A 224,860-nucleotide genomic window follows, 5' to 3' on the forward strand; every position below is an offset into this window, starting at 1 on the left:
GAAGATTCAATACCCTCGCACACTCGCTGGAATTCTTCCGAGGGGCCTTGGGACGCCATGACCTGCAGTAAGCGGATCCGTTCGTAGTCCAATTCCGACAGTGCATCGTGGATCCAGTCGCACAGCCCTGCGATGTCGTTCGGTGCACCGAAGTACCTCTGCGCGCTGTAGACGAAGTGGTCCCTTGCTCCGGCCCGGTAGACCTCGCCGCTGTAGGCGGCATAGGTTTCGCCCTTGTTGAGCTGCTCGACCAGGTACTGCCCTTTCGCCTCCTTGAGTTTTCCCGCGGCCGGGCAGTACACGGCCAGCGAACCCAGCGTGCTCCCGGCGAGCGCCAGGCCATCCTGCTCCTGCGGCAGCCAGCGGTAGTCCAGGATTCCCGGTTTGTCCTTTGCCACCGAGGCAAAGGACTTGATGATATTCGTGACTGCCTGGTTGTTCGTCGATGCACCCACGATTACCGGAGGCGCGGCCTTCTCCAGCGCACGGCGGGTGATCATGTTGGCGACGATGGCCTGCAGCATCGTGGTCTTGCCGGTTCCCGGCGGACCGCTGATGGCGGTGACGTCGCCGCGGCCCGAGCCGAGGAACGCGTGGACGGCGCGGCGCTGCGAATCGGTCAGCGGGTTGTCGTTGTCCATCGATCCGCAGGATTCCTTGGCACTGCGGTAGAGCCCGCCGGCTTCATGGATTGCCAGCTCGGAGCGGCGTTCGCCCTCCCATCCGGTGGCCGCGCTGTGCAGCAACGGCGGAAGGGGTTCATGGACCGACAGGAAGTCGTAGAGGTCCAGCAGGGGCTTCAGGGCAGTGAAGCGCTCATGTTCTTGGATGTAGCAGTACTCGGTGTCGACGACGAGTCCCTCGGCTTGCAGCTGCAGGGCGAAGTGTTCCGGTGCCGAGCCTGAAACCTTGGTGAACAGCTTGTCAGCCATGCCGACGGCATCGGCCAACGATTCGACCTGGGAGATGGCGGCGTTGGCTTCGGTGCGCAGGTAGTGCCAGAACTTTTCTTGCGGGCCCGCCATGACTTCCAGCCCCTCGCTGGTAGCCGATACCAGCCGGTCCGCGGGGATCCACGGCGAGGTGCCTTGGTCGAATTGCGGCAGCAAGCGGCCATCTCGATGCAGCTGGGCTGCAAGCAGCAGCAGTCCGCTGTGCCCGGATTCCTCGTACTCGGTGGAGAGCAGCGAGATCACCACCGGCAGAGGCTTGTCCTGGTCGGTCGACCCGTAGCGCCCCGAATTCCTGTCGTGGGATTCGAAGAGCGTGAGCGCTTCGTGGGGTGCGATGGTGCCGGTGAGCAGCTCGCTCCGGGGTACGGCGATGAAGGTGGAGGATTTCTCGAAGACCACCGATTCCAGCTGGCCGCGCCTGAGCACGCGAGAGAAATAGTCGGCGGTTGTTCGGGGATCTTGCACGACGGCTCCCTGCGGTTCGTGGCAAGGCCAACCCCATCAAAAGCTGGTGCGGATGAGTCGCAGTCCCCACCGATTCAGCAGGCCGGCCGGCGCAGCCATCCGGTTCCAGCTTCTGATGAGGCAAATACCTTCACCTCAGCGGACTTTTTCACAGACTAGCAGTCGCCGGGCGGAATCCACCGGTCATCGGGCACGTCAATCCACGGCAGCGTCCACCATGTCCGTGAGGGTCGTGATTGTGTTGTCCGTGTGTTCGACGTCTGGCGAGGCTTCGTCAGGCAGGACTGCGCCGTGCCTCCATGCCTGCCTCGGCGAGCAGCACGCTCTCCTGGCTCTGCGGCCGGAAGTACTCTGCACGGATTGCGGTGAACTCTTTCAGATGCGGGGAAACCAGCTCGTCCATGGCGCGCAGGTAGTCCGGCACGATGTCCCGCGGCAGCCGCAAACCCATGGTCAGGTGCGGCGTCCAGCGCGGCCCCCGGCCAGCGGGGTTCACCGCGCTGATGCTGCGCGCGGCGATCTCCAACTCGTCGCTGGCCTCCAGCAGCCAGGCCACGGTCTGCTTGCGTTTAGTCCCGAACACCACGGTGCCCACCCGCGCGAGCGTGGAAGGAATCACCGCAGGCAGGAGTTCGGCCGCGCAGGCGACGACCTGAGGCTCCATGGCCGGGGCGAAGGTGACGGTGATGTGCGGCGTCTGCTGTTGCCGGGGAAAACCCCGCTGTTCCAGCCGCGCGAAAACATCCCGGATCGACTGCTCTTCCGCCTCGGGAAGGCGCAACAGGATGTTCTCCGGCGACCGGCTCATCAAGTACCTCCCCCGCGCGTATGGCATGTTTTGGAACCCAACTTACCAAGCCAGACAGTCATCCGGCGATCGCCGCGGTGGAGTTCCTGTCACCCTCGCAGTGACTCGGCCACTTCCAAAACCCAGCGCTCCTGTGCAGGTGTTTCAACAGCCCGGCGAAGGTAGTGCTCTCGCACCCAGGCCACAGCATCATCCGCCGGGATCCCGCTCATCACCGCCAGTACCGACAGGGCTGCCCCGGTACGGCCGAAGCCTGCACCGCAGGCGATTTCCACCCGCTGCGTTGCAGAGCGTTCACGGGCCTCGAGCAGGGCCGCCACCACCTCATCGGTGGAATCCGGCAGCCGGAAATCCCGCCAGCGCACCCAGCGGTGCTCGATTCCACGCGCCGGAGGCCGACGCCCGGTGAGGTACACGCCGAAGTCCGCGGCAGGCGACGGTCGCCGCAACGAGCGCAGCCCGCGTCCCCTGAACCGCAATCCATCGGGGAATTCAACGATGCCCCGGCCCGGTTCCCACTGTGCCATGTATCTGCCTCCCGCTTCGTCGTGCAGCGCCAAGAAGCCAGCTCCCGCGCCTATTCGCCATGGCTCAACATTGGCCTGCCCCTGCGTCGAGCACAAGCACCCGCCATTCACTGGGCGCCATCGGTGCAGCGCCCTTGCCCACCACCCGTGCCAAAGACTAGCGTGGCCAGCAAGGCTTCACCCGGTGACCAGGGAGCAAAAGATGCAGCAACTACCCCGACGAAATACCACCTGCGTCATCGCCGGCGGTGGACCGGCCGGCATCGTGCTGGGGCTGCTGCTGGCCCGAGCGGGGATCGACGTCACCGTGCTGGAAAAACATGCCGATTTCCTGCGCGATTTCCGCGGGGACACCGTACACCCAACGACGTTGGGGCTGCTCGACGATCTGGGGATTTTCGGACGGTTCGAGCAGCTTCCGCAGTCCAAGGTCCGACGCGTCCAGTTCCCCGGTGCCGATGGGAAAGAGATCACGGTGGCCGATTTCGGGCGCCTTCGGCTTCGCCACCGGTATGTGGCAATGGTGCCGCAATGGGACCTTCTCAGCTTGCTGGCCGACACGGCGCGGGCCGAATCCTGTTTCACACTGCTCACCGAGCACGAGGTCACCGGCGTATTGCGCGAGAACGGCAGGGTCGTCGGGCTGTCCTACCGCTGCCCTGATGGCGTGGGCGAGGTAGCCGCGGACTTGACGGTGGCTTGCGACGGGCGCTGGTCGACGGTGCGCCGGGATCTGGCGCTGGAGGCCAAAGAATTCCCGGTCGGGTTCGATGTGTGGTGGTACCGGCTGCCTACCGACAAACGGGTCGGCGAGTCGCTGTTGCCAAGAATCCACGAGGGACAAGTAGCCATCGGCATCCCCCGTCGCGGTTATCTGCAGGTGGCGCAGCTGGCTCGCAAAGGAGAAGATGCGTTGCTTCGCGCCCGCGGCATTGAAGCCTTCAGGGACGCGGCGGCCCGGATCTTCCCGGAGCTGGCTGAGGACGTCGGGCGGCTCGACTCAATGGACGCGGTCAAGCACCTGGATGTCCGAGTGGACCGGCTACGTACCTGGCATGCTCCCGGTGCCCTCTGCCTGGGCGACGCCGCGCATGCCATGTCGCCGGTTGGCGGTGTAGGTATCAACTTGGCCATCCAAGACGCGGTGGCCGCCGCCCGGATACTTGCCAGGCCTCTGGGTGCCGGAGGCTTCCAGGACGGCAGCGCCGACAGGTTCCTGGCAAAGGTGCAACGGCGCCGCAACAGGCCGGCGGCAATCATCCAGGCAGTGCAGCGAATCATGCATGCGGCCGCGATCATGCCAGCACTCCGCGGCGGATTAAACAGAACGCCGAGGTGGCTTGGAACCATGTTCGCCAAGATGCCTTTCCTAAGCACCTTGCCGGCGCTGGTCATTGGCATCGGGCCTCGTCCGGAAAAGGCGCCTTCCTGGGCCCGCCGTTTCGTCCCGCCATCCCGAAGCCAGGCAACACACCCACGCCCGGATGTTGATACATGATCCAAATTCGATTAATTCGTTGTTCGTGAGAAACCGCGGTCATCGAAACGCTCTGGAATTCGCCGTTGAAGCTGAACACCATCAGTGTCCAGAATGGATGATCCTTACGATGAGAGTGGCAGCTCGTCCTCATTGTCGTGCGAAATGATCATGCCTTCGTGCGTGACCGTCGCCCCGAGCGTCTTGCCACGCTGGTCGAGGAAAACAACATCGACATCCGCCAGCTCCGTCCACTGTTTTTCGCTTGCACCTTCGGGGAAGAAACAACCTAGGCTTTCGATCGCGCGAATGATGTCCCGGTCGTACCGGTAGCTACGCTTGACTGCGTTCGGGCGATCCCGCCCATAGTAGCCATTGCCAAGACCAACACCGATTGTTCTCACCGAATCGAGATGCGCCAATAATTCAAGTAGCGGATGTCCTTTGTCTCCATTATTGAAAACGAACTCGATGCGAGCGGTCTTTGGCCGCATCGACTGCATCCATGCAGATTGCTCGGCAAACGAAAGAGTGGCCATCACCCCAACCTAGCAGAAGGAGAGTTGGATCCAACCACAACGCACCATGCCCGCCCCGTTGCTCGAAGCAGGCCGGTTAGAAGCTAAAGCGTAACTTGACGAGGCGCTGAAGAGAACTTCAGCCAAGTCTGGGCATACGCCATTGTCCTGCTGATCATCATGGGCGCGCAGCTAGATCAACATCAGCCAAATACTTAGTCAACTGTGCCGCGGGAAGATGACAGGAATCCTCGGGGAATCGTGCGAGCCGATCCTGATGTTCCTCGGCGCTTCGCACATAGTTGGCCAGTGGCAGCACCTCGACGGCAATTCGGCGGGCGTCGTCTCTCGCCGCAATGAAAGCACGAGCCTCTTCGAGATGGGCCGGATCGTTGGAGTAAACACCCGACCGGTACTTTTGACCCACATCTGGTCCCTGCCTGTTGACGCTGTAGGGGTCGATGATTTCAAAAAGGTAGGCCATTAGCTGCTCGACGCCGACTACCGTCGGATCGAACCGTGTACGTACACATTCCGCATATCCATTGTAGGCTCCGTCGATACGCTGGCTGGTTCCGTTGGCCCTTCCAGCCTCGGTGAACGTCACCCCGGGCAGCGTCCCGATGAAGGCCTGCACGCCCCAAAGGCAGCCGCCTGCCAAATAGATCTCTTCAACCACCTGTTCTGCATCCATAGTGCCGATCCTACTGCCACCTGTCCGGCGCTCGTTCTGAGATGAAAGGAATAACCCGAATATAACAACTGTCCCGGTTCCAGATGAGATTGCCGATGCATGCGGGATCGACACTGAAACATGCCTTGCGAGGCAAAGCTCAGTACAACTGGACCGTGAAGAAGAACTCCTTCGTGTTCCGCAGCCTGATACCTGTCACACCACCGCTCTGTATCATCCCGACGCATCGCCTCATACTATGGCTCGCTCAAAACCGTCGACCGGCCGGACAGGGTGCTCAGCGGCCTGAGGTAGTCAAGCTCATCCTGCTGCAAGCGCCCGGCGCAGCAGCTTCATCATCTCCTCATGGTGAGTTTTTACATCCGCGTCGTTCCAGCTTCCTGTTTCCGCCCGTCTTGCCATCAATTCAAGCTTCAGGCTCTGCCTGCGAGCGGCAAGATTATTAGCTTTCTGCGCAGGTAGGTAGTTGCTGAACTTCGAGTTGGTGCTCACCGTGACTAATGCCAGGTTTCCGAGCCAGTCGAGAAGGTTCCGATTATCCATGCGGTATGCAAAGGAGCAATTCTCGGTATCCTCGGTTCTCGGGGAAAAATGCTCCACAGAGGTGCGATAACTGAAAGTGAAGTCCCATTGATTCAGCTCCTCCACCAGCAGGTAGTCCAAGTATGTGAACACGATGCGCGGGATGGCGAATCCGAGCGGCATCCCATCTTGGCTGGTCTCGGCATTGTCCGAGGACATCGCCTGGCGCAGGTTCGCGTGTGCGTGGGACTCCAGACCACGGAGGAATCCCTGACCCGTGATCGGCTCGTTCCGGTCGGCAAGATCGTTGACGTAGCGCAGTGCATCAGTGATCCAGTGCATCGTGCGCGGGGAGGTGTAAGTGATCCGCAGCGCGGACTGTAGTAGCAGAATCCGCCTGTGCATGCTTCTTGTGCTGGCCCCGGATTCGCCCTCTGCAAAGGTCGAGAGGTACCGAGGGGTGTCCTGCAAGCTCTTACCCCGACGAGACGATCCTCGTGCGAGCCGGTACAGCGACCAACTGCCAGGTTCCTCGTCTGTGGTGGATTCGTGCCCACTGGTCAGAGTGGCATCGCGCTTGAGTATGTACTGGTCAAAAAGAAAGCGTATGCGTAGCAAGTCCGTGGTGAACTGGCGCACCCACGCAATTCGTTCCGGCTGTGGCAGTGAATCGATGCGCGTTGCGAAACGCTGGACTAGAAGTTTGTCGTCGAGCTGGCGATCATCAACCCGCGAGGAATCGTGGATTCCTCCCTTCACTGCCAGAACATGCAAGAGCAACGTCGGAAAGGTGATCTGCGAAGTGAATCTCTCAGCTCCGTCAGCATCTTCCGACTCGGTCGCGTCTGTGGGCTGGGAATAGACAGTGAGCGCCTCATCAAGTGTCAGCGCAGCGGACTCGGTCGTGGTCGGAGAAGCGTCGTCGACGGCCGGCGCGTCCGCCTCCGGGCTGCTTCCTGTGAGCTGTTTGCGCAAGCGTGAGAAATCTGCCGTCGGGATCTGGCCCCAGTCCGGGCCGAAGACTTCTGCACGTTGGGATGTGCTTTGCGCAGTAAGGCTCATCGCCACATAATGGTCCATGTCGGAGCACGCCGTCCAAACGCGGTTCAGCAATGCACGATCGAGAGGGTCCTTCAGGTAACGGAGAAGTCGAGCCTTGACGATATCCACGGGACTGAGCTGCGCACCGCGCGTATTCATGATTTCGAAGTACCGATTCAGGTCGGTGCTGCGGTCAATCGACATACGGACGATGAGGACCCTAGTGAGCAGATAGTCGATTACACGGGGATCCTGTAGACGGTCACCAATAGGACCGCCTACCAACAGCTGTTCAATGATCCCCGACGCACGAAGGATGCCGATGTCCTCGCGGGTATTCTCATCACCAGCGGTCTCATCGCTCATATCCAAGATGCCGTGCAGAGCGCGGGTAGCCTTCTCCCGAGCTTCGTAAGTAAGCGGTTGGATCGGGCCGATGAGTTCTTTCAGCCCTGGCCGGGACGAGAGTTTGAGAAGCAGGATGTACAAGGTGGTCAGGCGCTGTTGTCCATCGATCACGCTAAGCGCCTCATCGGCCCGGTGTGCGCTGGCGACCACCAGGTTGCCGAGGAAGTATTCCTTGGATTCCTCTTTTTCAGCTTCGTCGAGGATGTCGTGGATCAAGCGGTGTATCTGTTCCTCGCCCCATGTGTAATTGCGCTGATAGAGGGGGATCGAATAGCTGGGGGAACCCGGTTTGAACAGTTGTCCGACGGAGATAGCTTGGACATCGTTGTGGGCAATGGTCTGAGTCATTTCAGAGAGACTCCTTCAACAGGGTCAGTAGCCGCGCATCGTCGGGATTGTCAGTTTTCGATGTTTCGGGAGCACTCATGTTCTCCAACCCGAGCTCACTCGGGTCAAGGGTGTCACGAATGACGGAAAACAGGTTCACCTTGTTCAGGTCTTCCATATTGGTGCTGCGCCCTAGTGCATAGTTGTTCGCGGTATTCCAGCCCAGTCTCTCGTACGCCAACCGCACAGAGTATGCCCACCGGAAGAGGTGCCTTCGCACCCGAGGCGTGTCATCATCGGAGTATTTGTTCGTATAGTACAGCGCCGCAGCGATGTACAGCTCCCGGCAGTACCTGAACCGTGCCCCGTCATGGAAAACGGCAAGATCCTTGCTCGTGAGGCCTGCGGTGTCTGCATCGGAGAAAAGTTTCTTGTCGAGCCGCTCATATTCTTCGAGCATGAACGAAACGTAGTCGAAGAAGGACTTCCCTGCAGAGACCGGAGCATCAAGCTGATGCTGTGCGCGCTTGAGATTTCTGCGTGTCACCGGATCTGTGTCAGAATAGGCCCACTCCTGCAAACCGGGCAGTATGGCCTTGGCAGCACGATGGTACTCCGCCCCCGGCAAGCTCCGTGTGGACTTTCGAGCACCTTTGAAGATCTCAAGGTCGTCGTTGGTAAAATCTTGAGCTGGCCTGTTGCGGCTCCACCAATGAATTCGAGCCAAGTAGGTGCCGAAGAGCCGGTCCAGGTCATTCTCGTCAGCTTCTTCCCATTGCTCGACGATCGCGCGCTGCTCGCTTGCGCTGGCATCAGCCATCTCGCGCAGGTGGAAAGCCTTGAGCAGGTCATGGGGCCGCAGTGACTTACCTCGGAAGTTCTGTGAGTCGAAGAACTGGAAGGACTCGTCTTCGTCGTCGGTAACGATTTTCAACACACTGGCCTTGGTGTCGAGAAAATCCCGGTAACTCTCGAGACGCCCGGGAAAGCGTTCGAGGTCAGAGACCCGTCGAGACAGTTCCCGATGGACTTGATGGATCGGGGTGCTCCCTGATTGGAGATGCGGGATCCTCTGGCCGCGAAGAAGCGCCCTCAGCAGATGAAGAGTCAGGATTCGTTGCTGCCCATCGACTACTTCGAAGTGCGACTCCTGCGGGCGCTTCAAGAGAATGACTGTACCCAAAATGTACGAATGCTCAGGTCTGCTGTCGAGCGCTTCTCCTACATCCGTAAATAGCTGTGCTGCGATGCGTGGGGTCCAGGAGTATGGGCGCTGAAAATCTGGAATTCTCAGATCTGGTGCTTGAGTTCCGAGCAGTTCCTCGACGGATGCAAACTGAAGCATCTCTCTATTAATCGCCATAATGTCGACTGTAGATGGTTTGCAGGATGTTAACCCACTTGATGAATACTCGGTGTATTGAGGGCCTCGAAAATTGAGATCCAAGTCCACCAGCCTCCGCCAGCGGTGGACCCATGTCTAGCCGTGAGGTGAGGGTTTGACGGCTTGGCTTACGTCAGGCAAGGTATGGAAATGGCACTACGAAGGAGTCGAATCTACTGTGCGACCACAAAGATGTGCGCAAGGACGGTCCCACCATTTCAGCGGGACGCCTCGCTTCTCATTCCGTTCGAGGCGTTTACTGCGTCGCGATCCACCAAATGGTGCCTGAAGCGTCCTTCACCCCGCCGCGCAGATCGTCGCCCTCGTTTTTGCGGGCAGGAATTTGAACTACGGTCGTTCCCGCCTCAATGGCCCGCGCGAAGGCGGATTGGGCGTCCTTCACATACAGATGCACATGCGCAGGGGCCGAGACTGCCTCGGTCGCACCGCCGCCAATCATCACAACGCTGTCATCGATCCTGACCTCGGCATGCTTCAACGACCCGTCAGGTCGGTCGAATCGGCGCAGCAGGATCCCGTCGAAGGCCGCCTCAAGGAACATGATCACTTCTTCCGCATTGCGGCAGATCAAATAGGGGCTGACCGACGGATACGAATCAGGCTTCCAATCGTGCATGCGGTCAGGCTATGGCAAAAACTCTTCGGTGTCAGCCCCGATGGCACATTCCATGCTGCTGCCTGCGGCCAAAGTCGGCACCGGCTTCGCCGCCGTGCTCTTCTGGAACATTCTCGGTAGACGGCAGGCCCGTGGCCATCGACTGTGTTGGAGACCCCGCCTCCAGCTGATGACATTCACGCGCACCGGGCGAGGGGTGCACAGCATAAGCAAAGACCCCACCGATCGCTATGATCAGCAGGGTCTTCTCGCATGGTCTGAGCGGCGACTAGACGTTGAAGCGGAACTCCACGACGTCGCCGTCCTGCATGATGTAGTCCTTGCCTTCGATGCGGGCCTTGCCGGCGGCCTTCGCATTGGCTACCGACCCGGCGGCGACCAGGTCGTCGAAGCCGATGACCTCGGCCTTGATGAAGCCGCGCTGGAAGTCGGTGTGGATCACGCCGGCCGCCTCAGGCGCGGTGGCGCCCTTGCGGACGGTCCACGCGCGGGTTTCCTTCGGACCGGCGGTCAGGTATGTCTGCAGGCCCAGGGTGTCGAAGCCGACGCGGGCCAGCTTGCCCAGACCGGACTCGACGATGCCGGCGTCTTCCATCATTTCTTCAGCTTCGTCTTCTTCCAGTTCGGCCAGCTCGGCCTCGAACTGGGCGTCCAGGAAGATCGCCTCGGCCGGAGCCACGAGCGCGGAGAGCTTTTCCTGCATCTCGGTGTCGGCCAGACCTGCCTCATCGGTGTTGAACACGTAGATGAACGGCTTGGTGGTCATCAGCTGCATCGGCGCGAGCTCGACGAGGTCCACGCCGTCGGTCTTGCTGGCCGAGTAGAGGGTGCGGCCCTCTTCCAGGATCTTCTGCGCTGCCAGCACTGCGTCCAGGAAGGACTTCTCGATCTTCTTGCTGCGCAGCTCCTTCTCAAGGCGCGGCAGCTGGTTCTCGATGGTCTGCAGGTCGGCCAGGATCAGCTCGGTGGCGATGGTCTCGATGTCCGAAGCCGGGTCCACCTTGCCGTTCACGTGGATCACGTCGTCGTTCACGAACGCGCGGGTGACCTGGCAGATCGCGTCGGCCTCGCGGATGGTGGCGAGGAACTTGTTGCCCAGGCCTTCGCCTTCCGAGGCGCCTTTCACGATGCCGGCGATGTCCACGAAGGACACGGTGGCCGGCAGGATGCGCTCCGAGTTGAAGATCCCGGAGAGGACCTTCAGGCGCGAGTCAGGCAGCGGCACGACACCCACGTTGGGTTCGATGGTCGCGAACGGGTAGTTGGCTGCCAGCACCTGGGCACGGGTCAGCGCGTTGAACATGGTGGACTTGCCGACGTTGGGCAGTCCGACGATTCCGATAGTAAGAGCCACGGGAGGAAATTCTACCTTTTACTCGTATTGTGCGCCCAGTTCTGTGCGGGCGCGTGAAATTTGCGGGGGCTAGCGGGACTCGGGACGGTGGCCGCGCCCGCCCAGGGCGCGCTCCTCGTCGCCGGATTCCTTCAGCTTGCTGCGGATCTCCTTGGGCAGCGAGAAGATGATGTCCTCTTCAGCCGTGGTGACCTCGGCGACGTCGTTGAAGCCGTACTCGGCCAGCAGCGAGACGACCTCACGCACCAGCACCTCGGGCACCGAGGCGCCGGAGGTGACGCCCACGGTGGAGACGCCTTCGAACCAGGTCTCGTCGACCTCGTTGGCGAAGTCCACGCGGTAGGCGGCCTTGGCGCCGTGATCCAGTGCGACCTCGACCAGGCGCACCGAGTTGGAGGAGTTCGCCGAACCCACGACGATCACCAGGTCCGCCTGCGGGGCGATGTTCTTGATGGCCGCCTGGCGGTTGGTGGTCGCGTAGCAGATGTCGTCGCTGGGCGGATCCTGCAGGTTCGGGAAGCGCTTGCGCAGACGGCGCACGATCTCCATGGTCTCGTCCACGCTCAGGGTGGTCTGCGAGAGCCAGATCAGCTTGTCAGGGTCCTTGACCTGGACGGTGTCGGCTTCCTCCGGGTTGTTCACGATGGTCGTGACCTCGGGGGCCTCGCCGTAGGTGCCTTCGACCTCCTCATGGCCTTCGTGGCCGATGAGCAGGATCTCGTAGTCGTTCTTGGCGAAGCGCACTGCCTCGCGGTGCACCTTGGTCACCAGCGGGCAGGTGGCGTCGATGGTCTGCAGGCCGCGCTCCGCGGCCGACTGCACCACTGCCGGGGAGACGCCGTGGGCGGAGAACACCACCAGCGCGCCCTCGGGCACCTCGTCGTTCTCCTCCACGAAGATCGCCCCGCGGGATTCCAGCTCGGAGACCACGTGGACGTTGTGCACGATCTGCTTGCGCACGTATACCGGCGGGCCGTAGTGCTCCAGCGCCTTCTCCACCGCCACCACCGCGCGGTCCACGCCGGCGCAGTATCCGCGCGGAGCGGCCAACAGCACCTTGCGCTCGGTCACCAGCGGGGACGCCGCCAGGATCTCCTGAGGAGAACGGCGGGTGCGCGGAATACGGGGAACCGGCAGGGATACCGGGACAGAAGTGGAAGTAGCCATGCCTCTAGTCTACGAAGTCGGCGCAAGTTAGCGCATGCTCATATGAGCCGAACCACCCTGCCGGGGCTGTGAGTTCCGCCTCTGCCTGCGATACTGCGGTGTCTGCGCGGCCGCCGGCCGGGGCAAATCCGCGCAGATGTCGGGCCGGTGGTGTAGCGTCGAATGCGCGCCACAGGTGCGCCACACCGCAAAAGGAGCCGTGAGCAGATGCAGTCATCGCCGCCAGCCGGCGCGCCGACCGGCGTGCCCGCCACCGCTGCGCAGACGAGCCCGGAAAACCCGTGGCCGCTGCGGGTGCTGTCGGAAAAGCTGAAGATCCACATCGAGAATTCCCCCTACACCTGGGTGGAGGGGCAGCTGCTGGAGGCGAACGTGCGCAACGGCCACGCCTACCTGACGCTGCGCGACGTCGACGTGGACAACTCGTTCTCCGTGACCGTCTGGTCCTCGGTGATGCGCAAGCTGGAAACCACGCCGACCGTGGGCTCGCGCGTGGTCGCCCGGGTCAAGCCCAGCCTGTATGCCAAAACCGGCCGGTTGTCGCTGAACGCCACCGACCTGCGCCCCGTGGGCCTGGGCGAGCTGCTGGTGCGCCTTGAACGGCTGCGCCAGGCGCTGGGCGCCGAAGGACTGTTCGACCCGTCCCGCAAGCGCCGACTGCCGGTGCTGCCCGGACGCATCGGGCTGATCACCGGGCGCGACTCGGACGCTGAAAAGGACGTGGTGCGCAACGCGACGCTGCGCTGGCCTGCCGTGCAGTTCTCCGTTATCAACACCGCGGTGCAGGGCGTGGACGCGGTCCCGCAGGTCATCGCCGCGCTGCAGAAGCTGGATACGGACCCGCAGATCGACGTCATCGTGATCGCCCGAGGCGGCGGCGCGCTGGAGGACCTGCTGCCGTTCTCCAACGAGGACCTGGTCCGCGCGGTGGCAGCCGCCTCCACCCCGGTGGTCTCCGCGATCGGCCACGAGGCCGACCGTCCGATCCTGGACGACGTCGCCGACCTGCGCGCCTCCACTCCCACGGATGCAGCCAAGCGCATCGTGCCGGATCTGAACGAGGAATTCGCCGGGCTCGACGCCGCCCGCCAGCGCCTTGAGCGGTCCATCGATTCAATGCTGCAGCGCGAGGCCCAGCTGGTCTCCTCGCTGCGCGCCCGCCCGGTGCTGGCCAGCCCGCAGGTCATGGTCGAATCGCGCGCCGAGGACCTGCAGCGCTGGGTGCAGCGCTCCACCGCGCTGATCGGCCACCGGGTGCAGCGTGCCCAGGACGAGGTCGCCCACCTGCGCGCCCAGATCCGGGCCCTGTCCCCGCAGCAGACCCTTGACCGGGGCTATTCGGTCACCCAGACGGCCGACGGCAGCGTGCTGCGCGATGCCTCGACCGCCAACCCGCAGGACCTGCTGCGCATCAGGGTCGCCGCAGGCCAGCTCACCGCCACCGTCCAGGACATCTTCCCCGCCGCCGAGGCGGCCCACTAGTTTGGAGCACCATCACATGAACGAGCAGATTCCGACCGACATCGCCGCGCTGTCCTACGAGAAGGCCCGCGACGAGCTGATCGCCGTGGTCAACCAGCTGGAGACCGGCGGCGCGCCGCTGGAGGCCTCGCTGGCCCTGTGGGAGCGCGGCGAAGCGCTGGCGGCCCACTGCGAGAACTGGCTCAACGGCGTCTCGCAGCGCCTGGAGGCAGCCCGCGCCCGCCATCTGGAGAACACCGAGGACTAGTTCGGCGCACGCCGGGCTCGGACGCTTCGAACCGGGCAAGTCGTCAGCGAAAGCACACGGCCTGCGCACCATGCGACGCCGTCCAGCAGTTCCACGTTGGCGGTGGGATATCTTGGGTGGGTGCAATTCACAATGCTTGAGGCCTACGCTGCTTCCGTATCGGCGCCCATCGCGGTAATTCCCGAAGCGCAGAACAGCGACTACGAGTCCGGCCTCGCCCAGATCGACGGCGAAGCATGGCATATTCGTACGGCGCGCAACACTCCGACAAAGGCTGGCGCTTTCGTCGCATTCTGGCGGCGGGCCGTTGACGGGACGACCGAACCATTCCGCGACGACGACACGGCCGCAGGCCTGCTCGTCTTCGTGGAGCAGCAGGGGCGACGCGGCGTATTCCGGTTCACCGGTGCGCATCTGTCCGAACTGAAAATCACCTCGGGCAGATGGCCAGGCAAACGCGGGTTCCGGGTCTATCCAAGCTGGTGCAAGGTCTTGAACGGCCAGGCGACAGCCGCGCAGCGGGCCCAGGCCTGCGCGTTCCACGAATTCTGAGCCCGGGCACCGCAAGCTGTGCAGGCCGAGCTATGGGGAGCGCCATGGGAAAGCCGGATCAGCGTGTCGCGTCCAGCCGGGCCTTTTCCGCGGCGACGTCGAACTTCGCCGGCGGCCACTGCGGGTCGATGCGCCGCAGCACCTGCAGCAGCAGCTCGGCCACGCACAGCCGCGCACGCCACTTCTGGTCGGCAGGGATGACGAACCACGGGGCGGCGGCGCTGTCGGTGCGGTTGATCGCCACCTGGTAGGCCTGCTGGTAGTCGTCCCAGCGCAGCCGGTCTTCCACGTCGCCGACCGCATATTTCCAGAACTTGTCCGGGCGTTGAAGCCGTTCCGAGAGCCGCCGGTACTGCTCGTCGCGGCTGATGTGCAGCATCACCTTGATCGGGTGGATGCTCAGCTCCCCCAGCCGCTTCTCGAACGCGGTGATCTTCGCATAGCGCTTCTCCACCTGCTCGGCGGTGCTCAGCTGCTGCACTCGGTGGATCAGCACGTCCTCGTAGTGCGAGCGGTCGAAAACGCCGATGATGCCCCGGCGCGGCAACCGCTTCTCCACGCGCCACAAGAAGTCGTGTGCCAATTCCTCCGGGGTCGGGGTCTTGAACGCGAAATGGTCGACGCCCTGCGGGTCCAGCAGGCCCACCACATGGCGTACGATCCCGCCCTTGCCGGAAGTGTCCATTCCCTGCAGGATCAGCAGCACCGAGTCCTCGGACTCCTGCTGCAGCGCGGAGGCGAACAGCCGCTCCTGCAGCGAGGACAGCTCCTCGCCCAGCTCCTTCATCCGCTGCGCGGCTTCCTTCTTGTCCTGCGGGGCATCCGCCGGCCACCAGTCCGGGTCTCCGGTCGCTCGTTGGGACAAATCCAGGCCGGGTTCGACGCGCAGCGCGCTGATCAAGTTCTCCGGGTAGGCGGTCATCGTTTCTCCCTTGTCCCGCTCGTATTTGGTGACAGCCTACCGGGTGGGGGCTTGATTCGCTGGGATTCTCGCGCAGATCGGCGTTCGGGTGATTGAATCGGTGAAACCTCATCTTGCTCACCTAGCATGGGATTCGTGAACCAACACAATCTCAGCAACCTAAGCGACGGCGACTTGGTACGCCTCGAAGCACGCCTGCGGTCCGAGTTCCAGCATCGCGGACTGACCCGGACCTCCAGCGATCTGATGGGCGAGATCGCCGAATACGCCGCCCATAGGGTCTATGGCGGATAGCTCCTGTCACCGGGCAATCCTTCCGCCGACATCAAGGATTCGGACGGGCACCGCATCCAGGTCAAGTCCCGCACCTTGGACCCAATGGTCGAACGGCATTTCAGCTTCGGTTCCTGGGACTTCGACGTCGCGGTGTGCCTGCGGTTCGACCGCGCGACCAACAAGCTGCAGTGGCCCCGGGAATACGAGCTCGACGAGCTCAAAGGGCTCTGGAGCAGGCATCCGCAGGGATACCGGCTCACAACGGGCAGGGCAAAGCAGCACGGGCGCGATGTCACCGCGAAGTTCGAGGCAGTATTGGCGCAGATGGACTCAACAACTTCGCCTCACCTGACCCCATCACCTGTGCTGTCTTAGCCGCTGGGCACAAAACACAGGCGCCACCCCGCCGCCCCGCAATTCGGGACAACAGAATGGCGCCTCTGATCAAGGTGCGGCCCTCGCCGCGGAGTTATGCGCGGGCGCGCCAGTCCTCAAGGAAAGTACCGATGCGGCCGACCGCATCGGTCAGGTCGCGCACGTTCGGAAGCGTGACCAGGCGGAAGTGGTCAGGGCGCACCCAGTTGAACGCGGTGCCCTGGGAGATCAGGATCTTCTGCGCCTTGAGCAGCTCCAGGGCGAACTTCTCGTCGTCGTGGATCGGGTAGACCTCGGGATCCAGCTTCGGGAACATGTACAGCGCGCCCTTGGCCTTCTGCACGCTCACGCCGGGGATGGCGGTGAGCAGGTTGTAGGCCGCGTCGCGCTGCTCCAGCAGGCGGCCGCCGGGCAGGATCAGGTCGTTGATCGACTGGTAGCCGCCCAGCGCGGTCTGGATTGCATGCTGCGCCGGCACATTGGCGCACAGGCGCATGTTGGTCAGCAGGTTGATGCCCTCGATGTAGTCCGCTGCCAGGTGGCGCGGACCGGAAATGGCCATCCAGCCGGCGCGGAAGCCGCAGACCCGGTAGGCCTTGGACAGCCCGGAGAAGGTGATGACCAGCACGTCGTCGGCCAGGCCGGCGGTGTTGATGTGCTCGGCGTCGTCGTAGAGGATCTTCTCGTAGATCTCGTCGGAGAAGACGATCAGATCGTGCTTGCGGGCCAGTTCCAGGATCCCCTCCAGGGTCTCCTTCGGGTAGACGGCGCCGGTGGGGTTGTTCGGGTTGATGATCACGATGCCCTTGGTGCGGTCGGTGATCTTCGCTTCCATGTCCTCCAGGTCCGGAAGCCAGCCCTCCTCCTCCACGTTGAGGTAGTGCACCGGGGTGCCGCCGGCCAGCGAGACCGAGGCGGTCCACAACGGGTAGTCGGGAGCCGGGATCAGCACCTCGTCGCCGTTGTTAAGCAGCGCGTTCAGGCTCAGGGTGATCAGCTCGGAGACGCCGTTGCCCAGGTAGATGTCGTCCACGCCGATGGTCTGGATGCCGCGGGTCTGGTAGTACTGCGAGACCGCGGTCCGGGCGGAGAGGATGCCGCGCGAGTCGGAGTAGCCCTGGGCGTTGGGCAGGTTGCGAATCATGTCGACGAGCACCGCGTCGGGCGCCTCAAAGCCGAACGGCGCGGGATTGCCGATGTTCAGCTTCAGGATGCGGTGGCCCTCGGCCTCCATGCGGGTGGCGTGCTCCAGCAGCGGCCCGCGGATGTCGTAGAGGACGTTGTGCAGTTTCGTCGATTGTTTGAATTCGGCCATGGGTACACTTTCTCACGTCAGGCGCGCGCGGCGCGCCTTGTTACTCAACCGTTGCACCCGGCCGGGATCATCGGCCGGGTGACGGGCTGCTAGTTGTCGATGATCCAGCGCCAGCGCTGCGCGGCGTCGTCGGGCGCTATCGCATCGGGGCCGGAGACCATCCGGTTCAGGCCGACCAGGGCCTGCTGGTCCACTTGGCGGGTGACCTGGTTCAGGCCGTCGACCGCGTCCTGGTCCACCGCCTCGCCGGCCAGCGCCAGGTAGGGTGCGGCGTCGAAGAGCTTGGCGCTGCCGTCGACCATGGTGAACGCCTCGTCCCCGATCACCGCGTCGTGCTGCTGCAGCACCACCACGCGGGACACCGCGGCGCGCAGCTCGTCGTGCAAGGTGGCGGCGTCGACGGTGCGGAACACCGGCTTGGCGCAACCTGCATCTTCCAGCGCGTTCTCCAGCCCGGCGGTGGGCGCCGCGGCGGAGATGAAGGTCAGCTCGCTGCAGGCGGCGGCCAGCGAAGCTACCGAGGTGACGGAGTATTCGGTCGCCTCCGCGCCGGAAAGCACCATCACCGCTCCGGCATCGCCCTGGGTCAGCGGCAACGCGGTGAATCCCAGCTCGGCGTCGTTGAGCAGCCCCACGAGCTTCTTGGCCTCGTCGCCGGCCAGCAGCTGGTCCTCGCCGCGCGGGTCCTGCTCCGCCGGGAGCAGCCCGATAGCCTCAGGGGCGGTGTCGATCGCGATGTCCGCTGCACCCTCGGCCAGTTGGCGGTAGGGATCTTGCGAGGGCTTGGTGAAACTGATGGTGTAGCCCAGCTGCTCCAGCGCGTCGCCGTAGACGTGGGCCAGCGCCTGCCCGGTGGGATCCTCGGTCGGCGCGATGCGCAGCGTGACATCGCGGCTGGGCTCGGTTCCAGCATCCTGCGGAGGGGTGGTGCAGCCGGCCAGCGGCAGGGCCAGGGCGCAGGCGGCCAGGGCCAGCGTGCGGGCGGGGGTGGCGTGTGGGAACTTCATGTCCCTTCCGATTTTAGGCCAGCACGGCCCGGATCAGCGGTTGCGCGCGCCGGGATCGGTCATCCGCAGCATCACATCCACCCTTTCGATCCTGTTTAGCTGGCGAATTTCCTCGCGGGTGAACCAGCCGGCCTGGCTGGTGGAGCCGTTCTGCTCGGCGCGCAGCTCCCCGCCGGCCAGCTGCGCGGTGTAGGTGACCGCGACGGTCTGCATGGGGTGGCCCTCCCCCGAGTAGCGCTTGGCACCGGGGATGATGCCGGTGGTGACGTCCAGCAGCGCCAGGGTGTCGACGTGGTAGCCGGTTTCCTCGAAGACCTCGCGGATCACGCCGTCCGACGTCTGCTCGCCCAGGTCGATGCCGCCGCCGGGCAGCGTCCAGCGCGGGATGAAGCGCGGATCGCGGTGGCGCATGTCCCACAAGGTCAGCAGCACCTTTCCGTCGTTCTCCACCAGCGCGTAGGCGGCCAATCGGGTGTCGTACAGTTCTCCGGTCTGCTCGGATGCTCGTGTCATGACACTAATATATCCGCCGGTGCCGGACGTTCCGGACAGCTGAGCCGCGGCCCGGCGGAGGCACGGCACGCACCTGGCGCATCGAAGCAGTGCTCGATTGAGCCCAAGTATGGTGAAATATTCTTATGTCATCGCAATCAGAGCAGACCCACGGTACCGATCTCGACGAGATTGATCGAATCATCATCGACGAGCTGGTCGCCAATGCGCGCATCTCCAATGCGACGCTGGCCCAGCGCGCGGGCATCGCCCCGTCGACGGCGCTGCTGCGCACCCGCTCGCTGGTGGAGCGCGGCATCCTGACCGGCTACCACGCCGAGGTCTCGCTGCGCAGCGTGGGCCGCACCGTGCAGGCGCTGATCTCCGTGAAGCTGCGGGTGCACGATCGCGAGAAGATCGACACCTTCGTCGACCGCATCCCGCAGCTGCCAGAGGTGCTGTCCATGTTCCATGTTTCCGGCGGCACCGACTACCTGCTGCATATTGCCGTCAGCTCCACCGAGGCGCTGCGCGACTGGGTGCTGGACAACCTGGCCACCGACGAGTCCGTGGGGCACACCGAGACCACGCTGGTCTTCGCACACCACATGGGCCACCGCGGCCCGCTGCCCTCCGAGGACGCGAACCTCTAGGACCGGCGGCCCCGGGGCTTGCGGCGCGAAGACCCCGAAACGGCAAAAAACCTGCGATCCACACGGATCGCAGGTTTTTTGCTGGTCTCTGGTGCGCTAGGCGCGGCGGCGCTGCATGACGGCGTCCAGGTTCAGTCGGGCCTTGGAGGCTGCCGTCTTGTCCTGGGCCGGCGCCTCGGTGCGCGGGGCGGCGGTTTCGGTGCCGGTGGCCTCGACCGCTGGCTTCACTGCAGCGGCAGGGGCCTGGGTTGCGGCGTCCTTCGCGGCAGGAGCCAGCTTGGCCGGAACGCTGGCCACGGCGGCCTGGTCCTCGGCGGAGACTTCCGAGGCGATCCGCTTGGCGTCCTCGGAGGCCTTGAGGCTGATCTGCTTGCTCGGGCGCAGCGGCTCGGAGACCGGCAACGGTTCCGGGCGCACACGCGCGGCGATCTCGCGCTGGGTGGCTTCGCGCACCTGGACATAGGTCGGGCGCGGCACGTTGGTCGGCTCCCAGGTATCCGGCTGCTTCACGCCGCCGAAACCGTGGGCGACACGCAGCGCCTCGGCGCGCAACTCGTCGGCGGTGATGGCCGGGGCGCGGCGGGAGGAACCGGGGCGGGCGTCGAAGACCTCGTCGTCGGTGTCCTGCTTGCGGACCAGCACCTGGTTGGCGCCGTCCTCCATGGCGGGAGTCTGCATCGCGCGCTGGCGGGTGGCCTCTAGGGTGGCCAGCAGCTTGCGGTTGCGGTCGCGCACGGCGAGCATGCGCAGCGAAGCGAAGGAGCCCAGTCCGACCAGGAAGAAGATGCCGACCCAGCCGAAGGTCAGCGCGGTGAACGGTGCGAGCACCAGTCCGACCAGGGTGGCCACGACGGCCAGCAAACCCAGCATGGCAAGAGACAACCGGCCGTAGCGCACGCGAATCCTAAATTCAGAGACAGCCTTCGCCTGCGAAGCGCTCTGTGACGTGCCGGCCATGTGGTTCCTCCATCACCGATAGGTTCGGTCAAATCCTGCGGGAAACCGGATACGGCTTCTCGACTCAACACTATGCAACCGATGAACCGGTCACCCGCACTTGCGTAGGCGTGTTGCAAAGTTTTCGTGCACGATGTGCCACCTCAGAAGCACATTTGCGGATTCCGCCTGGAATTGGCGGATTTATTCGTAGATGCGTTCGATCATGGGTGTTGCCAGCTCCTCGCGGTTCAGGGCGAAGGTGCGGTGGTCGCGCCACTGCCCGTCGATGTGCAGGTAGCCGCGGCGCAGGCCCTCGTCGCGGAACTTCAGCTTGTCCACCACCCGCAGGCTCGCGGCGTTTTCCGGGCGGATGTTGATTTCCAGCCGGTGCAGGCCCAGCGCGCCGAAACAGTGGTCGATGACCAGCGCGCAGGCCTCCGGCATCAGTCCGAACCCCGCATGGGACTGGTCGATCCAGTAGCCGATGGACGCGGTGCGCGCGGCGCCCCACTGCACCCCGCTGACCGATACCTGGCCGATGATCGGCGGGTTCGCGCTGTGCAGCTGCGGCAGCGTGAGCACCCAGGCGTAGCCGGTGCCCTCCCGGGCGGCGTTGTGCTTCAGCCCGATCATCTCGCGGTAGGTCATCGCCTCGGGCGGGCCGGAGGGGTTGGTCGGGTCCCACGGCTTGAGCCATTTCGCGTTCGCATGGCGCAGCGCGGACCACTCGGCGGCGTCGGACAGCTTCAGCTGGCGCAGCGCCAAACGCTGCGACACCAGATCCGGGACCGCGGCCTTGCCGCGCCAAAAGCCTTTCATGCTTTTATGGTATCCGCCGCGTGGCTCCGGCGGCGGCCGCCTCGTGTCACACGGAGTCCGGCGCGGGCCGCGCAGTGAGTACAGTTGGTGCCATGGATGCACAGAGCTCACCCTCCGCCGTTCCGGCCGATTCCGCCGCCGCGTCCGCAGGTGCCTTCGCCGAGTCGAAAAAGGCCCTGCGCGCGCAGATCCGCGCGGCGCGGCGCGCGCTGCCTGCCGAGGTCCGGGCGCAGCGCTCCGCGGCCATGGCCGATGCGGTGCGCCGCTACCTGGAGGACCTGGCCCCGGTGGTGCGCACGGTCGCCGCCTACTGCTCCGCCCCGGACGAGCCGGACACCGAACCGCTGCTGGCGGCGCTGGTCGCCGACGGCATCCAGGTCTACGTCCCGGTGTGCGAACCGCAGTACCAGCTGTCCTGGGTGCAGTGGTTCCCGGGTGTCGAAGTGGTCCGCAGCCCGCGCGCGCCGGTCATGGAACCGGTGGGCCCGCGCCTGGGACTTGAATTGTTCGACGAGGTCGCCACCGTATTCATCCCGGCGCTGGCGATCGACACCGACGGGCTGCGCCTGGGCCAGGGCGGCGGCTACTACGACCGCTTCCTGCCGCAGATCGAGCAGTTCCCGGTGCAGGTGGCCGCAATGGTGTACGACGAGGAGGTCGTGGCCTCCGGGACCTTCTCCGTCGCGCCGCACGACATGCCCGTGGACCTGGTCATCACCCCCGGCGGCGCCCGCCACTTCCTGGGCTAGGGTTCCGCCCCGGCGTTTTCCCCACTCCGTCCTCGTTCCCGGCGCCCGTCGGCCGGCCGGGTGTGCACTGGGTGCATGAAGAGTCCCGCCACACGCCGCGCCCCGGTGATCCCCCGGCCCAAGGTGCGCCCGGTGCGCACCCGCCACGAGGCGCTGCGCCGCTACCGCCGCCCACTGGCCATCGCCTGCCTGCTGCTGGCCGCCGCCGCGGCCCTGAACGAGCTTTCCTCCGGCCAGCTGGCCCAGCGCGAGGTCGTGGTGGCGGTCTCCGATCTGGCCGCCGGGGCCGTGATCTCCCCCGCCGACGTGCAGCTGCAGCGCATCCCGGCGGACCCCGACGACCACCGGCTGCTGACCGACCCGCAGGAGCTGGTGGGCCAGCGGTTGGCCATCGCGGTGCCGGCGGGCACTGCCCTGCGCAGCTACCTGCTGGTGGGCCCGCAGCTGCTGGCAGGCAGCGCCCCTGGCACCGTCGCAGTCCCCATCCGGCTGAGCGATCCGGCCGCCGTGGGCCTGCTGAATCCCGGGCAGCTGGTGGACATCGTGCTCACCACCGGCGACGGGTTCGAGCGGCAGATCCGCTCGGAGACCATCGCACAGGGTGTGGCGGTGCTCTGGGTGCCGGCGGCCGACCGCGGCGAGTTCGGCATGCTCTCCGGGAGCCCGGCCGAAGGCGAGGGCATCATCGTGGTGGCCGCCGCGGCCAGCCTCTCCGACGACCTGGCCGGGGCGGTGTCCCGCGGAAAGGTCTCCGCGGTGCTGGTGAATTAGCCCCGTGCCCCGGGCAGCGCAAAGCCCGCCGCTCCCCTGCGTGCTGCAGGCGGTCGGCGGGCTATTTAGCACTTGGCCCGGGCTACCCCCAGTGCGGGGGTTTTTCGCGTTTCATGGCCTCGGACAGGTCCTCGGGCGCGTCTCCCCACAGGCGGGGATCGTCGTCCTTGGCGCGCAGTCCGGCCAGCGGATCCCGGGTGGTTTTCGCGGGGCTGGCGGCCTGCGCAATGGAGCTGGCCGGACGCGAGTTCGCGGAGGATTCGTCCACCGAGGAGGTGTGCGGAACCGGGGTGTAGGAACCGGTCAGCTGCACGCGGGCCTGCAGGTGCTGCGGCGGGGAGATGACCCGCGCGCGCTTCTTGCGGGGCGCCGGCTGCGGATCCCGGCGCTGCTCCCCTGCCGCGGGCAGGGGCTCAGCACCGGGTACGGATTCATCCATCTACTTCGAGCGCTCCGTATCCGTCGGCTGGGTGCTGGCAGGCACCGGCTTCGGGGTGGCGCTGTCTGCGTCGGCCTTGGCGGCCGGAGAATCCTCCTTGGCCTGAGCGGTCTTGGACTCGGCGTCCTTGGAACCCGATTCCTGGGAGCCTGTCTCCTTGGCCCCGGCGTCCGTGGCCGCTGGCGCCTGGTCCTTCGGTGCGCTTGCTGAGGCGTCCTGGTCGGACTTCGGCTGCGCTGCGGCCTCGGTCTTTGCACCGGTCTTCGCATCCGCCTTGGCGTCCGGCGTGGATTCCGCGGCAGTCCCGGAGGTGACCTGGCTGGCGCGCACCGGCGGGGCCGCGGCCAGCGAGGCGCGCGACTGCTCGGAGGGCGCCGGAGCGGAGGCAGGCTTCAGCTGCAGGTAGCGGGCCAGTCGGTCGGTGACCGCCCCTGGATCGGTGAACACGTCGATGGTCCACAGCGGCACGTAGCGCCAGCCGTGGTTCTCGAAGAAGTCCGGACGCAGGCGGCTGCGCTCGCGCACGGTCAGCCCGGCGTAGTGCTCGGTGCCGTCGTACACCACTGCCAACGGGCGGATGTCCTGCCCGTCGACGTCGAAGGCATGCGCGGCCAGATCCAGCACACCGCGGTAGTCCTCCGAGACGATCGCGCCGCGTTCGCGCAGGCGGCGGGCCAAGTCGGAGACCAACGCGTCGAAACGCGGGTGCGCCCAGCTGGCGATCGCCGAGTCGCCGGCCTGCACGCGGGTGAACAGGTCGAAGAACGCGCCGGCGCCGTGGTGCAGGCGGGAGGCTTCCAGCTCCTCGGGCTGCAGGCTGGAGACCAGGGTCAGCCGGGTGCGCGAGCGGGTGACCGCCGCGACGAACAGCTGCTCGCCGCCTGGGCGGGAGAGCTCGCCGAATTCGTGCAGGGTCTTGCCGTGCGGGGTGCGGCCGTAGCCCCAGGCGAAGATCACCGCGTCGCGGCGCAGCCCGATCAGCCGGTTGACGGTGGTGACCACAAACGGCTCGTGCTTGGCGCGCAGGTGCTCCATCGCGTACTTGTGGTTCGGCAGCTGCACGCGGATGGCCTCCGCGATGGCCGACGCGTGGGTGCGGTTGGTTGCGATGACCGCCAGCGACTCGCCGGGGCGGGTGGAGAAGTGCTCGAAGACCAGGTCCACGATGCGCGCGACCTCCGCCACGGTGGTCTGCACGCCGTCGTCGCTGCTGGCCAGGGTGCCGGTGGCGTCGGGCACGTACAGCGCGCTGAGCTTGCCCGAGTGCTCCGCGGTGGCCATGGCCTGCGGCAGCCGCGAGATCGCCGAATCGTAGTAGGTGGCGGACAGCTGCTGCACCAGGCCCTCGTCGATGCCGCGGTACACGGTGGACAGGGTGCCGGTGACCAGCACCTTGTTCAGCGCCGACAGCGCGGAGACCCCGGCGTCGCGCGAGCCGATGCGGGCGGTGGGGTCCACGGAGACCTCGAAGGGCTTGGGGCCGCCGAGCATCTCGTCGCCGATGGCGATGACCTGCCGGGAGCGGCGCACCGCGTCGAGCACCTCGCGCAGGGTCAGGTAGTTGGCCTCCAGCAGGATGACGGCGTCGAACTCGGCGTCGTCGGGCAGCGCCGTGCCCAGCAGCAGCGGGGCGGAAACGAAGACCGGGGTCAGCGAATTGACCAGCGATTCGCCCAGCGAGAGCACCTTGGCGATGGAGACGGTATTATCCTTGAGCATCTCGCGCAGGGCGCGGGAGGCGGCGCGGTGGTCGGCCAGGGCGGCCTTCCAGTTGCGGGCCAGCTGCCAGCGGATGCGCTCGGGCCCGGCGGCGATGTGCGCGCCGTCGGCCAGCCGGTACTCGGCCTCCAGCCGCTCCAGCTTCGCGCCGTCGTTCATGGCCAGGAAGTCGTCGCCGGAGATCATCGCATCCAGCACGGACTGCCACCAGGACAGCTCCAGCTCCGCGTCCACCGCGTCGGCGTCGATCTGGCGCTCGGCGAAGTCGTCGAGCAGGTCGCCCAGGCCGGCTTCGGAGAGCTGCTCGGCGATCAGCGTGCGCTCGGGCAGCTCGGCGAGGTCCTCCTTGTGGTCCACCAGCGCGGCGATCAAATCCAGCAGCTGGGTGATCGGCATTTCACGCAGGTTCCCGCCGGTGCGGGCCGGCAGCATCGCGGAGAGCTTGTCGATGCGCGCCCCGGCGTCGTGGTAGCCGGCCTCTACGTCCAGCAGCCCGCCGGGAACCTGCGGGTTGCGCTGGGATGTGGCGTAGGCGCGCCAGGCCTCGCGCTGCACGGCCACCGCCTGCAAGGCAGCCTGCAGGTCAGGCACGTGCATGCCCGGGCGGACGTATTCCTTGGCGATCTTGCGCAGGCGGGAGCGCACCAGCGAACCCATCTCCACGCCGTGCTCGCGGCGCCACGCGCTGGTGGCGGTGGCGGCGATCAGATCGTCGATGTCGCCCTCGAAGATGTCGGACTCGAACTTGTCCAGCGAGCCGCGCACGGCGACCAGCAGGGCCAGCTGGTCGCCCCACTTGTCGTAGCTGTCATCCAGCCGGATCTGGCTGCGTTCAGCGATCTTGAGCATGTGCTCGTGCAGGATCGGCAGGTCGCGGCCCAGGCCGCTGGCCAGGCTCAGCGCCTGCGCGGTGGCTTCCTGGTTGCGCAGCGGGGCGCCGTGCCAGGGGCTGGTGGTGTGCTCGCGGGAGAACGCGCCGAGCTGGGCGGCGCGCTTGAGCTGCGCCGCGACGTGGCCGCGCTGGCCCATGGAGTCCAGCACCGAGCGCTTCAGCCGCACCGTGGTGGACGGGGCGGGGTTCAGCGCGGAGAGCCGGGCAAGCTCCTGCATCGACTGGTACGGCGAGCAGCCCCAGCGGCTGCGCACCGAATGCAGCGACTTCACGTGCTCGTGCAGCGCGTGGCGCGAGTCGCGCAGGCGCTTGAACAGGTTGCCCAGCTGCGGCTCGGTGGCGCGCTCGTTGCGCAGGATGGCGCGGGTCAGCTGCTTGCGGACCGCGTCCGGGTCCTCGTTCGGCTCCAGCAGCAGGCTGGCGGCGTCCAGCTTCGCGTTGAAGCGCTCGACGAATTCCTCCGCGGCGGTGCGCTGCTCGGCGATGACCAGCACGCGCTTGCCCTGGGCTGCCAGCACCGCGGCGGCATTCAGCGCAGTCTGCGTGGCGCCGGTGCCGGCGGCGGCGTTGATCGCCACGGATTCCCCGGCGGCGATGTATTCGAGCATGCGCGACTGTGACTCGTCGGCGTCCAGCAGGTAGAGCTCGTCCTCGGGGTCGCGCTCGTCGGAGGACTTGGCCAAGGTGGTGTCCCCGGTGTGGACCTTGCGGTTCGCGCCCGGGACCGGCTTGCCGGCGGGGCGGATGACCGGTTCGTGCGGACGGCGCGGGCGGGCCGAATCCTTGATCAGGTTCTTGACCCGGCGCAGCCGCGAACCGGTGTCCTCCGGCTCCTCGGCCTTCGCGTCGTCCTTGGCCTTGGCCTTGGCATCCTGCTTTGCGCCGGATGTGGCATCGTCGGTTTCGCTCCCGGCGGCGTCGGGGGTGGCGTTCTTCGCGGCGACCATGTTGGCCAGCGCGGTCGAGCCCTTGGTGGCTTCGGCGACCTTGGCGGCGCGTTCGGCCAGCTTCTCGTTCTCGGAGTGCTGGATCAGCGCCTCGATGACCGGGTGCGGGCCGTTGAGCTTGGCCGGGTCGGCCGGGTCGATGAGGTCGGAGAAGGTAGACAGCAGCAGGCGGTGGCCCACGACCACACCCGGCACCTCGGAGACCAGATGGCGCAGGGCGTCCATGCCGCGCACCGGGTCGAAGCGGGCGATCGAGTAGGCGGCGGCGTCCACCGCGGAGACGTCGATCGTCGCGTGGTGGTCGGCCTCGAACTGGCGCACGAACGCCGGGGAGATGGTGGCGCGGCCGACCAGCTGGACGTCGTAGTCGTCGGTGTCCACGTGCTTGGACAGGGTGATGCGCCCGAGCATGATCGGGGCGGAGACCGGTTCGCTCTTGCCCTCGTGCACGGCGCGCCAGTTGGCCACGCCGGCGGCCAGGTAGCCCACGTCGATGCCGCGTTCGTCCCATAGCTCGCTGATCTTGGAGGCCAAGGCGCGGGCGGTGCGCTTGGCCGCGGCGTACTGCTCGGCGTCGTGCAGCAGGGTGGACAGACGGGTGCGTCGGCCGGCCAGGAATTGGGCCAGCCCCGAAGGGTTGGCGTGCGTGATGTCGATGCTGTTGGACGTCGACGGAGCGAACCTCAAGGTGGTGTCGGCCCCGGCGCTTTGCCCCAAGGATTTCACCCAGGCGGCTACTCGATCCGCAGCAGCATTCTGAGCACTGGTCACGACAGTCATTCCCTTCACTGAACCGGCCTAGCGGCGGCGCGCGCCCGCGCGCGACACCTCTATCTAACGTAGTGCACGCGCGCGGCAGAACACCGGCGCGAAACACGTTTTAAGCGTGTGAAGCGGAACCCGGGCGGTGGGCCGGGGCGCATAACGCGCCGCGGCCCACCGCATGGATTCCGCTTCGGGTGTCCGGGCCGCGCCTGGCGGCGGGCCCGGGACCGGCACAGCTAGCTGCCGGTTACTCCCATTCGATGGTTCCCGGTGGCTTGCTGGTGACGTCCAGCACCACGCGGTTGACCCCGTCCACCTCGTTGGTGATGCGGTTCGAGATCTTGGAGAGCAGGGTGTACGGCAGGTGCGACCAGTCTGCGGTCATGGCGTCCTCGGAGGACACCGGGCGCAGCACGATCGGGTGGCCGTAGGTGCGGTGGTCGCCCTGGACTCCCACGGAGCGCACGTCGGCGAGCAGCACCACCGGCATCTGCCAGACTTCGTCGTCCAGGCCGGCTGCGGTCAGCTCGGCACGGGCGATGGCGTCGGCCTTGCGCAGGATCGAGAGGCGTTCCTCGTTCACGGCGCCGATGATGCGGATGCCCAGGCCCGGACCGGGGAACGGCTGGCGTCCCACGATTTCCTCGGGCAGGCCGAGCTCGCGGCCCACGGCGCGAACTTCGTCCTTGAACAGGGTGCGCAGCGGCTCGACGAGTTCGAACTGCAGGTCCTCCGGCAGGCCGCCCACGTTGTGGTGGCTCTTGATGTTGGAGGTGCCTTCGCCGCCGCCGGACTCGACGATGTCGGGGTACAGGGTGCCCTGGACCAGGAACTTCACCGGCTCGCCCTCGGAGGCTTCCTTGGCGATGATCGCCGCCTCGGCGGCCTCGAACGCGCGGATGAACTCGCGGCCGATGATCTTGCGCTTGGTCTCCGGGTCGGTGACGCCGTCCAGCGCGGTCAGGAAGCGCTCGCGCTCGTCGGCGATGTACAGCTTGGCGCCGGTGGAAGCGACGAAATCCTTCTCCACCTGCTCGGCTTCGCCTTCGCGCAGCAGGCCGTGGTTGACGAACACGCAGGTCAGCTGGTCGCCGATGGCGCGCTGCACCAGAGCGGCGGCCACGGCGGAGTCGACGCCGCCGGACAGGCCGCAGATGGCCTTGCCGGAGCCGACCTGGGCGCGGATGCGCTCGATCTGCTCGTCGGCGATGTTGTCAGCGGTCCAGTCGCCCTTCAGGCCGGCGCCGTTGTACAGGAAGTTCTCCAGGACGTCCTGGCCGAACTCGCAGTGCTTGACCTCCGGGTGCCACTGCACGCCGTAGAGGCGCTTGGCCTCGTTGGCGAAGGCTGCCACGGGGGCGCCTGCGGTGGTGGCCAGGACCTCGAAGCCCTCGGGGGCTTCCGAGACGGCGTCGCCGTGGCTCATCCATACGGTCGGGGCGTTTTCCGCGCCGGCCAGGATGGAGCGTGCCTCGCCGGCGAATTCGGTCGCGGTGCGGCCGTATTCGCGCAGGCCGGTTTCGGCAACGGTGCCGCCCAGGGCGCTGGCCATGGCCTGGAATCCGTAGCAGATGCCGAGCACCGGCACGCCGGCGTCGAACAGGTCGGCCCCGACGGAGGGGGCGCCATCGGCGTAGACGCTGGAGGGACCACCGGAGAGGATGATCGCTGCAGGGTTCTTGGCCAAGATGGCTTCGGTGGACAGGGTGTGCGGAACGATCTCCGAGTACACACGAGCCTCACGTACGCGGCGAGCAATCAGCTGCGCGTATTGGGCCCCGTAGTCGACGACCAGAACCGGCTTATGTTCTGGATTGAGGGGAGCAGTAGTCACTCCCCCAGTCTACTGGGTTCGCCGGTCGCGAAACAGCGCGGGCACTGTCATCAACGTCACCACCGGGTCACATTCGGGCCGGTTTCCGGGCGCGCTCGCTGCCCCCTGGCCGGTTCCGGGCGCGGAATACGGCGCCGCCGCCCGCCGGCCCGGGGTGGAAACGACGTCGGCGGGCCGCCTCCCTGCAAGGGGAAGCGGCCCGCCGGACGTTTGCGACAGCGTGTGCCGCTAGTAGCGCTTGGCTGCCTTCGGGTGGTTTTCCATCTCCGCCATGACTTCCTTGTGTACCTTGCGCTCGGTGATGAACGACAGGAACGGCACCACGCCGCCCAGGGCGATGGTGATGAAGCGGGAGAACGGCCAGCGCATCAGGGACCAGAGGCGGAAGTCCGCGAACAGGTACACCACGTAGAGCCAGCCGTGGGCGATCAGGATGCCCAGCGAGGCGTTGAAGCCGCCGGCGACTTCCGCTCGGTTGTGCATGCCGATGGTGTTGGCGGTGCCGTCAAGCAGCTGGCCGCCGATGAACAGCTCCAGCTGCCAGAAGTACTTGAAAACCATTTCCAGCACGAGCAGCAGCAGCATCACGCCGGTGACGTAGGCGAACACCCGGAAGAAGGCAGCCGCGGAGCGGATCTGCGCCGGGGTGCCGCCGAACTTGCGGGGGCGGGGTGCGGGGGTGGTGCTGGACATGGTCGGGCGGTCCTTCCGTGGGAGGTCAGTCATTCAGGTATGCGAAGGCGCGTCAGCTGCTCGCTGGGCCGTCGTCGTCGCGGGGGTCGTTCTGGTGGGCTTCGGCGGCGCGCTCGGCGATCTCTTCCATGCCGCGCTGGTAGTCGTCGCGCACCATGCGGTACCAGAGGAACAGCGCGAAGCCGGCGAACACCACCCATTCGATGCCGTAGAAGACGTTGAGCCAGTTGACCTGGGCTTCCTGCGGCTGCGGACCGACGTAGACGCGGGACAGGCCAGGCTGCTCGGCCGCGGCGCCTTCGGCGGTCTTGATCTCGTGGGCGGTCACGAAGCCTTCGTACAAGGTGGTGTCCCAGAGGTTGGACAGCTGCGAGGAGGCCAGGGTCTCCAGCGCGGGGCTGCGCACGTCGTGGGCCAGCTCCGGGCCCTCGGAAGGCAGCAGGCGTCCGGTGATTTCCAGCTCGCCCTCGGGAGCGGGGCTGGGCGCCGAGGAATCGGGCTGCCAGCCGCGGACCACCGCGATGGCCGCATCCTTCGGCGCGCCGTCGACCTTGAACTCGGTGACGACCCAGGCGCCCTTGACTCCGTCGTGCAGGCGCGGGGCGACCAGCTCGTCGCTGCCCTCGACGAATTCGCCGCTGAAGGTGACGATCTGGTCCGCCACGGTGCCCAGCAGTTCAGTGCCGACCTGGTGGTGCTCGGTCAGCGGGACGGCGACCTCGGTCTTGTCGGCATTGACCAGCGGCTCGGTTTCGGAGGATCCGAACTGCCAGCCGGACAGGGCGACGAAGCCGGTGGCCAGCGCCAGGGCGGCCAGCAGCGCGAGGAGCCATTGGGGTTTGAGGGCGGTTTTCAGCACCCTACCACCGTACTTCGATTGGCTGTAGAAGTAGAAATGCGCGGGGCGTGAGATTGGCCTTGGACACCTCCGCAGCCCGCGCGGGAACCTTCCGCGCCGCTAGTTCGTTGGGGTGCCGGCGTGCGGCCAAACGGCGGCGGCCCGCCGCCTGCCCGGTGAAGGCGCAGGTGGCGGGCCGCGGAAGCCTGCGGGCGCGAGGCGCCCGGAGTGCCTAAAAGCGGTCGGACTCGTACGGGGAGAGCACGACGTCCACGCGCTGGAATTCCTTCAGCGTGGAGTATCCGGTGGTGGCCATCGAGCGGCGCAGCGCGCCCACCAGGTTGGAGGTGCCGTTGGTTTCGCGGGATGGGCCGTAGAGCACGTTCTCCAGCGAGCCGACGGTGCCCACGCGGGCGCGGTCGCCACGGGGGCTGACCTCGTGGACTGCTTCCATGCCCCAGTGGTAGCCGGCGCCCGGCGCCTCATCGGCGCGGGCCAGTGCGGTGCCGAGCATGACAGCGTCGGCGCCCATGGCGATGGCCTTGACGATGTCGCCGGAGTTGCCCAGGCCGCCGTCGGCGATCACGTGCACGTAGCGTCCGCCGGATTCCTCGATGTAGTCGCGGCGGGCCGCGGCGACATCGGCGATGGCGGTGGCCATCGGGGCGTGGATGCCCAGAGTGCGGCGGGTAGTCGAGGACGCGCCTCCGCCGAAGCCGACGAGCACGCCGGCCGCGCCGGTGCGCATCAGGTGCATGGCCGGGGTGTAGCCCGCGGCGCCGCCCACGATGACCGGCACGTCGAGCTCGTAGATGAACTGCTTCAGGTTCAGCGGTTCGGTGGTCTTGGAGACATGCTCCGCGGACACGGTGGTGCCGCGGATGACGAAGATGTCCACGCCGGCAGCCACCACGGTGCGGTAGAACTCCTGGGTGCGCTGCGGGGTCAGCGAGCCGGCGACGACCACGCCGGATTCGCGGATTTCAGCCAGGCGGGAGGTGATCAGTTCGGCCTGGATCGGGGCCGAGTACAGTTCCTGCAGCTTGGCGGTGATCTTCGGGTCGTTGCGGGTGGCCGCTTCGTGGTTCAGGCCGGCGATGTCCTCAAGCACCTTGGCCGGATCCTCGTAGCGGGTCCATAGGCCCTCGAGGTTCAGTACGCCCAGGCCGCCCAGCTTGCCCAGCGCGATGGCGGTGGCCGGGGAGGTCACCGAGTCCATGGGTGCGCCGATGAACGGGGTCTCGAACTGGAAGGCATCGATCTGCCAGGAGACCGACACGTCCTTCGGGTCACGGGTGCGGCGATTCGGTACGATCGCTACGTCGTCCAGGGAATATGCCTTAGTGGCCCGCTTGCCGCGGCCGATCTCAATCTCATTACTCACGATCCTAGGTTATCAAGAGTGCGGCCGATTCCCGCCTTTGACCACCGCCAGATTGCGCCGGACTGCGCGTCTAGTGCGCCACACCCGCCACCGTGCGCAGCGTGGCCGCGGTGTCGGCCAGGGCCTGCGCGGCCTCCTGCTCGGCATCGGCAATCTGGTCCATGACCTGTGCCATCTTGTCGAACAGCGGCTGGCGCTGGTCGATGTCCGCCGGCTCTTCGAGCAGCTGGGCGAAGTCGATCCAGAAGGCCGCCAGCTGGGCGTAGGCAGCGGAGTGCTCCCCCAGTTCGGACAGGCCCGGAAGGTCCGCGGCTTCGTCAAGGAAGTCCGCATACAGCCCGCGCAGGCCGCCGATTCCGCCGAAACGGGTGTCGGACAGGAAGCCTGCCAGCTGCGAGAGCCCAATTTCCAGCTGTTCGGCGTCGGCAAACATCTGGTTCCAGCCGGTTTTGCCTTCGGTGTCGCGCAGGCGGGCCGCGAAGTTGCGCATGCCTGCGATGCCGAAGTTCTTGGCGAAGTGCACCGGGATGCCGCGCAGCTCGCTGGTGCCCAGCAGCCGGGCCGTGGTCTCCTGGACCGCGTCCAGCACATTGGAGGCCAGGGCCTCGGGCTTGGGCGAGCGGCGCGAGGTGACCCAGGCCTGCCAGAACTTCTCGCGCTTCCGGCGGGCGCGGGCAGCGGTCAGGTCCTCGGGGCTGATGGGGTTCAGCGAGCCGGAACCGTCGTCCACCAGCAGGTCGTCGTCGAGTTCTCCAACCACTGCCAGATCGATGGTGTCCGACTCGTCGACCTCGCCCTCCTCGATCCACGGCAGGGCGTTGACCGCGACGCGGACCACGACGGCGCGTCCGGCGTCCAGCCCGGTGTCGAGGTATTCGGCGGCGCGCACGGCCGAACCGGTGGTGCGCTCGTTGATCTTGGCGCCGCAGCGGGTCAACAGGTTCTGGGTATATGGCTCAGGATGGGCGCGGGTCACCAGGGTGACGCTGACGGCGTCCTCGTCCTGGAAGCTGTGCTGCATGAAGCCGACGCCGCCGGCCAGGCCCGCGAGCATGGACTCGGAGTACGGCTGCCCGGTGACGGGGTTGGTCACGCCGGCCTGGGTGAGCACGCGATGCCAGAGCGCCGCGTCGTACTGCACCACGTTCTCCGGGGCCGGGTATTCGGGCAGTTCGTCCAAGTTGGCCGGTGCCTTGGCTGGCTGTTCCGGGCGCTTTGGTTTGGCGGACTTGGCCTTGCCGGAGCCCTGCTTTCCGGATTTGCCCTGTGAGGCGTAGTTGCGCGCTTCGGCGGCGCGGGCGGCCCGGGGGCTTTCGGGCTTGTTGGTGAGGATGTTCTTGCGGGCGGTCGTATAGCTCTCGCCGGTGCGCTCCATGCGCTCGCGGGCAAGTTTCTTCAGGTTCGCTGGCTGAGCCACGTGAATCGGTTTCCTTCCGTCCTGCGGCGCCGTGGCGGGAGGGACCCCGCACGCGCACCTCGCGCCGCCATCGAATAATTCTACGTGTCAGATCAGGTTTGGCGACCGGTCGGGGCACGTGGGATTGGCAACTGCGCGCGGAAAGAAAACCGAATGCTCGTCAATCCGGTAGCGGGATGCTGGTCGGGACGCCCGGTGGACTGTAATTCCTGCGCAACCGCTGCGCCGGATCCCTGTCCTTGGGCAGCAGCACCCACGGCAGGCCCTTCACCCACACGATCTTGATCACCTCATGGTCGAACTCGATGTGGTGGTTCTTGCACCCCGGAGCGATCTTGTCCAAGTTCGTTTCCCCGCCCAAGGCGTACGGGTCGGTGTGGTGGAATTCCAGCTGCTCCACCGTCGCGGTGCACCCGGGCACCAGGCAGTACCGGTCCCTGGCCAGCACCGCACGCTGCAGCACCTCGGGCACGAAGCGTTTGGTCCGCCCGAAGTCCAGCAGCACCCCGTCCGTGTTGAACACCGCCGGGATCAGATCCGCCTGGCACAGCAGCTGCCGCAACGCCGCCGGCGGCAGATCCACCCCGTGCCCGGTCTGCGCCGTCGAGGACGCCAGATCCTGCAGGTCGTTCAGCTGCAGGTGGGCGATGACCACCGGCCGCAACCGCTTGCGCTTGCGCTGTGGCGGGGATCTGTCGGGCTCCCCGGCGGAGCACTCCTCCCCGTCCTCGGCCCAGCCGGCCTTGCCGGCGCTGTCCTCGTCGGCGTTCGCGGGGTCGGAATCGAAGAGGGATCCCTGGCCCGGACCGCCGTCCCCGAAGGCGGTTCCGGGCGGGTCCTCGCCGGTGGCGTCCAGCAGGATCTCCAGCAACGCGTTCAACGCGCGTTCGGGCGGGGTCGCTTCGGGGATGAACAACTCGTCATCGTCCCAGCGCAGCTGCTCGGATCCTTCGGGCAGCAGGTCCTGGATCGACCAGCCGCCTTCCCCCTCGGGACCGGCCCCGGTAACTCCGGTAGCCCCGGCGCTGGTGGCTTCGGTCCCGGTGGTTTCGCTCTCGGTGGCGGCATCCGCCTGCGGCTGCGGGTCCTGCCCCGTGGGCTGGTTCGGATTATCGGCCGGGTCCTTGAAAAACGACGCCCCCGCCACCGGCCCGCCTGAGCCCGGCCCCCGGTTCGGGTTCGCCGAGGCCGGGTTCCTCCGCGCGGCCTGCCCGGCACGGGTGCTGGCCTTGTTCGCCGCCGCGATCAACGCATCCACCCACGCCCCCTCCGCCGTGGAAGTCCGCACCAAAAACTCGCGGAAGTGCGGGCTGCGGATCGGCAACGGGAACACGCCACGGCGCAGCGAGGCCGGCGGGATTGGCCCGGACCGGTTGATGGCCTCCAGAATCAGGCAGGCGATCTTCTTCACCGCCGCGAACGGAATGAACTCCTCGGCCAGGACGTGGGCGGCGTGTTCCTCCACGGTGCGCCCATCGGCATGCAACAGGGTCGGACTGGTGGCGGTGCCTTCGAAGGTGCGGTCTTCGGGTTCGACCTTGGCCAGTTTCCGGCTGGCCTGCCGCACCACCGTCGGATCCACCCCGGACTCGAAGAGCAGGGCGGCCAGGTGCTCGAAGCGCGGGGCAACCCGGGCCCCGGTGAAGTCCTTGCGCCCCACCAAGTCCATGGAATCCAGGATGAGGCGGTGGGTGTGCCAGTAGGGGGTGCGGGTCCACGCGGCCAGCAGTTCTTCGGGGTTGCGGTAGCAGGCGCGTCCGGAGGCGCGCACCGGGGTGCTGGTGGTGTCGGCGGGGTGCTCGCGCAGGGCGTCCAGTTCGCTTTGGGCCAGGGTGTGGGCGGCGGTGGCGGCAGTGCGTTCGGCGGCGACCAAATCCATGCGGGTCGCTTCGAAGCCGAGCTGCTGGGCGGTGGTCGCCAGTTCCAGGGCCAGGCGGGGATCGGTGGTATCGGAGAGGGTTTCGCGCAGGGCGGCGAAGGTGTCCAGCAGGCTGGTGGCCAGGTCCCGCAGCTGGGTGCCTGATAGTTCGGGCAGGGCGGCACCGGGCGCGGGACGTACCTGGTTCAGTACGTGGTGCAGGCTGGTGAGGCCTTGGGCCAGTGCGGTGGTGTTCATGGCTCCAGTGAACGCCCGGGTGAGCTGGCTGGTGGTGGGTGGGGTGCGGATTGTGGAGAAGTGCCGGAAAAGAATTCTTTGGGCCCGGGGAAGGTCGGACGTCGACGTCGCTCCTTAGTCGCCGCGAAACACAGGCAGTCACTGGCGATACACGCGTGCCGGTCATGCAGGTCTTGCGGTCTCGAACCAGACTAAAATTGCGGACAGATGCGTTTGCGCAACTTCTTGGGGGTAGTTGGAGTGAAGAACCGTTCGGCCCGGTGGGCCTTGGTCGCAGCGGTGGCTTACGCCATCGCGCTGGTGCTGGTGGCATTCTGGCCGAGACCCGTGGATGCCGAAGCGGGGCCGTGGCTGTTCGCGTTCATCGAGCAGCTGCACCGGATCGGCGTGCCGCAGTGGTTCGGCTACGGCGAGATCGAATTCGGCGCGAATATCCTGTACTTCATGCCGTTGGGCCTGCTGGCCTCGTGGTGGCTGCGCTGGCCGTGGCTGGCGGTGCTCTGCGGACTCGGGGTCTCCGTGATGATCGAAACCGGGCAGCTGCTCCTGCTCCCTGACCGGGTGCCCTCGGCCAGGGATTTGGTGGCCAATACCCTCGGCACCGGGCTGGGGGCGCTGGTCTTCATGCTGTGCCGCGGCTGGCTGCGCCGTCGCGCGAGGCAGGGTGCCGCACGCTGATCCCCGGGCGCATCCGTCCCGGGCAAGCAGTGCCGCTCCCCCGCGACGGGCGGCCGCACTGAGCGCGCTATTCCGGCTTGCGCGAGATGAGCAGCGTCGGGGTGACCTGCCGGTCGCGGACCGCTTCGATGGAATGCTGCCGTCGCAGCACCACGTCCTCGCCCAGGATCAGCGCTCCGGAAAGCGGGGCGCCGCCCTGCTGCAGCATCAGCGCTGCCCGGGCGAGCACCTCGTCGCGGTGCTCCATGCTGCGCTGCACATCGAACCCTGCGCCTTCCAGGTAGCCGCGGTAGGCGGTTTCCGATTCCACGTGGGAGCATTCCCTGGTGATGGACCATGGCATCGGGAAGGTCAGCTCGTTGGTGCCCATCAGGTCGTAGACGCCGAAAACGCCGCCGGGGCGCAGCAGCCGGAAGACCTCGGCGAACACCGGGGCCTTGTCGGCGATGTTCATGCCCACGTGCAGCATCAGCGCGGCATCGAAGGAGCCCTCGGGCAGCCCGGTGTCCTGGCCAGGCCGGTTGAGCATGGTGACGGCGCCGTCGAGCCCGCAGGCGCGGTTCAATTCGGTGGCCAGGTCGACGAACTCCGCGGTGACGTCCACCCCGGTGACGGTCGCGCCGCGGCCGGCGAAGTAGCGAGCCGGCCCGCCCATGCCGCTGCCGACATCCAGCAGGCGCGCGCCGTCGTCGAGCGCCAGGGTGTCGGCGATCCAGGCGGTGGTGTGCTTCCCGCCCAGGTGGAGGTGGTCGGCTTCGTTGGTGTCCTCGGCGCGCAGCCGGGCCGGGTCGTGTCCGGCGGCGCGCAGCGCGGCGAACATGGCCTCGCGCACGTTTCCGGAGGCGTAGTGGACGATGGTTTCCTCGGTGTCGCTCATGGCGCACCCTCCACTTTCTGCGGGCCGGGGTCGGGGTTTCGGGGCGGAACCGGCAGTAGGCCAGGGCGTCGTGCATCCCATGATAAGTCCGTGCGCGGCATGTGGACCCGTGCGTTGGCCGCGAATCCGGCGGCGGCGCCCGGGCACGGGAAAACCCCGCCCCTGCGCGCCGGATGGGCGGGCTGGGACGGGGTTTGGCCTGGGGATTCTAGCGTGAACGGTAGTTCGGGGCCTCGACGGTCATCATGATGTCGTGCGGGTGCGATTCCTTCAGGCCGGCGGCGGTGATGCGGACGAACTTGCCGCGCGCCTTCAGCTCCTCGATGGTCGGGCCGCCCACGTAGAACATGGTCTGGCGCAGTCCGCCGACCAGCTGGTGCACCACGGCGGACAGCGGGCCGCGGTACGGAACCTGGCCTTCGATGCCTTCCGGGATCAGCTTCTCGTTGGACGGCACGTCCGACTGGAAGTAGCGGTCCTTGGAGTAGGAAGTGTTCTTGCCGCGGGTTTCCATGGCGCCCAGCGAGCCCATGCCGCGGTAGGCCTTGAACTGCTTGCCACCCATGAAGACCAGGTCGCCCGGGGACTCTGCGGTGCCTGCCAGCAGGGAACCGAGCATGACCGAGTCGGCGCCGGCCACCAGCGCCTTGCCGATGTCGCCCGAGTGCTGCAGGCCGCCGTCGGCGATCAGCGGCACGCCGGCCGGGATAGCTGCCTTGGCTGCCTCGTAGATGGCGGTGACCTGCGGGACGCCCACGCCGGCGACGATGCGGGTGGTGCAGATGGAGCCCGGGCCCACGCCGACCTTGATGGCGTCGGCGCCGGCGTCGATCAGCGCCTTGGCGCCCTCGAAGGTGGCAGCCTGGCCGCCGATGACGTCGACGTGCGCCGCGGCGGGATCCTTCTTCAGGCGGGCGATCATTTCCAGCACGCCCTTGGAGTGGCCGTTGGCGGTGTCCACGACCAGCGCGTCGACGCCGGCGTCGATCAGGGTCATGGCGCGCTCGTAGCCTTCGCCGAAGAAGCCCACGGCGGCGGCTACGCGCAGGCGGCCGTCCTCGTCCTTGGTGGCCAGCGGGTACTGCTCGGCCTTGTCGAAGTCCTTGACGGTGATCAGGCCGGTCAGCTTGCCTTCGTCGTCGACCAGCGGGAGCTTCTCGATGCGGTTCTTGGAGAGCAGCTCGATGACGGTCTCGCGGGAGACGCCGTCCTTGGCGGTGATCAACGGCATGCCGGTCATCACCTCGTAGACCTTGGTGGTCAGGTACTGCTCGCGCGGCACGAAGCGGGTGTCGCGGTTGGTGATGATGCCCAGCAGCTTGTTGTTCTCGTCAACCACCGGCAGGCCGGAGACGCGGTACTGCGCGCACAGATCGTCCCAGTCGGCCAGGGTGGCGCCCGGGTGCACGGTGACCGGGTCGGTGATCATGCCCGACTCGGAGCGCTTGACCTGGTCGACCTGCTTGGCCTGGTCCGCGATGGAAAGGTTGCGGTGGATCACGCCGATGCCGCCCTGGCGGGCCAACGCGATTGCCATCGGAGCCTCGGTGACGGTGTCCATGGCGGCCGAGCTGATCGGCACCTGGATGTTGATGCGCTTGGTGAAGCGGGTGGTGGTGTCGGCGTTGGACGGGATCACATCCGTTGGGCCAGGCAGCAGCAGCACGTCGTCGTAGGTGAGTCCTTCAAAGGCAAAGGGGTTGAACTCAGTCACGTATGAACCTTTCGGGGCGAAAGCGGAGGTTGCTTATATGTTAGAACCCTTTTGCCCTTTGCGTGATTCCCGCTCGCGCCACTGTGTCCAAGCTCATGCCGCGGTGGCGTCATAAGCGCAGATCAGCACCGAAGTGTGTCGGATGCCGGGCCGCGACTAGTTTTTGAATCCGGTGGCCGCGCGGAAGGCGGTGGCGAACTCGTCCGCGGCGCTGTCCACGAACATCTTGGACAGGTGCGAATTGTCCAGATAGGTCAGCACGTTGCCGATGACCGCCTTGCACACGCCCTGAGGGCAGAGCACCGGGGTCAGGTCCAGGGAGATCACCGTGTTGCCGTAGTCGGCGGAGTCCAGCCACTTCTCCACCGGGTTGGTCTCGTTCAGCAGCTCGGAGGCCAGCCCATCGCAGCGCGAGGGGTCCGACTTGGCCGAGTCCACGCATTCGGGGATGAGGTATTCGTAGCGCGGGGTGTCGCGCACCGCGACCACCTTGCTGCCCGCGGCGAGGAACGGGAAGATCGCCTGGTCGAACCCGTCCACCAGGGCTTCCTGCTCCCCCGGGGTGCGCAGGTCCTCGTCGTAGCCCTGCACGGTCATGCTGGCGTTGGCCATAACCCAGGTGGGGGCCAGCGCTGTGACGTATTCCTGGGCCGCGTCCTGGAAGGAAGCGCACTCGGGTTCGGAGCGCGCCGTCTCGGAGCCGTAGCGGCAGCCCGGGTGGTGCAGCAGGATCCAGCTGCCGCCGGAGCCCTCCATCATCCGTGCTCCGGCCTCGGACCAGTGCTGCATGTGCGAATCACCCAGCATCACCAGCACCGGCTCCCCCGCGCCGAAGTTGCCGCCCTGCCGGCAGAAGGTGATGCGCGGGTCCTCGGGATCCTGCGCCCCGGAGCACTCCTGCCCCGGGTTCTGCCATTCGCCGTCCAGGTCGGTGGCCAGCGGCAGGGTCAGCGCCGCCGGCGACGGATCCCAGTCCTCGCTGGCAGTGGCCCCGGGCGTCTCCTCAGGGGCCTGCGCGGCGGCCACGGTGCGGCGGTACTCGACGTTGCCTTCCCAGGCGAGCACCGGGACGCTGACGATGCCCACCCCGATCACCGCAACCAGCACGCCGGAGGCCAGCTGGGCTTGGCGTCCTGCGAGCAGGCCGCCGAAGTCCGCGGCCACCTGCCGCGCGGACAGCGGCTTCTCCACCCAGCGTGTGGTGCACCAGGACATGGCGATGGACGCGATGATCAGCAGCGCTCCGGGAAGGATGCCCGCGCGGCTCGAGCCGCTGAGCGTCAGGTAGAACACCAGCAGCGGCCAGTGCCACAGGTACATGCCGTAGGACAGGTCCCCCAGCTTGCGCAGCGGAGGCAGCGACAGCAGCCCCGAGGGGTTGGACCAACTTCGGGCGGAAGGGGCCATGATGACCAGCGCCGCACCCAAGGTCGGGACCAGCGCGATGTAGCCGGGGAATTGGCCCTGCACGTCCAGCAGTGCGCCGCAGGAGATGATCGTGGACAGGCCCGTCCAGCCGCCAATCCGGCGCAGCTTCTCCGGCAGCGCGGAAAGCCACGGCAGGGCGAGCGCCAGCAGGGATCCCAGCGCGAATTCCCACAGCCGAGCGCCGGTATGGAAGTAGGCAACCTGCTGGTTGGCGGCGGTCAGGTGGATCGAGAAGGCCAGGGATCCGGCGAAGATGAGCCCGAAGGCGGTGCCGGCGACCCAGGCGAAGTTTCGCCTCGAGAAGAACAGCTTCCAGACAAGAGCGCAGGCCGCGAGGATCAGTGGCCAGAGGATGAAGACCTGCCCTTGGACGGACAGCGACCAGAAGTGCTGCAGCGGCGAGGAGGCCGCTGTGTTGAAGGCGTAGTAGTCGACCTGATTCTCGGCCAGGTACCAGTTCTGCTTGTAGAACAGCGAGGCGAAAGACTGGTCGATCAGCTGCGGCCAGCGGTTGCTGGGCAGCAGCACCCATGAACCGATCACCACCGCGAGCACCACTACGGCGGCCTGCGGCACGAGCCGGGAGAAGCGGTGGGCCCATTGGTTCAGCACCCGGGGCCGTTCACCGCGGCTGATCCGTTTGGAAACCGAGGCGGTGAGGAAGAAGGCCGAGAGCATCAGGAAGATGTCCACTCCCCCGGAAACCCGCGAGAACCAGATGTGGTAGACCATCACGAGCAGCACCGCCAGGGCGCGCAGTCCCTGCAGGTCGGTCCTGAATCCGGGTTTGGATTCAGCTTTCCCGGCGGGGGTGATCGTCAACGACACGAAGTGGTGCTTTCCTCGGGGACAGGGCGGGTCCGGTTCTGCGGCCTCAGCCCTTTCCGAACATCATTCGATCCTAGCAATCAGGAATTTGTATTCCATTTGAACTGATTCCTCAAGCTTGCGTTGCACGACAAATTGGTAGTCCCTTCACTAGCTCCTTTCATCCGACTACAGCGACCGAGACGCGGGCCGCAGAGACGAAATGCCTAGGATGGCGCAGGCTGCCGCCGGGTTAGATCCATCTGGTAACACCCGATTAATTCATCGTTGGGGCTTGGCATCGCAGGGTTGCGCCTGGCTTAGTCGGCTGGCGAAAACCGTGGCTGGTTCGTCTAGAACGTGTTCCGTTAGGACGTGTGAAGGAACCTGATTCTCCGCTGTCTTCGAAGCTCGGCACCATGAACTTGTTGGACAACGTTGAAGACAGCCAACTGGTCAATCAGTACTTTCGGCACCATTTTTGCTATGGCAAGATTTATTTTGACGATGGGTACGCTTCCGTACAGAAGGGTGTTCAATGCCGTCTCTCACCAAGCTTGTAGCAAGACTCAAGATGCTTCATGTCCCGGATTCCCGGGACAAATCGAAGGTCTATGTCGTCTACGCTAAGCAACGCAGCCCGTTTGCGTCTCTGGAGTACATAGAACCAATCATTGCGGTCATGGCCAACGAGCGTAACTGCTATGCACTTCAAGAGATGTATCCGGACGCTGAAGTCAGTTGGGAAGCGCGAAGGGTACAGGATGCTGGCGATAGCGCCATGACAGAAGCCGAGATCCTGTATCTTACCCATACCACTTTGTTGCCGTATGACATGGATGCCAACGGAAATCCCATCTACGGAGTCATGGAGTCGCCGATTCCCGAAGCTCTTTATTGCAGTCGGGAAACAGCAGAGCGAGAAGCGCCGGATCGCTACTTGCACGTAGTCCGTGTCGGGCAAGTAAACCTTCTCGGTGTCGGCGAAATTTTGGAATAGGTTTCCGCAACTGTACGTCGCTGCTTGGAGCTGCAGGACGAGAAGAGGGAGCACCCTTGCCAAGCGGGGAACCTGCCATTTTGCTTGGTTGTAGACGTTGGTTCGGCTCTCACACGGGCATGAACTTTTCGCTCAGAGTGGGTGAGTCTGGTCATCCTCATCCAATTGAACCGGCTCGAATGCGGAGAATGGACTCCTGCTGGCAAGAACCCTGAAGGCAAGGCCCATTAGAAGAGCGCCGGGGAAAAAGGCAAACAGCATATTACCCAGTCGAGCTCCCGACGAGTTGTCGGGACCCTGCGCGAAATCAACAGGGATGGCAATGTCCTTGTATCTGGGATCGATGACTACGAGCAGCTCATCACCCAGTTCCATGGATTTCTGCCCTACCGTGTTCCAGCTCAGTGCCATCCGCCGGTCGCCCACGTCAACCTTGGCCGGCTCTCCGGAGCGCCCGGTGATCTCGTGGGCTGCCAGCGTCGCGGTGATGTGCGGTTGCGTGCTGACGGCGTCTTGCGCGGCGCGCGCGTCCTGCGCATCGCTCACGATGAACGCCGCCGCTGAGGCAACGGACACCACCAGGCACACCAGGATCAGCGTGTAGCGGGCCTTGCGCGGCGCATGCTGCAAAGCCAATACCAGGCGTTCGAAACGGCCCGGGGCCGGTTTGACGCCCAGTTGGCGTAGCACGTGGGCAGGTCGGTCTGGTTTGAGCATGAACTGGTAGCCGATAGCCCACGTGCCTCCGGCCAGCATGAGCACGAAGAAAGCTCCGAGCATCCAGTCGGTTTCCGCGTCTTCTTCCAATTGCATAGGTGAGCTGTATAGGTGGTAGTAATACGGGTCAGCTGCCGGCATCCGCGGATCGGCAACGAGCTGGACCTCGGACACCGGCTTGTACAGCTGATCCGTGCAGCTGGTTTGCGCGGTGTGTTCGCCGCCGTTGAGTTTCACCTGCACTGAGCAGTCGTCCACGTCCTGGGACAGTACCGTTGCACTCACCGTTGTTGAGTGCTTCATGAGGCCCGCGAGGTACAGGTTGTCCTGGTGGAAGGCTGCCGCGATTCCGGCGACCAGCAACGCCATGCCGAACACCATTGCGGCGACAATCCACTTGCGGGCCGCGCGTGTGGTGTTGAACCGCCGCAGCCGGGGTGGGCCGGGCTCTTCATTGCGGTGGTGCCGCATATGGCGGGCGCTCCCATCGCTTAGTCGGGGTATGTGGTCGAAGTATGTGTTCCATTAATGCACGAATGCCGCCGCGGATCCGAGTCGAGACTCGGTTCCGCGGCGGCATCAGCTGCCAGGCAGAAGCCTAGTGGCTGTGTGCTGCTTCCTCTTCCTCGGCTGGCTTGTCAGCCACGAGGGTTTCGGTGGTCAGCACCAGGGCTGCGATCGAAGCTGCGTTGCGCAGCGCCGAGCGGGTGACCTTGACCGGGTCGATGACGCCTGCGGAAAGCAGGTTCTCGTAGACGCCGGTCTTGGCGTTGAAGCCCTCGTTGGCGCCGGATTCGGCGACCTTGGAGGCCACCACAGAGCCGTCGAAGCCGGCGTTGGTGGCGATCCAGAACAGCGGCTGCACCAGTGCGCGGCGGACGATGGCCACGCCTGCTGCCACGTCGCCTTCGGCGGCGGTGGCGCGGGCATCCTCATCCAGTGCGGACAGGGCGTCGACCAGGGCGGTACCGCCGCCGGCCACGATGCCCTCCTCCAGCGCTGCACGGGTGGAGGACACGGCGTCCTCGATGCGGTGCTTGCGTTCCTTCAGTTCCACCTCGGTCGACGCGCCGACCTTGATGACGCCGATGCCGCCGGCCAGCTTGGCCAGGCGCTCGGAGAGCTTCTCGCGGTCCCATTCCGAATCGGTGCGGGACAGTTCGGCCTTCAGCTGGGCCACGCGGTCCTGGACGTCTTCCTCGGTTCCGGCACCGTCAACGATGGTGGTCGAATCCTTGGTGATGGTCACGCGGCGGGCCGAGCCGAGCACCTCGGTGCCGACCTGGTCCAACGACAGACCCAGCTCAGGGGTAACCACCTGGGCACCGGTGAGGATCGCCAGATCCTGCATCATGGCCTTGCGGCGGTCGCCGAAGCCCGGAGCCTTGACGGCTACCACGTTCAGCAGGCCGCGCAGCTTGTTGACCACCAGGGTGGACAGGGCTTCGCCCTCGACGTCCTCGGCGATGATCAGCAGCGGCTTCTTGGCTTCCAGGACCTTTTCCAGCAGCGGCAGGAATTCCGCCACGGTGGAGATCTTGCCCGGGTTGATCAGCACCAGTGCGTCTTCCAGGACAGCTTCCTGGCGCTCTGCATCGGTGATGAACTGCGGGGACAGGTAGCCCTTGTCGAACTGCATGCCCTCGGTGAGGACCAGCTCGGTGGCGGTGGTGGAGGATTCCTCGATCGTGATGACACCGTCGGTGCCCACGGTCTTGAAGGCCTCGGCCAGCAGGTCGCCGATTTCATCCGACTGCGCGGAGATGGCCGCCACGTTGGCGACCTTGTCCTCCACGGCCACGGCGTTGGCGGCCAGGCGCTCGGAGACGATCTCTGTGGCCAGCTCGATGCCCTTGCGGACATCGCCAGGCGCGGCCCCGGCGGCCACGTTCTTCAGGCCTTCCTTGACCAGTGCCTGGGCCAGGACGGTGGCGGTGGTGGTGCCATCGCCTGCAACGTCGTTGGTCTTGGTGGCGACTTCCTTGGCCAGCTGTGCGCCGAGGTTCTCGTATGGATCTTCCAGATCGATGTCACGGGCAATGGTGACACCGTCGTTGGTGATGGTCGGGGCGCCCCAGGTTTTGGCGAGCACCACGTTGCGGCCGCGTGGGCCGAGGGTGACCTTCACGGTGTTTGCGAGCTTGTCGATGCCCGCTTCGAGGGCACGGCGTGCTTCCTCGTTGAATGCTAGCTGCTTAGCCATGCATTGACTCCTGAAAGTTCGGCTGCATCCGCGTAGCTTCTCCCCCACGTCCGGCGAGCGCCGTGACGGTGGATGGCTAGTGGATGCCGCGAGGTTGGCGTTACTTTACGACGACTGCCAGAACGTCGCGAGCCGAGAGCACCAGGTACTCCTCGTTGCCGACCTTGACCTCGGTTCCGCCGTACTTCGAGTACAGGACTACGTCGCCTTCGGCTACGTCCAGCGGAATGCGGTTGCCGTTGTCGTCGATGCGGCCTGGGCCTACTGCGACAACGGTGCCTTCCTGCGGCTTTTCCTTGGCGGAGTCCGGAATAACCAGGCCCGAAGCGGTGGTGGTCACGGCTTCGACCTGCTTGATGACAATGCGGTCTTCGAGCGGCTTGATGGAGACAGACATGGTCTCTCCTTTTCGTGTATGAACCAATGGTGTAGGGGTGCGCCCTACTGGCATTGGACCAACCGTCGTCGCGGTGCCAGTTGGTGGTATCCAGTCAGGCGGTGTGACATGCCAACGGCATGCCACCCACACATGACTTTAGGACGATTATTAGCACTCGGTCAAGGCGAGTGCTAACGAACGCACTAGTTCCCCGCCACGGTTCGCGCAGAGCGCACCTTGGCCGATTCCTCGATGTCTTCCGGAGCGGACAGATCCATCTTCATCAATGGGACGACCCTTGATTTGGTCACGAGCCTGTGGATCAGCCAGAGCCCCAGGAAGAGCGGCAGGCCGATGTAGGCGGAGAGCACTTCCAGGCCGCGTCCGGCGAGCACCGCCTCGTAGTTCTGTCCCGCAATGACGGCAATGAGCATCACGAAAGCGAGCAACGGTCCCAACGGGAAGAACGGGGCACGGTAGGGCAGGTCCGACACGTCGTATCCCTGCGCCAGATAGCCACGGCGGAAGCGGTAGTGGGACACCGCGATGCCCACCCAGACGATGAAGCCGCACAGGCCCGAGACGTTGAGCAGCCAGGCATACGCCGCGCCCTGTCCGATCAGCGCGGTGAGGAATCCGAAGAGTCCCACACCAGCGGTGGCGAACAATGCGGCCATGGGCACACCACGGGAGTTGGTGCGGCCGAAGATCTTCGGAGCCTTGCCGTCGTGGGCCATGGCGTAGAGCATGCGGGTCGAGGCGTAGAGTCCGGAGTTTCCGGCGGAGAGGATTGCGGTGAGGATGACGGCGTTCATCGCGGCTGCCGCGAAGGCGATGCCGGCACGCTCGAAGACCATGGTGAATGGCGAGGACGCCACGTCAGCTTCGCCGCTTGAGAGCAGGCTCGGGTCGGTGAACGGGATCAGGCAGCCGATGATGAAGATGGCGCCGATATAGAAGAGCATGACGCGCCAGAACACGCTGCGGATGGCTTTCGGGATTTCACGGCGGGGATCCTTGGCTTCGCCGGCCGCGACACCGACCAGCTCAGTGCCCTGGAAGGAGAACCCGGCGATCATGAACACGGCCATGATGGAAATCCATCCCCCATGGAAGACGTCTTGGCCTTCCCGCCAATTGGCGAGCGGGTCGGCATGGTCGCCCAGGATGCCGAAGATCATCAGGACGCCGGCCACCAGGAATGCGATGACGGTGACGACCTTGATCAGCGCGAGCCAGAACTCGCCTTCACCGAAGGCCTTGGCGGACAGGGCGTTCAGCGCGGTCAGCACGAAGAGGAACCCTCCGGCCCAGACCCAGCCGGGGACGTCAGGCAGCCAGAAACTCATGACGATTCCCGCTGCCACCAACTCGGCCGCCACGGTGATGGCCCAGTTGAACCAGTAGTTCCAGCCGATGGCGAACCCGAAGGACGGGGAGACGAAACGGGTGGCATAGGTCTGGAAGGAACCTGCCACCGGGATCTTTGCGGTCATCTCCCCCAGCGACTGCATGAGCAGGTACACCATGAGTCCCACGGCGGCATAGGCGACGAGCGCCCCTCCCGGTCCGGCCTGGGCGATGGTGCCGCCGGAGGCCACGAACAGCCCGGTGCCGATGGAGCCGCCAATGGCGATCATCTGCAGATGCCGACTGCTGAGTTGTCGCTTGAGCTTGTGATCCGTTGCGTTGCCTGCTGTTTCCGGAGCGGGGACGGTGCTTCGTTGCGCCGTCGGCTGCCGTGTCGTTGTCTGCCTTAGTTTCATCACAGGTGACATACAACACCACGAGGCACCTCTCGTGCGACGTGGATCACTCGACAATTTCCCTGCCGCGAAACTCGCAACCTTGATCCTCAGAAAATGAAAACTCCGAGAAGGCTCCCGCAGCCCGCGCACCGTAAACCACATCATTGCCCAATCCGAAGATTGCCGTTGAAGCGACGTCAAGGATTAGCCTTTGCAACTCATTCAATGCTGGTGAATCAGAAAAACTTATTCTAGGCTTGGGTACTTTCTCGGCTGATTGTCCCTCCTGCGCAACGTCCGGGAGCCTGACACCCGCTTGATACCCCAGTTCGGGGAGATCCAGAAAAATATCTGCAGGGCTGAATATGACGTAAATGTGACGTGAATTCGATATGCGGAAAGCCTCGATCGGGCCCAAGCCCTTGGTTCATGCGTTCAGATGTCGATCCACCCTAGCCTCGCAGGAAGGCTTTGTACGAAAACCTGCTGGCGCCCGACCGTGGGCGATCCTCGGCAAATTCGCCGCCACTCCCCCAATCAGCGGAACAAATACAGTGCTCTCGGCCGGTGGCTACGTAAACTTCACTGCAACAGCCATGGTCAGTGATTGACCTGCGGATCATTCGTCTAGGTGGAGGAACGTGGAATGTCGATTCGCCGGCGAACGATGGCAGGGCTCATGGCGGGAGGATGCCTGATTCTGACTGCATGCGCACCCACGGGAGCCCATTTGTCGACCCAAACCGATGCATCGTCGATGGCTTGCACCCCTTCGGACGGGCAAGGCCAAATCGCCATCGCTCAGGTGCACATCCATGCGGACGGTTCCCACCCTGTTCTCATACGTGAGGTGACTCCCAAGAAATCCGACAACGTCCGAATAGAGAGTTTCGGCGTCATTCCGGACGGCGAGGAAGGATTCCGCGGCGTCTCGCTGCTGTCAGATCCCGATGCGCAGATTTCGACCAATCATGAAGCGGCAGCTGGCGAACATGCATCAGTTCAGCTCGTTGTGTCGCTCGTGAGCCCCCTCAAATCAGGGGTAATCGAATCAGTGGAGTTGGAGTACGACGATCTTGGGCGGACGGGGAGCGAGACGGTCACAGCAGGGCTCAGAGCGCAGGTATTTCCGGTAGGTGAAGCCGTGCCGGATGACAGCATGTGCGCGATGTCAGGCGAGTAGTCCCTGCTCCATAACGGACAAATCGTCCCCGCTACGCCCAGCAACTCGCACAGCCTGGCCCAAGCCCGCAACCATGAAGACAACAAATCCCAGATACTCTTGAAGCATGGCGCAGGCTTCAAATGACTCAACACTGAACGAACAATTTGCCGCACTCCTGTCCGCTGACGGCTGGAGTCTTCTCTCGACTATCGACCCGTCCATGGTGGCCACCAAAGACGCTGCCTGGACGCTGAATGAGAAGCTGCGCAAGGACGGGCATGACGCCCAGGTAATCCGCGCGGTAATTGCCCAGGCGGAACTTCGCTACCGGGCGCGAGTGAAATTCGGTCCCTTCGCTGATTCCTTGGTCTTCACTCCGGCTGGACTGGAACAGGCTACACGGCTGACTATCGCTGGACTTCACGCGCGCCGCTTCACTTCGGCAGGCTGCACCCACGTAGCCGACCTCGGTTGCGGAATCGGCACCGATGCAATTGCCTTGGCAAGCGCGGGCCTGCAAGTCACCGCGGTGGAAAAAGATGAAACGACCGCGGCTGCCACCACGCTTAACCTGATGCCATTCGAGAACGCCAAGGTTGTCCACGGCAGCGCCGAGGAAACCGACCTCACCGGAATCGACGGCGTCTGGCTGGACCCGGCCCGCCGCACCGATCAGGCAGGGAACACTCGTCGACTCTTCGACCCCGAAGCTTTCTCCCCTCCCCTGTCCTTTGTCGAGAAGCTCGTCGACGAAGGCAAGGACGTCGGGGTCAAGCTCGGCCCGGGCCTGCCTCATGACGCCATTCCGGATACCGCCGAAGCAGTTTGGATCTCCGACCACGGCTCCGTCATCGAAGCGTGCCTTTGGTTCGGCCGGCTCAGACGCGAAGGCATTGCCCGAGCCGCACTGGTGATCGACAAAGACGGCGCGCACGAACTGACCAGTCCGGTAACAGCGCAGGCTGACGTTCCAGCACCAGTGGGTGAGCTCCAGGAGCACGTCTATGAACCCGATGGCGCCGTGATTCGCTCGCACCTGATTTCCACGTTGCTGGAGTCCACCGGCGGGCACCTGCTAGACGAGCACATCGCCTACTTCACCCATGCGCAGCAGATCTCCACTCCATTCGCGCGCGGATACAAAATCGTGGCAGTCCACGACTACAACGTGAAGAAGCTGCGCAGCTGGGTCAAGACCAATGGCATCGGCACCCTGGATATCAAAAAACGCGGGGTGGACGTGACTCCTGAAGAGCTGCGACGGATTCTGCTTGCCGGATCGCCCAAGAGCGCCAAGAACAAAGCGACGCTGATGCTGGCACGTATTGGCGACAAGCGCGTAGCGTTCGAGGTTCAGCCCCACTGAGCACGTGTTTGTTACGCGTAACCTGCAGACATTGGTGCAATGGACTGACAAACCCCACGCACCAAATACAATGGTTACGGTTATCCTCCAATGGCTGTGGGGTACACCGGTTTATATACATGCCGGTTCAGGCCCCGTCTGGATCGACCTTGCAATGAAGGAGTCCCGTGCAGAAGATCAAATTTGCAGACTCAGCCCAGTCCACCATCGGTGTCGAATGGGAAATTGCACTCGTTGACCATGAAACTGCCGATCTATGCTCTGTCGCCGAGAGGGTCCTGTGCAAGCTCAAGGATGATGCCGGGATCTCCCACGAGGAAGAGCACCCGACCATCAAGCCCGAGCTTCTGATGAACACCGTGGAGGTCGTCACCGGCGTTCACCACACCGTTGCCGAAGCCGCGGCGGAACTGCGAGAGAACGTCCGTACCCTCAGCGAAGTCACGACCCCGATGGGTGTGGATCTGTACTGCGCTGGATCCCACCCCTTCGCTGCGCCCACTTCGCAGCCGGTAACCGATAAGGATCGTTACGCAAACCTGATCGACCGCACCCAGTGGTGGGGACGCCAGATGGTGATCTACGGGGTGCACGTCCATGTAGGTTTGAACGACCGCGAAAAGGCTCTTCCTATCACCGATGGCCTGATCAACTACCAGCCGCACTTCCAAGCGCTCAGCGCGTCGAGCCCATATTGGGGCGGCGAGGATACAGGCTACGCATCGCAGCGAGCGCTGATGTTCCAGCAGCTGCCCACCGCCGGCATCCCGTTCCATTTCAATACCTGGTCCGAGTATGAAGCTTACGTTGCCGACATGCTCTACACGGGCGTCATTGACGACATTTCGGAGATCCGCTGGGACGTTCGTCCGGTGGCACGTCTCGGTACCGTAGAAATGCGCATCTGCGACGGCATGAGCTCGCTGGAAGACATCAGCGCCATCACGGCGTTGACCCAATGCCTGGTGCACGACATGTCGCTGAGTCTCGAAGCAGGCAACAAGATCCCCGTTATGCCTGACTGGTATCGCGTCGAGAACAAATGGCGCGCAGCACGCTACGGTCTAGATGCAATCATCATTCTCAACGCCCAAGGCGATGAAATGCTGGTTACTGACCACCTACGTAGCGAGGTAAAGAGATTGACGCCAATATCCGAACAGCTGGGCTGCGCGGACGAGCTACAAGGCATCATCCGATTAATCGAGCGGGGTGCAGAGTACCAGCTGCAGCGCGAGGTGTTCGCTGCTTCGGGAGGCGATTTCCGCGAAATCGTCAGGAATAACGTTAGCCGAATGGTGACACAAGCCAACTGACCGCTTCAGCTAGGGAGCTGTACTCCCAACTACTGCTGCGCTGATATACGCACAAATAAGTTTCAGCAGGCAAACAATGAGGCAATACTCAAGATATGAAGGTGCCATGCTCGTTCAGAGCATGGCACCTTCAACGGTTCGGATCTGGCTTTCTGAAAAGCCGGACCCTAGCAATCCTGATGTGTTACTGCTTAGCGGGACAGCACGATCTGCGTCACCGGTTGCGATGAATCAGTAGCAAAGTCCAGTCCTGAAGGTTCAACACCGTCAGCAACTAATTGCGCACCAAGACCAGCAACCATTCCACCGTTGTCCGTGCATAGGCTAAATGGCGGTACAACCAACGCTATGCCAGCGGATGCGCACCGGGCCGCCAGCAGTTCACGCAGTCGCGTATTTGCAGCCACTCCCCCGCCCAGCAGCACCGTAGTGAGGTTGTTTTCCATCATGGCACGCACTGCCTTGGCGGTGATCACGTCCACCACAGCTTCTTGGAAAGAAGCGGCGATGTCAGCGACCGGGATCGGCTCCCCTGCGGCTTCAAAGTGCTCCACACAACGTGCTACCGCGGTCTTGAGTCCGGAGAACGAGAAGTTGTTGCGGTGCTTGCCTGGATTCTCGGCGCTGCCGACGAACTTCGGCAGCGAGAGGCCGCGGGGGAATCGGAATGCCTTGCGGTCGCCGTCCTTGGCGGCCTTGTCGATGGCCGGACCACCTGGATAGCCGAGGCCCAGCAGTCGGGCGACCTTGTCATAGGCTTCACCGGCTGCGTCGTCGATAGTCGAGCCCAGCAGGTGCACGTCGTTGGTCAGCGAGGTGACTTTCAGGATCTCGGTATGGCCTCCGGAGACCAGCAGTGCGCCAAAGGTAGGGGGCAACACGGTGCCTTCCAGCACGCCGACACCTACGTGGGCGACCAAGTGGTTGATGCCATACAGCGGCTTGCCCGTGGCCAGCGCCAACGCCTTGGCGGCAGAGACGCCGACCATGAGAGCTCCGGCGAGCCCGGGACCGCTGGTGACTGCAATGGCGTCGATGTCATCCAGCGTCAGCTCCGCGGTGTCCAGCGCCTGTTGCAGGGTAGGTACGAAGGCTTCCAGATGGGCGCGGGCGGCGATCTCCGGGATCACGCCGCCGAAGCGCACGTGCTCGTCCATGGAGCTGGAGACGGCGTTGGCCAGCAGCTGGGTGCCGCGCACAATGCCGACGCCGGTTTCATCGCAGGAGGATTCGATTCCCAGTACTACCGGTTCTTTCGTGCTCATGCGGTGGGTTCCTCGTTTTTCTGCGTACGTTCTTCCTGCAGTGCATCCAGCTGCAGTCTCATGATCAGTGCGTCCACGCCGCCCTTGTAGTAGCGCTCTCGCCGGTGGATGGTGGTGAATCCCAGGGATTCATACAGTGCAATGGCGGTGGGGTTGTCGAAGCGGACTTCCAGCATGACATCCAGCGCCTTGGACTCCCGAGCTGTGTCGATCAACAGGTTCATGAGCTTCCTGCCCAGTCCCTGTCCCTGGTACGCCGGATCAATGCCGATGGTCTGCACATCGCTGATGGGCAGCACGGTGCACAATCCCGCGTAGCCGATGATCCGGCCTTGGTCTTCGTAAACCCAGTAGTTGCGGGTTTCGTGCTGAGCCAGCTCGGATTCGAAGGCGGCGACCGGCCAGGCATCCTCGGGAAACAGCCGGGTTTCCAGCTGGTGCACCGCGGGGATGTCGGCGCTGGTCATGGAGCGCAAGTTCACGCTCATGCCGTGGCTTCCTTGGCCTCGGCCTGCTTCATGAATGCCGGCACCTGGGCATCGGATTCGCGCAGGTACTGCGGCGCGGTGTTGGAAAGGTCCTTCCCGGCTGCCAGTTCCTTGAGCCCATGCTTAGCCAGGTACGCGGACTCGGCGATCCATTCGAAGGACTCGGGCTGCGGGGCGGCGCCGGCTTCTCGCAGGGCGTCATCGTAGATTCCAGCGCCCACGCCGTACACCGGCAGTGCGGGCAGGGTGGCTGCCGCGGCCACGTGCGGGCCATCCGTCAAGGCGCCCTGGCCGTTGTACCTGGCCCAGTACACTTCCTTGCGGCGGGCGTCCGAGGCGACGATGAACTCGTCGGGCACCTCGTCCAGTTCCAGCACCCGTTCGGCGAGCGCATGCAGCGACATGACACCGTGCACCGGGACCTGCCAGACGAAGCCGAAGGTGCGCGCGGCGACCAGCCCTACGCGCAGGCCGGTGAACGGGCCCGGTCCGACGCCCACGATGATGCCTGCCAATTCGGGGCCCTGCTGGTCGTGGCCGGCCATCAGGTCGCGGACGTAGCCGGCCAGGGTTTCGGTCTGGTCGTTGCCCTTGGGCGAGGTGCGGGTGGCGATGACGGCTCCGGTGTCGGCATCGATCAGTGCGACCGAGGCGTGGGCGGAGGTGTCGATGGACAGGTAGTTAGGCATGTAGTTCTCCGGTGTGCACGGCGTTTAGCAGCGTGCTCTTCAGATGTTCGAAAGCTGGTTCGCCCCAGCGCGGGCCGATGGCCTTGAGGGTGAACAGACGTGGTTCGTCCAGGTCCGCTTCTTCTTCCCACGGATTCACGGTCTGCTCTTCAGTTGCGGCGAGCGTTTCGCGGTCCAGCTGCAGTTCCAGTCGGGAGTCGGTCAGGTGCTCGACCTTACCCAGTCCCCACTCGACCACGGTGACCGATTCGGGCAGCGTGGATTCCAGGTCAAGGGTGTCCACGTCATTCTGGTCCTTGAGCCGGTAGGCGTCTACGTGGATCAGCCCGGGGCCTTCGACCAGTGAGGGATGCTGGCGGGCAAGCACGAAGGTCGGGGAGATGATCCCCTCGCGGACTTTCAAGCCCACCCCCAGCGATTGGGTCAGGGTGGTTTTTCCCGCGCCCAGTGCGCCGGTGAGGATGACCAGGTCCCCTGCCTGCAACTGGGTGCCCAGTGCCGTGCCCAGCGCCTCGGTGGCGTCGAGGTTGTTCAACTGTACGGTGAATTCCTTGGTCGTCTCACTCACCGGCTTCGCCCCAGCTGCCCTGGATGTAGTAGCGCGGCACGCGCGGCGAGATGCGGGTGACCACCTCATAGTTGATGGTGTTCGCGGCGTAGGCCCAGGTGTTGACGCTCTGGCCGCCCTCGCCGAAGATCACTGCCTCGACGCCCAGGAAGTCCGCCGGGTCCACGTCCGGGCCCAGGTCGATGACGCACTGGTCCATGGCGATGCGGCCGCGCACCGGGTAGCTCTTGCCGTTGATGGTCACCGGCGCTCCGGTAGCGATGCGCGGCAGGCCATCGGCGTAGCCGAGCGGGATCAGGCCCAGATAGGTTTCCGCGGTGGTGTGGTAGCTCAGCCCGTAGGAGACGCCTTGGTTGAGGGGGACCTTCTTGACGTTGGCCACGCGGGTCACCAGCTTCATGGCAGGGCGTAGGCCGAAAGTGTCAGGAGTTTCATTCTCGAACGGACTCAGGCCGTAGAGGCCCAGGCCGAGTCGCACCAGCTCGTGGTGCGAGTCCGGGCGGGAGAGGATGCCCGGGGTGTTGGCGATGTGGCGCACTTCCAGGTCGAAGCCTGCGGCTTCCACCAGCGCGATGGCTTCGTCGAAGACGGCCAACTGCATGTCGGTTTCTGGGCGCTCTGGTTCATCGGCCACGGCCAGGTGGGAGAAGATGCCGACCACGCGCAGCAGTCCGGCTTCCTGGTATTCGCTGGCACGCTGCAGCAGGCCCGGGAGGTCTGCCATGGTCGAGCCGTTGCGGCCGAGCCCGGTGTCCACCTTCAGGTGGATGCGTGCGGGGGCCTGAAGTCGTTGGGCGGCCGCGGCGATGGCGTCCAGATCCCAGCCTGAGACTCCGAGGTCGATGCCGGCCGCGATGGCGTCGTCGAAGGGTGTGTCGTGGGTGTGGAGCCAAGCGAGCATCGGTGCTTCAATCCCGGCTTTCCGCAGTGCTAAAGCTTCGGTGACGTGAGCGCAGCCAACCCAGCCGGCGCCGGCTTCCAGCGCCGCGGTAGCCACCTGCAGTGCGCCATGCCCATAACCGTCCGCCTTGACTACGGCCATGACCGCGGCCGGGGCGACGAGGTCGACTACCTGCTTGACGTTGTTGCGGATTGCGGAGAGGTCAATGACTGCCCGGCGTTCCCACGGGGAGAAAGCAGGAGTCGCCAGTCCGGCAGAATTGTTGCTTTGCTCAAGTGCTTCAGAGTTCACCCTTCCATCTTCCCACTTTTCGGCATTTCATGCCGTCACCTCCCCTGCGCGCTCCGCCACAGCAGCCTGTGGCGTTAAATTCGTGGGGCGGGCCGGTTGACCCGGAGGTCTGGCGGCCCGCCCCTGAAAGCGAGTGATGATGATAAAGCTGGGGTTGTTAGCGCAGAGACTTGATCTCGTCGCGGATCTGTTCCAGCAGGGCCAGCTGCGGATCCGGCTCGGCTTCTTCCTCTTCCTCGGTGATGCCGCGGCGGCGGTTGAGCATCTCGGTGGCCTTGTTCATTGGCATGACCAGCGCGAAGTAGACTGCGGCGGCGATCAGCAGGAAGTTGACCAAGGCGGTAATGAATACACCGAGCTTGATTTCGACACCATTAATGGTGAAGAGCAGGAAGGCGTCGAAGTTCGGGGAGCCGACCAGAGCTGCGATCAACGGCATCAGCACGTTGTCGACCAGCGCGGTCACTACGGCGCCGAATGCGGCACCGATCACCACGGCAACGGCGAGATCGACAACGTTGCCTTTCATAATAAAATCGCGGAAACCCTTAAGCATGGTTCGAGCATACACAGCAATTTCCCAGTACAACAGGATTTCGGACACCCGAATTCGACCTGTTCGACAAAATCACACGTACTGTTTAGGGTTCATTAGATCTTTCGCAACAGCATTCGGCGTACCGAATGGTCGGCCGCCTTGCGCAGCACCAGCTGGGCTCGGCCCCGGGTGGGCAGCACGTTTTCCTTGAGGTTCGGAGCATTGATCCGGGACCAGATGTCATGGGCGGTGGCGCGCGCTTCTTCATCGGTCAGCTTCGCGTACCGGTGGAAGTAGGATGCCGGATCCGAGAAGGCGCCCGAGCGCAGCTTCATGAAGCGGCGGATGTACCATTCCTCGATGTACTGGGTCTTGGCATCCACGTAGACACTGAAGTCGAAGAAGTCGCTCAGCGCCAAACCCACAGTTCCATCGGAACGGGTCCGTGCCGGCTGGAGCACGTTCAGGCCTTCCACAATCAACACCTGCGGCGAGCGCACGTACTGGCGCTGGCCGGGAATGATGTCATAGGTCAGATGCGAGTACACCGGTGCGCTGACTTCCGGGACCCCGGATTTCACCGCGGAGACGAAACGCAGCAGTGCGCGGCGGTCGTAGGATTCCGGGAAGCCCTTGCGCTGCATGATGCCGCGGCGCTCAAGCTCCGCATTGGAATACAGGAAACCGTCGGTGGTGATCAACTGGACGTCAGGGGTCTCGGGCCAGCGGCGCAGCATCTCGCGCAGCACGCGCGCGGTGGTCGACTTTCCTACCGCCACGGAACCGGCCACTCCGATCACGAACGGGGTCTGGCGGGTTTGTTCCCCCAAGAAGGTCGTGGTGGCCCGATGGGTTGCACCAGCCCCTTCTACATATAAGGAAAGCAGGCGACTGAGTGGAAGGTATACGTCACGCACTTCCTGCAGGTCCAGGGTGTCGCCCAGGCCGCGCAGGCGCTCGATGTCGTCCTGGTTCAGCGGCTGTTCCATCTGGTTGGAAAGCCGCGCCCAAGTTTCGCGTTCGAGGTCTACGAAAGGCGTAACTGTTGATTCGAGTGTGTCGTGTGGTTCCACGAGGACAAATTCTGCCAACAAGTAGTGCCACAACCCAAATAACTCCGATTTAACACTCAGTCTTGCTTGGCCAAAACAACGCGCGCAGGTGACCTATCGCACAGTGTTTTTTGAGTGCTCTGCCACGATTAGTTCCATCGTTTGGCCGTGAGCCGGTAGTCTTTTTTCCATGTGCGGAATTGTAGGATATGCAGGAACCTCAAGCGCGAACGCCGACCACGGCGCCCTTGACGTTCTGATTGAAGGCTTGCGCCGATTGGAATACCGAGGTTACGACTCGGCCGGTGTGGCAGTCGTGGCTGACGGCGCTATTCATTCCAGGAAGAAAGCCGGCAAGCTGGTCAACCTGGAGAACGAAATTGCCCAGGCACCACTACCGGAGTCTGTGACCGGCATCGGCCACACCCGTTGGGCCACCCACGGCGGTCCAAGCGACGGAAACGCCCACCCACACCTCGCCGACGGCGGCAAGCTGGCAATGATCCACAACGGCATCATTGAGAACTTCGCCGGCATCAAGGCCGAGCTCCTCGCCGACGGCGTCGAGTTCCTTTCCGAGACCGATACCGAAGTTGCAGCAGCCCTGCTGGGCAAGATGTACTCCAACGGTGCCGACGGCGATTTGACCAAGGCCATGCAGCTTGCAGTACAGCGCCTCGAAGGCGCCTTCACCCTGCTGGCAGTCCACCAGGACCACCCGGGTGTTGTCGTGGCGGCACGCCGCAACTCCCCGCTGGTGCTGGGCCTGGGCGACGGCGAGAACTTCCTGGGATCCGACGTTTCCGGCTTCATCGACTTCACCCGTCGTGCGGTGGAACTGGGCCAGGACCAGATCGTGACCATCACCCCGGAGAGCCACTCCATCACCGACTTCGACGGCAATCCTGCCGAAGGCAAGGAATTCACCGTCGACTGGGACGCAGCCAGCGCAGAGAAGGGCGGCTTCCCATCCTTCATGGAGAAGGAAATCTTCGACCAGCCTGCCGCCGTGGCAGACACCCTGCTGGGCCGCTCCGACGCCGAGGGCCGCCTGACCCTGGACGAGCTGCGCATCGACGCCGAAGACCTGACCAAGATCAACAAGATCGTGGTGCTTGCCTGCGGTACCAGCGCCTACGCCGGCCAGGTCGCCAAGTACGCCATCGAGTCCTGGTGCCGTATCCCGGTGGAGGTGGAGCTCTCCCACGAGTTCCGCTACCGCGAGCCAATCGTGGACAAGAAGACCCTGATCGTTTCGATCTCCCAGTCGGGCGAAACCATGGACACCCTGATGGCGGTGCGCTACGCCAAGGAGCAGGGCGCCAAGACCATGTCCATCTGCAACACCAACGGATCCACCATCCCGCGTGAATCCGATGCGGTGCTGTACACCCACGCAGGTCCCGAGATCGCGGTGGCTTCCACCAAGGCGTTCCTGGCTCAGATCACCGCCACCTACCTGCTGGGCCTGTACCTGGCGCAGCTGCGCGGCAACCTGTTCTCCGGCCAGATCAAGGACATCCTGGCAGACCTGGGCAAGATCCCGGCCAAGATCCAGGACATCCTGGACCGCAGCGGCGAGATCAAGGAACTAGCCCGCTCCATGGCCGATGCGTCCTCCGTGCTGTTCTTGGGCCGCCACGTCGGCTACCCGGTCGCCATGGAAGGCGCGCTGAAGCTCAAGGAGATCGCGTACATCCACGCCGAGGGCTTCGCCGCCGGCGAGCTGAAGCACGGCCCGATCGCCCTGATCGACGACGGCCAGCCGGTCTTCGTGGTGGTTCCGTCCCCACGCGGCCGCGACTCGCTGCACTCCAAGGTTGTTTCCAACATCCAGGAAGTCCGCGCCCGAGGCGCCAAGACCCTGGTCATCGCGGAAGACGGCGACGACGCGGTCAAGGACTTCTCCGAGTTCGTGTTCTATGTTCCGGAGACCCCGACCCTGCTGATGCCGCTGCTGGCCACCGTGCCGCTGCAGATCTTCGCCTGCGAGCTGGCTACCGCCAAGGGCTTCGACGTCGACCAGCCACGCAACCTGGCCAAGTCGGTGACCGTGGAGTAATCCACCGGTTTCCATGCCATTAACTGCGGGTGTCCTCATGATGGGAGGGCGCCCGCAGTTTTATTGCCTCGCCGACGGACTGGATAAACTGGAAGGCATGATTGCTGGAATTGGCGTAGACATTGTCGACGTGCCGCGCTTCGGGCGGCAGCTGGAAAAGACACCACGACTGCACGACCGGCTGTTCACCGAGGTTGAGCGAGGGCTCCCGCTGCGCTCCCTGGCCGCACGCTTCGCAGCCAAAGAAGCCGTCGCCAAGGCCCTCGGGGCTCCAGCGGGAATGAACTGGCAGGACTGCAGCATCCTTAAGGACGAAGCCGGCGATCCGCAGATCCACGTCACCGGCACCGTGGCGGAAGCCAGCAGGCAACGGGGCATCACCTCATGGCATCTGACCATGTCCCACGACGGAGACATGGCCATTGCCATGGTTGTCGCCGAACGCGCATAACCCGCTTTACGACACGAAGGCGAATAAAACCAGCGTTGCAGGTAAAGGATGAGTATTGTTTGACTTATGATCCCCGTCTACAGTCTTGCCCAGGTTCGTTCGGTAGAAGCGCAGGAGATTTCACGTCGGTCTGACACCGCCTTGATGAAACAGGCAGCGAGCGCGCTGGCGGCCGAAGCCGTAGACATGCTCGGCGAGCAGCCGGTCGCTCCTGGCACCCTGGTGGTCGGCCTGATTGGCCCGGGCAACAACGGCGGAGACGGACTCTATGCCCTGTCCCAGCTGGAAGACCAAGGTTATGCAACTGCCGCGCTGCAGTGCGCCTCGTCGGTGCATTCCGAAGCATTGTCCGTCTACGAATCGGCTGGCGGACGGTTCCAGCCGCTTTCCAAGGGCACCGAGACTCTCAGCAAGGCAACCCTGATCATCGACGCGCTGTACGGACTTGGCTACCGTTCCGGGGCGGAACTGCCTCTGATTCCACGGAATTCACGTGTGCTGGCCTGCGATCTGCCTTCCGGCCTGGACCCTGAAACCGGCGTCGCGGATGACAAGGTGCTGCTGGCCGAACGGACCGTCACTTTCGGTGCGATGAAGTCGGGCCTGCTGACCGGCGACGGGCCGCTGGCCACAGGGGACATTACCGTGGTTCCGCTGGATTTCGATTTCACCGGCCAAGCGCCCCAGACGAACCTCGTCGACAAGCAAGCGGCCTTGGAGCTGCTTGACGCCCACCGCTCTTGGCGTGATGCCGGGCGCCACAAGTACCAGCGGGGCGTGCTCGGCCTGATCGCAGGCTCGTCGCTGTATCCGGGAGCCGCGCAGCTGACCGCCCGGGCAGCGGTGAATTGCGGCATCGGTCTGCTGCGCACCCATGTGCCCGAAGACGTCGCGGCCCTGCTGGCCGTGGCAGTTCCCGAAACCGTTCCGCTGGACGATGACCAGATCCGCGAAGCGCTCTCCTCGGCCCGCCGGTACGTGCACGGGCGCGGTGCCAAGATCTCGGCTTGGGCCATCGGTCCCGGCCTGGACAGCCGCACTCCCCCGACCGGCGCGATCGCCGAGGTCTTCGCCAGCCGCCAGCCAGCCGTCATCGACGCTTCGGGTCTGGAGCTCGTGCCCGCTGGCCCCAGCGAACAGCCACGTGTGCTGACTCCGCACGCCAAGGAACTGCGGATGCTGCTGCGCCGGGCCGGCGTGACCGTCACCATCGAGGAGATCGCGGCGGCTCCAATCCGCTGGACTCGCTGGGCGGCGCTGGCCTACAACGCAGTTGTCCTGCTCAAGGGGCCGACCAACTACATTGTGGCTCCGGACGGCAGCAGCTTGGTGGTCAGCCATACCGCCCCGCAGCTCGCCACAGCTGGCAGCGGCGACGTGCTGACCGGCATCCTGGGCTACTTGCTCTCGGACAGCTCGCTGACCGGCGTGAACGGCGTGCAGACCGTCTCCAACCGCCGCATGATGGAACTGGCCGCGTGCGCTGCCGTCATCCACGGAGAGGCCGGCCGGGCCGCGGCTGCCTGTGGAACCGTCAACGCGTCGCGCCTCATCGAGCTGCTGCCCGGAGTCATGAAGCGTTTCGGGTTCTAGCTTCCCGATGTCCTGCTACCGTCCGGACGCGGTTTGCCCTTGGCGTGCCTCCGGTTCCGTAGGCTGACCGACCCCGCGGGAACCCATCAGGGATCGGTAGAGCCGCAGGTGGGCTTCGGCCAGGGCCTCGCGTTGCTCACGGCGTCCTTGTGCGTCCATCCCCGGGACGTACGGCAGGGAAAGCTGGCGTTGGAGCGCGTGGCGCAATGAGTCCGCGTCTGCTTGCTCGCCGTCCCAGCGGTAGCTGGCCACGGAGGCGTCCTGATCCGAGTAGTAGCCGCAGTCCGGGGCGACGACTGCCGTGCCCGCGTCCAGTGCGGCTTCAAGCCATCCGGAGTGCGTGCCGTAGCGGTACGGCAGGACATTCACGTCGAGACTGCCGAAATAGTCGAACAATTCAGTTTCGCTAAAGTACTCGTGCGCCACGAGATCCCAGCGCCCAGCGTCATGACCTGCCGCGAGGAACTCGGCGAGCGCTGGGAGGTATTCCTTGTTCTGCGGGTCCACCACTTGCCGGTGGATGTTGACCTGCAGCTTGCAGCCGGGCAGGTCCTCCACGATCTGTGCTAACGGCTCGATCACCTGCTCCGACAAGTTGGGACGCATCTCCTTTAGGTGCACCCCGATCCTGCGGCCCCGCTGGCTATCGCCGCGTGACTGCGCCCGCTGCTCCCGAAGCCGGTCCATGGTCGAGAAGTCGATCACGTGCGGATGCGGCAAGACGTAGCAGCTGCGCCCCCAGCGTTGCGAGATCTCGTCCGCCGCGCCTTGGGTCAAGGTGATCAGTGCATCGGCCGCCGGGATCAGCACCTCCAGCAGCGCCTCATGCGCGTTGGGATCCGGCTGGTGGGGGTTGATCAGGTCATGCACGGTGTACACCAGAGGCTTGCCGGCGGCGCGAAGCTCGGCTACCGTCTGCCGGAGCGTTTGCGGATCCAGGGCATCGAAACCGAAATGCACGTGCATCAGATCGAAGCTGCCGCTGTTCTTCCGGATCCAATCCGGTTCGAGCATGCGCGGCGGCCACCAGGCGGATTGCTGGCTTCGCGGTCCCCCAGCGGGTTCCGGATCCTGCAAGCGCCGCACCAAGCCAGCCCCCTCCGCGTCGGGCAGCTGGAGATGGCGGATGTAGACCTGGCTGTAGGGCACGGAGGCCACGCGGATCGGCGTGGGGATCTTCTGTGAACTCACGGTTTCTCCTGCGGGGATCGTGGTGGGACGGCTACGTTGGAAGGCGGAAGCATCACGTGAGCGCGCTGCCCCGCCAGCATGGAAAGGTTGGAAGATGGCTCTGGATTTCTCGGTTCTGGTAATTGCCCACCAACGGCACGGGCACCTGCAACGCCTGCTTGACGGGGTGAATCGCAGCGCCCTTCAGCCGGCGGAAATCATCGTCGCCTACATGGACGAGCCCGACCCGGAACCCGTTGAATCCGCAGTGCCGGTGACCTCCGTGCACGTGACCTCGTATCCTGGAGAACAGGGACTGCCATTGGCGCGAGCCCGGAACCATGCCGCCAAGCACGCGCACAGCCGATACCTTGTGTTTCTGGACGTGGACTGCATTCCTGCCCCTGGCACCTTCGGAATCCTGCTTAACTGGCTCCGCCGGCAACCAGTGCTCGCCATGGCCGAGCCGCGATACCTCGCCCAGCCCCTGGGCCCCGGGCCTACCCCGGACGCCGAGGAGCTGACCCGGCGTTCCACACCGCACCATTTGCGGGCCGAACTGCCCATGGATACGCCCTGCGAGCGCCATGAAATGTTCTGGTCGCTGGGATTCGGGATCCGCGCCGAGGACTTCATTCGCCTGGACGGTTTCTCGACCGGTTATGCCGGCTACGGTGCGGAGGACACGGATTTCGGCTTCAAAGCCAGTGCTTTGGGCTTGCCGGTGGTATTCACGCCGGGTACCGTATTCCACCAGCATCATGGGGTGGTCAAGCCCCCGCTGAACCATTTCGCCGACATCATCCAGAATGCACGCACTTTCCGAGCTACCTGGCATGGCTGGCCGATGTCCGGTTGGCTCCGGGCTTTCGAAGAGCGCGGCCTGGTCGCTTGGGATCCCCAGGGCGAAGACCTGACGATTCTGCGCCACCCGAGTGCTGAAGAGATCCGCGCCGCGCACAGCATGGATGCCTACTAGCCAGGTCATGACTCGCACAGACTGGAGAACATGCGCCGCAACCCTGCGGTGAACTCGTCCTGGCTGACAAGCAGCGTCCGAGCCAGGGCTGATCCGTCCCTGCCTGCGACCTTGGCCAGTGTCCCCTCCCAGTCCACCGGTTCGTCCCAGGACTCCAGCATGGCGCATCCCCCGGCTTCATGCAGCATGCGGGCAAAAACTGCCTGCTCCGCATGAGGCCGTTCTTCGGGGATCAGCATGGTGGGCCGCTTGCTGGCGGCCGCCGCGGCGACGGCATTGTGGCCCGATGAGGAAATGACCACGTCTGCGGCATCCAGCCATTGCTCCGGATGCTCGACCGTGCCGTGCAGCCGCAGGTTCTCCGGCAATCTGTCAGTCGCCCCGTGGACGGATCCGATGACCTCCCAACTCCAGCTCGGGCTGCGGACCGCGGCCTTCACGAGCCTTGAGGAGTCCACCGAGGCGGCCAGCGAGGTCTGGACGACTACACGCCGTGTGCCCTCGCAGTCTTGGGCGGGAGCTCGGACCGAAGCCCGGGTTGCGACGGGTCGAGCAGCATGCGGCGCAGGAGTACCCAGATAGAAGCTCTTCTGCGCGTAGGAATCACGGTGCAAGGGCTCCTCGAGGTGCTGCGGATAATACGCAAAGAGGGCATCTGCGAGATCGTAGGCCATGCAATGCGGGCGGTCCGTACGGACCCCGGGCATCCTGCGCAGCGCCACGCGATACCCGCTCAGCCGGGCGAAGAGCGCCACTTCGACCGATACGTCCACCATCACCAGATCGGGTCCAAAGGCTTTCCATCCCGCGTTCAGCGCGGCGAAGCGTTCCACGATTGGCTTTCCGGTCGGGGCATAGTGCAAATGGCCGCTGGTTGGGGCAAAGTGCAGCTGGCTTGATCCCTCGTCCGCTTCCAGCGGCACGTACTGCACGTTGTCCGCGAAGAGCTTTCGGGATGCAGTCCCGGTGCTGGCCACTTGCAGCTCCGCGAGCCCGGTGGCGGCCAGTCGCTGGGCATGGCGCAAATGTCCGGATCCCATGTGGTGCGCATAGTAGGAAATTCTTGGTTTGCGGTTCATTGCACCCGTCCCAGGCTCTGGGCCGCGTGGAGGTCGTAGAGGGCTTCCTCGTAGGAACGGATCATCTGGTCCCGGGAGAACTGGGCGGCACGCTGCAGCACGTCGGTGCGGCGCAAGCCCACTGCCTCGCGGATAGCGTTCGCGAGTCCTGCCTCATCCGCCGAGCACGCCACGACCCCACCGGACGCTCCGATCAGCTCGGCCATCGCACCGTTCGGAGTCGCCGCTACCGGGGTGCCGCAGGCCATGGCCTCCAGTGTTGTCAGGCCGAAGGGCTCCTCCCACAGCGGTGACGAGATGAAGACCTGAGCGGAGGCGATGACCTCCCTCAGTTGGTCCTGGCCGAGGTGTCCCATGTAGCGGACCTTGTCATCCAAGGACGGGCGGATGAGCGATTCGTAGTACTCGGGGTCCTGGATGGGTCCGGCAAGGCGCAGCCGCAGGCCATTGGCCCGGGCAGCAGCGATGGCCAGATGGGTACCTTTCTCAGGCGTGATGCGACCAGTCCATGCCGCGGTGCCGGGGACTATGCGGTCCTTCCTGCCCGGCTCCCATCTGCGCAGGTCAATGCCGTTCGGGATTACGGCCAGATCAGGGATCCATGCTCTCCAGGCGCGTGCGTTACTGTGCGACACAGTGGCATAGCGATGGCCGTGGGGCCGCTCGGGGCGGGTGGCCAACACCGCAGTGATGCGCGGCAAGGGAGGAGTATGGAGCAGATGCAACGTGGGGATCCCGTCAAGCTGCTCATGGGGAATGGGGCTCAGGGAATTATTGATCACCACATCAAAGGCTCCAGCACGGACAGCTGAAATCGCCGAGGACATGGCCCCGTCGAGCCGCCGGTGCTGTTCGTCCCGATGGTCCTCGTCCGGATAGCCCCGCACCTGGTAATCCGCCGGAAGCACCGCCTGCACGCGGCCGCGTGAATTGCGTCCGAAGTGCGCACTGCCTGCCTTGGCGAATAGCGTCACCTCGTGGCCCCGAGCGCACAGGTCGGCCACCACATGGGAAGTATGCGCTTCCATCCCGCCCGCGAACGGAGGCCTTATCGGATGGTGCAGGTGGGCAAGCACCGCGATCCGCAATGGATCCATCGAGGGCCGCGTTTCGAAACGTTCGTACATTGAGGCCTTCCAGGGGGCTAGCGACGAGTGATGGTTATCAACCGCACCGTAACCCTTTGGAAGCGAACCGCACCGTGGGTTGAGTGAATTTCACAGCTGGCACCGAGATTCACCCCGTGCCCGCGAAGCCGATCCAGGGTTTTCCCGGAGATCTCGCGAGTCCTCGAATAGTTTTCTGAAGAGCCGTCCTGGCGTTCCCAGGCCTCCTGGACGTAGCTGGGTCTTGGCGTCCATGTCCAGTCCGGCAGTTGCGCCGCCTTTCCACGCTCACCGAAGGGTCGGTCTGCCCCAGCTGCCGGACGTGCCGAGAAATCGGGCAATCTATCTGGCAATCCGGACACGAAAACGGCCGCCCCTATGGGACGGCCGAATTCGGAAAGGCTACGCCGGGTGGGAGACCTGGAGCGGTAGTTGCGCGGTACCGGGCGCCAAGTTCACCACCTGGAAATACTCCCCCGGACCGGTGATGGTCCAGCCCGCTGCGCGCCAGGCCTGGCGGTCCAGCACATTACGTCCATCGATCAGCGCTCGGGTGGACACCACCTCTCCCAGTTCCGTTGGATCCAGATCCCGGAACTCCTGCCATTCGGTGAGCAGCAGCACGATATCGGTGTCCTTGGCGGCTTCCTGCCAGGAGTCCACGTAGTGCAGGCGCGGAAAGCGTCCGGCGGCGTTCTTGTTGCCCTGCGGGTCGTAGACCGAGACGTCGGCGCCGGCGTTGTACAGGCGCACGGCGATGTCCAAGGCCGGTGAATCGCGCACGTCGTCGCTGTCCGGCTTGAAGGTCACGCCCAGCACGCAGATGTGCTTGCCCGCCAGCTCGTTGCCCAGCATGCTGGATGCCAGAGACACCACGCGGTCGCGGCGGCGCAGGTTGATCTGGTCCACTTCGGCGAGGAAGCCCATGGTGTGGCTCAGGCCGAGCTCGGAGACGCGCGCCTGCAGCGCGCGGATATCCTTGGGCAGGCAGCCGCCGCCGAAGCCCACGCCGGCATTCAGGAACCGGCGCCCGATGCGGCTGTCGTGGCCGATGGCATCGGCCAGGGTCTTGATGTCCCCGCCCACGGTTTCGGTCACTTCCGCGAAGGCGTTGATGAAGGAGATCTTGGTGGCGAGGAATGCGTTGGCGGCGACCTTGACCAGTTCGGCGGTTTCGAGGTCCGTCACGATCTCGGGGGTGCCCAGCTCCAGGATCGGGGCATAGACCTCGCGGATCTTGCGCAGTCCGAATCCGTGAGGTTCCGTGTCGCTCAGGCCGTAGACCAGACGGTCGGGAGTCAAGGTGTCCTTGACTGCGAAGCCCTCGCGGAGAAACTCAGGGTTCCATGCCAGGGTGATCTCGCTGCCGGGCAATGCATTGGCCGCGATGCGCTCCGTCAGGCGGCGTGCCGTGCCGACGGGGACCGTGGATTTGCCGACGATCAGCGCCTGACCGGTGATGTGCTCCAGCAGGCTGTCCACCGCCCCGTCAACGTAGCTCATGTCCGCTGACTGGGAATCGGCGCGCTGCGGTGTTCCCACGGTGATGAAGTGGATGTCCGCAGCGGCCGCGGCCTCAGCGTAGGAATCGGTGAAGCGCAGCCGGCCGCTGGCCACATGCTTGCGCAGCAGCTCCGGAAGGCCCGGTTCATGGAAGGGGAGGATCCCGGCGGCCAGGGCCGTGAGCTTGGACGCGTCGACGTCGAGGCCGATGACTTCATATCCAAGTTCAGCCATGCAGGCCGCGTGGGTGGCTCCCAGATAACCGGTACCGATAACGCTGATGCGTAGAGTCACGACTCCCCTTCTTTCGTCCATGGCTCAAAGCCAGGCGGGGCCTGGCATTGAATTCTCTTTTCAGCATGCCACATCCCCGCAGTGTGTGCCCTTGGGGCACACGCTACGGGGATGTGAGAATTTACTGCAGATTTACTTGGGGCTTGGCCAAATCAGCCGAGTATTAACCGAGTGACAGGTGTTCGGAAACTGAAGCTGCCAGTGCCTCAGCTTCGGCCTGCGCCTGCTCATGTGTGGCGGCCTCGACCATTACGCGGACTACCGGCTCGGTACCCGAGGGACGAAGCAGCACACGGCCGGTGGAGCCCAGGCGGGCTTCGGCGGCTTCGATGTCCAGCTGCAGCGGCTCGCAGTCCGGCACTCCGGCCTTGTCCACGCCGCGCACGTTGATGAGCACCTGCGGCAGCACGGTCAGCACCGAGGCGAGTTCCTTCAGGGACTTGCCAGTGGCCTTGATGCGGGCCGCGATGTTCAGGCCGGTCAGCACGCCGTCACCGGTGGTGGCGTACTTGCTGAAGATCACGTGGCCGGACTGCTCGCCGCCCAGCGAGTAGTCGCCTTCCTGCATGCCTTCCAGCACGTAGCGGTCGCCCACGCCGGTCTGCTTCACGGTGATGCCTGCGGCCTCCATGGCTAGCTTCAGGCCGAGGTTGCTCATCACTGTGGCGACCAGGGTGTCGTCCTTCAGCTCGCCGCGTTCCTTGAGCGCAATGGCCATGATGGCCATGATCTGGTCGCCGTCGACAATGGTGCCTTCGTGGTCCACTGCCAGGCAGCGGTCCGCGTCGCCGTCGTGTGCGATGCCCAGGTCTGCGTTGTTTTCCAGCACGGCGGCCTGCAGCTTCTCCAGGTGGGTGGAGCCGTAGCCGTCGTTGATGTTGATGCCGTCCGGCTCTGCGCCGATCACAATAACCTGGGCGCCAGCAGCCTTAAAAACCTCCGGCGAGCAACCGGACGCTGCGCCGTGGGCGCAGTCCAGGACGACCTTCAGGCCGTCCAGGCGGTTAGGCAGGGACTGCAGCAGATGGACGATGTAGCGGTCCTCGGCGTCGGCGAAGCGCGAGACGCGTCCGACTTCGCCGCCGACAGGACGCGGCTTGGGCATCTTCAGGCACGCCTCGATAGCGTCTTCCAGGGAGTCGTCGAGCTTCTTGCCGCCACGGGCCAGGAACTTGATGCCGTTGTCCGGAGCGGCGTTGTGGGATGCGGAGATCATCACGCCGAAGTCTGCGTCCAGATCGCCGACCAGGAAGGCGGCGGCCGGGGTGGGAAGCGTGCCTGCGTCCTTGACGTCGACGCCGGAGGCGGCCAGACCCGCTTCGATTGCGGCAGAGAGGAAGTCGCCGCTGATACGCGGGTCCTTCGCTACCACAGCGACTGGTTTGTGCCCGTCCTCAGGCTGGCTCAAACCCAAAACCACCGAAGCCGCCTGCGCGAGTTCCATCGCCAGCTCGGGGGTTAACAATTCGTTTGCTTTTCCTCGGACCCCATCGGTCCCAAATAACCTTGCCATCGTTATCAATCATAAGCCCTGCGCTTCGATTTACCGGTCTTGCAAGGTGCCCTGGCAGGCACCAATTGCGAAGAATTGGCGCAATGAGGCACTGTTCACCTGTTGCTTAAAGGCCAACGGCCCCACAATCCCCGAAGGGTTGTGGAGCCGTTGGATAAACCTCGAAGTAAGGTTTAGCGCTTCGAGAACTGCGAAGCCTTGCGGGCCTTCTTCAGACCAGCCTTCTTGCGCTCGATGACACGTGCGTCGCGGGTCAGGTAACCGGCCTTCTTCAGGGTTGGGCGGTTAGCGTCGCGGTCGATCTCGTTCAGTGCACGGGCGATGCCCAGGCGCAGTGCGCCAGCCTGACCGGAAATGCCGCCGCCGTGGATGCGGGCGATAACGTCGTATGCGCCTTCCAGACCCAGAACCTTGAAAGGCTCGTTGACATCCTGCTGGTGCAGCTTGTTCGGGAAGAAGTCGTCCAGTTCGCGACCGTTGACGGTCCACTTGCCGGAGCCTGGAATCAGGCGGACGCGGGCGATGGCCTGCTTGCGACGGCCAACTGCTCCACCTGGAACGGTCAGCGGAGCACGCTCGGTCTCGGCCACAACGGTCGAGGCAGCGGTCTCGGTGGTGTAAGACGAAGGGGTCTCGCCTTCGAATTCAGTGGTTTCTTCAGCGTTCTGAGCCACGATAATCTCCTATTAAGTGTTTGTTGTCGGGGCCAGGACTACTGAGCGACCTGGGTGATTTCCAGTGCCTTTGGAGCCTGAGCAGCGTGTGGGTGCTCGGCGCCGCGGTAAACCTTCAGCTTGGACATCTGAACAGCAGACAGCTTGTTCTTAGGGATCATGCCGCGAACGGCCTTCTCAACAGCCAGCACTGGGTTCTTTTCCAGCAGGTCGGCGTAGTTCATGCTCTTCAGGCCGCCCGGGAAGCCCGAGTGGCGGTAAGCGCGCTTGTTCTGCAGCTTCTTGCCGGTCAGAGCAACCTTTTCGGCGTTGATGATGATGACGTGATCGCCCATGTCCATGTGTGGAGCATAGGTTGGCTTATGCTTGCCGCGCAGCAGGGTTGCGGTCTGAACGGCGAGGCGGCCGAGCACTACATCGGTGGCGTCGATGACGTACCACTGACGAGTCTGATCAGCCGGCTTTGGGGTGTACGTACGCACAGTAATTGCCTTACGTTGATTCGTTTCTGGTCAAACAGTCGCTTGGCCGAAGGCGGTGAGATCCCCCGGTGACGAGCACTGTCGTGTTGTTCTTGTGTTTGGACCAGTACGTCAGGTGAGGACTGATATAGACCGGCCGTCCAGAGATGTTCGCGCGCCCAGCAGACCAGCGACTATGCAACTAAGCCGTCACGCTTGGGCGTGTAGTGTCGAACGTGGACATACACAACTCATAAGAGTTTATCTGATTAAAGCCTTTCCGGCCAAAAATGTTCAGTGCGGGTGAGTAAGAACACCCTTAATCGACGCGGTTTTCGGGGCTTTGGCTCACTGCTGCGCCCGGAGTATCCACGTCGTGGTCTTCGCGTTTGGCACGGGTCTGCAGCGCCCGCGCAGCCAACTGGTCGGCGTTCGGGTAGTAGACCTCTTCAAGCACCAGCGCCCGGGGGTGGGCCAGCTTGGTTTTTGAATCGCGGACCATCTCTTCGAGACGGCTTGCCAAGAAGCCCGGTTGCTCCCGCCCATCGCCTACCATCATGGCAGCGCCGATCAGGGCCCTGACCATGTTGTGGCAGAAGGCGTCTGCCTTAAGGTGGGCGAGGATGACTCCGTCCTCGGTACGGGTGAAACTGAATTCCTGCAGCGTGCGGATGGTTGTCGCTTCGGGGCGGGGTTTGCAGTAGGTCAGGAAGTCGTGGCGTCCCAGCACGGTCTGCGCCTCGCGGTTCATCGCTTCGACATCCAACGGTTCGCGATGCCAGGTCGTCAGGTGGCGGGTCAGCGGATCCCAGCGCTCGATACCATCGGCAATCCGGTAGGAATAGCGGCGGGCCAGCGCGGAGAACCGGGCGTCGAAGCCTTCCGGGGCAACTTCGGCCTCATGCACCCACACGGCACCATCCTGGCGACCCAGAATGCCATTGATGCGGCGCACCAGCGCAGGTCCAGGGGCCAAGGGAGAGCGGCGCGGCAGGCCGTCGAATTCTTCCTGGGTCAGGTCCAGGTGGACCACCTGGCGCCGGGCATGCACCCCGGCGTCGGTACGGCCGGCCACCACCACGCGAACACGCCGGCGAATCAGCGTCTCAAGCGCTTCTTCAACAAGCTGCTGCACGCCGGTGACATTGGGCTGGCGAGCCCACCCGTTGTAGGCGGCCCCGTCATATCCGAGGACCATGCGCATCCGGATCCACGCCGGGGTGCGGGTCTCCCCCACGGCCACGGTTCCCAGCGGATCAAAGATTTCAGACTGCGCACTCATGAATACCATTATGCGCAGTGGCTTTTCATCTCACCGAATTCGGTGGCTGGTTTCACAGACCAGACGTGCCTCAGTGGCATCGAATTAGCCATTCTGTAGACTACAGCGTAATTCGTACATTCAACGGCGAAACAACAGACCAGTCCACTTACCCCACAAGGATCAGCATGTTCAGAAAATTCGCCGCCGCAACTGCCCTCTTCTGTTTAGGGCTCACCGCTCTGACGGGATGTAGCGGGAAGCTCTCCACGGAAGAAACTTGCGACTACCTCAACCAGCAAATCAAGGAGCGTGAGATCAATATGAAGTTCGAAACAGGTGACATCAAGCTGGCAAAAGGCGAGACAGGAGACTATGAATCGGCGCTTGAGGAGTTCGATGCAATGCTAAAGGACACGGCCGGCAAGACCGGAGACAAGCAGTTGCAAGAATCCTTGATATCCGCAGCAGGGCAAAGCACTTCAGCCTTGAAGATTCTGGCTGACGATAGCTCAGACTTCGAAGCCCAAATGGAAAGTATCAGCGAGCTGAATACAGCGTCCCAGCAACAGAACACGGAGTATCTGGGCACCGCATGCCCTAATCTGGACTCAGTCGGTTGATACGCTAGCCGGATTCCAGGCCTGCAGCTGGCACCATGCGAACGACGCAGAAATAATGGCATCATTCATGCATGCTTTGCCCTGTACCTCGAAGCAAAAATCCCCGGAATACCGATCAGGTATTCCGGGGATTTTTGACGCTTCAAGCGCCGAAGATGCTAAACGCTAGGGCTTAGGCCTCTTCGGTAGCTTCAGCAGCCTTCTCGGTAGCCTTGGTGGCCTCCTTGACGACAGCCTGCTTTGGCGAAACTGGCTCCATCACGAGCTCGATAACAGCCATAGGAGCGTTGTCGCCCTTGCGGTTACCGATCTTGGTGATTCGGGTGTAGCCACCGTTGCGGTCAGCCATGGCTGGTGCGATGTTCTCGAACAGTTCGTGAACGATCGACTTGTTGGTGCGCGAACGCGAAGCGATCACGGACTGGACGCGACGACGCGAAGCCAGGTCTCCGCGCTTTGCGAAGGTGATCAGGCGCTCTGCGTGTGGACGCAGACGCTTGGCGCGGGTCAGGGTGGTGGTGATCTTCTTGTTCTCGAAGAGCTGTGCCGACATGTTAGCGAAGATCAGTCGCTCATGTGCTGCACTGCCGCCGAGACGCGGACCCTTGGTGGGGGTAGGCATTGTGGTTCTCCTAGATGAATAACCCGTTCCGTACGATTAGGCCGTATGGACGGATGAAGTAGTGTGTCGCGAGACTCAGGTCTTTACAGACCCTCGTCGTAGTCGTCGCCATCATCGATGGCGCTACGAGCGGCCAGATCGAAGCCTGGAGGGGAATCCTTCAGGGCCAGACCCAGTTCAACAAGCTTGGCCTTGACTTCGTCAATGGACTTCGCACCGAAGTTACGGATATCCATCAGGTCAGCCTCGGAGCGAGTGACAAGTTCACCCACAGAGTGGATGCCCTCACGCTTCAAGCAGTTGTACGAACGAACGGTGAGTTCCAGATCCTCAATCGGCAGTGCCATGTCGGCAGCCAGGGCTGCGTCGGTTGGCGATGGGCCGATTTCGATACCCTCGGCTGCAGTGTTCAGTTCGCGGAACAAACCGAACAGTTCAACCAGGGTGGTTCCTGCGGATGCAACTGCATCGCGCGGGGTGATCGATTCCTTGGTCTCCACGTCGACGATCAAGCGATCGAAGTCGGTGCGCTGCTCAACACGGGTAGCCTCCACGCGGAAGGTCACCTTCAGCACTGGGGAGTAGATCGAATCCACAGGGATACGACCGATCTCGCCATCAGCGCTCTTGTTCTGCGAGGCAGACACGTAACCGCGGCCGCGCTCAATGGTCAGTTCCATGTCGAACTTGCCATTGGCGTTTAGGGTCGCGATGTGCAGATCAGGGTTGTGGAACTCCACACCGGCTGGCGGGGTGATGTCCGCTGCGGTGACGACGCCTGGGCCCTGCTTGCGCAGGTAGGCGACGACTGGCTCGTCGTGCTCGGAAGACACGGACAGGTTCTTGATGTTCAGAACCAGTTCGGTGACGTCTTCCTTGACACCGGCTACGGTGGTGAACTCGTGCAGCACGCCGTCGATACGAATGCTGGTGACGGATGCACCAGGAATCGAGGACAGCAGGGTGCGGCGGAGCGAGTTACCAAGGGTGTAACCAAAGCCTGGCTCCAGCGGTTCGATAACGAAACGGGAGCGGTTTTCGGCAACTACTTCTTCGGTCAGGGTTGGGCGCTGCGTAATGAGCACTTACATTTCCTTTCAGCGAGCGTCCGCTATATGACGCCTCACGGGGGTGGAAACGACGGTAGCCTGAGGTGGCCGTTCGTCTTTTTGCAGGCTTATAAGTCCAAGATAGTCACCGGAGCACTCAGATGAATGCTTCGGTGACTTCTCAGGCTTAGCCTAGCGAATCAATTAGACGCGGCGACGCTTCGATGGGCGGCAACCGTTGTGTGCGCTTGGGGAAACATCCTGGATGGATCCAACCTCAAGGCCAGCAGCCTGCAGCGAACGGATCGCGGTTTCGCGTCCCGAGCCCGGGCCCTTGACGAAAACGTCAACCTTGCGCATGCCGTGCTCCTGCGCACGCTTGGCAGCGGCTTCAGCAGCCATCTGGGCAGCGTACGGGGTCGACTTACGCGAGCCCTTCATGCCTACCTCGCCGGCCGAAGCCCACGAGATCACAGCGCCAGTCGGATCGGTGATCGAAACGATGGTGTTGTTGAAGGTGCTCTTGATATGCGCCTGTCCCTGGGCGATATTCTTTTTGTCCTTGCGACGCGGCTTACGTACCGCTCCACGAGTCTTTGGGGGCATTTCTTCTCCTACGAAAAAGGTTTTTGAACTAGACCGCTAAGATTTAGCGAGTCTTCTTCTTACCGGCTACGGTGCGCTTCGGGCCCTTGCGGGTACGAGCGTTGGTCTTGGTGCGCTGACCGCGGACCGGCAGGCCCTTACGGTGACGAAGACCTTCGTAGGATCCGATTTCAACCTTGCGGCGGATGTCAGCCTGAACCTCGCGGCGCAGGTCACCTTCCACCTTGTAGGTGCCTTCGATGAAGTCACGAAGCTGAACGAGCTCAGCGTCGGTGAGATCCTTCACGCGGGTATCCGGGGAGATCCCGGTTGCTGCGATGGTCTCTTCTGCACGGGTCTTGCCCACGCCGTAGATGTAAGTCAGCGCGATGATTACGCGCTTCTCGCGTGGGATGTCCACGCCTGCTAAACGAGCCAAGTGGCTACCTTTCAACCAACGGAGGTCTGGAGCAGCACCTTCCGCAAGTGTCCTCGCGGCCCCGGCCTCCGAATCCGGGGGTGTACGGCAACCTGGGTTGCCGCGGTACTGCCTATATGACTACGCGTGGGAAATCCCGAAAAACGGAATTAGCCCTGACGCTGCTTGTGGCGTGGGTTCTCGCAGATCACCATGACGCGACCATTGCGGCGAATCACCTTGCACTTGTCGCAGATCGGCTTCACGCTAGGGTTAACCTTCAAGGGTTTACTCCTCTTGCGGTTGCAGTTAAATGTGGAGCAGTAAAAAGCTTATCCAAGAACATTGCTCTAGCGGGCGCTTTGCGATGAATCGCACAACGTCCGCCAGAAAAGTCCAAGAGTGCTGTTTACTTGTAGCGGTAAACGATACGGCCTCGGTTGAGGTCGTATGGGCTCATTTCAACCTGCACTCGGTCCTCTGGGAGGATTCGAATGTAGTGCTGACGCATCTTACCCGAGATAGTGGCGAGCACCACGTGTCCATTCGGCAGCTCCACGCGGAACATCGCGTTCGGCAGCGCTTCGGTCACAGTGCCCTCTACCTGGATGACACCTTCCTTCTTGCCCATTTTCCCCGCTAACTTTGGTTGCCTTGGTTTCCCTCGGCAAGTAATTGGTTCTGGTTCGCGACCGGTGCAACCCCAACCTAAGGTTTTGGGCGCACTTAAATAACGAACCAACAGACAACACTACGCCATCACCACGGCCTTCGCCAATTCGGACCGTGTTTTAAACTGTTAGATCCAGCACTCCGCGTGGATGCGGAGTGCTGGATCTTCAGTGGACGGGTATCCTATGGGCGGATTGGCGACGGGGTCACGCCGAACGGCGCCAGGCCGGCCTCTCCCCCGTCATGGGCCGAGAGTACCCAGACGCCGCCCATGGTGAAGGCGACGGTGTGCTCCCACTGCGAGGCGTTGGACTTGTCGTTGGTGACCACGGTCCAGTCGTCCTCAAGCACCGAGGTCTCGATGCCGCCGCGCACCAGCATCGGCTCGATGGCTAGGGCCATGCCCGGCTTGATGCGCGGACCGCGGTGGCCGGAGTTGTAGTTCAGCACGTCCGGAGCCATGTGCATCTCGGAGCCGATGCCGTGGCCGCAGTAGTCTTCCAAGATGCCCAGCTCGTCGCCCGGCTGGCTGGTCACGAAGTCGTCGATGGCGGTGCCGATCTGGCCGATGAAGCGGGCCTTGGCCGCGGCGGCGATGCCTGCCCACATGGCCTGCTCGGTGATGTCGCTCAGGCGCTGGTCTGCCGGGTCGATGTTCTTGCCCACCAGCACGGTGCGCGCCGAGTCCGAGTGCCAGCCGTCCACAATGGCGCCGCCGTCGATCTTCAGCACGTCACCGTCCTTCAGCTCGTAGTCCGACGGGAAGCCGTGCACGACCTCGTGGTTGACCGAGGCGCAGATATTGGCCGGGAACCCGTGGTAGCCGAGGAAGTTGCTGGTGGCTCCGTGGCGCTCCAGCACCTTGGCGAAGACCTTGTCGACGGCGGCGGTGGTGATGCCTGGGCGTGCCATGGCGACGGCCTCATCCAGCGCCTCGGCCAGCACCAGGCCGGCTTCGCGCATCTTCAGGATTTCCGAGTTGGATTTGTACTCAATTCGCGGCTGTCCAAGTGCCAAGGTAACTCCCCTAGGTGTTCACGGGTTGCTCGCCGCCGGCGGTTGCCGGCGTTGGTGCGAGCCTTCAGTCTGTAAAATCACGCAGGGACCGTGCCGCTCGCCCGTAGGCTTGCCGTGCACGGTCCCTGCGCGTGAGAACGCTTGCGCTTAGGCGTTGACGTTCAATGCGGCCATGACGCGGTCGGTGACCTCGTCGATGGCGCCGATGCCGTCGACCTTGCGCACGATGCCACGTTCTTCGTAGCGGTCGACCACGATCTTGGTCTCTGCGTTGTACAGGCCCAGGCGGTGGCGGATGACCTCTTCGGTGTCGTCCGCGCGGCCTTCGATCTCTGCACGCTTCAGCAGCCGGGCAACCAGCTCGTCGTCGTCGGCGGTCAGCTGCAGCACTGCGTCCAGGGCGATGCCCTTGGCTTCCAGCATTGCATCCAGAGCGTCGACCTGTGCGCTGGTGCGCGGGTAGCCGTCCAGCAGGAAGCCGGTGGCCACATCGTCCTGGTTCAGGCGGTCTTCGACCATGTTGTTGGTGACCGAATCAGGTACAAAGTCGCCATTGTCGATGTACTTGCTGGCTTCGATACCCAGCGGGGTACCGCCCTTGACGTTCGCGCGGAAGATGTCGCCGGTGGAGATCGCGGGGATCTCCAGGCGCTCGGAGATCTTCACGGCCTGGGTTCCTTTACCGGCGCCCGGCGGTCCAATGATAAGCAGTCGACTCATCGCAGTAGCCCTTCGTAGTTTCGTTGCTGCATTTGAGCATTGATTTGTTTGACGGTCTCAAGACCAACACCAACCATGATGATGATCGAGGTACCGCCGAATGGGAAACTCTGATCTGCGTTGATCAACACGAAGGCAATCAATGGAATCAACGCGACGAATGCCAAGTACAGCGAACCCGGGAACGTGATCCGCGAGATCACGTACTGCAGGTACTCGGCGGTCGGACGGCCGGCCCGGATGCCCGGGATGAAGCCGCCGTACTTCTTCATGTTGTCCGCCACCTCAACCGGGTTGAAGGTGATGGCTACGTAGAAGTAGGTGAAGCCGATGGTCAGCAAGGTGTACACCAGCATGTACCACGGCGAGGAGGTCGAGGAGTGCGTCTGCAGCCACAGCGCCCAGTCCGGCAGCGTGCCGTCCGGGTTCTGGTTGAACTGCACGATCATCTGCGGCAGGGCCAGGATCGAGCTGGCGAAGATCACCGGGATCACGTTAGCCATGTTCAGCTTAAGCGGGATGTAAGTGGAGGTCCCGCCCACGGTGCGCCGACCGATGGTCCGCTTGGCGTACTGCACCGGCACGCGGCGCTGGGACTGTTCCACGAACACAACCAGGCCGATGATGACCAGGCCGATGGCGATGACGCCGACGAAGGTCAGCCAGCCCTGGGTCTGCAGGATCGCGCCCATGGAGGCTGGGAAGCCCGAAGCGATCGAGGTGAAGATCAGGATCGACATGCCGTTGCCGATGCCGCGTTCGGTGATCAGCTCGCCCATCCACATGATCAGGCCGGTGCCTGCCGTGAGTGTGATGATCATCAGCAAGATGACGATCAGGCTGTCGTCCGGCACCAGCGGGAGGCTGCAGCTCGGGAACAGGTTGCCTGTGCGGGCCAAGGTCACCAAGGTGGTGCCCTGCAGCAACGCCAAGGCGATGGTGAGGTAACGCGTGTACTGGGTCAGCTTGCCCTGGCCGGCCTGGCCTTCCTTGTGCAGGGTCTCGAAGTGCGGGATGACCACACGCAGCAGCTGCACGATGATGGCCGCCGTAATGTACGGCATGATGCCCATCGCGAAGATCGAAACCTGCAACAGGGCGCCGCCACTGAACAGATTCACAAATGAATAAAGTCCACCGGTGGTTTCACCCATTGCCAGACACTGCTGAACGTTGCTGTAATCAATACCCGGGGTCGGGATGAATACGCCGACACGGTAGATCGCGAGGATCCCCAGCGTGAACAGCAACTTGTTGCGCAGATCAGGCGTCCGAAAAACTCGGGCTATGGCGCTGAACAAGCGTCCTCCTGAAGTATGTTCCTGAGTCGTTGAGCCAGATACGACTACGACCTAATGATTCTAGCTGTCCTAGGTAGCTCCGCGCCAAATACGAGACACGGAAAATGCCCGGAATTTTCTCATTTGTAATAAGAACAGCCAGATCACCGAAGCTATTTCCGGCGATCAGCCGAAAATCTTTGAGAAATGGAAAGCCCCCGTTCACCTTGAAAACTCAACGTGAACGGGGGCTTGGCCTTGGCTTGACCCTAGCTTAGAGGGTGTTTGCCGAGCCGCCGGCAGCAGCGATCTTCTCAGCAGCGGAAGTCGAGAAGGCATCAACCTTCACGTCGACCTTGACCGAGATCTCGCCGGTGCCCAGCACCTTGACGGGCTGGTTCTTGCGAACGGCGCCCTTGGCAACGAGTGCCTCGACGGTGACTTCGCCACCCTCTGGGAACAGCTCCGAGATCTTGTCCAGGTTTACAACCTGGAACTCGACGCGGAACGGGTTCTTGAAGCCGCGCAGCTTCGGCAGACGCATGTGCAGCGGAAGCTGTCCGCCTGCGAAGCCTGCCTTCACCTGGTAACGAGCCTTGGTACCCTTGGTACCGCGACCGGCGGTCTTACCCTTCGATGCCTCACCACGACCAACACGGGTCTTGGCGGTCTTGGCACCTTCAGCTGGACGCAGGTGGTGTACCTTAAGTGCGTTTTCCTTCTGAGCCATCTTTACTTCGCCTCCTCAACCTTCAGCAGGTGTGGGACCTTGTTGACCATGCCGACAGTCACAGGGTCAGCGGAGCGGACAACGGTGTGTCCGATGCGCTTCAGGCCCAGCGAGCGAACAACGTCGCGCTGTACCTGGTTACCACCGATGATGGACTTGATCTGGGTGATTTCCAGCTGGGCGTCGCTTGGAACAATGTTCTTAGCCATTGAAATTAAGCACCTGCCTTCTGGGACTGGATGTGACGCAGCATTGCTGCCGGTGCAACCTCGTCCAGCGGAAGACCGCGGCGAGCTGCAACAGCCTGAGGCTCTTCCAGAGCCTTCAGTGCGGCAATGGTGCCCTGAACGATGTTGATCTGGTTCTGCGAACCCATCGACTTCGACAGGATGTCGTGGATGCCTGCGCACTCCAGCACGGCGCGCACCGGACCGCCGGCGATAACGCCGGTACCCGGAGCGGCTGGGCGGAGCAAGACAACGCCAGCGGCGGCCTCGCCCTTGACCAGGTGCGGGATGGTGGTGCCAACGCGTGGAACGCGGAAGAAGGACTTCTTGGCCTCTTCAACGCCCTTGGCGATAGCGGCAGGAACTTCCTTAGCCTTGCCGTAGCCAACGCCGACCATGCCGTTGCCGTCACCGACGACTACCAGAGCGGTGAAGCTGAAGCGACGACCACCCTTGACGACCTTGGAGACGCGGTTGATAGCTACAACGCGCTCAAGGAACTTGTCCTTGTCTTCGTTGCGGTTATCCTTCTGATCGCGACCGCGGCCACGACCTTCACCACGACCGCGGCCTTCGCCACGACCGCGACCCTCGCCACGGCGGGATCCGGTGTTCTCGGTAGCGGGAGCAGCTGCAGTCTCGACTGCCTCAGTAGCTTCAGACACCTGAGTTTCCTTCTTGTTGGTTGCTTCGCTCACAGTGCCAGCCCACCTTCACGTGCGCCGTCAGCAACAGCAGCCACGCGACCGTGGTACTTGTTGCCGCCGCGGTCGAATACAACAGCCTCAATGCCGGCAGCCTTGGCACGCTCTGCAACGAGCTCGCCAACGCGCTTGGACTTTGCGGTCTTGTCTGCATCGCTTGCGCGAAGATCTGCTTCCATGGTCGAAGCGCTGGCCAGGGTCAGACCCTTCGAGTCGTCCACGATCTGAACGAACATGTGACGAGCCGAGCGGTTGATGACCAGGCGTGGACGAGCCTCGGTACCGACGATGCGCTTGCGCACACGCAGGTGACGGCGACCGCGCTGAGCGGACTTGCTCTTGCCCTTGATTCCGATAGCCATGATTACTTACCAGCCTTTCCAGCCTTGCGCAGGATACGCTCGCCGGCGTAGCGGATGCCCTTGCCCTTGTAAGGCTCGGTCTTGCGCAGCTTGCGGATGTTAGCGGCAACCTCACCGACGTGCTGCTTGTCGATGCCAGCAACGGTGATCTTGTTGTTGCCCTCCACGGACAGGGTGATGCCCTCAGGGGCTTCAACGCTGATCGGGTGGGAGTAACCCAGAGCAAGCTCAAGGGTGTTGCCCTTGGCCTGAACGCGGTAGCCGGTACCGTGGATTTCGAGCTTCTTCTCGTAACCCTCGGTGACACCAATGATCAGGTTGTTGATCAGGGTACGGGTCAGACCGTGCAGCGAACGGGCCTCGCGGCCGTCGTTCGGACGGGAGACGGTAACGGTGTTCTCGTCCTTGGCAACGGTGATCGGAGCCGAAACGGTCAGCGAAAGCTCACCCTTCGGGCCCTTGACGGTGACCAGCTGGCCATCGATGTTCAGTTCAACGTTGGCAGGAACGGTGATCGGAAGACGTCCAATACGTGACATAGTGTTTTCCTTCCCTTCCCGTTACCAGACGTAGGCGAGGACTTCCCCACCCACGCCCTTCTTTGCAGCCTGACGGTCGGTAAGCAGACCGGAGGAGGTGGACAGGATCGCGATACCAAGACCACCGAGCACGTGAGGCAGGTTGGTGGACTTTGCGTAAACGCGCAGGCCTGGCTTGGAGATACGACGTACGCCGGCGATCGAACGCTCGCGCGATGGGCCGTACTTCAAAGTGATGGTCAGCTTCTTGCCGACTTCGGCAGCCTCTTCCTCGAAGGAGGCAATGTAGCCCTGTTCCTTCAGGATGTTGGCAATGCGCAGCTTGAGCTTGCTCGACGGCATCGACACAGTGTCGTGATAAGCCGAGTTGGCGTTGCGCAGACGAGTCAGCATATCTGCGACTGGATCTGTCATAGACATGTGGGCTTCAGCCCTTCCTCGTTACGGTTTCCTTTGCGGACCTGTAACGTAGTGAGATTAGTTGTTGGTCTTGAACGGGAAGCCCAGAGCCTTGAGCAAGGCGCGGCCTTCGTCGTCAGTCTTGGCGGTGGTCACCACAGTGATGTCCATACCGCGCACGCGATCGATCTTGTCCTGATCGATTTCATGGAACATCGACTGTTCGGTCAGACCGAAAGTGTAGTTGCCATTGCCATCGAACTGGCGGTCGCTCAGGCCGCGGAAGTCGCGGATACGAGGCAGTGCCAGGGTGATCAGGCGATCAACGAATTCCCACATGCGATCGTTACGCAGGGTGGTGTGGGTACCGATCGGCATGCCTTCGCGCAGCTTGAACTGTGCGATCGACTTGCGGGCACGGGTAACCACTGGCTTCTGACCGGTAATTGCGGTCAGATCGCGCACGGCGCCTTCAATGAGCTTGGAATCCTTGGCTGCTTCGCCAACACCCATGTTCACTACAACCTTGGTCAGGTTAGGAACCTGCATCGGGTTGGCGTAGTTGAACTGCTCCTGCAGGGCAGGGCGGATGTCAGCTGCGTACTTAGCGCGCAGACGTGGCTGGATCTTGTTGGCTGCTTCAGTCATTACAGATCCTTTCCGGAAGCCTTGGCGTAACGAACGCGTACAGTCTTGGACACGCCGTTCTTTTCTACGGTTTCCTCGCGGAAACCAACGCGGGTTGGCTTCTTGGTTTCTGGATCAACAACAGCAACGTTCGAAACGTGTACTGGAGCTTCAACAACCTCGATGCCGCCAGTCTGGGTGCCGCGCTCGGTCTGGCCAGCCTTGGTGTGCTTGGTGACGCGGTTAACGCCCTCAACCAGCACGCGGTTGGTCTCGGTGATGACCTTCAGGACCTTGCCCTGCTTGCCACGTTCCTTACCGGCGATGACCTGAACCAGGTCACCCTTCTTGATCTTTGCGCCCATGCTTACAGCACCTCCGGAGCCAGGGAAACGATCTTCATGAACTTCTTGTCGCGAAGTTCACGACCCACTGGGCCGAAGATACGAGTTCCACGAGGATCGGCAGCGTCACCCTTGAGGATCACTGCAGCGTTCTCGTCGAACTTGATGTAGGAACCGTCGGCGCGACGGATTTCCTTCTTGGTGCGAACGACGACAGCCTTGACGACGTCGCCCTTCTTTACGTTGCCGCCAGGGATTGCATCCTTGACGGTTGCGACAATGGTGTCGCCGATGCTTGCGTAGCGACGCTTCGAGCCACCCAGAACACGAATGGTAAGGATTTCCTTAGCACCGGTGTTATCGGCAACCTTGAGTCGCGACTCCTGCTGAATCACTTCTTACTCCTGTCGTCTCGCTGGTTCTCATAAATGAGCCTTGCGGAACGGATATGGTCTCCACGATACGATCGCTTACCCCCACCGACGCGGGCGCACCGAATGCTGATCCCAATTGGCGGCAGGGCCGAGGCGTAAAATATCGAGGCTGTGTGTGCAGCGAATATGATTTCCGACCGCACTGCATCAGGCCGAAGGTGGATAGTCCCCGAACAAGATGCGCACAGATTCTTAAGTTTAGCCTAGAGTGGCGCGAAACCGAAATGGTGTGGTAGGGCGAAAAGACGCGTTGTTGGTCACATCGGCAACGGAAAAGAACCGCGGAAATTCAAGGATCCACCATCAGCTCGGCCACCACACCCAGATGGTCCGAACCGCCAATGCTCTGCGTTTGGAAGTCCGCCACGTGTGCCTGGCTGGCCAGAATATGGTCGATTTCGACCAGCGGAGGGAATCTCCTGCCCGCCGGCCACGAGACGTCGGGCCACCGACCGGAGGATTCAAGGAAACCGGCCGTCGCACTTCGGTACTGCGGGTGGGCGCGTACCGAGTTGAAGTCCCCTGCCAAGATCACCGGGCCCCCGCGGTGGCTTTGCGCCCAGTCTTCCAGCGCGGCCAGTCCCTGGGCCCACCGCGCGGCGTTGTTCAGCGGCGGGTAGATGTGGATGCCGGCGACTGTGACGGGCCCCTGCGGCGTCTGCACTTCGGCGACCGGCAGCGAATACCATCCGGTGTCCTTCGCGCTCAGCTCCTCGGTCCGCTCCGTGAGCCGGTAGCGCGAGAAGATCACGGTATCACGCTCTCCCCCGGCCGGGGCCTGCGCGGTCCGGTATCCCAGGTCATTCATGGCGCCGCGCTGGGTCAGGGCCGCATGCAGCGGTTCGCTAGTTTCCACCAGCACCAGAATATCGGGGTCGCGCTGCCGGATCGCCTCGGCCAGTTCGTCGGGTTCCGCGCCCGCCTTGAGCGTATTGAAGGACATCATCGTCAACGATTCGCCACTTGCCCCGGCGGTCGAGCACGGCATCGCGGGGTTGAAGCTGGCAGCTACTCCTGACAGCAGGCAGCCGAGCAGTAACGCTGCGAGAACCCATCGGCGCCTCAGCAGCGCGACCAGGCATGCTGCGGCCGGCAGTACGAGCATCCACAGCGCAAAGGCCTGCAGCTTCGGAACCCAGCCGGCGCCGAGCCATGGGAGCCATCCCAGCAATCCGATGAGAATGCCGGCCAACAGCACGAGCGGCCACGCCCACGGAAGTGTCGTCGTCGCCCGTGTGCTCATCATGTCTTGAGCCTACGCGGTGAGGTCCATGCGGAAGCCGATTGACGGCGTGTTCCTACTGTTCAGATGCCCATTGGGCCACCCGTTGCACGCTTTCTTCCTCGGACAGGTCTTCCACCCGGCTCAAGATGGACCAGCGGATGCCGAAGGGGTCGATGATGGATGCGAATCGGTCACCGGAGACGAAGTTCGTGGCCGGTTCGCGAATCGTCGCGCCGGCTTCGACGGCCTTGGCAAGCACCGCATCGACGTCCTGGCAGTACAGCCCCATGGAATAGCAGGCGTTCGGGGCGGCGGGCGGCGGAACGAGCCCGTAGTCCGGGCTTGGTTCACCGATCTGCAGGTGCCCCTGGCCGAAGTCGATCTCTGCATGCGCAATAACCCCGCCCATCACGGTGGTGTCGATGATGCGCGCGCCGAACACGTCGCGGTAGAATTCCAGCGCGCCGGCGGCATTGGCGATCGACAGGAACGGGGTCAGGCTGCTCACGCCATGCGGTACGCCGTCGGTGGTGTATTTGCCGGAGACGCCGCGGGTTGATTCATTCTCTGTTTTCATGCCACAACGGTATTCCCCTGTGGCACCCTTGGACTTGTAGAAACACGACAACTTCAAGGCGGTGGCCGGTGGCAGATGAACGCGATCGCCGAGGTGTCCTGTATCCCGCGCGGCTCCCGCAGTTCGAGCGTATTCTCCCGCCACCCGAGCTGAAGGCCCTGGTCGGCTGGTTCTGGCTCGTGCACTGGGATATCGATGCCGGCAGGACCTCGCGGCAACAGCTGCTTCCGTTCCCGTTGATGAACCTCGTGGTGCAGGAAGAAGGCGTGACGGTGTCCGGCCCGGCCTCCGCGGCATCCCACCGGGATCTATCCGGCAACGGGTGGGCTGTGGCCGCCTTGCTCCGGCCCGCTGCGGCGGACGTCCTGGAGCTGTCCCCCGCCGAGCTGGTTGACCGCGAAGTCGAATTCAACGCCCCGGATCTGCTGGAGGCGGTCACCTGCATCCTGGGCAAGGGCGCGGGCCCTTCGGGCAATCATGAAAGCGCCGCTGCGCTGGGAGCGTGGTTTACGCGTACGTGTCCTGTCCCTGAGTCGCAGGGGCTTGTGGCCAACGAATTCATCGACTACGTCGCCGCGACCCGCAGCGCAGTCAGTGTCGAGCAGGCGGCCGCAACACTGGGATTGGGCGTCAGGAGCCTTCAGCGGCTTTCGCTGCGGTATCTCGGGTTGCCGCCCTTGGCGGTCATCCGCCGCTACCGGCTGCAGGAAGCAGCCGCACGGGTACGGGAGAACCCGTCAACCTCCATCGCCCAGATCGCCGCCGAACTCAGGTACGCGGACCAGGCGCACCTGGCTTCGGACTTCCGGAGAATTCTCGGATTCAGTCCCAGCTCGTACCGCGAACAGAATGTTCCTGAACGCTAGCCACCCCGAGGACTTCAGGGCACGATGGCGGCGATCGCGCTGATCTCGATCAACGCGCCGGGCAATCCCAGGGCGGCGACCATGCTGGCCACGACCAAGGGCGGTTCGTCCCTGGCGAGCCGTGGAGCGATCGCCCCGTAGGCGGCATTGACATCGCTGCCCTGGACCATGACGACGGTCCATTGCACCACGTCGTCGAGGCTCGCTCCGGCGGCTGCCAGTGCCGCCACCGCGTTGTCCAAGGCCTTGGACGCCTGCGCGGCGATGTCCCCCGCGCCTTCCAGCCGGCCTTGCGTGTCGACAGCGTCCTGCCCTCCAAGATAGACCGTGGCCATGCCCGGCGGGACCACCGCCGCGTGGCTGAAGGCCGGTGAGTGGACGAGCCCCTCGGGGCGGAAAAACTGAATCTGTGCCATGAAGCATGGTTGCACAGAATTCTCGGCCAGGCCACGGCAGCCACGTTGTTCCGTATGCGCAAAAACGCCCCGAACTCTTCTTTCGAAGTGTTCGGGGCGTTTTGTGCAATTCACGTAATCCGTGAAATCACCAAGAAAGCTTACTTAGCCTTCTCGACGATCTCGACCAGACGCCAGTGCTTGTCAGCAGACAGCGGGCGGGTCTCAGCGATTACAACCAAGTCACCGATGCCGGCCTCGTTGTTCTCGTCGTGAGCCTTCACGTTCTTGTTACGACGCATGACCTTGCCGTAGAGGGCGTGCTTCACACGGTCCTCAACGTCAACGACGATGGTCTTCTGCATCTTGTCGGAAACCACGTAACCACGGAGGGTCTTGCGGTCGTTGCGCTCGGTTGCGTCAGCCACACCGTTCTCCTTCTCGCTCATTACTTGGAGTCCTTCTTGGTCTCTTCAACCGGAACAACGACATCCTGACGAATACCCAGCTCGCGTTCGCGCAGCACCGTGTAGATGCGGGCGATGTCGCGCTTGATGGCCTTCAGGTTACCGTGGGTCTCCAGCTGGCCGGTGGCCGACTGGAAACGCAGGTTGAACAGTTCTGCCTTGGCCTTCTTCAATTCCTCGTTCAAACGAGCAGTATCGAAGCCGTCCAGGGACTCAATGCTAAGGTCCTTAGAACCGATAGACATCCCTATTCACCACCTTCACGACGCACGATGCGTGCCTTCATCGGCAGCTTGTGAATCGCGAGACGCAGGGCCTCGCGAGCTACCTCTTCACTGACGCCACCGAGTTCAAACATGACTCGTCCTGGCTTGACGTTGGCGACCCACCACTCCGGCGAACCCTTACCGGAACCCATGCGGGTTTCGGCTGGCTTCTTGGTCAGCGGACGGTCTGGGTAGATGTTGATCCACACCTTACCGCCACGCTTGATGTAACGGGTCATGGCGATACGAGCGGCCTCGATCTGACGGTTGGTCACGTAGGCCGGGGTCAGCGCCTGAATACCGAAATCACCGAATGCTACGGTGGTGCCGCCCTTGGCAGCACCCGAACGCTTCGGGTGGTGCTGCTTGCGGAACTTTACTCGACGTGGGATAAGCATTTAAGCCTCTCCTCCTTCCGCAGCCGGAGCTGCAGCGCCCTTGTTGCGGTCGTTACGACGACGACGCTCTCCACCACGTGGACGATCGTTGCCGCCGCGGCCGCCGCGAGCTGGAGCAGCAGCAGCCTGCTGTGCAGCCAGTTCCTTGGCGGTGACGTCACCCTTGTAGATCCAGACCTTCACGCCGATGCGGCCGAAGGTGGTCTTGGCTTCGAACTTGCCGAAGTCGATGTTCGCGCGCAGGGTGTGCAGCGGCACACGGCCTTCGCGGTAGAACTCCTTGCGGGACATTTCTGCACCGCCCAGGCGACCGGAGCACTGAACGCGGATGCCCTTGGCACCAGCGCGCATTGCCGACTGCATTGCCTTCTTCATCGCACGGCGGAAAGCCACGCGGGAAGCAAGCTGCTCGGCGATGCCCTGGGCGACCAGCTGGGCCTCCATGTCAGGGTTCTTGACCTCGAGGATGTTCAGCTGAACCTGCTTCTTGGTGAGCTTTTCCAGCTCGCCGCGAATGCGGTCGGCTTCGGCGCCGCGGCGACCGATCACGATGCCCGGACGAGCGGTGTGGATGTCCACACGCACACGGTCACGGGTACGCTCGATCTCAACGCGGGCGATGCCGGCGCGGTCCATGCCGTCGGACAGGAGCGCACGGATCTGTACGTCTTCCTTCACGTAATCCTTGTAGCGCTGACCTGGCTTGCTGGAATCAGCGAACCAGTGCGACACGTGGTCAGTGGTGATGCCGAGACGGAAACCGTTCGGGTTTACCTTCTGTCCCATTTAGTTCTCCCCACCCTTCTTAGGGGTTGAAACAACCACAGTCACGTGGCTGGTGCGCTTCTTGATCTGGAATGCGCGACCCTGAGCTCGCGGCTGGAACCGCTTCATGGTCGGACCCTCGTCAACAAACGCCTCGCTGATAATCAGCTCGTCCTCATTGAATGCTTCACCTGCGCGGTCCGCGGCGGCACGGGCGTTAGCCACTGCCGATGCGACAACCTTGTATACCGGCTCCGAAGCTGCCTGTGGGGCGAACTTCAGAATGGCCAGTGCCTCGTTGGTCTGCAGACCACGAACAAGGTTGACGACGCGCCGGGCCTTCATAGGCGTTACGCGGATATGGCGCGCAATTGCCTTGGCTTCCATTGCTATCCTTCTCTCGTCTATCGAAGAAGTGCTAAGCGATCACTAGTTCCCTTGCGGGGCCTAGCGGCGCTTGCCCTTCTTGTCGTCCTTTACGTGGCCACGGAACGTGCGCGTTGGGGCAAACTCTCCGAGCTTGTGACCAACCATGGATTCGGTAACGAACACAGGAATGTGCTTGCGACCGTCGTGCACGGCGATGGTGTGTCCCAGCATGTCCGGGATGATCATCGAACGGCGGGACCACGTCTTGATGACGTTCTTGGTGCCCTTTTCGTTTTCAGCAACGACCTTCAGGAACAGGTGCTGATCGACGAAGGGGCCTTTCTTCAGGCTGCGTGGCATGTTTCCAGGCTCCTATCGCTTGTTCTTGCCGGTCTTGCGACGACGCACAATGAGCTTGTCGCTTTCCTTGTTCGGACGACGGGTGCGTCCTTCACGCTTACCGTTGGGGTTGACCGGGTGGCGACCACCGGAGGTCTTGCCCTCACCGCCACCGTGTGGGTGGTCGACTGGGTTCATCACAACACCACGCACGGTTGGGCGAACGCCCTTCCAGCGCATGCGGCCGGCCTTGCCCCAGTTGATGTTGATCTGCTCGGCGTTGCCAACTTCGCCGATGGTTGCGCGGCAGCGCACATCGACGTTGCGGATTTCGCCGGAAGGCAGACGCAGCTGAGCGAAGCGACCCTCACGGGCTACCAGCTGGATCGAAGCGCCAGCGGAACGAGCCATCTTGGCGCCGCCGCCTGGGCGGAGCTCCACAGCGTGAATCACGGAACCAACCGGGATGTTACGCAGCGGCAGGTTGTTGCCTGGCTTGATGTCAGCGTTCGGACCGGCCTCAACGGTGTCACCCTGGTTGAGGTTGTTCGGTGCGATGATGTAGCGCTTGGTGCCGTCCACGTAGTGGAGCAGTGCGATACGAGCGGTGCGGTTCGGGTCGTACTCGATGTGAGCAACCTTTGCCGGAACGCCGTCCTTGTCGTGACGACGGAAGTCGATCACGCGGTATGCGCGCTTGTGTCCGCCACCCTTGTGTCGGGTGGTGATCTTACCGGAGTTGTTACGGCCGCCGCTCTTGGTGAGTGGGCGAACCAGCGACTTTTCCGGAGTCGATCGGGTGATTTCTGCGAAGTCGGCTACCGACGAGCCGCGCAGGCCCGGGGTAGTCGGCTTGAACTTACGAATTCCCATTTATTCTATTCCTCGTTAAAGTGGTCTCCGCTTAGGAAAGCGGACCGCCGAAGATGTCAATCGAACCATCCTTGAGGGTGATGATTGCACGCTTGGTAGCCTTGCGTGCGCCCCACCCGAACTTGGTACGCTTGCGCTTACCTGGACGGTTGATGGTGTTCACGGAATCAACCTTGACGTTGAAGATCGCTTCAACGGCATTCTTGATTTCCGACTTGTTCGAACGTGGGTCGACCAGGAAGGTGTACTTACCTTCGTCGATCAGACCGTAGCTCTTTTCCGATACGACTGGTGCGATGACCACGTCGTGTGGAGCCTTGGAGAAGGTGCTCACTTGGCTTCCTCCTTCTGGACCAGGGCATCGAATGCAGCCTTGGTGAAGACTACGTCATCCGAAACCAGAACATCGTAGGTGTTCAGCTGGTCGACGTACAGAACGTGCACAGCGGCGAGGTTGCGCACGGACAGTGCAGCAACATCGTTGGCGCGATCGATGACGACAAGCAGGTTCTTGCGCTCGGTCAGCGAACGCAGGGTTGCCAGTGCTTCCTTGGTCGACGGGGTCTCACCGGCGACCAGGTTCTCAATGACGTGGACGCGATCGAAGCGTGCGCGATCAGACAGGGCGCCGCGCAGTGCAGCAGCCTTCATCTTCTTCGGGGTACGCTGCGAGTAGTCGCGCGGGGTTGGGCCGTGGACAATGCCGCCGCCGGTCATGTGAGGAGCGCGGATCGAACCCTGACGGGCGCGGCCGGTACCCTTCTGCTTGAACGGCTTGCGACCTGCACCCGAAACCTCGGAGCGGTCCTTGACCTTGTGGGTACCCTGGCGGGCAGCAGCCAGCTGTGCAACGACAACCTGGTGCAGCAGCGGGACGTTGGTCTGTACGTCGAAGATCTCTGCAGGCAGTTCGACGTTAAGTGCCTTAGTCATTTACTTATGCTCCCTTCACGGCGGTGCGTACGAGGACGACGCGGCCGCGGGCGCCTGGAACGGCACCCTTGATCAGCAGGAGGTTCTTCTCAGCGTCGATGGCGTGGATGGTCAGGTTCTGAGTGGTAACACGCTCAGCGCCCATGCGACCAGCCATCTTCTGTCCACGGAAAACGCGACCTGGGGTCGATGCGCCGCCGATGGAACCTGGCTTACGGTGGTTCTTGTGAGCACCGTGCGAAGCGCCAACACCGGAGAAGTTGTGACGCTTCATGGTACCGGCGAAGCCCTTGCCCTTGGAGGTGCCAACGACGTCGACCTTCTGGCCGGCTTCGAAGAGTTCCACGGACAGTTCCTGGCCAGCTGCGTACTCGGCAGCGTCTGCGGTGCGCAGTTCTACCAGGTGACGACGTGGGGTCACGCCTGCAGCTTCGAAGTGACCTGCCAGTGGCTTGGTCACCTTGCGCGGATCGATCTGGCCGTAGCCGATCTGAACTGCGGTGTAGCCATCGCGGTCAGCGTTGCGAAGCTGGGTGACAACGTTGCTATCAGCCTGCACGACGGTGACAGGGATCAGGTTGTTGTTCTCGTCCCAAACCTGGGTCATGCCGAGCTTCGTGCCCAACAGGCCCTTAACATTGCGGGTTGCGGTCATAGTTTTCTCGCCACCTCCCCTTAAAGCTTGATTTCGATGTTGACGTCCGCCGGCAGGTCGAGACGCATCAGCGAATCAACAGCCTTCGGGGTCGGATCGACGATGTCGATCAGACGCTTGTGCGTGCGCATTTCGAAGTGCTCACGGCTGTCCTTGTACTTGTGTGGCGAACGGATAACGCAGTACACGTTCTTTTCCGTTGGCAGCGGCACTGGGCCGACTACGGTTGCGCCTGCGCGCGTGACCGTCTCAACGATCTTCCGGGCTGAAACGTCAATGACCTCGTGGTCATACGACTTCAGCCGGATGCGGATTTTCTGTCCCGCCATGGCGTCATGCCTCTTTCTGATAGCACTATTTACAAGTTCTGTGCCTAATACGGGCTCTTGCGAGCCGGCACGCCTTACGCTGCGGCTGAATCCGGATGAATCCGGGTTCCTCAACCCCAGGAGGCTCCGACCCCCGAACTCGGGCGTGTCGCGTAAATTTTAGTCACGACAGTCCGCAAAAGTTTTCACTTTCATCGGAGGCCTTATAGTTTGAAGCAGTTGTATCGATCCCGAACCCCAGGCATTATCCTGCGTGAGAGTCGATCCCGGTCGTTCAAACCAGCCGATTACCCCGGCAAACGGGGATCGGGTTGCACCGAAGCAACTTATCTAGTCTGACAGGTCGGCGGGAATCGCGCAAATCTTTTGGGCGCATCCGGGCGCGTGATCTTGACCTCACGCGCCGCCAAGGGCTACCTGGGCTGCCCGGAATCCGGCTGGTCCTCGCCGGCATCGGGGCGATTGGACGGCGGCCACGGCGCTCCGGGCACCGGGTGCTGGCCCGGCTGGGGGCTCCCGGACGGAATGGACCCGGCAGGTCCCCCGCCCTGCTTCAAGCTGTCCACCCGGGAAAGCTTGATCACCGCCGCGGCAATCAGGCCCACGCCGAGGATTACCAGCCAGAGGAAGGCCAGCGACCTCAAGGACCAGAGCACTGCCAGGGTAATGGTTGCGGCGCCCCACCAGATGTAGAGGCGGCGGCCCTGCTTCAGTCCGTAGGCGATCAGCGCCGCGAAGAAAATGAGCGCGTAGATCCTGGTCGCCGGTTTGGCATCGACAAGGTTCGCCAGCATCGCCAGGTTCGCCATCACGCCGGCGACAACCAGGTACCGGTTGGCCAGCACCGGCTTTTTTTGCAGGTTGCGCCAGACGACGAGCAGCACGAAGACCAAGCTGGAGTAACAGGCGAGGATGCTTGCTTCCGGCAGGTGCTCCAGGATCGTGTAGCTGCTGATACCCAGGTAGGCGGCCAATGGCAGCAGCAGATCCAGGGTGTACGGCTTGAGCTGTTGAGGGCATTCGAAGATGCGCACGGCCACTGCCACCGCGAAGACCAGCGCCGCGCCGCCCAGTACCGGGCCGGGTTCCCGGTTGCCCAGGTGGGCCAACGCGCCGGCTCCGAAGGCGCAGGCAAGGCCCATCAGCAGGTACAACCGCGAGGCGGATCCCCTGGCGTCCGCTGCCCGGTAGGCCTCGGCGGGATAGCTGGGGCGCGCCTCGGCGAAACGTCCATGGGTCGCGGCCATGACGTAGAAGACGAAGGTGGCGGCCAGCAGGGCCCAGACCACGTCCAGGGTCTGCAACCGGCTGAGAACCTGCACATTTCGCCACAGCTGTACCGAGTAGAGCAGCGCGGCGCAGGCGGCGAGGCCGGAGCCCAGGGCGAACCAGGCGACAGACCGGGTGTGCACCATCAAGGCGAAGTACACCGCGGTCAGGGCGGCGCTGGCAAGCACCCATCCATCACCGGGGATCCGGGCATTGAGCACCAGCAGCGGCAGGAACATTCCCGCACCGACGGCCACGCCCACATCCGGCCGGCGTCGGAAGATCCACTCCGCGGCCGCGGCCGCGCCGGAAAGAACCAGCAGCAGCCCGAAGGCCACCGGGGTGTCCCACCACGAGTTCCTGACCCATCCGCTCTGCGTGGACAGGTCCAACGCGGGGATCTGGATGAGGGCGAGCACGGACAGCAGCGGGGCGAAGAGATAAGCCTGGCGCCACCGGCCGGCTGAGTGCTCTGCCATGAACAACGCCGTGCCGTAAAGTCCAAACAACAGGCTTTGCAGCAGCAGCACTCCCCTGTCGGCATCGAGGCCCACGCTGGAATAGCCCAGCGTGGACACCGGGATGAACACCAGCATGCCCCAGGCGATGATACGCAGCTCAAGGCGCAGTTCACGGCGCTGGCGCCAGGCGGAACCGAGCCGGACTAGCTGCGGCAGCACCACCGAGACGCTGAACAGGGCGAACTGTCCGTGGCCGTCGAAGTTCATGTGCCCCGTGAACCACCAGACGGCGCTGGAGAAAGTAAGCTGGGCGGCGCCTGCGTAGATCATCTTCCAGCCGGCAATCCGGACCCGGCGGGCCTCAGCCAGGAAATAGGCCAGCAGCACCAGGGCGATGGCCAACCCCGGCTGCCACAGGCTCGCGCCCAGGCTCAGCAGGTAGACCAGGGCCAGCACTGCGGCGGCGGTTCCGCGCACTGCGTGCTCTTTCGTCAGGCTTCGAGGTGCGGCGCGCAGCGCGGCCAGTATCGTCAGCGCGAGGGTGGGCACTGCGCCGGCATTGAACCACCCCACAGGCTCCAACCCGTAGTAGGCCTCGGCATCCGCAAAGTCCAGACTGGTGAGCAGGGCGAGGCTCGCCAACGCCAAGGCGGCGCTGCAGGCCAAGCGCAGCTGGCGCAGGTCGATGCCCCGATAGATCAGGGTTTTGCTCCCGCTGGCAACAGCGTCCATGGCCCACAAGGCGAAAAGCGGCACCCACAGACCCAGGACGCTGGCCACGCTGAGCGCGGCGGGCTGCGCAGGGTATCCCAGATCGCCTGCCGCGGCGCCGGCGGTCACGCCGAGGGCAAGGCAGAGCGCCCAGCCGATCACCCGGTAGGCTACGGACCACGGAGCTGGCATCTTCGTCCGCAGTGCCAGAACCACGAGCAGCGCCAAGCCCAGCGCGGGTAGCAGGCGCCAGGGTTCAGCAGCGTTGTCCATGCCGGGAAGAACGGCGAACGCCAGCAAGGCTGCGAGCTCGATCTTTGCCTGTCGCCACAGCCCGGGAACTGCGGCGAGCACGAGCACAGGCACCGCCACGAAGCTAATCAGCCCGGTATCGGCGCCGAACGCCGAAGCCTGATAGGCGGTGACCACAGACAGCAGCGCCAGCATCCACAAGGTGGCGCGCTCGATGCGCCACAGCCTGGCGTCGACCGCGAAGATGGCGCGGTAGCTGTCGCCGGCCAGCACCACGGCCAGGGCCTGCGCGGCAAGCAGCACCGCGACGACCAGCGCGATGGATCGCACCGGCAGCTCCAGCAGCGCGCAGCCTGCAATAACCGTGAGCATGGCGGTGGCGCGCGCGGAGAGGAAACGCAGGTGTCGAGCCCGCTCGAACAGCCTGACCGAGAGCAGCAGCTGGGCTGTCAGTAGGAAGAAGACCCAGAGGTAGTTCCGCGCGGTCAGCGCCGGGGACAGGATTACCGCGAGGGCCAGCACCAGCGCGGGGATCATCTGGGCGGTGGTCTTCAGCGCCTGGAAGAAGATCGAGTCGCGAACGGTCCGGCTGCGAGTGGCCGCCAGCAGCAGGATGATCGAGAGGACCAGCAGGACGAGCAGGTAATAGAATACTCCGCGCTGCATGGTCGCGGCCGAGGCCATGGCGGTGCTCACCAGAATGAGCACCGCCAGCCAGGCGAGCACCCGTGAACGGAAGCGCACCGTGGCGTAGCCGACAGCCACCGTGGCGATCGCCGAGAAAACCAGCCAGACGGTCGGTCCGCTCAGGTCCACGGTGTTGTAGGTGGCGATGGCGCACAACGGCAGCAGGGCCAGCCCGGTGCCGGCGAACGCGGCCGCCGCAGGCCTCAGGGATTCACGGGTGGCATGGACTGCCAGTCCCCCGCCGTAGAAGGCGGCAGCCAGTGCGAAGAGCGCCACCAGCTTGGCCAGCGGCAACAGCGCGAAGCTGAGGAACAGCGCCCCAGCGGCCACGATCATCAAGGCCGCGACGTACAGGGTGACGTTGATATTGCGCAGTTCGCGTTCGCGCTTGCTCAGGACCTTGACCGGGGCTGCGGGCGCCGGAGGCTGCGCAGCCGTGCGGTTGCCTCCCGTCTGCAGGATGCGCGGACGGTCCTGCCAGGCGCCGGACGCGCCTGGGACGGCCGGGATGTCCGCGGCTGCACCCGCGAGATACGGCTGCCCCGCCGGCGGCGGTACGGCGTCCGGCTGCGGGGCGGCCTGCGGCTCCGTCGTTTGGAATGCGGCGGGCCTGGGGATGCCGGCAGCCGGCAGGTGCTTGTCCTGTTCCGGCCCTGACTCGACTGCATCGGGGAGCTCGGGGCTGGGGCCGGGTTCCCTGCGCAGCTCGCCGAGGAACCGGACCGCGGCCTCGTAGCCTTCCTGCCACGCGGTTTCCCGGGCTTGGCGCAGGGCCTGCGCGTCACTGGAGGGCGCCTTGCGGCCCGCGTTGCGGCCGACAATAAATGCCGCCGCGATGAATACCAGTGCTACGAGTACTTCCATTGCCCCGGCACTCCCCTCGCTGATGATTCGTCAATCCGACGGGAATATCCCGCCCCTCTAATTAGACCACCTTTTAGAGTTACTCACCACATCGGGTAGCATTTAAGACAGAAATCCCCGCCACTCGTAATGAGTGGCGGGGATTGCCGATAGACCGCTAGCGATCTAGATCGTCAAGCAGAGACTACTTGGTGATCTTGGTGACCTTGCCCGAACCAACGGTGCGGCCGCCTTCGCGGATTGCGAAGCCGAGGCCCTCTTCCATAGCGATTGGCTGGATCAGCTCAACCGACATTTCGGTGTTGTCGCCTGGCATAACCATTTCGGTGCCCTCTGGGAGGGTGATAACGCCGGTAACGTCGGTGGTGCGGAAGTAGAACTGCGGACGGTAGTTCGAGTAGAACGGGTTGTGACGTCCGCCTTCGTCCTTCGACAGGATGTAGACGTTGGCTTCGAAGTTGGTGTGCGGGGTGATCGAGCCTGGGGCTACGACAACCTGACCGCGCTCAACATCGTCGCGCTTCAGACCGCGAAGCAGCAGACCACAGTTCTCGCCTGCCCATGCTTCGTCGAGCTGCTTGTGGAACATCTCGATACCGGTAACGGTGGTCTTCTGGATCGGGCGGATGCCAACGATCTCAACTTCCGAGTTGATGGCCAGGGTGCCACGCTCGGCGCGACCGGTCACCACGGTACCGCGACCGGTGATGGTGAAGACGTCCTCGATCGGCATCAGGAATGGCTTGTCGCGGTCGCGAACTGGATCCGGGATGAAGGTGTCAGCAGCGTCCATCAGTTCCTCAACAGCTGCAACCCACTTTGGATCGCCTTCGAGGGCCTTCAGAGCCGAAACCTTGATGACTGGTGCGTCGTCGCCATCGAAGCCCTGCGAGGACAGAAGTTCACGAACTTCCATCTCCACGAGCTCGAGCAGCTCTTCGTCGTCAACCATGTCGGACTTGTTCAGTGCGACCATCAGGGTAGGAACACCAACCTGGCGGGCCAGCAGAACGTGCTCGCGGGTCTGAGCCATTGGGCCGTCAGTTGCGGCAACAACCAGGATCGCGCCGTCCATCTGAGCAGCACCGGTGATCATGTTCTTGACGTAGTCAGCGTGACCTGGAGCATCAACGTGTGCGTAGTGACGCTTCTCGGTCTGGTACTCGATGTGCGAGATGTTGATGGTAATACCGCGCTGGCGCTCTTCCGGAGCCGAGTCAATGTTAGCGAAGTCGCGCTGCTCGTTCAGGTCCGGGTACTTGTCAGCCAGAACCTTGGAGATTGCTGCGGTCAGAGTGGTCTTACCGTGGTCGACGTGACCGATGGTACCAATGTTGACGTGCGGCTTGCTGCGCTCGAACTTTGCCTTTGCCACAAGTTCCTCCTAGAAACATTTACAGAAGACTTTTTTCGTCTGCGCGGTTCGCAAACGAACTTCAAATAGTCTACTGGGGGCATGGATAAATATGGAAATTTCGGTCCTCTGCGGGCCCTGCATGTGATGCAAATCCCTCGTTGGCCGTTTGCAAGGCCGGCGTCGACGGATCTCCGCCGGCCTCGCGATCGGCCACTTCCCCACTCGGGGGTCACGGCCAAGTTTTGGTTCCGAGGCGATTACTCGCCGCGGGACTTCTGGATGATCTCGTCGGCAACTGCCTTCGGGACCTCAGAGTAGCTGTCGAAGGTCATCGAGTAAACTGCACGACCCTGGGTCTTCGAACGCAGGTCACCAATGTAACCGAACATCTCAGACAGCGGAACAGCTGCGCGGATGACCTTGACGCCTGCGGCGTCGGACATCTCCTGGATCGAGCCACGGCGGGAGTTCAGGTCGCCGATAACGTCGCCCATGTACTCTTCCGGGGTACGAACTTCAACGGCCATCAGCGGTTCGAGCAGAACAGGGTTGGCGCGGCGTGCACCTTCCTTGAAGACCTGCGAACCGGCGATCTTGAACGCCATTTCCGAGGAGTCGACGTCGTGGTAGGCACCATCGATGAGGGTAGCCTTCACGCCGACCAGCGGGTAGCCGGCGAGGATGCCGTACTGCATAGCATCCTGGATACCAGCGTCAACCGACGGGATGTACTCACGAGGCACGCGACCGCCGGTGACGGCGTTCTTGAACTCGTAGGTTACGCCGTCCACAACTTCCAGAGGCTCGAACGTGACCTGGACCTTTGCGAACTGGCCCGAACCACCGGTCTGCTTCTTGTGGGTGAAGTCGACCTTCTCCACAGCCTTCTTGATGGTTTCGCGGTATGCAACCTGCGGCTTGCCGACGTTGGCCTCCACGCGGAATTCACGCTTCATGCGGTCCACCAGGATGTCCAGGTGGAGTTCGCCCATGCCGCCGATTTCGGTCTGGCCGGTGTCTTCGTTCAGCGAAACGGTGAAGGTTGGATCCTCCGCCGACAGCTTCTGAATAGCGGTCGACAGCTTCTCCTGGTCGCCCTTGGTCTTAGGCTCGATGGCCACGAAGATCACTGGATCCGGGAAGGTCATCGACTCGAGGACGATTGGATTCTGTGGATCGCACAGGGTGTCACCGGTAGTGGTGTCCTTCAGGCCGATGACAGCGTAGATGTGACCTGCGTGGATCTCGTCTACCGGCTGCTCCTTGTTGGCGTGCATCTGGAAGAGCTTGCCAACGCGTTCCTTCTTCTGCTTGGTCGAGTTCAGCAGCTGTGCGCCGGACTCGGCCTTGCCGGAGTAAACGCGGACGAAGTTGAGCTGACCGAAGAACGGGTGAGCAGCGATCTTGAAAGCCAGTGCCGAGAATGGTGCATCCTCGGAAGGCTCGCGGGTGAGCTCGATTTCCTCGTTCTTTGGATCGTGACCTACCATGGCGCCCACGTCCAGAGGACTTGGCAGGAAGTCGATCACGGCGTCCAGCATCGGCTGAACACCACGGTTCTTGAACGCCGAACCACAGAAGACCGGGTAGGCTTCCGAGTTCACGGTCAGCTTGCGGATGCCGGCCTTCAGCTCGTCCAGCGAGATCTCTTCGCCTTCGAGGTACTTCTCCATGAGCTCTTCGGATGCCTCAGCGACATCTTCGACCAGCTTGGCGCGGTACTCTTCGGCCTTTTCCTGCAGGTCTGCAGGAATTTCGCGAGTCTCGTAAGCAGCGCCCATGGTGACGTCGCCCTTGGCGTCGCCTTCCCAGACGAATGCCTTCATGGTCAGCAGGTCCACCACGCCGGTGAACTCCGACTCGGAGCCGATTGGCAGCTGCATGACCAGCGGCTTGGCACCCAGGCGGTTGATGATGGTGTCCACGGTGAAGTAGAAGTCAGCACCGAGCTTGTCCATCTTGTTCACGAAGCAGATACGTGGAACGTTGTACTTGTCAGCCTGACGCCAAACGGTCTCGGACTGAGGCTCAACGCCTTCCTTGCCGTCGAACACGGCAACGGCGCCATCGAGCACGCGCAGCGAGCGCTCCACCTCAACGGTGAAGTCAACGTGGCCCGGGGTATCGATGATGTTGATCTGGTTCTTGTTCCAGAAGCAAGTCACGGCCGCGGAGGTAATGGTGATACCGCGTTCCTTTTCCTGCTCCATCCAGTCGGTGGTTGCGCCACCGTCGTGGGTCTCACCGAGCTTGTGGTTTACACCCGTGTAGAACAGGATGCGCTCAGTAGTAGTGGTCTTACCGGCATCGATGTGAGCCATGATGCCGATGTTGCGGACCTTGTTCAGGTCAGTCAGCACGTCCTGTGCCACGTTGTCTCCCTAAGAGGTGATGCTGGATTTGCTGGGCGCCGGTAGACGCCCAGCAAATCCAAGCGGTTCTTACCAGCGGTAATGGGCGAATGCCTTGTTGGACTCAGCCATCTTGTGAGTGTCTTCGCGACGCTTCACAGCTGCGCCCAGACCGTTCGAAGCGTCCAGGATCTCGTTCATCAGACGCTCGATCATGGTCTTCTCGCGGCGAGCCTTCGAGTAGCCAACCAGCCAGCGCAGAGCCAGTGCGGTTGCACGGCCTGGCTTGACCTCGACAGGAACCTGGTAGGTCGCGCCACCAACACGGCGGGAACGAACCTCAAGGGCCGGGCGGATGTTATCCATGGCCTTCTTGAGGGTCGACACTGCGTCGGTGCCGGACTTTGCAGCTGCACCTTCGAGTGCACCGTAAACAATGCGCTCTGCGGTGGACTTCTTGCCGTCTACGAGAACCTTGTTGATCAGCTGGGTGACCAGTGGGGAATCGTAAACTGGATCAGAAACTAGTGGGCGCTTTGGCGCCGGACCCTTACGAGGCATTACTTACCATCCTTCTTTGCACCGTAGCGGGAACGAGCCTGCTTACGATCCTTCACACCCTGGGTATCCAGAGCACCACGAACAATCTTGTAGCGGACACCTGGCAAGTCCTTCACACGACCACCGCGAACGAGCACGATGGAGTGTTCCTGCAGGTTGTGACCGACACCTGGAATGTAAGCGGTGACCTCAATACCACCGGCAAGGCGCACACGTGCGACCTTACGCAGTGCCGAGTTCGGCTTCTTCGGGGTGGTGGTGTACACACGGGTGCACACGCCACGGCGCATTGGGTTGCCCTTCAGGGCAGGAGCCTTGGTCTTTACGACCTTAGGCGAGCGGCCCTTGCGGACCAGCTGCTGAATAGTAGGCACTTTCGTGTCCTTCCATTGTCTAAGTTCTTCGGCACGGCATCGGAGCGGGCGGGCTCTTGCGGGCTCACACTGTTCTTCTGCAGCACTAACTGCTTGCTTTACCGCCCATCCAGGATCAGAATGTCCCTAGGCGTGCGAAAGTGTGGCATTCGTTGCGCAACCTACCCGCAACCCGGACCGTGTCCATTTTGCCACACATAAAACAATTGCCTTAACTCTAGCATTAATCGGCCCCTGCACCATGAACAGTAAGCTATCTCACCGCGTCGGCACCGTGCGATTACTGCTTGATGCCGCCGACCGGCGAGGAATCTGGCTCCAACCTATCCCCCGCCCGTGAACGCGCGAGCGCCGCGAGGTAAAGGCCCACTGAACAGCGAGGCGGAGGATCCAGTGGAATCTCTAGTAGCAATATCTGCCAGGAGATAAATCTACTTGCTGACTGTCTGCTTTTCTCCGGCCGGTTCCCCGATCTGCATCAGCCGCTGGGCGTTGGCCTGGTAGGCCTTGACCACATTGCGGTTGTGCAGTTCCAAGATGGCCTCGTCATTGCGGCGCAGACTGGTGGAATTGTAATTGTGGCTCCCAGTGAAGACGAAGGAGGCATCCCCGCGGTTGCCTTCGGGAGAGGCTGAATCACGCATTCCGGACACGACGAAGTACTTCGAGTGCACGCGTCCAGTAGTAGATGTATCCTCTACTACGCGGCGTTCGATGCCCGCGGCATCCAGCACGGCGGCGACCTGCCCGTCAACCGGTCCAGCGGCCACGGTGACCTCGCAGCCTTCGGCCTTCAGACGCCCGAGTTCTTCCGCGACGGCGGCGCGCGTATCGTCCCACTCGCTCATGGTGACAGCCACCGAGCTGTTCTTGTTTTTGCACTGCAGCTCCGAAAGCCGTTGCGCCACCGGGTCCGCAGTTGCCGCCGGGAAGAAGCGGACGACCGACACACCGGCCGGCCCGCGTGAGGTCTCGGTGCGGTGGTAATCCGGAGTCTGCTCCATACGAGCCATGTCCGCATGGTAGGAACGGTATGCACGGTACAGCCCGTCATCGCCGGTCACGGTAAGTGCGTTGTTCCAGTAGCTCACATGGTTCACATCCGTGACGTTGGCCGAGGACTGCACCACTACGTTCTGCTGCCCGGACACCGAGGAGAACAGCGCGAACTTGTTGTGCATGCCCTTGGTCCCCTGGCAGGAGCTGGTGTTCCCCTCCGGCGAGGTATTCGAGCAGACCGCCACCCAGGATCCGGCGGTCGTGTCGGTCCCCAGGGCCTTAATCAGCCGCGCCGACGGCGCCTTGGAAATCTGCCACCCGTCCATGACCACCTGGATCTTCACCCCGCGTTCGTGCGCGGCCAGCAACTGGTCGACGTAGTCTTCGCCGCTCTGTCCCGAAATCACGAATGCCGCCAGCGAAATGGTGGACCCCGCATCGGCCTGCTTGAAGTAGGAGCACAACCGTTCGGCAACTGCTCCGGCCCGGTCCTGCAACGGGTCGGAGAAGACCGCGCCGGTTTCAATTTTGACCGGCGGCGCTGCGGCGCAGGGTGTTTCGGGCTGCTTGCCCGGATCGATCTGCCCGGCGGCCTGCGCCGGCAGCGTACTGAACAGCAGTCCCAGGCCCAGTGCCCCTGCTGCGATGGCTCGTGATGTCTTTCCCAACTTCTCACCGTCTTCGTCTTCGATTCGTGGCGGGTTGCGGGGTTACCCGAGCCCGCGCTCCAACTTCTGCACGATTTCATATTGTGGTGAGCACCAAGTGAAGCCCTGGTGAACAGGCCTTTGCCAAATTAAAAGCGCAAGCGCCCGCCGCACACTTGCGTGTGCGGCGGGCGCCCTACGAGCTGGCTAGCTGCCAGCCTCGGTGCTTGCCGGTTTAGCGGAAGTCCGAGCCGTGGTCGTAGTCGTCCATCGAGATGGCGCGGAATTCAGGCGACAGCCCGCCTTCCAGCGCATCGTCGTAGAGACCCGAGGAGAATGCCGAGGTACCGGTGAACAAAGTTGCCTTTGCCTCGTCGGTCGGCTCGACCTCGACCTGGGTGTAGCGATCCAGACCGGTACCGGCCGGGATCAGCTTACCGATGATCACGTTCTCCTTCAGACCGCGCAGCGGATCTTCCTTGCCCTCCATCGCGGCCTGGGTCAGGACGCGGGTGGTTTCCTGGAAGGAAGCCGCCGACAGCCACGAATCGGTGGCCAGCGATGCCTTGGTGATGCCCATCATCTCGTCACGGCCAGCGGCCGGACGCTTGCCCTCGGCGACTGCCTTGCGGTTCGCAGCGGTGAAGCGCGAACGGTCGGCCAGCTCACCCGGGAGCAACTCGGTCTCGCCGGACTCGATGACGGTGACGCGACGCAGCATCTGGCGGACGATGACTTCCACGTGCTTATCGTGGATGCCCACACCCTGGGACTGGTACACGTCCTGGACCTCGCGGACCAGGAACTTCTGCGCCTCGCGTGGGCCCAGAACTCGCAGCACCTGCTTCGGGTCAAGGGTACCGCTGGTCAGCTGGGTACCGGCGACGATGGACTGGCCATCTTCCACCAGCAGACGGGCACGACGCAGAACCGGGTAGGCCTGCTTCTCGTCGCCGTTGTCCGGTGTGACCACAACACGCAGCTGCTTCTCGTCGTCCTCGATCGACACGCGACCGGAGACCTCCGACATCGGAGCCACACCCTTCGGGGTACGGGCTTCGAAGAGCTCCTGGATACGAGGCAGACCCTGGGTGATGTCGTCGGCCGATGCCACACCACCGGTGTGGAAGGTACGCATGGTCAGCTGGGTACCGGGCTCGCCGATGGACTGCGCGGCGATGATGCCCACTGCCTCGCCGATGTCCACGGTCTTGCCGGTGGCCAGCGAACGGCCGTAGCACAGCGCACAGGTTCCAACGGCCGAGTCGCAGGTCAGCACGGAGCGGACGCGGATCTCATCCACGCCTGCAGCGTACAGCTCGTCGATCAGCACGTCGCCCACGTCGGAACCGGCGGTCGCCAGCACGTTGCCCTCGGCGTCCTTGACGTCGGCGGCCAGCGTACGGGTGTAGGCCGAGTTCTCCACGGTCTCGTGCTTGATGCGGATGCCCGAGCTGGAGTCGGCGATCGCGACGGTCAGGCCGCGCTTGGTGCCGCAGTCCTCTTCGCGAACGATGACATCCTGCGAGACGTCCACCAGACGACGGGTCAGGTAACCCGAGTTGGCGGTCTTCAGCGCGGTATCCGCCAGGCCCTTACGGGCGCCGTGGGTCGCGATGAAGTACTCCAGCACCGACAGGCCTTCACGGTAGGAAGACTTGATCGGACGCGGGATGATCTCGCCCTTGGGGTTGGACACCAGACCACGGATACCGGCAATCTGGCGCAGTTGCAGCCAGTTACCACGAGCCTTGGAGGTCACCATTCGGTTAATGGTGTTCAGCTCTTCCATGCCGTTCTTCATGGCCTCGGCAACCTCGTCGGTGGCCTTGGTCCAGATGTCGATCAGGTCCTGGCGGCGTTCGATGTCGGAGATCAGGCCCTTGTCGTACGAACCCTGGACCTTGCGGGCACGTTCCTCGTACGGCTCAAGGATTTCTGCCTTGTTCATGTTCGAGGTGATGTCCGAGATCGCCACGGTGATGCCCGAGCGGGTAGCCCAGTGGAAACCTGCGTCCTTCAGGTTGTCCAGCGTTGCCGCCGCGACGACCTTCGGGTAGCGCTCGGCAAGGTCGTTGACGATGTCCGAGAGCGCATCCTTGCCGGCCACGCGGGAAACCCATGGGTAGTCCGCCGGCAGCGTGTCGTTGAACAGCACCTGGCCCAGCGAGGTCTCCAGCAAGGCTTCGGTGCCCGGCTCCCAGCCCTCTGGGGCCGGCTGCTCGTCCGAAGGAACGAAGTTCTCGACACGCACCTTGATCGGGGCGTTCAGGTGCAGCTCGCCGCGGTCCTTGGCCATGATGGCCTCGGAGACCGAGGAGAACACGCGCCCGGCGCCGATCTCGTCCTCGCGCTTGGTGGTGAGGTGGTGCAGGCCGATGATCATATCCTGCGAGGGCAGAGCCACCGGACGGCCGTCCGAAGGCTTCAGGATGTTGTGCGAGGACAGCATCAGGATGCGTGCTTCAGCCTGAGCTTCCGGGCTCAGCGGCAGGTGGACTGCCATCTGGTCGCCGTCGAAGTCAGCGTTGAACGCGCCGCAAACCAGCGGGTGCAGCTGCAGGGCCTTGCCTTCGACCAGCTGTGGCTCGAAGGCCTGGATGCCCAGGCGGTGCAGGGTAGGCGCACGGTTCAGCAGCACCGGGTGCTCGGTAATGATCTCTTCGAGAACATCCCACACCTGCGGGCGGTAGCGCTCGACCATGCGCTTGGCGCTCTTGATGTTCTGCGCGTGGTTGAGGTCAACCAGGCGCTTCATCACGAACGGCTTGAAGAGCTCCAGGGCCATCTGCTTAGGCAGACCGCACTGGTGCAGCTTCAGCTGTGGGCCAACCACGATGACCGAACGGCCCGAGTAGTCAACGCGCTTGCCGAGCAGGTTCTGGCGGAAGCGGCCCTGCTTGCCCTTGAGCATGTCGGACAGCGACTTCAGCGGACGGTTGCCCGGTCCGGTGACCGGACGGCCGCGGCGGCCGTTGTCGAACAGCGAGTCGACGGCTTCCTGCAGCATGCGCTTTTCGTTGTTCACGATGATCTCTGGCGCACCGAGATCAAGCAGGCGCTTGAGGCGGTTATTGCGGTTGATCACGCGGCGGTACAGGTCGTTCAGGTCCGAGGTGGCGAAACGGCCACCGTCGAGCTGGACCATCGGGCGCAGCTCCGGCGGGATCACTGGAACGGCGTCGAGCACCATGCCCTTTGGCGAGTTGCCATTGGCCAGGAATGCGTTGACGACCTTCAGGCGCTTGAGGGCGCGGGCCTTCTTCTGGCCCTTGCCGTTGTCGATGATCTGCTTGAGATCTTCGGCTTCGGCTTCGAGGTCGAAGTTCTCCAGGCGCTTCTGGATCGCCTCGGCGCCCATGGAGCCTTCGAAGAACAGTCCGTACTTCTCACGCATGGTGCGGTACAGGCCTTCGTCGCCTTCGAGGTCGGCGACCTTCAGGCCCTTGAAGCGTTCCCAGACCGCACGCAGGCGCTCGGACTCCGCCTTGGCGCGCTTGTCGATCTGCAGCACGGTCTTCTCGGCCAGGGTGCGGGCCTTGTTCAGCTCGGCGTTCTTGGCGCCGTCTGCCTCAAGACGCTCCAGCTCTGCTTCCAGGTCGGCGGCAACAGCCTTCTTGTCGGCCTCGGCATTGTTGGCCAGCTGGCGCAGTTCAAGGTCGTGCTGTGCCTGCAGGTTCGGCATCTCCGCGTGGCGGCGTTCCTCGTTCACCGAAGTGATCATGTAGGCGGCGAAGTAGATGACCTTTTCCAGGTCCTTGGGTGCCAGATCCAGCAGGTAGCCCAAGCGCGAAGGAACGCCCTTGAAGTACCAGATGTGGGTCACGGGAGCAGCAAGCTCGATGTGACCCATGCGTTCGCGGCGCACGTTCGCACGGGTCACCTCGACGCCGCAGCGTTCGCAGATGATGCCCTTGAAGCGCACGCGCTTGTACTTGCCGCAGTAGCATTCCCAGTCGCGGGAAGGACCGAAGATCTTTTCGCAGAAAAGACCGTCCTTCTCCGGCTTCAGGGTGCGGTAGTTGATGGTTTCAGGCTTCTTAACCTCGCCGTAGCTCCAAGCGCGGATCTCGTCCGCGGTGGCAAGGTTGATGCGCATGAGGCCGAATGAGGAATCGTTGGACATAGGGTCCTTTTCTCTCTTCTATGGTGTCTGAAGTCGATACGAATAAGTCGGTGTGCGGCGCGGCCGCCCGGGCTGTGCAGTCCGGGCGGCGCACCGGACTACACTTCCTCTACGGAGTTCGGCTCCGACCGGGACAGGTCGATGCCGAGCTCTTCTGCGGCACGGAATGATTCCTCGTCCGATTCGCGCATTTCGATTGTCTGGCCGTCGGTGCCGAGCACCTCGACGTTCAGGCACAGCGACTGCATTTCCTTGATCAGAACCTTGAACGATTCCGGAACACCGGGCTCCGGCACGTTCTCGCCCTTCACGATGGCTTCGTAGACCTTCACGCGGCCGTGGATATCATCCGACTTGATGGTCAGGATTTCCTGCAGCGTGTAAGCTGCGCCGTAGGCCTCCAGGGCCCACACTTCCATCTCACCGAAGCGCTGGCCACCGAACTGGGCCTTACCGCCCAGCGGCTGCTGGGTGATCATGGAGTACGGACCGGTGGAGCGGGCGTGGATCTTGTCGTCCACCAGGTGGTGCAGCTTCAAGATGTACATGTAGCCGACCGATACCGGATCCGGGAACGGCTCGCCGGAGCGGCCGTCGAACAGACGGGCCTTGCCGGAGTTGCCGATCAGGCGCACGCCGTCGCGGGTCTTGTTGGTCGAATCCAGGATTCCGCGGATTTCCTCTTCCGAGGCGCCGTCGAAGACCGGGGTTGCCACGGTGGTCGGACCCGACTGGCGAGGCAGGTTCGGCAGGTCCTTGACCCACTGAGGCTCGCCCTCGATGTTCCAACCCTGCTTGGCTGCCCAGCCCAGGTGGATTTCCATGACCTGGCCCACGTTCATGCGGCCTGGCACACCCAGCGGGTTCAGCACGACGTCCAGCGGAGTGCCGTCCTCCAGGAACGGCATGTCCTCCAGCGGCAGGATCTTGGAGATGACGCCCTTGTTGCCGTGGCGGCCTGCGAGCTTGTCACCGTTGGTGATCTTGCGCTTCTGGGCCACGTACACGCGCACCAGCTGGTTGACGCCCGGGCTCAGCTCGTCGTCGTTGTCGCGGTCGAAGATGCGAACGCCGATGACGGTGCCCGACTCGCCGTGCGGCACCTTCAGGGAGGTGTCGCGCACTTCGCGGGACTTCTCACCGAAGATGGCGCGCAACAGGCGCTCTTCAGGGGTCAGCTCGGTTTCGCCCTTCGGGGTCACGCGACCCACCAGCACGTCGCCGGCCTCGACCTCTGCACCGATGTACACGATGCCGCGGTCGTCGAGCTGGGAGAGGATGTCTTCCGAGACATTCGGGATGTCGCGGGTGATTTCCTCGGCGCCCAGCTTGGTGTCGCGGGCGTCGACCTCATGCTCCTCGATGTGGATCGAGGTCAGCACGTCGTCGAAGATCATGCGCTGGGAGAGGATGATCGCATCCTCGTAGTTGTAGCCTTCCCAGGACATGAATGCCACGAGCAGGTTCTTGCCCAGGGACAGCTCGCCCATGTCGGTGGACGGGCCGTCGGCGATGATCGACTGGTACTCCAGGCGGTCGCCTTCGGACACGCGCACGCGCTGGTTGTAGGCGTTGCCCTGGTTCGAGCGGGCGAACTTCATGATCGGGTACATCGACTCGGTGCCGTCGTCGTTCATGACAACCACCAGGTCGGCGGAGACCTCGGTCACCACGCCCGGCTTTCCGGCCACCACGGAGTCGCCGGCGTCAACCGCGGCGTACTTCTCCATGCCGGTGCCGACCAGCGGTCGGTCCGACTGCAGCAGTGGCACAGCCTGGCGCTGCATGTTGGCGCCCATCAGTGCGCGGTTGGCGTCGTCGTGCTCCAGGAATGGAATCAGAGCGGTAGCCACGGACACCATCTGGCGCGGGGAAACGTCCATGAAGGTCACTTCATCGGCGTCGACGATGACAGGCTCGCCGCCACCGCCCTTTTCGCGGACCAGCACGGCGTCTTCGATGAACGCGCCGTTCTCATCCAGCGGGGCGTTGGCCTGCGCGATGTAGTGCTGCAGCTCGTCGTCCGCGGTCAGGTACTCGACCTCGTTGGACACGACGCCGTTGGACACCTTGCGGTACGGGGTCTCGATGAAGCCGAAGGCGTTGATGCGGCCGTAGGTCGCCAACGAACCGATCAAGCCGATGTTCGGGCCTTCCGGGGTTTCAATCGGGCACATGCGGCCGTAGTGCGACGGGTGGACGTCTCGAACTTCCATGCCGGCGCGGTCGCGCGACAGGCCGCCCGGGCCCAGGGCCGACAGGCGGCGCTTGTGGGTCAGGCCGGCCAGCGGGTTGTTCTGGTCCATGAACTGCGAGAGCTGCGAGGTTCCGAAGAACTCCTTGATCGCTGCCACCACTGGGCGGATGTTGATCAGGGTCTGCGGGGTGATCGCCTCGACGTCCTGGGTGGTCATGCGCTCGCGCACAACACGCTCCATGCGGGACAGGCCGGTGCGGATCTGGTTCTCGATCAGTTCGCCCACCGCGCGGATGCGGCGGTTGCCGAAGTGGTCGATGTCGTCCACGTTCACCGGAATATCGACGATCTCGCCCTTGCGGGTGCCGGAGATGGTCTTCTCGCCTGCGTGCAACGCAACCAGGTAGCGGATCATGGCGACGAGGTCGTCGATCGAGAGCACCGAAGCGTTCTCAGCGTTGACCGGGGTCTCCACGCCGAGCTTGCGGTTGATCTTGTAGCGGCCGACCTTTGCCAGGTCGTAGCGCTTAGGCTCGAAGTACATGTTCTTCAGCAGAGCCTGGGCTGCCTCGACCGTAGGAGGCTCGCCTGGACGCAGCTTGCGGTAGATGTCCAGAAGCGCTTCGTTCTGGTCCTTGATGTTGTCCTTCTCAAGGGTGGCGCGTACCGAGTCGTACTGGCCGAATTCGGACAGAATCTGCTCTTCGCTCCAGCCCAAGGCCTTAAGCAGGACGGTGACCGACTGCTTGCGCTTGCGGTCCAGGCGCACGCCGATCTGGTCGCGCTTGTCGATTTCCAGTTCGAACCATGCACCGCGGGACGGGATGATGCGTGCCGAGTAGATGGTCTTGTCACTGGTCTTGTCCGGTGCGGACTCGAAGTATGCACCCGGGGAGCGGACCAGCTGGGACACCACGACACGCTCGGTGCCGTTGATGATGAAGGTGCCCTTTTCAGTCATCAGCGGGAAATCGCCCATGAACACGGTCTGCTGCTTGATTTCGCCGGTTTCATTGTTCATGAATTCGGCCTTGACGTACAGCGGTGCCGAGTAGGTGGCGTCGCGGTCCTTGCACTCCGCAATGGTGTACTTCGGATCAGCGAACTCCGGCTCCGAGAAGCTCAGGGACATGGTGTCCTGGAAGTCCTCGATCGGTGAGATTTCCTCGAAGATTTCGGCCAGTCCCGAGGTGTTCGGCACGCTGGAGTCGCCAGCAGCTTCGGCCTTGGTCAGGCGCTCTACCCAGCGCTCATTGCCGACGAGGCGGTCAAAGCTCTCGGTCTGCAATGCCAGCAGGTTAGGCACTTCAAGTGGTTCGTGAATCTTTGCAAAAGAAAGTCGGCCAGCGTATGCAGCATCGCGAGCCGAACTAGCGGTTTGGTTGTTAGGGTTGCTCGAGGCGACCAAGATGGATCCTTCCAAAGACCGTCAGGTTTCCGAACGCTTACCGTGCTAAGGTGCCTGTCATAGGACAAGCCCTCTTTTTCGTCCACGAGACCCACCGCTATATGAAGGCCGCGCGCGCAAACAGTAAGGCGCAAATTTCAACCTTACCGGAGGAATTTGCACTTGTCGACACCTCCGGCCAAAATCCGTGCTATAGTTTTTGGTTCTGCTCTCGCAACCCCTCGCTCCAGTGTCCCGGGACCCCGGATTTCCCGCGCTGGCAGCGTCGCCCTGCTCCCCCGGGCAGGAACTTTTCCCAGATGATCCCGGCATTTTTTCCCTGCGATTTACACCGCGAGGGCATGAGCTAGTTCACACCTGGTGGCCGAAAAATTCGAGTGCCGCACCTACGTGCGATTAGTCACAGGAGTTTCACGGGGCCGTCGATCTTGCGCTCCGGATTCCAAATGAGCGCAGTTTCTGCGATTGACGGAAATTGCTTCTGCCCGAAGGCGCCCGCTCAGCACCCGCACCGCTGCATTGCCTATCCCCCACCGTGGCCGTATCCCACGGGTACTCCCGCGATCCGGGAATCGGCGCGGCATCAAGTGTCGCGTTGGCAAACACCGCCTGCCAGGATCTTCTGCACTAGGCTCAGCTATAAGCATGCCGCGGTCGCAGCGCTGCCCACCTGCACTGCGACCGGGCCGGTCACGTGATGAGGGGTTTTCAATGTCGGATCTGAAGTCGTCGGAAGCAATGACCCGCGTTCTGCTGGATGCAGCACGCCGCGAAGTGCCGATCGACATCGTTCCCCGGGCAGCGGCGACGTCCCTTGAGGAAGCCGCCGAACTTCTGGGTGTGGTACCTGGGCATCTGCTCAAGACCTTGGTGCTCAAGCGATCGGACGATTCATTCGTCTTCGCCCTGATCCCGGGCGGCCGCAAACTGGATTGGGCGAAGATCCGCGCGGTGCTCCGGGTCAACAAGCTTTCGCTACCCGATGCCGAGACCGCGTTGGCCGTCACTCATTTCGTGCGCGGCACCATTACGCCCTTCGGCTCCCACACGGCACTGCCGGTGATCATCGATGCGAGCGTCTTCGCCGATCCGGTTCCCGAGCGCGTGGCCATGGGCAGCGGGGATCCGCTGCACGGCCTGCTGGTGGATCCCCAGGATCTGGTCAGCGGCTTTGAGGCCACGATTGCTGATATTTCGACTCCGGAATAGCCACTGGAGGCTTCGCGAATATTTTCTGCGTGGCGGTCTTGGCCTTGGTCAGGCCGGCGATCGTTGCATTGCGCAGGCGCAGGCCCAGCGGCTTCTCGATGAATCGCACAACAGCATAGGACCACAGCATCAGCACCGCAACGGTGCCGGTCAGCAGGAAGTACTTGTTCACTTGGCCATGCAGCTGCTCGATGATCCACCATCCCCACAGTTGGTGGAACAGGTAGAGCGGGAAGGTCAGGGAACCGGCAACGGCAAGCCATTTGGCTCGGATATGTTTCAGCGGCGTTAGCGTGCACAGCGCCAGCAGGCCAACGCAGAGCACGATCAGCGCCTGGAAGTGCCACGCGGGAACGTGCATGTTCGACAGTTGCAGCGCGTCTTCGCTGCCCTTCAAGCCGGTGAAGTAGGCCGCGATCACGGTATTGAATGCCACGACGAACCAGCGCAGCAGGCTGTGGCCATCGCGGTAGATCAGGTAGAGCACCATGCCTGCGGCGAAGAGCGCGGCGTAGGGGCCGGCGATCCAGTCCTGGAGTTTCACGTAGCTGGTGAAGTGCAGATAGAGGCCCAGCGCAGGCCAGAGCACCGAGAGCAGCATGATCGACTTGTTCTTCACCAGGCCGCACAAGAGCATGATGCCAAGCAGGATGTAGAAGCGCAGTTCGACCCAGAGCGTCCAATACACGCCGTCCAGATGCCGCACCTCGAACGCCGTTTGCATCATGGTCAGGTTCGGCAAGATGTCCGCCGGAGTGCGTCCGTCGGCGATCGATGGCCAGAAGACGAAAGACAGCAGCGCTGCCGCGAGCACGGCAACCCAATAAGCGGGATAGAGCCTGCCCACGCGCGAACCGATGAATTGGATGACCGATTTGCCCTGCATCGACATCAGGATCACGAAGCCGGAGATCAGGAAAAACAGCTGTACGCCGATCTGGCCGTACCGGGTGACCGTCGAGAGCACCGGCCAAGTATCGTGGGCATGTTGACCCCAGAAATTGTGGCCCCATGCGGTGTAGTGGTAGAGGACTACGACCACGGCTGCGGTGATACGTAGACCGTCCAGTAATCCCAAGCGCGGGGCCGGTTGACGCGGCTGAATGGTATCGCTGTTTGGCACGCCTCCAACTTTAAACACTGAACCTATAAAAACGCTGTTAATAGAAACGTTATAAATCTATTTCTAAGAAATCATTCAGTTAACGGCCAAGGGCCCACAGATCGAAATCTGTGGACCCTTGGTAATAAGTTGCGAGTGACCGCGTAACTTACTTAACGGTAACGGTTGCACCGGCAGCTTCGAGGGCTTCCTTAGCCTTCTCAGCAGCGTCCTTGGCAACACCCTCGAGCAGAGCCTTAGGAGCGCCGTCAACGAGCTCCTTAGCTTCCTTCAGACCCAGGGAGGTGATTGCGCGAACTTCCTTGATGACTGCGATCTTCTTGTCGCCAGCCGACTCCAGGACTACGTCGAATTCGGTCTGCTCTTCAGCAGCGGCTTCGCCACCGGCAGCCGGGCCTGCAACTGCAACAGCAGCAGCGGTAACGTCGAAGGTCTCTTCGAATTCCTTAACGAACTCGGAAAGCTCGATGATGGTCATTTCCTTGAATGCGGAAAGCAGCTCTTCGTTGGTGAGCTTCGCCATGGTCGGCGTCCTTTCGGTTTTGGCCTTGCGGCCTATGAATATGGGTTACGTTGCGAGAGAATCTCGAAAGCTTAGGCTTCTGCCGGGGCTTCCTCGGCGGCAGCGCCACCGTTCTCTTCGAGCTTTGCACGCAGGGCGTCGACGACGCGGGCAGCAGCGGAAGCTGGAGCCTGCAGCACGGCAGCAACACGTGCCAGCTGAGTCTCGCGCGATTCCAGCGCAGCCAAGGCTGCGATGCCGGCCGTATCAAGTGCCTTGCCTTCGAACCAACCGGTCTTGATAACCAGCTTGTCGTTGGCCTTGGCGAACTCCGTGAGGCTCTTTGCGGCAGCAACTGCATCGCCCTTAATGAAGGCGATAGCGGTCGGACCGGAAAGCTGGTCATCGAATGCTTCGATGCCGGCTTCCTTCGCTGCGATAGCGGTCAAGGTATTCTTCACAACGGCGTACTTGGTCTCCTGACCAAGCGAGCGGCGCAGATCCTTGAGCTGTGCAACGGTAAGCCCACGGTATTCGGTCAAGACAGCCGCAGACGAATCTTTGAAGTCAGCAGTGATCTCTTCAATCGCTGCAGTCTTGCTCGGGGTTGCCATAACACTCCTTCCGGGGATTTGTTCGGTACCGTTTCATAACCGGCGAGGCCATAAAAAAGGCCCCGCGCAGGAGCACAGGGCAGTTCAACTCATTCAAGTCAAATCAAATCTATGAAACCTGCGTTGGTCGTCCTTGCGGACCTTTAGGAGCATAAATGCTCAACCGACGGTCTTCGGTATTTCTATTGTAGGCACGCATCACGCCCTCTTCCAAATTCAGCGGTATCGTCGAGGCGTGATACCGCCCACTTGAACCGCTGCTTAAAAAGACAAGGCCTGCATCTAGCACTTGGGGGACGCTAGATACAGGCTCCTTGTCGATGAGTAAGCTTTGGGGAAACTTACCCACCCAGCGCCTGCATAGTCTTGGGGGTCCCATGCAGACACCGCTGAATAAATCAGTGCTTCAATGGTAGCATTTCTTGCCCATGACACAGAACCGTAAGCTGGCAAATTCCAATGAATTTCCCATGTTTTCGGGGGTTGACACTCCAAGATCCGCGAAATTACGGGGTTAAACGCATGATGAAAAAAATTGAACGCATTTGCATGTTTATGCGAGCGTGGCCGATTTTAGCGCTTTGAGGAGGGTTTCCAGCGTCCGCGTTCCTCTCGATTCCCCGCGTATCGCACTGCCCGGGAGGCTCATCACGAAAGTCCACTTCTGGATGCACCCACTCGGAGATTCATCCCAGGTCCGTGCCCTGTTGCGGGCGCATCTGGGTGAGGGTGCACTTGATTTGGCCGCCCATTTCCTGGCCGGCCCGACGCCTGGCTTCTCCCGCTCCCCTGGACCCACGGCGCCGGGGCAGCCCTGTTATCGACCTTGGGAGGTTGCTTGCACAACAGCGGATGCCCTCGGGGAATGCAAAAGCCCGCGGGCACCATCACGATCAGTGATGGAGCCCGCGGGCTTAAATAAGCTCTAAAGCTTAGGCCTCAACGCGGGTTACGTTCGAGTCAACAGGGATGCCTGGACCGAAGGTGGTAGCGATGGTGGCCTTCGAGATGTAGCGGCCCTTCGAAGCCGAAGGCTTCAGACGCAGAACCTCATCCAGTGCAGCTGCGTAGTTCTCGGTCAGCTGCTTGGCATCGAACGAAGCCTTGCCAATGATGAAGTGCAGGTTCGAGTGCTTGTCGACGCGGAAGTCGATCTTGCCGCCCTTGATGTCGGTAACAGCCTTGGCCACATCCATGGTCACGGTGCCGGTCTTAGGGTTTGGCATCAGGTTACGTGGGCCGAGGATCTTACCCAGGCGGCCAACCTTGCCCATCAGGTCCGGGGTAGCAACCGCTGCGTCGAAGTCGGTCCAGCCGCCCTGGATCTTTTCGATCAGGTCGTCCGAGCCAACGAAGTCGGCGCCGGCTTCGCGGGCTGCCTCAGCCTTGTCACCGTTGGCGAAAACAACCACGCGGGCGGTCTTGCCGGTGCCGTGTGGCAGGTTCACGGTACCGCGAACCATCTGGTCGGCCTTGCGTGGGTCGACACCCAGGCGGAATGCAACCTCAACGGTCGAGTGGGTCTTGTCGCCAGCGATCTCCTTGGCCAGGGCGATTGCCTCGGCTGGAGCGTAGAACTTGTCAGCCTCGATCTTAGCCGCGGCGGCTACATATGCTTTGCTGCGCTTTGCCATCTGCGTTATCTCCTTATGCAGTCGTGGTCATGTGGACCGCGCTGGGTCCTGCCACGGGCGAAAAGTCCGGGTGAACTTATCGCCATTTCTTGAATTCTTGAGTGTCCTTCACCCATGGGGCGAATGACCGAAGGCGTTATTAGCCTTCTACGGTCACGCCCATGGAGCGAGCGGTGCCGGCGATGATCTTGGCTGCTGCAGCCAGATCGTTTGCGTTGAGGTCAGCCATCTTGGAGGTGGCGATTTCCTCAACCTGTGCCTGGGTCAGGTTTGCAACCTTGTTGGTGTGCGGAACACCCGAGCCCTTGGCGATGCCGGCAGCCTTCTTGATCAGCTCAGCTGCAGGTGGGGTCTTAGTGATGAAAGTGAACGAACGGTCTTCGTACACGGTGATTTCAACTGGAATCACGTTACCGCGCTGCGACTCGGTGGCAGCGTTGTAAGCCTTGCAGAATTCCATGATGTTGACGCCGTGCTGGCCAAGTGCAGGACCGATTGGAGGAGCTGGGTTAGCAGCACCTGCCTGGATCTGCAGCTTGATGAGTCCGGTGACCTTTTTCTTTGGGGCCATGTCGGGTCCTTCTACTCTTGCAGTTCCCGCAGCACAGGAGCGTGGTGCGGGTTGTGGCTATCGTGGCGCGACAGCCGAACGCGCCCTCGCATCGAAAGCACTCGAAGCGGGGCACGAAGACTTAATACTACTGGATCTTGGTGACCTGGTTGAAGTTCAGGGTCACCGGGGTCTCGCGTTCGAAGATCGAAACGAGCACAACCAGCTGAGCGGCTTCCAGCTTGATCTCGGAGATCGTAGCCGGCATGGTCTCGAACGGACCATCGTTGACGATGACCGATTCGCCGACCTCGAAGTCCACGGTGACCTCGGTAATCGGGGCGCGGCCTGGCTTCGCGGCGTTTGGCTGCTCGGCCGGGTCGACCACGGTGTGCTCCAGCATGGAGAACACTTCATCGAGGTTCAGCGGGTTCGGATCGTGGGCGTTGCCCACGAAGCCGGTGACGCCTGGGGTGTGTCGAACAACACCCCACGAAGCGTCGGTCAGTTCCATGCGCACCAGGACGTAGCCCGGAATGCGCACACGGCGCACGATCTTGCGCTGGGTGTTCTTGACCTCGACGACCTCTTCCATCGGAACCTGGATTTCGTAGATGAAATCTTCCATGTCCTGGGTCTGGATACGGGTTTCGAGGTTGACCTTCACGCGGTTTTCGTAACCTGCGTAGGTGTGGATTACGAACCAGTCGCCCGGAAGACGGCGCAGCTTCGTGCGGAATTCTTCCTTGAGCTTGGCTACCTTGTCGGCAGCCTCCTCTTCTGCTGGAGCTTCTTCCTCGGCGTCTGCGTCATCGGCATCCACGTCCGCAACGAGGGCCTCGAAGGATTCGTCAACCGCTGCGGTTGCCTCTTCGGTTTCGTCGATTGCAGCTTCTTCAGCTGCCTCCACCTGATCGCCGGTGGCTTCAACGAACTCGTTTTCGACCTCGTCATTAATCTGCGGTTCGAGTTCCTTGTCGGACACTGCGGATCCTGCTTTCTTTGACTGGATGACACTAAAATTGCCTCGGAGCGATTATACCGCCGAGGCAATCAAATTACTGTTCTACTTGCCGGGTGAACAGGAGGATCGATCCCTGCCCGAAGACGAAGTCTAACGCTGTGACGATCGCGATGACCACCACGACGAAGCCAAGAACAACGAAGAAGTAGTTCACGAGTTCGCTGCGCGTTGGTGTGACGACTTTTTTCAGTTCGCCGATTACCTGGCGGAAGAACAGCATGATGCGGGCGAAGATGCCCTTTTTCTGCTTGCCTTTGCCCGAGTTCACTACAGCCTCTGTCACGTTGTTCCTCGTTTCAATTTTTTGGCCAGTTGAAACAATCACGGTGTGCCGCAGCCGTTCTGACCACAACACACCGTGACGTGAGATTCTCGCTGAGCGATAGATCGCTACTGCGCAGGGCAGACAGGACTCGAACCTGCAACCTGCGGTTTTGGAGACCGCTGCGCTACCAATTGCGCCACTACCCTTTAGAGCTGAATGCTCCGTTGCATAATCTTGTCGGATTCAGCGTTATGCCTTGTCCGTTGCGATGTCTTTGCAACGAGAAATAACTTTACGCAACGAAATCCAAAATGTCGAACTGGACAGATGCAGTGTGGCGCATAACGCATTTTCGTCACCACTGGACTGGTCGTGAGAGGTCATTTTTCCAGTTCGGCGCGGGAAGCGCGCCCGCGGGATCTAGACTAGAAGCATCACCAACCATCGTTGACTTCAGGACGAAATCTTCCATGTCTAGAATCTCTCGCCGCATCGGCGCAATTTCCGAATCCGCAACCCTCGCCGTTGACGCCAAGGCCAAGGCCCTGAAGGCCGCAGGACGCCCGGTCATCGGATTCGGCGCTGGTGAGCCTGACTTCCCAACCCCGGATTACATCGTCGAGGCAGCCGTGCAGGCAGCCCGCGATCCGAAGAACCACCGCTACTCTCCTGCCGGCGGACTTCCCGAGCTACGTGAAGCCGTAGCAGCGAAGACCCTGCGAGATTCTGGCTACGAGGTCGCCCCTTCCCAGGTCCTGATCACCAACGGCGGCAAGCAGGCCGTGTACAACACCTTCGCCGCGCTGCTGGATCCCGAAGACGAGGTCATCGTCCCGGCTCCGTACTGGACCACCTACCCTGAAGCCATCCAGCTGGCCGGCGGCAAGCCGGTGGAGATCTTTGCCGGCCCGGAGCAGGGCTACAAGGTCACCGTGGAGCAGCTGGAATCCGTGCGCACCGAGCGCACCAAGATCCTGCTCTTCGTTTCCCCGTCCAACCCGACCGGCGCCGTCTACACCCCGGAGCAGGTCCGGGAGATCGGCCTGTGGGCCGCGGAGCACGGCCTGTGGGTTGTCACCGATGAGATCTACGAGCACCTGACCTACGGCGATGCGCAGTTCAGCTCCATCGCCACCCTGGTGCCGGAGCTCGAAGACCGCGTGGTCGTGCTCAATGGCGTAGCCAAGACCTATGCGATGACCGGGTGGCGCGTGGGATGGATGATCGGCCCGAACGACGTCATCAAGGCCGCCACCAACCTGCAGTCGCACGCGACCTCGAATGTCGCCAACGTGTCGCAGCGCGCCGCGCTGGCCGCCGTGGCAGGTCCGCTGGATGCCGTGAACGAGATGAAGACCGCCTTTAACCGCCGCCGCTTGGCCATCGTCGAGGGCCTGAACACCATCGACGGCCTGCACTGCCCGACCCCGGACGGCGCCTTCTACGCCTACTCGGATGTCCGCGGCCTGCTGGGCCGCGAGATCCGCGGCGTCGTGAACAACACCAGCGCCGAGCTGGCCGCCTTCATCCTGGAGCAGGCCGAGGTCGCCGTGGTTCCGGGCGAGGCATTCGGCCCGTCGGGCTACATCCGGATGTCGTATGCACTGGGCGACGCTGATCTGGCCGAAGGTGTCGACCGCATGATCAAGCTGCTGGGCGAAGCCAAGTAGGTTTCCAACACCACACAAGCCGAGGCGCCAACCTGGAAAGGGTGGCGCCTCGGCTTGTCTGGTTTCCGGCATCTAGAGGATCTTGCGCTCCACGGCCCAGCGGGTCAGCTCATGGCGGTTGGACAGCTGCAGCTTGCGCAGCACGTTGGAGACGTGCGATTCGACGGTCTTGATCGAAATGAACAGCTCCTTGGCCACTTCCTTATAGCTGTAGCCCCGGGCGATCAGCCGCATGACCTGCAGCTCGCGGTCCGTGAGCAGGTCCAGCTGCTCGTCGATCTGCCCCGACGCCACCGAGGAGCCGAAGGCGTCGAGCACGAAGCCTGCAAGGCGCGGGGAGAACACCGCGTCTCCCCCGGCCACCCGGCGTACCGCATCCGAGATCTCCTGGCCCGAAACGCTTTTGGTGACGTACCCGCGCGCACCGGAGCGGATTACCAGCACCACGTCCTGCGCCGAGTCCGAAACGCTCAGCGCCAGGAACTTGGTCTGGGAGAAAAGGTGCGCGCAGGAGGCAAGCACCTCCGCGCCCCCGCCGCCCCGGCCGCCAGGCAGGTGGACATCCAGCAGCACCACGTCCGGGCGCTCGCGCTCGATCACCTCGATGGCCTGCTCCACGCTGCCGGCTTCGCCCACGATCTGCAGGTCCGCGGCAAGATCCGCGCGCAGCCCGGAACGGAAGATGGCGTGGTCGTCAACCAGCACCACCCGGTAGGTCTGTTCGGTGGTTTCACTCATGATGCCCTCTGTTCTTCCTGCTCAGTGCCACGCGGCATGCTCAACTGTACTTCGGTGCCGTCCTGGCCGCTGCGGATGCGCGCGGCCCCGCCGGCGCGTTCCATGCGCCCGAGGATGGATTCGCGCACCCCGTGCCGGTCCTCGGGGATCGAGCCGAGGTCGAACCCGGCGCCGCGGTCGCGGATGAACACCTCGACCTGCGCCGGCGAGCATTCGACATATACCGAGATCTTGCCCTCGGCGTGCTTCGCGGCGTTCATCATGGCTTCCCGGCTGGCGGCCACCAGCGCCTGCTGCCCGGCGAACCCCTGGCCGTTGCCCACGGCCACCACGTCGATGTCGCGCAGCATCAGCTGCTCGATGCTCTCCGCCTCGTTCTGGATCTCGACCACCACGTCTTCGGCGTCCAGGTGCTGTTCCCCGTAGAGCCACTGGCGCAGCTCGCGCTCCTGCACCCTGGCCAGGGTCCGCACCGCGGCCGGCTCCTCGCTGCGCTTCTGGATCACCGCGAGGGTCTGCAGCACCGAGTCGTGCAGGTGCGCGGCGAATTCCGCGCGCTGCGCGGTGGCCTGCCGGTTGCTGCGCTCGGCCAGGTAGTCGCGCCAAAGCTTCGCGCCCCAGGGCAGCAGCACCACCACGGCGCCGGCGATGATCGCCAGGGCCGCCCAGAACCCGCCCAGCAGGTCAGCCACCGCCACGGTGCCGCTGAGGATGGCCAGCAGCCCGCCGACCACCAGCACCAGGCCCAGGGCCAGCCGGATGACCAGGGTGGCGTTGATCTTGCGGTCCGGCTGCACCGCGCTGCGGTCGATCTGCATCCAGGCCAGCAGGATGCCGCCGAGGATGCCGATCACCGGCCAGATCAGGTCCCAGCGGAAGTTCCAGCCTGCCCATTGGCCCAGGGCGAGGACCGCCAGCGCGAGCAGGCCCGCACCGATCAGCGCGTCCCGCCAGCGGCTCAGCGACACCGCGTTCTCCCGGCCGCTGAACAGGCCCTGTTGCACACGGGCCATCTCCTCGGCCAGGGTGCGGTTCTTGGCGCCCCAGGAACGCAACTCGTCGGCCTGGGTTTCGTCCGCGCTGGGGGTGAAGACCCAGAGCCACCCGTACAGCAGCAAGCCCACGCCGCCCAGCGCGCTGAGCGCCAGGAATGCCAGGCGCACATAGCTGACCGGGACGTTCAGGTGCTCGGCCAGTCCCCCGCAGACGCCGGCAATGAACCGGTTCTCGCTGCGCACGATGAATTTTCGCTGTTCAGGGGTTGCCATGCTTCTAAGTCAAGCATGGAATCGCCGGGTTCCGCCGCGTTCTGGGCACAACCGGGGGCACCCCTAGGGACAAATCAGGGTAGCCCCTCATAGCGGGTACGGCTCCCTCTGCACCAGAATTGAAGCATGAGGAACCAGAGCCCGGGCCATGAAGACAAATTCTTCGCCCAGATGCGCAAGCTGAAGATCGTCCGCCAGGAATCCAAATGGATCGGTGGCGTCGCCGCGGGCATCGCCGAGCGCTTCGGCATCGACGTGGTGCTGGTGCGCGGCGTGCTGGTGGCCCTGAGCATCCTCGGCGGCGTGGGACTGGTGCTCTACGGCATCGCCTGGGCGCTGTTGCCGGACACCGAGGACCGGATCCACCTGGAACGCGCCATCAACAAGGAATGGACCAGCGGCATGACCGGCGCGCTCATTACCGTGGTGCTCGGTATCTTCCCCGCTCCCTGGTTCCTGGACTCGCTGGCCCCGATCCTGTGGCCCATCGCCATCGTCGCGGCCATCGTCTTCCTGATCTTCAAGCGCCGCAACACCAAATACGACGGCTCGCGGCCCGGCGCTACCTACCGCCCGGCCCCGGAGGATTCATCACCTGCCGGGACCACGCAACACACGGCCCAGGGCTCAGGGGAAACCCTGACCGGCACCGTGGTTGAAAAAACCTGGCGTTCGGAAAACACGTCTTTCAGCGCGCAGGCAAGTGTTCCGGGGCATGAACCTGCCGGCGCCGATCAGTTCGACTTCACGCAGACATCCACTTCGGCTTCTGAGGAGCACACCATGGAATCTGAGAAACCGGGTCCCTCCGGACCGCAGGAGGGCTCGGCCTCCACCTCGCGGCCGGACGCGGACTACACCACCCCGTTCGAGCACCAGGCCTACCCGCCGCGGCCCAACCCGTCGAAGCAGGCCAAGGAAGCCCGCCGGGCGCGGCTGGCCCCTCCGGTACCGGGTTGGATCGCCACCACCATCGTGGGCCTGACTGTCCTGGTGATCGCCGCGGTGCTCAGCATCGACTACCTGAACGTCGTGGAGCTGCCCGGCAACGGCTGGTCCGTCGCCCTGGCCTGCGGGCTGCTTCTGGTGGGTCTGAGCCTGATCCTCATCTCCGCCACCAAGCGCACCAGCGGGGGCCTGCTGGGGCTGGCCATTCCGCTGCTGGTGCTGACCGTCATCTTCGGCGGAAGCAACCTCGCGTCGGGCCACCAGTCGATGGTGCATACCGATGGTTCGGACCATTCGTACAGCGCCGTCTTCAGCAACTCAACCCTGGACCTGACCGACAAGCAGGACATCACCTCGGATACCACCGTTGACGTCTCCTCGGTCTTCTCCAAGCTGGAACTGAAACTCCCTGACAATGTTCCGGTCAAGATCAAGAGCGACGGGGTCTTCATCTCGGACCTCGAGGGCCAGCTGCCCCAGGACTTGCGCCAGCTGCCGGCCGACGCACCGACCCTCACCGTGGACATCGACGGAGTGTTCTCCAGCTTCGAGTCAACGGTATCCACCGGCCCCGGCAACGCCACCAATCCGCAGTTCTAAGGAATGGACACATGAATTCCAAACCAACCCGGGAGACCAAGTTCCCCACCGGAACCCTGGTCTTCGGACTCATTCTCGTTGTGGTCGCCGTGGTCTCGCTGAGCAACACGATCTTCGACTGGACGCTGGACACCCCGCTGTTCTTCATCTCGCTGATCGCCCTGGCAGGTATCGTGATGATCGTTTCCGGCATCGCTTCAGCCATGAAGCGCGGCAACCGCGATGACGAGCTTCCACCCCCTGCCAACCCCAACTACTAGTCTTCCAACCCGAAAACCAGGAGCCCGAACATGGACAAGTTCTTCAACTCGATCCGATCAATCCCGCTGCGCCGCGGCCCGGCCCGCATGGCCGGCGGCGTAGCCGGCGGACTGGCCGACAAGTTCGGCTGGGATGTCACCATCGTGCGCATCATCATGCTGGTCTCGTTCCTGCTGCCGGTGCTCGGCATCGGCGCCTACATCGTGGCCTGGCTGCTCATCCCGGCCCAGGACGACAGCATCATCCTGCAGAAATGGCTCAGGAAGTTCTAGCCGGCACCGCCTGAGGCGGCGCAGCAACCCGGGGCGTGTTTGCGGATCTCCCATGGTCCGCAAACTCGCCCTTGTGGGCTTAAGCACGTAGACTATTTTTCAAACTCGATGCTCAATGGCGCGCGGATATCGAATGACATCCAGATGGATTGCCTGCAGCGCTGCCCCACGGGGCAAGCGATTTTCCCGTCCCCCACGCACCGCCGCAGGTTATGTCCCATCATGACCAAGTGAGGGTAAATGCGCATTGGAATCATGACCTCGGGCGGCGACTGCCCGGGCCTGAACGCAGTGATCCGCGGTGCCGTGCTCAACGGCATCAAGAGCTACGACCATGAATTCGTCGGCTTCCGCGACGGCTGGCGCGGAGTGAAGGAAGGCGACTTCTTCGAGCTGCCGCGCACCGCGGTGCGCGGCATCTCCAAGCAGGGCGGCACCATTCTGGGCACTTCCCGCACCAACGCCTTCGAAGGCGAAAACGGCGGACCGCAGAACATCGCCGCAGTGCTCAAGGACAACGGCGTGGACGCGCTGATCGCCATCGGCGGCGAGGGCACCCTCGCCGGCGCGCAGCGCTTGTGCGAGGCCGGGCTGCCGATCGTGGGCGTGCCCAAGACCATCGACAATGACCTGGACGCCACCGACTACACCTTCGGCTTCGACACCGCGAACCAGATCGCCGTGGAGGCCATCGACCGGCTGCGCACCACCGGAGATTCGCATCACCGCTGCATGGTCGCCGAGGTGATGGGCCGGCACGTGGGCTGGATCGCGCTGCATGCCGGCATGGCCTCCGGCGCCCACGCCATCCTGATCCCCGAGGTCTCCACCACCATGGAGCAGATCTGCCAGTGGGTCAACGAGGCCCACGACCGCGGCCGCGCGCCGCTGATCGTCGTCGCCGAGGGCTTCGTGCCCGAAGGCATGGAAGAGGCTTTCTCCGTGCGCGGCCTTGACACCTTCGGCCGCGCCAGGCTGGGCGGCATCGGCGAGATGCTCGCCCCGCTGATCGAGGAGCGCACCGGCATCGAGACCCGCGCCACCGTGCTGGGCCACATCCAGCGCGGCGGGGTGCCCACCGCCTTCGACCGGGTGCTGGCCACCCGGCTGGGCATGGCCTCAGTGGATTCGGTCGTCGACGGGGCGTGGGGCACCATGGTGGCGCTGCACGGAACCAAGATCAACCGCGTGCCGATGCGCGCGGCCCTGAACAACCTCAAGCGGGTGCCGATGGAGCGCTACAACGAGGCGAAGATCCTCTTCGGCTGACCCGTCGCGCCTGCAACGTCTTAAACGACGCACGAGCCGTGGAGTCCCTGAAGACTTCACGGCTCGTGCTGCTTCGCCGGCCTCCTATTTGGCGGGCGGCGTGCGCAGGAATCCGGTGAATCGCCCGGCCACCTGTCCGGCGTCCGGGGTCACGATGACTTCTTGGCTGGCGGGGTAGACGCTGTCTCCATCCACCACGCTGAGCACTTCGCCGGGGTCCACGTTGCGCTTGATGACGCCCAGCGCAATCGGCCCTGCTTCGTAGTGCAGCGCCGCGGAGGTCACCTTGCCGACAACCCGGTCGCCGAGCTTGATCTCGGCCCCCGAAGCCGGCAGCGTGTGCATGGAGCCGTCCAGGTCCAGGAACACGATGCGGCGCGGCGGGTGCCCGATGTTGTGCACGCGGGCTACTGTTTCCTGGCCCTTGTAGCAGCCCTTGTTCAGGTGCACCGAGGTGCGCAGCCAGTCCAGCTCATGCGGGATCGTCTTGTCGTCGATCTCCGCCCCGAAGCGCGGCTCCCAGGCGGCGATGCGCAGGGCCTCCACCGACATCATGCCGGCCAGCTGCTCCTCGCCCACCGCCTCGCCGAGCTTCTCCAGCTCGATGACATGCAGCAGCCACGGGCGCTCGGCGCCCGGGTGCTCGTCCCGCGAGTAGGCCCAGCCGCCCTCGGCGACTCCAGGCCACGGATCGGTCCAGACCAGCTCGCCTGCGGTGGGAATGCGGCGGGTGGCCGCAAGCACCCCGTGGGTGGCGGACAGGTCGTTGACCTCGACGCGGAGCATGAAGCGCATGGAGTTCAAGAACTCCGCCAGCGCCGGTCCACTGCCGGGCTCGACGATCAGCAGCAGGCGCTCCTGGTCGACCAGCACCTTCATCTCATGCTCGATGCGCCCCTGGATGGAGAGCAGCAGCGCCTGGCTGCTGTCTCCCGGCTTGAGCGCGGTGGTCTGCTGGGTGCTCAGGGTGTTCAGCCAGCTCTGACGATCGACTCCGGTGATTTCCAGGACATCGAAATGCGACAGGTCGGCGATGGCTTCGCCCTCGAACAATCGTCGGGCTTCGCGGGTCGGCGCGCCGTAGTGCGCGGCAACCCCTGCGTCCACTCCCCCGGCTTCCACGGCGCCATCGCGCTGCAGCAGCTGGGAACGATAAGTTTCAGTCATGGCTACTTCGTTGATTCATCCGCGGCAACACGCTTCAGCGCGGCTGACGCGTGGGCTTTGAGTTCCAGATTCCCCATGGACACGTCCCAGCGCCAGAACAGTTCACCGTTGACCAACCCGTAGATGCGGGTTGAGGAGGCGTACTGCTTGGCGTTCTTGCTGCGCAGCAGCCCTTCGGTGGCCAGCTGGACACGTGGACCATCGATCAGGCCGTAGTACAGTTCCGAGATGCCGCCGGGCTGCACGATATGCGCCTGGATCTTGAATCCGTCCTTGGTGTGCAGCTGCTGCACGTCATCCGCCGAACGCAGCACCGGGAACACGTCGCCCGGAATCATGCCGGGACCGGCATCGGCTTCGAGCTGCTCACGATCCAGGGACCAGAAACCGGTCTCCACGGTAAGCAGACGCAATTTGTTGCCTTCGGCGTCGGTGAGCCAGGATTCGCTGCGGTATTCGAGGTAGGGGCCGCCGACGTCTCTGAAGGTGGCCTGCTGCCAGAAATATTCGTCCTCAGCTTCGCCTTCTCCAAGGCGCCCCATGCCTTCCCAGGTTCCAATGAGCCAGGCGAAAGGCACCAGTTCCGGGGTGAGGTCAGTCGGTAGCGCAAATGCCATGGACCACTCGCTCCTTAGTCGTTGGTGAAACAAAAACAGCGCACACGCTATTGTGTGCGCTGTTTGCTACTTCTGGCCCTGGAAAAGACGCTTGACGACCAGTCCGGCGAAGCCCGCCATTCCCAGTCCGGCGATGACCACGAGAGCCTGGAAGAAAATTTCGAGTGCAAGGAAGTTATCATTCATGGCTTCATCTTAGCGCGAGCTTTGCATGAACCGCGACCTGCGTGACGCAGCCCGGGCTTCGGTGCTGCAAGCGGTGCGATCCGCTAGCTGAAAACCATCAAATCCAGGGCGTACCAGCTGGCGGCACCGCTGAGCAGGACGATCCCGCTGGACAGGCCCAGCACGCCGGTCAGGTTCCGCACGCTGCGCGTGGACAGCGCCAGGGCGCGCAGGGCGCTGACCAGGATTCCCACCAGCAGGCCCAGCACCACGCCTTCAACAATGTGCATCCCCAGCGGCAGCGCGGTGGCGATGGCGCCGAGCACCAGCGATACCAGCGGCGCCAGGAACATGGTGATGCGGTTGGGCAACCGCGTCATCGCTACGAGGCCGGCCCCGGCCAGCCCGATGACGGTGACCAGGGTCAGCGCGAACCCGAAGTTCACGGTTCCGGCGGCGGCCCAGGCCGAACCGAGAACCGCCATGACCACGCCGGTGATGCCGCTGACCGTGCCGGCCATGCGGCCCTCGGCTTCGGCCCCGCGCAGCACCTGGCTGATGAACACCAGCAGCACGCCCACCGCAATGACTTCGACGCCATGGGACATCGGCGACACGCCCGGCATGAACAGCACCGCCGCGGTCGAGGCGAGCGAGCACACGGCCAGGATGACCGTCAGCGGCCATGGCGCTTCAGCGCGGATTAGCCGGGGCCAGGTGTAGGCGAACGCGAGCTGCAATATGACCGCGACAGCGCCCATCGCCCATTCGACGGAGTGAAGGCTGGCCGCTCCCAGGAGCAGGGCCGAAGCCAGCAGACCGCTTATTAATACCTTGATCCTCAAACCAGAATTCCTGACGGTAATTTATGCGCACTTGTGACTTCACATGCGAGCTTAGACTCTTCCATTCTCTATACTTTGACACGTAAAAACGATTTTCTCGCATCTATCTGGCAGGAGGAAGACCGCTGTGGCGAACCTGCTGCTCCTGACGAACAACGGACAGTCCGAAGCTGAAGTGCTTCCGGCGCTCGAACTACTACTGCATCAGATCCAGTGCCTCCCGGCGCAAACGCAGTCCCTGAGCCAGGTTTCCGAATGCGACGCGGTCATCCTCGATGCCCGCACCGAACTGGTGGCGGCCCGCTCGCTGGCGCAGGTCATCCATGCAACGCTGAAGCTTCCGCTGCTGCTGGTGGCCAGCGAGGGCGCGCTGAGCATCCTGAACTCCGAATGGCATGCCGCGGACTTCATCCTGCCCACGGCGGTCCCCGCCGAGCTGGAGGCCCGCATCCGGTTGCTCCTCTCCGCCGTGCCGGAGCCCGCCGCCCCGGCGGAAGCGCCGCAGAACCGCTCCGGGCTGCGCATCGACGAGCTGAGCTACACCGCGAAGATCGACCAGCGGATCTTGGACCTCACCTATAAGGAATTCGAGCTGCTCAAGTACCTCTCGCAGTTCCCGGGCCGGGTATTCACCCGCGAGCAGCTGCTGCACGAGGTATGGGGATACGACTACTACGGGGGCACCCGCACCGTGGACGTGCACGTGCGGCGGCTGCGCGCGAAACTGGGCACCGACCACGAACAATTGATCGGCACCGTGCGAAATGTCGGCTACCGGTTCCACAACGAGGCCTAACATGACAGGGCCTCTGGCGGGTCAGGTCATCCAGCGGATAACCTGAGAGCATGAACGAGCTGCCCCAGAAAACTGTGTCCATTCAGAAGGTCCTCGGCGAGCTGGAACAGAGTTCGCTGGCCGAGGTCCGAGACCTGGCCGCCGCCGCGCTGCAGGAGGACGGCAATCCGCCCTTGAGCGACCAGACGCTGGTCGCACTGGGCTCGGAAACCTCCGGCAAGAACGTCATCACGCTGCTGGCCTCGTCGGGCGAGGGAACCGAAGCCCAGCTCAGCGGCGTCATCGTCGCGATCGACGACCCGATATCCCGGCGCTGGATCGTCGAACTGGTGGTCCACCCCCAGTTCCGCAACCACGGCATCGGCCGCCAGCTGCTGCAGAGGCTGGGCGAACAACTGGATCTGAGCCAGATCCTGACCTGGGCGCACGGCGACCACGCAGCGGCCCGCAAGCTGGCCGATTCGATCGGCCTGTCGCGCAACCGCGAGCTGTACCGGATGCGCCGCGAAGGCACCGACTCTCTGGAAGAGACGCCGCTGCAGCGCGGGCTGACGCTGCGCAGCTTCCGCGTCGGCGAGGACGAGTCGGCCTGGCTTGAAGCCAATGCCAAGTCCTTCGCGCACCATCCGGAACAGGGTTCGCTGACCCTGTCCGATCTCGATGCGCGCATGAACGAGAGCTGGTTCGACCCGCAGGGCTTCTTCCTGGCCTTCGACCCGGAAGACCAGCTCATCGCCTACCACTGGACCAAGATCCATCCGGCGGGCGCCGACGACATCCGCCCGATGGGCGAGGTCTACGTGGTCGGCGTGGTTCCCGAGGCGCAGGGCCTGGGCTTGGGCCGCGCGCTGACTACTGTGGGCATCAACTACCTTCTGGAGCAGGGGGTCGGGTCGGTGCTGCTGTACGTGGACGCCGAGAACGAGGCGGCAGTCAAGCTCTACCGGTCGCTCGGCTTCACGCTATGGTCCGCAGACATCATGTACGGCCCCGAACAGATAGACTGATAGCGCATGGCAGTCCGGGATTTTCCCGGACTGCCAGCCGACGGTGAAGATGGCCTCCACCTGCAGGAAGAAGTGAGTTCAGCAGATGACAACCACCCCCAAGCAGCCCCCGGCACAACTGAGGGATGTCCCTTCATCCAAGGTCAATGAAGACCGGATCGAACCGGCAGGACTCCTGCCCGACCTCCATCCGGACGGGGGTTTCGAGAACGAGCGGTTCCTCGACCGGGAACTGAGCTGGCTGCATTTCAACGCGCGGGTGCTGGAACTGGCCGAGGACGTCGACCTGCCGCTGCTTGAACGCGTCAATTTCCTCTCGATCTTCGCCTCCAACCTGGACGAGTTCTTCATGGTGCGCGTCGCCGGCCTGAAGCGCCGCATCGTGACCGGCCTGGCCGTCCCGGCGGCCAACGGGATGAACCCGGTGGACCAGCTCGAATTGCTGCTGAACTCGGCGCACGAGCTGCAGACCCGCCATGCAAGGGTCTACTCGGAGTCGGTCTCCCCCGACCTCGCCACGCACGGCATCCGCATCACCGGCTGGGACGAGCTCTCGGCCTCCGAGCAGAGCTTGCTCTCCGAGTGGTTCATGGCCCAGGTCTTCCCGATCCTCACCCCGCTGGCGGTGGATCCGGCCCACCCCTTCCCTTATATCTCCGGCCTGTCGCTGAACCTGGCCGTGGTGGTGCGCAACCCGCTGACCGGCAAGGAGCTGTTCGCCCGCCTGAAGGTGCCTGACACCATCGACCGCCTGGTCAGCATAGACGGCCCGCGCGCCGCCCACTCCTCGCACCGCGCCGCACGCTTCATCGCGCTGGAGGACCTGATCGCCGTGCACCTGGAGCAGCTGTTCCCGGGCATGGAAATCGTGGAGCACCACTTCTTCCGCGTCACCCGCAACGAGGACCTGGAAGTCGAGGAAGACGACGCCGAGAACCTGCTGCAGGCCCTGGAAAAGGAGCTGCTACGCCGCCGCTTCGGCCCTCCGGTGCGCCTGGAGGTGGTTGACGACATCAACCCGCAGATCATGGACCTGCTCTCCCGGGAGCTGGGTATCGACGAGGACGAGGTCTTCAAGCTGCCCGCCCCGCTGGACCTGCGCGGCCTGGGCGTCATCGCCTCGCTGGACCGCACCGAGCTGCACTACCCCAAGCACATGGGGCACACCTCACGGTTCCTGAACGAGTCGGAAACCGCCAAGGCAGCCAACGTGTTCGGCGCCGTACGCCGCCGCGACATCCTGCTGCACCACCCCTACGATTCCTTCTCCACCTCGGTCCAGGCCTTCCTGGAGCAGGCCGCGGCGGATCCGAAGGTTATGGCCATCAAGCAGACCCTGTACCGCACCTCCGGCGACTCGCCGATCGTCGATGCGCTGATCGACGCGGCCGAAGCAGGCAAGCAGGTGCTGGCGCTGGTGGAGATCAAGGCCCGCTTCGACGAGCAGGCGAACATCTCCTGGGCGCGCAAGCTGGAACAGGCGGGTGTGCACGTGGTGTACGGCATCGTGGGCCTGAAGACCCACTCCAAGCTCTCCCTGGTGGTGCGCCGCGAAGGCGACAAGCTGCGCCGCTACTGCCACATCGGTACCGGAAACTACCACCCGCGCACCGCGCGCTACTACGAGGACTTCGGGCTGCTGACCTGCGACGAGGAGGTCGGCGAGGACGTCTCGAAGCTGTTCAACCAGCTCTCGGGCTACGCCCCGCGCTCCACCTACAAGCGTCTGCTGGTCGCCCCGCGTTCGGTGCGCACCGGGCTGCTGGCGCACATCGAGCAGGAAGTGCGCAACGCCCAGGCCGGGGTCGACGCCAAGGTGGTCATCAAGGTCAATTCGATTGTCGACGAGGCGATCATCGACGCGCTGTACCGCGCCAGCCAGGCCGGGGTGAAGGTCGACGTGATCGTGCGCGGCATCTGCGCCCTGCGCCCGGGCGTCCCGGGGCTGAGCGAGAACATCCGGGTCCGCTCGATCCTCGGCCGCTTCCTGGAGCACAGCCGCGTGTTCACCTTCGCCAACGCAGGGAACCCGATCGTGTACATCGGCTCGGCCGACATGATGCACCGCAACCTCGACCGCCGCGTGGAGGCCCTGGTCTCCCTGGGGCAGCCGGAGGACATCGAGGAAATGATCAGCCTGCTGGAACGCTACATGGACGACGGGACCTCCTCCTGGCATCTGCACTCGGACGGCAAGTGGGACCGGCATTACAAGGACGAGGACGGCAACCCGCTCTCCGATGTCCAGTTCTGGCTCATCCAGGACCACGCCCAGCGGCGAAATAGCGGGCGAAACAGCTAGTGGCCGATTCGAATGTCCAACGCGCCCTTGACCGGGTGCTGGAACTGCATCGTTCATCCGATGCCGAGGAAATCCGCCTGGGCCACTTCGACATCATCGCCGCGGGGGCCATCCCGTGGCGGCTGGAGCACGGCAAGCTGCGGGTGCTGGTCATCCACCGGCCCAAGTACGACGACTGGTCCTGGCCCAAGGGCAAGCTGGACGACGGCGAAGCCATCGCCGAATGCGCGGTGCGCGAAGTCCACGAGGAGATCGGGCTGCAGATCACGCTCGGCCTGCCGCTGGCGGCCACCGCGTACTCGGTGAAGCAGCGCGCCAAGGTCGTCTACTACTGGGCGGCCGCCACGCACCACGAAGCCGAGGTCATCCCGGACGGCTCCGAATGCGACGAGGTCCGCTGGGTCTCCCCCAAGCAGGCCATCGGCATGCTGACCAACCCCTCGGACGCCGCGCCGCTGCAGGACCTGCTCGCCGCCCACAAGGCCGGCCATCTGGAGGCCAAGCCGTTCATCCTGGTCCGCCACGCAAAGGCCAAGCCGCGCAGCAAGTGGACCCGTGCCGAAGGCGACCGCCCGCTGGCGGCCACCGGGCGCCGCCAGGCCCAGGCGGTCTCGCGACTGCTGGAAGCCTGGGCCCCGGGGCATGTCGCGTCTTCGCCGTGGATGCGCTGCGTGCAGACCGTCGCGCCCTACGTCACGGCGAACCAGCTGAAGCTCAGCTCCGTGCGGGCGGTCACCGAGCATGCGGCCACGCGGCACCCGAAGCGGGCTGCGAAGGCGGTGCAGAAACTCCTGGACAAGAACCGCTCCCAGGTGCTGTGCACGCACCGGCCGGTGCTTCCCACGGTACTGAAGGTCCTCAAGGGCAGCACCTCGGCGACCATCGCCGAGGTGCTCCCCGCCAAGGATCCTTTCCTCGATCCCGGAGGGGTGATCGTGGCGCACCAGATACCCGGCGCGAATCCGCGGATCATCTCCCTGGAAGTCCATACCCCGTATCACGACTGACACCACCGCCGGCGCCGCTGCACCGCACCCGGCGGACGGGCATCCCCGGCTCCTCACGCCGCGAGGATGCCCGTCGTTGCATCTGCGCACAAATGCGACTATGACTGTTTAATAAGAATCCCGAGTGGCTCTTGTCACCCAGAGAAAGGCCAAACCATGAGTGCAAATCAGCCCCAGCAACCGGTTGAGAAGATCGTGCACCAGGGTCTGCGCCTGGACCATGACGAAGACCGCGGGCGTTTCTCGCTGTGGCACGGATCCACCTATGTCGGCTTCATCGGCTACCACCGCGAAGACGACGTGGTCACCATCCAGCACACCATCGTCAACGAGGAATTCGGCCGCCGCGGCTACGCCCGGGCGCTGGTGACGCTGGTACTGGACCGGCTGGCCAACGAGGGCGTCAAGATCGTTCCCGAGTGCAGCTACGTGCAGGACTACCTGCGCCGCTACCCGGAGTACCAGGGCATGGTCGTCAAGGGCTGAAGCTTCGTTATCCGGGGCGTCGTGGGATACGCCACGGGACCTCCGGCGCCGTTCGCCGGTGGACTAAACTGGTGGGGTGAGCATTCCTACCCCATACGAAGACCTGCTTCGCGACGTTCTGGAGAACGGCGCCGCCAAGGAAGACCGCACCGGAACCGGCACGCTGTCGGTCTTCGGCCGCCAGATCCGCTTCGACCTGGCCGATTCCTTCCCGCTGATCACCACCAAGCGCGTGCATTTCCGCTCGGTCGCTGCAGAACTGCTGTGGTTCCTGCGCGGGGAGTCCAACGTGAAGTGGCTCCAGGACCAGGGCGTGCGCATCTGGAACGAATGGGCTGATGAGGACGGCGAACTGGGGCCGGTCTACGGCGTCCAGTGGCGCTCATGGCCCACCCCCGGAGGCGGGCAGATCGACCAGATCTCCCAGCTGGTCGACTCGCTGCGCAGCAACCCCGATTCCCGCCGCCACATCGTCTCGGCCTGGAATGTCGCCGAAATCGAGAACATGGCATTGCCGCCCTGCCATGTCTTCTTCCAGTTCTACGTGGCCGACGGCAAGCTGTCCTGCCAGCTGTACCAGCGCAGCGCCGACATGTTCCTCGGCGTGCCGTTCAACATCGCTTCCTACGCGCTGCTGACCCGCATGCTCGCCCATCAGCTGGACCTGGAACCGGGTGAGTTCATCTGGACCGGCGGCGACGTGCACATCTATACCAACCACTTGGAGCAGGTGCGCGAACAGCTCTCCCGCGAGCCGTACCCGTACCCGACGCTCGACTTCGCGTCCAAGCCGGAGTCAGTCTTCGACTACACTCTGGAAGACTTCGTGGTCAACGACTACAAGCACCACCCAACCATCAAGGGGACCGTCGCCGTATGACGCCTGAACCGCGCCACACCGCCGACCTCACGCCGCTGGTTGGCGCCATCTGGGCCCAGGCGGACAACGGAATCATCGGCAACCAGGGAACCATGCCCTGGCATGTCCCGGAAGACCTAGCCCATTTCAAGAGGATCACCGCCGGCCATCCGGTCATCATGGGCCGCGCCACTTGGGAGTCGTTTCCGCCAAAGTTCCGGCCGCTGCCCGGACGCAGCAACATCGTGCTGACCACCCGCGCCGAGTCGCACCAGGCGCTGCGCGATGCCGGTGCGCTGCCGGTCGCGGACCTCGGCGAAGCCCTGGCCCTGGCCAAGACCTGTGAGGGCAGCCGGGAAATCTGGATCATCGGCGGAGGCAAGGTCTACGCCCAATCGCTTCAGCTGCTGGACCTGGCAGTGATCACCAAGCTCGATCTGGAGGTCCAGGGAGATACCAGCGCGCCGCAGCTCCCCGAGGACTTTGCCCTGGGGCTCAGCGACCCGGGACTGGATGGACCGGAGAACCAATGGCACAAGTCCGGTACCGGCACCCGCTACCGTTTTGAAACCTGGATCCGCGAAAAGGACTAGTTAACATCCCATGAAAAAATACCTCGCTGATCTCAAACAGCACTCAGATGCCCTGTTCGTCCTCGGCTACATGCTTTTCCCGCTGCTCGCGCTGGTTGTCGCGGTGCTCGGGTTTTTCATGGTGCTCGGCGGCCACAAGATCTTCGGCGTGATCCTGCTGTTCGTCCCGACCCAGGTGTTCCTCTACGCAGCGTTCTGGGCCATCAAGAACCGCAAGCTGTTGCTTGAGGAAAAGTAGAACTTTTGCTGCTGCAGAATCACACCCGGCCCTTCTGGGGCTTGGGTGTGATTCTGCTTTAAGCGCTGTAACGAACCGGGATAATAACGTAATTCAGCCCTACCATTGAGGTATGACTTCATCTGTTGGTTTTGTAGGTTACCGTGGCATGGTCGGTTCCGTGCTCATGCAGCGCATGCTCGACGAGGGCGACTTTGCGCAGATCGACCCGGTCTTCTTCTCGACGTCGAATGCCGGCGGCCAGGCCCCCGCATTCGCCGAGGGCGCCGGCCCGCTACAGGATGCTTTCGACATCCAGACGCTGGCCAAGCTGCCGATAATCGTGACCGCCCAGGGCGGCGACTACACTACCAAGGTCCACGCCGAGCTGCGCAAGGCCGGCTGGGACGGACTGTGGATCGATGCCGCATCGAGCCTGCGCATGAACGACGACTCGGTGATCGTGCTGGACCCGATCAACCGCAACGTCATCGACCAGTCGCTGGTTGCCGGCGTCAAGGACTTCGTGGGCGGCAACTGCACCGTTTCCTGCATGCTCATGGGCCTGGGCGGGCTGTTCAAGAACAACTTGGTCGAGTGGGGCACTTCCATGACCTACCAGGCGGCCTCCGGCGGCGGCGCCCGCCACATGCGCGAGCTGCTGACCCAGTTCGGCGACATCAACGCCTCGGTCGCGGACGAGCTTGCAGACCCGGCCAGCGCCATCCTGGAGATCGACCGCAAGGTGCTTGAAACCCAGCGCGGCGGCCTGGACGCCGCACAGTTCGGCGTGCCGCTGGGCGGTTCGCTGATCCCGTGGATCGATTCGGATCTGGGCAACGGCCAGTCCCGCGAGGAGTGGAAGGCCGGCGCGGAGACCAACAAGATCCTGCAGACCTCCGGTAGCCGCCACATCGCCATGGACGGACTGTGCGTGCGCATCGGCGCCATGCGGTCGCACTCGCAGGCGCTGACCCTGAAGCTGAAGGAAGACCTGCCGGTCTCCGAGATCGAGTCGCTGTTGGCCGAGGACAACGAGTGGGCCAAGGTCGTGCCGAACGAGAAGGAAGCGACTATGGAGCAGCTGACTCCGGTGGCCGCCTCGGGCACCCTGGACATCCCGGTCGGCCGCATCCGCAAGCTGGAGATGGGCCCGGAGTACATCTCCGCCTTCACCGTGGGCGACCAGCTGCTCTGGGGCGCCGCGGAGCCGCTGCGCCGCATGCTGGCCATCGCACAGGGCCGCCTGTAGCAAAACCCTGAAAACTGAAAATCGCCGGGTCCAGACAGCTGATGCTGTCTGGACCTGGCGATTTTTCTCTCGAGGCTAGCTGATGGCGCGCTGTTCCCATTCTTCGCGCAGCACGGAGTACAGCAGCTGGTCGTGCCAGGCTCCATCCCGCCACTGTGCCTGGCGGATTCTTCCCTCTTGCACAAAACCCAGCGATTCCAGGCATCGTTGCTCGGCCGTGTTTTCCACGGCGGTCGTGGCTTGGATCCGGTGGCGTGGGTAGTGCGTGAACAGGTAATCCACCAGCAGTGCCTGTGCCTTGGTGCCAATGCCGGCGCCGCGGTGACCGTCGAACACGCCGATGGCGATCTCCCAGCAAGCCGAGGTATTGGCCCGGCCCCAGCTGGTCGAGGTAAACCAGTCCACCTTGCCCACCGTTTGCTCTCCCAGCGCAATGGCCAGGGCACCGTCCTGCTGGCCGATGAACTGGTCCTGGGCCAGCCGTTGGCGCAGCCCGGCGGTGTTCCAGAAGCCAAACCATTGCTCGTCCCCGGCTCCGGCCGCGGACTGGAAATGCTGTTCAAGCAGGTCGATATCCGCCTCGACGAGCTTGCGCAAACCCAGCAGGTTCATCACAAGCTGATGCCGATCAGCAGCGGCTCATTGACCAGCGTGATGCCGAAGCGCTCGGCAACCCCGGCGCGCACTGCGCGGGCGATGGCCAGGATGTCAGCCGCGCTGGCGGTGCCCCGGTTCGTAATGGCCAAGGTGTGCTTGGTGGACAGCGAGGCCCGTCCCCCGGCGATCTGGAACCCGTCGGTCCCCTCCAGCCCGTAGCCCTTGCCGAAACCTGCCTGGTCGATCAGCCAGGCGGCCGACAACTTGACCATTCCGGCCTGCTCGACCGGGTAGTTCGGAGCGTTGTGCGGCAGCTGCTCCAGCACCGACGCGTCGACTATCGGGTTGGTGAAGAAGGAGCCGGTTGAATGCGAGTCCGGGTCCTGCGGGTCATAGACCATGCCCTTGGACCGACGCAGTTCCAGAACCGTCTGCCGAACCAGCGCTGCATCCGCGCCCTGGCCGGCGTCGACGCCCAGGCGGCGGGCCAACTCAGCATAGCGGATCGGCGCCGACTCGTTGCCGCGCTTGAGCAGGAACGCGGCTTCCAGTACCACGTACCGGGGCGAACCGTGGGTGCTGGTGCGCTTGATCAGCGAATCACGGTAGGCGAACGCCAGGTCCTCGTTCGACAGCTGCAGGATCTCCTGCGCGGTGCGGTCCCAGACGCGGGCCCAGGCCAAGGTCTGGGAGACGTCCGCTCCGTAGGCGCCGACGTTCTGCACCGGGGTGGCACCGGCACAGCCGGGGATCCCGGAGAGGGCTTCGAGTCCGCTCAGGCCTTCGGCCAAAGAGTACTCGACCGTGGCGTCCCAGTTCTCGCCGGCCGCGGCGCGCAGCAGCGCCAGCCCGCCGTCCTGTTCCTCGACAACCAGGCCGCGCGTGGCGATGCGGATGACGGTGCCCGAGAAGCCCTCATCCGAGATAACCAGGTTCGAGCCGCCGCCGATGAACAGGATGTCCTCGCCGGCGTTGTCCGCGGCGGTGATCGCCGCAATCAGCTCGGCTTCGGTGGACGCGGTCACGGTGCGCGCAGCGTCGCCGCCAACAGCCGTGGTGGTCATGTTCTTCAGCATTGAACTACTATCTTTCGATTTGTCTCTGGAAATACGTTGATTCGGGCGGATCTAGCTGGCGGACTCGGGCTGGCGCGGATAGCCTGCGGCGTTCTTCGACAGCAGGAACGCCACGACAACCAGGATCGAGATGCAGCCGAGTGCAGGCAGCAGGCCGATAGCCCCGGCCAGCAGGCCCAGCAGCGGCGGACCTCCCAGGAATGCCGCGTAGCCGATGGTAGAAACCACTGCCACGCGGGCTGCCGCGTGTTCCGGGTCATCCGATGCGGCGCTCATGGCCAGCGGGAAGGTCAGGGCAACACCCATGCCCCACACGGCCAGCGCCACGAAAGCCAATGGCAGGTTGTCTCCGAACGCGAAGATCAGCAGGCCCACTAGCGCGGCGATGGCGCTGGCCCGGATCATCCAAACCCGCCCCATACGCAGGATCAGGTCCCCGGCCAGCAATCGGGTCAGCGTCATGGCAGTCACGAAGGCCGCGTAGCCCAGCGCGCCGGTGGCTTCGGTGGTCCCGTAGCCATCGGCCAGGGCCAAGGCCACCCAGTCTCCGGCCGCGCCTTCGGCGAGCGCCATGCCCAGCACCAGCACGCCCAGCAGGACCGTTTGCGGCTCCTTCCAGGTGCTCAGCAGCGAATGCCCCTTGAACTTCGAATCCTTCGAGGCCCGGCTCCGGTCTTCCCCGTAGAAACGGGTCGAATACAGCACCGTGGCGATGATCAAGATGCCCATGACCCCGTAGTGCAGTTGCAGCGGCAGCGCGACCGCTGCGGCGCCGGCGCCGATTCCGGCGCCGAGAACTGTACCCACGGAGAAGAACCCGTGCAGGGCAGGCATGACGCTGCGTCCCAGTGCCCGTTCCATGGCCGCGCCCTGGATGTTCGAGGCGACGTTCCACGAGGCGGCTCCAAGCCCCTGGCAGAAGAGCACCGTCGCGGTCAGCATGCTTGAGTGCAGCAGTCCCGAGGTGGAGCCGACGCCCATGAGCGCGAGACCTGCAATCAGTGCGCCGTAGCGCATGACGTTGGTGGCGCCGAAACGCATCACCAGGTGACCAGCCAGGGATACGGAGAGGAAGGAGCCTGCGCTCATTCCGAGCAGCAGCAGGCCGACCTGCGAGTGGTCCAGCCCCAGCTCGTCGCGCAGTGCCGGAAGCCTGGAGACCAGGGTTGCCAGCAGCAGGCCGCTGGCCATGTAGGCGGCCATCAACGAGTTGCGCCAGTGCTTTACCGCGACCGGCACGTCGGCTGCGGGTTGCTGGTTCAGAGCTGCACCACGGCCTGGCACTTGAGCAATACCTTGGTTCCGTTGGCGGAGACGGTCAGGTCCACGCGGGCGGTGCGGGCCTGGGAATCCAGGGCACCGATCTTGCCCTCGACCTCGATGGTGGTTCCTTCGAAGTCCGAGGGGTTGGTACCTTCGGGGTCCTCGACGACGACCGGCTTGGTGAAGCGGGTCTGGTAGTCGATGACTGCGCCCGGATTGCCCACCCAGGTGGAGACCAGATCGATGACCGCGCCCATGGTGAACATGCCGTGGGCGATGACCGAGGGAAGCTCGACTTCCTTGGCGAAGCGCTCGTTCCAGTGGATGGGGTTGAAGTCCCCCGAAGCGCCGGCATAGCGCACCAGGTCGGCGCGGTTGACGTTGACAGTGTGGGTGCCGAGAACCTGTCCCTTTTCAAGGGTGTCGAAAGCGATCATGATTAGTCCTCAGCTCGAACCAGTAGCGATGAAACGGTGGTGGCGATCTTTTCCCCACCGACGGTGGTGATTTCGGCGCGGGTGGTGATCATGGCCCCGGCGCCCATTTCGCGGATCTGGTCCACGTACAGCTCGGCGAGCAGTTCATCGCCGGCCACGATGGGGCGGTGGTGGGTAAAGCGCTGGTCTGCATGCACCACGCGGGAGAAGTCGATGCCCGAGGCAGGGTCAGCGATCAGCTGGGCGTCGGCGCGCTGGGCCACGATGATGGCGAAGGTCGGCGGGGCGACCACGTCGTTGAAGCCGAGCTTGCGCGCGGATTCGACATCGTAGTGGGCCGGAGAGGTGGCCTTGGTGGCTGCTGCGAATTCTCGGATCTTCTCTCGTCCTACCTGGTAGGACTCGCCGGCAGGGTAGATGCGCCCCACCAGATCAGGGTTGATGCCCATTAGTTCTCCTGAACTTTGTGACTGTGTGTTGATTGCTGTCCACGCAGGGCTCAGCCGCTCGGGGCTCCCAGCTCTGCGGAACACGAAACCTTCGGGGTGCGGCTAGTTGCCGCCGTTGCCCTTGTTCTTCTTGGCTTTAGAGGTTGCCAGGCCGTTGGCGATCCGCCAGTTGCGGGCGTCCCGGGCGCGAATGACAAGTCCTGCAACGTGGCAGAGCATGCCGATGACCAGCAGTCCGATGGCTACGTAGAGCACCGGTCGAATGTGGTTGACTGAACCGATGATCGTCAGGATGATCCCTAGCCCGATGGTGCCCATCGCGGTAAAGACGATCTTCTTGTAGTGCTGGGAGGCCGCCTCCCAAGGCGTATTGGTCATACCCACCAGTCTAGTTCAGGGCAGGGAGCGACCGCGGACGTACAAGGGTATTTCTGCTGACATCCCGCAACCGCCAGTTCATGGAAGGACATCTGGCCTGACTCATCAGCAGGACGCATCGGCAAGGCGCGCCCGCCCAGACGACTAGGCGAAGATGTACGGCAGCGCTCGCAGGGTGCTGAAGACCCCGAACAGCGCCACCGCGTAGCCGAGCGCCAAGGCGAGGATGGCGGCTTTCGCGCCTTGCTCATTTCTCGTCTTGATCTGGTTCAGTGCCACGTGGCCTGTACCTACCGCGAAAACCGCCGGGCCAGTGCCGCCCAGGAAGATCAGGGCCGGGATTTCGGCAATGGCCAGGCAGAGGGCGATGATCGACAATCGGTTGACCCGCAAGCTTGCGGAGGCCTGGGTGCCGTTGCGCTTGTCCATGTCTCCTCCATCAATTCTGGAATCTGTGCAGGTGCCAACTGAGGTCTTGACCTCAGCCGGAGTGGGGATGCGCAGCATCTGGGGTCGGCATTCCGCCGACGACGTGGCATTCCCCCGTCACCCATTCACCGAGTCTAGGCGACGTCAGCGCCATGGGCGTCTATGCCATCGTCATCGGATCGCGGCCTCGCCCTGCAGTACTGCGTCCGTTGCCTTGATGTACCGACCCGCGCTAGGCTCCGGGTATGACAGCGCCTATGCAGGGCATGCCCTACTCACCGGCACCGGTAGAAGTGGTCGCATTCATCGGCCGCATCCTCGGCCACGAATGGCCCCGCAGCGAAGGTGAGCGCGTTCGCGTATTCGAAGCGTTGGGCATGCACAGCCCGCAGCGACCCACGGAAGATCCAGAGGAGAACATCGGAGGCATCTGGGTGCTGAAAGTTCCGTTGGGGGCCGAGGTGGATGCTCGTTGGAGTTCGTTCCGGGGTTCTCTCGTGCTGATCACCTTATTCCTGTACCCGCAGCCATCGGAACAGCATGCGCAGGTTCTGGGAAAATTCGCCGAGCTCCGGACGGAACTGTCAACGTACTTTTCTCCTCCGACGGAAACCTGGGGAACCGAAGCCATGCCCGCGGCAAGGTGGACGGTCGGGACTTGCGGGGTTGAACTCTATTGCTTCAACAAACCCAACAGCGTGCTCATGCTCTGTATCGAAGATCTGCAGCTGGCACGCCTAGCCGAAGCCGCAGCCGTGGCGGATTCGGCCCCCTAGCCTCGATTACCTAGAACAGCGCAGACTGTTCTTCATGGAAGTCGCCATGTTCATCGGCAACTCCCAATTCGTGGGTTTTGAGTTCCGCCGCGTCGATGAGCCTCAGGGTTGTAGACGGGCCGCTGTCGACCATGATGGTTTGCCCCAGAACTCCGCGCACCCTGATGTTGAACTGGTTGTCTGCGATCTTCTGATCCCACGGATGCAGCGCATGCGCGTCCCAGGCGTCGACCACAAGTTGCGCATACTCCGGGTGCTCCCACAGCTCATCGCGAAGTTCGATGCCATAGGTCTCCAGCCCGCGTTGTGCAGACAGGAAGTCCCGGGCCTTGTCGGCCGCTGCACGGTTGATGTCATCGAGGCTGGCCAAAGTCAGTTCCCAGCTGGTCAGCCCCTTCACCTTGGATTTCTGCCGCACTTGCTGGCCCAGTCCCACGTGTTCGGTGATGAGATCTTCAAGCACGCGGATGGCCGCGCCGTCCCCCGCGCCAGCGATGTAGCGGGCGACGACCGCACCCTGCTGTGCTAGGCGGCTCCATTTGCTCTGGGTTGAGGTCGTGCCGACCTTCGTGGCTCCATGGGCGAAGCTTGCCACGTAGAGGAAATGCGGCTGTTCCAAATATTTTCGCATCCCCGCCGGCGCTTCGCCGGTCGTATGGAAGTGGTGCATGAATTTGGAGTGGTCAAGTCTCCGACACTGGTCGCACTGATTGCCTGTCCGTACAGCTTTGTTTTTCGGGCAGGGGAAATTGTTGCGACCGCCGTCAGGGTTCATGGTGATATAGCCCAGGCAGAACTTCAGGTCGCTGACTTGCAAGCGAAGGGCTCGATTCTTGGACAAGGACTCATGGATCCACTGTGAACCGCGACGGAGGCTCAGGCTTGGCGCCGGCTCGTAGTGGGAAAAGCTGATCCCGTGGCAGAGCTGTCGTGATTCACTGGGGAATTCCATGGAGGCCTTTCAAGAAAAGAGTCGCATTCAAGCCTAAGCCAGTACCACCTGATTCCTGGAACTCCGCTCACCGCTTCGTAGGCGCTCACATTGCAGAGCTCGTTGGGCAGTGTTCCAGTTGTGCCGGAACCGCGTCAACTCTGGTAGGCATCGGATGGTTTTCGGTCGGTATACCCGGGGTTCTGTCCATTTTCTTAGGACTGCGTTCTACTCTGGAGGTACATACAGACGCGTGCCCCGACTTCGCGACATTGAATATTCAGAGGTGATAGAGATTTCAACTCAAAGCTCAGACAGGCCGTCCCCTCCCCCTGTGGCACTGCGTACCGCAGCGATGAACAACCCTGAACTCCAGAACATGGCTCGCACTTTCCATCACCAGTTCCAGCGCTTCATGATGGAACACCAGTTTGCGGTCGATGAAATCCTGACCAAGGTGTCGATTCTGCGCGAGGAATTCTTGTACCTGCACAAGTACAACCCCATCGAGCATGTCACCTCCCGGGTCAAGTCGCCGGAAAGCATCATGCGGAAAGTCGCCCAGCGGCGCATCACTCCAACGTTCGAGGCAATCCGCGAAAATATCAGCGACATCGCCGGCGTTCGCATCACCTGCAGTTTTGTGAAAGACATCTACAAGGTGCTCAATACGCTGACATCGCAAAGCGATCTGGAAGTCATCCAGATCAAGGACTACATCAAGAATCCCAAGCCCAACGGGTACAAAAGCCTGCATGCCATCGTGAAGATCCCGGTTTTCCTGTCCGAGGGGCCGGTTGATATCACCGTGGAAATCCAGATCAGGACCATTGCGCAGGACTTCTGGGCGACGCTCGAACACAAGATCTTCTACAAGTACGAAGGCGCCGTGCCCGAGCATCTTGTCGAAGAGCTGGCCGAGGCGGCACGGGTCGCAGAAAGCCTGGACATGAAAATGCAAAGGCTGCACACGGAAGTCCACGGCCACGATGTCAACAGCACGGAGTCCGAGGACGATCGAGGTTTCGATGATTCCGTTTTGCAGGAATTATTGATGATCGCCCAGCAAGGTATTCCTGAGGAACCAACCGAGTCGCCAAGGAAACAAAACTAGGATGGATAGGCGCGGATCGGCACTGAGCCGATCCGCGTTTTCTCATTCATCGGGTGGCTTCACGGGAACTGCGTTTGGCTCCATTGAACCCACGGATCCCTTTCGGAGGCATTATCTGAGTACCCGGGCTTGTGAACGGGCCGATCGCGAACACAAAAACCCCGGAAACCGTTGGGTTTCCGGGGTTTTACTGCTGTAGCGGCGCCGGGACTCGATCCCGGGACCTCACGATTATGAGAGAACGTCTTGACCTAGTTTGATCCGTCTTTACCATTTTTGGTCTGACAAGGCATTCATGCGAATACTTCGCAAAAGATAAAAGTAGATCAAAACACCTATAAAGGTTGTTTCCGCTGGGTAAGCGCTGGGCAAATCACTCCCCCGCAGCGGATCCAAACTGCTCCAGCAAGGCCGCGTGATCCGGCGCGCTCAAATTGCGCTGCACGTAGTGCTTCGATGTCACAGATTCGGATGAATGCCCGAGCTGCGCCATGGCCGCACCGACGCCATGCTCGTTAGCCAGGATCGTTCCCACCGATTTTCGGAACGTGTGCGGCGTGACCCAATCGAACCCCAGCGCGGCGCGCGCATCCCGCCACTGCTTTCTGTAACTGCTCGGGTATCGCAGAGATCCCGACGTGGACGGAAACACGACGTCATAAGGATTCGGTGTCGCATCGGTAGAACGCCGAAACAGCATGTCCCTGGCAAACGCTGGTAGAGCATAAGTCTGCCTTGACCCCTCACTCTTTGGGTGCGCCTGCCAAATCATGCCGTTGCCTTTGACATAGACCACGGTTCCATTGACCGTCACAGTCGCCGGCGTAGCTTTCAGATCCACATCAGCCCAGCGGATCCCCAGCGCCTCGCCAATGCGGCAACCCGTGGCCAGCATGAGATCCACAACGTCTAAGAGGTCAGCAGAACGCTCCCGACCGTGCTTGGCCGGCGCCTGCTGCTGCCACAGCGCAAGCCCAGCCCGAAGCGCGCGAGCTTCATCAACTGTCAGAGCCCGGACAGCCGGCGCAGAGACCTTGACTGCGGCCACGTCTCGCAGCGGGTTCGAGTCCAATGCACCATGACGCACAGCAAGCCCCAGAACCCCGCTCAGAATCGTTTTAGCGTGCTTGGCCGTAGTAGCACCAGTATTCTCTTTCAAAGCCCTCAGGAAGCGATCCAGCGCGGGCACAGTCGCCTCCCGGATCCGCAGCCCACCAATGCCAGGCAAAATGTGCCGATCCACAACACTCTCGTATCGTGTCCTAGTGTTCGCAGCCAGGTTCTTCTCATCCTGCTCCACCCACCACAACGGCACGACAGCACTTAGCCGCGACTCCCTCGTGATGTCGGCACCGACCGAATTAGCGCGGTCCTGCATCTCAATGATGAGCGCGCGCTCCGCAGCCGCGCCGGACCTGCCGGGGACAGTTTTCTCCAGCTGCCGCGTGACACCATCAAAGTCACGAAAACGCGCGAGCGCGCGCCACACACCCGGCGAGATCTCTTTCCGAGAGATCCGACCCCATGCCCCAATCGGCAACGGCGGACGTGCCATTACAGTTTCCTCTCAGATTCACGTAGCCATCTGGCTACTGCCTAGACTTCTTGTCTCGCCCCTCTGGCGCCGGATCCGCTTCCAAGGTTTCCATGTGCACTTTCATCTCTGGGACTCGCCCTGGGTGCACTGTAACCATCACGCCATCCGAGCTCGCCGGCTCATACGGAAGATCCGCCGATTCCAGCCAGTCGCGCGCCTGATCCTCAACGTCCCGCAAGGCATCCCCCGCCGCTTTCATCACCGGCGACGGATTGTATTTCAGCATCGCGGCCACTTCATCCGAATCTGCCTCTAGCCGTTGCGCCTTAGCAAGCTTTGCTGCCTGGTCCGCGCGTGATTCGTTGTAGCGCTCGATGAGCCACCCGCGGAATTCATCATCGTTCGCTGCAGCTATGCGGCTACGAACAATTAGGCGGTCATAGCTCGTTTGAAGCCTCTGCAGAATGTCTTGAAGATCTTCGGCATTCTGCTGGAGATTCTTGTAGGCACTCGGCTCCAATCTGCGCTCAGCTTCCAGCGTTGACCAGCTAATTTCCAGAGACCCAGCCTGCACCGCTCCGGCATCATCTGGGACCGCAAATAGATCAGCTAGAGACATCCCCAGAATCTCCGCAACAGCAGCAACCTCAACGGCGACCATCGCGCGGTCACCGCTTTCCATCATGTAGACAGTTTGTCGCGGCCAGGGCTTGCCATCCTTGGACACCGCAGACCCCAGACGCTCACCCAGTACGGCGGCGGTCATACCCAGGTCCTGCCTTCGCGCCCTGACGTTCCGCCCAATGATTTCAGTAATGGTCAGCTTCACACGTAAACCCTTTCTTGGTTGCCTCTATGTTGTCATTCATCTTAGGTGTTGACAAGTGATCAGCGGTGTTTTAAAGTGATGGTATTCCACACATTGTCAGGTGGTTTCAGCATTACCAAGGAAGGAGGGGTAACTGATGAACCTCGAAGAATTCGGCAATAAGCCAACGCGCAGTGTCAAAGATCTGTCTGGTTTGCTCGGCACCGGGATTAACCAAACTTATGCCGCCGTCAACGCTGGGATATACCCGGCCATCAGGCAAGGAAAACGAATCCTTATCCCCACAGCGCCAATTGTGGCGATGCTTGAGGGACGCGCAGATGGCCGAGGTGCAAAGTGAGCATCATTCCAGAATTACGGGTGCTGCCGGTTGCCGAAGAACTGCACACGGTTCATCTATCCTTGCCGGAACTCGCCAAACGGCTGAACGTCAAAGAGTCCACCATCTACGCGTGGCGGCATAAGCAGTACGGCCCGCCCGCCATGCAGCTTGGTCGTCAACTTCGATGGCGCCTGTCCGATGTCGTCGCATGGGAAAACGCTCAGATCGAAGCCCCGCGCAACACGAAGTGAGTGTGACACCAATGGCAACGCAACCGACCGTGAACGCGACCCGACTCTATCCAACCGGATCCGTGCACCCGCGCGCCGCGGTGGTCGTATGCCCGCACTGTGGCCAACGCCATTGGATCTGTATCAACGAGGCGGCGCCGATGCACGAATGCGCGGTCACGGGCCAGGCATTCATACTGCTACTGCACTCAACCGCTGGAGGTGACCATGGGGCATAGAAACCTGGATCTCTACTACCAGTATTGGGCCGATCACCCAACCCTGGGACACGTGGCACAGAGAATGCTTGCCTACATCTGTCATCGATGCTCAGACGACGATGTGCCGCCCGTCTACTTCCAGGGCTGGGAGTACTTGGCTATGGCTGCTGGTATCACTCGCGGATCCGCACGAATCAATACTGTCAAAGCGAGCGTACGGCGCGCACTACGAGAGCTCAAAGAAGCCGGAGCTTTAGTAGCCAGCGAGCAGGCCGGGCCAGGTGTCAGAGAGAACTATGCCCTGACGCTGGATCCAAAACTGACGTTCGCCCCTAACGGCTTTGGGCGAGATGTGTCATGGGATGCCGCAGATCGAGACATATCAATCTCCAAAGGCGATACAGGAGGTATCCCCAATGGCGATACAGGAGGTATCCCCAATGGCGATACAGGAGGTATCCCCAATGGCGATACAGGAGGTATCCCCAATGGCGATACAGGGCATATCGGAATGGAGATACAAGAAGCACCAAAGCGAGGATACAAGGCGTATCTCCCTAAAGAAGATCTAACGAACTCTAAAGAATCTTCAATCGAATATGGATCACCCAAATCACCAAAGGCTCCCAACTTACGTGTGGTATCAAGCCCAGCAGAATTTGAAGATGATCCACCACTCACCCAGGAACAAGAACGAAACCGACAAGCTGCAGCACTTCGTGAGCTCATGAAGAACGAACCCGCAGCATCAGAACCCGAATGGTAAGGACCAGACCATGTTCATCATCATGATCATCGCAGCAGCATGGCTCATGCTCAGCATCGTCACCGCCGCAGTGCTCGCCATGCTTATCGCCGGCGGACGCAAGTCATGGGCCGCGGAACAAGCCCACGAACAAGCCACCCAACAGCCAACCAAGGCATAACCAGGAGGAATCCACCATGAACACCGCCCCAGCCCCAGCCATGACCGCGCCGACCACACATCGACAGGACATCAAGCTCTGCTACTTCTTCAACCAGGAACACCGGGAATGCTTCGAAATCGGACTGGATGCACTCACCCTCTGCGGTGAATGGATCAGCCCCACTCAGGACGTCTCGGTGAACCCCGACTACACGAACCCGCACGGTGAAACCGTCTTGTGCCCCAACTGCCAGGCCGAAAAGGACCGTCGGACTGGTGGGAAGCGAGTTGAAAATGTCTGACTCCACCGAAGGAACCTGCCATATCCGCAATTGCAAACGGTCAGCGCATTGGATCGTCGCAACCCAAGGACATCCAAACGGCGACATGAATGCATGGTATTGCGCGGACCACGCCACCCTGCCCGCATGGGGAGAGTCCCCGACCCCGTACACCATCACGATCTCAGGCCCGTACAAGAAAGGCCGTAGCGACTCCGGCAAAGAATCCGCTACGGCCACGACCGAACCCTCGTGAAAGGCAACGATCATGACCCAGAATAACCGCCCCCAGTCGCAACCGCCAACCAGTGCCGAACAAGTCCTATTCGCCCAGCTGGCCGACGTACTGGACGGGGACCTTGCCCACTACGCCGAGGAAACCATGAGCCGCTCAGAAGCCCCCAATGAACCCACGGACGGAGGAACTCAATGAACAGGCTCCGCGAAACAGAAGCGATCCTGGCACTGCACGAATGCGGCCACTCGCAACAACGCATCGCCGACCTGCTAAACCTCAAACGGGCAAATGTTGGATATCGGATCAGGTACATGGCGAATAAGGACCCGTCCACTGTGGAGACGCTCCAGGAGGAGGTTGAGTATTGGCGTGGCCACGCTAGCCATTACAGGCGGATGTACGAGGAACTCAAAGGCAAAGGGGCCAGCAATGGGGAAACGCAACTTCGCGCATAAACGGAATCGCATCGCATGGCAAACACTAGAGGGTCGGCAGATGTACAACCGCTCAGCACGGCCCCAGCCGCTCGGAGACGGACGCACACCGTCGGCGACCAGTGACAAGCCACCCCAGCCCCTACGGAAGCCCAAGGAGGGCGACAGTGACTAACAGAGCAAGAGACTACCAAGCGGCTCTCCGGCAGATCCCCAAAGAACACCGAGACGCCATCACCCGCTACGTCCGAACTATCCGCCGAACCCAGCAAAACACCCAGCAGCCAACCCGACCCGAATTCACCAACGCGCTGCTGGAAACAATCCAGGCCTGCGAGAAAGGATCCACCATCAACCAACTAACGACCATCGCCACCCGGCACAACCTCACGGCGCAAGAACACGCCAACCTCGGACAGGCACTGTGGCACGCAGCACAGCAAGGACTGCTGCCAGAGAGCGGCGGACGCGACCAGACGCGTTCTTACGCGCGCGAGGAACACCCCACAGAAACGGAGACCCAAGAATGAGCGATAAGCCTCAAATATCGCGCGAAGATCTGGCCGACATGACACCGGCCCAGATCATGCAAGCCAACAAGGACGGCCAATTACAAATGGCGAAAATCGGGCGCCAGCAGGTGGACATCAATTTGTTCGCCAAGATGTCACCATCAGCCCGACATCAAGCCCTGGAGCAGGGGCTGTTGAATGAGATTTTCGGAATCGACCCCGACAAGAAAGAAGACTGAAAATGGCAAGCACTAACAATCTGATCGAACAGCTGCAAAAGGCATATATCAACCCGGCTCTGGGCCGCTCCGATTGGACGCAGGAAGCCTCCGAAGCCTACTTAGACGCATGGGAACCCTCCGAAAGAATCGACCCGTCTACCGGACAAAACTGGATCGGATTCAGAACTCGATGGAGCGAGATCCCCGAGCCGCTGCTGTCCAAGCTTGTGGCCTACGCACCAACATACTGGGGCAAAGTCACAGCAGAGCTTGACGCGGAAGCCGCACGGGCAGCGGAAGCTAAATTGAACCCAGCTGCCCGCAAATTGGCCATCCTGGAGGACTCAATCCGGGCCGGAGCCAAAACAGATCCGGTACTTTTGGCAAAGACCCGAGCGGAAGCGGACGCCGAACGGCACGCCGCAAAGCTTGCAGCCGATGGGGCGAAACAGCGGCAAGCAGATGCCAAGGCACGTGCAAAAGCCAAGTCCGAAGTACTGGAACAAGCCCGCTCGATGCTGCCTACCATGCCAGACCTTGAGACGCAGATCGAAGCAGCCAAATCCGCTATCGATCAGGTCAGGCAAACCGCCGCAGCATTTGATATCGAGCTCCGCGCAGTAGGAACCATCATGGCAAACGCTGGCATGCCTCCCTACAAGAAATTCGGAGATGCGACGGATCCCGAATACGACGCTGACAACACTTTCACCGCAGAAGGTGTCATTATCGATGGCGTGAGCCATCCCGCAAGTCAGAGGATGCTCATGGAAGACCTGGCCCTGTACGCCCTGGCAGGCCACGCGATACCCAAGAACCGGCGTTCCGGCTGGTAATCCAGCAGAACCCCACATGACCCCGTGGCGGCGGTGACCCCCACACCGCCGCCACGGCCACACCAGGAGAGACTATGACAAGGCCACTGGATCCGGCCAAGCAACAAGAAATCGTGCAGCTCGCAAGCTCAGGAATGACACGCAACGAAATCGCCAAGAAAGTCGGCTGCGCACCTGCAACAGTGTCACGCTGGGCCAACCGCGCCGGCATCGAATTCGACCGCTCGGCCACCCAATCGGCTGTAGCAGCTCGCCAAATGGACCTCAAAGCTCTGCGCAGTGAAGCCGCACTCAGAACAATCAGACGAGTAATTCAGCTGGACGATATGTTCTATGGCATTACGGACATCAAAGATCTTCGAGAGCTCGCGGCAACTGTGCGAGATACATCCATCTCACATTTCAACATCTCCCGGCTCGATATGGAAGACGATTCCCTTGTCGAGGTCAAGGGCCAGTTCAGGGACTTCATGAGCGACATTAGGGAGAACGCCGCGTTCATCGAATGGCGCGACAAGCAACAAATTCTGGAACAGCCCGAACAGCCGGCCATCGAACCGAACCACAGACAGGACGAACCATGAGCAACCCCGAAGAACCAATTTTCTCCTTCGACGACAACGGCGAACTCACCGGTATCCTCGACCCTGAAACAGCCCAATGGGCCGCGCGCCGCCTAGCCGCCCAACTGGTTGCCTGTGCTGGACGCGACCCCGAAAGCATCCGAAACATCATCCTGAAAAACATCAACGATGCGACAGACGTGAACAAGATCGTCAACATGTTCATAGCCCTCCACAGGCTCACCGACGTGATAGGTGACCTCCTCGGTGGCATGTACAGCGAATCCACCACTGAAGTCAGGCAAGCGCACGTGAACTGGCTGCTTGGCACAGGAGACCAGGACCAGCCACCCGGCAAACGATCATCGTAGCCAACACAACCGACAGGTGAACCTCTACGGGGCGAGATCCGGCTTCACCGCCGGAATCACCTCCACAAATCGACGCATGATCCTGTCACACTCAGGAGTCAGCCCCTCATCATTAACGCCAATCAAACAGGATGTCTGCCACTCCAGCGAAAGTGATCGTAACCGGTCCATATTCTCCGTCTGCTCGGCTGTAGGATCTCTCAGTTCGTTGTAGAAGTCCGATGCTTCAGTCGAGAGTCGCGCAAGTGCGATGCTGCAATCAGTCTGAGAAAGCCCGTCGCAATACAGCGCGGGCTCATCGGTTGCAGGTTGCCCGCTGCAACCTGCCAATATGACAGCCACGATGACGAGACCTATAGAGGATTTCATGCGGCGACGTTAACCCCATTCAACCGCTCGATGACACCGTGGCGGATACCCGTTTTACTCCCAAATTTGCTGATCTCAAGACGCTCACGATTATGGGCTTAGGATCGTCGCATGACAACTAACCAGACCGACCCAAGCGACCAACCTCAGCGCCGTTACTTCACCACTGAAGAGGTAGCGGACGTCCTGCGGCTTGACAAGCGATCCGTGGCAAATTGGCGATATCGCGCAACACCATACGGCCCACCGTACGTACTGATCAGCGGCGTGGTTCGGTACCCAGCAGCCGCATTCCTGACATGGTGCGACGAACAGGACTCCACCGCATCGAACAGCTCGAACAATCATCGCAACAGGGAAGAATAAACTCGCCTGCGATTAGTATCTATGTTCGTTGTTTCGCGCTAAAATTGAGGCACACGCCTGAATAGGCACCAATCATCGTAGAAATCCGTAACTACTAGGTCAGGAAACACTCCATACCTCAGTAGACGTTTATCTGATTGGTGCCAAATGTCAGAATTTACGGTGGCCGACCTCACGGCAAAACTCCGCCTAGACCCGGGAACGTTCGACTCGGATCTCAAACGGGCAAAGCAATCCACAACCCAGTTCGCTGAGGGGCTCGCAAACGCTGGCCGCACGGCAGGCCAAAAGCTGAAAAATGGTCTCACCACCGCCTCAGTCGCAACAGGCGTGCTAGCTGGTGGATTTCTAGCCATCACCAAGAACCTCACGGTAACTGGCGGCGCATACAACATGCTCCAGCAGAACAGCCGTGCAGCCCTCCGAACCATCATGGGCGACGGCAAACTAGCCAACGCGCAAATGGACAAGCTCGACGCGTTCGCCCGGAACTCCCCATTCGCCAAAGACGTGTTCATCAAGTCCCAGCAACAGCTGCTCGGGTTCGGTGTAGAGGCCAAAAAGGTCATCCCGATCATGGATGCCGTGCAACAGGCCGTAGCAGCCACAGGAGGCTCCAGCGACGACGTAGGCGCCCTGGTTGACGTCCTGGCCAAGGTCAAGGGCCAAGGCAAGATCACGGGCGAAACGCTCCAGCAGCTCGGAGAACGCGGCATCGATGCCGCCAGCATCATCGGTGACTCGATGGGCAAATCCGGGCAGCAAATACGGGATGAGATCTCCAAGGGAGCCATCGGCGCTGACCAAGCACTCGAAATCCTCACCAAGGGGCTAGCAACCAAATTCGATGGCGCTACCGCGGCTATCAAGCAGCAGATGACTGGTGCCCTGGACCGCGTCAAGGGCGCATCCCGTGACATCGGTTCGGCTCTTGCTGAGCCGTTCATCCGTAAAAACGGTGGCGGACGCATGGTGGAGTGGACCAACCAGTTCGCTGACCTGCTCCGTGCGGCGGAGAAGCAGACCGGCCCACTGGTCAACGCTCTGACTCGGAAGCTGAACCCGGCTTTCAATGACATCTCCGATCTGCTGGTGGAAGCGAAGAACGCCGTTAGCGGATTCGACGTGGCAGACCTCGAATGGGGCATGTCGAAGCTGGCCGGCCACGCCCCGGGCATCGCGGCGATCTCTGCCGGTTTCGCGGCCATGGGCACCCAGTTACCGATCTTGAAGAACATCGGCTTTGCCATCAACCCTCTGGCCGCTGGCATCACCGCGCTGGTCATGGCGTCCCCGGAACTCCGAGGGGTGCTGTCTGACGCGCTGGCCGCCGGTGAGCCGCTGGTGCCTGTGCTCGTGGATCTGGCCGGCACCATGTCCGGCGCCCTGAACTCGGCCATCGGTAGCACTGTGCCGCTGCTGGAAACCGGTGTGGACGTGCTCGATGGCATGGTGCAGGTCGGCATCCCAGTCGTCGGGCTTGTCGGCGACATCGCAGAGGGATTCTCCAAGCTACCTGGCCCAGTGCAGAGCGCTGTCCTTGGGCTCGCAGCTATCGCGGCGCTCAAGGGCAAGTTCAACTGGATGGGCGACCTGTCCACGCTGGTAAGCACCAAGCTGGTCACGGGGTTCCAGCGTCTGCGCGAGGAAATGGCGCTCCAGAAGTCGCTCGGCGGGTCTATGACTGAGTCCTATCGTGGGCTGCAGGAGTGGGGACGCCAGCTTGATACGGTAGCTACCACCGCACCTAAGAAATTCGCCGGTTTGACCACTGCCGCAAGCATGGCTGGCAAGGGTATTGCATCCGGGCTCAAGGGTGCACTGACTGGCGTCATGAACGTATTCGGTGGCCCGTGGGGCATTGCCCTCGGTGCCGGTGTGATGGCCCTGTCCGCCTACTCTCAGGCTCAAGCTGAGGCGAAGGCCCGCACGCAGGAGTTCAAAGGCACCCTGGACGAAGCCACCGGCGCTATCACCGATGCCAGCAACAAGATGGCCGCGGATGCACTGGCCATGGATAAGGGATCCAAGGGGTGGTTCGGTTCCGGCGCCGATGCGGCATCGGAAACGATCAAGAACCTGGGCAAGTCGGTACAGGACACCGCGGCTCTCGTGGCGGCTGGTGGCCCGGACTACGACAACATGATCGAATCCCTACGCCGGTATGAGGAAGCCGCAGCCGCGGCGGGCATCCAGACCGACAATATGGGCAACGTGATCAGCCAGGGTGATGGCGGGCAGGCACTGGAGAACTGGCGCATTTCGATGGGCCTCACATCCGAAGCCATGGCCAACCTGTCCGGCCCGAGCATCACCCACCTGATCGGTGCCCTGGAGCAGCAGCGCGGTGCGCTGGCAAATGCCTCCGGCGAGTGGCAGCGTGCCAACGATTCCATGAACACGGCGCCCGAAGTGCAGTCGCGTGTCGCTGAGGCCATCAAGGCCGTAGGTGACGCTGCAGCGGACTCCACCACGCGCATCTCCGCCTATAAGCAGATCATCGACCTGCTGAACGGTGTAGTTCCCACTCAGGAAGCGCAGCAGCGTAGCTTGGCTACGACGTCACGTACCCTCGGTGAGTTCTTCGACGAGACGGGCGAGAACGGCAAGAAACTGCACAAGGGACTCATCGACGCCAAGACCGGCGCCGTGGAGTTTTCCGACGCTGGCGACCGGCTCATGGGTATGCTCACTCCCCTACAGGATCAGGCATTGGCCGCGGCTCTAGCCGCGTCCGACCATGAGAAAGCTCTCGGCAACGAGGCCGGCGCAGCAGCTGCAGCAGATGCCGCACTGGCACCGTACCGCGCTCAGATCCAACAGCTGGCTGCTGATGGGAAGATTTCAGCGGAACAAGCCGACGCCCTGTCACAGTCTTTGTTCGGGTTGCCAGGTGAAACATCAGTAGCTATCACCGATGGCGGATCCGCTGAGGCTCTAACGCTCAAGCTGCAGGACATCTACCGGCTGGTCATGGAAGCGCCCAACGGTGAAGTAACGATTGAAGACAATTCACCTGAAGTGATCGCGGGTCTGGAAACTCTCGGATTCACTGTGGAGAACGTACCGGGAACGAAAAAGATCGTTGTCAGCGAGACCGGGGCGGACTCTACCGGTAAAAAGATCGACGGCGTGGCGGGCAAAAAACGTTCGTCGACGATTGATACCAAAGCGGCTACCCAGGCCGCGGAGTCAGCGCTCAAGACCACGGCGCGCAAGCGCGATACCACGATCTACGCCACCGCGTCGACAGGCACTGCAGAGGGCCAGTTGAACAACCTAGCGCGTGACCGTGTGTCGCGGGTTCGGGTGATCACGACCAAGGAAACCTACGAGACAACGGGCCGTGGCGGCTCTGGCGGCGTCACCCGCGCTGCAGGTGGCCCGATCTACGGTCCGGGGTCGGGCACGTCTGACGACGTACCGATCATGGCATCCAACGGCGAGCACATGTGGACCGCGTCGGAAGTGCGGGCTGCAGGTGGGCACAAGGGCATGTACCAGCTGCGTGCAATGGTTCGGCAGGGTCTGCTCGGCATCAAGGGGTTCGCCAAGGGTGGCGCGATCTACCGTGTGAAGAACGGCGACACGCTCGCTGAGATCGCGCAGCGGTTCGGCACGACCTGGCAGAAGCTTGCATCGTCGAACGGTATCAAGAACGCGAACCGGCTCTACGTGGGTCAGTCCATTGAGGTTCCGTCCGGTGGTTCGTCGTCGTCGAAGAGTGTCGGTACGGCCAAGGCCCAACCGAAGCCAAGTCGAAGCACTCGCAAGGTCGATACGTCGGGCTGGACCGGAAGCCAGTTCGCGCAACGGCAAGCCGATGTCTACGCCGATGAGGTCGGCGACATCAAGGGTGTCATTGCGGACCGGAAAAAGGCGGTCAAGGCAGCTGAATCCCGGTACAACAAGGCCAAGGGCAAGAGCAAGAAAGCCGCCCAAAAGTCGCTGGACAAGGCGAAAAGCACACTCGCCAAGTCGGAGAAAACGCTGGACAAGTACCAGCAAAAACTCCAGGATCAAAAGGCCAAGGTCGCTCGGCTCTACGAGCTCGAATACGACCTGCGTCAAGATCTACGACGCAACGAGGTAGTCGACGCGTTCAAGTCCGGATCTGGCATGTCCAAGATCGATCAACTGTTCGACCTTTCCCGCAACAAGGATCTGTCCAAGGGCAAACGACGCGCGGCGAATGCCAGCGCTCGGTCGGCTGAGAAGCAACTCCTGAATTTGGAAGCCGCCGCTGAGCGTGTGGCATCCAAGCTCGAAGTCGCCACGGACAAATATCAGGAGCTGCTGGGGGTCAAGAACCAGGTCAAGGACAGCCTGTCTGGTGAGTTCAAGCTTTCCGACATGTTGTCTCTGGACACGCTCAAGGCTGGCCCGCTGAATGCCGGCATGATCCTCGGCTCCGCCAAGGAAAAGGCCGCGCAGATCCGCACGTTCGCCGGGAAGCTCGACAAGCTCCGCAAGATGGGATATTCGGCAGTCATCATCCAGGAGGTAGCAGCACTCGGCACCAACGAGGGCAGCTACGTCGCGGATGCGCTGCTGGCCGGCAGTAAGTCTGAGGTGCAGGGCATCAACAAGGCGTACAGCGACATCGAAACCTATGCGGGCGCCGCCGGTAACAACGTCACTAAGGCGCTCTACAAGGGCGGTGTGCAGGCGGCTGAGGGTCTGGTCAAGGGGCTGGAGTCCCAGCAGAAGAACATCGAAAAGGCCACCGAGAACCTGGGCAAGATCATGGAGGCCGCTCTCAAGCGGGCTCTGGGCATCAAGTCCCCGTCTCGCAAGGCGCGCCTGATCGCTGAGAACTTCGCTGGAACTCTGGCCGACAACCTGATCAGTGCAACACCCAAGGTGAGTACCGCCGCGGCTGGTCTGGGTGGCGCCATCACCCAGGGTACGCAGAACGGTATGGGTCAGCCGTCTATCCCACGCACATCCAGTCGGCAGACAATCCAGCCTGAAAAGCCAACAATCATCCAGCACAACAAGATCTACTACCCAGTAGCGGAACCCACATCGAAATCGATCGAACGGGCAAGCCAACTTATGCAGCTCTAGATATCGAAAGGTTTGGCGGGGCCCGGCACCGGCCCCGCCATCCTATTATCGGTGTATGGATCCAATAAATGCGTTCATATCAGTTTTGTCACTAATAGCGGCCTCAGTTGCAGCGATAGTTGCACTGCTTCTCTATTTCATCGAACAGACCAGACGTCGCGCAACACCAAGTATTACCCCATCCCGTTTCCCGAACGAGAGGGACAAGGGAAGTCGATATTCAGCAGTCAGAGATCACGGAAGCATCTACGTGATCGGTGAGGGCACCATGGAGGGTGCCATATTGGATGTCCAGCATGGATCGCTAAAACGAGGAACCGGGGAATTTCCACGTTGTTTCACGTTTAGAGAGGGTCCCATCGAGTACGAAATCTTGGCCAACCGTACCGCGGTCGAGGAAGATGGATTGGAACCAGTAGTGGCCATGTACTGGTGGGTTCCTGGTGTATTTCACCGCAGATTCATGGGTGTAAGGCTCCACACAATTTCACTCCGATACGAAAAGCTCAAACGGCCGATTCTCCGCCCTTGGAAACACGTTTGGGTACCCGCCGGAGTGCCCGCAAAGCAGCTTCCACCAATAACTAGCGCACATTCCAGCAAACATCGATTCTGGTAAAAATCCGATGCTTTGGAACTGACTTGCCCGATTGAAACCGCTGGGTTTCCGCTGGATTGGTAGAAATTCCCGCTATACAAGAGAACCCCTGACCTTGGATTATTCCAAGTCAGGGGTTCTTTTTATGTAGCGGCGCCGGGACTCGATCCCGGGACCTCACGATTATGAGTCGTGCGCTCTAACCAGCTGAGCTACGCCGCCACAAGTGAGAAGCTTTCCAGTAGAAGCCAAGATCGCTTCTCACTCAGAGCCCCCTGCCGGAATCGATCCGGCGACCTCGTTCTTACCAAGAACGCGCTCTACCACTGAGCTAAGGGGGCAACGAGTAAATACTCTACACGGGTTTTCGTGGAAACAAAAATCGCCAACCACCCCCGGGATCACCACCCGGAATCATGGATAAACCCAAGTCAGGTAGAGAATACTGATCACCGCAAGGCGGCGCGGGACGAAGAATGGGACAAGAACACCGTAAGTGACGATGCTCACGGCCGTTTCGGGGTCGAAAAATTGGCAAATAATTGCCACCCGATAATAAAATCTCCAGCTCCTGCCCGCGGCGAACGGGCGACCCAATAAAGGTCACGGGCCGCACCCAATCATCGCTGGTCGCGATTCTTTCCAGCACCGCACCCACAGGGACCCACTCCTGGCAATCCGGCTCCACCGCCTGAATGCCGGCGGAGCGACGTGGCACATCGCCATAATTTCCGCCACCTCACATCTCTTTGGTGCCAGCGTCGCTAATACCATCCTGAGTAGGAATGATGTGACCTCAACGACATATCCGCTCAGGATTTTGCAATCAACCGAAAGCTGTGTAAAGTTATTACTCGTTGCCCCCTTAGCTCAGTGGTAGAGCGCGTTCTTGGTAAGAACGAGGTCGCCGGATCGATTCCGGCAGGGGGCTCGAAATAAGAGAGACAATCTGAATTCAGATTGTCTCTCTTTTCGTTTCCCTGCGTTTTTCTTGTGGTATTCATTGCCGTTTTAGCGGGCTTCGCGTTCTGGCATTCACAGCGCTTTAGTCGGAGTCCAAATCACTGAACTACGCATGGCTCTGCAATCCTTCAAGACCTTTCCGGCCGCTTGCAAGGTTCTCGCGCTGTTGCCAGTCATCACCCCTCGGATCAAGCACTGCATCCCCGGTTGGACTGATCAGGCTTTGGCCAGCGAACCCACGCTCGGGCGTTGCTTACCCTGAGCCTTTTGGATTTGAGCGTAGAATGGCTGCGTTTGCCACTCATTCCCCGCCGCCGATGAATCACCTCTTCGCACGCCAGAGCGGATTTGACGGCCTTTCAGGAGTTCGTGCGGCTCCCGTGGGGCCACGTCCGGCATTCAGGTGTCCCTGAGGCCCCTCAAGACGCCGGAGACCAGGCATTCCCACATCATGGCGAGTTCTTGGCTACGGCGGCGCCAAGCAAGCCCCGGGATGCGAAGAACCCCTGGGTATGACCTTGCGGTCTTTCCCAGGGGTTCTCAGTTCACGCTGGCTAAGCCACTGGCGGCTTAGTAGTCGCGGCGACGAGCCGAATCGCTGAAGCGATCCTTGCCTCGTCCGCCGAAGCGCTTGTCGCCGCCGCCACGGCGGTCATCGCCGCGGAAGCCGCCCGAGCGCTTGCGGTCGTTGAAGCTGCCGCCACGTCCGCCGCGGTAACCGCCGCGATCCGAGTCGTCATCGCGGCGCGGCTTGCGGCCGGAGTCCAGCTCCAGGTTGATCGGCTCGCCGCCGATGCGGGTGTTGGACAGTGCACGCCACTGGTCCTTGCTCAGCTCGGCTGGCAGCTCGACCAAGGTGTGGTCCGAACGGATCTCGATGCCGCCGATTTCCGAGGAGTTGAAGCCGCCCTCGTTGGCCAGTGCGCCAACAATGGAGCCCGGCTGCACGCGGTTGCGGCGGCCAACTGCCAGACGGTACATGGCGTTGCCCTCGGCGGCCGTCTTGCCACGGCGTGGGCCGCGCTCTCCGCGATCGCCACGGTCTGCGCGGTCGCGCTCCAGGCGGGCCTTCTTGGATGGTGGCATGACCGGCTCGGTCATCAGCAGCGGGCGGCCGCCCTGGGCCATGAGGGCCAGGGCCGCAGCGATTTCAAGGTGGTCCAGGTCCTCGTGCTGGGCGGCGAACTGCTCCACGATTTCGCGGAAGGTGCCCAGGTCCTGGCCGGTGATGGTTGCATCGATGCGGTCGGTGAACTTCTGGATGCGGCGGTTGTTCACCGAATCCAGGGAAGGCAGCTGCATCTGGGTCACCGACTGGCGGGTAGCCTTCTCGATGGCGCGCAGCAGGTACTTCTCACGCGGGGTCATGAAGAGGATCGCGTCGCCCTTGCGGCCTGCGCGGCCGGTACGGCCGATGCGGTGCACGTAGGACTCGGTGTCGTGCGGGATATCGAAGTTCACGACGTGCGAGATGCGCTCGACGTCCAGGCCGCGGGCGGCAACGTCGGTGGCGACCAGGATGTCGATCTTGCCCGAACGCAGGTTCTCGACCGTGCGCTCGCGCTGCTGCTGCGGGATGTCGCCGTTGATGGCTGCAGCGGTGAAGCCGCGGGCCTTCAGCTTGTCGGCGAGGTCCTCGGTGGCCATCTTGGTGCGCACGAAGGCGATGACGCCGTCGAATTCCTCGGACTCGAGGATGCGGGTCATGGCGTCCAGCTTGTGGGCGCCCATGACCTGCAGGTAACGCTGGGTGATGTTGGCGCCGGTGGTCTGCTTGGACTTGACGGCGACTTCCTGCGGGTTGCGCAGGTACTCTGAAGCAATGCGGCGGATGGTGCGTGGCATGGTGGCCGAGAACAGGGCAACCTGCTTCTCTTCCGGGGTGGCTTCCAGGATCTTGTCGACCTCTTCGGCGAAGCCCATGCGCAACATTTCGTCGGCCTCGTCCAGCACCATGTACTGCAGGTTGGACAGGTCAAGGGAACCCTTGTTGATGTGGTCGATCACGCGACCCGGGGTGCCGACGACAACCTGTGCGCCGCGGCGCAGGCCGGCCAGCTGCGGGCCGTATGGCGAGCCGCCGTAGACAGGCAGCACGGTGAAGTCAGGAAGGTACTTGGCGTAGGAGGTGAAAGCCTCGGCAACCTGCAGCGCGAGCTCGCGGGTCGGTGCCAGAACCAGGATCTGCGGGGTGGTGGCCGGACCGTTCAGGTCGGCCAGCTCTGCCATGCGGGAGAGCGCAGGCAATGCGAAAGCGGCAGTCTTGCCGGTACCGGTCTGGGCCAGACCGACAACGTCGCGGCCGTCGAGCAGCAGCGGAATGGTGGCGGCCTGGATCGGCGACGGCTTTTCGTAGCCCAGGTCGGCCAGTGCAGCAAGCACGCGGGCATCAAGACCAAGTTCGCTGAAGGTAACCGTTGGTTCCTCGGTGGTCTGGGTGTCGGCAGTGTTTACGGGCATGTCAGAAGACACGAAGAATTACCTCATTCGTTAGGGGAATAGGCCTAGCCGTCCCCAAAGAAACGACACAAGGCTACACAGTCAGAAAACAAGTCACGCTCATCAAGCGCTCCCCTATGACATAAAGACCCGCACACACTTTGCGGAGATACAACACGAGAAGGCTCTAACCTCAAAAATTGGGCCAGATGCAAGGGATACCCTGATGTTCGCGAACACTTAATGCTAACGAACCCTGCCCCTGTTTGTCAGCGCCAGGGGTGTGTGAGATCGGGCACCGCTACTCACCCAGTAGGCTTGAAACCGTGAATATTCGTGATTTTCCAAGGCGTCCGGACGAGCCGGTCCCCGGCGGGCTGCTCATCTCGCAGCTGCTCTGGGTACTGGCCGGAGTGCTCTTTCTCGGCTTCGGGGCATTCCTGGTTTACGAGCAGACCCAGCGCGGTTCGTTGGACCTTGCGGCCATGTCGCTGGTTGCGCTGCTGCTGGCGGCCGGCGTCGCTTTCGGCGTTCTGGCCTACCGCTTGTTTCTCGGCCAGCGCTCGGCGCGGGCCCAGCTGACCTGGGTCGGGCTGATCGCGGCGCTGCCCATGGTGCTGCGCATGGGACGCTATTCGATCCTGGCGGCCATTGTGCTGTTCAGTGTCGCGCTGATGTGGGTGCCGGCCAGCAACCGCTACTTCAAGGTGGTCTCCCCCAAGCCACGCAAACGCGGCCCGGTGCCTCCGCGCTGACGGGCACTCCGCCTCGCAGCACCCGGGCCTCCGGGCACCAGAGAAAAGACCGAAAATGCGCGCTGAACCCGGAGACGGGTTCAGCGCGCATTTTCAGTTCTCGGCCGGATGGCTTTCCTCCGGCGCGGGGCTCCTGCCTCGGCTACAGCGCGGAGAAGGCCCGCTCCAAGTCGTCAATCAGGTCCGCGGCGTCCTCGATGCCCACCGAGAGGCGCAGCAGGTTCACCGGAACTGCCAGTTCGGTGCCCTTGACCGAGGCGTGGGTCATTTCCGAGGGGTAGTTCATCAGCGATTCGATGCCGCCCAGCGATTCGGCCAGGGTGAACAGGCGAGTGCTTTCCGCGACCTTGCGGGCCGCGGCCTCGCCGCCGGCGAACTGCACGGAAACCATGCCGCCGAAGCCGCTCATCTGCGCTTTGGCGATGTCGTGGCCCGGATGGTTTTCCAGGCCCGGGTACAGCACGCGCTCGACTTCCTTGCGCTCCCCCAGCCAGGCTGCCACCTGCGCGGCGTTTTCCGAGTGGGTGCGCATACGCACGCCCAGGGTCTTCAGTCCGCGGGTGGTCAGGAATGCGTCCATCGGACCCGAGACCGCGCCGACGGCGAACTGGATGAAGCCGATCTTCTCGGCCAGCTCGGAGTCCTTGACGATCACCGCGCCGCCGACCACGTCGGAGTGGCCGCCGATGTACTTGGTGGTCGAGTGCACCACGATGTCCGCGCCCAGGGTCAGCGGCTGCTGCAGGAACGGGCTGGCGAAGGTGTTGTCCACGACCAGCAGCGCGCCGGCCGCGTGGGCGATCTGCGCGGCCTTGGCGATGTCGGTGATCTTCATCATCGGGTTGGACGGGGTCTCGACCCACACCAGCTTCGCCTTGTTCTTCTCGATGGCCGCGGCCAGCGCCGCATCGTCGCCCATGTCCACCGGGGTGTTGCCGATGCCCCAGGCACCCAGCACGCGGTCGATCAGGCGGAAGGTTCCTCCATAGGCGTCGTTGCCCAGCACGATGTGGTCACCGGGGCGCAGGATGGCGCGGATCAGCGAATCCTCGGCGGCCAGTCCAGAACCGAAGGAGAAGGCGTGCGTGCCGTGCTCGGCGGCGGCCAGCTGGGCCTGCAGCGCGTCGCGGGTCGGGTTGCCACCGCGGCCGTACTCGTAGCCACCGCGCAGGTTGCCGATGCCGTCCTGGGCGTAGGTCGAGGAAAAGTGCAGCGGCGGCACCACGGCGCCGGTGACCGGTTCGAAGGCCTGGCCGGCGTGGACGAAACGGGTGTTGGATCCCTGGGGATTTTCAGTCATTGAAAGTGTGTCCTTTGCGAAATCTCTAGCGGGTGACATAGGCCAGCAGGTCGGATGAAGTCAGTGCGGCGACAACCTCGCCGTCTTCGGTCAGCAGCGCGGCGGGGCAATGCTCCAGCAACTGGCGTGCGCGGTCCAGGTTCTCCCCCACTCCCAGCAGTGGGACCGGCAGCGATTCCAGGTCCGCCAAGGTGCTGTCCGGAGCGGCCCCGGCAAGCAGCGCCTCGGTGAGCTGGCCAGCGCCGACGACCCCGCGGACCTCGCCGATGCGGGCCGGAAGCTGCGCCGTGGCGACGACCAGCGCGTCGGCTCCGGATTCGCGCAGCAACGCGGCAGCCCGGGCCAGCGTGGCGTCCGGGCCAATTGTCATGACCGGTTCGGTCGCCAACGCCGTGGCCACGCGACGCAGCTCTGAGTTCTGCTCGCCGGTGAAGCCCTGGGTCAGCATCCATGATTCGTTGTAGATCTTGGCCAAATAGCCGCGGCCGCCGTCCGGGGCGATGACTACCACAACGTCGTTTTCGTCGAGGTCCTTGGCGATACGCAGGGCCGCAGCCACGGCCATGCCGGAGGAGCCGCCCAGCAGCAAGCCTTCTTCCTTAGCCAGCCGGCGCGTCATGGCGAAGGCTTCGGCATCGGTGACCGCCTGGACCTCGTCGGGCACGGCCGAGTCGTAGTTGCCGGGCCACATGTCCTCGCCGACGCCTTCGACGAAGTACGGGCGGCCGGTGCCGCCGGAATAGACCGAGCCATCCGGATCCGCGGCGATGACCCTGACCGGGCCGGAGGCGCGATCGGCGGAAATCTGCTTGAGGTAGCGCCCGGTGCCGGTGATGGTCCCGCCGGTGCCGGCGCTGATCACCACGTGGGTCAGCTTGCCGTCGGTGTCGGTCCAGATTTCAGGTCCGGTGGTTTCGAAGTGGCTGTCCGGGGCTCCGGGGTTGGAGAACTGGTCCGGCTTGTAGGCGCCGTCGATTTCGGTGACCAAGCGGTCGGAGACCCCGTAGTAGGATTCAGGAGAATCCGGAGCTACCGCCGTGGGGGTCACCACGACGTCGGCACCGTAGGCGCGAAGCACGTCGCGTTTTTCCTCCCCGACCTTGTCCGGGGTGACGAAGACGGTGTTGTACCCCTTAAGCTGCCCCACCATGGCCAGGCCGACCCCGGTGTTGCCGCTGGTGGGCTCCACGATGGTGCCTCCGGGCTTCAGTTCGCCGCTTTGCTCGGCGCGCTCGATCATCTTCAGCGCGATGCGGTCCTTGATGGAGCCGCCCGGGTTCAGGTATTCGAGCTTCACGAGTACCGTGGCCTTGACGCCTTCGGTCACGCGGTTGAGCTTGACGAGCGGTGTGTTGCCGATCAGGTCCAAAACAGTAGGCGCATACTTCATGTCAAGAACTTTACCGGCGGGTGTCACACTTGTCGTTGCCGTTCGTAGCTTAACGTCACGCAGTCCCCGCACGCCCATCCACGGTGTTAACACGGGCCGCACGGCGGCGGGCCGGCATAAGGAAAGGAAGCAGCCGAGCATGCAATTGGACCAGGACGCAGTCACCGGAACCTACGCCCCGCAGGGACCGGTCTCTTTGGGCAGGTCGCTAGGTGTTCTGCGCCGCGGTCTGGGCGATCCGACCATCCGGCTGTCCGCTTCCGAGGCCTGGTTGGCGTTCACGACGCCGGCGGGCGACGCCTCCCTGCGAATTCTCAAGCCCACGCTTAACGCGCCTGCAACATTCCAGGGGTGGGGTCCCGGCGCCAACTGGGCCGTGGATTGCGCCCCGGATCTACTGGGCGCCAGCGATGACTGGAGCGGTTTCGACGCTCCGGAGTTCAGCGCCACGTTGCCGGAGATCGTGCAGCATACCCGCACCCTGCACCGGGACGTCGTCCTGCCGCGGACCAACCGGATCTTCGAGCATCTGCTGGGCGCAGTGCTGGAGCAGCGAGTCACGGGGATCGAGGCGAACTACGCATGGCGCTGGCTGATCCGCCATAAGGGACGGCCGGCGCCCGGACCGGTGCCCGATGGGCTGCGGATCGCCCCAGGTGCGGCCCAGATCGCTACGATGAATCGTTGGGATTGGCAGGCCGCGCGCGTGGACCAGAAGCGGGCAACTGCCCTGCGCCAGGTAGCGGCGGCGGCTGGAAGCCTCCAGTGGTGGGCCGGTCAGCCGATTGACGCGGCGAAGCCGGCGGCGAGAAAACCCGGGACTCTGGAGGTTGCGTTGCTCTCGCTGCCGGGTATTGGTCCGTGGACCGTGGCCGAGACGCTGCAGCGTTCGCACGGTTCGGCGGATTTCGTTTCGGTGGGAGATTTCCATCTGGCCGCGTTCGTGGGCCAGGTGCTCACCGGAAGGCGTGTGGATGACGCCGGAATGATGGAACTTCTTGCTCCGTTCGCTCCGCATCGGCAGCGAGTGGTTCGCCTGCTGCAGCTTTCGGGCGAACGGAAGCAAAGCTTCGGGCCCCGCTATGCACCGCTGGATCACCGGGAGCGCTAGAACCCGAAGCGTAGGTGCTTAGGATTCCGCCTGGGCGGCTTCCTGGGCGATCTGCGCGTGGACCTCGCCCATGTCGATGCCCTTGACCGCGGTGACCAGGTCTTCGAGCTGGCTCGCGTTCAGTGCGCCTGCCTGCGAGAACACGAGGACCTTTTCACGGAATGCCATGATGGTCGGGATGGAGGTGACGTTGGCGGCGCGGGCCAGGCCCTGCTCTGCTTCGGTGTCGACCTTCGCGAAGACGACATCGGTGAACTTCTCCGAGGTCTGCTCGTACACTGGGGCGAATTGGCGGCAGGGGCCGCACCACGCAGCCCAGAAATCCACGAGGACAATGTCGTTCTCTTCGATCAGCTGCGCGAAATCGTTTTCGCTCACATTTTTAGTTGCCATGCTTACACGGTAGCGGACGAGCGCGGTGAATACCCAGAAATGGGAGATTTAACAAACCTTTGCCATTTCGGGAATAGCTTCCGGTTAATCAAAAAACTCCCAGATCTTTCGATCTGGGAGTTATTTGTGGCAGATACTGGATTCGAACCAGTGAAGGCGTTGCCAGCTGATTTACAGTCAGCCCCCTTTGGCCACTCGGGTAATCTGCCGAGTCGCTCCGTTTGAGAACATTTGTTCTTGTCGGAACGAGAAATAACTCTACAGGAGATTTTCAGTGATGTGAAATCGAGAGGGGTCTTTTTGCTGTAACCCTGATCACAGCCGGTTTTCGGGGCCCAAACCCGGTAGTCTTGGACTCGAATCTGAACCGTTACATCTAGGAGTATTCACATGGCTAGCGATTCCAGTTTTGACGTTGTCAGCAAGGTGGACAGCCAGGAAGTAGCCAACGCGCTGCACCAGGCCCAAAAAGAGATCCAGCAGCGCTACGACTTCAAGGGCGTCGGGGCAGAGATCGATTTCAGCGGCGAGAAGATCCTCATGAAGGCCGCCTCGGAAGAGCGCGTCAAGGCAGTCCTCGACGTCTTCCAGTCCAAGCTGGTCAAGCGCAACATCTCGCTGAAGTCCCTGGACGCCGGCGAGCCGTTCGCCTCGGGCAAGGAATACCGCATCGAAGCCGCCATCAAGGAGGGCATCGCTCAGGATGTCGCCAAGAAGATCAACAAGCTGATCCGCGACGAGGGCCCGAAGGGTGTCAAGTCCATCATCCAGGGCGACGAGCTGCGCGTCTCTTCCAAGTCCCGCGACGACCTGCAGAGCATCATCGCGTTGCTGAAGGACTTCGAAGAAGCCGACCTCCAGTTCATCAACTACCGCTAAGCGTCCACCGCTGCGGTACGACCTAGGCGAGGAGCCCCTGCCGGGGCTCCTCGCCTATTTCCATCTAACCGGTGCGATACCGGAGTTTAGTACTGCTGGCCGCCGGCCATGGACTCCAGGCGCGCAATACGCTGGTCCATTGGCGGGTGGGTGGAGAACATCTGCTTCAGCTTCGAACCGAACGGGTTGGCGATCATCAGGTGCGAGCTGTTGACCAGCTTCTGATCCTGGGCGGGCAACGGGGCCGCGCTGATGCCGCTTTCAAGCCGGCGCAGCGCGCTGGCCAGGGCCAGCGGGTCGTTGGTCAGCTTGGCGCCGTCCTCGTCCGCGTCGAACTCGCGGGTGCGGCTCACGGCCATCTGGATGATCGACGCGGCAATCGGAGCCAGCAGGGACAGCGCGATCAGCGCGATCGGGTTGACGTTGCGGTTCTCGTTGTTGTTTCCGCCGCCGAAGAACAGCAGGAACTGCGCCAGCGAGGTGATCACGCCGGCGATGGCCGCCGCCACCGAGGAGGTGAGGATGTCGCGGTTGTAGACATGCATCAGCTCGTGGCCCAGCACCCCGCGCAGCTCGCGCTCATTGAGCAGCTGCATGATGCCCTCGGTGCAGCACACCGCGGCGTTCTCCGGGTTGCGTCCGGTCGCGAACGCGTTCGGCGAGGCGGTTGGCGAAACGTACAGGCGCGGCATCGGCTGCTGGGCATTCATCGACAGCTCGCGCACGATCCGGTACATTTCCGGCTGCTGCTCCTCGGTCACCGGGTAGGCATGCATCGAGCGCAGCGCGATCTTGTCGCTGTTCCAGTAGCCGTACGCGGTGGTGGCCACGCCGATCAGGGCGAAGATCCAGATGAAGCTGGCGTTGCCGGTGCCGTTGGCAATCAGGGAGCCAATTGCCAGGAGCAACGCAAACATGCCGCCAAGCAAAAGGGCCGTCTTGAATCCGTTGTTGTGTCCATGCACGATGGCGTACTCCCCTAGTCATGAATTCGTACTTAGTCTTCCTAGTCTAGTCAACGTACGGAAACGCCGCACCGTTCCGCTGCGGGGAGAAAACCTGCGCCGCGGCAGGGTGATCTTGGCAACGCCGGCGGTTAATGAAGCGAAACGGGGAACGCCGCGCACGGCTCGATGTTATAGCGTGTGATTTGTATCCACTTCTTGATAAGAAGTTTCCGGGCTCACCGCAGTCCTCCCTGTTCGAAAGCCGATCCGCCGCATGACACCACGCACCGTGAACCCCATCCGCTCGCAGCACAGCTACGGCTTGATCCAGGGAAGCACCGCCTACCTCATCTGGGGCCTGCTCCCGGTCTATTTCCTCATGCTCCCGCAGATCTCGGCCTTCGAGTTCGTTGCGGTCCGAGTGGTCTTCTCCTTGGTTTTCTGCGTCCTGCTGCTGCTTGCGACCAAGCAGATGCGCCAGTTCGCGGCCATGTTCAAGGAAGGCAAGACCATGCGGCAGCTGGCGCTGGCCAGCTTCCTGATCGCGGCGAACTGGGTGCTCTACGCGGTGGCGGTGCTGACCGGACACGTGCTGGAGGCGTCGCTGGGCTACTTCATCAATCCGATCGTGGCGATCCTGCTGGGCGTGCTGGTGCTGAAGGAACGGTTGCGGACCCTGCAATGGGTGGCAGTGGGCTTCGCCTGCCTCGCGGTGATCGTGCTGACCATCGGCTTGGGCCGGGTTCCGTGGATCTCCCTGGGCTTGGCCTTCTCCTTCGGCTTCTACGGCCTGGTGAAGAACCAGGTGGGCCAGAGCGGCACTGCGCTGGGCACACTGACCATGGAGACCCTGTGGCTCGCTCCCCTGGCCGCCGTGTTCATCGGCTGGCTAGCCATGGCCGACGCCTCGGCCCTGTTTGCGGCCGATCCGGCCACGGTGCTCCTGTTGGCCGCCAGCGGCATCATTACCGCTGTGCCGCTGCTGCTCTTCGGCGGGGCTGCCCGGCGCTTGCCGCTGAGCACCGTCGGCTCCCTGCAGTTCCTGGCTCCGCTGATCCAGTTCATCCTCGGACTGCTGGTCTTCGGCGAGCAGATGCCGGTGGAACGCTGGATCGGCTTCGGGCTGGTCTGGATCGCCGTCATCATCGTACTGGTCGACATGCTGCGCGCGCCCAAGGCCGGCACCATGCCGGAGCCCAAGCAGCTCGTCTAAGGCTCCCTCCGCGCGCAGCGAGGCCCGCAGCTTCTTCCAGTTCTTCGGGAAAGCAGCTGCGGGCCTTGTTCATTAGCTGAACCGCATGCCCCGCTTCTTGAGGCCTTCTGGCCGCTCCAGCGCACCCGTCCCGTGCTGCTTCACTTCCCGGCCGACAGGTCGCCTGCAGCGCCCGGCCGGGTGCCTCCCCGCGCGGGTGCGACGCGGAAGGCCGGGAAGTCCCCGGTTAATGCACGGCATCCCGCACAGCGCGAGCTGTGCGGGATGCCGTTTGCGGTGGGTTTATCCGTTCGCTGCCAATTAGGCGGCGTGCTTGCGGATTGCTGCTTCCAGAACATCGAACGCGTCGGTGAGCAGCTCGTCGCCGATGACCAGTGGTGGCAACAGGCGGACAACGTTGCCGTAGGTGCCGCAGGTCAAGATGAGGACACCCTGGGCCAGGCACTCGTCGGCGATGGCCTTGGTTACGGCTGCGTCAGGCTGCTTGCCGCCGGCCTTGACGAATTCCAGCGCGATCATCGCACCGCGGCCACGGACGTCGCCCACTGCCGGGACGTCCTTCTGCAGCGCGGTGAAGCGGGTGAAGAACTGCTCCTGGATCTCGCGGGCGCGGCCCGAGAGGTCCTGCTCCTCCATGAACTTGATGGACTCCAGCGCAGCTGCCACGGCAACAGGGTTGCCGCCGTAGGTGCCGCCCAGGCCACCGCCGTGCACGGCGTCGATCAGTTCGGCGCGGCCCACGATGCCCGACAGCGGCATGCCACCGGCGATGCCCTTGGCCACGGTGATGATGTCCGGCTCGATTTCCTCGATGTCCGAGGCGAACCAGGAGCCCGAGCGGGCGAAGCCGGCCTGGACTTCGTCGGCGACGAAGACGATGCCGTTTTCCTTGGCCCATTCGGCAATGCGAGGCAGGAAGCCGGTGGCCGGGACGATGAAGCCGCCCTCGCCCTGGATCGGCTCGATGATGATCGCGGCGATCTGGTCGCCGCCGATCTGCTTCTCCATGGCCAGGATGGCGCGCTCAGCGGCTTCCTTGCCCGAGATGTTCGGGTTCTCTTCGCGGTATGGGTAGCTCATCGGCATGCGGTAGATCTCCGGCGCCAGCGGGCCGAAACCGCGCTTGTACGGAGCTGCCTTGGCGGTCAGGCCCATGGTCAGGTTGGTGCGGCCGTGGTAGGCGTGGTCGAAGGCAACCACTGCCTGGCGGCCGGTGGCCACGCGGGCCACCTTGATGGCGTTCTCCACTGCCTCGGAGCCCGAGTTGAAGAATGCGGCGCGCTTTTCGAAGCTGCCCGGGGTGATGGAGGCAAGCTTCTCTGCCAGCTCGATGTAGCCCTCGTACGGGGCGACCATGAAGCAGGTGTGGGTGAAGCGCTGGGCCTGCTCGGCGACGGCCTTGGCCACTGCCTGGTTCGAGGCGCCAACGGTGGTCACGGCGATGCCGGAGCCGAGGTCGATCAGCTGGTTGCCGTCCACGTCGACGATGATGCCGCCGTCAACGTCTGCAGCGTACACCGGGAGGGTCGAGGCGACGCCAGCTGCCACCGCGTTGGCGCGGCGAGCGGTCAGCTCCTGAGACTTGGGGCCTGGGAATGGGCCTTCGAGCTTGCGCTTCTGTTCAATGCGGTAGGTAACGTCCACCAGCTTTTCCTCTCACTATGGCTCTTGCATCCGCCGAGGAATGCAAAGTTCTAGTAGCAGAATATGTTGGCGCGAAACGTTGCACTACCGGATTCAGCACAAGGAGCTGCCGGCTTGGTAGTGCAAGTGCACAGACAAAGCGCGGCCCCCGTTCCGCGAAGGAACGGGAGCCGCGCTGGTGCTGCCGTGAATCGAGGCTACAGCGAGTGTGCCGGCTCGATCACGTCGTCATCGGTCTTCTCCGGGTGACGCGACAGGTGGATGAGGGCTAGGGCCAGGCCGCCCCAGATGGTGAGCATCGAAATGATCATGAAGACAATCGCCAGTGCGCTCATTGTCAGTATTCCTTTCCTGCGGGTTCCGGAATTTCCTCGGCTTCGACGTTCTTCTTGTGCTGGTGGAATTCCGGGTCATCAAGCTTGGACTTCTTGCTCCACGGAACCATGGACAAGATGATTGCGCCCACGATCAGCGCACCGGCCATGCCCCAGCCGAAGACACCGTTGAACCATGCCGGATAGCCGGAATACTGCTCGGCCATCTTGGTCTGGACTTCGTTGATGAGCATGTAGCCCAGCGCTGCCGGGCCGACGCCGCCAACCAGGACTTTCCAGCCGGTGCCCACCTTGATGGAGCTGTGGCGGTTAAGGTGCTTGGCCAGCTTCGGGAGCATGCCCAGGCCGGCGCCGAGGACGATCACGATGACCAGTGCGCAGGCAAGGATGCCGAACTGGTTCACGAACGCGTCCATGGTGTCCAGCAGGTACAGGCCCGTGGTGGTCGGGAACAGCGCCAGGGAAATCAGCGCGACCGGGATGGTCACGATCAGGGTCGCCGGTGCGCGGCGCCAGCCCAGCTTGTCCTGGAACGCCGCCACGATCACTTCGAGGATCGAGATCAGGGAGGTCAAGCCGGCGAAGACCAGCGAACCGAAGAACAACACGCCGATGACCGAACCCAGCGGCGCCTGCGACACGATGGTCGGGAAGGCGATGAATGCCAGGCCGATGCCGCTGACCGCGACCTCGTCCACGCTGGAGTTCGCGTTGTAGGCCATGAAGCCAAGGGCGGCGAACACGCCGATGCCTGCCAGCAGCTCGAAGCTCGAGTTGGCGAAGGCCACCACGTAGCCGGAACCGGTCAGGTCGCTCTTGCGCTTCATGTAGGAGGAGTAGGTCACCATGATGCCGAAGGCCACGGAGAGCGAGAAGAAGATGTGTCCGAAGGCAGCAGCCCAGACGCTCGGGTTCTTCAGCGCTTCGAAGTTCGGGGTGAAGAAGGTGTTCAGGCCGTCGATGGCGCCGGGCAGGAAGACCGACTGGACCACGAGGACCAGGAACATGATGATCAGCAGCGGCATGAAGATGGCGTTGGCGCGGGAGATGCCCTTGTTCACGCCGGCCACCATAATCACGATGGCGATCAGCCAGACGGCGAACATCGGGATCAGCACCGGGCCGACGAAGTCGAAGCCAACGGTGACTTCTTCCTGGACTTTCAGGAAGTCGTTCATGAAAAATCCACCGGCGCCGTCGGGGTTCTTGTCCCAGGCCTTGGTGATGGAGAACCAGCAGTACATGGCGGCCCACGCAATGATGGCTGCGTAGTAGATGGCGATGATGAAGCAGATCAGAACCTGCCACCAGCCGAGCACTTCGGCCTTGCGATTCGCGCGGCGGTAGGACAGCGGGGCCGACCCGCGGTAGCGGTGGCCGACTGCGTAGTCCAGGAACAGCAGCGGAATACCGGCGCACAGGATGGCAACCAGGTAAGGGATGAGGAATGCGCCGCCGCCGTTTTCGTAGGCGACGTAGGGGAAACGCCAAATATTTCCTAGACCAACGGCCGAACCGATCGCGGAGAGAATGAAGAGTTTGCGTGACGAGAAAGTCTCACGCTTGTCTGATGCGAGCGGAGCGCCCTGAGTAGATGATTGAGAGCTCATGTCACTAAGCTAGCGCAAAAATTTCGCAATGTGGTCACTTTTCGGCATCTTTCACTCAAGTTTTTGAGCATTTTGCGCAAATCCTTGCAGCAGCAGACGCACCATAGAATGAACCTATGGCAATTAGTTTACGCGGACTGCTGGATCATGACGAGCTTGGTTTAAAGGCTTTGACTGATCCTACACACTCCTTGGAGACCGCGATCACATGGGGCGCGGTGACTGAGCTTCTGGACCCCTCCAAATTCCTCACCGGCCGCGAGATCGTGCTGACCACCGGAGTCCGCCAGAAGTCGGCCGCGGCGCAGATCGATTTCGTTCGCACGCTGGCGGCTAACGATGTGGTGGCGCTGGGGTTCGGTATCGGCTTGGAGCACGAAAGCGTACCGGGTCCGGTACTTGAAACCGCCCGAGAGGTGGGCCTGCCGGTCATCGAGGTGCCCTATAAAACTCCTTTCGCGGCGATTTCGCGCCTGATTGCCGAAGCGCTGAACGCAGACCACGTCAAGCGTGTTGAGAACCTGCTGCGCGCCCACCAGAAGCTGGCCCAGTCCCTGCTGTCTTCGGATCTGGACCGCATGCTCACCGAGCTGTCCAAGATGCTGAGCACCGACGTCGCCTTGAGCCTGCACGGCGAAGTGATCAGCGGCGACTTCGATCCGGGGCGGGCCTGGCACGAGCTGCCGGTGGCCACCGGGCTGCGCGACCGCTGCACCTTGCACATCGCCGAGCCCTACACCCGTGACCCCATCGTGGAATACGCCCAGTCGCTGATCGGACTGGAGCTGACCAACAAGTCCCGGCTGCGCGCCTCGCGGCGCCTGGCCAACGGGCAGGTGCTGGCCGACCTTGCCTCCGGAGCGCTGTCCGGATCGGACGCGGCGGTCCGCCTGGGCGCGCTGGGCCTGGAATCCCAGCGCGAGCACTCGGTGGTGCTGGTGCAGGCCAGCGGCCAAGCCGACAGGCTGCAGACACTCCCCCTGCCCGCCGACCTCGCCTCGCAGGTCACCGCCATCGTCGAGGACCGGCTAGTGGTCATCGTGGCGTACAAGCAGGTGCAGCTGTCCATCGACCGGCTCGACACCTACCTGGCCACCGCAGGCATCCCCGCCAAGGTCGGCTACGGCGGACGCTACTCGAACACCACCGGCATCCGGTGGAGCTATTTCGAGGCCCTGGAATCGCTGCGCCACGGCGAACGCGTCAATGTCCCCACCAAGCTCTCGCTGACCTCCCTGCTGCTGGCCGCCCGCGACGTGCCCTTGCAGGACCTGGCCGCCGAGGCGCTGGGCCCCATCCAGGATTTCGATTCCTCCCACGACTCGGGGCTGATGCGCACCCTGCGCGAGTACCTGAACCGCGACGGCTCCGTGGGAGCGGTGGCCGAATCGATGGGGCTGCACCGCAACACCGTGCGCTACCGCATGCAGCAAATTGCCGAGCTCTCCGGCTACGACCCGAACGTCACCAGTGACCGGGTCCAACTATGGATTGCGCTCAGTGCACTTGAGCTGCGCTAGTTCTGGATAGGATTAACGCATGGCTGACATGTTTCTAGAGAAGTTCCGTTCACTCGTCCCGAAATACCTTGAGGACCAGTGGAACGAAGCCGATGGCCTGAGCGCCGGGGAATTGGCAGACGGCCTGGCCGAGGCCAAGGTCAAGATCCCCTTTGTCCTGGAGGAGTTCTACCTCGCCCTGGGCAACAACGACGATTTCATGGAGGCCTACCACTACTTCTTCGATCCCGAAGAGCTGGAAATCGAGGACGGCTACCTGTTGTTCCTCGAGGACGAGGAAGAGAAGTTCGTGTGGGGCTTCAAGCAGTCCCAGCTCGAGGTGCCGGATCCGATTGTCTACCGCCGCAACAACGCCAAGGGCAACTGGGTCAGCGAGGAGGGCACCTTCAGCGAATTCACCCTGGACATGTTCGCCTGGGTCTTCGAGGAATTAGCTGCCGAGCTGGAGGACTAGTGCTCTACCGTTCCCACGAACCGCACGGCTACCAGTGCCCGTTCTGCGAGCTGGTCAACAACCTGCCCTTCAGCGAGGACAACCTGTGCGCCCCGACGGACATGATCTACCAGACCGACCAGGTCGCGGCGATCATGGCCTGCGACGGTTTCGGGAACTTCGGCGGGCACGTGATGATCATCCCGACCGCCCATCTTGAATCCCTGTACGACCTGGATGAGCAGATCGGCGCCGCGATCATGCGCGAGACCCGGCGTATCGCGCTGGCCATGAAGCTGGCGTGGAATCCGGACGGCACCAGCACCCGCCAGCACAACGAGCCTGCCGGGAACCAGCATGTCTGGCACTACCACCAGCATGTCTTCCCGCGGTACTGGGACGACGAGCTCTACCGCCAGCTGCGCCACCGGGTTCCTGTCGAGGACCGCGCCGCGAAGGCCGAGCAGCTGCGCGCGGCGCTCTTCAGCGACGAACACCCGCAGCGGCTCTACGAGTCCGACCTGCGGTGCTGAAAACCGCGGCTTAAACCAATGAAGTCCTGCACTTCCCTTCCGGGAGGTGCAGGACTTCGTTGCTTGGACGGTTCGCCGGAGCTAGGCTTCGCGGGTCACCACGGCGTCTGCGAAGGAGATCAGCGCGCTCTTCACGGTGCCTTCAGGCAACGGAGCCAGCACCTCGATAGCGTCGTCGGCCCAGCGGCGAGCCACGCTCCAGGCGTCCTGGACGGAGCGGTGGGCGGCGACGGCTTCCACGGCCTTGGCCAGAGCCTCGTCGCTTGTCAGGTCCGAATCCACCAGCTCGACGGCCGCCTGCGCGGCGGCGTCGCCGTTCTCGGCGGCCTGGCGCAGCAGCAGCACCGGCAGGGTCGGCACGCCTTCGCGCAGGTCGGTGCCCGGGGTCTTGCCCGAGTCGGCTTCCTTGGAGGCGATGTCGATGACGTCGTCCGCGACCTGGAAGGCCACACCGACCTTCTCGCCGTACTCGCGCAGCACTTCGATGAATTCGGGGATGCCGCCGAAGCGGGCGCCGAAGGCGCCGGAGGTCGCCAGCAGGGAGGCGGTCTTGTCGCTGATCACCTGGATGTGGTGGGCGATGGCGTCGTCGCCCTCACGCGGGCCGATGGATTCGTGCAGCTGGCCCAGGCACAGGCGCTCGAAGGTGCGCGACTGCCATAGCACCGCTTCGGGGCCCAGGTCGGCGCCGAAGACTGAAGCGCGGGCGAAGATCAGGTCTCCGGCCAGGATGGCCACGGAGTTGCCCCAGACCTCATGGGCGGTGGGAGCGCCGCGGCGCATCGGCGCGGAGTCCATGACGTCATCGTGGTACAGGGTTGCCAGATGGGTCAGCTCGACCACGGCGGCGGCCTTGATGACCTCGTCGGTCACGCCGCCGCCCAGCAGGGAAGTCAGCAGCACCAGCAGCGGGCGCACGCGCTTGCCGCCGGCTTCCACCAGGTGTCGGCTTGAGGCATCAATCAACGGGTCGGAGTTGGCCAGCGCATCGCGCAGCAGCTTCTCCACCTTGGCCATGCCCATGGAGATGGCAGGTCCGAATTCGGGATCCTCGGCGATCAGTGCAAAGCCCGAGGGAAGATTGATGGCCGCAGCAAGCACTGCGGTTTCAGGATTCAGCTCAATCGAGTCGGACACCTCGTGTCCGGCTGCGGTCCAGTTGCTCTTGGAATCAGTCACTGTTTTACGGCTTACTATCTTTCATCGGCTTGGTCATCGCATTGAACGAGGACTGCTTGCCCGCGCTGGTGGCGCACAAACATCACTTCACTCTATCCGATGCGTTCCACTGAACGCTCGCAGACCGGCGCTTGCCGCGTTTTATGGCATGGCAATGGGCCGCGAAACTGGTCAACACCGAGTTTACCGGGTCGCGCGCGATGGCGCGGCGCAACCCGCTGAAAGTCACAGCTGCATCCGGCGTGGTGACAGCGGACACCTCCTCCAGTCGCCGGTGGTCATTGCGCGGTAGGCTTAGCCCTATCATGTCTGCAGATTCGTCCGTTCTCGGCGCCAGCGGCCTTCATGCCTCGGCACCAGCGTTAACCAGCATCACCTTCGAGTACGAAGGTGCCTCCGAGCATCTCATCTCCGATTCCCTGCGCCACGGCAGCATGGTCTGGACGCGGCGCGGACGCGGGCTGGTGGGATTCGGGACCGCCGCGCGGTTGACTACCCGCGGCGAACAGCGCTTCGTCGAGGCGCGCACCTGGTTCGCGCAGCTGCTCTCACAGGCGCAGATCACCGACCCGATCAACCGGCCCGGCAGCGGCCTGATCGCGTTCGGGTCCTTCGCCTTCTCCTTCACCAGCGCCTTCGACTCGCGCTTGGTGATCCCCCAGATCGTGCTGGGGCAGGATGACGAGAAGTCGTGGATCACGGTGACCGGCAGCGCCGAACAGCTGGCTGGCCTGACTCTCGACTCCGCGCTGGAACGCGCCCGGGCCGCTAAGGACGAAGCGGCACTAGCCCCGACGACCCAGGGCGAGATCGAATTGACCAGCGGACAGCTGACCGCCGGCGCCTACCTTGACGCGGTGCGCCAGGCGCTGGGCACGTTCAGCGAGTCAGGCATCTCCAAGCTGGTGCTCGCCCGGGACATCATGGCCCGCAGCACCACACCGATCGACCTGTCCCATGTCGTGACCGCGTTGACCGAACGCTACGGCAACTGCTGGACCTACTCGGTGGACGGGTTGGTGGGCGCCACCCCCGAGATGCTGGTGCGTGTCACCAACGGACTGGCCGAGGCCCGCGTGCTGGCCGGCACCCTGGACCGGGCCACCGAAGGGGCTGACGCCCCGGACTTTGCCAAGCGCCGGCTCTTCGACGACCCCAAGCAGCGCCACGAGCACCAGCTGGCCATCGATTCGCTGACCGAAGCGCTGAACCCGATTTCCCACGGCATGAAGTCCCCGGACGAGCCGTTCATCCTGCAGCTGCCCAATGTCTGGCACCTGGCCAGCGACGTGCGCGCCGAACTGCGCCCGGACGAGCGCGGGGCGCTGCCCTCAGCACTGGACATCGCGGAGATCTTCCACCCGACCGCCGCGGTGTGCGGCACTCCCACGAAGCAGGCCGGAGCGGTGCTGCGCCAGCTGGAAGGCCTGGACCGCGGACCCTACGCCGGCCCGGTGGGCTGGGTGGACTCGCGCGGCGACGGCGAATTCGGGATCGCGCTGCGCGGAGGCATTCTGGAGGATGCAAACCACATGCGCCTCTACGCCGGTTGCGGCATCGTTCCAGGCTCGGTGCCCGAAGACGAGCTGGCCGAGTCATGGGCGAAAATGCGCCCGATGCGCCAGGCGCTGGGCGCCGAGTAGTGCCCTAGCCGGCTTCCTCGTGCTGGTCAGGTAATGGTCGGATTTGAGCACAAGTTTTACTTATGCTCCCCGACACGTGTGTGAGGTGAATCTCATCCTCGTTGTAGCGTGGTTATGATTGTGCGTACGCAATGATCCACTCGCATTACCCGAAAGTAGGTTTTGATCCTATGCGTCTGACCAAGAAACGTTTTGCCACCACCCTGGCAGCAACTTCCGTGGCACTTCTGGCCCTGACCGCCTGCGGCTCCGATAGCGGTTCGGCCGAGCCTTCGGCAGACGCCGCAGGTGGGCCGACCTTCCTCAACGCAGGCAAGCTCACCGTTTGCTCCGACATCCCCTACGAGCCATTCGAGTTCGTCAAGGGCGGCAAGAACGTCGGCTTCGACATGGACATCGCCGCGGAAATCGCCAAGGATGCCAAGGTTGAGCTGAACGTCATCGACGCAAGCTTCGACTCCATCGAATCCGGCCTGTTCAAGTCCCAGTGCGACATTGCCATTTCCTCGCTGTCCATCACCGATGCGCGCGCCAAGAAGATGAACTTCTCGACCCCGTACATGGATGACGACCTGGTGCTGATTTCCAAGGACGGTTCGGGCATCACCGATCTGGCCACGGCCAAGGACAAGAAGGTGGGTGTGCAGCAGGCCACCACCGGCGAGAAGTACGCCAAGGAACAGGGCCTGAGCAACATCGTGGGCTACGAGGACGCGGGCTTGCAGACCCAGGCCCTGCTGGCCGGCCAGGTTGACGCGCTGCTGGGCAACCAGTCGGTGCTCGGCTACGCGATCAAGGACAAGCCGGGCTACGCGGTGGTCGCCGACTTCAAGACCGGCGAGCAGCTGGGCGTCGGAGTGCCGCTGGAGCAGGCCGCCACCCTCGAGTTGGTCAACGGCACCCTGAAGCGCCTGACCGATTCGGGTGAAATGGAAGAGCTGACCGTGAAGTGGTTCGGCGAGAAGTAAGTCCTCGTCGCTAACGGACTATTTAGACGCGGGGGCCGAGCGACGCCCTGATCCGGGCGCCGCGGCGGCCCCCGCGACCTTTATGAGAGGTACACCATGGCAATGACCACGAGTCAGCGCGCCCGCCTGAGCAAAACCATCCAGATCATCCTGTTTGTTGCGATCATCGCCGCAGTGGTCTTGTCCCTGGACTGGGAAAAGACCCGCTATGCCTTCTTCTCCTTCGAGAAGCTAGGCCCGATGTTCCCGGACATGATCATTGTCGGCTTGAAGAACACCATCTTCTACACCGTTATTTCCTTCGCCTTCGGCCTGGTTGTCGGCCTGCTGCTGGCGTTGATGAAAATGGCGTCCTTCGCCCCGTACCGCTGGTTCGCCACCGCTTTTGTTGAATTCTTCCGCGGCATCCCCGCCATCCTGGTGCTGTTGGCCTTCGGCTTCGGCCTCCCCCAGGCCTTCGGCACCACCTGGCCGCAGCCGGTGAACATCATGCTGGCATTGGGTCTGGTATCTTCGGCCTACATCGCCGAGACACTGCGCGCGGGCCTGCAGGCAGTGCCCAAGGGGCAGACCGAAGCGGCACGTTCGCTGGGCATGCCTGCCTGGCGCGCCATGGTCACCATCGTGATCCCGCAGGCGTTCAAGATCGTCCTGCCTCCGATGACCAACGAAATCATCCTGCTGACCAAGGACTCCTCGCTGGCCTTCATCCTGGGCGCGTCGATGGCCCAGTACGAAATGACTAAATTCGGCCGCGATGGCATCCAGTCGCTGGACGCCGGCATCACCCCGCTGGTCGCCGCCGGCCTGTTCTACCTGGTCATCACGATCCCGTTGAGCCTGGTAGCCCGGAAGTTTGAATCCCGCTCGGCTCGGACCAAGCGCTAGAAAGGACCGACAATGACCACGACCAACAACTCGATGGCAGAACGCGCCGCCGGCGTGGAGATCTCGGACCTGCGCAAGTCCTACGGCAGCAACGAGGTGCTCAAGGGCATCAGCCTGGACGTCAGGCCCGGCGAGGTAGTCTGCCTGATCGGCCCTTCGGGCTCGGGCAAGTCCACCCTGCTGCGCTGCGTGAACCTGCTGGAGAAGCCGAACGGCGGCACCATCCACGTGGGCGGCTTCGAGGCCACCGACCCCGAGGTCAACCTGGACAAGATGCGCCAGAACGTCGGCATGGTGTTCCAGCAGTTCAACCTGTTCCCGCACCTGACCGTGCTGGAGAACTGCACCGTCGCCCAGATCAAGGTGCTCAAGCGCGACAAGGCCAAGGCGCACGCCACCGCGAAGCTGAACCTGGAACGTGTGGGTCTGGGCGACTTCGGCGGACGCTATCCGGACGAGCTCTCCGGCGGCCAGCAGCAGCGCGTGGCGATCGCCCGCGCGCTGTCCATGGAACCGACCCTGATGCTCTTCGACGAGCCGACCAGTGCGCTGGACCCGGAGACCGTGGGCGAAGTGCTGGCCATCATGAAGAAGCTGGCCCGCGAGGGCATGACCATGCTGGTGGTGACCCACGAGATGGCCTTCGCCAAGGAGGTCGCCGACCGCGTGGTTTTCATGGACGGCGGCGTCGTGGTGGAGGAGGGCGTTGCGGCCGAGGTCATCGGCAATCCGCAGCAGCCGCGAACGCAGGACTTCCTGCGCCGCGTGCTCGACCCTACCCACGTGGATATCTAGTCCTCCCCCGGAGATAGGAATCGCCGAAGCCCCGGCAGGCATCCTGGCCATCAGCCAGTTCGCCTGCCGGGGCTTCGCCGCGTCTGGGGCGGTTCCGAGTCCGGATCAGGCCGCAGGCCAGGGCAGTTCGCCCAGGCGCTTATTCAGTTCCAGATGGTGCGCGCGCAGTGCCTGGCGGCTCGCCGGGATCTCGATCAGCCGCAAGTCCCCGGGGGTGCCGCTAGACAGCAGCGAGCCGAGTTCTGCGCGGGTGAGCACCCGGTGGTAGCTCCAGCCGTAGCCTTCGGCGAGCGTCCTCAGGTCCATCTGCTGGGGCGTGGCGAACAGCCGCTCCACGCTATTGCCGTAGCGCCGGGATTCGTCCACCTGGCCGTGCTCCAGTGTGGAGAAAATCGCTCCTCCCCCGTCGTTGTAGACGACAACGTCCACCGTGGGCTTCTGCTCGCCCAGGGTCCAGAGCATCGAGCTTGCGTCATGGGCGAAGGTAATGTCCCCCATGACTGCCACGGTGTGCTGCCCGCTGCCCGCCGCCAGGCCCAGGGCCGTGGAGATGGTCCCGTCGATGCCGGCCAATCCGCGGTTCGCATGGCAGGTGCTGGCCCCCGGAACGCTCGGATCCGCAGCCAGGTCGAAGTCGCGCACGATGTTCGAGGACCCCAGCAGCAGCTGCGGAATGCGGGCGTTCCAGATTTCCTCCGCCACTGCGGCCCCGTCCAGGGTTTCGGGTTCCTGCAGTGCTGCGCGGATCGGCTGGGCCTGCGCATCCAGTTGTTGCCAGCCCTCCAGCCAGCCCCGGGGTGCGGTGCCGGCGAAGTCGACGAGCTGCTGGGGATCTGCCACGGGTGTTTCGCGCCGGCGCCCGGCCTCGTACCAGGGGGCAGGAGCCGGTTCCCAGATCACCGAGTCGATGTGCGCTGCGGCGAGCAGCCGGCCGACCGGGCGGCTGAGCGTGGGACGCCCGAACAGCACCACGCGTTCGATGCGCTCAAGACCTACCGCGATCAGCGGGCGGTAGTGGCGGATGGCGTGGGCGGAGAAGCGCGCGTTGGAGGACGGCTCGGCGAAGAGCGGCAGCCCCAGGTGCTGGGCGAAAGCCTGCGCCTCGGGACCCGCAGCGTGTCCGGCGACAACCACTGTGCGCCGCACGGCGGCGTCGGTGGGCTGCGGCCAGGCGGTTCCGGACAGTTGGGTTCCTGGGCTTGCCCAGTCCCCCGGCTCAATGCCGGTCCAGGCTTGGGTCTCCACTCGGGAGTCGTCTTCAGGCGTCAGCGGGTCGCGGAATTGCAGGTTCAGCTGCACCGGGCCGGCCGGTGCCTGCGCATTGCCGCGCAGAGCGGCCAGGGCCGCATCCAGCGCAGTTGCAGGGCTGTTCCCGGCGGGGACGTTCAGCGCCGCACGAACGTGCTCGCCGAACAACGTTTTCTGCCGGGTGCTCTGGCTGGCGCCGGTTCCGTGCAGCTCGTCCGGCCGGTCGGCCGAGAGCACCAGCAGCGGCGTGCCGGTGTGGTTGGCTTCCATGACGGCGGGCAGCATCTGGCCGATGGCCGAGCCGCTGGTGGCGGCGATGGCAGTGGGCGCGCCGGTGGCCTGGGTTAGTCCCAGCGCCATGAAAGAAGCCGAGCGTTCGTCGATGCGCACATGCACCCGAAGCTTCCCTGCGGCTTCGGCTTCGGCCGCGGCGTAGGCCAGCGGGGCGCTGCGGGAACCGGGAGAAATCACCAGGTCTCTGATTCCTGCGGCAATCAGTGCCGAGAGCACCTCGCGGGCCGTGGTGATGGCACGCTGTCCATCCTGCTGCGCACTCACGCGTTCAGTCACCTCTAGTCTTGGCCGGAAAACACCCTTCCAAGTCTATCGAGTCGCCGGTTGCCCGGTACCCGGAGTTCATCCCGGGACGCGGACAGCGGCGGGAAGCCTGTCGCTTCCCGCCGCTTCCTGCCTGTCACCGGAAATGGCTAGTGCTTGCCGTGCCCATTGCCGTGGCCATGCCCGTGACCGTTTCCGTTGTTGCCCTGGCGCTCGGTGAAGACTTGGACCACGCTGGGCCGCGGGCCGTAGAACTGGCCCTTCTTCACCTTGCCCGGAGCGGCTACGAAATCGGGGAACAGCGACGCCGGCTGGGCGAAGCTGCCGCCCTCGCCCGGATGCTGCACCGCAACGAACACCGAACCGTCCTTGTCATGGATCACCGGGCCGCAGGTCTCGGCCCCGGTGGGCACCGCGAGGAACTGCTCCACGCGGCCCCGGTCCTTGCCGGTCAACGTCACCTTGTGCAGCGCGTCGGAGTAGCCGATGGTGCCCGGGGCGCCGTCGGTGGAGATCCATAGGTTGCCCGCCGAGTCGAAGGCCAGGTTGTCCGGGCAGGAAATCGGGGAGACCTTCTGCGCCGGATAGCCGGAGAAGTAGGTGGAGGAGTTGACCTTCGGGTCGCCCGCCACCAGCAGGATGTTCCAGGTGAACTTGGTGGCCGTCGCGTCGTTGCCAGCTTCGGTCAGCTCCAGGACGTGCCCGTCGCGGTTTGCCACGCGCGGGTTCTGCTCGGTGGCGCCTTCCTTGCCTGCCTTGCCGCGGTCGGAGTTGTTGGTCAGCGCCACGTACAGCTTGCCGGAGACCGGGCTCGGCTCCACGTCTTCGGGGCGGTCCATCTTGGTGGCGCCGATCTTGTCGGCGGCCAGACGGGTATACACCAGCACTTCTTCCACGCTCATGCCGTCCACCATCGACTTGCCGCCGCGCACCAGCGGAAGCCAGGTGCCGGTGCCGTCGAAGGCGCCGTCCGAGGGCAGCGCCCCGCTGCCGTCGATTTCAGCGGCCGGCGAGTTGCCGGCGAACTTCGCGACATACAGGTCGCCATCCGACAGCAGGGTCATGTTGTGGCGGCGGTCGTTCTTGCGGTAGGTCCCCGAGGAGACGAACTTGTAGATGTATTCGAAGCGCGAGTCGTCGCCCGAGTAGGCGACGGCCTTGCCGTTCTTGGCGATGCGCACATTCGCGCCCTCGTGCTTGAAGCGGCCCAGATTGGTGTGCTTGACCGGGATCGACTTCGGATTCTGCGGATCGATCTCGACAACCCAGCCGAAGCGGTTCGCCTCGTTCTCGAATCCTTCATGGTGCAGGCCGAAGCGCGGGTCGGTGTCTTCCCAGCCGCGTTCGGTGGCCTTGGCCGCGATTCCGTAGCGGGCTTCCTCGGCGGTTCCGCGGCCGCGGAAGTACTGGTCGATGTTCTCCTCGCCGGAGAGCACGGTGCCCCACGGAGTGGTGCCGCCGGCGCAGTTGTTCAAGGTGCCCAGGATCTTGGTGCCCGTGCGGTCCGCTGCGGTCTTGAGCAGGTCGCTGCCCGCAGCCGGCCCGTCCACGGTGAACTCAGTCTGCATGGTGATGCGGCGGTTGCGTTCGCCGCCTTGGACGTAGGTCCACTTCTTGTCGTTCTTCTTGCGAGAGACCTCGACAACGCTGAAGCCGTGGGCGTTCATGGCGATGCGGCGGGCTTCGTCCTTGTTCGCCTCGAACCAGTCGGCGTCGAACATCATGTCTTCGTTGGTGTATTCGTGGTTGGCGACCAGCACGCCGGTGCGGCCGGAGTACTTGTCCACGATGATGTCCAGGTAGTCGCAGTTGTATCCGAACTGCTCGGCCTGCTTGCGTGCGGTCTGATTCTGCGCGTCGAATTCCGGCGAGCGCTTGAACAGCGGGTCGCCCCAGCGGATGATGCTGTGCCAGTCGTAGCCTTCGGGCACGGTCATGGTGTCCACCGAGCGCGAGACCGGGTCGATGGCCTGGAAACCGAGCTTCCCGCCGTGGGAGCCGTGCTTGCCGGCGACGGCCACTTCAGCAGCGGATGCCGGCGGGGCGCCGAACAGCTGCGGGCCGACGACCAGTGCGGAGGCACCGATGGCACCGAGCCCAAGCATCTGGCGGCGGGAGAGCGCGGAGTCGGCGATGTCGCGGAAGTACGCGTTGGATGAGTTGTTGCAGTCCGGCTTGACGCAGGCATCCCCGCATTTGAAGTGGCAGGTCGCTGCGGAACGTCCGCCGCGGGTATGGCCAAGCATCGGCAGCAGGGTACGGGTGGGATTCATTGATCCGTCACTTCCTCGGTGTGGCTCGCTCGTCAGGGGGTGAAGCGATTCGAGGTTTTCATCCCGAAGTGGTCAAAAGCCGTACTGGAGGTTAACACGAGGATAATTCTGGGTGCGGCTCCCCTAGTTCTCCAACAGCTGCGCGTAGCAGTCGCGCACCCGCAGGTGCCACCAGGCCTCTCGTTCCTGTCCCGGATGCAGCTTGGCCAGCTTGTGCGGCTGCGGCTTCACGCGGCGCACCGGCAGGTACCCGGCGGTAGCCAGCAGCGGCTCGTCGGTCACGTCGTCCGCGAAAAGGGTTCCGGTGGACAGCCCGCAGGCATAGGGAAGCTCGGGCAGGGCGCTGGCCAGCGCGGCGGCCTGAGCCAGGCCCACAGAGGTGTCCAGGGCGCTGGAGACCACGACATCGAGTTCGGCCTGCGCAGCGATGTCGAGCACGGTCTGGATGCCTCCCAGCGGCTGAGCCTTGATGATCATCAGGTCGGCGGCCCCGAGCCGGGAGACTTCCAGCGGATCGGTGTGCTTGCGCACTGCTTCGTCCGCGGCGATCTTCAGGTCGATCCGCGCGGAACGCAGTCGCGCGCGGACCTCGGCCAGTCCGGTGATGCCGGGCACCGGCTGTTCCGCGTATTGCAGATCGAAGTCGCTGAGCCGGGTCAGCGCTGCCACCGCGGTGGGGATGTCCCATCCCATGTTCGCGTCCACGCGCAGCGCGGCCTGCGGGTACAAGCGCCGGGTTTCGGCCACCCGGGCAAGGTCCTCATCTACGCTCTGCCCCTGCTCGGCCACCTTGATCTTGATGGTGTGCGGCGCATCGTAGCGTTCAAGCACGCGGCCGACTTCGCCGACCAGAACGGCCGGGAGCGTGGCATTAACCGGGATGCTGGTGCGCAGCGGCTGCGGGAAGGGCTGGTAGGCGGCTTCGATGGCGGCGGCCAGCCAGCGGGATGCTTCCTGCGGACCGTATTCCAAGAAGGCGGAGAATTCTCCCCAGCCCGCCGGTCCTTCGATCAGCAGCGCTTCGCGCTGGGTCACCCCGCGGAATTTCACCTGCATGGGCAGCTGGACTACGTGGCTGTGGGCGAGGATTTCTTCCAGGGCAGGCAGGGGAAAGTTCATAGTCCCAGCCTAGCCATGGTGGCGATAGTTACATGCCCAAAGCGTGCCTTGAAGCACGTGAGTTATGACAGGCTAGAGATATGAGCCGCCATTCCGCCACCCTGAAGCCGCGCCACGTGCAGTGGTGGTCCGGCGGGTTGCTGTTGCTGGCGTTGTTCATTGTCGAGTACGTCTTTTTTGTCCAGATGCGCGCCGGCCAGTGGGCCGACCAGGTGGGCTTCACCGTGTGGTCCCAGTGGTGGCCGTCCACCAATTCGGGCAACCCGGTCCGCCAGTTCCTCGATTTCCTGCCGTTGATCTGCGGAGCCATTGCCACGGTGTTCCTGCTCTACCGCGTCATCCGCGACCGCAGATTCCTGCGGGCGGTGATTGCGGTTGCTGCTGCAGGTGCCGCCATGGCCACCACGCAGATCCTCAAGCACCTGATCCTGATCCGCCCAGATTTCAACTTCGGCACCTCGGGAAATTCATTCCCTTCGGGACACACCACGGCCGCCGCCGCGGCGATGGGACTGATGTACCTGGTCTCGCCGCCGACGCTGCGGCCTGTGGTTCAGCTGGTCGCGTGGGTTTTCGCCACGGCGGCCGGAGTGGCCACGTTGGTGTGCGGCTGGCACCGTCCCAGCGATATCGCCGCCGGTTTCCTGGTCGCAGCGTTCTGGATGGTCCTTGCCAGCGCGGTGCTGCAGCGCATCCAGCCGTTGAGCGGCGAGGTCAGCAAGACCAGCTGGTCGCGAAGCCTGGGCGTCCTAAGCCTGGTCGTCTGGGTGCTGGTGCTGCTGCTGTCCTATCTGCTCCCCCACCCGCACATCCAGAAGGTCCCGCAGGAGCTGCTGCTGGCCTATGCGGTACTGGGCATCGTGCATGTGGTGGCTGCGTCCCTGATCTCGGGGCTGGCGCTGCGCTCCGTTGTCATCGGCCCGGCCCGCATCTGATCCGCCGCAGTACCGGCTAGCGACCCTGGGCGATCAGGGCGTTCAGCTGGGCGGCGGCCTGTTCGGAACGAGGGATGGTGACCGCGAAGCGGCGTTTGTCCTTCAATTCAACGGCCAGCCCTTCATGGCGGCGCAGCACCACGGCGGATCCGCCGGGGAAGAAGCGCCATCCCCAGCCGCCCCATTCCATGGGCTGGATCTCCTCGGCGAGGACCGATTCCATGTCCTTGACCTCGATGGTGCGCAACGGGAACCCCAGAAGGGCGCTGGACACGCGTAGCCTTCCGCCGGCCACCGTCACGCGGATCCTCGCCAGCCCGAGGACCAGCGGGGTGAGCAGGACGATGAAGGCGATTCCCATGATGAAGCTGACGATGTCTCCACCTTCAGTGGTGCTCATGAAGATCATGAAGATACCCATGCCCGCCATGAAAAGTCCTAGCAGCCACAACCACCGGGGGGCGTTCATTGTCTCGCTGAATTCATCACCTGGTGCGATTTCAGCCGCCGGCGGGGCCTTCACTGTGGCTGCCTGCCGCTTCTCCTGTACCTTAGCCAAGCGGTCACGGCGCTTGTTCTGGCGATTGAGCTGGTACTGCTGGAATACCCCGCAGATCCAAACAGGAACAAGGCTGACCAAGGTCGCTGCGATGCTGGCGAAGATCCAGGGTCCCGCTACGGCTTGGGTCGGATCACCGGCGAACGCCGTAGGCACAGAGCTGGAAACATAGACCCCTGCGGTGGTCCAAGCCATCAGGCTTCCCACAAAAAGAAGCCCGAGCAGCACCAGTGGCTTGCGGGTCAGGTACAACGATGCCCATGCGACCAAGCCTCCGAGGATCGCGAAGGTCATGGAGGCGGTGAAGAACACCGCGCTGTCGGCGAATCCGTCCGGCCGGGCGCTGTCGGACCAGTGGGTCGCTGTGATGCTGGGCAGCGACGTCCCCAGCAGCGTCCGGGTCAGCGCGATCACCGCAATGGGCAGGAAAAGCAGGATGATCAGTGGTGTACGGCTTCTGATCTCAACGCGTTCGCTGGAAATGATCTGCCCCTTTCGGCTTCGGCGCTCCGCCCCGTTCTCGGGCCGGTCGCCGGATAAGTCATCTTCAAGTCTAGGAAATGCGCCTTGACTTGCCAATTAATCCCCCGGGCTGCAGCCGCCCAAAGGGTACGGAAAAGGCCCCGCCACCCGGGAAAACTTCCCGGGTTGCGGGGCCTGATTCCGGCCGTCTACAGGGTAGACAGGGCCTTCTTCGGATCGGTCATCGCATCGGCGACGTAGCGCAGGAATCCTGCAGCGGTGCCGCCATCGCAGACACGGTGGTCGAAGCTCAGGGTCAGTTCGCAGATGGAACGGACCTTGATCTTGCCGTTGACAACCCATGGCTTCTGAACGATCCGGCCCAGGCCGAGGATGGCAGCTTCCGGGTAGTTGATGATCGCCGCGGAGCCGTCCACGTTGAACACCCCGTAGTTGTTGATGGTGAAGGTGCTGCCGGACAGGTCGGAGACCCCGGCCTTGCCTTCGCGGGCCACGCCGGCCAGTCGGGCGAACTCGGCCGACAGCTCGTTGGCGTTCAGCTTGTGGGCGTCGCGCACGTTCGGGACCACCAGACCGCGGTCGGTCTGGGCCGCGAAGCCCAGGTTGACCCCATCGAAGATGGTGTGGCGCAGCGAGCCGTCGTCCTCCACGTCGATGCGGCTGTTCAGCTCAGGGAAGCGCTGCAGGCCGGCCACGGCGAAGCGGGAGATCAGCGCCATGATGCTTGGCGCCTGGCCCTCGGATTCCTTGATCTTTCCGCGCAGCTTCAGCAGCTTGGTGACATCCACGTCCACCCACACTGTCGCTTCCGGGATTTCCCGGCGCGAGGTGCTCATGGCGGCGGCAATGGTCTTGCGCACGCCGGAGAGCACCTGGCTGGAAGCGACCGGCAGGCCGGTGCGCTTGTCTGCGCCTGCGGCAGCGCCCTCGGACGGCTTCTGCGGTGCCGGCGCGGCGGCCGGAGCGGGAGCTGCCGCCGGGGCTGCCGGGACAGCGGCCGCTGCGTCTGGCTGGCCCTGGCTGATCAGCGCCTCCACGTCGGCACGCAGGACCAGGCCCTCGGGGCCGGTGCCGCGCACTGCGTGGATGTCGATGGAGTTCTCGCGGGCCAGCTTGCGCACCAGCGGGTTGATGACGCGCACGGCCTGCGTGGAGGTCTCGCTGGACGCGGCCGCGGTGGTGCTGCCTGCGCGCGGGCGGCGACGGCGGCTGGTGCTCGGCTTGGAGGCGCCGGTGCCGTAGCCGATCAGCACGTTGCCGCTGGCTTCGTCCTCTTCGGCCTCCTCCGGCACCTGGGTTCCGGCCATTTCCTCTTCGCGGTAGGACAGCGCGCCCTCGGCGGCAGGGGCTGCGGCTTCCGGCTCGACGCCTCCGGTGTTCACGGAGATGAACGGTTCGTCCACCAGCATCATCTGGCCGGCATCGCCGTGCAGGGTCGAGACCACGCCTTCGAACGGGCACGGGATCTCCACCAGCGACTTGGCGGTCTCCACCTCGGCGATGGGCTGATCGACGATGACCGAGTCGCCCTCGGCGATCATCCAGCGCACCAGTTCAGCCTCGGTCAGGCCTTCGCCCAGATCGGGCAGCAGGAACGTCTTAATGCTCAATTTAAGCCTCCCACTGGAGCTGGTCGACCGTATCAAGGATGCGCTCGACGCTTGGCAGGTTGTACTTCTCCAGCGTTGGCGCCGGGAACGGGATGTCGAAGCCGGTCACGCGCAGCACCGGAGCCGCCAGCGAGTGGAAGCAACGCTCCTGCACGCGGGCAACGATCTCGCTGGCCACGGAGGCGAAGCCCTGGGCTTCGGCCACCACGATGGCGCGGCCGGTCTTGCGCACCGAGGCTGCCACCGATTCGTCGTCGAACGGAACGATGGTGCGGATGTCGATGACTTCCAGGCTGATGCCCTCCTCCGCTGCGACCTTGGCGGCCTGCATGCAGGTGGAGACGCTCGGGCCGTAGGTGATCAGCGTGGCATCGGAGCCGGCGCGCGCAATACGTGCCTTGCCCTCGGTTTCCGCGGCCTTGCCGGCCTCGTACTGGGCGGCCAGCTCTTCGAGGTTGACCTGCTCCTTGGACCAGTACAGCTTCTTCGGCTCGAAGAAGACCACCGGGTCCTCGGAGTCGATGGCCTCGCGCAGCATCAGGTAGGCGTCGGCCACGGTGGCCGGGGTGAAGACCTTCAGGCCCGGGGTGTGGGCGTAGTAGGCCTCGGAGGAATCGCAGTGGTGCTCCACGCCGCCCACGCCGCCGGCGTAGGGGATGCGGATGACCATCGGCAGCGGCAGGCGGCCCTGGGTGCGGTTGCGCATCTTGGCCACGTGCGAGGCGATCTGCTCAAAGGCAGGGTACGCGAACGCGTCGAACTGCATCTCGATGACCGGGCGCATGCCGTTCATTGCCATGCCCACGGCCATACCCACGATGCCGGACTCGGCCAGCGGGGTGTCGAAGCAGCGTTCGTTGCCGAAGCGGGCGGTGAGCCCGTCGGTGATGCGGAAAACGCCGCCAAGCGTTCCCACGTCCTCGCCGAAGATGACCACGGACTGCTCTGCGGTCAGGGCATCGGCCAGCGCCGTGTTCAGCGCCTTGCCGAAGGTGACCGGCTGGTTCTCGGTGGCGGCCTTGGCCGCTGCACGGGCGGTAGCGTCGGAGACGTTCGGGTTCACCCGCGAAGTGGTGGTAGTCATGCTAGGCCTCCTCACGGGCTAGTTCGTCGGCGAGCATTGCCTGCTGCTCGGCCATCTGTGGGGTCTTGGAAGAGTAGACGTGCTCGAACAGCTCGCGCGGATCGGTGTCCGCGTCCTGGTTCATGCCGTCGCGCAGGGTCTTGGCCACTGCCTCGGCCTTCTCGGTGATCTCCGCGGTGGCCTGCTCGGTGAGCAGCCCGGCGTCGTCCAGGTAGGACTGGATGCGGATGACCGGATCCTTGGCCTTCCACTCGGCGACCTCGGCGTCCTCGCGGTAGCGCTTGTCGTCGTCCGCGTTGGTGTGGGCCTGCATGCGGTAGGTGTGGGCCTCGACCAGCAGCGGGCCGTTGCCCTCGCGGGCCAGGCGCACGGCGCGGGTCATGACTGCCATCAGCGCCATCAGGTCGTTGCCGTCCACGCGTTCGCCGGCCATGCCGTAGCCCACGGCCTTGTGGGCCAGGGACGGGGCGGCGGACTGCTGGGAGAACGGCACGGAGATCGCGTACTTGTTGTTCTGCACGAAGAAGACCACCGGCAGGTTGAACACCGCGGCGAAGTTCAGCGCTTCGTGGAAGTCGCCTTCACTGGTGGCGCCGTCGCCGCACATGGCGACCACAACGGTGTCCTCCCCGCGCAGCTTGGCCGCGTGGGCGACGCCCACCGCGTGCAGCAGCTGGGTGGTCAGCGGGGTGGCCATCGGCGCGCAGTTGTAGGCCTTCGGATCGTACCCGCAGTGCCATTCGCCGCGGAAGCTGGTCATGACTTCCATCGGGGCGACGCCCTTGGTCAGCACGGCCACGGTGTCGCGGTAGGTCGGGAACAGCCAGTCGCCTTCTTCGAGGCACAGCGCGGCGGCGACCTGGCAGGCTTCCTGGCCGTGGCTCGACGGGTAGACGGCCATGCGGCCCTGGCGCACCAGGGCGGAGTTCTGGTCGTTGACGCGGCGTCCGGTCACCAGGGCGGAGTAGGCCTCCATGAGACGAGCGGGGCTCGGCAACGGGTACTCATGGCCCGGTTCGGTGCCCTGCTTGTCCTGTGGACGGAGGGTTCCATCCGGGTCCAGAAGGTTGATCATGTGCCGTGCTGGCAGCATGTAGTCTTCCGGGGTGATACCGAATTTGTCGCTGACTTCAGTCATGCGACCCGCGTGTGCATCGGTGCTCATGTTCTCCCACCTTTCGTAGTGCTGCGAAGGTCCCCCGTCACGCATACCTGTGACTGGCTTCACCCAAACATCATTTGCAACTAATTATGCGTATCAGTGGCAATCTGTATCCACTCCGGGCGCTAATCATGGAAAGTTGAGCATGGGATGCGTATACTTGTAGACGATTCGTATCAAGAAAATGGGTTTGGCGATGACTCGTCCGACCCGCTCGCAAGGAGTACTAATGACCGCTGACGCGGAACTGAAACTGGATGATGTCGACCGCGCGATCTTGGCCGAACTCACCAGCGACGGCCGGCAGTCGGTCACCACGGTCGCACAGAAGGTCCATGTCTCCCGGGCCCATGCGTACTCGCGAATCGCCAAGCTCCAGGATGCAGGGGTGATCACCCGTTACACGGTGGTCATCGACCCTGTGAAAACCGGCCTGAAAGCCAGTGCCTACGTGACATTGAAGCTGCGCCAGCACTCCTGGCGGGAACTGCGCGACCATCTGGCCTCGATCCCGGAGGTGCACCATATCGGGTTGGTTGGCGGAAACTTCGACGTGATCCTGCTGGTGCGCGCTAAGGACAATCTGGACCTGCGCCGGGTGGTTTTCGAGGAGCTGCAATCGCTGCCCACCGTGCTGGATACCCAGACGCTGCTGATTTTTGAAGACACCGATACCCGTTAAACGGGCAAGCCCGCCCGAAGACAAAACGTCCGCCGGATCAGATCCAGCGGACGTTTTGTCGTTGCTCCGAAAATTCTCGCACGGCAGGCCGCTTCTCATTCAACATCCAAAGTCGCAGCCGTCCCCTGGCCAATACTTGCTATGCCGAACTGGAACAACAGCGTATTGAGGGGCCCAAGATGAGCACCGACCCATGGAAGAACGCAAAGCTGTCGACTGGTCCCCGCACGAGATCGATAGCATCGCTGTGCGGATTCCGTTGACCGGTCATGAAGTCTGTTGTTGTCATGCACAGTACATGCGCGGTCCAGCTGGGAAAACTGTGAAACAGGGTGCTTGGTTCTACGCAAGTTCAACCTGCGCGTCGGCAATTTCGTTGCCGGCTTGGCGGCGTTGGCCTGCAAGAAAAAACTTTACGGACGGCAGCCTCGGCGGCCCAGCCTGAAAGTCTATTGATGCACCAAGCGCCCGCCAGAATCAATCTGGCGGGCGCTTGGCTTCAAGTACTTACTTCTTGCCAGTGAACACCGGCGGGCGCTTCTCCTGGAAGGACTTGAAGCCCTCCGCGTAGTCCACGGTGTCGCACAGTGCCGCCTGCGCGCGGTTCTCGGTGCGCATGGAGTTCCACAGGCCCACACGCTGGTCGCGGATTTCCGCCACCAGCTGCTTGGACGCGACGAACGCCTGGGTAGCGCCCTGGGCGACCTTGGCGATGATCTCCTCGCCGCGCTCGGCGAGTTCCTCGGCCGGGAAGGCGCGGGAGAACAGGCCCGAACGCACGGCTTCGGCACCGGAAATCAGCTCTGCGGTGTAGATCATGTCAAGAGTGCGGTGGGCACCCAGGCGCTCGGTGAACAGCCAGTGTCCCCCGGAGTCCAGGGTCGCGCCCAGGTTGGCGAACGGCGAACCGATCTTCGCGTTTTCCGCCACGTACACCACGTCGGTGGCGACTGCCAGGCCAAGTCCAACACCCAGGCAGGCACCCTGCACCAGGGCGAAGGTCGGAGCCGGGAAGCTGGACATCTTCTCCAGCAGCGGCTGCACCTTGCCTTCGAGGTAGCCGATGACGTCGTCATCTGCCGGGTTGACCCCGGAGATGTCGCGTCCTGCGCAGAAGCCGCGGCCTTCTCCGGTCAGCACCAGGGCGCGGACTTCTCCGGTTTCCACGGCCGCCGCGGCCTTGTCATAGGCCTCGGACAATTCGGCAAGTGCCGCCTCGTCCAGTGAGTTCATCTTCTTCGGCGCATTCAGCACCACGCGGGCGATGGAGTCGGCAATCGTCAGTTCGATCATGAAGTCATCCCGTTTCTAGGCGTCAAAGTCGACGCTGAGCTTTTCGGTGGTCGGGTGCGACTGGCACGTCAGCACGTAGCCGGCCTCGACCTCGTCAGGCTCCAGCGCGTAGTTCTCCGCCATGGTGACGGTGCCGCTGGTGACCTTGGCGCGGCAGGTGCCGCACACGCCGCCGGCGCAGGCGAACGGAACGTCCGGGCGGACGCGCAGCGCCGCGTTCAGCACGGTCTCGTTGGCGCGTACCGGCGACTTGACCTCGCCCTGCAGGCCGTCGAGGGTGAAGCTGATCTCGTAGCTGTCCTCGTCTTCTTCGACGTTGACCGGGCGGCCGATATGGCCCTGGGGCTTGGTCGGCTCGCCGGTGGAGAACAGCTCGAAGCGGACCTTCTCGGCCGGGATCTCCATGCCGGTCAGCTGGTCGCGGACCAGCTGCACCAGCTCGAACGGTCCGCACAGGAACCATTCGTCGACGCTCGGCGCCTGAACCACGGTCTCAAGCAGCGTGGACAGCTTGTCCGCGTCGATGCGCCCGGAGAGCAGCGGGGAGATGCGCTGTTCGCGGCTGAGCACGTGGTGCAGGGCCAGTCGGGACGGGTAGCGGTCCTTCAGGTCCGCCAACTCCTCCAGGAACATCACGTCCATGGCTGCCTTGTTCGCGTAGATCAGGTCGAAGCGGGTGTTCTCGTTCGCGGCCAGGATGGTGCGGGCGATGGCGAGCACCGGGGTGATGCCCGAGCCTGCGGCCACCGCGACGAAGCGGTCCTGGTCAGCGGTGTCGATCTTGGACGGATCATTGATCTCGGTCAGGCGGTGCTTGGAGATGAACGCGCCGGCAGGGCTCATCACGTCCATCTGGTCGCCTGCGGCCAGGTTTTCGTTGGCCCAGGTGGAGAACAAGCCGCCCAGGTCGCGCTTGATGGCGACCTTGATCTCGCTGCCAGTGGGCTCGGCGCAGATCGAGTAGGAACGGCGCAGCTCGTGCAGCTCGCCTTCCGCGTTTGGGATCTCCTTGCGCAGCGCCACGTACTGGCCCGCCACGTAGTCGTATTCCTCGCTCAGTTCCTCGGGAATCGCGAAGGTGACCTCGATGGAGTCCTTGGTCAGGCGGCGGACGTTGGAGACGGTCAGCCGGTGGAAGGAGGCACGGCGACGAGTTGGTGTGGTTTGGTCGGTCATGAGAGCACCTTGAAGTAGTCGAAGGGTTCCAGGCAGTCTTTGCAGGTGTAGAGCGCCTTGCAGGAAGTTGAGCCGAAGCGCGCCAGCTCGCGGGTGTTCAGCGAATGGCAGCGCGGGCACTTGACGCTCATGCCGAGCGTCACGCGTCCGGCATGGCCCCGCCCGGTGGGCGGGGCGATGCCGTAGGCTTCCAGCTTGGCCTTGCCGCTCTCGGTCATCCAGTCGGTCGACCAGGCGGGGGTGAGCACCAAACGGATGTCGACCTGTTCATGGCCTGCCTCCTGGAAGACCCTGTGCAGGTCCTCGGTGATGACGTCCATGGCCGGGCAGCCCGAATAGGTCGGGGTGATGACCACGTGGACCGCGCCGTCCTCGTCCTGCTGGACTTCACGCAGGATGCCGAGGTCGGCGATGGTCAGCACGGGAATCTCCGGATCCGTGACCTTCGAGGCGATGGCGAACAGATCTTCGGTGTTGGCGATCAGGTTGCTCAAGACTGCTCCCCCTTAGCGGGCGAAAGGGTTGGTGTGGTGGCTACCAGCTTGCACCGGGGTGCTTGCGGGCAAGGACTTGCATTTCAGCCAGGATGAATCCGAGGTGCTCGGAGTGCTCTCCGCCGCGGCCGTTGGCCATGGCCTGGCCAGTCTTCGGGATTTCCAGGCCGGAATCTGCCAGGACGGCGTTGATTTCCTTGTCCCAGGCTTCGCGCAGCGAGGACGGAAGCACTGCAATGCCGTCCAGCTTGCGGTGCAGCTCCAGGTCCTGGAACATCTCGTCGACGTATGGCCAGAGGATTTCCAGCGCGTGGCGCATCTTGGCAGCCGATTCCTCGGTGCCAAGGCCCAGGCGGATGGTCCACTGGATGGCGTGGTCGCGGTGGTAGTCGACTTCCTTGACTGCCTTGGCGCATATCGCGGCCAGGGTCTCGTCGGCGGATTCGGTCAGCTTGGAGTACAGCAGGTGCTGGAAAACCGAGACGATCAGCTGGCGGATGATGGTCACGCCGAAGTGGCCGTTGGGCTGCTCGACGATCCACAGCGAGGTGAAGTCGTCTTCTTCGCGCCAGTAGGCCAGGTCGTCTTCGGTCTTGTCCCAGGCCAGGCCGGCGTAGGTCAGGAACGAACGGGCGTGTCCGAGCACGTCAAGGGCGATGTTGCCCAGGGCGATGTCCTCTTCCAGCTCAGGTGCGCGGGAGATCCAGTGCGACAGGCGCTGGGCCAGGATCAGTGCGTCGTCGCCCAGGGTCAGTGCGTAGCGTGCAACGTCTTCGCTCGGCTTGGCACCGCCCACGGCGATGTCTTCCGGACGCAGCGCGTTGCCCGGGGTGACGCGGGTGGCCGAGGCCAGCGCGTCGCCGAAGCTGTCGAGCTCGGCATCGAGTTCGTCGTGGTTCACAGGTGCTTCACTCCCTCGCTGGCCTTGTAATAGGTCGCGTGGCGGTAGTCCTTGCCCTGCGGGGATTCGAAGAAAGCGTCCTTCTCATCCGGATCGGAGCTGATGATGTCCTCGGACTTCACAACCCACAGAGACACGCCTTCATTGCGGCGGGTGTACAGGTCGCGGGCGTTGCGCACTGCCATCTGGGCGTCCGGAGCGTGCAGCGAACCTGCGTGGACGTGCGAGAGTCCACGGGAGGAACGAACGAATACTTCCCACAGGGGCCAATTGTTCTGTTGGCTCATGTTAGGCAACCTCACTTTGTACTTGCTTGGCGGCGTATGCTGCGGCGGCTTCGCGAACCCAGGCACCCTCGCGGTGGGCTTCGCGGCGGCGCTCCATGCGCTGCGCGTTGACTGGGCCGTTGCCCTTGATTACTGCCATGAACTCATCCCAGTTCAGATCCTTGTGGATCCACTGCTTGGTCTCTTCGTCGTACCGCAGTTCGGGATCCGGCAGGGTCAGTCCGAGGACCTTGACCTGCTCGGCGATCATGCCGACGAAACGCTGGCGCAGTTCGTCATTGGAGAAACGCTTGATGTTCCAGGCCATGGACTGCTTGGAGTTCGGGGACTGCTCGTCCGGTGGGCCGAACATCATCAGCGCAGGCTCGTAGAAGCGGTTGACGGCATCCTGGGCCATCTTCTTCTGAGCTTCGCTGCCGCGGGACAGCGAGAGCAGGATCTCGAAGCCCTGGCGCTGGTGGAAGGACTCTTCCTTGCAGACGCGGACCATGGCGCGGCCGTACGGGCCATAGGATGCGCGGCACAGCGGCACCTGGTTGGCGATGGCCGCACCGTCCACGAGCCAGCCGATGGCGCCCATGTCGGCCCAGGAACGTGCCGGGTAGTTGAAGATCGAGGAGTACTTGGCGCGTCCGGTCAGCAGCTGGTCGTTCAGCTCGTCGCGGTCGGTGCCGAGGGTTTCGGCGGCGGAGTACAGGTACAGTCCGTGCCCTGCCTCGTCCTGGACCTTGGCCATGAGGATCGACTTGCGCTTCAGCGACGGCGCGCGGGTGATCCAGTTGGCCTCAGGCTGCATGCCGATGATCTCGGAGTGCGCGTGCTGGGAAACCTGGCGAGTCAAGGTCTTGCGGTAGGCATCCGGCATCCAGTCGCGTGGCTCAATACGCGAATCCTTGCCGATCAGGGCGTCAAAACGCGCCTGCGACTGCTCTTCTTCGTAGCTTGGGACGGCACTCAGTCCCGGCTCCTGCGGTGTGGTCGGGGCCATGGGTTCACCTCACTGAAAACTATTTACATACTGACCGTTCGTTCAGTATGTCAGAGTGGGTTCGGTCACGTCAACATCACCACCGAAACCGGCATCACGCAAGCACCCCAGGCCAGCCAATCGTCCGCTTAAATGCCCGGGCACCCGAAAGATGCTCTTTCGGGTGCCGGGCTTGACTATCTCCTAGGCGTTCGACATCGACCCGACCGGGGCCGTCCGGCCGAAGACCAGACGGTCCACCGAATAGGAGCCCGGGCCGGCCAAGGCCAGAGCCGCGGCAGCGGCAGCCAAGATGGCCACCAGCTCATATCCTCCGTTGTCGACAAAAATGCCGGCAGGAAGGTGGACCAGGAACAGCGCACCGAGCATATCCAGGGCCAGCAGCCCCGCGGCGACACGGGTCACCACCCCGAGGACCAACGCGATGCCGCCGGCGAGTTCAAGGGTGGCCACGGCGGGAGCCACCATCGAGGCCAGCGGGACGCCCATTTGCTCGAACGAGGCGGTAGCCCCATCGAGGGTGTACTGGAAAAACTTCTGCCAGCCATGGGCGGCCAGGATAATGCCGAGCACGACGCGCAGCATCAGCAGGGCGGCGGAGGTCATCGGCGGGTTGTTTCGGGTGGTCATGTCATTCTCCATCGGCGGATCTTCGGGGATGAGCGGCTTCGCAACAACTCGGGATCAACCCTAGACTTAAAACTTGAAGCTTCAATGATAATTTTCTATGTCGTTCCTGTGGATTGACCCGCACATGGCAAAACCGCCCGGAAATGAACAATTTTTTTGTTCATTTCCGGGCGGCCTGCGGAATAAAGCGTCGAGACTACGGACGCTGCGTCGCTACAGCACCTTGGACAGGAAATCCTGGGTGCGGGCCTGCTGCGGGTTGCCGAAGAGGTCCTCCGGCTTGCCCTGCTCGCAGACCACGCCGTCGGCCATGAAGACCACGCGGTCGGCGACTTCACGGGCGAAGCCCATCTCGTGGGTCACCAGCACCATGGTCATGCCCGAGTCGGCCAACTCCTTGATCACCTGGAGCACCTCCCCGACCATTTCAGGGTCCAGCGCGCTGGTGGCCTCGTCGAAAAGCATGATGCCCGGGGACATGGCCAGCGCGCGGGCGATGGCCACTCGCTGCTTCTGGCCGCCGGAGAGCGAAGCCGGGCGGGCATCTGCCTTCTCCTTCAGCCCCACGCGCTCCAGCAGCTCCAGCGCCTTGGCGCGGGCCTCGGTGCGGTTCATCTTCTTCAGCTCCACCGGGGCCAGCATGATGTTCTCGGCCACCGACATGTGCGGGAAGAGGTTGAAGTGCTGGAAAACCATACCCACGTGGCGGCGAACCTCGTTGATGTCCACCTTCGGGTCGGTCACGTCGAAGCCGTCGACAACCACCGTGCCGGAGGTGATGTCCTCCAGCTTGTTCAGGCAGCGCAGCAGCGTGGACTTGCCCGAGCCCGACGGGCCGATCACGCACAACACCTCGCCCTCGCGGATCTCCAGGTCGATGCCCTGGAGCACGTTGTTGGATCCGAAGGACTTGTGCAGGTCGGTGACCTGGATCTTTACCTGCGAGTTCATCTCGCTTGCGGTGCTCACTTGTTGAACCTCTTATCGGCATAGTTGGCCAGCTTGGTCAGGGCCATGATGGCGACGAAGTAGATGACGCCCACGATCAGCAGGGTCTCGGTGACGCGGAAGTTCGCCGCGTAGATCTGCTGACCCTGGTAGAGCAGTTCGGCGAAGCCGATGGCCAGCAGCAGCGAGGAGTCCTTCAGGCTGATGATCAGCTGGTTGATCAGCGACGGGGTCATCATCTTGAAGGCCTGCGGGATCACGACCTTCTGCATGGACTTGCCGTAGCCCAGGCCCAGCGAGCGGGCGGCTTCCAGCTGTCCCGGATCCACCGACTGGATGCCGCCGCGCACGATCTCGGCCACGTAGGCGCCGGCGTTCAGCGACAGGGTGAGGATGCCGGCGGTCCAGACGCTGATGTCCCATCCGGTCAGCTGCGGCAGGCCGAAGTAGAACATGAACGCCCACAGCAGCAGGGGGGTGCCGCGGAAGATGTTCACGAAGGTGGTGGCGATGCCGCGCAGCACGATGTTGCCGGAGATCTTGAAGAAGCCGAAGATCAGGCCCAGCGCCATGGCGATCGCGAAGGAGATGGCGGTGACGCCCAGCGTATTGCCCAGACCGGTCATCAGCGCGGGGAACGACTTGACCGCCAGGTCGAAGAAGTTGCCAGGAGTGCTGGCGGTGGGGTCGGCCAGGTACTTGTCCAGGATCTTCTGGTATTCGCCGTTGGCCTTCAGCTCGGCCAGGCCGTCGTTGAAGGCGGCCAGCAGCGCGGTGTTCTCGCCCTTGTTTACGGCGAAGCCGTAGGAGCCGCCGGGCACCTTGTCGGTGACGGTCTTCAGGCCGTTGCCCTGCGCGATGCCGTAGGCCAGCACCGGGTAGTCGTCGAAGACGGCGACGGCGGAGCCGGCCTTGACCGACTCGTACATGGTGGCCGACTGGTCAAGGGACTTGACGGTGAAGCCGTATTGCTCGGCAATCGACTTCGCGTAGGTCTCGCCTTCGGAACCGGTCTTGGCGACAACGGTCTTGCCCTTGAGGTCCTCGTAGCCCTTGATGGCCTCGTCGTCCTTGGCCACCGCCATCTGCACGCCGGACTCGAAGTACGGCTCGGAGAAGTCGTAGATCTGCTTGCGTTCGTCGGTGATCGACATGCCGGCGATGACGCCGTCGACCTGGTTGGCGGACAGCGCGGCCAGCGCCGCGCTGAAGCCCAGCGAGCGGACTTCGACCTGGAAGCCCTCGTCCTCGGCGATGGCATGGAGGATGTCCATGTCGATGCCCGTCAGCTCGCCGTTCTGGCGGAACTCGAACGGGGCGAAGGTGGTGTCGGTGCCGATGACGTAGGTCTGGCCTTCGACGCTGTCGGCGCCCTGGGCCATGGACGCCGGGGCTCCGACCACCAGCGCCATCAGACCGATGGCCACGCCGGCGATCCACCGGGCAAGGCGACCTGTCCGGGTCGGTGTGTGTTTATTTTTCACTTATCTCAATCGCTTTCTCATGCTGTAGGGGCGAGTAACCCATGGGGCAGATTGATTCACTCTGCTTGCTAGCCTATGGCCAATGCGCGCATGTCGAAACCTTTTCCGCCCAACCGAGCGCGTCAGCGCACGAGGCCCTGAAGGCTGTCCGCGCTGAGCTTAGCGGCCTGCCAAACAGCGGACCGGTGGGATTGAATAGGTATATGACTCCAGAACCGCTTACCGCCAGCGCGCCGATCGCCGCGAAGAATCCAGTCACCCGCACCTTCCACGGGGACACCTTCACCGATGACTACGAATGGATGCGCGAGAAGACCAGCGAGCAGGTCCTGGACCACCTGAAGGCTGAAAACGCCTACACCGACGCGGTCACTGCCGACCAGGAGCCGCTGCGCCAGGCCATCTTCGACGAGATCAAGGCCCGCACCGTGGAGACCGACCTGTCGGTGCCCACCCGGCGCCGGGGCTGGTGGTACTTCACCCGCTCGGTTGAGGGCAAGCCCTACACCATCCAGTGCCGCGTCGCAGCGGAGCAGACCGGGGACCCGCGAGCCGACTGGACCCCGCCGGTCATCGACCCGGAAACCGCGCTGGAGGCCGAGCAGGTGCTGCTCGACGGCAACCAGCTGGCCGAGGGGCAGAGCTTTTTCGCGCTGGGCGGCATGGCCCTGAACGAGGAAAGCAACCTGCTGGCCTACTGCATCGACACCGCAGGCGACGAGCGCTTCACCCTCTACGTCAAGGACCTGGCCACCGGCCAGCTGCTGCCCGACGTCATCGAGGGCGTGTTCTACGGGTTGGCGTTCTCCCCCGATTCCTCGACGGTCTTCTACGTCGTGGTGGACGAGACCTGGCGCCCGCACCAGATCAAGGCCCACGTGCTGGGCACCGATCCCGCCACGGACACCGTCCTCTACCAGGAAGACGACCCGGGCATGTGGCTGGGCTTCGATTTGAGCACCGATCGGACCAAGCTGCTGATCTCCAGCGGCAACTCCGAATACTCGGAGACCAGCGTGCTGGATCTAACTGATCCGGCGGCCCAGGTCCGGCTGCTGGTGCCGCGCTCGCTGCGCCTGCTGCACGGGGTGGACCTGCTGCCCGGGACCGACGGCGCGGCAGTCATCACCCACGATTTCCAGGCGCCGAACAACATGGTGTCGCTGGCCGGACTCGACCAGCTCGGCGAGCAGACCGAGCCCGCGCAGTGGCGCACGGTCATCGAGCACCAGCAGACCGTGAAGATCGAGGGCACCGTGCTGACCGGCACGCACCTGGTGCTCTCGGTGCGCCGCGACACCTGCGAGCGCGTCCAGCTCATCGCCCTGGACGGGCTGGGCACCGCCGCGCAGCAGGCGGCCTTGGAGCCGGCCTTCGAGGACGAGCTGTTCACCGCCTCCCCGACCTTCGCCTCGCTGGAAGCTCCGCTGATTCGCATCGGCTACACCGCGGACTTCACCCCCGCCCGCGTGTACGACCTGTGGCTCGAGGACCAGTCGCTGGTGCTGCGCAAGCAGACCCCGGTGAACAACTACGACGCCGCGGACTACCTGTCCACCCGCGAATGGGCCGTGGCGGCCGACGGCACGCGCATCCCGCTGACCATCATGCGCCGCGCGGACCTGGACACCTCGGTGCCCAACCCGGTGCTCATCTACGGCTACGGCTCCTACGAGGCGTCCATGGATCCGGGCTTCGGCATCCCGCGGCTGAGCGTGCTGGACCGCGGTGTCGTGTTCGTCATCGCCCATGTGCGCGGCGGCGGCGAGCTGGGCCGCGACTGGTACCTGCAGGGCAAGAAGCTGCACAAGAAGAACACCTTCACCGATTTCATCGACGCCACCAAGTACCTGCTGGACTCCGGGTGGGCCGACCCGCAGCGCCTGGTGGCGCTGGGCGGTTCGGCCGGCGGCCTGCTGATGGGCGCCATCGCGAACATGGCCCCGCAGCTGTACACCGCGATCGTGGCGCAGGTGCCGTTCGTGGACGCGCTGACCTCGATCCTGGATCCCGAGCTGCCGCTGTCCGCGCTGGAATGGGAGGAATGGGGCAACCCGATCGAGGACAAGGAAGTCTACGACTACATGAAGTCCTACTCCCCCTACGAGAACGTCACCGCGCAGTCCTACCCGAAGATCGCGGCGGTCACCTCGCTGAACGACACGCGTGTGCTCTACGTGGAGCCGGCCAAGTGGGTGGCCAAGCTGCGCGAGCTGAACACCGGAGAGCAGCCGATCGTGCTGAAGACCGAGATGGAAGGCGGCCACGGCGGCGCCTCGGGCCGCTACGAGTCGTGGAAGTCCCGCGCCTGGGACTACGCATTCATCTTGGACGCGCTGGGCTGCCGCGAGATCGTGAAGTAGACACCCACCACCGGAAAGACTGCCATGCGCCACATCCAGATCTCCGAGTACCGCCAGGATCCCGCCGTGCGCGAGCTGCTGGCGCTGGCCGCCGACCCGGTGGACGAGCCGGCCCTGCAGGAACTGATCGATGACTGCCGGCAGCTGCAGGTCCTGGCAGCCTTCGGCGCGGACGGCGGCCCGGTGGCGCTGGCAGCCTACCGGCTGGGCGACGAATACAGCCTGTGCATCGAGTACCTCGCCGTGCTCGGGACGCACCAGCGCCGGGGCCTGGCCTCGGCACTGGTGAGCCGGCTGCAGGAACTGCACGGCCGCTGCATCTGGGCCACCACCGACGCGGATGCGGTGGACTTCTACCGCGCGCTGGGCTTCCTCATCAGCGACAGCGCTGCGGATCCACGCTGGCCTGCGGCGCGCAGGCACCTGTGCACGCTGCCCTACGCTCCGCTGCTCGGCCTCCAGCCGACCTCGGACCCGTGCTACGAGGATGTCGATGGCGCACCCTCGCGCGGACTCATCGAGCTGGCCCCGGCGGATCCGCGCTGGCCTGGGGACTTCGAGAAGATCCGCGCGGCGCTGTCCGCAGCGCTGGGGTCCAGCGCCCTGGCCATCGAGCACACCGGCTCCACCTCGGTGCCGGGATTGCCGGCCAAGCCGCTGATCGACGTGGCCCTGCTGGTTCCCGATGCCGATGATGAAGGGCGGTACGTCCCGCAGCTGCGCGCGGCGGGCATGGTCTTCTGGCACCGGGAACCTGGCTGGTACAAGCACCGCATGTTCAAGCCCGGGGCCGGCACCGGGCTAGCGGCCGGCAACATCCATGTCTTCAGTCCCGGCAGCCCGGAGTTCCTGCGTATGGTCCTCTTCCGCGACCACCTGCGCGGCCACCGCGCGGACCGCGAGGCCTACGCCGCGGCCAAACGCGAGGCGGCCAGCCAGCTGGCGGCGACGCACGGGGCACAGGGGCTGGTGATGGACTACAACCGGATCAAGGAGCCTTTCATCCTTGACCTCCACCGACGGATTTTCGGCAGCTAAGACTTTTCCCCGCGATAGCCAGCCATTCGCAGACGATTCACCACTAGAACTTGACTTGCCTCACATTTTGTTATTACCTAATGATCGTTCGGTAAATAATTCGGCGAAGGAAGTCCATGAGCGAAACACAGGTCGAGAAACCTCTTCCGCACGCAATTCTCGAGAATGACTATGCCACGCAGTGGATGGGCATCGAGGTTGTCGAGGTCTCCGACGGCAAGGCCGTCATCACCATGGAGCTGAAACGGGAGATGCTCAACGGCTTCGGCATCGCCCACGGCGGAATGATCTTCGCCCTTGCCGATACCGCTTTCGCACTGAGCTGCAACCCTCCCGAGGGGTCGGAGGACACGATCACAGTCGCCTCCGGAGTGGACATCAATTTCCTCAAGCCGGGCATCCCCGGACGCTTGTTGACCGCATCAGCACGCCGGGTCTCCCAGCAGGGCCGCAGCGGACTCTACGACATCACCGTCACTCAGCCGGGCCGCGACGGAGCCACCGAAACGGTGGCCGAGTTCCGCGGGCGCTCACGAACCGTCCCAAAGCCCAAGAGCCGCTAGACCTTTCCGCCACCACCACACGAAAGTACGAGCATGTCACAGAATATCGATCGCGACAGCCTGCCGAATCCGCTGGATGCAGAAGAGACCATGAGCCGTGATCAGATCGAATCGATCCAGCTCACCCGCCTGAAGGAAACCCTGCACCTGGCCTACGACAAGGTGCCGTACTACAAGGAAAAGTACGACGCAGCCGGTGTGCACCCGAACGACCTGAAGGAACTGGATGATCTGAAGATCTTCCCGTTCACCGAGAAGGAAGACCTGCGCAAGACCTACCCGTTCGGCATGTTCGCCGTACCGCAGCACGAGGTCGCCCGCATCCACGCTTCCTCGGGCACCACAGGCCGCGCCACCGTGGTCGGCTACACCCAGCAGGACCTGGACGACTGGGCCAAGCTCGGTGCCCGCTGCCTGCGCCTGTCCGGCGTCAAGCCGGGCTGGAAGGTGCATAACGCCTACGGCTACGGCCTGTTCACCGGTGGCATGGGCGCCCACGCCGCGGCCGAGCGCCTGGGCACCACCGTGATCCCGATGTCCGGCGGCCAAACCGAGAAGCAGATCACCCTGATCAAGGACTTCGCCCCGGATGCCATCCTGTGCACCCCGACCTACCTGCTGACCATTGGCGACGCCATGCAGCGCCAGGGCCTCGACCCGCGCGACACCTCGCTGAAGGTCGCCGTGCTCGGCGCCGAGCCGTGGACCGAGGAAATGCGCCACGAGCTGGAAGAGATGTTCGGCATCGACGCCTGCGACATCTACGGCCTGTCCGAGGTCATGGGCCCAGGCGTGGCCGGCGAATCACGCGAGCGCAAGGACGGCAGCCACATCTGGGAGGACCATTTCCGCCCGGAGATCCTGGACGCCTACGACCCGACGAAGGTGCTGCCGGACGGCGAGCACGGCGAGCTGGTCTTCACCTCGCTGACCAAGCAGGCGCTGCCAATCATCCGCTACCGCACCCACGACCTGACCCGTCTGATGCCGGGCACCGCGCGTCCGGGCCACCGCCGCATGGGCCGCATCACCGGCCGCAGCGACGACATGATCATCCTGCGCGGCGTGAACCTGTTCCCGAGCCAGATCGAGGAACTGATCTTGAAGGTGCCGGCCCTCTCCGCGCATTTCCAGCTCGTGCTCACCCGTCCTGACCGCATGGACCAGCTGGCCGTCAAGGTCGAGCGCCGTTCGGATGCCTCGGCCGAGGACGCGGCCGACGCCGCCAAGACCCTGGCCAAGCTGATCAAGATCCATGTGGGTTCCTCCTGCGCCATCGACGTGGTGGATCCGGAGACTCTTGAACGCTCCATGGGCAAGCTCAAGCGCATTTACGACCTGCGCAACAGCTAGCCGTCACGGAGACGTGAAATAATCGAGGAATTATGCAGACAACCCCAGCAGTGACCCCACCGGTCAAACGCGGCCGTCCCGGTTACGACCAGGAAACCGTGCTCCAGACCGCCGTCGAGGCGTTCAACGAGTACGGCTACGATGCAACCTCGATGGGCAAGCTCGCCGACCGGCTGGGCATCAGCAAGTCGGCGATCTACCACCACGTCCCCTCCAAGGAGGATCTGCTGCGCCTGGCGCTGGACGAGGCGCTGATCCCGCTGGAATCCATGATCGAGCAGGTGCACGGGCATGAGGGAAACGCCGACGAGCGCCTGGAATTCTTCCTGCGCTCCACGGTGCGCATCCTGATCGCCAAGCGTTCCTACGTGACCTTGCTGCTGCGCCTGCGCGGGAACACGGAGCTTGAGCGCGCCGCGCTGCAGCGCCGACGCCAGATGGACCGCGAACTCTCGCAGTTGGTGACCTTGGCGCAGCGCGAGGGTCAGCTGCGCGAGGACCTGGAGCCTCGCGCCACCGCCCGCCTGCTGTTCGGCATGATCAACTCGGTGGTGGATTGGTACCGCCTGGACGGCGTGATCGATGCGGTGACCTTGGAGAACCAGGCGATTTCGCTGCTGTTCAATGGCCTGCATGCGCTGCCCGAGGACCAGACCTCCTGAACCCCGGCGCTATCGGCCCCGGTTCTCCCTGCGGGGCGGGCCGGGGCCTTTGCCGTGCATCGAGGTGCACCGGGTTCCTGCGGACCGGACTGGCTGCCGCGCTTGTGTTCCTCACAGGATTCACAGCTAGCATCGTAGGGGTGCGTTTTGCTCCCGCGCAGCCGTATACAACTCAACACAAAGAAGCATCGTGGAATCAATTATTGATAGTCTCTTCCAGCTGTCCTTGAGCACCAGCTCTGGCGTGCAGATCCTGCTGTTCGCGATCAGCGCCCTGTTCGTGGTCATCGCCGCGTTGCTGCTGGCGCACCGCAACGACCTGGGCTGGTGGGCCCTGATCATGGCGGTATTCTCCGGACCGATCATCAGCGCCATGAAGTACGACCTGTACGCGCTGTTCTACGGCGTCCCGCTGCTTCTGCTGGCGATCTTCGGACTGTGGCGCTTCTCCCGATTCGAGCTCAAGGGCAAGTTCATCCGCATGGTGACCCGCACCCAGCTCACCGTGACCTCAGTGGTCGGCCTGCTGGCCGGCATCATCCTGCTGGTGGCCCTGCACTTCAACGTCTTCCTGTTCAACGGCAGCTACCTGAGCGCCACCCCGGAAGTCTGGGCCATGTACGTTTCCGACGCAGTGATCTTCGCGTCCTTCGTGCTGATCGCCCGCGGCGTGCGCAGTGGCTGGCTGCTGCTGGCCGCCGGCGCGATCTCCTATGTCGTGGTGTATTTCCTGGTCAGCCCGATGCTGGGCATGTTGGGCCTGTACGTGTTCACCGCCCTGGCGGCACTGTACGGCTGGTATCAGTGGCGCGCGCTGCCCCAGGCCTCGCAGCCGGTACCGACCCAGGAAGAGATCGCCCTGGAAGCAGCCGCCAAGGCCGCCTTGGACAAGCTGAACTCCGCAGACGACAAGTAAATACTTCCCGGAACAACACCACGCCGGCCTTCGAGAATTCTCGAAGGCCGGCGTGGTGTTTATGGCGCTACCGCGGAGCGGGGCTCAGCCCTGCCAGTTGGCGTAGGTGGAATCGGTCTTCTCCACCAGGGTCAGCACGTCGTAGGTGGCCACGATCTCGTCGTTCTGGTTGTGCAGCACGGCGTCCCAGGCGACCTCTCCGTACTCGTCGGTCACGCGTGGGGTGATCTTCTTGGCGGTCAGGGTCACGCGGATCGAGTCCCCGGCACCGACCGGGGTGATGAAGCGCAGGCTCTCCAAGCCGTAGTTGGCCAGCACGGGTCCCGGAGCGGGCTCCACGAACAGCCCCGCGGCCCAGGAGACCAGCAAGTAGCCGTGCGCCACGATGCCCGAGAAGAACGGGTTGGCTTCGGCGGCCTTCGCGTCGGTGTGCGCGTAGAAGGTATCGCCGGTTTCATTCGCGAACGCGGTGATTTCCTCGAGGCTCACCTCGCGCAGGTCTGAAACGAAGCCGTCGCCGATCTTCAGCTCGGCCAGCGACTTGCGGAACGGGTGCACGTTCGAGGCCTGGCCGCCGAACTTCTCGCAGCCGGCCAGCGACTGGGCCGCGCCGGTGTGCCACACGCCGGTCAGGGCAGTGAGCATGTTCGGGGAGCCCTGCACCGCGGTGCGCTGCATGTGGTGCTTGACCGAGCGCACGCCGCCCAGTTCCTCGCCGCCGCCGGCGCGGCCCGGGCCGCCGTGGACCAGGTGCGGCACCGGCGAGCCGTGGCCCGTGGTGCTGCGCGCGGTTTCGCGGTTCAGGATGTGCACGCGGCCGTGGTGGCCTGCAATGCCCAGCGAGAGCTGGCGCATGGCTTCGGCGTCATTGGTGCAGACGGTGGCGACCAGCGAGCCGGCGCCCAGCGCGGCCAGGGCCACAGCCTCGTCCACGGTGTCGTAGCCGACCACGGAGCTGACCGGGCCGAAGGCTTCGCGGGAGTGCAGGATCGGGTTGCGGGCGTCCTCCCAGCGCAGCACCATCGGGGCCATGAAGGCGCCCTGCTCGGCCACTGCGTCGGTGTCCGGAGCCACGCGGACCTTTGGCGCGTCCAGCGCGCCGTAGGCCAGCTCGCCGCCGGCGGCCAGCATATCCTCGACCGCGGCGCGCACGTCGCGCAGCTGGTCAAGGGAGGCCAGCGCGCCCATGGTCACGCCTTCGACGCGCGGGTCGCCGACGACCACGCGCTCGTCGATGCGCTTGCCGATGGCTGCGATGACCGCGTCCACCTGGCCGGCCGGAACGATGTTACGGCGGATGGCGGTGCACTTCTGGCCAGCCTTGGTAGTCATCTCGTTGACGACGACCTTGATGAAGGCGTCGAACTCCGGGGTGCCTTCCACTGCGTCAGGGCCAAGGATGGCGGCGTTCAGCGAGTCGGTCTCGGCGCTGAAGCGCACGCCGCCGTCGATGACGTTCGGATGGGCCTTCAGCTTGCTGGCGGTGGCCGCCGAGCCGGTGAACGCGAACATGTCGCGGTAGTCCAGGTGGTCCATCAGGTCGCGGGCCGAGCCGGAGAGCAGCTGCAGCGAGCCGTCCGGCAGCAGGCCGGAGTCGAGCATCAGGCGCACCACCGCTTCGGTCAGGTAGCCGGTCGGGGTGGCGGGCTTGACGATGGTCGGCACGCCGGCGATGAAGGCCGGGGCGAACTTCTCCAGCATGCCCCAGACCGGGAAGTTGAAGGCGTTGACCTGGACCACGACACCGGTCAGCGCGGTGTAGATGTGGGTTCCCAGGAACGAGCCGTCCTTGCTCAGCGGCTCGGTCGGGCCGTCGAGGATGACGTTGGAGTTGGGCAGTTCGCGGCGGCCCTTGCCGGAGAAGGTGAACAGCACGCCGATGCCGCCATCGATGTCCACCATGGAGTCGATTTTGGTGGCGCCGGTCTTGTAGGAGATCTCGTAGAGGTCCTTGCGGTGCTCGTTGAGGTAGAGCGCCAGCTCCTTGAGCTTCAACGCGCGCTCGTGCAGCGAGAGCTTGGCCAGCTCGCGCTGGCCGGTGGTGCGGCCGTAGGCTACGGCACCGGCAACATCAAGGCGTTCCTTGGTGACGGTGGCGAGCAGCTCACCGGTGTTGGCATCGAGTACTTCGGTGCCTCCCTCGGCTACTGGGGTCTGCCATTGACCGGCAATGAAACTTGGGACTACACCAATCTGGGCTGTCGTCATCGACGCAATTCCTTCCTGAACGGTCGGTCAGTATTAGTGTTAACCATAACAGCAATGACGTGATCGACGACACCCGTAAAGGACCGCAAAAATGACCGACATGCAGCACCAGGCCCGGAACCTCGAACCATGGACGATTGAGCTGGGCGAATTGGACCACAAGATGGGTGTGCGCATCATCGAGGAATCCGTGGACAAGGTGGTGGCCACCATGCCGGTGGAGGGCAACACCCAGTCGTTCGGCCTGCTGCACGGCGGCGCCTCGCTGGCAGTGGGTGAAGCGGTGGGCTCCTGGGCCGCCGTGAAATTCGCCTCGACCTTCGGCAAGGTCGTGGTGGGAGTCGACGTCAACGCGACGCACCACCGCTCGGCCACCGAAGGGCTGGTCACCATCACGGCCACGCCGATCAAGCTGGGCCGGCGCATGACCAGCCACGAAGTGCTCATCACCGACGAGCAGCAGCGCCGCATCTGCACCCTGCGCATCACCAACCTGGTGGTGGATAAGCCCAAGCACTAGTCTCCTGCGCTCGGTTTACGCCGAGACAAGGAAAGAACGGCTGGCTGCTCCGGGAAACGGAATCCCACGAACAAGCGGGCTCGCCATCGGCGGGCCCGCTTTCAGATGAAATCCGCGTGGAGTCCCAACACCTCAAGTTTTCCGAAGAGCAACAAGATCACCTAGGAATGGCGCGGAATATTTCCGCGGAGACTCTGGATTTCATCCCTTCTGCAAACCGCGGTGGAAACTACCCATCCACAACTCGGTCGAGGTGCTCGGGCAAGCGAATTTGGGAAAGCTCAATGACTGACTCGGACGTCTTGCGACCCAATCGGCGATCAAGCGCAACCTTAAGCTTGGCTGCTTCGATTTCCTCGCCCAGCACCCTGAAGACTTCTTCGGCGTTATTGGGGTCGTAAGTCCGCGCCCTAGGTGCGGTTGCCGGCTCCGACATGTTTTCCTCCTTTCACTCTTGGTCCCCATTGTCCCGCTCGGTTGATTTCTGGTCTACAGTTTCTTCCGACGCGGGATCCCCACCCCCGAGAAAACCAAACCTATTGGCATCCTGCAAAAGTAGCTGAATCTTGGATTCAACCAAACCCGTGTTGCCACCCTTCCAAACGGCATCAAGCAATATCTTGTCTGAATCGCTGGTAAGGGGACTGTCTACAAGTTGCTCCAGTACTTCCTTCCCGAACTTTTTCATCGAAGGGTCCCGAGATGTGCTGGCTTCCAGCGCCCATTGGGTTCGCCGCCACCATTCGGAGCGGGACTCATTGGCATTGGACGAGGCGAGAACTTTTCGTTGATGCGCAAGATTCAGCAAAGCAACCACCGCAACTACGGCCGCAGCAAGGAATGCGGCCCACGGAGCCAAGGCTTGCACGACAGTCCAGAAATTCGGCCCACCCGGTTCAAGTGCTTCCAAAGCGTCCACGCCTCTGTCAGCGATATCTCTCCAGAATGCCTCGTCGTCTTGGCCCAGAGACACGACCAGATCATCACCGCCGCGCGGGATTGAGTCACCAATGCCCATTTCCCGTGCTCCTTTTCTTTACGATCATCCGCCGGTCAGCGAAGCTGATGGATCGAAATAGTGCCATTGATCGTGCTGGATCAAGGCCATGGGTGCCACGTTCCTATGCGGAGGCCCAAACTCCCAGCTCGTTTCCGGAAGGATCGGTGAAATGCAGCCGGCGGCCTCCGGGGAACGGATAGGCAGGCTGGTCGATCCAGCCTCCGGCGGCCTCGATGGCGCGCGCCGTGGCGTCCAGGTTTTCGGAATACAGCAGCACGAAGGGCCCGCCGACGGGCCGCGGCTTGTCGGCCAACAGCAGTCCCCCGGACTCCTCCGCAGTAGCTTCCGGCATGAGGATGCCGGCGTACTGGTCGCCGTAGTCGACGAACTTCCAGCCGAAGGCGGCCGCGTAGAAGTCCTTGGCCGCCTGCAGATCGGTGACGGTCAGTTCAACATAGTTCAAGGCATGATGCCGCAGCTTTCCATCCATGCACCGAGCCTACAGTTCGATTGCGGCCCTGTCATGGGTTTTCGCGACGTGCCAGCTGCCGCAATGCAGCCAAGCTGCTTTCGCCCACGCCCTGCCCGCGCAAGTAGTCCTCGGCATAGCCGAGCCAGTCGAGGAACTTCTCCAGTTCGGCGGCGCGGCCGCGGATGATCGAGTCCAGCTCGCCGTCCGCCTGGTGGGACTCATAGGGGTGCTTGCGCGGCGAGACCCGATGCCATTCGTTGATGCCGCGCACCGCCGCTTCGTCGTGGGCCAGGATCTCGTCGCGCCGCCCGGCCAAATCCAGCAGCAGCGTTGCCACAAGTCCGGAGCGGTCCCGTCCGGCGGAACAGTGGATCACCGCGCCGCTGCGCGTTGCGGCCAGGTTCTCGAAGACCGAGGCCAGATGCCCGCCGAATTCCTCGCAGACCAGCCGGAACATTCCGGTGTGGTTCATGTACGGCACCGCGATCGCCTCGAAGCGCTTGTTGCCCGGGGATTCCAGCGGGAGGTTGAACAGGTCGATGCCCTGCATGCTCAACTCATCCACCACCGGGTCGTGCTCGCGGCGGCTGATCTCCCCCGGGTTGCGCAGGTCGATCACCCGGTCGATGCCGTCCGCCTGCAGCTGCCGCCAGCCTTGGGCGGTGAGCCATTCGTGGCGGCCCATGCGGTAGAAGACTCCGCAGACGTGGCGGGCATTGATCGCGCCGTCCCAGTGGACGTCCATCGACTGCTTGCGGTACTCGGGGGCATGGCTCATTAGTCCATTGCAACACATTCGCCATCTGCTGTAGGGTATTAGTCATTGGCAAATGCCAATGAGTCTATCTAAGGAGGGGTACCGATGAATGTCCGTGACCTTGCTATGCCATCTCCCCTTCTCACCAAGGACTCATTGTGTCTCATTACCCCGGCGGCAACACCGCCTTTTCTCCCCTAGCGCGCAACGGCTATGACGAGGCCGACACCCAGCTGAAAACCCGCCGCGGCCAGCCGACCTGGGACGAAACCACCCAGGACGATCTAATCGAGGGCCAGCGCTACTCCACCTGGCCGTCCATCGAAAAGGGCTGTCGCGGACCGCAGCCCTACCCTTCGTGGCTCATCGAGGACGCCGCGGCCTTGGATACCGAGCTCGGAATCCTCAAAACCGGCAAGGAAGGCGATGTCTTCCTCGTGGAGCGGGCCACCGAAACACGCAGCACGTTGCTGGCGGCCAAACGCTACCGCGGCCGGGAGCACCTGCAGTTCAGCCGTTCGCAGGCCTACAGCGAGGGCCGCTCCGCCCGGCGCTCGCGCGATAACCGCGCGGTGAAAAACAACTCCAGCTACGGCCGCGAGGTGGCGGCCCTGCAGTGGGCGAGCGCCGAGTGGTCCTATCTGCGGCGCTGCCACGAAGCGGGGATCCCGGTCCCCTATCCCGTGCAGATCGACGGCACTGAAATCCTCATGGAATTCATTGCGGAACCGGAGATCCCCCGGGCCGCCGCGCCCCGGCTGCAGCAGATCTCCCGCAACGATCCTCGGCTTCCGGCCCTCTGGGACCAGCTGGCCGACGCCATGGAGAAGTTCGCCGCGCTGGGCATCGCGCACGGCGACCTGTCGGCCTACAACCTGCTGGTTGCGGGCGCCCGGCTGGTGGTCATCGATGTGCCGCAATGCGTGGATCTGGCCGGCAACGTGCAGGGCCTGGATTACCTGCACCGCGACTGCGTCAACATGTGCGACTGGTTTACCGCCAAGGGCCTGCCGCGCGACGCCGAGGCGCTGTTCACCTCGCTGCTGGCCAGCATGTTCGCTTAGCCCCAGACGGACGGCAGCCCGCTGACCCGGGATCCTCCGGGTCGGCGGGCTGTCGTCGTTTGCGGTCTGCTCAGCTGCGGGCTACTTGGCCCACATCGGCAGCACCTCGCGCTTCCAAGTGGCGTTGGTGACGACGGCGCAGGAACCGTACGCGGCCAGTGCCGCGGTGACCAGGCCCAGCCAGCCGCCGAGCTCGTGGATCAGCTGGTTGCCGGTGAACGCGCCGATGGTCAGCGCGACGAAGGCGGTGCACAGCACGGTGAACACGGTAACCAGGACCCCATTGGTTTTCAGCGAGGCGATGGTCATGTAGATGGTGAAGAGGGTCCAGCCCAGCAGGTAGACGCCCATGCCGACGGATCCCACGGCGGCGGCGATTTCAGGGTTGCTCTCGATCCACCAGAAGCCCATCCAGAACATTCCGTAGGAGGTGAAGGCGGTGGCCCCGAAGACGTTGCCCTTGAAGAATTCAATGACGCCGGCAATGATCTGTGCAATGCCGCCGTAGAAGAACGCCAGCGCCAGGACCGCGAAACCGGCCTCGGGAATCAGCCCGGCATTGGCCAGGCTCAGCACGAAGGTGGTCATGGCGAAGGCGCCCAGGCCGAGGGCCGCCGGATCGGCAATAGCGGTCTTGGCGGCTGGCTGTTCGCGCAGCGGCAACTCCAGGTCCGGGCGGGTCAGGGTTGCAGTCATGGGGCACACTCCGATGTGTAGTTGTACGGAATAATCGTCGGGCGGTGACCTGCGTCACCAACTCTCCTGCAGGTATCCTAGGGAGGCAGTGAGACGCGTCACTACCATCTAAAGGAGGTAGCAGTTGACCACCGATTCCTTGCCCCAGGTGGCCCTGCTGGAGCGTACTCTGAACACCCTGGCCGCCCGCACCGGCTTCCCCGTGGCCTTCGGCGGCTTCGCGGAATCCGGCGGCACGGTGCTGACAAGTTTCGCCGGCACCCGCACCGGCGCGTTGCGCGGATTGGTGATCCAGCCCGGACAGGGGCTGGGCGGGCTTGCCCTGGCCCGCCGGGAGCTGACGGCCACCGGGGCTTACCACCAGTCCCCCGACATCATCCACAGCTACGACCGGGAGATCGGCGTGGAAGGGATCATCACCCTGCTGGCGATCCCCGTGGTGGTCGACAACCAGGTGCGCGCATTGATCTACGCCGGGCTGCGCGACCGTTCCCAGCTCACGGATGAAACGCTGGCCGCCGCGGCCGGCGAGGCGCGGCGCCTGGCCTGGGAACTGTCGGTCCACGAGGAGACCGAACGTCGTCTGGCGGTGCTGTCCGCCTCGGAGGTCCACGCCACCCACGCCTCGGATCTGGCGTTGAGCCAGGAGGACCTGACAGTGCTGTACACCGAGCTGCGCGACATCGCCCGGCTGATCGAGGATCCGGAATTGGCGCAGCGATTGAGCACCGCGGGATCCATGCTGCGCGCCGGGCAGCCGCGCGAGGTCGCCGGTTCACGCGGCGCGGGCCCGCTGTCGCCCCGGGAGCTGGATGTCCTCACCCACTTGGCGCTGGGCAAGCGCAACGCGCTGATCGGTGCGCACCTTGACCTGGCCGAGAGCACGGTCAAGAGCTATATCGCCTCGGCGATGCGCAAGCTGGAGGCAGCCAACCGCTTCGATTTGGTGCTGCGGGCCCGAAGCCGCGGCCTGATTCCCTGAAACGCGCGCCGGATATGCGAAAAGGGCCGCTTGCGCAGCCCTTTCCATCGGTTGTCGTGCTCTTGGGTTCCTACCAGGTGTAGAAGCCCTGTCCGGTCTTGCGGCCCAGCTTGCCCTCGGCCACCAGGTCCTTGAGGATCTGCGGCGGAGCGAAGCGGTCGCCAAGGGTTTCGTGAAGGTATTCGGCAATGCCCAGGCGCACATCCAAGCCCACGATGTCGGTGGTCTTCAGCGGGCCAGTCGGGTGCTTGTAACCCAGCACCATCGCGTTGTCGATGTCCTCGGCGCTGGCCACGCCCTCTTCGACCATGCGCATGGCTTCCAGCGCGATGGCCACGCCCAGGCGAGAGGAGGCGAAGCCCGGGGCGTCGTTGACCACCACTGCGGTCTTGCCCAGCGCGGAGACCCAGCCGCGCGAGGCGTCAACCAGCTGCGGGTTGGTCTGCTTGCCGATGACGACCTCGATCAGCGTGGACGCCGGGACCGGGTTGAAGAAGTGCAGGCCCAGGAAGTTCTGCGGGCGCGCCAGTTTCTCGGCCATGCCGGACACGGACAGCGAGGAGGTGTTGGAGGCCAGCACGGCGTCCTGGGACAGCTCGGCTTCCACCGCCTGCAGCGAGGAGATCTTCAGGTCCCAGATTTCCGGGACGGCTTCGATGACCAGCTGTGCCGAGGCGAAGTCGGCGTAGTTGGTGCTCACGGCGAAGCGCGCCAGCAGCTGCTCGCGGGTTTCGCTGACCGCGCCGCGGGCGATGGATTTGTCCACGGACTCCACCACGCGCTCGTAGGCGCCCTTGGCGGATTCCTCGTCGCGCTCAACCACGGTCACGGCGCTGCCGCTGACCAAAAAGCCGTGGGCGATGCCGGCGCCCATGCGCCCGCCGCCGAGCACGCCCATGGTGGCAGGCAGGGCGCCGTCGATAAAGTTTGTCGCTTCACTCATGCTTACTTCTTCTTTCGGTCTAGGAATGCCTGCATGCGGTCGAACTTGGCCTGGGACTCGAAGAGCATGCCCTGGGCCAGGTTGTCGATGATCGGGTGCACCTCGCGCGGGGTGTGGAAGACCGACTTGCTGATGCGCACTGCCAGCGGGTCCTGCGCGGCGATGCGGTCGGCCAGCGCGTCGGCGGCGGCGTCCAGCTCGGCGGCCGGGTGCAGCTCGGTGATCAGCTGGACTTCCAGGCACTGCGCTCCGGTGAGCACCTTGCCGGCCAGCAGGATCTCCTTGGCCAGCGGCTCGCCGACCAGTTCCTTCAGGCGCCAGGTCGCGCCGGCGGCGGCCATGATGCCCAAGTTGGTTTCAGGGTTGCCCATGCGCAGATCCTCGGTGCCGATGCGGAAGTCTGCCGCGTAGGCCAGTTCCGCGCCGCCGCCCAGGGCGAAGCCGTCAAGCGCGGCCACCACGGGCATCGGCAGCTTGGCGATGCGGTCGAAGATGCCGGAGTTGATGCCTGCCAGCGCGTCGTCGCGGCGGCGCTCGCGCAGCTGCGCGATGTCGGCGCCGGAGGCGAAGATCCCCTTGGAGCCGCGCGGTTTTTCCTCGGTCGGCGCGGTGCCGGGGGTGCCGGCCAGGATCATGATCTTCGGGGTGCGCTCAAGGTAGGCGCAGACCGCGTGCAGTTCGTCGACCATGACCTGGTCGATCGCGTTGCGGACCTCGGGGCGGTGCAGGCGCACCCACACGCGGTCATCGGTCTCGGTGATCTGCAAGGTGGTGAAGTCTTCGGGAGTCAGGCTCATGTAGTTAGACGCCCTCCACCAGCAGGGCGGTGCCCTGGCCGACTCCCACGCACATGGTGGCCACGCCGAGCTTGCGCTGCGCTCCGGCCAGTTCGCGCTCCATGCGGCCCAGCAGGGTGATCACGATGCGCGAGCCCGAGGAGCCCAGCGGGTGGCCCAGGGCGATGGCGCCGCCGTCGCGGTTCACGATGGACGGGTCCACGCCCAGCTCGTTCATGCTGGCCAGCGACTGGCTGGCGAAGGCCTCGTTGATCTCCATGGCGCCGATGTCCGAGATGGACAGGCCCGCGCGGGAAAGCACCTTGTTGGTGGCCGGGACCGGGCCCATGCCCATGATCTCCTGTGCCAGGCCGGCGGCCTGGCCGTCGACGATGCGGGCGCGCGGGGTCAGCCCGTACTTCTGGATGGCACGTTCGGAAACCACCAGGATGGCCGAAGCGCCGTCGTTCAGGGTCGAGGCATTGCCGGCGGTGACCACCGAGCCGCCCTTGACGACCGGGCGCAGACCGGCCAGCACCTCGGCGGTGGTGCCCGGTCGCGGGCCCTCGTCGGTGTCGACGATCGTGTCGCTCTTGCGGCCCTTGACGGTCACCGGGACGATCTCGTCCTTGAAGCGTCCGGCCTCGATGGCGGCGATGGACTTGGCGTGCGATTCCACCGCGAACTGGTCGGCGTCCTCGCGGGAGATGTTGTAGACGCGGGCGACTTCCTCGGCCGTCTCCGGCATGGAGTAGGTGGCCTTGCCGTCGCGGGAAAGCTCCCCGGACAGGAAGGCGGGGTTGGTGAAGCGCCAGCCGATGGAGGTGTCGAAGGTGGCGCCCGGCTTGGCGAAGGCCTTGGCAGGCTTCTCCATGACCCATGGGGCGCGGGACATGGATTCCACGCCGCCGGCTACCACGATGTCCGCGGCGCCGGACTTGACCATGTGGCTTGCCATGGTGATGGCGCTCATGCCCGAGGCGCATAGGCGGTTCACGGTGATGCCCGGAACCGTGTTCGGCAGGCCGGCCAGCAGCCATGCCATGCGGGCCACGTTGCGGTTTTCTTCGCCGGCGCCGTTGGCGTTGCCGAAGATGACTTCGTCAACCAGCTCCGGATCGATGCCTGCGTCGTCGATGACGCGGCGGATCGTCAACGCCGCCAGGTCGTCCGGACGCACGCTGCTCAGCGCTCCGCCGTACCGTCCAACTGGGGTACGTGCTCCGCCTACGAGAAATGCCTCGGCCATGATTGCTCCTTGCGACAAAAAGTAGTGATGCTCAGCACTCTAACTTACCGACCATTCGTTCAATAATACAAGCTCGGCTCGACACAAACTCTACGTGAAACCCCCGGCTGTTTAGGAGCTCCGTCTGTTGATCACGTGATACCCGATCGAATATGTCCGTGGGGAGTTCCAATGAATTCCATATCAAACGTTGAATTTCGATTGATGACGGCGTAGCCTCGGTCACTTGACCGACTCCGGGCCTGCCCGGATCGTGGACCGTAACCGGGACGGCAAAGTTTTCCATTGCCAGCCCGGGCATCCGGTCGACGGAAAGCTGAGACGCATCGGAGCAGTTGTGCAACCGGAAAACAGCCAACCACAAGACAATTCGAATACCGCCTCCTTCTCCCCGGACCTGACCCAGGACATCGGCCCGGACATGTCCACCGTGGAAGGCCGGCAGGAAGTCCGCAAGGCCACCGCCGCCTCGGCCATGGGCAACATGACCGAATGGTTCGACTACGGCGTCTACGCGGTCGCCGTCACTTATATCACCGCCCATTTCTTCCCCACCGAGGGCGGCACCGTGATGGCGCTGGCCACCTTCGCCCTGTCCTTCCTGGTTCGCCCCTTGGGCGGATTCGTCTGGGGCCCGCTGGGCGACAAGCTCGGACGCAAGAAGATCCTGGCCCTGACGATCCTCATGATGTCCGGCGCGACATTCCTGATCGGCGTGCTGCCGACCTATCAAATGGTCGGCGTGCTGGCCCCGGTGCTGCTGGTGCTGCTGCGCATGATCCAGGGCTTCTCCACCGGCGGCGAATACGGCGGCGCGGCGACCTTCATGGCCGAATACGCCCCTGACCGCAAACGCGGATTCTTCGGCTCCTTCCTTGAATTCGGCACCCTGGGCGGTTTCGCGCTGGGTACCGCGGTCATGCTGTTCCTGCAGCTGGGCCTTGGCGAGGAAGCCATGATGGCCTACGGGTGGCGCATCCCGTTCTTCCTGGCGCTTCCCATGGGCCTGATCGGCCTGTACCTGCGAAGCAAGCTGGAGGACACCCCGGTCTTCCAGGAGCTGGAGGAATCCGGCGAAAATCAGCAGGGCGGCTCGCTGAAGGAACTGCTCACCACCTACTGGCGCCCCATCCTGACCATGGGCGGACTGGTCATCGCGCTGAACGTCGTGAACTACACGTTGCTCAGCTACATGCCGACCTACCTGGAAACCCAGCTGGGCCTGGATTCCACCGCTTCGCTGGCGACCATCCTGATCGGCGAGGTGGCCATGATGGCAGTCATCCCCTTCGCCGGATCGCTCTCTGACAAGATCGGGCGAAAACCCATGTGGTACACCTCGGTGATCGGATTGTTCGTCCTGGCGCTGCCGATGTTCTGGCTCATGGGCCAGTCCTTCGCCTGGGCCATCGTGGGCTTCGCGGTGCTGGGCCTGCTCTACATCCCGCAGCTGGCCACCATCACCGCGACGTTCCCGGCGATGTTCCCCTCGCATGTGCGCTTCGCCGGCTTCGCCATCACCTATAACGTGGCCACCGCGATCTTCGGCGGCACCGCGGCCATGGTCAACGAGGCGGCCATCAACTCCACCGGCTTCCTGCTGTTCCCCGCCGTGTACATGATGGCCTCCTGCGTGATCGGCGTGATCGCCGTCAAGTTCATGCCGGAGACCGCCGGTGCCTCGCTGCGCGGCACCGAGATCCCCGATGCCCACGACACCGGCATCCTGGCCACGGTCCCTCCGGCGGCACGCAGCTCGCGCTCCTAGCGCCTGAGCCAATGTCCCGGCCACGGCGGCGGTGCTTCCCATTGGGGAAGCGCCGCCGCCGTTGTTTGCGCCGAACGCGCAACAAAGCCGGCCCGGCGGCCGAAGTGCTGAAGAACGCGCGGCAAACGGCTAGCATTTACAGGGTGAGTAGCCAGAATAATTCCGCATTGCCCCGCAAGGTTTCCGACATCTTCGACCCGACCCGGTGGCGGATCATCGAGGGATTCGACTTCACCGACATCACCTACCACCGCCAGGTCGAGCGCGACGCCTCCGGTGCGATCCTGCGAGACCTGCCCACCGTGCGCATCGCCTTCGACCGGCCCGAGGTGCGCAACGCGTTCCGCCCGCATACCGTGGACGAGCTCTACCGCGCCATGGACCACGCGCGCATGACCGGTGACGTGGCCACCGTGCTGCTCACCGGCAACGGCCCCTCCCCCAAGGACGGCGGCCACGCCTTCTGCTCGGGCGGCGACCAGCGCATCCGCGGGCGCGACGGCTACCGCTACGCCGAGGGCGAGACCCGCGAGACCATCGACCCGGCCCGCGCCGGCCGCCTGCACATCCTGGAGGTGCAGCGCCTGATGCGCACCATGCCAAAGGTCGTGGTGTGCGTGGTCAACGGCTGGGCCGCCGGCGGAGGGCACTCGCTGCACGTGGTCTCCGATCTGACCATCGCCTCCAAGCAGCACGGCAAGTTCAAGCAGACCGACGCGACCGTGGGCTCCTTCGACGCCGGCTACGGCTCGGCGCTGCTGGCCCGCCAGGTCGGGCAGAAGACCGCCCGCGAAATCTTCTTCCTGGCCCGCGAATACTCGGCCGACGACATGGTGCGCATGGGCGCTGTCAACGAGTCGGTGGAGCATGAGCGCCTCGAGGAAGTGGCCCTGGAATACGCGGCGGACATCGCCGCCCAGTCCCCGCAGGCCATCCGCATGCTCAAGTTCGCCTTCAACCTGGCCGACGACGGCCTGGCCGGCCAGCAGGTCTTCGCCGGCGAGGCCACCCGCATGGCCTACATGACCGACGAAGCGGTGGAGGGGCGCGACGCGTTCCTGGGCAAGCGCGACCCTGACTGGTCCAACTACCCGTACTACTTCTAGCAGCGCACCGCACCACCACCGATCCACCCATCGACCCGAGCTAGGAGACGGCTTTGGACGCACCCCATCTGGCACTGTTGGAGGCGCTGGCCGCCGCCGTGAACGAGGACGGCCCGGCCGTGGAGGTCGTGGCGGATCCCGGCGCCCCGGAGGGCTGGGTCCTGAACCGGCTGGATCGCTCCGAGCTCGCGGGCTTCGAGGAGCCGATGGTGGTGGTGCGCACCTCCGGGTCCACCGGGCGCGCCAAGCGCACGGTGCTCAGCGTCTCGGCGATGGCCTCCAGCGCGCAGGCCACCGCCGAGTTCCTGGGCTTCGAGGGCCAGTGGCTGCTGGCCCTGCCGGTGCACTACGTCGCCGGGCTCAGCGTGCTCACCCGCTCGCTGTTCGCCGGCACCAAGCCGGTTCTCATGAAGCAGAACGGCAGCTTCTCCGCCGAGGAGTTCACCGCGGCGGCCGAGCAGATGGTGGACACCCGCCGGCTGACCTCGCTGGTCCCCACCCAGCTGGCCCGGCTGCTGGACCACCCCAGCGAGCGGACCGCCGCCGCGCTCAAGCGCTTCGACGCGATCCTGCTGGGCGGGGCGCGCGCCAGCAAGGACCTGCTGGCCAGCGCCCGGCACCACGGGCTGAAGATCTTCCAGACCTACGGCTCGGCGGAGACCTCCGGCGGCCTGGTCTACAACGGCACCGCCCTGCCCGGGGTGAAGCTGCGCGAGCAGGACGGGCGCATCCTGGTTTCCGGCCCCATGCTGGCCGACGGCTACGCCAACGACCCGCAGGCCACCGCCGAGCACTTCGTGGAGCACGACGGGCAGCGCTGGTACCTGACCGACGACCTGGGCAGCGTGGACGGCTCCCGGCTGCTCATCGCCGGACGCATCGACGACGTGATCAACACCGGAGGCGTGAAACTCTCCGCGGCGAAGATCGAGGGACTTCTGGAGGAGTTCTTCACCCAGGCGCTCGTGGTAGCAGTTCCGGACGCGCAGTGGGGCCAGGCCGTGGGGCTTGCCTACTCCGGGCCCACCCGGACCGAGGACGCCTTCGAAGCGGTGCGCCGCACCCTGGGCAAGGAAGCGGTGCCGAAATACGTGCTGCACTACCCGCAGGGGCTGCCGTTGCTGGCCAACGGCAAGTTCGACCGCCGGCTGGTCGTGACCCGGCTGGCCGAGGCCCGCTAGCCGCCCGATTCGCCTTGCCCGCCGATTCGCGGGAAACTAGAGGGTACGGATTTTTGTGTTCGCCCGAAAGGACTGAAAGTGGCCACACTTTCCCAATGGGTTGCCGGCGCGCGCCTGCGCACCCTTCCCATCGTCATTGCCCCGGTCGTCATCGGAACCGCCGCAGCAGTGGGCGAAACCGGTCTCTTCCACTGGTTCCGCTTCCTTTTGGCGCTGTGCGTCGGGCTGCTGCTGCAGATCGGCGTGAACTATTCCAACGACTACTCGGACGGCATCCGCGGCACGGACGACGAGCGCGTCGGGCCGCTGCGCCTGACCGGCTCGAAGCTGACCGATCCGAAGAACGTGCGCAACGCCGCGTTCGCCTGCTTCGGCCTGGCCGCCGTGCTGGGCCTGGTCCTGGTGATCCTCTCCCAAGCCTGGCCGCTGCTGCTGATCGGCGTGGCGGCGATCTTCGCTGCCTGGGGCTACACCGGCGGCAAGAACCCCTACGGCTACCGCGGCTGGGGCGATGTCTACGTGTTCATCTTCTTCGGCCTAGTGGCCACCTTGGGCACCACCTTCACCCAGAGCGGCACGTTGACCCTGACGGCGCTGCTCGGCGCGGTGGGCACCGGCCTGATCGGCTGCGCGCTGCTGATGGCCAACAACGTGCGCGACATCCCCACGGACACCGAGGTCGGCAAGATCACCCTCGCCGTGCGCCTGGGCGAGCACAACGCCCGGCTGAGCTACGTGCTGATGCTCGCCGTGGCGATCCTGCTGCCGCTGCTGGTCACCGGAACCTTCCCGTGGATGTGGCTGATCCTGGTCACGTTCCTGCCGGCGGTGGCCCCGAGCCTGACCATGCTGCGCCAGGCCGAGCTGTCCAAGCTGGTCATCGTGCTCAAGCAGACCGGCATCGTGAACATGGTCTATGCGGTGCTCTTCGCCGGCGCCATCCTGGTCCCCATGTGGCTGCGCTGAGCCCGGCACACCACGCTTAAAACCCAACGCCCCATCCGCCAGCATGCTGGCGGATGGGGCGTTGGGTTTCCCGGCGGTCAGGTACCGGGTTACGCGCTGGGATCCTGCGGGCGGCGCTGGGATTCGTCGTAGGAATCCTCGGCGGCCTCGTCCGCCAGCTGCTTTTCGGACTTGCTGGCGGTCGTCTTGTTGAACGCCTTGCCCACGTCCTGGTTCGCACGCAGGCGCAGGTCATTGAAGAACAGGTAGGACACCGCGAAGGCGATGGCCAGGCCCACGAGGCCCGCCACAAAAATCGGCCATTTCAGGCCCCACCAGAGGCCAAGGAAAACGACCAGGAAAATTCCCAGTCGAAGCACGGTATATTTCAGAAGCTGCATAGCTTAAAGTCTACCGATGAACCTGTGAAGAGAGTTTGCCGATGAACCAGCGGGGAAAATAGTCACTAGACTGGAGTCATGGTCCGCTTCATTATTTTCGCCGCATTGATTTCGGTAGCGCTGATGATCTACACGGTCATCGAATGCGCTCGGTCCGAGGCACATCAGGTGCGCTCGCTGCCCAAGCCTGCCTGGTTTGCAGTGATCGTCTTCCTTCCGCTAATCGGAGCCGCTTTGTGGTTCACCCTGGGCCGCCCGCTGAGTGCCGAGACGAGCACCGCCCAAACCTCGCGGGCCCCGGACGATGACGAGGACTTCCTGCGCCAGCTGGAGGTGTGGCGCCGCCAGCAGCAGCGTGATGCCGAGCTGACCGCACGTGAGGAAGAGCTCAAGCGCCGCGAGGCAGATCAGCAAAAGAACCAATCCACGGAGCGTCCTTCCAAGGAAACCAAGGACCACAAGAACAAGTCCGACGGAAACGGCACCGCCGCTCCCGAAAGCTAGCGGAAAACGCTGCACAACCTGCAGCCGACAGCCCTTCAACCCTCGCCAGATCACAGCTGGCGGGGGTTGTGTTTTGCCTTGGCCAGGGCGGGCCGGACAATGCGCTCCGTGCCCCGTGCTCAAAGCTTCAATGGGCCACGGAGGGAAAGCCTTCGCTCCGGTTCGCGCCAGCGGGCATGCGGCAGTTGGATTGCTGGCGCTCCCGCGGATCCGCAGACAGCGTCCTGGAGCTTCCAGAGGCCCTGTCCAACGCATGTCAGGCTCTGGGAAGCCGTGGAAGCCCCGTCAAGGCGCATAAAACAGGGATCCGGCGGCCCACCAGTTGGCAGGTCGCCGGATCCCTGTTGACGCTTCTGCGCTGTTTAGACGCCGGCGTAGGAGTGCAGGCCGTTGAAGAAGATGTTCACGATGGTGAAGTTGAAGACCACGCACAGGAAGCCGATGATCGACAGCCATGCAGAGCGCGGGCCGGTCCAGCCGCCGGTGGCGCGGGCGTGCAGGTAGCCTGCGTAGACAACCCAGATCACGAACGACCAGACTTCTTTCGGGTCCCAGCCCCAGTAGCGGCCCCAGGCGGCTTCAGCCCAGATCGCTCCGGCGATCACGGTGAAGGTCCACATGGCGAAGCCGATGGTGTTCAGGCGGTAGGCGAAGTTCTCCAGCGCGCCGGCGCCCGGCACCACGCGCATGAACGGCATCTTGTCCGGCTGGCCGTCGGCAATGCGCTTCATGCGGGAGTGCTGCATCAGCTGCAGGACGTTCATGGCGAAGCTGATGGCGAACAGGGCTGAGGCGAAGACCGCGATGGACACGTGGATGACGATCCACGGCGACTGCAGGGCAGGCACCAAGTGGCCGACCGGGGTCGGGAAGCCGATGGTGGCGCCGCAGAGCATCAGGGTCACCAGACCCGAGATAAACGCACCCATGAAACGCAGGTCCTTGAAGAACAGCGCGACGAGGTACACTACGGAAACCACCAGCGCGCCGGTGGACATGAACTCGTACATGTTGCCCCACGGCACGCGGTTCGCGGCGAACGCGCGGGCGAAGACGGCGAAGCCGTGCAGCGCGACGGCCAGGCACATCAGGACCACGGCGATGCGTGCCATCTTGCGGTTCGACGAGAGCTTGGTGTACTCCATCTTGTCGGTCACGATGTGCTCGCCGACGTTGTCCGCGCGGACCTCCTGGCCACGGCGGCCGCGGGCCGGACGGGTCACCGCGCCGGCGGAGACCAGGAGCTTCTCGTCTTCCTTCAGCGCCGCGGCGTCCATCTCGCTGATGGACTTGTTGGTCTTGGCCAGATCCAGCGCGAAGAAGATGAAGACGACCATGTAGACCATGGCTGCCAGCAGCATGAACAGCTGGCTGTAAACGCCCAGCGTTTCATTGATTGGCTCAAGTGCAGCGTTGCTACCCATTTACGGCTCCTAGGTCCTGTTCCTGGCTTGCCAGCGGCCAAGCCTTGTCGAAGATTTTCTGCAATTCATCGGATTCACGTTCAAGCCTCGGATCCTCGCCACGGGCCAAGAGCGCGTATTCGATACTACGCCTGCCGTCCTCGTTGCGGAGCTTCACCCAGACGCGGCGGCGCGGAGTGAACATCGAGATGATCAAGCCCAGCAGCGCCAAGCCGGAGAAGATCGCGATCGGCATCTTGCCCGGATCGTAGTTCACGTCCAGGGCAATATAGCGCTTGAGGTCGTCGAAGGTGATGCTGCCCATGTTGTTGGGCAGCTCGTAGGTGTCTCCCGCACCGAGCACGATGCCGCCGGCATCGAGATTTCGGTTGTTCAGCTCCGTCATCTTTTCGGTGTCCAGCACGTACACGTTCTGCGGCTCGCCCGAGTCAAGTCCCAGGTCGCCGTAGTAGGAGTTCAGCTGGAGCTGCGGGTTGATGGCGTTCGGGTCTCCGGAGAATGCCACGTTGTCCTCGCCGACCAGGGCGGTCGGCAGCAGGAAGCCCTGGAAGCCCAGCTGCTCGGGCTTGGCGTCGGGGACCTTGATGACCATCAGCGAGGTGTATACGGAGTCCTGAGGGACGGCTACCAGCGGGCCCGAGTAGGACACGTTGCCGTCGCCGTCGCGCACGGTGACCACCGGCGCATAGCCGTTGCCCACGAGATAGACGTCCGCGCCGTCGATGCGCAGCGGGTGGTTGACCTTCAGCTCCTGCTTGACCGGTTCGGCGTCGGGATTCTCGCGGACCTGGACATGCGCGGTGAAGTCCAGCGGCTGGCCGAAGTAGTCCTTCGAATCGCGGTCGAAGATGATGTCGAACTTGTCCAGCTTCACCGAGTAGCCCTGGAGGTCGTCGGCGGAGAAATTGCTGCCGGGGCTGAAGGAGTCGTAGGAGACCAGCGAGTTCACGAAGGTCTCGCCTTCGACAACCACGCGCTGGCCGCCGTAGCCGTAGGCCTGGCCGAGGCCGGCGGACGCGAGGATGCCCAGCAGCGAGATGTGGAAGAGCAGGTTGCCGATCTCACGGGTGTAGCCGCGTTCGGCGGCGACCGAGCGGCCGGTCGCGTCTTCACGGCGTTCCACGCGGTAGCCGCGCTTCTTCAGGATCTTGTAGGCGTCGTCGATCAG

224 protein-coding genes, 5 tRNA genes and 1 pseudogene (2 of these 230 running past the window's edge) are annotated in these 224,860 nt (G+C 63.5%); 79 read left to right on the forward strand and 151 right to left on the reverse strand.

Annotated elements, in window-relative coordinates:
* From ACTX90_RS11865 to ACTX90_RS11875, 3 genes are all read right to left on the reverse strand, one after another.
* Positions 1 to 1,418 carry the start of a DEAD/DEAH box helicase gene (locus ACTX90_RS11865; protein ID WP_443442132.1) on the reverse strand. Its footprint begins 1,654 nt before the window's first position, so the window shows 1,418 of its 3,072 coding nt (coding positions 1-1,418); the start codon lies at positions 1,416 to 1,418; the stop codon falls past the left edge of the window.
* A gap of 274 nt (positions 1,419 to 1,692) precedes the next feature.
* Positions 1,693 to 2,226, reverse strand: a complete 534-nt coding sequence (locus ACTX90_RS11870) for a 2'-5' RNA ligase family protein (RefSeq protein WP_443442133.1) — start codon at positions 2,224 to 2,226, stop codon at positions 1,693 to 1,695.
* Between the two features lie 89 nt (positions 2,227 to 2,315).
* Positions 2,316 to 2,753 carry a protein-tyrosine phosphatase family protein gene (locus tag ACTX90_RS11875; protein WP_443442134.1) on the reverse strand — a complete coding sequence of 146 codons (438 nt, stop codon included), beginning with the start codon at positions 2,751 to 2,753 and terminating at the stop codon, positions 2,316 to 2,318.
* 202 nt (positions 2,754 to 2,955) lie between these two features.
* Between ACTX90_RS11875 and ACTX90_RS11880 the strand changes: the two genes are divergently transcribed.
* Positions 2,956 to 4,251, forward strand: coding sequence for an FAD-dependent oxidoreductase (locus tag ACTX90_RS11880; protein ID WP_443442135.1), 1,296 nt, complete (start codon positions 2,956 to 2,958; stop codon positions 4,249 to 4,251).
* A 104-nt stretch (positions 4,252 to 4,355) separates the two neighbouring features.
* Here ACTX90_RS11880 and ACTX90_RS11885 read toward each other — a convergent pair whose 3' ends face one another.
* From ACTX90_RS11885 to ACTX90_RS11915, 7 genes are all read right to left on the reverse strand, one after another.
* Positions 4,356 to 4,769 carry a hypothetical protein gene (locus ACTX90_RS11885; protein WP_443442136.1) on the reverse strand — a complete coding sequence of 138 codons (414 nt, stop codon included), beginning with the start codon at positions 4,767 to 4,769 and terminating at the stop codon, positions 4,356 to 4,358.
* 157 nt (positions 4,770 to 4,926) lie between these two features.
* Positions 4,927 to 5,442, reverse strand: coding sequence for a peptide-methionine (S)-S-oxide reductase (locus ACTX90_RS11890; RefSeq protein WP_443442137.1), 516 nt, complete (start codon positions 5,440 to 5,442; stop codon positions 4,927 to 4,929).
* A 300-nt stretch (positions 5,443 to 5,742) separates the two neighbouring features.
* A complete protein-coding gene (locus ACTX90_RS11895) occupies positions 5,743 to 7,761 on the reverse strand; it encodes a DUF262 domain-containing protein (RefSeq protein ID WP_443442138.1) in 2,019 nt (672 codons plus the stop codon).
* A 1-nt stretch (position 7,762) separates the two neighbouring features.
* A complete protein-coding gene (locus tag ACTX90_RS11900; protein ID WP_443442139.1) occupies positions 7,763 to 9,085 on the reverse strand; it encodes a DUF262 domain-containing protein in 1,323 nt (440 codons plus the stop codon).
* Positions 9,086 to 9,380: 295 nt separating this feature from the next.
* The gene (locus ACTX90_RS11905) at positions 9,381 to 9,761 is read right to left on the reverse strand and encodes a VOC family protein (protein ID WP_443442140.1); all 381 of its coding nucleotides are present in this window, start codon (positions 9,759 to 9,761) and stop codon (positions 9,381 to 9,383) included.
* A gap of 268 nt (positions 9,762 to 10,029) precedes the next feature.
* Positions 10,030 to 11,115 carry a redox-regulated ATPase YchF gene (ychF, locus tag ACTX90_RS11910; RefSeq protein WP_053798493.1) on the reverse strand — a complete coding sequence of 362 codons (1,086 nt, stop codon included), beginning with the start codon at positions 11,113 to 11,115 and terminating at the stop codon, positions 10,030 to 10,032.
* 69 nt (positions 11,116 to 11,184) lie between these two features.
* Complete coding sequence (locus tag ACTX90_RS11915; RefSeq protein WP_047119610.1) at positions 11,185 to 12,282, reverse strand: 4-hydroxy-3-methylbut-2-enyl diphosphate reductase; 1,098 nt, start codon at positions 12,280 to 12,282, stop codon at positions 11,185 to 11,187.
* A gap of 207 nt (positions 12,283 to 12,489) precedes the next feature.
* On the opposite strand from ACTX90_RS11915, the gene xseA reads away from it, so the two are divergent.
* The 3 genes from xseA to ACTX90_RS11930 all read left to right on the forward strand — a co-directional run bounded on the left by xseA (position 12,490) and on the right by ACTX90_RS11930 (position 14,563).
* Positions 12,490 to 13,764, forward strand: a complete 1,275-nt coding sequence (gene xseA, locus ACTX90_RS11920; RefSeq protein WP_443442141.1) for an exodeoxyribonuclease VII large subunit — start codon at positions 12,490 to 12,492, stop codon at positions 13,762 to 13,764.
* A 16-nt stretch (positions 13,765 to 13,780) separates the two neighbouring features.
* The gene (locus tag ACTX90_RS11925; RefSeq protein ID WP_047119612.1) at positions 13,781 to 14,011 is read left to right on the forward strand and encodes an exodeoxyribonuclease VII small subunit; all 231 of its coding nucleotides are present in this window, start codon (positions 13,781 to 13,783) and stop codon (positions 14,009 to 14,011) included.
* A gap of 132 nt (positions 14,012 to 14,143) precedes the next feature.
* Positions 14,144 to 14,563 (forward strand): MepB family protein, encoded by a 420-nt coding sequence (locus ACTX90_RS11930; RefSeq protein WP_443442142.1) that lies wholly within the window; start codon positions 14,144 to 14,146, stop codon positions 14,561 to 14,563.
* Positions 14,564 to 14,621: 58 nt separating this feature from the next.
* Here ACTX90_RS11930 and ACTX90_RS11935 read toward each other — a convergent pair whose 3' ends face one another.
* Positions 14,622 to 15,485: a PPK2 family polyphosphate kinase gene (locus ACTX90_RS11935; RefSeq protein ID WP_443442143.1), complete on the reverse strand. Its 864-nt coding sequence runs from the start codon at positions 15,483 to 15,485 to the stop codon at positions 14,622 to 14,624.
* 135 nt (positions 15,486 to 15,620) lie between these two features.
* Here ACTX90_RS11935 and ACTX90_RS11940 point away from each other — a divergent pair, with 135 nt between their 5' ends.
* Together ACTX90_RS11940 and ACTX90_RS11945 are read left to right on the forward strand one after the other, a co-directional pair.
* Positions 15,621 to 15,779, forward strand: a complete 159-nt coding sequence (locus ACTX90_RS11940; RefSeq protein ID WP_443442144.1) for a hypothetical protein — start codon at positions 15,621 to 15,623, stop codon at positions 15,777 to 15,779.
* Positions 15,780 to 15,863: 84 nt separating this feature from the next.
* On the forward strand, positions 15,864 to 16,136 hold the full coding sequence (locus ACTX90_RS11945) for a hypothetical protein (protein ID WP_443442145.1): 273 nt from the start codon (positions 15,864 to 15,866) through the stop codon (positions 16,134 to 16,136).
* Between the two features lie 94 nt (positions 16,137 to 16,230).
* Here ACTX90_RS11945 and ACTX90_RS11950 read toward each other — a convergent pair whose 3' ends face one another.
* From ACTX90_RS11950 to ACTX90_RS11960, 3 genes are all read right to left on the reverse strand, one after another.
* A complete protein-coding gene (locus ACTX90_RS11950) occupies positions 16,231 to 17,451 on the reverse strand; it encodes a pyridoxal phosphate-dependent aminotransferase (RefSeq protein WP_047119614.1) in 1,221 nt (406 codons plus the stop codon).
* Between the two features lie 89 nt (positions 17,452 to 17,540).
* Positions 17,541 to 18,458 (reverse strand): glycine betaine ABC transporter substrate-binding protein, encoded by a 918-nt coding sequence (locus tag ACTX90_RS11955; protein WP_443442146.1) that lies wholly within the window; start codon positions 18,456 to 18,458, stop codon positions 17,541 to 17,543.
* Between the two features lie 33 nt (positions 18,459 to 18,491).
* A complete protein-coding gene (locus ACTX90_RS11960; protein WP_053798499.1) occupies positions 18,492 to 18,971 on the reverse strand; it encodes an NUDIX hydrolase in 480 nt (159 codons plus the stop codon).
* A gap of 125 nt (positions 18,972 to 19,096) precedes the next feature.
* Here ACTX90_RS11960 and ACTX90_RS11965 point away from each other — a divergent pair, with 125 nt between their 5' ends.
* Positions 19,097 to 19,603, forward strand: coding sequence for an Lrp/AsnC family transcriptional regulator (locus tag ACTX90_RS11965; protein WP_053798500.1), 507 nt, complete (start codon positions 19,097 to 19,099; stop codon positions 19,601 to 19,603).
* 96 nt (positions 19,604 to 19,699) lie between these two features.
* Here the strand turns inward: ACTX90_RS11965 and ACTX90_RS11970 are convergent, their stop codons facing one another.
* A complete protein-coding gene (locus ACTX90_RS11970) occupies positions 19,700 to 20,560 on the reverse strand; it encodes a hypothetical protein (protein WP_443442147.1) in 861 nt (286 codons plus the stop codon).
* Positions 20,561 to 20,743: 183 nt separating this feature from the next.
* Positions 20,744 to 21,361: a GNAT family N-acetyltransferase gene (locus ACTX90_RS11975; RefSeq protein ID WP_047119619.1), complete on the reverse strand. Its 618-nt coding sequence runs from the start codon at positions 21,359 to 21,361 to the stop codon at positions 20,744 to 20,746.
* Between the two features lie 92 nt (positions 21,362 to 21,453).
* Between ACTX90_RS11975 and ACTX90_RS11980 the strand changes: the two genes are divergently transcribed.
* The gene (locus ACTX90_RS11980) at positions 21,454 to 22,110 is read left to right on the forward strand and encodes a 5-formyltetrahydrofolate cyclo-ligase (protein WP_052772427.1); all 657 of its coding nucleotides are present in this window, start codon (positions 21,454 to 21,456) and stop codon (positions 22,108 to 22,110) included.
* Between the two features lie 75 nt (positions 22,111 to 22,185).
* On the forward strand, positions 22,186 to 22,881 hold the full coding sequence (locus tag ACTX90_RS11985; RefSeq protein ID WP_120989156.1) for an RcpC/CpaB family pilus assembly protein: 696 nt from the start codon (positions 22,186 to 22,188) through the stop codon (positions 22,879 to 22,881).
* Positions 22,882 to 22,963: 82 nt separating this feature from the next.
* Here the strand turns inward: ACTX90_RS11985 and ACTX90_RS11990 are convergent, their stop codons facing one another.
* From ACTX90_RS11990 to ACTX90_RS12025, 8 genes are all read right to left on the reverse strand, one after another.
* Positions 22,964 to 23,320, reverse strand: a complete 357-nt coding sequence (locus ACTX90_RS11990; RefSeq protein ID WP_443442148.1) for a hypothetical protein — start codon at positions 23,318 to 23,320, stop codon at positions 22,964 to 22,966.
* Positions 23,321 to 27,658: a DNA helicase gene (locus ACTX90_RS11995; protein ID WP_443444016.1), complete on the reverse strand. Its 4,338-nt coding sequence runs from the start codon at positions 27,656 to 27,658 to the stop codon at positions 23,321 to 23,323.
* Between the two features lie 232 nt (positions 27,659 to 27,890).
* On the reverse strand, positions 27,891 to 29,477 hold the full coding sequence (guaA, locus tag ACTX90_RS12000; RefSeq protein ID WP_047119622.1) for a glutamine-hydrolyzing GMP synthase: 1,587 nt from the start codon (positions 29,475 to 29,477) through the stop codon (positions 27,891 to 27,893).
* Between the two features lie 228 nt (positions 29,478 to 29,705).
* A complete protein-coding gene (locus ACTX90_RS12005; RefSeq protein WP_047119623.1) occupies positions 29,706 to 30,203 on the reverse strand; it encodes a DUF3817 domain-containing protein in 498 nt (165 codons plus the stop codon).
* A gap of 19 nt (positions 30,204 to 30,222) precedes the next feature.
* Entirely contained in the window at positions 30,223 to 31,029 is an 807-nt protein-coding gene (locus ACTX90_RS12010) for an SURF1 family cytochrome oxidase biogenesis protein (RefSeq protein ID WP_443442149.1), read from the reverse strand.
* A 211-nt stretch (positions 31,030 to 31,240) separates the two neighbouring features.
* Positions 31,241 to 32,392 carry a GuaB3 family IMP dehydrogenase-related protein gene (locus ACTX90_RS12015; protein WP_047119625.1) on the reverse strand — a complete coding sequence of 384 codons (1,152 nt, stop codon included), beginning with the start codon at positions 32,390 to 32,392 and terminating at the stop codon, positions 31,241 to 31,243.
* Positions 32,393 to 32,462: 70 nt separating this feature from the next.
* Complete coding sequence (locus ACTX90_RS12020; protein ID WP_443442150.1) at positions 32,463 to 33,809, reverse strand: DUF4872 domain-containing protein; 1,347 nt, start codon at positions 33,807 to 33,809, stop codon at positions 32,463 to 32,465.
* 160 nt (positions 33,810 to 33,969) lie between these two features.
* Positions 33,970 to 35,925 (reverse strand): HNH endonuclease signature motif containing protein, encoded by a 1,956-nt coding sequence (locus ACTX90_RS12025; protein WP_443442151.1) that lies wholly within the window; start codon positions 35,923 to 35,925, stop codon positions 33,970 to 33,972.
* A gap of 207 nt (positions 35,926 to 36,132) precedes the next feature.
* Between ACTX90_RS12025 and ACTX90_RS12030 the strand changes: the two genes are divergently transcribed.
* Positions 36,133 to 36,603, forward strand: coding sequence for a VanZ family protein (locus ACTX90_RS12030; protein WP_443442152.1), 471 nt, complete (start codon positions 36,133 to 36,135; stop codon positions 36,601 to 36,603).
* 67 nt (positions 36,604 to 36,670) lie between these two features.
* Here the strand turns inward: ACTX90_RS12030 and ACTX90_RS12035 are convergent, their stop codons facing one another.
* From ACTX90_RS12035 to ACTX90_RS12045, 3 genes are all read right to left on the reverse strand, one after another.
* The gene (locus ACTX90_RS12035) at positions 36,671 to 37,480 is read right to left on the reverse strand and encodes a class I SAM-dependent methyltransferase (protein WP_052772429.1); all 810 of its coding nucleotides are present in this window, start codon (positions 37,478 to 37,480) and stop codon (positions 36,671 to 36,673) included.
* A gap of 208 nt (positions 37,481 to 37,688) precedes the next feature.
* Positions 37,689 to 39,194 (reverse strand): IMP dehydrogenase, encoded by a 1,506-nt coding sequence (gene guaB / locus ACTX90_RS12040; protein ID WP_047119630.1) that lies wholly within the window; start codon positions 39,192 to 39,194, stop codon positions 37,689 to 37,691.
* 156 nt (positions 39,195 to 39,350) lie between these two features.
* Positions 39,351 to 41,450, reverse strand: coding sequence for an acyltransferase family protein (locus ACTX90_RS12045; RefSeq protein WP_424573090.1), 2,100 nt, complete (start codon positions 41,448 to 41,450; stop codon positions 39,351 to 39,353).
* A 517-nt stretch (positions 41,451 to 41,967) separates the two neighbouring features.
* Here ACTX90_RS12045 and ACTX90_RS12050 point away from each other — a divergent pair.
* The gene (locus tag ACTX90_RS12050) at positions 41,968 to 42,429 is read left to right on the forward strand and encodes a hypothetical protein (RefSeq protein WP_082123940.1); all 462 of its coding nucleotides are present in this window, start codon (positions 41,968 to 41,970) and stop codon (positions 42,427 to 42,429) included.
* A gap of 132 nt (positions 42,430 to 42,561) precedes the next feature.
* On the opposite strand, the gene ACTX90_RS12055 is transcribed toward ACTX90_RS12050, so the two are convergent.
* From ACTX90_RS12055 to ACTX90_RS12075, 5 genes are all read right to left on the reverse strand, one after another.
* Positions 42,562 to 43,617, reverse strand: coding sequence for a hypothetical protein (locus tag ACTX90_RS12055; protein ID WP_443442153.1), 1,056 nt, complete (start codon positions 43,615 to 43,617; stop codon positions 42,562 to 42,564).
* Positions 43,618 to 43,744: 127 nt separating this feature from the next.
* Positions 43,745 to 45,349, reverse strand: coding sequence for a chaperonin GroEL (groL, locus tag ACTX90_RS12060; protein WP_047119634.1), 1,605 nt, complete (start codon positions 45,347 to 45,349; stop codon positions 43,745 to 43,747).
* Positions 45,350 to 45,449: 100 nt separating this feature from the next.
* The gene (groES, locus tag ACTX90_RS12065) at positions 45,450 to 45,746 is read right to left on the reverse strand and encodes a co-chaperone GroES (RefSeq protein WP_013349608.1); all 297 of its coding nucleotides are present in this window, start codon (positions 45,744 to 45,746) and stop codon (positions 45,450 to 45,452) included.
* Between the two features lie 185 nt (positions 45,747 to 45,931).
* A complete protein-coding gene (locus ACTX90_RS12070; RefSeq protein ID WP_443442154.1) occupies positions 45,932 to 47,368 on the reverse strand; it encodes an amino acid permease in 1,437 nt (478 codons plus the stop codon).
* A gap of 172 nt (positions 47,369 to 47,540) precedes the next feature.
* Entirely contained in the window at positions 47,541 to 47,894 is a 354-nt protein-coding gene (locus tag ACTX90_RS12075) for a hypothetical protein (protein WP_443442155.1), read from the reverse strand.
* A gap of 312 nt (positions 47,895 to 48,206) precedes the next feature.
* Here ACTX90_RS12075 and ACTX90_RS12080 point away from each other — a divergent pair, with 312 nt between their 5' ends.
* The 3 genes from ACTX90_RS12080 to ACTX90_RS12090 all read left to right on the forward strand — a co-directional run bounded on the left by ACTX90_RS12080 (position 48,207) and on the right by ACTX90_RS12090 (position 51,323).
* Positions 48,207 to 48,659, forward strand: a complete 453-nt coding sequence (locus tag ACTX90_RS12080) for a hypothetical protein (RefSeq protein WP_443442156.1) — start codon at positions 48,207 to 48,209, stop codon at positions 48,657 to 48,659.
* A gap of 106 nt (positions 48,660 to 48,765) precedes the next feature.
* Positions 48,766 to 50,007, forward strand: coding sequence for a THUMP-like domain-containing protein (locus tag ACTX90_RS12085; protein ID WP_443442157.1), 1,242 nt, complete (start codon positions 48,766 to 48,768; stop codon positions 50,005 to 50,007).
* Positions 50,008 to 50,174: 167 nt separating this feature from the next.
* Complete coding sequence (locus ACTX90_RS12090; protein ID WP_443442158.1) at positions 50,175 to 51,323, forward strand: glutamate--cysteine ligase; 1,149 nt, start codon at positions 50,175 to 50,177, stop codon at positions 51,321 to 51,323.
* Between the two features lie 191 nt (positions 51,324 to 51,514).
* Here the strand turns inward: ACTX90_RS12090 and tsaD are convergent, their stop codons facing one another.
* From tsaD to coaA, 7 genes are all read right to left on the reverse strand, one after another.
* Complete coding sequence (gene tsaD / locus ACTX90_RS12095; RefSeq protein WP_443442159.1) at positions 51,515 to 52,588, reverse strand: tRNA (adenosine(37)-N6)-threonylcarbamoyltransferase complex transferase subunit TsaD; 1,074 nt, start codon at positions 52,586 to 52,588, stop codon at positions 51,515 to 51,517.
* The gene (gene rimI, locus ACTX90_RS12100) at positions 52,585 to 53,076 is read right to left on the reverse strand and encodes a ribosomal protein S18-alanine N-acetyltransferase (protein WP_443442160.1); all 492 of its coding nucleotides are present in this window, start codon (positions 53,074 to 53,076) and stop codon (positions 52,585 to 52,587) included. Before rimI ends, tsaD begins: the two co-directional genes overlap by 4 nt.
* Positions 53,073 to 53,765 carry a tRNA (adenosine(37)-N6)-threonylcarbamoyltransferase complex dimerization subunit type 1 TsaB gene (gene tsaB / locus ACTX90_RS12105; RefSeq protein WP_443442161.1) on the reverse strand — a complete coding sequence of 231 codons (693 nt, stop codon included), beginning with the start codon at positions 53,763 to 53,765 and terminating at the stop codon, positions 53,073 to 53,075. Before tsaB ends, rimI begins: the two co-directional genes overlap by 4 nt.
* Positions 53,758 to 54,333, reverse strand: a complete 576-nt coding sequence (gene tsaE / locus ACTX90_RS12110) for a tRNA (adenosine(37)-N6)-threonylcarbamoyltransferase complex ATPase subunit type 1 TsaE (RefSeq protein WP_053798516.1) — start codon at positions 54,331 to 54,333, stop codon at positions 53,758 to 53,760. Before tsaE ends, tsaB begins: the two co-directional genes overlap by 8 nt.
* Complete coding sequence (alr, locus tag ACTX90_RS12115) at positions 54,326 to 55,483, reverse strand: alanine racemase (protein ID WP_443444017.1); 1,158 nt, start codon at positions 55,481 to 55,483, stop codon at positions 54,326 to 54,328. Before alr ends, tsaE begins: the two co-directional genes overlap by 8 nt.
* A gap of 199 nt (positions 55,484 to 55,682) precedes the next feature.
* Entirely contained in the window at positions 55,683 to 56,081 is a 399-nt protein-coding gene (gene mscL, locus ACTX90_RS12120) for a large conductance mechanosensitive channel protein MscL (protein ID WP_047119643.1), read from the reverse strand.
* 95 nt (positions 56,082 to 56,176) lie between these two features.
* Complete coding sequence (gene coaA, locus ACTX90_RS12125; protein ID WP_443444018.1) at positions 56,177 to 57,052, reverse strand: type I pantothenate kinase; 876 nt, start codon at positions 57,050 to 57,052, stop codon at positions 56,177 to 56,179.
* Positions 57,053 to 57,305: 253 nt separating this feature from the next.
* Here coaA and glmS point away from each other — a divergent pair, with 253 nt between their 5' ends.
* The 3 genes from glmS to ACTX90_RS12140 all read left to right on the forward strand — a co-directional run bounded on the left by glmS (position 57,306) and on the right by ACTX90_RS12140 (position 61,221).
* A complete protein-coding gene (glmS, locus tag ACTX90_RS12130) occupies positions 57,306 to 59,177 on the forward strand; it encodes a glutamine--fructose-6-phosphate transaminase (isomerizing) (protein WP_047119644.1) in 1,872 nt (623 codons plus the stop codon).
* 97 nt (positions 59,178 to 59,274) lie between these two features.
* Positions 59,275 to 59,628 carry a holo-ACP synthase gene (locus ACTX90_RS12135; protein WP_047119645.1) on the forward strand — a complete coding sequence of 118 codons (354 nt, stop codon included), beginning with the start codon at positions 59,275 to 59,277 and terminating at the stop codon, positions 59,626 to 59,628.
* Between the two features lie 144 nt (positions 59,629 to 59,772).
* Positions 59,773 to 61,221 (forward strand): NAD(P)H-hydrate dehydratase, encoded by a 1,449-nt coding sequence (locus ACTX90_RS12140; RefSeq protein ID WP_443442162.1) that lies wholly within the window; start codon positions 59,773 to 59,775, stop codon positions 61,219 to 61,221.
* 15 nt (positions 61,222 to 61,236) lie between these two features.
* Here ACTX90_RS12140 and ACTX90_RS12145 read toward each other — a convergent pair whose 3' ends face one another.
* Positions 61,237 to 62,412 carry a glycosyltransferase gene (locus ACTX90_RS12145; protein ID WP_443442163.1) on the reverse strand — a complete coding sequence of 392 codons (1,176 nt, stop codon included), beginning with the start codon at positions 62,410 to 62,412 and terminating at the stop codon, positions 61,237 to 61,239.
* A gap of 94 nt (positions 62,413 to 62,506) precedes the next feature.
* On the opposite strand from ACTX90_RS12145, the gene ACTX90_RS12150 reads away from it, so the two are divergent.
* Entirely contained in the window at positions 62,507 to 63,370 is an 864-nt protein-coding gene (locus ACTX90_RS12150) for a glycosyltransferase family 2 protein (protein ID WP_443442164.1), read from the forward strand.
* A gap of 5 nt (positions 63,371 to 63,375) precedes the next feature.
* Here the strand turns inward: ACTX90_RS12150 and ACTX90_RS12155 are convergent, their stop codons facing one another.
* The 7 genes from ACTX90_RS12155 to truA all read right to left on the reverse strand — a co-directional run bounded on the left by ACTX90_RS12155 (position 63,376) and on the right by truA (position 71,282).
* Positions 63,376 to 64,449 (reverse strand): glycosyltransferase, encoded by a 1,074-nt coding sequence (locus ACTX90_RS12155; RefSeq protein WP_443442165.1) that lies wholly within the window; start codon positions 64,447 to 64,449, stop codon positions 63,376 to 63,378.
* Entirely contained in the window at positions 64,446 to 65,477 is a 1,032-nt protein-coding gene (locus tag ACTX90_RS12160) for a glycosyltransferase (protein WP_443442166.1), read from the reverse strand. The genes ACTX90_RS12155 and ACTX90_RS12160 overlap by 4 nt, the downstream gene beginning before the upstream one ends.
* Before the next feature lie 480 nt (positions 65,478 to 65,957).
* On the reverse strand, positions 65,958 to 67,373 hold the full coding sequence (locus tag ACTX90_RS12165; RefSeq protein ID WP_424573099.1) for a UDP-glucose dehydrogenase family protein: 1,416 nt from the start codon (positions 67,371 to 67,373) through the stop codon (positions 65,958 to 65,960).
* Between the two features lie 142 nt (positions 67,374 to 67,515).
* Positions 67,516 to 68,865, reverse strand: coding sequence for a phosphoglucosamine mutase (gene glmM, locus ACTX90_RS12170; RefSeq protein WP_053798524.1), 1,350 nt, complete (start codon positions 68,863 to 68,865; stop codon positions 67,516 to 67,518).
* A gap of 173 nt (positions 68,866 to 69,038) precedes the next feature.
* Positions 69,039 to 69,539 carry a 30S ribosomal protein S9 gene (rpsI, locus tag ACTX90_RS12175; RefSeq protein ID WP_047119652.1) on the reverse strand — a complete coding sequence of 167 codons (501 nt, stop codon included), beginning with the start codon at positions 69,537 to 69,539 and terminating at the stop codon, positions 69,039 to 69,041.
* A gap of 38 nt (positions 69,540 to 69,577) precedes the next feature.
* Positions 69,578 to 70,021 carry a 50S ribosomal protein L13 gene (gene rplM, locus ACTX90_RS12180; RefSeq protein ID WP_047119653.1) on the reverse strand — a complete coding sequence of 148 codons (444 nt, stop codon included), beginning with the start codon at positions 70,019 to 70,021 and terminating at the stop codon, positions 69,578 to 69,580.
* A 298-nt stretch (positions 70,022 to 70,319) separates the two neighbouring features.
* The gene (gene truA / locus ACTX90_RS12185; protein WP_443442167.1) at positions 70,320 to 71,282 is read right to left on the reverse strand and encodes a tRNA pseudouridine(38-40) synthase TruA; all 963 of its coding nucleotides are present in this window, start codon (positions 71,280 to 71,282) and stop codon (positions 70,320 to 70,322) included.
* Positions 71,283 to 71,449: 167 nt separating this feature from the next.
* Here truA and ACTX90_RS12190 point away from each other — a divergent pair, with 167 nt between their 5' ends.
* Positions 71,450 to 71,884: a hypothetical protein gene (locus ACTX90_RS12190; RefSeq protein ID WP_047119654.1), complete on the forward strand. Its 435-nt coding sequence runs from the start codon at positions 71,450 to 71,452 to the stop codon at positions 71,882 to 71,884.
* A 175-nt stretch (positions 71,885 to 72,059) separates the two neighbouring features.
* On the opposite strand, the pseudogene rplQ reads toward ACTX90_RS12190, so the two are convergent.
* The 20 genes and pseudogenes from rplQ to ACTX90_RS12290 form a co-directional block, all read right to left on the reverse strand.
* Positions 72,060 to 72,506, reverse strand: a pseudogene (gene rplQ, locus ACTX90_RS12195) (50S ribosomal protein L17); the annotation flags it as partial.
* Between the two features lie 83 nt (positions 72,507 to 72,589).
* On the reverse strand, positions 72,590 to 73,591 hold the full coding sequence (locus ACTX90_RS12200) for a DNA-directed RNA polymerase subunit alpha (RefSeq protein WP_047119656.1): 1,002 nt from the start codon (positions 73,589 to 73,591) through the stop codon (positions 72,590 to 72,592).
* 168 nt (positions 73,592 to 73,759) lie between these two features.
* A complete protein-coding gene (gene rpsK, locus ACTX90_RS12205; RefSeq protein WP_022874114.1) occupies positions 73,760 to 74,161 on the reverse strand; it encodes a 30S ribosomal protein S11 in 402 nt (133 codons plus the stop codon).
* A 43-nt stretch (positions 74,162 to 74,204) separates the two neighbouring features.
* Positions 74,205 to 74,579: a 30S ribosomal protein S13 gene (gene rpsM, locus ACTX90_RS12210; RefSeq protein WP_047119657.1), complete on the reverse strand. Its 375-nt coding sequence runs from the start codon at positions 74,577 to 74,579 to the stop codon at positions 74,205 to 74,207.
* Between the two features lie 149 nt (positions 74,580 to 74,728).
* Positions 74,729 to 74,842, reverse strand: coding sequence for a 50S ribosomal protein L36 (gene rpmJ / locus ACTX90_RS12215; protein WP_071894985.1), 114 nt, complete (start codon positions 74,840 to 74,842; stop codon positions 74,729 to 74,731).
* Positions 74,843 to 74,967: 125 nt separating this feature from the next.
* Positions 74,968 to 75,189, reverse strand: a complete 222-nt coding sequence (gene infA / locus ACTX90_RS12220) for a translation initiation factor IF-1 (protein ID WP_047119658.1) — start codon at positions 75,187 to 75,189, stop codon at positions 74,968 to 74,970.
* A gap of 224 nt (positions 75,190 to 75,413) precedes the next feature.
* On the reverse strand, positions 75,414 to 76,247 hold the full coding sequence (gene map / locus ACTX90_RS12225; RefSeq protein WP_047119659.1) for a type I methionyl aminopeptidase: 834 nt from the start codon (positions 76,245 to 76,247) through the stop codon (positions 75,414 to 75,416).
* Positions 76,248 to 76,394: 147 nt separating this feature from the next.
* Complete coding sequence (locus tag ACTX90_RS12230; protein ID WP_047119660.1) at positions 76,395 to 76,967, reverse strand: adenylate kinase; 573 nt, start codon at positions 76,965 to 76,967, stop codon at positions 76,395 to 76,397.
* Complete coding sequence (gene secY, locus ACTX90_RS12235) at positions 76,964 to 78,268, reverse strand: preprotein translocase subunit SecY (RefSeq protein ID WP_047119661.1); 1,305 nt, start codon at positions 78,266 to 78,268, stop codon at positions 76,964 to 76,966. The genes ACTX90_RS12230 and secY overlap by 4 nt, the downstream gene beginning before the upstream one ends.
* Before the next feature lie 253 nt (positions 78,269 to 78,521).
* On the reverse strand, positions 78,522 to 78,977 hold the full coding sequence (rplO, locus tag ACTX90_RS12240; RefSeq protein WP_047119662.1) for a 50S ribosomal protein L15: 456 nt from the start codon (positions 78,975 to 78,977) through the stop codon (positions 78,522 to 78,524).
* Between the two features lie 2 nt (positions 78,978 to 78,979).
* Entirely contained in the window at positions 78,980 to 79,186 is a 207-nt protein-coding gene (gene rpmD / locus ACTX90_RS12245) for a 50S ribosomal protein L30 (protein ID WP_047119663.1), read from the reverse strand.
* Positions 79,187 to 79,191: 5 nt separating this feature from the next.
* Positions 79,192 to 79,869, reverse strand: coding sequence for a 30S ribosomal protein S5 (gene rpsE / locus ACTX90_RS12250; RefSeq protein ID WP_181728114.1), 678 nt, complete (start codon positions 79,867 to 79,869; stop codon positions 79,192 to 79,194).
* A gap of 29 nt (positions 79,870 to 79,898) precedes the next feature.
* Positions 79,899 to 80,270 carry a 50S ribosomal protein L18 gene (gene rplR / locus ACTX90_RS12255; RefSeq protein ID WP_047119665.1) on the reverse strand — a complete coding sequence of 124 codons (372 nt, stop codon included), beginning with the start codon at positions 80,268 to 80,270 and terminating at the stop codon, positions 79,899 to 79,901.
* 2 nt (positions 80,271 to 80,272) lie between these two features.
* Entirely contained in the window at positions 80,273 to 80,809 is a 537-nt protein-coding gene (rplF, locus tag ACTX90_RS12260; protein WP_047119666.1) for a 50S ribosomal protein L6, read from the reverse strand.
* A gap of 21 nt (positions 80,810 to 80,830) precedes the next feature.
* A complete protein-coding gene (gene rpsH / locus ACTX90_RS12265; protein ID WP_047119667.1) occupies positions 80,831 to 81,229 on the reverse strand; it encodes a 30S ribosomal protein S8 in 399 nt (132 codons plus the stop codon).
* Between the two features lie 57 nt (positions 81,230 to 81,286).
* Positions 81,287 to 81,856, reverse strand: a complete 570-nt coding sequence (rplE, locus tag ACTX90_RS12270) for a 50S ribosomal protein L5 (RefSeq protein ID WP_047119668.1) — start codon at positions 81,854 to 81,856, stop codon at positions 81,287 to 81,289.
* Positions 81,856 to 82,200, reverse strand: a complete 345-nt coding sequence (gene rplX / locus ACTX90_RS12275) for a 50S ribosomal protein L24 (RefSeq protein WP_047119669.1) — start codon at positions 82,198 to 82,200, stop codon at positions 81,856 to 81,858. Before rplX ends, rplE begins: the two co-directional genes overlap by 1 nt.
* A 2-nt stretch (positions 82,201 to 82,202) precedes the next feature.
* Positions 82,203 to 82,574, reverse strand: a complete 372-nt coding sequence (gene rplN / locus ACTX90_RS12280) for a 50S ribosomal protein L14 (protein ID WP_013349674.1) — start codon at positions 82,572 to 82,574, stop codon at positions 82,203 to 82,205.
* A 328-nt stretch (positions 82,575 to 82,902) separates the two neighbouring features.
* Entirely contained in the window at positions 82,903 to 83,859 is a 957-nt protein-coding gene (locus ACTX90_RS12285) for an endonuclease/exonuclease/phosphatase family protein (protein ID WP_424678106.1), read from the reverse strand.
* Positions 83,860 to 83,911: 52 nt separating this feature from the next.
* Complete coding sequence (locus tag ACTX90_RS12290) at positions 83,912 to 84,415, reverse strand: VOC family protein (protein WP_443442168.1); 504 nt, start codon at positions 84,413 to 84,415, stop codon at positions 83,912 to 83,914.
* A gap of 68 nt (positions 84,416 to 84,483) precedes the next feature.
* On the opposite strand from ACTX90_RS12290, the gene ACTX90_RS12295 reads away from it, so the two are divergent.
* Positions 84,484 to 85,281, forward strand: a complete 798-nt coding sequence (locus ACTX90_RS12295) for a helix-turn-helix domain-containing protein (protein ID WP_047119672.1) — start codon at positions 84,484 to 84,486, stop codon at positions 85,279 to 85,281.
* 14 nt (positions 85,282 to 85,295) lie between these two features.
* Here the strand turns inward: ACTX90_RS12295 and ACTX90_RS12300 are convergent, their stop codons facing one another.
* From ACTX90_RS12300 to rpoB, 20 genes are all read right to left on the reverse strand, one after another.
* Entirely contained in the window at positions 85,296 to 85,697 is a 402-nt protein-coding gene (locus tag ACTX90_RS12300) for a RidA family protein (RefSeq protein WP_047120838.1), read from the reverse strand.
* Between the two features lie 140 nt (positions 85,698 to 85,837).
* A complete protein-coding gene (rpsQ, locus tag ACTX90_RS12305; RefSeq protein WP_047119673.1) occupies positions 85,838 to 86,125 on the reverse strand; it encodes a 30S ribosomal protein S17 in 288 nt (95 codons plus the stop codon).
* On the reverse strand, positions 86,125 to 86,388 hold the full coding sequence (gene rpmC, locus ACTX90_RS12310) for a 50S ribosomal protein L29 (RefSeq protein ID WP_047119674.1): 264 nt from the start codon (positions 86,386 to 86,388) through the stop codon (positions 86,125 to 86,127). The genes rpsQ and rpmC overlap by 1 nt, the downstream gene beginning before the upstream one ends.
* A gap of 2 nt (positions 86,389 to 86,390) precedes the next feature.
* Positions 86,391 to 86,807: a 50S ribosomal protein L16 gene (gene rplP, locus ACTX90_RS12315; protein ID WP_047119675.1), complete on the reverse strand. Its 417-nt coding sequence runs from the start codon at positions 86,805 to 86,807 to the stop codon at positions 86,391 to 86,393.
* Positions 86,808 to 87,593, reverse strand: coding sequence for a 30S ribosomal protein S3 (rpsC, locus tag ACTX90_RS12320; protein WP_047119676.1), 786 nt, complete (start codon positions 87,591 to 87,593; stop codon positions 86,808 to 86,810). It abuts the gene before it with no gap.
* Positions 87,594 to 87,959, reverse strand: a complete 366-nt coding sequence (gene rplV, locus ACTX90_RS12325) for a 50S ribosomal protein L22 (protein ID WP_047119677.1) — start codon at positions 87,957 to 87,959, stop codon at positions 87,594 to 87,596.
* A gap of 60 nt (positions 87,960 to 88,019) precedes the next feature.
* Positions 88,020 to 88,301, reverse strand: a complete 282-nt coding sequence (gene rpsS / locus ACTX90_RS12330) for a 30S ribosomal protein S19 (protein WP_022874134.1) — start codon at positions 88,299 to 88,301, stop codon at positions 88,020 to 88,022.
* A 12-nt stretch (positions 88,302 to 88,313) separates the two neighbouring features.
* Positions 88,314 to 89,153, reverse strand: a complete 840-nt coding sequence (rplB, locus tag ACTX90_RS12335; protein ID WP_047119678.1) for a 50S ribosomal protein L2 — start codon at positions 89,151 to 89,153, stop codon at positions 88,314 to 88,316.
* 31 nt (positions 89,154 to 89,184) lie between these two features.
* Positions 89,185 to 89,487 (reverse strand): 50S ribosomal protein L23, encoded by a 303-nt coding sequence (gene rplW, locus ACTX90_RS12340; RefSeq protein ID WP_047119679.1) that lies wholly within the window; start codon positions 89,485 to 89,487, stop codon positions 89,185 to 89,187.
* A complete protein-coding gene (rplD, locus tag ACTX90_RS12345) occupies positions 89,484 to 90,086 on the reverse strand; it encodes a 50S ribosomal protein L4 (protein ID WP_047119680.1) in 603 nt (200 codons plus the stop codon). Before rplD ends, rplW begins: the two co-directional genes overlap by 4 nt.
* A 4-nt stretch (positions 90,087 to 90,090) precedes the next feature.
* Entirely contained in the window at positions 90,091 to 90,741 is a 651-nt protein-coding gene (gene rplC / locus ACTX90_RS12350; protein ID WP_047119681.1) for a 50S ribosomal protein L3, read from the reverse strand.
* Between the two features lie 20 nt (positions 90,742 to 90,761).
* The gene (rpsJ, locus tag ACTX90_RS12355) at positions 90,762 to 91,070 is read right to left on the reverse strand and encodes a 30S ribosomal protein S10 (protein WP_013349689.1); all 309 of its coding nucleotides are present in this window, start codon (positions 91,068 to 91,070) and stop codon (positions 90,762 to 90,764) included.
* A gap of 413 nt (positions 91,071 to 91,483) precedes the next feature.
* A complete protein-coding gene (locus ACTX90_RS12360; RefSeq protein ID WP_443442169.1) occupies positions 91,484 to 95,314 on the reverse strand; it encodes a hypothetical protein in 3,831 nt (1,276 codons plus the stop codon).
* Between the two features lie 184 nt (positions 95,315 to 95,498).
* Positions 95,499 to 96,689 carry an elongation factor Tu gene (gene tuf / locus ACTX90_RS12365; RefSeq protein WP_113607438.1) on the reverse strand — a complete coding sequence of 397 codons (1,191 nt, stop codon included), beginning with the start codon at positions 96,687 to 96,689 and terminating at the stop codon, positions 95,499 to 95,501.
* A gap of 239 nt (positions 96,690 to 96,928) precedes the next feature.
* Positions 96,929 to 99,043 carry an elongation factor G gene (fusA, locus tag ACTX90_RS12370; protein WP_047119683.1) on the reverse strand — a complete coding sequence of 705 codons (2,115 nt, stop codon included), beginning with the start codon at positions 99,041 to 99,043 and terminating at the stop codon, positions 96,929 to 96,931.
* A 69-nt stretch (positions 99,044 to 99,112) separates the two neighbouring features.
* Positions 99,113 to 99,583, reverse strand: a complete 471-nt coding sequence (rpsG, locus tag ACTX90_RS12375; RefSeq protein WP_047119684.1) for a 30S ribosomal protein S7 — start codon at positions 99,581 to 99,583, stop codon at positions 99,113 to 99,115.
* The gene (gene rpsL / locus ACTX90_RS12380; RefSeq protein WP_047119685.1) at positions 99,583 to 99,957 is read right to left on the reverse strand and encodes a 30S ribosomal protein S12; all 375 of its coding nucleotides are present in this window, start codon (positions 99,955 to 99,957) and stop codon (positions 99,583 to 99,585) included. Before rpsL ends, rpsG begins: the two co-directional genes overlap by 1 nt.
* A gap of 431 nt (positions 99,958 to 100,388) precedes the next feature.
* Entirely contained in the window at positions 100,389 to 101,624 is a 1,236-nt protein-coding gene (locus ACTX90_RS12385) for a phospholipase D-like domain-containing protein (RefSeq protein ID WP_053798531.1), read from the reverse strand.
* Positions 101,625 to 101,838: 214 nt separating this feature from the next.
* Positions 101,839 to 105,729 carry a DNA-directed RNA polymerase subunit beta' gene (locus ACTX90_RS12390; protein WP_047119686.1) on the reverse strand — a complete coding sequence of 1,297 codons (3,891 nt, stop codon included), beginning with the start codon at positions 105,727 to 105,729 and terminating at the stop codon, positions 101,839 to 101,841.
* A gap of 98 nt (positions 105,730 to 105,827) precedes the next feature.
* Positions 105,828 to 109,334 carry a DNA-directed RNA polymerase subunit beta gene (gene rpoB, locus ACTX90_RS12395; RefSeq protein ID WP_053799447.1) on the reverse strand — a complete coding sequence of 1,169 codons (3,507 nt, stop codon included), beginning with the start codon at positions 109,332 to 109,334 and terminating at the stop codon, positions 105,828 to 105,830.
* A 711-nt stretch (positions 109,335 to 110,045) separates the two neighbouring features.
* Here rpoB and ACTX90_RS12400 point away from each other — a divergent pair.
* Positions 110,046 to 110,543, forward strand: a complete 498-nt coding sequence (locus ACTX90_RS12400; RefSeq protein WP_082123944.1) for an aminoacyl-tRNA deacylase — start codon at positions 110,046 to 110,048, stop codon at positions 110,541 to 110,543.
* Here the strand turns inward: ACTX90_RS12400 and ACTX90_RS12405 are convergent.
* The 8 genes from ACTX90_RS12405 to ACTX90_RS12440 form a co-directional block, all read right to left on the reverse strand.
* The gene (locus tag ACTX90_RS12405; RefSeq protein WP_443442170.1) at positions 110,497 to 111,666 is read right to left on the reverse strand and encodes an acyltransferase family protein; all 1,170 of its coding nucleotides are present in this window, start codon (positions 111,664 to 111,666) and stop codon (positions 110,497 to 110,499) included. The genes ACTX90_RS12400 and ACTX90_RS12405 overlap by 47 nt on opposite strands.
* Before the next feature lie 148 nt (positions 111,667 to 111,814).
* The gene (gene rplL, locus ACTX90_RS12410) at positions 111,815 to 112,189 is read right to left on the reverse strand and encodes a 50S ribosomal protein L7/L12 (RefSeq protein WP_047119688.1); all 375 of its coding nucleotides are present in this window, start codon (positions 112,187 to 112,189) and stop codon (positions 111,815 to 111,817) included.
* 71 nt (positions 112,190 to 112,260) lie between these two features.
* Positions 112,261 to 112,782, reverse strand: a complete 522-nt coding sequence (gene rplJ, locus ACTX90_RS12415; RefSeq protein WP_047119689.1) for a 50S ribosomal protein L10 — start codon at positions 112,780 to 112,782, stop codon at positions 112,261 to 112,263.
* A 932-nt stretch (positions 112,783 to 113,714) separates the two neighbouring features.
* Positions 113,715 to 114,416, reverse strand: a complete 702-nt coding sequence (gene rplA / locus ACTX90_RS12420) for a 50S ribosomal protein L1 (RefSeq protein WP_047119690.1) — start codon at positions 114,414 to 114,416, stop codon at positions 113,715 to 113,717.
* 139 nt (positions 114,417 to 114,555) lie between these two features.
* Positions 114,556 to 114,987, reverse strand: coding sequence for a 50S ribosomal protein L11 (gene rplK, locus ACTX90_RS12425; protein ID WP_047119691.1), 432 nt, complete (start codon positions 114,985 to 114,987; stop codon positions 114,556 to 114,558).
* 127 nt (positions 114,988 to 115,114) lie between these two features.
* Positions 115,115 to 115,951 (reverse strand): transcription termination/antitermination protein NusG, encoded by an 837-nt coding sequence (gene nusG / locus ACTX90_RS12430; protein ID WP_443442171.1) that lies wholly within the window; start codon positions 115,949 to 115,951, stop codon positions 115,115 to 115,117.
* 73 nt (positions 115,952 to 116,024) lie between these two features.
* A complete protein-coding gene (gene secE / locus ACTX90_RS12435; protein WP_047119693.1) occupies positions 116,025 to 116,273 on the reverse strand; it encodes a preprotein translocase subunit SecE in 249 nt (82 codons plus the stop codon).
* A 115-nt stretch (positions 116,274 to 116,388) separates the two neighbouring features.
* Positions 116,389 to 116,461, reverse strand: a tRNA-Trp gene (locus ACTX90_RS12440).
* A 264-nt stretch (positions 116,462 to 116,725) separates the two neighbouring features.
* Between ACTX90_RS12440 and ACTX90_RS12445 the strand changes: the two genes are divergently transcribed.
* The gene (locus tag ACTX90_RS12445; protein ID WP_047119694.1) at positions 116,726 to 117,925 is read left to right on the forward strand and encodes a pyridoxal phosphate-dependent aminotransferase; all 1,200 of its coding nucleotides are present in this window, start codon (positions 116,726 to 116,728) and stop codon (positions 117,923 to 117,925) included.
* 72 nt (positions 117,926 to 117,997) lie between these two features.
* Here the strand turns inward: ACTX90_RS12445 and ACTX90_RS12450 are convergent, their stop codons facing one another.
* Complete coding sequence (locus tag ACTX90_RS12450) at positions 117,998 to 118,663, reverse strand: LuxR C-terminal-related transcriptional regulator (RefSeq protein ID WP_113607441.1); 666 nt, start codon at positions 118,661 to 118,663, stop codon at positions 117,998 to 118,000.
* Positions 118,660 to 119,931 carry an ATP-binding protein gene (locus ACTX90_RS12455; protein WP_113607442.1) on the reverse strand — a complete coding sequence of 424 codons (1,272 nt, stop codon included), beginning with the start codon at positions 119,929 to 119,931 and terminating at the stop codon, positions 118,660 to 118,662. The genes ACTX90_RS12450 and ACTX90_RS12455 overlap by 4 nt, the downstream gene beginning before the upstream one ends.
* Positions 119,932 to 120,057: 126 nt before the next feature.
* On the opposite strand from ACTX90_RS12455, the gene ACTX90_RS12460 reads away from it, so the two are divergent.
* The 4 genes from ACTX90_RS12460 to ACTX90_RS12475 all read left to right on the forward strand — a co-directional run bounded on the left by ACTX90_RS12460 (position 120,058) and on the right by ACTX90_RS12475 (position 123,281).
* Positions 120,058 to 121,479: a PspC domain-containing protein gene (locus ACTX90_RS12460; RefSeq protein WP_113607443.1), complete on the forward strand. Its 1,422-nt coding sequence runs from the start codon at positions 120,058 to 120,060 to the stop codon at positions 121,477 to 121,479.
* Between the two features lie 11 nt (positions 121,480 to 121,490).
* Positions 121,491 to 121,739, forward strand: a complete 249-nt coding sequence (locus tag ACTX90_RS12465; protein ID WP_047119698.1) for a hypothetical protein — start codon at positions 121,491 to 121,493, stop codon at positions 121,737 to 121,739.
* 30 nt (positions 121,740 to 121,769) lie between these two features.
* Positions 121,770 to 122,012 carry a PspC domain-containing protein gene (locus ACTX90_RS12470; protein WP_047119699.1) on the forward strand — a complete coding sequence of 81 codons (243 nt, stop codon included), beginning with the start codon at positions 121,770 to 121,772 and terminating at the stop codon, positions 122,010 to 122,012.
* Between the two features lie 240 nt (positions 122,013 to 122,252).
* On the forward strand, positions 122,253 to 123,281 hold the full coding sequence (locus ACTX90_RS12475) for a 6-phosphofructokinase (protein ID WP_053798537.1): 1,029 nt from the start codon (positions 122,253 to 122,255) through the stop codon (positions 123,279 to 123,281).
* Positions 123,282 to 123,365: 84 nt separating this feature from the next.
* On the opposite strand, the gene ygfZ is transcribed toward ACTX90_RS12475, so the two are convergent.
* The 3 genes from ygfZ to ACTX90_RS12490 form a co-directional block, all read right to left on the reverse strand.
* On the reverse strand, positions 123,366 to 124,448 hold the full coding sequence (gene ygfZ, locus ACTX90_RS12480) for a CAF17-like 4Fe-4S cluster assembly/insertion protein YgfZ (RefSeq protein WP_183043079.1): 1,083 nt from the start codon (positions 124,446 to 124,448) through the stop codon (positions 123,366 to 123,368).
* Positions 124,449 to 124,450: 2 nt separating this feature from the next.
* Positions 124,451 to 125,065 carry a heme-binding beta-barrel domain-containing protein gene (locus tag ACTX90_RS12485; RefSeq protein ID WP_443442172.1) on the reverse strand — a complete coding sequence of 205 codons (615 nt, stop codon included), beginning with the start codon at positions 125,063 to 125,065 and terminating at the stop codon, positions 124,451 to 124,453.
* Between the two features lie 269 nt (positions 125,066 to 125,334).
* Positions 125,335 to 126,075 carry a hypothetical protein gene (locus ACTX90_RS12490; protein WP_147407166.1) on the reverse strand — a complete coding sequence of 247 codons (741 nt, stop codon included), beginning with the start codon at positions 126,073 to 126,075 and terminating at the stop codon, positions 125,335 to 125,337.
* Between the two features lie 127 nt (positions 126,076 to 126,202).
* Here ACTX90_RS12490 and ACTX90_RS12495 point away from each other — a divergent pair, with 127 nt between their 5' ends.
* The 9 genes from ACTX90_RS12495 (at position 126,203) to asd (ending at position 134,594) form a co-directional block, all read left to right on the forward strand.
* Entirely contained in the window at positions 126,203 to 126,871 is a 669-nt protein-coding gene (locus tag ACTX90_RS12495) for a response regulator transcription factor (protein ID WP_053798539.1), read from the forward strand.
* Between the two features lie 50 nt (positions 126,872 to 126,921).
* A complete protein-coding gene (gene mshD, locus ACTX90_RS12500) occupies positions 126,922 to 127,878 on the forward strand; it encodes a mycothiol synthase (protein WP_424573110.1) in 957 nt (318 codons plus the stop codon).
* Positions 127,879 to 127,963: 85 nt separating this feature from the next.
* Complete coding sequence (locus tag ACTX90_RS12505) at positions 127,964 to 130,180, forward strand: RNA degradosome polyphosphate kinase (protein WP_047119705.1); 2,217 nt, start codon at positions 127,964 to 127,966, stop codon at positions 130,178 to 130,180.
* A complete protein-coding gene (locus ACTX90_RS12510; RefSeq protein ID WP_286163405.1) occupies positions 130,180 to 131,187 on the forward strand; it encodes an NUDIX hydrolase in 1,008 nt (335 codons plus the stop codon). The genes ACTX90_RS12505 and ACTX90_RS12510 overlap by 1 nt, the downstream gene beginning before the upstream one ends.
* A 156-nt stretch (positions 131,188 to 131,343) precedes the next feature.
* Positions 131,344 to 131,673: a GNAT family N-acetyltransferase gene (locus tag ACTX90_RS12515; RefSeq protein ID WP_047119706.1), complete on the forward strand. Its 330-nt coding sequence runs from the start codon at positions 131,344 to 131,346 to the stop codon at positions 131,671 to 131,673.
* A 76-nt stretch (positions 131,674 to 131,749) separates the two neighbouring features.
* On the forward strand, positions 131,750 to 132,553 hold the full coding sequence (locus ACTX90_RS12520; protein ID WP_424573111.1) for a thymidylate synthase: 804 nt from the start codon (positions 131,750 to 131,752) through the stop codon (positions 132,551 to 132,553).
* Positions 132,550 to 133,125, forward strand: coding sequence for a dihydrofolate reductase (locus tag ACTX90_RS12525; protein ID WP_053798543.1), 576 nt, complete (start codon positions 132,550 to 132,552; stop codon positions 133,123 to 133,125). The genes ACTX90_RS12520 and ACTX90_RS12525 overlap by 4 nt, the downstream gene beginning before the upstream one ends.
* Positions 133,126 to 133,135: 10 nt before the next feature.
* Positions 133,136 to 133,363, forward strand: a complete 228-nt coding sequence (locus ACTX90_RS12530; protein WP_047119709.1) for an NF038396 family protein — start codon at positions 133,136 to 133,138, stop codon at positions 133,361 to 133,363.
* Between the two features lie 148 nt (positions 133,364 to 133,511).
* Positions 133,512 to 134,594: an aspartate-semialdehyde dehydrogenase gene (gene asd / locus ACTX90_RS12535; protein ID WP_443444020.1), complete on the forward strand. Its 1,083-nt coding sequence runs from the start codon at positions 133,512 to 133,514 to the stop codon at positions 134,592 to 134,594.
* Positions 134,595 to 134,669: 75 nt separating this feature from the next.
* Here asd and ACTX90_RS12540 read toward each other — a convergent pair whose 3' ends face one another.
* The 7 genes from ACTX90_RS12540 to ACTX90_RS12570 all read right to left on the reverse strand — a co-directional run bounded on the left by ACTX90_RS12540 (position 134,670) and on the right by ACTX90_RS12570 (position 139,223).
* Positions 134,670 to 135,206 carry a GNAT family N-acetyltransferase gene (locus tag ACTX90_RS12540; protein ID WP_443444022.1) on the reverse strand — a complete coding sequence of 179 codons (537 nt, stop codon included), beginning with the start codon at positions 135,204 to 135,206 and terminating at the stop codon, positions 134,670 to 134,672.
* Positions 135,206 to 136,267, reverse strand: a complete 1,062-nt coding sequence (locus ACTX90_RS12545) for a UDP-N-acetylmuramate dehydrogenase (RefSeq protein WP_443442173.1) — start codon at positions 136,265 to 136,267, stop codon at positions 135,206 to 135,208. The genes ACTX90_RS12540 and ACTX90_RS12545 overlap by 1 nt, the downstream gene beginning before the upstream one ends.
* 51 nt (positions 136,268 to 136,318) lie before the next feature.
* A complete protein-coding gene (locus ACTX90_RS12550; RefSeq protein ID WP_244910886.1) occupies positions 136,319 to 137,551 on the reverse strand; it encodes an MFS transporter in 1,233 nt (410 codons plus the stop codon).
* Complete coding sequence (locus tag ACTX90_RS12555; RefSeq protein WP_047119712.1) at positions 137,527 to 137,967, reverse strand: MaoC family dehydratase; 441 nt, start codon at positions 137,965 to 137,967, stop codon at positions 137,527 to 137,529. Before ACTX90_RS12555 ends, ACTX90_RS12550 begins: the two co-directional genes overlap by 25 nt.
* A gap of 2 nt (positions 137,968 to 137,969) precedes the next feature.
* Complete coding sequence (locus ACTX90_RS12560; protein WP_047119713.1) at positions 137,970 to 138,416, reverse strand: FAS1-like dehydratase domain-containing protein; 447 nt, start codon at positions 138,414 to 138,416, stop codon at positions 137,970 to 137,972.
* Between the two features lie 102 nt (positions 138,417 to 138,518).
* Positions 138,519 to 138,794, reverse strand: a complete 276-nt coding sequence (locus ACTX90_RS12565; RefSeq protein ID WP_053798548.1) for a hypothetical protein — start codon at positions 138,792 to 138,794, stop codon at positions 138,519 to 138,521.
* 144 nt (positions 138,795 to 138,938) lie between these two features.
* On the reverse strand, positions 138,939 to 139,223 hold the full coding sequence (locus tag ACTX90_RS12570) for a DUF4190 domain-containing protein (protein WP_424573114.1): 285 nt from the start codon (positions 139,221 to 139,223) through the stop codon (positions 138,939 to 138,941).
* Between the two features lie 245 nt (positions 139,224 to 139,468).
* Between ACTX90_RS12570 and ACTX90_RS12575 the strand changes: the two genes are divergently transcribed.
* The gene (locus tag ACTX90_RS12575) at positions 139,469 to 139,999 is read left to right on the forward strand and encodes a hypothetical protein (RefSeq protein WP_443442174.1); all 531 of its coding nucleotides are present in this window, start codon (positions 139,469 to 139,471) and stop codon (positions 139,997 to 139,999) included.
* A gap of 10 nt (positions 140,000 to 140,009) precedes the next feature.
* Here ACTX90_RS12575 and ACTX90_RS12580 read toward each other — a convergent pair whose 3' ends face one another.
* Entirely contained in the window at positions 140,010 to 140,840 is an 831-nt protein-coding gene (locus ACTX90_RS12580) for a DUF2797 domain-containing protein (protein ID WP_443442176.1), read from the reverse strand.
* A gap of 445 nt (positions 140,841 to 141,285) precedes the next feature.
* Between ACTX90_RS12580 and ACTX90_RS12585 the strand changes: the two genes are divergently transcribed.
* Positions 141,286 to 142,044, forward strand: coding sequence for a GTP pyrophosphokinase (locus ACTX90_RS12585; protein ID WP_047119717.1), 759 nt, complete (start codon positions 141,286 to 141,288; stop codon positions 142,042 to 142,044).
* Positions 142,045 to 142,417: 373 nt separating this feature from the next.
* Here ACTX90_RS12585 and ACTX90_RS12590 read toward each other — a convergent pair whose 3' ends face one another.
* Together ACTX90_RS12590 and ACTX90_RS12595 are read right to left on the reverse strand one after the other, a co-directional pair.
* Entirely contained in the window at positions 142,418 to 143,599 is a 1,182-nt protein-coding gene (locus ACTX90_RS12590; RefSeq protein ID WP_443442177.1) for a tyrosine-type recombinase/integrase, read from the reverse strand.
* Positions 143,600 to 143,633: 34 nt separating this feature from the next.
* Positions 143,634 to 144,410 carry a helix-turn-helix transcriptional regulator gene (locus ACTX90_RS12595; protein WP_443442178.1) on the reverse strand — a complete coding sequence of 259 codons (777 nt, stop codon included), beginning with the start codon at positions 144,408 to 144,410 and terminating at the stop codon, positions 143,634 to 143,636.
* Positions 144,411 to 144,546: 136 nt separating this feature from the next.
* Here ACTX90_RS12595 and ACTX90_RS12600 point away from each other — a divergent pair, with 136 nt between their 5' ends.
* The 12 genes from ACTX90_RS12600 (at position 144,547) to ACTX90_RS12655 (ending at position 149,546) form a co-directional block, all read left to right on the forward strand.
* The gene (locus tag ACTX90_RS12600; protein WP_443442179.1) at positions 144,547 to 144,750 is read left to right on the forward strand and encodes a hypothetical protein; all 204 of its coding nucleotides are present in this window, start codon (positions 144,547 to 144,549) and stop codon (positions 144,748 to 144,750) included.
* Entirely contained in the window at positions 144,747 to 144,983 is a 237-nt protein-coding gene (locus tag ACTX90_RS12605; protein WP_443442180.1) for a helix-turn-helix transcriptional regulator, read from the forward strand. Before ACTX90_RS12600 ends, ACTX90_RS12605 begins: the two co-directional genes overlap by 4 nt.
* Positions 144,984 to 145,190: 207 nt before the next feature.
* Positions 145,191 to 145,949: a hypothetical protein gene (locus ACTX90_RS12610; protein WP_443442181.1), complete on the forward strand. Its 759-nt coding sequence runs from the start codon at positions 145,191 to 145,193 to the stop codon at positions 145,947 to 145,949.
* Between the two features lie 10 nt (positions 145,950 to 145,959).
* Positions 145,960 to 146,109: a flagellar basal body-associated FliL family protein gene (locus ACTX90_RS12615; protein ID WP_443442182.1), complete on the forward strand. Its 150-nt coding sequence runs from the start codon at positions 145,960 to 145,962 to the stop codon at positions 146,107 to 146,109.
* Between the two features lie 16 nt (positions 146,110 to 146,125).
* The gene (locus tag ACTX90_RS12620; protein WP_443442183.1) at positions 146,126 to 146,392 is read left to right on the forward strand and encodes a hypothetical protein; all 267 of its coding nucleotides are present in this window, start codon (positions 146,126 to 146,128) and stop codon (positions 146,390 to 146,392) included.
* An 85-nt stretch (positions 146,393 to 146,477) separates the two neighbouring features.
* On the forward strand, positions 146,478 to 146,627 hold the full coding sequence (locus tag ACTX90_RS12625; RefSeq protein ID WP_443442184.1) for a hypothetical protein: 150 nt from the start codon (positions 146,478 to 146,480) through the stop codon (positions 146,625 to 146,627).
* Between the two features lie 12 nt (positions 146,628 to 146,639).
* Entirely contained in the window at positions 146,640 to 146,804 is a 165-nt protein-coding gene (locus ACTX90_RS12630; protein ID WP_443442185.1) for a hypothetical protein, read from the forward strand.
* Between the two features lie 406 nt (positions 146,805 to 147,210).
* Positions 147,211 to 147,573: a hypothetical protein gene (locus ACTX90_RS12635; RefSeq protein ID WP_443442186.1), complete on the forward strand. Its 363-nt coding sequence runs from the start codon at positions 147,211 to 147,213 to the stop codon at positions 147,571 to 147,573.
* Positions 147,570 to 147,794, forward strand: a complete 225-nt coding sequence (locus ACTX90_RS12640) for a hypothetical protein (protein ID WP_417373434.1) — start codon at positions 147,570 to 147,572, stop codon at positions 147,792 to 147,794. Before ACTX90_RS12635 ends, ACTX90_RS12640 begins: the two co-directional genes overlap by 4 nt.
* A 2-nt stretch (positions 147,795 to 147,796) precedes the next feature.
* The gene (locus ACTX90_RS12645; protein WP_443442187.1) at positions 147,797 to 148,612 is read left to right on the forward strand and encodes a hypothetical protein; all 816 of its coding nucleotides are present in this window, start codon (positions 147,797 to 147,799) and stop codon (positions 148,610 to 148,612) included.
* A 74-nt stretch (positions 148,613 to 148,686) separates the two neighbouring features.
* On the forward strand, positions 148,687 to 149,196 hold the full coding sequence (locus ACTX90_RS12650; RefSeq protein WP_443442188.1) for a helix-turn-helix domain-containing protein: 510 nt from the start codon (positions 148,687 to 148,689) through the stop codon (positions 149,194 to 149,196).
* Positions 149,193 to 149,546 (forward strand): hypothetical protein, encoded by a 354-nt coding sequence (locus ACTX90_RS12655; protein WP_443442189.1) that lies wholly within the window; start codon positions 149,193 to 149,195, stop codon positions 149,544 to 149,546. Before ACTX90_RS12650 ends, ACTX90_RS12655 begins: the two co-directional genes overlap by 4 nt.
* A 24-nt stretch (positions 149,547 to 149,570) precedes the next feature.
* On the opposite strand, the gene ACTX90_RS12660 is transcribed toward ACTX90_RS12655, so the two are convergent.
* A complete protein-coding gene (locus ACTX90_RS12660; RefSeq protein ID WP_443442190.1) occupies positions 149,571 to 149,915 on the reverse strand; it encodes a hypothetical protein in 345 nt (114 codons plus the stop codon).
* 513 nt (positions 149,916 to 150,428) lie between these two features.
* Here ACTX90_RS12660 and ACTX90_RS12665 point away from each other — a divergent pair.
* Positions 150,429 to 155,351, forward strand: coding sequence for a tape measure protein (locus ACTX90_RS12665; RefSeq protein ID WP_443442191.1), 4,923 nt, complete (start codon positions 150,429 to 150,431; stop codon positions 155,349 to 155,351).
* A 746-nt stretch (positions 155,352 to 156,097) separates the two neighbouring features.
* Here the strand turns inward: ACTX90_RS12665 and ACTX90_RS12670 are convergent.
* A tRNA-Met gene (locus ACTX90_RS12670) sits at positions 156,098 to 156,171 on the reverse strand.
* Positions 156,172 to 156,218: 47 nt separating this feature from the next.
* Positions 156,219 to 156,290 (reverse strand) — tRNA-Thr (locus ACTX90_RS12675).
* Between the two features lie 28 nt (positions 156,291 to 156,318).
* Here ACTX90_RS12675 and ACTX90_RS12680 point away from each other — a divergent pair.
* Complete coding sequence (locus ACTX90_RS12680; RefSeq protein WP_146956040.1) at positions 156,319 to 156,549, forward strand: hypothetical protein; 231 nt, start codon at positions 156,319 to 156,321, stop codon at positions 156,547 to 156,549.
* A gap of 259 nt (positions 156,550 to 156,808) precedes the next feature.
* Positions 156,809 to 156,880, forward strand: a tRNA-Thr gene (locus ACTX90_RS12685).
* A gap of 602 nt (positions 156,881 to 157,482) precedes the next feature.
* Here the strand turns inward: ACTX90_RS12685 and ACTX90_RS12690 are convergent.
* Positions 157,483 to 159,372 (reverse strand): DEAD/DEAH box helicase, encoded by a 1,890-nt coding sequence (locus tag ACTX90_RS12690; RefSeq protein ID WP_113607452.1) that lies wholly within the window; start codon positions 159,370 to 159,372, stop codon positions 157,483 to 157,485.
* A gap of 305 nt (positions 159,373 to 159,677) precedes the next feature.
* On the opposite strand from ACTX90_RS12690, the gene ACTX90_RS12695 reads away from it, so the two are divergent.
* Complete coding sequence (locus ACTX90_RS12695) at positions 159,678 to 160,106, forward strand: hypothetical protein (protein ID WP_047119762.1); 429 nt, start codon at positions 159,678 to 159,680, stop codon at positions 160,104 to 160,106.
* 142 nt (positions 160,107 to 160,248) lie between these two features.
* On the opposite strand, the gene ACTX90_RS12700 is transcribed toward ACTX90_RS12695, so the two are convergent.
* Both ACTX90_RS12700 and ACTX90_RS12705 read right to left on the reverse strand, forming a co-directional pair.
* Complete coding sequence (locus ACTX90_RS12700) at positions 160,249 to 161,406, reverse strand: cystathionine gamma-synthase (protein ID WP_053798553.1); 1,158 nt, start codon at positions 161,404 to 161,406, stop codon at positions 160,249 to 160,251.
* A 25-nt stretch (positions 161,407 to 161,431) separates the two neighbouring features.
* The gene (locus ACTX90_RS12705) at positions 161,432 to 162,796 is read right to left on the reverse strand and encodes a cystathionine beta-synthase (protein WP_443442192.1); all 1,365 of its coding nucleotides are present in this window, start codon (positions 162,794 to 162,796) and stop codon (positions 161,432 to 161,434) included.
* Between the two features lie 139 nt (positions 162,797 to 162,935).
* Between ACTX90_RS12705 and ACTX90_RS12710 the strand changes: the two genes are divergently transcribed.
* Positions 162,936 to 163,907, forward strand: coding sequence for a DNA-3-methyladenine glycosylase family protein (locus ACTX90_RS12710; RefSeq protein WP_443442193.1), 972 nt, complete (start codon positions 162,936 to 162,938; stop codon positions 163,905 to 163,907).
* Between the two features lie 18 nt (positions 163,908 to 163,925).
* On the opposite strand, the gene trxA is transcribed toward ACTX90_RS12710, so the two are convergent.
* Together trxA and ACTX90_RS12720 are read right to left on the reverse strand one after the other, a co-directional pair.
* A complete protein-coding gene (trxA, locus tag ACTX90_RS12715) occupies positions 163,926 to 164,300 on the reverse strand; it encodes a thioredoxin (RefSeq protein ID WP_047119766.1) in 375 nt (124 codons plus the stop codon).
* A 127-nt stretch (positions 164,301 to 164,427) separates the two neighbouring features.
* Positions 164,428 to 164,509, reverse strand: a tRNA-Tyr gene (locus ACTX90_RS12720).
* Between the two features lie 181 nt (positions 164,510 to 164,690).
* On the opposite strand from ACTX90_RS12720, the gene ACTX90_RS12725 reads away from it, so the two are divergent.
* On the forward strand, positions 164,691 to 165,179 hold the full coding sequence (locus ACTX90_RS12725; protein WP_047119767.1) for a YajQ family cyclic di-GMP-binding protein: 489 nt from the start codon (positions 164,691 to 164,693) through the stop codon (positions 165,177 to 165,179).
* A gap of 86 nt (positions 165,180 to 165,265) precedes the next feature.
* On the opposite strand, the gene htpX is transcribed toward ACTX90_RS12725, so the two are convergent.
* A complete protein-coding gene (gene htpX / locus ACTX90_RS12730; RefSeq protein WP_047119768.1) occupies positions 165,266 to 166,144 on the reverse strand; it encodes a zinc metalloprotease HtpX in 879 nt (292 codons plus the stop codon).
* 256 nt (positions 166,145 to 166,400) lie between these two features.
* Between htpX and rarD the strand changes: the two genes are divergently transcribed.
* Positions 166,401 to 167,339, forward strand: coding sequence for an EamA family transporter RarD (gene rarD / locus ACTX90_RS12735; RefSeq protein WP_113607454.1), 939 nt, complete (start codon positions 166,401 to 166,403; stop codon positions 167,337 to 167,339).
* Positions 167,340 to 167,639: 300 nt separating this feature from the next.
* Here the strand turns inward: rarD and gabT are convergent, their stop codons facing one another.
* The 3 genes from gabT to ACTX90_RS12750 form a co-directional block, all read right to left on the reverse strand.
* Positions 167,640 to 168,983, reverse strand: a complete 1,344-nt coding sequence (gene gabT, locus ACTX90_RS12740) for a 4-aminobutyrate--2-oxoglutarate transaminase (RefSeq protein WP_053798557.1) — start codon at positions 168,981 to 168,983, stop codon at positions 167,640 to 167,642.
* A gap of 197 nt (positions 168,984 to 169,180) precedes the next feature.
* Positions 169,181 to 169,318: a methionine/alanine import family NSS transporter small subunit gene (locus ACTX90_RS12745; protein ID WP_113607455.1), complete on the reverse strand. Its 138-nt coding sequence runs from the start codon at positions 169,316 to 169,318 to the stop codon at positions 169,181 to 169,183.
* A gap of 2 nt (positions 169,319 to 169,320) precedes the next feature.
* Positions 169,321 to 170,928 (reverse strand): sodium-dependent transporter, encoded by a 1,608-nt coding sequence (locus ACTX90_RS12750; protein ID WP_047119771.1) that lies wholly within the window; start codon positions 170,926 to 170,928, stop codon positions 169,321 to 169,323.
* Between the two features lie 116 nt (positions 170,929 to 171,044).
* Between ACTX90_RS12750 and ACTX90_RS12755 the strand changes: the two genes are divergently transcribed.
* The 3 genes from ACTX90_RS12755 to ACTX90_RS12765 are packed head-to-tail and all read left to right on the forward strand — an operon-like array spanning position 171,045 to position 173,414.
* Complete coding sequence (locus ACTX90_RS12755; RefSeq protein ID WP_113607456.1) at positions 171,045 to 172,448, forward strand: PucR family transcriptional regulator; 1,404 nt, start codon at positions 171,045 to 171,047, stop codon at positions 172,446 to 172,448.
* 19 nt (positions 172,449 to 172,467) lie between these two features.
* The gene (locus tag ACTX90_RS12760) at positions 172,468 to 172,902 is read left to right on the forward strand and encodes a hypothetical protein (RefSeq protein ID WP_113607457.1); all 435 of its coding nucleotides are present in this window, start codon (positions 172,468 to 172,470) and stop codon (positions 172,900 to 172,902) included.
* Positions 172,902 to 173,414, forward strand: a complete 513-nt coding sequence (locus tag ACTX90_RS12765) for an HIT family protein (protein WP_113607458.1) — start codon at positions 172,902 to 172,904, stop codon at positions 173,412 to 173,414. The genes ACTX90_RS12760 and ACTX90_RS12765 overlap by 1 nt, the downstream gene beginning before the upstream one ends.
* Positions 173,415 to 173,495: 81 nt before the next feature.
* Here the strand turns inward: ACTX90_RS12765 and ACTX90_RS12770 are convergent, their stop codons facing one another.
* Complete coding sequence (locus tag ACTX90_RS12770; RefSeq protein WP_047119775.1) at positions 173,496 to 174,593, reverse strand: polyprenyl synthetase family protein; 1,098 nt, start codon at positions 174,591 to 174,593, stop codon at positions 173,496 to 173,498.
* 305 nt (positions 174,594 to 174,898) lie between these two features.
* Here ACTX90_RS12770 and ACTX90_RS12775 point away from each other — a divergent pair, with 305 nt between their 5' ends.
* From ACTX90_RS12775 to ACTX90_RS12790, 4 genes are all read left to right on the forward strand, one after another.
* Positions 174,899 to 176,236 carry an isochorismate synthase gene (locus ACTX90_RS12775; RefSeq protein ID WP_052772449.1) on the forward strand — a complete coding sequence of 446 codons (1,338 nt, stop codon included), beginning with the start codon at positions 174,899 to 174,901 and terminating at the stop codon, positions 176,234 to 176,236.
* 170 nt (positions 176,237 to 176,406) lie between these two features.
* On the forward strand, positions 176,407 to 177,204 hold the full coding sequence (locus tag ACTX90_RS12780) for an ABC transporter substrate-binding protein (protein WP_047119776.1): 798 nt from the start codon (positions 176,407 to 176,409) through the stop codon (positions 177,202 to 177,204).
* Positions 177,205 to 177,300: 96 nt separating this feature from the next.
* Positions 177,301 to 178,092, forward strand: coding sequence for an amino acid ABC transporter permease (locus ACTX90_RS12785; RefSeq protein WP_047119777.1), 792 nt, complete (start codon positions 177,301 to 177,303; stop codon positions 178,090 to 178,092).
* Between the two features lie 12 nt (positions 178,093 to 178,104).
* On the forward strand, positions 178,105 to 178,887 hold the full coding sequence (locus tag ACTX90_RS12790) for an amino acid ABC transporter ATP-binding protein (RefSeq protein WP_047119778.1): 783 nt from the start codon (positions 178,105 to 178,107) through the stop codon (positions 178,885 to 178,887).
* 105 nt (positions 178,888 to 178,992) lie between these two features.
* Here ACTX90_RS12790 and menD read toward each other — a convergent pair whose 3' ends face one another.
* From menD to ACTX90_RS12805, 3 genes are all read right to left on the reverse strand, one after another.
* A complete protein-coding gene (gene menD, locus ACTX90_RS12795; protein WP_443442197.1) occupies positions 178,993 to 180,693 on the reverse strand; it encodes a 2-succinyl-5-enolpyruvyl-6-hydroxy-3-cyclohexene-1-carboxylic-acid synthase in 1,701 nt (566 codons plus the stop codon).
* Between the two features lie 149 nt (positions 180,694 to 180,842).
* A complete protein-coding gene (locus ACTX90_RS12800) occupies positions 180,843 to 182,966 on the reverse strand; it encodes a PhoX family protein (RefSeq protein WP_060616998.1) in 2,124 nt (707 codons plus the stop codon).
* Between the two features lie 123 nt (positions 182,967 to 183,089).
* Positions 183,090 to 184,085 carry an o-succinylbenzoate synthase gene (locus ACTX90_RS12805; RefSeq protein ID WP_443442198.1) on the reverse strand — a complete coding sequence of 332 codons (996 nt, stop codon included), beginning with the start codon at positions 184,083 to 184,085 and terminating at the stop codon, positions 183,090 to 183,092.
* Positions 184,086 to 184,165: 80 nt separating this feature from the next.
* Between ACTX90_RS12805 and ACTX90_RS12810 the strand changes: the two genes are divergently transcribed.
* The gene (locus ACTX90_RS12810; protein ID WP_113607460.1) at positions 184,166 to 185,020 is read left to right on the forward strand and encodes a phosphatase PAP2 family protein; all 855 of its coding nucleotides are present in this window, start codon (positions 184,166 to 184,168) and stop codon (positions 185,018 to 185,020) included.
* 16 nt (positions 185,021 to 185,036) lie between these two features.
* Here the strand turns inward: ACTX90_RS12810 and ACTX90_RS12815 are convergent, their stop codons facing one another.
* The 4 genes from ACTX90_RS12815 to pdhA form a co-directional block, all read right to left on the reverse strand.
* A complete protein-coding gene (locus ACTX90_RS12815) occupies positions 185,037 to 185,993 on the reverse strand; it encodes a DUF3093 family protein (RefSeq protein WP_443442199.1) in 957 nt (318 codons plus the stop codon).
* Positions 185,994 to 186,250: 257 nt separating this feature from the next.
* Positions 186,251 to 187,672: a dihydrolipoamide acetyltransferase family protein gene (locus tag ACTX90_RS12820; RefSeq protein WP_443442200.1), complete on the reverse strand. Its 1,422-nt coding sequence runs from the start codon at positions 187,670 to 187,672 to the stop codon at positions 186,251 to 186,253.
* A gap of 1 nt (position 187,673) precedes the next feature.
* A complete protein-coding gene (locus tag ACTX90_RS12825; protein WP_047119782.1) occupies positions 187,674 to 188,756 on the reverse strand; it encodes an alpha-ketoacid dehydrogenase subunit beta in 1,083 nt (360 codons plus the stop codon).
* Position 188,757: 1 nt separating this feature from the next.
* Positions 188,758 to 189,921 carry a pyruvate dehydrogenase (acetyl-transferring) E1 component subunit alpha gene (gene pdhA / locus ACTX90_RS12830; RefSeq protein WP_053798569.1) on the reverse strand — a complete coding sequence of 388 codons (1,164 nt, stop codon included), beginning with the start codon at positions 189,919 to 189,921 and terminating at the stop codon, positions 188,758 to 188,760.
* A gap of 226 nt (positions 189,922 to 190,147) precedes the next feature.
* Here pdhA and ACTX90_RS12835 point away from each other — a divergent pair, with 226 nt between their 5' ends.
* Complete coding sequence (locus ACTX90_RS12835; protein WP_047119784.1) at positions 190,148 to 190,600, forward strand: Lrp/AsnC family transcriptional regulator; 453 nt, start codon at positions 190,148 to 190,150, stop codon at positions 190,598 to 190,600.
* A 507-nt stretch (positions 190,601 to 191,107) separates the two neighbouring features.
* Here ACTX90_RS12835 and ACTX90_RS12840 read toward each other — a convergent pair.
* From ACTX90_RS12840 to ACTX90_RS12880, 9 genes are all read right to left on the reverse strand, one after another.
* Positions 191,108 to 191,893 (reverse strand): enoyl-CoA hydratase/isomerase family protein, encoded by a 786-nt coding sequence (locus ACTX90_RS12840; RefSeq protein ID WP_047119785.1) that lies wholly within the window; start codon positions 191,891 to 191,893, stop codon positions 191,108 to 191,110.
* Between the two features lie 15 nt (positions 191,894 to 191,908).
* Positions 191,909 to 193,069: a 1,2-phenylacetyl-CoA epoxidase subunit PaaE gene (paaE, locus tag ACTX90_RS12845; RefSeq protein WP_047119786.1), complete on the reverse strand. Its 1,161-nt coding sequence runs from the start codon at positions 193,067 to 193,069 to the stop codon at positions 191,909 to 191,911.
* Positions 193,066 to 193,563 (reverse strand): 1,2-phenylacetyl-CoA epoxidase subunit PaaD, encoded by a 498-nt coding sequence (paaD, locus tag ACTX90_RS12850; RefSeq protein ID WP_047119787.1) that lies wholly within the window; start codon positions 193,561 to 193,563, stop codon positions 193,066 to 193,068. Before paaD ends, paaE begins: the two co-directional genes overlap by 4 nt.
* Before the next feature lie 40 nt (positions 193,564 to 193,603).
* Positions 193,604 to 194,464, reverse strand: a complete 861-nt coding sequence (gene paaC, locus ACTX90_RS12855) for a 1,2-phenylacetyl-CoA epoxidase subunit PaaC (protein WP_047119788.1) — start codon at positions 194,462 to 194,464, stop codon at positions 193,604 to 193,606.
* A complete protein-coding gene (gene paaB / locus ACTX90_RS12860) occupies positions 194,461 to 194,751 on the reverse strand; it encodes a 1,2-phenylacetyl-CoA epoxidase subunit PaaB (protein ID WP_047119789.1) in 291 nt (96 codons plus the stop codon). The genes paaC and paaB overlap by 4 nt, the downstream gene beginning before the upstream one ends.
* Position 194,752: 1 nt before the next feature.
* Positions 194,753 to 195,739, reverse strand: a complete 987-nt coding sequence (gene paaA / locus ACTX90_RS12865; protein WP_047119790.1) for a 1,2-phenylacetyl-CoA epoxidase subunit PaaA — start codon at positions 195,737 to 195,739, stop codon at positions 194,753 to 194,755.
* A gap of 183 nt (positions 195,740 to 195,922) precedes the next feature.
* The gene (locus ACTX90_RS12870) at positions 195,923 to 196,369 is read right to left on the reverse strand and encodes a DoxX family protein (RefSeq protein WP_082344811.1); all 447 of its coding nucleotides are present in this window, start codon (positions 196,367 to 196,369) and stop codon (positions 195,923 to 195,925) included.
* A 213-nt stretch (positions 196,370 to 196,582) separates the two neighbouring features.
* The gene (locus tag ACTX90_RS12875; RefSeq protein WP_047120861.1) at positions 196,583 to 197,320 is read right to left on the reverse strand and encodes an amino acid ABC transporter ATP-binding protein; all 738 of its coding nucleotides are present in this window, start codon (positions 197,318 to 197,320) and stop codon (positions 196,583 to 196,585) included.
* A gap of 14 nt (positions 197,321 to 197,334) precedes the next feature.
* Positions 197,335 to 198,729 (reverse strand): amino acid ABC transporter substrate-binding protein/permease, encoded by a 1,395-nt coding sequence (locus ACTX90_RS12880; protein WP_082124069.1) that lies wholly within the window; start codon positions 198,727 to 198,729, stop codon positions 197,335 to 197,337.
* Between the two features lie 275 nt (positions 198,730 to 199,004).
* Here ACTX90_RS12880 and ACTX90_RS12885 point away from each other — a divergent pair, with 275 nt between their 5' ends.
* From ACTX90_RS12885 to ACTX90_RS12910, 6 genes are all read left to right on the forward strand, one after another.
* A complete protein-coding gene (locus ACTX90_RS12885) occupies positions 199,005 to 201,164 on the forward strand; it encodes a S9 family peptidase (protein WP_424678139.1) in 2,160 nt (719 codons plus the stop codon).
* A gap of 24 nt (positions 201,165 to 201,188) precedes the next feature.
* Complete coding sequence (locus ACTX90_RS12890; protein ID WP_443442201.1) at positions 201,189 to 202,202, forward strand: GNAT family N-acetyltransferase; 1,014 nt, start codon at positions 201,189 to 201,191, stop codon at positions 202,200 to 202,202.
* 116 nt (positions 202,203 to 202,318) lie between these two features.
* On the forward strand, positions 202,319 to 202,765 hold the full coding sequence (gene paaI, locus ACTX90_RS12895; protein WP_047119792.1) for a hydroxyphenylacetyl-CoA thioesterase PaaI: 447 nt from the start codon (positions 202,319 to 202,321) through the stop codon (positions 202,763 to 202,765).
* Positions 202,766 to 202,798: 33 nt separating this feature from the next.
* On the forward strand, positions 202,799 to 204,118 hold the full coding sequence (locus tag ACTX90_RS12900; RefSeq protein ID WP_053798573.1) for a phenylacetate--CoA ligase family protein: 1,320 nt from the start codon (positions 202,799 to 202,801) through the stop codon (positions 204,116 to 204,118).
* Between the two features lie 32 nt (positions 204,119 to 204,150).
* A complete protein-coding gene (locus ACTX90_RS12905; RefSeq protein WP_047119794.1) occupies positions 204,151 to 204,780 on the forward strand; it encodes a TetR/AcrR family transcriptional regulator in 630 nt (209 codons plus the stop codon).
* Positions 204,781 to 205,006: 226 nt separating this feature from the next.
* Positions 205,007 to 205,696, forward strand: coding sequence for a nicotinamide mononucleotide transporter (locus ACTX90_RS12910; RefSeq protein ID WP_047119795.1), 690 nt, complete (start codon positions 205,007 to 205,009; stop codon positions 205,694 to 205,696).
* Positions 205,697 to 205,780: 84 nt separating this feature from the next.
* Here the strand turns inward: ACTX90_RS12910 and paaZ are convergent, their stop codons facing one another.
* On the reverse strand, positions 205,781 to 207,904 hold the full coding sequence (paaZ, locus tag ACTX90_RS12915) for a phenylacetic acid degradation bifunctional protein PaaZ (protein WP_443442202.1): 2,124 nt from the start codon (positions 207,902 to 207,904) through the stop codon (positions 205,781 to 205,783).
* A gap of 91 nt (positions 207,905 to 207,995) precedes the next feature.
* Between paaZ and ACTX90_RS12920 the strand changes: the two genes are divergently transcribed.
* Complete coding sequence (locus ACTX90_RS12920) at positions 207,996 to 208,424, forward strand: hotdog fold thioesterase (protein WP_047119797.1); 429 nt, start codon at positions 207,996 to 207,998, stop codon at positions 208,422 to 208,424.
* Positions 208,425 to 208,653: 229 nt separating this feature from the next.
* On the opposite strand, the gene ACTX90_RS12925 is transcribed toward ACTX90_RS12920, so the two are convergent.
* The 4 genes from ACTX90_RS12925 to ACTX90_RS12940 form a co-directional block, all read right to left on the reverse strand.
* Complete coding sequence (locus ACTX90_RS12925) at positions 208,654 to 208,860, reverse strand: hypothetical protein (protein WP_443442203.1); 207 nt, start codon at positions 208,858 to 208,860, stop codon at positions 208,654 to 208,656.
* 12 nt (positions 208,861 to 208,872) lie between these two features.
* Positions 208,873 to 209,442 carry a hypothetical protein gene (locus ACTX90_RS12930; RefSeq protein ID WP_120989107.1) on the reverse strand — a complete coding sequence of 190 codons (570 nt, stop codon included), beginning with the start codon at positions 209,440 to 209,442 and terminating at the stop codon, positions 208,873 to 208,875.
* A 103-nt stretch (positions 209,443 to 209,545) separates the two neighbouring features.
* On the reverse strand, positions 209,546 to 209,914 hold the full coding sequence (locus ACTX90_RS12935) for a VOC family protein (protein WP_047119800.1): 369 nt from the start codon (positions 209,912 to 209,914) through the stop codon (positions 209,546 to 209,548).
* 31 nt (positions 209,915 to 209,945) lie between these two features.
* A complete protein-coding gene (locus ACTX90_RS12940) occupies positions 209,946 to 210,674 on the reverse strand; it encodes a tyrosine-protein phosphatase (RefSeq protein ID WP_443442204.1) in 729 nt (242 codons plus the stop codon).
* A gap of 137 nt (positions 210,675 to 210,811) precedes the next feature.
* On the opposite strand from ACTX90_RS12940, the gene ACTX90_RS12945 reads away from it, so the two are divergent.
* On the forward strand, positions 210,812 to 211,717 hold the full coding sequence (locus ACTX90_RS12945; protein ID WP_443442205.1) for a serine protein kinase RIO: 906 nt from the start codon (positions 210,812 to 210,814) through the stop codon (positions 211,715 to 211,717).
* Between the two features lie 81 nt (positions 211,718 to 211,798).
* Here the strand turns inward: ACTX90_RS12945 and ACTX90_RS12950 are convergent, their stop codons facing one another.
* Entirely contained in the window at positions 211,799 to 212,413 is a 615-nt protein-coding gene (locus ACTX90_RS12950; protein ID WP_047119801.1) for an acetate uptake transporter, read from the reverse strand.
* A 124-nt stretch (positions 212,414 to 212,537) separates the two neighbouring features.
* On the opposite strand from ACTX90_RS12950, the gene ACTX90_RS12955 reads away from it, so the two are divergent.
* Positions 212,538 to 213,395 (forward strand): helix-turn-helix transcriptional regulator, encoded by an 858-nt coding sequence (locus ACTX90_RS12955; RefSeq protein WP_443442206.1) that lies wholly within the window; start codon positions 212,538 to 212,540, stop codon positions 213,393 to 213,395.
* 70 nt (positions 213,396 to 213,465) lie between these two features.
* On the opposite strand, the gene ACTX90_RS12960 is transcribed toward ACTX90_RS12955, so the two are convergent.
* The 3 genes from ACTX90_RS12960 to ACTX90_RS12970 are packed head-to-tail and all read right to left on the reverse strand — an operon-like array spanning position 213,466 to position 216,363.
* Positions 213,466 to 214,338 (reverse strand): 3-hydroxyacyl-CoA dehydrogenase family protein, encoded by an 873-nt coding sequence (locus tag ACTX90_RS12960; RefSeq protein WP_047119802.1) that lies wholly within the window; start codon positions 214,336 to 214,338, stop codon positions 213,466 to 213,468.
* 2 nt (positions 214,339 to 214,340) lie between these two features.
* Positions 214,341 to 215,135, reverse strand: coding sequence for an enoyl-CoA hydratase/isomerase family protein (locus tag ACTX90_RS12965; protein ID WP_047119803.1), 795 nt, complete (start codon positions 215,133 to 215,135; stop codon positions 214,341 to 214,343).
* Between the two features lie 4 nt (positions 215,136 to 215,139).
* Positions 215,140 to 216,363 carry a thiolase family protein gene (locus ACTX90_RS12970; protein ID WP_047119804.1) on the reverse strand — a complete coding sequence of 408 codons (1,224 nt, stop codon included), beginning with the start codon at positions 216,361 to 216,363 and terminating at the stop codon, positions 215,140 to 215,142.
* 337 nt (positions 216,364 to 216,700) lie between these two features.
* On the opposite strand from ACTX90_RS12970, the gene ACTX90_RS12975 reads away from it, so the two are divergent.
* From ACTX90_RS12975 to ACTX90_RS12990, 4 genes are all read left to right on the forward strand, one after another.
* A complete protein-coding gene (locus tag ACTX90_RS12975; RefSeq protein ID WP_424678146.1) occupies positions 216,701 to 218,131 on the forward strand; it encodes an MFS transporter in 1,431 nt (476 codons plus the stop codon).
* Positions 218,132 to 218,274: 143 nt separating this feature from the next.
* Positions 218,275 to 219,237: a 1,4-dihydroxy-2-naphthoyl-CoA synthase gene (locus ACTX90_RS12980; protein WP_443442207.1), complete on the forward strand. Its 963-nt coding sequence runs from the start codon at positions 218,275 to 218,277 to the stop codon at positions 219,235 to 219,237.
* 53 nt (positions 219,238 to 219,290) lie between these two features.
* Positions 219,291 to 220,418, forward strand: coding sequence for an AMP-binding protein (locus ACTX90_RS12985; protein ID WP_443442208.1), 1,128 nt, complete (start codon positions 219,291 to 219,293; stop codon positions 220,416 to 220,418).
* Between the two features lie 78 nt (positions 220,419 to 220,496).
* Positions 220,497 to 221,384, forward strand: coding sequence for a 1,4-dihydroxy-2-naphthoate polyprenyltransferase (locus ACTX90_RS12990; protein WP_053798585.1), 888 nt, complete (start codon positions 220,497 to 220,499; stop codon positions 221,382 to 221,384).
* 89 nt (positions 221,385 to 221,473) lie between these two features.
* On the opposite strand, the gene ACTX90_RS12995 is transcribed toward ACTX90_RS12990, so the two are convergent.
* Entirely contained in the window at positions 221,474 to 221,764 is a 291-nt protein-coding gene (locus ACTX90_RS12995) for a DUF4229 domain-containing protein (RefSeq protein ID WP_047119807.1), read from the reverse strand.
* Between the two features lie 78 nt (positions 221,765 to 221,842).
* Between ACTX90_RS12995 and ACTX90_RS13000 the strand changes: the two genes are divergently transcribed.
* A complete protein-coding gene (locus tag ACTX90_RS13000) occupies positions 221,843 to 222,268 on the forward strand; it encodes a PLD nuclease N-terminal domain-containing protein (RefSeq protein ID WP_052772455.1) in 426 nt (141 codons plus the stop codon).
* 362 nt (positions 222,269 to 222,630) lie between these two features.
* Here ACTX90_RS13000 and ccsB read toward each other — a convergent pair whose 3' ends face one another.
* Entirely contained in the window at positions 222,631 to 223,692 is a 1,062-nt protein-coding gene (ccsB, locus tag ACTX90_RS13005) for a c-type cytochrome biogenesis protein CcsB (RefSeq protein WP_047119808.1), read from the reverse strand.
* Positions 223,685 to 224,860: the 3' portion of a cytochrome c biogenesis protein ResB gene (gene resB, locus ACTX90_RS13010; protein WP_047119809.1), read on the reverse strand. It continues 453 nt past the right edge of the window; the window shows 1,176 of its 1,629 coding nt (coding positions 454-1,629); its start codon lies off the right edge, out of view — the gene reads right to left on this strand; its stop codon occupies positions 223,685 to 223,687. Before resB ends, ccsB begins: the two co-directional genes overlap by 8 nt.

Origin of the sequence: Glutamicibacter soli (assembly GCF_052322135.1) — a bacterium.
GTDB lineage: Bacteria > Actinomycetota > Actinomycetes > Actinomycetales > Micrococcaceae > Glutamicibacter > Glutamicibacter soli.

Excerpts from the sequence above, each read along its gene's own strand:
- ACTX90_RS11870 (WP_443442133.1), bottom strand. The coding sequence starts at position 2,226 with ATGAGCCGGTCGCCGGAGAACATCCTGTTGCGCCTTCCCGAGGCGGAA.
- ACTX90_RS11875 (WP_443442134.1), bottom strand. The coding sequence starts at position 2,753 with ATGGCACAGTGGGAACCGGGCCGGGGCATCGTTGAATTCCCCGATGGA.
- ACTX90_RS11880 (WP_443442135.1), top strand. The coding sequence starts at position 2,956 with ATGCAGCAACTACCCCGACGAAATACCACCTGCGTCATCGCCGGCGGT.
- ACTX90_RS11885 (WP_443442136.1), bottom strand. The coding sequence starts at position 4,769 with ATGGCCACTCTTTCGTTTGCCGAGCAATCTGCATGGATGCAGTCGATG.
- ACTX90_RS11890 (WP_443442137.1), bottom strand. The coding sequence starts at position 5,442 with ATGGATGCAGAACAGGTGGTTGAAGAGATCTATTTGGCAGGCGGCTGC.
- ACTX90_RS11895 (WP_443442138.1), bottom strand. The coding sequence starts at position 7,761 with ATGACTCAGACCATTGCCCACAACGATGTCCAAGCTATCTCCGTCGGA.
- ACTX90_RS11900 (WP_443442139.1), bottom strand. The coding sequence starts at position 9,085 with ATGCTTCAGTTTGCATCCGTCGAGGAACTGCTCGGAACTCAAGCACCA.
- ACTX90_RS11905 (WP_443442140.1), bottom strand. The coding sequence starts at position 9,761 with ATGCACGATTGGAAGCCTGATTCGTATCCGTCGGTCAGCCCCTATTTG.
- ACTX90_RS11915 (WP_047119610.1), bottom strand. The coding sequence starts at position 12,282 with ATGGCTACTTCCACTTCTGTCCCGGTATCCCTGCCGGTTCCCCGTATT.
- xseA (WP_443442141.1), top strand. The coding sequence starts at position 12,490 with ATGCAGTCATCGCCGCCAGCCGGCGCGCCGACCGGCGTGCCCGCCACC.
- ACTX90_RS11925 (WP_047119612.1), top strand. The coding sequence starts at position 13,781 with ATGAACGAGCAGATTCCGACCGACATCGCCGCGCTGTCCTACGAGAAG.
- ACTX90_RS11930 (WP_443442142.1), top strand. The coding sequence starts at position 14,144 with ATGCTTGAGGCCTACGCTGCTTCCGTATCGGCGCCCATCGCGGTAATT.
- ACTX90_RS11935 (WP_443442143.1), bottom strand. The coding sequence starts at position 15,485 with ATGACCGCCTACCCGGAGAACTTGATCAGCGCGCTGCGCGTCGAACCC.
- ACTX90_RS11945 (WP_443442145.1), top strand. The coding sequence starts at position 15,864 with ATGGTCGAACGGCATTTCAGCTTCGGTTCCTGGGACTTCGACGTCGCG.
- ACTX90_RS11950 (WP_047119614.1), bottom strand. The coding sequence starts at position 17,451 with ATGGCCGAATTCAAACAATCGACGAAACTGCACAACGTCCTCTACGAC.
- ACTX90_RS11955 (WP_443442146.1), bottom strand. The coding sequence starts at position 18,458 with ATGAAGTTCCCACACGCCACCCCCGCCCGCACGCTGGCCCTGGCCGCC.
- ACTX90_RS11960 (WP_053798499.1), bottom strand. The coding sequence starts at position 18,971 with ATGACACGAGCATCCGAGCAGACCGGAGAACTGTACGACACCCGATTG.
- ACTX90_RS11965 (WP_053798500.1), top strand. The coding sequence starts at position 19,097 with ATGTCATCGCAATCAGAGCAGACCCACGGTACCGATCTCGACGAGATT.
- ACTX90_RS11970 (WP_443442147.1), bottom strand. The coding sequence starts at position 20,560 with ATGGCCGGCACGTCACAGAGCGCTTCGCAGGCGAAGGCTGTCTCTGAA.
- ACTX90_RS11975 (WP_047119619.1), bottom strand. The coding sequence starts at position 21,361 with ATGAAAGGCTTTTGGCGCGGCAAGGCCGCGGTCCCGGATCTGGTGTCG.
- ACTX90_RS11980 (WP_052772427.1), top strand. The coding sequence starts at position 21,454 with ATGGATGCACAGAGCTCACCCTCCGCCGTTCCGGCCGATTCCGCCGCC.
- ACTX90_RS11985 (WP_120989156.1), top strand. The coding sequence starts at position 22,186 with ATGAAGAGTCCCGCCACACGCCGCGCCCCGGTGATCCCCCGGCCCAAG.
- ACTX90_RS11990 (WP_443442148.1), bottom strand. The coding sequence starts at position 23,320 with ATGGATGAATCCGTACCCGGTGCTGAGCCCCTGCCCGCGGCAGGGGAG.
- ACTX90_RS11995 (WP_443444016.1), bottom strand. The coding sequence starts at position 27,658 with ATGACTGTCGTGACCAGTGCTCAGAATGCTGCTGCGGATCGAGTAGCC.
- ACTX90_RS12005 (WP_047119623.1), bottom strand. The coding sequence starts at position 30,203 with ATGACTGACCTCCCACGGAAGGACCGCCCGACCATGTCCAGCACCACC.
- ACTX90_RS12025 (WP_443442151.1), bottom strand. The coding sequence starts at position 35,925 with ATGAACACCACCGCACTGGCCCAAGGCCTCACCAGCCTGCACCACGTA.
- ACTX90_RS12030 (WP_443442152.1), top strand. The coding sequence starts at position 36,133 with ATGCGTTTGCGCAACTTCTTGGGGGTAGTTGGAGTGAAGAACCGTTCG.
- ACTX90_RS12035 (WP_052772429.1), bottom strand. The coding sequence starts at position 37,480 with ATGAGCGACACCGAGGAAACCATCGTCCACTACGCCTCCGGAAACGTG.
- ACTX90_RS12050 (WP_082123940.1), top strand. The coding sequence starts at position 41,968 with ATGCCGTCTCTCACCAAGCTTGTAGCAAGACTCAAGATGCTTCATGTC.
- ACTX90_RS12055 (WP_443442153.1), bottom strand. The coding sequence starts at position 43,617 with ATGCGGCACCACCGCAATGAAGAGCCCGGCCCACCCCGGCTGCGGCGG.
- groL (WP_047119634.1), bottom strand. The coding sequence starts at position 45,349 with ATGGCTAAGCAGCTAGCATTCAACGAGGAAGCACGCCGTGCCCTCGAA.
- groES (WP_013349608.1), bottom strand. The coding sequence starts at position 45,746 with ATGTCTGTCTCCATCAAGCCGCTCGAAGACCGCATTGTCATCAAGCAG.
- ACTX90_RS12070 (WP_443442154.1), bottom strand. The coding sequence starts at position 47,368 with ATGATCGCCATTGGCGGCTCCATCGGCACCGGGCTGTTCGTGGCCTCC.
- ACTX90_RS12085 (WP_443442157.1), top strand. The coding sequence starts at position 48,766 with ATGGCGCAGGCTTCAAATGACTCAACACTGAACGAACAATTTGCCGCA.
- tsaD (WP_443442159.1), bottom strand. The coding sequence starts at position 52,588 with ATGAGCACGAAAGAACCGGTAGTACTGGGAATCGAATCCTCCTGCGAT.
- rimI (WP_443442160.1), bottom strand. The coding sequence starts at position 53,076 with ATGAGCGTGAACTTGCGCTCCATGACCAGCGCCGACATCCCCGCGGTG.
- tsaB (WP_443442161.1), bottom strand. The coding sequence starts at position 53,765 with ATGCCTAACTACCTGTCCATCGACACCTCCGCCCACGCCTCGGTCGCA.
- mscL (WP_047119643.1), bottom strand. The coding sequence starts at position 56,081 with ATGCTTAAGGGTTTCCGCGATTTTATTATGAAAGGCAACGTTGTCGAT.
- coaA (WP_443444018.1), bottom strand. The coding sequence starts at position 57,052 with ATGGAACAGCCGCTGAACCAGGACGACATCGAGCGCCTGCGCGGCCTG.
- glmS (WP_047119644.1), top strand. The coding sequence starts at position 57,306 with ATGTGCGGAATTGTAGGATATGCAGGAACCTCAAGCGCGAACGCCGAC.
- ACTX90_RS12135 (WP_047119645.1), top strand. The coding sequence starts at position 59,275 with ATGATTGCTGGAATTGGCGTAGACATTGTCGACGTGCCGCGCTTCGGG.
- ACTX90_RS12140 (WP_443442162.1), top strand. The coding sequence starts at position 59,773 with ATGAAACAGGCAGCGAGCGCGCTGGCGGCCGAAGCCGTAGACATGCTC.
- ACTX90_RS12150 (WP_443442164.1), top strand. The coding sequence starts at position 62,507 with ATGGCTCTGGATTTCTCGGTTCTGGTAATTGCCCACCAACGGCACGGG.
- ACTX90_RS12155 (WP_443442165.1), bottom strand. The coding sequence starts at position 64,449 with ATGAACCGCAAACCAAGAATTTCCTACTATGCGCACCACATGGGATCC.
- ACTX90_RS12160 (WP_443442166.1), bottom strand. The coding sequence starts at position 65,477 with ATGGAAGCGCATACTTCCCATGTGGTGGCCGACCTGTGCGCTCGGGGC.
- ACTX90_RS12165 (WP_424573099.1), bottom strand. The coding sequence starts at position 67,373 with ATGGACGAAAGAAGGGGAGTCGTGACTCTACGCATCAGCGTTATCGGT.
- glmM (WP_053798524.1), bottom strand. The coding sequence starts at position 68,865 with ATGGCAAGGTTATTTGGGACCGATGGGGTCCGAGGAAAAGCAAACGAA.
- truA (WP_443442167.1), bottom strand. The coding sequence starts at position 71,282 with ATGAGTGCGCAGTCTGAAATCTTTGATCCGCTGGGAACCGTGGCCGTG.
- ACTX90_RS12190 (WP_047119654.1), top strand. The coding sequence starts at position 71,450 with ATGTTCAGAAAATTCGCCGCCGCAACTGCCCTCTTCTGTTTAGGGCTC.
- rpsK (WP_022874114.1), bottom strand. The coding sequence starts at position 74,161 with ATGCCCCCAAAGACTCGTGGAGCGGTACGTAAGCCGCGTCGCAAGGAC.
- infA (WP_047119658.1), bottom strand. The coding sequence starts at position 75,189 with ATGGGCAAGAAGGAAGGTGTCATCCAGGTAGAGGGCACTGTGACCGAA.
- ACTX90_RS12230 (WP_047119660.1), bottom strand. The coding sequence starts at position 76,967 with ATGAGTCGACTGCTTATCATTGGACCGCCGGGCGCCGGTAAAGGAACC.
- rplO (WP_047119662.1), bottom strand. The coding sequence starts at position 78,977 with ATGGCTCAGAAGGAAAACGCACTTAAGGTACACCACCTGCGTCCAGCT.
- rpmD (WP_047119663.1), bottom strand. The coding sequence starts at position 79,186 with ATGGCTAAGAACATTGTTCCAAGCGACGCCCAGCTGGAAATCACCCAG.
- rplR (WP_047119665.1), bottom strand. The coding sequence starts at position 80,270 with ATGGCTATCGGAATCAAGGGCAAGAGCAAGTCCGCTCAGCGCGGTCGC.
- rplF (WP_047119666.1), bottom strand. The coding sequence starts at position 80,809 with ATGTCACGTATTGGACGTCTTCCGATCACCGTTCCTGCCAACGTTGAA.
- rpsH (WP_047119667.1), bottom strand. The coding sequence starts at position 81,229 with ATGTCTATGACAGATCCAGTCGCAGATATGCTGACTCGTCTGCGCAAC.
- rplE (WP_047119668.1), bottom strand. The coding sequence starts at position 81,856 with ATGACTGAAGCAGCCAACAAGATCCAGCCACGTCTGCGCGCTAAGTAC.
- rplX (WP_047119669.1), bottom strand. The coding sequence starts at position 82,200 with ATGGGCGCAAAGATCAAGAAGGGTGACCTGGTTCAGGTCATCGCCGGT.
- ACTX90_RS12285 (WP_424678106.1), bottom strand. The coding sequence starts at position 83,859 with ATGATGAGCACACGGGCGACGACGACACTTCCGTGGGCGTGGCCGCTC.
- ACTX90_RS12290 (WP_443442168.1), bottom strand. The coding sequence starts at position 84,415 with ATGAAAACAGAGAATGAATCAACCCGCGGCGTCTCCGGCAAATACACC.
- ACTX90_RS12300 (WP_047120838.1), bottom strand. The coding sequence starts at position 85,697 with ATGGCACAGATTCAGTTTTTCCGCCCCGAGGGGCTCGTCCACTCACCG.
- rpsQ (WP_047119673.1), bottom strand. The coding sequence starts at position 86,125 with ATGAGCGAGAAGGAGAACGGTGTGGCTGACGCAACCGAGCGCAACGAC.
- rpmC (WP_047119674.1), bottom strand. The coding sequence starts at position 86,388 with ATGTCTATCGGTTCTAAGGACCTTAGCATTGAGTCCCTGGACGGCTTC.
- rplP (WP_047119675.1), bottom strand. The coding sequence starts at position 86,807 with ATGCTTATCCCACGTCGAGTAAAGTTCCGCAAGCAGCACCACCCGAAG.
- rpsC (WP_047119676.1), bottom strand. The coding sequence starts at position 87,593 with ATGGGACAGAAGGTAAACCCGAACGGTTTCCGTCTCGGCATCACCACT.
- rplV (WP_047119677.1), bottom strand. The coding sequence starts at position 87,959 with ATGGAAGCCAAGGCAATTGCGCGCCATATCCGCGTAACGCCTATGAAG.
- rpsS (WP_022874134.1), bottom strand. The coding sequence starts at position 88,301 with ATGCCACGCAGCCTGAAGAAAGGCCCCTTCGTCGATCAGCACCTGTTC.
- rplB (WP_047119678.1), bottom strand. The coding sequence starts at position 89,153 with ATGGGAATTCGTAAGTTCAAGCCGACTACCCCGGGCCTGCGCGGCTCG.
- rplD (WP_047119680.1), bottom strand. The coding sequence starts at position 90,086 with ATGACTAAGGCACTTAACGTCGAACTGCCTGCAGAGATCTTCGACGTA.
- rplC (WP_047119681.1), bottom strand. The coding sequence starts at position 90,741 with ATGACCGCAACCCGCAATGTTAAGGGCCTGTTGGGCACGAAGCTCGGC.
- rpsJ (WP_013349689.1), bottom strand. The coding sequence starts at position 91,070 with ATGGCGGGACAGAAAATCCGCATCCGGCTGAAGTCGTATGACCACGAG.
- ACTX90_RS12360 (WP_443442169.1), bottom strand. The coding sequence starts at position 95,314 with ATGGAAGTACTCGTAGCACTGGTATTCATCGCGGCGGCATTTATTGTC.
- rpsG (WP_047119684.1), bottom strand. The coding sequence starts at position 99,583 with ATGCCTCGTAAGGGTCCGGCGCCAAAGCGCCCACTAGTTTCTGATCCA.
- ACTX90_RS12390 (WP_047119686.1), bottom strand. The coding sequence starts at position 105,729 with ATGTCCAACGATTCCTCATTCGGCCTCATGCGCATCAACCTTGCCACC.
- ACTX90_RS12400 (WP_082123944.1), top strand. The coding sequence starts at position 110,046 with ATGTCGGATCTGAAGTCGTCGGAAGCAATGACCCGCGTTCTGCTGGAT.
- rplL (WP_047119688.1), bottom strand. The coding sequence starts at position 112,189 with ATGGCGAAGCTCACCAACGAAGAGCTGCTTTCCGCATTCAAGGAAATG.
- rplJ (WP_047119689.1), bottom strand. The coding sequence starts at position 112,782 with ATGGCAACCCCGAGCAAGACTGCAGCGATTGAAGAGATCACTGCTGAC.
- rplA (WP_047119690.1), bottom strand. The coding sequence starts at position 114,416 with ATGGCAAAGCGCAGCAAAGCATATGTAGCCGCCGCGGCTAAGATCGAG.
- rplK (WP_047119691.1), bottom strand. The coding sequence starts at position 114,987 with ATGGCCCCAAAGAAAAAGGTCACCGGACTCATCAAGCTGCAGATCCAG.
- ACTX90_RS12445 (WP_047119694.1), top strand. The coding sequence starts at position 116,726 with ATGTCTAGAATCTCTCGCCGCATCGGCGCAATTTCCGAATCCGCAACC.
- ACTX90_RS12450 (WP_113607441.1), bottom strand. The coding sequence starts at position 118,663 with ATGAGTGAAACCACCGAACAGACCTACCGGGTGGTGCTGGTTGACGAC.
- ACTX90_RS12455 (WP_113607442.1), bottom strand. The coding sequence starts at position 119,931 with ATGGCAACCCCTGAACAGCGAAAATTCATCGTGCGCAGCGAGAACCGG.
- ACTX90_RS12460 (WP_113607443.1), top strand. The coding sequence starts at position 120,058 with ATGAGGAACCAGAGCCCGGGCCATGAAGACAAATTCTTCGCCCAGATG.
- ACTX90_RS12465 (WP_047119698.1), top strand. The coding sequence starts at position 121,491 with ATGAATTCCAAACCAACCCGGGAGACCAAGTTCCCCACCGGAACCCTG.
- ACTX90_RS12470 (WP_047119699.1), top strand. The coding sequence starts at position 121,770 with ATGGACAAGTTCTTCAACTCGATCCGATCAATCCCGCTGCGCCGCGGC.
- ACTX90_RS12475 (WP_053798537.1), top strand. The coding sequence starts at position 122,253 with ATGCGCATTGGAATCATGACCTCGGGCGGCGACTGCCCGGGCCTGAAC.
- ygfZ (WP_183043079.1), bottom strand. The coding sequence starts at position 124,448 with ATGACTGAAACTTATCGTTCCCAGCTGCTGCAGCGCGATGGCGCCGTG.
- ACTX90_RS12485 (WP_443442172.1), bottom strand. The coding sequence starts at position 125,065 with ATGGCATTTGCGCTACCGACTGACCTCACCCCGGAACTGGTGCCTTTC.
- mshD (WP_424573110.1), top strand. The coding sequence starts at position 126,922 with ATGAACGAGCTGCCCCAGAAAACTGTGTCCATTCAGAAGGTCCTCGGC.
- ACTX90_RS12505 (WP_047119705.1), top strand. The coding sequence starts at position 127,964 with ATGACAACCACCCCCAAGCAGCCCCCGGCACAACTGAGGGATGTCCCT.
- ACTX90_RS12515 (WP_047119706.1), top strand. The coding sequence starts at position 131,344 with ATGAGTGCAAATCAGCCCCAGCAACCGGTTGAGAAGATCGTGCACCAG.
- ACTX90_RS12525 (WP_053798543.1), top strand. The coding sequence starts at position 132,550 with ATGACGCCTGAACCGCGCCACACCGCCGACCTCACGCCGCTGGTTGGC.
- ACTX90_RS12530 (WP_047119709.1), top strand. The coding sequence starts at position 133,136 with ATGAAAAAATACCTCGCTGATCTCAAACAGCACTCAGATGCCCTGTTC.
- asd (WP_443444020.1), top strand. The coding sequence starts at position 133,512 with ATGGTCGGTTCCGTGCTCATGCAGCGCATGCTCGACGAGGGCGACTTT.
- ACTX90_RS12540 (WP_443444022.1), bottom strand. The coding sequence starts at position 135,206 with ATGAACCTGCTGGGTTTGCGCAAGCTCGTCGAGGCGGATATCGACCTG.
- ACTX90_RS12545 (WP_443442173.1), bottom strand. The coding sequence starts at position 136,267 with ATGCTGAAGAACATGACCACCACGGCTGTTGGCGGCGACGCTGCGCGC.
- ACTX90_RS12555 (WP_047119712.1), bottom strand. The coding sequence starts at position 137,967 with ATGATCGCTTTCGACACCCTTGAAAAGGGACAGGTTCTCGGCACCCAC.
- ACTX90_RS12560 (WP_047119713.1), bottom strand. The coding sequence starts at position 138,416 with ATGGGCATCAACCCTGATCTGGTGGGGCGCATCTACCCTGCCGGCGAG.
- ACTX90_RS12565 (WP_053798548.1), bottom strand. The coding sequence starts at position 138,794 with ATGACCAATACGCCTTGGGAGGCGGCCTCCCAGCACTACAAGAAGATC.
- ACTX90_RS12570 (WP_424573114.1), bottom strand. The coding sequence starts at position 139,223 with ATGGACAAGCGCAACGGCACCCAGGCCTCCGCAAGCTTGCGGGTCAAC.
- ACTX90_RS12575 (WP_443442174.1), top strand. The coding sequence starts at position 139,469 with ATGACAGCGCCTATGCAGGGCATGCCCTACTCACCGGCACCGGTAGAA.
- ACTX90_RS12585 (WP_047119717.1), top strand. The coding sequence starts at position 141,286 with ATGAACAACCCTGAACTCCAGAACATGGCTCGCACTTTCCATCACCAG.
- ACTX90_RS12590 (WP_443442177.1), bottom strand. The coding sequence starts at position 143,599 with ATGGCACGTCCGCCGTTGCCGATTGGGGCATGGGGTCGGATCTCTCGG.
- ACTX90_RS12600 (WP_443442179.1), top strand. The coding sequence starts at position 144,547 with ATGAACCTCGAAGAATTCGGCAATAAGCCAACGCGCAGTGTCAAAGAT.
- ACTX90_RS12610 (WP_443442181.1), top strand. The coding sequence starts at position 145,191 with ATGGGGCATAGAAACCTGGATCTCTACTACCAGTATTGGGCCGATCAC.
- ACTX90_RS12615 (WP_443442182.1), top strand. The coding sequence starts at position 145,960 with ATGTTCATCATCATGATCATCGCAGCAGCATGGCTCATGCTCAGCATC.
- ACTX90_RS12620 (WP_443442183.1), top strand. The coding sequence starts at position 146,126 with ATGAACACCGCCCCAGCCCCAGCCATGACCGCGCCGACCACACATCGA.
- ACTX90_RS12625 (WP_443442184.1), top strand. The coding sequence starts at position 146,478 with ATGAATGCATGGTATTGCGCGGACCACGCCACCCTGCCCGCATGGGGA.
- ACTX90_RS12630 (WP_443442185.1), top strand. The coding sequence starts at position 146,640 with ATGACCCAGAATAACCGCCCCCAGTCGCAACCGCCAACCAGTGCCGAA.
- ACTX90_RS12640 (WP_417373434.1), top strand. The coding sequence starts at position 147,570 with ATGAGCGATAAGCCTCAAATATCGCGCGAAGATCTGGCCGACATGACA.
- ACTX90_RS12645 (WP_443442187.1), top strand. The coding sequence starts at position 147,797 with ATGGCAAGCACTAACAATCTGATCGAACAGCTGCAAAAGGCATATATC.
- ACTX90_RS12650 (WP_443442188.1), top strand. The coding sequence starts at position 148,687 with ATGACAAGGCCACTGGATCCGGCCAAGCAACAAGAAATCGTGCAGCTC.
- ACTX90_RS12655 (WP_443442189.1), top strand. The coding sequence starts at position 149,193 with ATGAGCAACCCCGAAGAACCAATTTTCTCCTTCGACGACAACGGCGAA.
- ACTX90_RS12660 (WP_443442190.1), bottom strand. The coding sequence starts at position 149,915 with ATGAAATCCTCTATAGGTCTCGTCATCGTGGCTGTCATATTGGCAGGT.
- ACTX90_RS12665 (WP_443442191.1), top strand. The coding sequence starts at position 150,429 with ATGTCAGAATTTACGGTGGCCGACCTCACGGCAAAACTCCGCCTAGAC.
- ACTX90_RS12690 (WP_113607452.1), bottom strand. The coding sequence starts at position 159,372 with ATGCCCGTAAACACTGCCGACACCCAGACCACCGAGGAACCAACGGTT.
- ACTX90_RS12700 (WP_053798553.1), bottom strand. The coding sequence starts at position 161,406 with ATGACTGAAAATCCCCAGGGATCCAACACCCGTTTCGTCCACGCCGGC.
- ACTX90_RS12705 (WP_443442192.1), bottom strand. The coding sequence starts at position 162,796 with ATGAAGTATGCGCCTACTGTTTTGGACCTGATCGGCAACACACCGCTC.
- ACTX90_RS12710 (WP_443442193.1), top strand. The coding sequence starts at position 162,936 with ATGCAATTGGACCAGGACGCAGTCACCGGAACCTACGCCCCGCAGGGA.
- trxA (WP_047119766.1), bottom strand. The coding sequence starts at position 164,300 with ATGGCAACTAAAAATGTGAGCGAAAACGATTTCGCGCAGCTGATCGAA.
- ACTX90_RS12725 (WP_047119767.1), top strand. The coding sequence starts at position 164,691 with ATGGCTAGCGATTCCAGTTTTGACGTTGTCAGCAAGGTGGACAGCCAG.
- rarD (WP_113607454.1), top strand. The coding sequence starts at position 166,401 with ATGACACCACGCACCGTGAACCCCATCCGCTCGCAGCACAGCTACGGC.
- ACTX90_RS12745 (WP_113607455.1), bottom strand. The coding sequence starts at position 169,318 with ATGAGCGCACTGGCGATTGTCTTCATGATCATTTCGATGCTCACCATC.
- ACTX90_RS12750 (WP_047119771.1), bottom strand. The coding sequence starts at position 170,928 with ATGAGCTCTCAATCATCTACTCAGGGCGCTCCGCTCGCATCAGACAAG.
- ACTX90_RS12755 (WP_113607456.1), top strand. The coding sequence starts at position 171,045 with ATGGCAATTAGTTTACGCGGACTGCTGGATCATGACGAGCTTGGTTTA.
- ACTX90_RS12760 (WP_113607457.1), top strand. The coding sequence starts at position 172,468 with ATGGCTGACATGTTTCTAGAGAAGTTCCGTTCACTCGTCCCGAAATAC.
- ACTX90_RS12775 (WP_052772449.1), top strand. The coding sequence starts at position 174,899 with ATGTCTGCAGATTCGTCCGTTCTCGGCGCCAGCGGCCTTCATGCCTCG.
- ACTX90_RS12780 (WP_047119776.1), top strand. The coding sequence starts at position 176,407 with ATGCGTCTGACCAAGAAACGTTTTGCCACCACCCTGGCAGCAACTTCC.
- ACTX90_RS12785 (WP_047119777.1), top strand. The coding sequence starts at position 177,301 with ATGGCAATGACCACGAGTCAGCGCGCCCGCCTGAGCAAAACCATCCAG.
- ACTX90_RS12790 (WP_047119778.1), top strand. The coding sequence starts at position 178,105 with ATGACCACGACCAACAACTCGATGGCAGAACGCGCCGCCGGCGTGGAG.
- ACTX90_RS12800 (WP_060616998.1), bottom strand. The coding sequence starts at position 182,966 with ATGAATCCCACCCGTACCCTGCTGCCGATGCTTGGCCATACCCGCGGC.
- ACTX90_RS12805 (WP_443442198.1), bottom strand. The coding sequence starts at position 184,085 with ATGAACTTTCCCCTGCCTGCCCTGGAAGAAATCCTCGCCCACAGCCAC.
- ACTX90_RS12810 (WP_113607460.1), top strand. The coding sequence starts at position 184,166 with ATGAGCCGCCATTCCGCCACCCTGAAGCCGCGCCACGTGCAGTGGTGG.
- ACTX90_RS12825 (WP_047119782.1), bottom strand. The coding sequence starts at position 188,756 with ATGACTACCACCACTTCGCGGGTGAACCCGAACGTCTCCGACGCTACC.
- pdhA (WP_053798569.1), bottom strand. The coding sequence starts at position 189,921 with ATGAGCACCGATGCACACGCGGGTCGCATGACTGAAGTCAGCGACAAA.
- ACTX90_RS12835 (WP_047119784.1), top strand. The coding sequence starts at position 190,148 with ATGACCGCTGACGCGGAACTGAAACTGGATGATGTCGACCGCGCGATC.
- ACTX90_RS12840 (WP_047119785.1), bottom strand. The coding sequence starts at position 191,893 with ATGATCGAACTGACGATTGCCGACTCCATCGCCCGCGTGGTGCTGAAT.
- paaE (WP_047119786.1), bottom strand. The coding sequence starts at position 193,069 with ATGACCGACCAAACCACACCAACTCGTCGCCGTGCCTCCTTCCACCGG.
- paaB (WP_047119789.1), bottom strand. The coding sequence starts at position 194,751 with ATGAGCCAACAGAACAATTGGCCCCTGTGGGAAGTATTCGTTCGTTCC.
- paaA (WP_047119790.1), bottom strand. The coding sequence starts at position 195,739 with ATGGCCCCGACCACACCGCAGGAGCCGGGACTGAGTGCCGTCCCAAGC.
- ACTX90_RS12870 (WP_082344811.1), bottom strand. The coding sequence starts at position 196,369 with ATGACCACCCGAAACAACCCGCCGATGACCTCCGCCGCCCTGCTGATG.
- ACTX90_RS12875 (WP_047120861.1), bottom strand. The coding sequence starts at position 197,320 with ATGAACTCGCAGGTAAAGATCCAGGTCACCGACCTGCACAAGTCCTTC.
- ACTX90_RS12880 (WP_082124069.1), bottom strand. The coding sequence starts at position 198,729 with ATGGCGCTGGTGGTCGGAGCCCCGGCGTCCATGGCCCAGGGCGCCGAC.
- ACTX90_RS12885 (WP_424678139.1), top strand. The coding sequence starts at position 199,005 with ATGACTCCAGAACCGCTTACCGCCAGCGCGCCGATCGCCGCGAAGAAT.
- ACTX90_RS12890 (WP_443442201.1), top strand. The coding sequence starts at position 201,189 with ATGCGCCACATCCAGATCTCCGAGTACCGCCAGGATCCCGCCGTGCGC.
- paaI (WP_047119792.1), top strand. The coding sequence starts at position 202,319 with ATGAGCGAAACACAGGTCGAGAAACCTCTTCCGCACGCAATTCTCGAG.
- ACTX90_RS12900 (WP_053798573.1), top strand. The coding sequence starts at position 202,799 with ATGTCACAGAATATCGATCGCGACAGCCTGCCGAATCCGCTGGATGCA.
- ACTX90_RS12905 (WP_047119794.1), top strand. The coding sequence starts at position 204,151 with ATGCAGACAACCCCAGCAGTGACCCCACCGGTCAAACGCGGCCGTCCC.
- paaZ (WP_443442202.1), bottom strand. The coding sequence starts at position 207,904 with ATGACGACAGCCCAGATTGGTGTAGTCCCAAGTTTCATTGCCGGTCAA.
- ACTX90_RS12920 (WP_047119797.1), top strand. The coding sequence starts at position 207,996 with ATGACCGACATGCAGCACCAGGCCCGGAACCTCGAACCATGGACGATT.
- ACTX90_RS12925 (WP_443442203.1), bottom strand. The coding sequence starts at position 208,860 with ATGTCGGAGCCGGCAACCGCACCTAGGGCGCGGACTTACGACCCCAAT.
- ACTX90_RS12930 (WP_120989107.1), bottom strand. The coding sequence starts at position 209,442 with ATGGGCATTGGTGACTCAATCCCGCGCGGCGGTGATGATCTGGTCGTG.
- ACTX90_RS12935 (WP_047119800.1), bottom strand. The coding sequence starts at position 209,914 with ATGGATGGAAAGCTGCGGCATCATGCCTTGAACTATGTTGAACTGACC.
- ACTX90_RS12940 (WP_443442204.1), bottom strand. The coding sequence starts at position 210,674 with ATGAGCCATGCCCCCGAGTACCGCAAGCAGTCGATGGACGTCCACTGG.
- ACTX90_RS12950 (WP_047119801.1), bottom strand. The coding sequence starts at position 212,413 with ATGACTGCAACCCTGACCCGCCCGGACCTGGAGTTGCCGCTGCGCGAA.
- ACTX90_RS12960 (WP_047119802.1), bottom strand. The coding sequence starts at position 214,338 with ATGAGTGAAGCGACAAACTTTATCGACGGCGCCCTGCCTGCCACCATG.
- ACTX90_RS12965 (WP_047119803.1), bottom strand. The coding sequence starts at position 215,135 with ATGAGCCTGACTCCCGAAGACTTCACCACCTTGCAGATCACCGAGACC.
- ACTX90_RS12970 (WP_047119804.1), bottom strand. The coding sequence starts at position 216,363 with ATGGCCGAGGCATTTCTCGTAGGCGGAGCACGTACCCCAGTTGGACGG.
- ACTX90_RS12995 (WP_047119807.1), bottom strand. The coding sequence starts at position 221,764 with ATGCAGCTTCTGAAATATACCGTGCTTCGACTGGGAATTTTCCTGGTC.
- ACTX90_RS13000 (WP_052772455.1), top strand. The coding sequence starts at position 221,843 with ATGGTCCGCTTCATTATTTTCGCCGCATTGATTTCGGTAGCGCTGATG.
- ccsB (WP_047119808.1), bottom strand. The coding sequence starts at position 223,692 with ATGGGTAGCAACGCTGCACTTGAGCCAATCAATGAAACGCTGGGCGTT.